This window comes from Amycolatopsis sp. NPDC004169 (assembly GCF_040610315.1).
In the GTDB taxonomy this organism is placed as follows: domain Bacteria; phylum Actinomycetota; class Actinomycetes; order Mycobacteriales; family Pseudonocardiaceae; genus Amycolatopsis.
Genome location: NZ_JBEXMD010000002.1, coordinates 169546 through 396811 on the forward strand (window position 1 = coordinate 169546; position 227266 = coordinate 396811).

At 71.4% G+C, this 227266-nt stretch carries 218 protein-coding genes, 1 tRNA gene and 3 pseudogenes (2 of these 222 running past the window's edge); 136 read left to right on the forward strand and 86 right to left on the reverse strand.

Features of this window, described 5'->3' with window-relative positions; translation table 11 throughout:
* The 18 genes from ABZX11_RS03445 to ABZX11_RS03530 form a co-directional block, all read left to right on the forward strand.
* Positions 1-433, forward strand: the end of a protein-coding gene (locus ABZX11_RS03445; protein ID WP_354909485.1) for a thiolase family protein. It extends 749 nt beyond the left edge of the window; 433 of the gene's 1182 nt are visible here — the last part of the coding sequence; its start codon lies off the left edge, out of view; it ends in the stop codon at positions 431-433.
* An 11-nt stretch (positions 434-444) separates the two neighbouring features.
* Complete coding sequence (pcaH, locus tag ABZX11_RS03450) at positions 445-1182, forward strand: protocatechuate 3,4-dioxygenase subunit beta (protein ID WP_354909487.1); 738 nt, start codon at positions 445-447, stop codon at positions 1180-1182.
* The gene (gene pcaG / locus ABZX11_RS03455) at positions 1179-1733 is read left to right on the forward strand and encodes a protocatechuate 3,4-dioxygenase subunit alpha (protein WP_354909490.1); all 555 of its coding nucleotides are present in this window, start codon (positions 1179-1181) and stop codon (positions 1731-1733) included. Before pcaH ends, pcaG begins: the two co-directional genes overlap by 4 nt.
* Complete coding sequence (pcaD, locus tag ABZX11_RS03460) at positions 1730-2506, forward strand: 3-oxoadipate enol-lactonase (protein WP_354909493.1); 777 nt, start codon at positions 1730-1732, stop codon at positions 2504-2506. Before pcaG ends, pcaD begins: the two co-directional genes overlap by 4 nt.
* Entirely contained in the window at positions 2503-2904 is a 402-nt protein-coding gene (pcaC, locus tag ABZX11_RS03465) for a 4-carboxymuconolactone decarboxylase (RefSeq protein WP_176172256.1), read from the forward strand. Before pcaD ends, pcaC begins: the two co-directional genes overlap by 4 nt.
* Positions 2905-2914: 10 nt before the next feature.
* Positions 2915-3748, forward strand: a complete 834-nt coding sequence (locus ABZX11_RS03470; protein WP_176172255.1) for an IclR family transcriptional regulator C-terminal domain-containing protein — start codon at positions 2915-2917, stop codon at positions 3746-3748.
* Positions 3749-4126: 378 nt separating this feature from the next.
* The gene (locus tag ABZX11_RS03475) at positions 4127-4705 is read left to right on the forward strand and encodes a nucleotidyltransferase family protein (protein ID WP_354909498.1); all 579 of its coding nucleotides are present in this window, start codon (positions 4127-4129) and stop codon (positions 4703-4705) included.
* Between the two features lie 18 nt (positions 4706-4723).
* Positions 4724-5593, forward strand: coding sequence for a MoxR family ATPase (locus ABZX11_RS03480; RefSeq protein ID WP_176172253.1), 870 nt, complete (start codon positions 4724-4726; stop codon positions 5591-5593).
* Between the two features lie 50 nt (positions 5594-5643).
* A complete protein-coding gene (locus tag ABZX11_RS03485) occupies positions 5644-7413 on the forward strand; it encodes a hypothetical protein (RefSeq protein ID WP_354909500.1) in 1770 nt (589 codons plus the stop codon).
* Between the two features lie 308 nt (positions 7414-7721).
* Positions 7722-7795, forward strand: a tRNA-Arg gene (locus ABZX11_RS03490).
* A 23-nt stretch (positions 7796-7818) separates the two neighbouring features.
* Positions 7819-8931: a VWA domain-containing protein gene (locus ABZX11_RS03495; RefSeq protein ID WP_354909503.1), complete on the forward strand. Its 1113-nt coding sequence runs from the start codon at positions 7819-7821 to the stop codon at positions 8929-8931.
* On the forward strand, positions 8924-10036 hold the full coding sequence (locus ABZX11_RS03500; RefSeq protein WP_176172250.1) for an XdhC/CoxI family protein: 1113 nt from the start codon (positions 8924-8926) through the stop codon (positions 10034-10036). Before ABZX11_RS03495 ends, ABZX11_RS03500 begins: the two co-directional genes overlap by 8 nt.
* 203 nt (positions 10037-10239) lie before the next feature.
* A complete protein-coding gene (locus tag ABZX11_RS03505) occupies positions 10240-10764 on the forward strand; it encodes a (2Fe-2S)-binding protein (RefSeq protein ID WP_176172249.1) in 525 nt (174 codons plus the stop codon).
* Positions 10764-13205 (forward strand): molybdopterin cofactor-binding domain-containing protein, encoded by a 2442-nt coding sequence (locus ABZX11_RS03510; RefSeq protein ID WP_354909507.1) that lies wholly within the window; start codon positions 10764-10766, stop codon positions 13203-13205. Before ABZX11_RS03505 ends, ABZX11_RS03510 begins: the two co-directional genes overlap by 1 nt.
* Complete coding sequence (locus ABZX11_RS03515) at positions 13202-14059, forward strand: xanthine dehydrogenase family protein subunit M (protein ID WP_176172247.1); 858 nt, start codon at positions 13202-13204, stop codon at positions 14057-14059. The genes ABZX11_RS03510 and ABZX11_RS03515 overlap by 4 nt, the downstream gene beginning before the upstream one ends.
* An 87-nt stretch (positions 14060-14146) precedes the next feature.
* Positions 14147-14965 (forward strand): SRPBCC family protein, encoded by an 819-nt coding sequence (locus ABZX11_RS03520; protein WP_354909510.1) that lies wholly within the window; start codon positions 14147-14149, stop codon positions 14963-14965.
* A 634-nt stretch (positions 14966-15599) separates the two neighbouring features.
* Complete coding sequence (locus ABZX11_RS03525) at positions 15600-16820, forward strand: GGDEF domain-containing protein (RefSeq protein WP_354909512.1); 1221 nt, start codon at positions 15600-15602, stop codon at positions 16818-16820.
* Between the two features lie 772 nt (positions 16821-17592).
* Positions 17593-18651 (forward strand): NAD(P)-binding domain-containing protein, encoded by a 1059-nt coding sequence (locus tag ABZX11_RS03530; protein ID WP_176177875.1) that lies wholly within the window; start codon positions 17593-17595, stop codon positions 18649-18651.
* A gap of 124 nt (positions 18652-18775) precedes the next feature.
* On the opposite strand, the gene ABZX11_RS03535 is transcribed toward ABZX11_RS03530, so the two are convergent.
* Positions 18776-19825 (reverse strand): aldo/keto reductase, encoded by a 1050-nt coding sequence (locus ABZX11_RS03535; protein ID WP_354909514.1) that lies wholly within the window; start codon positions 19823-19825, stop codon positions 18776-18778.
* Positions 19826-19926: 101 nt separating this feature from the next.
* On the opposite strand from ABZX11_RS03535, the gene ABZX11_RS03540 reads away from it, so the two are divergent.
* From ABZX11_RS03540 to ABZX11_RS03555, 4 genes are all read left to right on the forward strand, one after another.
* Positions 19927-20496: a TetR/AcrR family transcriptional regulator gene (locus tag ABZX11_RS03540; RefSeq protein WP_354909516.1), complete on the forward strand. Its 570-nt coding sequence runs from the start codon at positions 19927-19929 to the stop codon at positions 20494-20496.
* 260 nt (positions 20497-20756) lie between these two features.
* Positions 20757-22310, forward strand: coding sequence for a discoidin domain-containing protein (locus tag ABZX11_RS03545; RefSeq protein WP_354909846.1), 1554 nt, complete (start codon positions 20757-20759; stop codon positions 22308-22310).
* An 11-nt stretch (positions 22311-22321) separates the two neighbouring features.
* Positions 22322-23551, forward strand: a complete 1230-nt coding sequence (locus ABZX11_RS03550; protein ID WP_354909518.1) for an MFS transporter — start codon at positions 22322-22324, stop codon at positions 23549-23551.
* A complete protein-coding gene (locus ABZX11_RS03555) occupies positions 23548-24501 on the forward strand; it encodes a hypothetical protein (protein ID WP_354909521.1) in 954 nt (317 codons plus the stop codon). Before ABZX11_RS03550 ends, ABZX11_RS03555 begins: the two co-directional genes overlap by 4 nt.
* On the opposite strand, the gene iolD is transcribed toward ABZX11_RS03555, so the two are convergent.
* From iolD to ABZX11_RS03590, 7 genes are read right to left on the reverse strand one after another with little or no spacing between them, the layout of a single operon-like run.
* Positions 24486-26321, reverse strand: coding sequence for a 3D-(3,5/4)-trihydroxycyclohexane-1,2-dione acylhydrolase (decyclizing) (gene iolD, locus ABZX11_RS03560; protein ID WP_354909523.1), 1836 nt, complete (start codon positions 26319-26321; stop codon positions 24486-24488). The two genes, ABZX11_RS03555 and iolD, sit on opposite strands and share 16 nt — an antisense overlap.
* Positions 26318-27208: a 5-deoxy-glucuronate isomerase gene (gene iolB / locus ABZX11_RS03565; RefSeq protein WP_354909525.1), complete on the reverse strand. Its 891-nt coding sequence runs from the start codon at positions 27206-27208 to the stop codon at positions 26318-26320. The genes iolD and iolB overlap by 4 nt, the downstream gene beginning before the upstream one ends.
* On the reverse strand, positions 27205-28134 hold the full coding sequence (iolC, locus tag ABZX11_RS03570) for a 5-dehydro-2-deoxygluconokinase (protein WP_176172238.1): 930 nt from the start codon (positions 28132-28134) through the stop codon (positions 27205-27207). Before iolC ends, iolB begins: the two co-directional genes overlap by 4 nt.
* A complete protein-coding gene (locus tag ABZX11_RS03575) occupies positions 28131-28910 on the reverse strand; it encodes an ATP-binding cassette domain-containing protein (protein ID WP_354909528.1) in 780 nt (259 codons plus the stop codon). Before ABZX11_RS03575 ends, iolC begins: the two co-directional genes overlap by 4 nt.
* A complete protein-coding gene (locus ABZX11_RS03580) occupies positions 28907-29950 on the reverse strand; it encodes an ABC transporter permease (protein WP_176172236.1) in 1044 nt (347 codons plus the stop codon). The genes ABZX11_RS03575 and ABZX11_RS03580 overlap by 4 nt, the downstream gene beginning before the upstream one ends.
* Positions 29947-30945, reverse strand: a complete 999-nt coding sequence (locus tag ABZX11_RS03585; RefSeq protein WP_354909531.1) for a sugar ABC transporter substrate-binding protein — start codon at positions 30943-30945, stop codon at positions 29947-29949. Before ABZX11_RS03585 ends, ABZX11_RS03580 begins: the two co-directional genes overlap by 4 nt.
* A gap of 23 nt (positions 30946-30968) precedes the next feature.
* Positions 30969-31847, reverse strand: a complete 879-nt coding sequence (locus ABZX11_RS03590; protein ID WP_176172234.1) for a TIM barrel protein — start codon at positions 31845-31847, stop codon at positions 30969-30971.
* 125 nt (positions 31848-31972) lie between these two features.
* Here ABZX11_RS03590 and ABZX11_RS03595 point away from each other — a divergent pair, with 125 nt between their 5' ends.
* The 3 genes from ABZX11_RS03595 to ABZX11_RS03605 all read left to right on the forward strand — a co-directional run bounded on the left by ABZX11_RS03595 (position 31973) and on the right by ABZX11_RS03605 (position 34636).
* Positions 31973-32974, forward strand: coding sequence for a LacI family DNA-binding transcriptional regulator (locus tag ABZX11_RS03595; RefSeq protein ID WP_354909849.1), 1002 nt, complete (start codon positions 31973-31975; stop codon positions 32972-32974).
* Between the two features lie 2 nt (positions 32975-32976).
* Positions 32977-33975, forward strand: coding sequence for a Gfo/Idh/MocA family oxidoreductase (locus tag ABZX11_RS03600; RefSeq protein WP_354909533.1), 999 nt, complete (start codon positions 32977-32979; stop codon positions 33973-33975).
* A gap of 178 nt (positions 33976-34153) precedes the next feature.
* Positions 34154-34636 carry a GNAT family N-acetyltransferase gene (locus ABZX11_RS03605; RefSeq protein ID WP_354909534.1) on the forward strand — a complete coding sequence of 161 codons (483 nt, stop codon included), beginning with the start codon at positions 34154-34156 and terminating at the stop codon, positions 34634-34636.
* A gap of 52 nt (positions 34637-34688) precedes the next feature.
* Here the strand turns inward: ABZX11_RS03605 and asnB are convergent, their stop codons facing one another.
* Positions 34689-36530, reverse strand: coding sequence for an asparagine synthase (glutamine-hydrolyzing) (asnB, locus tag ABZX11_RS03610; protein ID WP_354909535.1), 1842 nt, complete (start codon positions 36528-36530; stop codon positions 34689-34691).
* A 401-nt stretch (positions 36531-36931) separates the two neighbouring features.
* On the opposite strand from asnB, the gene kdpF reads away from it, so the two are divergent.
* Genes kdpF through ABZX11_RS03645 form a run of 7 tightly spaced genes read left to right on the forward strand, consistent with a single transcriptional unit; the run spans position 36932 to position 44879 of the window.
* Entirely contained in the window at positions 36932-37033 is a 102-nt protein-coding gene (gene kdpF, locus ABZX11_RS03615; RefSeq protein WP_176172230.1) for a K(+)-transporting ATPase subunit F, read from the forward strand.
* A 37-nt stretch (positions 37034-37070) separates the two neighbouring features.
* Positions 37071-38732: a potassium-transporting ATPase subunit KdpA gene (gene kdpA, locus ABZX11_RS03620; protein WP_176172229.1), complete on the forward strand. Its 1662-nt coding sequence runs from the start codon at positions 37071-37073 to the stop codon at positions 38730-38732.
* Entirely contained in the window at positions 38729-40774 is a 2046-nt protein-coding gene (gene kdpB / locus ABZX11_RS03625) for a potassium-transporting ATPase subunit KdpB (RefSeq protein ID WP_354909538.1), read from the forward strand. The genes kdpA and kdpB overlap by 4 nt, the downstream gene beginning before the upstream one ends.
* Positions 40775-40778: 4 nt before the next feature.
* A complete protein-coding gene (locus ABZX11_RS03630; protein WP_354909540.1) occupies positions 40779-41390 on the forward strand; it encodes a potassium-transporting ATPase subunit C in 612 nt (203 codons plus the stop codon).
* Positions 41391-41394: 4 nt separating this feature from the next.
* The gene (locus ABZX11_RS03635) at positions 41395-43926 is read left to right on the forward strand and encodes a DUF4118 domain-containing protein (protein ID WP_176172226.1); all 2532 of its coding nucleotides are present in this window, start codon (positions 41395-41397) and stop codon (positions 43924-43926) included.
* Complete coding sequence (locus tag ABZX11_RS03640) at positions 43923-44621, forward strand: response regulator (protein WP_176172225.1); 699 nt, start codon at positions 43923-43925, stop codon at positions 44619-44621. The genes ABZX11_RS03635 and ABZX11_RS03640 overlap by 4 nt, the downstream gene beginning before the upstream one ends.
* 21 nt (positions 44622-44642) lie before the next feature.
* The gene (locus tag ABZX11_RS03645; protein ID WP_176172224.1) at positions 44643-44879 is read left to right on the forward strand and encodes a hypothetical protein; all 237 of its coding nucleotides are present in this window, start codon (positions 44643-44645) and stop codon (positions 44877-44879) included.
* A gap of 378 nt (positions 44880-45257) precedes the next feature.
* Here the strand turns inward: ABZX11_RS03645 and ABZX11_RS03650 are convergent, their stop codons facing one another.
* A complete protein-coding gene (locus ABZX11_RS03650) occupies positions 45258-45863 on the reverse strand; it encodes a hypothetical protein (RefSeq protein ID WP_354909543.1) in 606 nt (201 codons plus the stop codon).
* Positions 45864-46059: 196 nt separating this feature from the next.
* On the opposite strand from ABZX11_RS03650, the gene ABZX11_RS03655 reads away from it, so the two are divergent.
* Together ABZX11_RS03655 and smc are read left to right on the forward strand one after the other, a co-directional pair.
* Positions 46060-46347 carry an acylphosphatase gene (locus tag ABZX11_RS03655; protein ID WP_176172222.1) on the forward strand — a complete coding sequence of 96 codons (288 nt, stop codon included), beginning with the start codon at positions 46060-46062 and terminating at the stop codon, positions 46345-46347.
* A gap of 169 nt (positions 46348-46516) precedes the next feature.
* Positions 46517-50119, forward strand: a complete 3603-nt coding sequence (gene smc, locus ABZX11_RS03660) for a chromosome segregation protein SMC (protein WP_354909547.1) — start codon at positions 46517-46519, stop codon at positions 50117-50119.
* On the opposite strand, the gene ABZX11_RS03665 is transcribed toward smc, so the two are convergent.
* The 4 genes from ABZX11_RS03665 to ABZX11_RS03680 all read right to left on the reverse strand — a co-directional run bounded on the left by ABZX11_RS03665 (position 50112) and on the right by ABZX11_RS03680 (position 53770).
* Positions 50112-50339 carry a hypothetical protein gene (locus ABZX11_RS03665; RefSeq protein WP_354909549.1) on the reverse strand — a complete coding sequence of 76 codons (228 nt, stop codon included), beginning with the start codon at positions 50337-50339 and terminating at the stop codon, positions 50112-50114. The genes smc and ABZX11_RS03665 overlap by 8 nt on opposite strands.
* 62 nt (positions 50340-50401) lie before the next feature.
* Positions 50402-50902 carry a DUF3455 domain-containing protein gene (locus ABZX11_RS03670; RefSeq protein ID WP_354909551.1) on the reverse strand — a complete coding sequence of 167 codons (501 nt, stop codon included), beginning with the start codon at positions 50900-50902 and terminating at the stop codon, positions 50402-50404.
* Positions 50903-50989: 87 nt separating this feature from the next.
* Positions 50990-52549: a sodium:solute symporter gene (locus ABZX11_RS03675; protein WP_354909554.1), complete on the reverse strand. Its 1560-nt coding sequence runs from the start codon at positions 52547-52549 to the stop codon at positions 50990-50992.
* Between the two features lie 9 nt (positions 52550-52558).
* Positions 52559-53770 carry an anhydro-N-acetylmuramic acid kinase gene (locus ABZX11_RS03680; RefSeq protein ID WP_354909556.1) on the reverse strand — a complete coding sequence of 404 codons (1212 nt, stop codon included), beginning with the start codon at positions 53768-53770 and terminating at the stop codon, positions 52559-52561.
* 139 nt (positions 53771-53909) lie between these two features.
* Between ABZX11_RS03680 and ftsY the strand changes: the two genes are divergently transcribed.
* A complete protein-coding gene (gene ftsY, locus ABZX11_RS03685) occupies positions 53910-55199 on the forward strand; it encodes a signal recognition particle-docking protein FtsY (protein WP_176172216.1) in 1290 nt (429 codons plus the stop codon).
* Here ftsY and ABZX11_RS03690 read toward each other — a convergent pair.
* The gene (locus ABZX11_RS03690) at positions 55196-55684 is read right to left on the reverse strand and encodes a hypothetical protein (protein WP_176172215.1); all 489 of its coding nucleotides are present in this window, start codon (positions 55682-55684) and stop codon (positions 55196-55198) included. The genes ftsY and ABZX11_RS03690 overlap by 4 nt on opposite strands.
* Positions 55685-55819: 135 nt before the next feature.
* On the opposite strand from ABZX11_RS03690, the gene ABZX11_RS03695 reads away from it, so the two are divergent.
* The gene (locus tag ABZX11_RS03695; protein WP_354909560.1) at positions 55820-56320 is read left to right on the forward strand and encodes a GNAT family protein; all 501 of its coding nucleotides are present in this window, start codon (positions 55820-55822) and stop codon (positions 56318-56320) included.
* On the opposite strand, the gene ABZX11_RS03700 is transcribed toward ABZX11_RS03695, so the two are convergent.
* A complete protein-coding gene (locus tag ABZX11_RS03700; RefSeq protein ID WP_354909562.1) occupies positions 56313-56465 on the reverse strand; it encodes a hypothetical protein in 153 nt (50 codons plus the stop codon). The genes ABZX11_RS03695 and ABZX11_RS03700 overlap by 8 nt on opposite strands.
* A 43-nt stretch (positions 56466-56508) precedes the next feature.
* Complete coding sequence (locus tag ABZX11_RS03705) at positions 56509-57285, reverse strand: IclR family transcriptional regulator (RefSeq protein ID WP_176172212.1); 777 nt, start codon at positions 57283-57285, stop codon at positions 56509-56511.
* Between the two features lie 112 nt (positions 57286-57397).
* Here ABZX11_RS03705 and aceB point away from each other — a divergent pair, with 112 nt between their 5' ends.
* Together aceB and ABZX11_RS03715 are read left to right on the forward strand one after the other, a co-directional pair.
* Positions 57398-58975: a malate synthase A gene (aceB, locus tag ABZX11_RS03710; protein ID WP_354909564.1), complete on the forward strand. Its 1578-nt coding sequence runs from the start codon at positions 57398-57400 to the stop codon at positions 58973-58975.
* On the forward strand, positions 58975-60162 hold the full coding sequence (locus ABZX11_RS03715) for an aldolase (RefSeq protein WP_354909567.1): 1188 nt from the start codon (positions 58975-58977) through the stop codon (positions 60160-60162). Before aceB ends, ABZX11_RS03715 begins: the two co-directional genes overlap by 1 nt.
* A 50-nt stretch (positions 60163-60212) precedes the next feature.
* Here the strand turns inward: ABZX11_RS03715 and ABZX11_RS03720 are convergent, their stop codons facing one another.
* Complete coding sequence (locus ABZX11_RS03720) at positions 60213-60542, reverse strand: hypothetical protein (RefSeq protein WP_176172209.1); 330 nt, start codon at positions 60540-60542, stop codon at positions 60213-60215.
* A gap of 354 nt (positions 60543-60896) precedes the next feature.
* On the opposite strand from ABZX11_RS03720, the gene ABZX11_RS03725 reads away from it, so the two are divergent.
* Entirely contained in the window at positions 60897-61133 is a 237-nt protein-coding gene (locus ABZX11_RS03725) for a hypothetical protein (RefSeq protein ID WP_176172208.1), read from the forward strand.
* On the opposite strand, the gene ABZX11_RS03730 is transcribed toward ABZX11_RS03725, so the two are convergent.
* Positions 61134-62282 carry a DUF2786 domain-containing protein gene (locus ABZX11_RS03730; protein ID WP_354909570.1) on the reverse strand — a complete coding sequence of 383 codons (1149 nt, stop codon included), beginning with the start codon at positions 62280-62282 and terminating at the stop codon, positions 61134-61136.
* 92 nt (positions 62283-62374) lie between these two features.
* Here ABZX11_RS03730 and dctA point away from each other — a divergent pair, with 92 nt between their 5' ends.
* Positions 62375-63655, forward strand: coding sequence for a C4-dicarboxylate transporter DctA (gene dctA, locus ABZX11_RS03735; protein ID WP_354909573.1), 1281 nt, complete (start codon positions 62375-62377; stop codon positions 63653-63655).
* Here the strand turns inward: dctA and ABZX11_RS03740 are convergent.
* Positions 63652-64140, reverse strand: coding sequence for a MarR family winged helix-turn-helix transcriptional regulator (locus tag ABZX11_RS03740; RefSeq protein ID WP_354909575.1), 489 nt, complete (start codon positions 64138-64140; stop codon positions 63652-63654). The two genes, dctA and ABZX11_RS03740, sit on opposite strands and share 4 nt — an antisense overlap.
* Positions 64141-64236: 96 nt before the next feature.
* A complete protein-coding gene (locus ABZX11_RS03745; protein ID WP_354909577.1) occupies positions 64237-65556 on the reverse strand; it encodes a PucR family transcriptional regulator ligand-binding domain-containing protein in 1320 nt (439 codons plus the stop codon).
* Positions 65557-65678: 122 nt separating this feature from the next.
* On the opposite strand from ABZX11_RS03745, the gene ABZX11_RS03750 reads away from it, so the two are divergent.
* From ABZX11_RS03750 to pucD, 4 genes are read left to right on the forward strand one after another with little or no spacing between them, the layout of a single operon-like run.
* The gene (locus ABZX11_RS03750; protein WP_354909580.1) at positions 65679-66551 is read left to right on the forward strand and encodes a xanthine dehydrogenase family protein subunit M; all 873 of its coding nucleotides are present in this window, start codon (positions 65679-65681) and stop codon (positions 66549-66551) included.
* Positions 66542-67009, forward strand: a complete 468-nt coding sequence (locus ABZX11_RS03755) for a (2Fe-2S)-binding protein (RefSeq protein WP_176172202.1) — start codon at positions 66542-66544, stop codon at positions 67007-67009. Before ABZX11_RS03750 ends, ABZX11_RS03755 begins: the two co-directional genes overlap by 10 nt.
* Positions 67006-68346 carry an 8-oxoguanine deaminase gene (locus ABZX11_RS03760; protein ID WP_354909582.1) on the forward strand — a complete coding sequence of 447 codons (1341 nt, stop codon included), beginning with the start codon at positions 67006-67008 and terminating at the stop codon, positions 68344-68346. The genes ABZX11_RS03755 and ABZX11_RS03760 overlap by 4 nt, the downstream gene beginning before the upstream one ends.
* On the forward strand, positions 68343-70604 hold the full coding sequence (gene pucD, locus ABZX11_RS03765) for a xanthine dehydrogenase subunit D (protein WP_354909584.1): 2262 nt from the start codon (positions 68343-68345) through the stop codon (positions 70602-70604). Before ABZX11_RS03760 ends, pucD begins: the two co-directional genes overlap by 4 nt.
* Here the strand turns inward: pucD and ABZX11_RS03770 are convergent.
* From ABZX11_RS03770 to ABZX11_RS03795, 6 genes are all read right to left on the reverse strand, one after another.
* Positions 70597-72150, reverse strand: a complete 1554-nt coding sequence (locus ABZX11_RS03770) for a ricin-type beta-trefoil lectin domain protein (RefSeq protein WP_354909586.1) — start codon at positions 72148-72150, stop codon at positions 70597-70599. The genes pucD and ABZX11_RS03770 overlap by 8 nt on opposite strands.
* Positions 72151-72255: 105 nt before the next feature.
* Positions 72256-72810 carry a TetR/AcrR family transcriptional regulator gene (locus ABZX11_RS03775; RefSeq protein WP_176177872.1) on the reverse strand — a complete coding sequence of 185 codons (555 nt, stop codon included), beginning with the start codon at positions 72808-72810 and terminating at the stop codon, positions 72256-72258.
* 51 nt (positions 72811-72861) lie between these two features.
* Positions 72862-73743 carry a factor-independent urate hydroxylase gene (gene pucL / locus ABZX11_RS03780; RefSeq protein WP_354909588.1) on the reverse strand — a complete coding sequence of 294 codons (882 nt, stop codon included), beginning with the start codon at positions 73741-73743 and terminating at the stop codon, positions 72862-72864.
* A 2-nt stretch (positions 73744-73745) separates the two neighbouring features.
* Complete coding sequence (gene uraH, locus ABZX11_RS03785) at positions 73746-74063, reverse strand: hydroxyisourate hydrolase (protein ID WP_354909590.1); 318 nt, start codon at positions 74061-74063, stop codon at positions 73746-73748.
* A complete protein-coding gene (uraD, locus tag ABZX11_RS03790; RefSeq protein ID WP_354909593.1) occupies positions 74060-74518 on the reverse strand; it encodes a 2-oxo-4-hydroxy-4-carboxy-5-ureidoimidazoline decarboxylase in 459 nt (152 codons plus the stop codon). Before uraD ends, uraH begins: the two co-directional genes overlap by 4 nt.
* A gap of 55 nt (positions 74519-74573) precedes the next feature.
* The gene (locus ABZX11_RS03795; RefSeq protein ID WP_176172195.1) at positions 74574-75050 is read right to left on the reverse strand and encodes a helix-turn-helix domain-containing protein; all 477 of its coding nucleotides are present in this window, start codon (positions 75048-75050) and stop codon (positions 74574-74576) included.
* 129 nt (positions 75051-75179) lie between these two features.
* Here ABZX11_RS03795 and allB point away from each other — a divergent pair, with 129 nt between their 5' ends.
* Positions 75180-76508, forward strand: a complete 1329-nt coding sequence (gene allB / locus ABZX11_RS03800) for an allantoinase AllB (RefSeq protein ID WP_354909595.1) — start codon at positions 75180-75182, stop codon at positions 76506-76508.
* A gap of 12 nt (positions 76509-76520) precedes the next feature.
* Positions 76521-77522 carry an allantoicase gene (gene alc / locus ABZX11_RS03805; protein ID WP_176172193.1) on the forward strand — a complete coding sequence of 334 codons (1002 nt, stop codon included), beginning with the start codon at positions 76521-76523 and terminating at the stop codon, positions 77520-77522.
* 80 nt (positions 77523-77602) lie between these two features.
* Here the strand turns inward: alc and ABZX11_RS03810 are convergent, their stop codons facing one another.
* The 7 genes from ABZX11_RS03810 to ABZX11_RS03840 form a co-directional block, all read right to left on the reverse strand.
* Positions 77603-78061 (reverse strand): hypothetical protein, encoded by a 459-nt coding sequence (locus ABZX11_RS03810; RefSeq protein WP_354909597.1) that lies wholly within the window; start codon positions 78059-78061, stop codon positions 77603-77605.
* On the reverse strand, positions 78058-78582 hold the full coding sequence (locus ABZX11_RS03815; protein WP_354909599.1) for a sigma-70 family RNA polymerase sigma factor: 525 nt from the start codon (positions 78580-78582) through the stop codon (positions 78058-78060). The genes ABZX11_RS03810 and ABZX11_RS03815 overlap by 4 nt, the downstream gene beginning before the upstream one ends.
* Before the next feature lie 129 nt (positions 78583-78711).
* Complete coding sequence (locus tag ABZX11_RS03820) at positions 78712-79734, reverse strand: restriction endonuclease (protein ID WP_354909602.1); 1023 nt, start codon at positions 79732-79734, stop codon at positions 78712-78714.
* 9 nt (positions 79735-79743) lie between these two features.
* Entirely contained in the window at positions 79744-79917 is a 174-nt protein-coding gene (locus ABZX11_RS03825; protein ID WP_176172189.1) for a hypothetical protein, read from the reverse strand.
* Positions 79918-79940: 23 nt separating this feature from the next.
* Complete coding sequence (locus ABZX11_RS03830; RefSeq protein WP_176172188.1) at positions 79941-80690, reverse strand: MBL fold metallo-hydrolase; 750 nt, start codon at positions 80688-80690, stop codon at positions 79941-79943.
* Positions 80691-80725: 35 nt separating this feature from the next.
* On the reverse strand, positions 80726-81202 hold the full coding sequence (locus tag ABZX11_RS03835; protein WP_354909605.1) for a CoA-binding protein: 477 nt from the start codon (positions 81200-81202) through the stop codon (positions 80726-80728).
* The gene (locus ABZX11_RS03840) at positions 81199-82485 is read right to left on the reverse strand and encodes an O-acetylhomoserine aminocarboxypropyltransferase/cysteine synthase family protein (protein ID WP_354909608.1); all 1287 of its coding nucleotides are present in this window, start codon (positions 82483-82485) and stop codon (positions 81199-81201) included. Before ABZX11_RS03840 ends, ABZX11_RS03835 begins: the two co-directional genes overlap by 4 nt.
* Before the next feature lie 75 nt (positions 82486-82560).
* On the opposite strand from ABZX11_RS03840, the gene ABZX11_RS03845 reads away from it, so the two are divergent.
* Positions 82561-82998: a VOC family protein gene (locus ABZX11_RS03845; RefSeq protein WP_176172185.1), complete on the forward strand. Its 438-nt coding sequence runs from the start codon at positions 82561-82563 to the stop codon at positions 82996-82998.
* Positions 82999-83002: 4 nt separating this feature from the next.
* On the opposite strand, the gene ABZX11_RS03850 is transcribed toward ABZX11_RS03845, so the two are convergent.
* Positions 83003-83824, reverse strand: coding sequence for an SDR family NAD(P)-dependent oxidoreductase (locus ABZX11_RS03850; protein ID WP_354909610.1), 822 nt, complete (start codon positions 83822-83824; stop codon positions 83003-83005).
* A gap of 71 nt (positions 83825-83895) precedes the next feature.
* Here ABZX11_RS03850 and ABZX11_RS03855 point away from each other — a divergent pair, with 71 nt between their 5' ends.
* Both ABZX11_RS03855 and ABZX11_RS03860 read left to right on the forward strand, forming a co-directional pair.
* Entirely contained in the window at positions 83896-84801 is a 906-nt protein-coding gene (locus tag ABZX11_RS03855; RefSeq protein WP_354909851.1) for a LysR family transcriptional regulator, read from the forward strand.
* Between the two features lie 83 nt (positions 84802-84884).
* Positions 84885-85739: a sigma-70 family RNA polymerase sigma factor gene (locus ABZX11_RS03860; protein WP_354909613.1), complete on the forward strand. Its 855-nt coding sequence runs from the start codon at positions 84885-84887 to the stop codon at positions 85737-85739.
* On the opposite strand, the gene ABZX11_RS03865 is transcribed toward ABZX11_RS03860, so the two are convergent.
* Both ABZX11_RS03865 and ABZX11_RS03870 read right to left on the reverse strand, forming a co-directional pair.
* Positions 85736-86362, reverse strand: a complete 627-nt coding sequence (locus ABZX11_RS03865; RefSeq protein WP_354909616.1) for a (2Fe-2S)-binding protein — start codon at positions 86360-86362, stop codon at positions 85736-85738. The two genes, ABZX11_RS03860 and ABZX11_RS03865, sit on opposite strands and share 4 nt — an antisense overlap.
* 4 nt (positions 86363-86366) lie before the next feature.
* Complete coding sequence (locus ABZX11_RS03870) at positions 86367-87230, reverse strand: putative RNA methyltransferase (RefSeq protein ID WP_354909618.1); 864 nt, start codon at positions 87228-87230, stop codon at positions 86367-86369.
* Positions 87231-87404: 174 nt separating this feature from the next.
* Here ABZX11_RS03870 and ABZX11_RS03875 point away from each other — a divergent pair, with 174 nt between their 5' ends.
* Genes ABZX11_RS03875 through ABZX11_RS03885 form a run of 3 tightly spaced genes read left to right on the forward strand, consistent with a single transcriptional unit; the run spans position 87405 to position 91445 of the window.
* Positions 87405-88790, forward strand: a complete 1386-nt coding sequence (locus ABZX11_RS03875; protein ID WP_162146240.1) for an ammonium transporter — start codon at positions 87405-87407, stop codon at positions 88788-88790.
* Positions 88787-89125 carry a P-II family nitrogen regulator gene (locus ABZX11_RS03880; RefSeq protein ID WP_354909621.1) on the forward strand — a complete coding sequence of 113 codons (339 nt, stop codon included), beginning with the start codon at positions 88787-88789 and terminating at the stop codon, positions 89123-89125. Before ABZX11_RS03875 ends, ABZX11_RS03880 begins: the two co-directional genes overlap by 4 nt.
* Positions 89126-89135: 10 nt before the next feature.
* Entirely contained in the window at positions 89136-91445 is a 2310-nt protein-coding gene (locus ABZX11_RS03885; protein WP_176172179.1) for a [protein-PII] uridylyltransferase, read from the forward strand.
* 64 nt (positions 91446-91509) lie between these two features.
* Here ABZX11_RS03885 and ABZX11_RS03890 read toward each other — a convergent pair whose 3' ends face one another.
* The 3 genes from ABZX11_RS03890 to ABZX11_RS03900 form a co-directional block, all read right to left on the reverse strand.
* Positions 91510-92814, reverse strand: coding sequence for a GGDEF domain-containing protein (locus tag ABZX11_RS03890; RefSeq protein ID WP_354909854.1), 1305 nt, complete (start codon positions 92812-92814; stop codon positions 91510-91512).
* A gap of 706 nt (positions 92815-93520) precedes the next feature.
* The gene (locus tag ABZX11_RS03895) at positions 93521-94273 is read right to left on the reverse strand and encodes a glucose 1-dehydrogenase (RefSeq protein WP_354909624.1); all 753 of its coding nucleotides are present in this window, start codon (positions 94271-94273) and stop codon (positions 93521-93523) included.
* 23 nt (positions 94274-94296) lie between these two features.
* On the reverse strand, positions 94297-94884 hold the full coding sequence (locus ABZX11_RS03900; protein WP_354909626.1) for a TetR/AcrR family transcriptional regulator: 588 nt from the start codon (positions 94882-94884) through the stop codon (positions 94297-94299).
* A gap of 121 nt (positions 94885-95005) precedes the next feature.
* Between ABZX11_RS03900 and ABZX11_RS03905 the strand changes: the two genes are divergently transcribed.
* From ABZX11_RS03905 to ABZX11_RS03915, 3 genes are all read left to right on the forward strand, one after another.
* A complete protein-coding gene (locus ABZX11_RS03905) occupies positions 95006-95368 on the forward strand; it encodes a hypothetical protein (protein ID WP_013223841.1) in 363 nt (120 codons plus the stop codon).
* Between the two features lie 53 nt (positions 95369-95421).
* Complete coding sequence (locus ABZX11_RS03910; protein ID WP_354909629.1) at positions 95422-96294, forward strand: Ku protein; 873 nt, start codon at positions 95422-95424, stop codon at positions 96292-96294.
* Positions 96295-96629: 335 nt separating this feature from the next.
* Positions 96630-97625, forward strand: a complete 996-nt coding sequence (locus ABZX11_RS03915) for a hypothetical protein (protein ID WP_354909631.1) — start codon at positions 96630-96632, stop codon at positions 97623-97625.
* A gap of 2 nt (positions 97626-97627) precedes the next feature.
* Here ABZX11_RS03915 and ABZX11_RS03920 read toward each other — a convergent pair whose 3' ends face one another.
* On the reverse strand, positions 97628-98107 hold the full coding sequence (locus ABZX11_RS03920) for a MarR family transcriptional regulator (RefSeq protein WP_176172175.1): 480 nt from the start codon (positions 98105-98107) through the stop codon (positions 97628-97630).
* Positions 98108-98116: 9 nt separating this feature from the next.
* Positions 98117-99895, reverse strand: coding sequence for an ABC transporter ATP-binding protein (locus ABZX11_RS03925; protein WP_354909633.1), 1779 nt, complete (start codon positions 99893-99895; stop codon positions 98117-98119).
* Between the two features lie 195 nt (positions 99896-100090).
* Here ABZX11_RS03925 and ffh point away from each other — a divergent pair, with 195 nt between their 5' ends.
* The 18 genes from ffh (at position 100091) to ABZX11_RS04015 (ending at position 115338) form a co-directional block, all read left to right on the forward strand.
* Entirely contained in the window at positions 100091-101629 is a 1539-nt protein-coding gene (gene ffh / locus ABZX11_RS03930) for a signal recognition particle protein (RefSeq protein ID WP_176172173.1), read from the forward strand.
* Positions 101626-102702, forward strand: a complete 1077-nt coding sequence (locus tag ABZX11_RS03935) for an amidohydrolase family protein (RefSeq protein ID WP_354909636.1) — start codon at positions 101626-101628, stop codon at positions 102700-102702. The genes ffh and ABZX11_RS03935 overlap by 4 nt, the downstream gene beginning before the upstream one ends.
* A 46-nt stretch (positions 102703-102748) precedes the next feature.
* Complete coding sequence (locus tag ABZX11_RS03940) at positions 102749-103474, forward strand: type II CAAX endopeptidase family protein (RefSeq protein ID WP_176172171.1); 726 nt, start codon at positions 102749-102751, stop codon at positions 103472-103474.
* A gap of 101 nt (positions 103475-103575) precedes the next feature.
* The gene (locus ABZX11_RS03945; protein WP_176172170.1) at positions 103576-104379 is read left to right on the forward strand and encodes a type II CAAX endopeptidase family protein; all 804 of its coding nucleotides are present in this window, start codon (positions 103576-103578) and stop codon (positions 104377-104379) included.
* A gap of 159 nt (positions 104380-104538) precedes the next feature.
* The gene (gene rpsP / locus ABZX11_RS03950; protein WP_176172169.1) at positions 104539-104982 is read left to right on the forward strand and encodes a 30S ribosomal protein S16; all 444 of its coding nucleotides are present in this window, start codon (positions 104539-104541) and stop codon (positions 104980-104982) included.
* Positions 104979-105218 carry an RNA-binding protein gene (locus ABZX11_RS03955; RefSeq protein ID WP_003103110.1) on the forward strand — a complete coding sequence of 80 codons (240 nt, stop codon included), beginning with the start codon at positions 104979-104981 and terminating at the stop codon, positions 105216-105218. Before rpsP ends, ABZX11_RS03955 begins: the two co-directional genes overlap by 4 nt.
* Positions 105219-105241: 23 nt before the next feature.
* Positions 105242-105754: a ribosome maturation factor RimM gene (rimM, locus tag ABZX11_RS03960; RefSeq protein ID WP_354909639.1), complete on the forward strand. Its 513-nt coding sequence runs from the start codon at positions 105242-105244 to the stop codon at positions 105752-105754.
* 1 nt (position 105755) lies between these two features.
* Positions 105756-106535 carry a tRNA (guanosine(37)-N1)-methyltransferase TrmD gene (trmD, locus tag ABZX11_RS03965; RefSeq protein ID WP_176172167.1) on the forward strand — a complete coding sequence of 260 codons (780 nt, stop codon included), beginning with the start codon at positions 105756-105758 and terminating at the stop codon, positions 106533-106535.
* 133 nt (positions 106536-106668) lie between these two features.
* Positions 106669-107037 (forward strand): 50S ribosomal protein L19, encoded by a 369-nt coding sequence (gene rplS, locus ABZX11_RS03970; protein ID WP_013223853.1) that lies wholly within the window; start codon positions 106669-106671, stop codon positions 107035-107037.
* 31 nt (positions 107038-107068) lie between these two features.
* Positions 107069-108007 (forward strand): signal peptidase I, encoded by a 939-nt coding sequence (gene lepB / locus ABZX11_RS03975; RefSeq protein ID WP_176172166.1) that lies wholly within the window; start codon positions 107069-107071, stop codon positions 108005-108007.
* 90 nt (positions 108008-108097) lie between these two features.
* Positions 108098-108934 (forward strand): ribonuclease HII, encoded by an 837-nt coding sequence (locus ABZX11_RS03980; RefSeq protein WP_354909856.1) that lies wholly within the window; start codon positions 108098-108100, stop codon positions 108932-108934.
* On the forward strand, positions 108931-109254 hold the full coding sequence (locus ABZX11_RS03985; protein WP_003096226.1) for a DUF2469 domain-containing protein: 324 nt from the start codon (positions 108931-108933) through the stop codon (positions 109252-109254). Before ABZX11_RS03980 ends, ABZX11_RS03985 begins: the two co-directional genes overlap by 4 nt.
* 212 nt (positions 109255-109466) lie before the next feature.
* Positions 109467-109844 (forward strand): YraN family protein, encoded by a 378-nt coding sequence (locus ABZX11_RS03990; RefSeq protein WP_176172165.1) that lies wholly within the window; start codon positions 109467-109469, stop codon positions 109842-109844.
* On the forward strand, positions 109844-111355 hold the full coding sequence (locus ABZX11_RS03995; protein WP_354909642.1) for a YifB family Mg chelatase-like AAA ATPase: 1512 nt from the start codon (positions 109844-109846) through the stop codon (positions 111353-111355). Before ABZX11_RS03990 ends, ABZX11_RS03995 begins: the two co-directional genes overlap by 1 nt.
* Positions 111356-111795: 440 nt before the next feature.
* Positions 111796-112158 carry a hypothetical protein gene (locus ABZX11_RS04000; protein WP_354909645.1) on the forward strand — a complete coding sequence of 121 codons (363 nt, stop codon included), beginning with the start codon at positions 111796-111798 and terminating at the stop codon, positions 112156-112158.
* The gene (gene dprA / locus ABZX11_RS04005; protein WP_354909647.1) at positions 112155-113297 is read left to right on the forward strand and encodes a DNA-processing protein DprA; all 1143 of its coding nucleotides are present in this window, start codon (positions 112155-112157) and stop codon (positions 113295-113297) included. The genes ABZX11_RS04000 and dprA overlap by 4 nt, the downstream gene beginning before the upstream one ends.
* Positions 113298-113399: 102 nt before the next feature.
* On the forward strand, positions 113400-114380 hold the full coding sequence (locus ABZX11_RS04010) for a tyrosine recombinase XerC (protein WP_354909858.1): 981 nt from the start codon (positions 113400-113402) through the stop codon (positions 114378-114380).
* 109 nt (positions 114381-114489) lie between these two features.
* Positions 114490-115338: a FliA/WhiG family RNA polymerase sigma factor gene (locus ABZX11_RS04015; protein ID WP_176172161.1), complete on the forward strand. Its 849-nt coding sequence runs from the start codon at positions 114490-114492 to the stop codon at positions 115336-115338.
* On the opposite strand, the gene ABZX11_RS04020 is transcribed toward ABZX11_RS04015, so the two are convergent.
* Complete coding sequence (locus ABZX11_RS04020; protein ID WP_354909860.1) at positions 115339-115815, reverse strand: M23 family metallopeptidase; 477 nt, start codon at positions 115813-115815, stop codon at positions 115339-115341.
* 861 nt (positions 115816-116676) lie between these two features.
* Between ABZX11_RS04020 and rpsB the strand changes: the two genes are divergently transcribed.
* The 5 genes from rpsB to ABZX11_RS04045 all read left to right on the forward strand — a co-directional run bounded on the left by rpsB (position 116677) and on the right by ABZX11_RS04045 (position 121194).
* On the forward strand, positions 116677-117537 hold the full coding sequence (gene rpsB / locus ABZX11_RS04025; RefSeq protein WP_176172160.1) for a 30S ribosomal protein S2: 861 nt from the start codon (positions 116677-116679) through the stop codon (positions 117535-117537).
* 91 nt (positions 117538-117628) lie between these two features.
* On the forward strand, positions 117629-118444 hold the full coding sequence (gene tsf, locus ABZX11_RS04030) for a translation elongation factor Ts (RefSeq protein ID WP_176172159.1): 816 nt from the start codon (positions 117629-117631) through the stop codon (positions 118442-118444).
* A gap of 156 nt (positions 118445-118600) precedes the next feature.
* Entirely contained in the window at positions 118601-119344 is a 744-nt protein-coding gene (gene pyrH / locus ABZX11_RS04035; RefSeq protein ID WP_013223864.1) for a UMP kinase, read from the forward strand.
* 48 nt (positions 119345-119392) lie between these two features.
* The gene (frr, locus tag ABZX11_RS04040) at positions 119393-119950 is read left to right on the forward strand and encodes a ribosome recycling factor (RefSeq protein WP_003065592.1); all 558 of its coding nucleotides are present in this window, start codon (positions 119393-119395) and stop codon (positions 119948-119950) included.
* 356 nt (positions 119951-120306) lie between these two features.
* Positions 120307-121194 carry a phosphatidate cytidylyltransferase gene (locus tag ABZX11_RS04045; protein ID WP_354909863.1) on the forward strand — a complete coding sequence of 296 codons (888 nt, stop codon included), beginning with the start codon at positions 120307-120309 and terminating at the stop codon, positions 121192-121194.
* Here the strand turns inward: ABZX11_RS04045 and ABZX11_RS04050 are convergent.
* Positions 121191-122036: a VOC family protein gene (locus tag ABZX11_RS04050; RefSeq protein WP_176172157.1), complete on the reverse strand. Its 846-nt coding sequence runs from the start codon at positions 122034-122036 to the stop codon at positions 121191-121193. The genes ABZX11_RS04045 and ABZX11_RS04050 overlap by 4 nt on opposite strands.
* A 114-nt stretch (positions 122037-122150) precedes the next feature.
* Here ABZX11_RS04050 and ABZX11_RS04055 point away from each other — a divergent pair, with 114 nt between their 5' ends.
* Positions 122151-122963: a class I SAM-dependent methyltransferase gene (locus ABZX11_RS04055; protein ID WP_354909866.1), complete on the forward strand. Its 813-nt coding sequence runs from the start codon at positions 122151-122153 to the stop codon at positions 122961-122963.
* Here ABZX11_RS04055 and ABZX11_RS04060 read toward each other — a convergent pair.
* Entirely contained in the window at positions 122900-123526 is a 627-nt protein-coding gene (locus ABZX11_RS04060; RefSeq protein ID WP_354909651.1) for a PadR family transcriptional regulator, read from the reverse strand. The two genes, ABZX11_RS04055 and ABZX11_RS04060, sit on opposite strands and share 64 nt — an antisense overlap.
* A 163-nt stretch (positions 123527-123689) precedes the next feature.
* On the opposite strand from ABZX11_RS04060, the gene ABZX11_RS04065 reads away from it, so the two are divergent.
* The 6 genes from ABZX11_RS04065 (at position 123690) to ABZX11_RS04090 (ending at position 130444) form a co-directional block, all read left to right on the forward strand.
* Positions 123690-124697, forward strand: coding sequence for an iron chelate uptake ABC transporter family permease subunit (locus ABZX11_RS04065; protein ID WP_354909653.1), 1008 nt, complete (start codon positions 123690-123692; stop codon positions 124695-124697).
* Positions 124694-125719 (forward strand): iron chelate uptake ABC transporter family permease subunit, encoded by a 1026-nt coding sequence (locus tag ABZX11_RS04070; protein ID WP_354909656.1) that lies wholly within the window; start codon positions 124694-124696, stop codon positions 125717-125719. The genes ABZX11_RS04065 and ABZX11_RS04070 overlap by 4 nt, the downstream gene beginning before the upstream one ends.
* Before the next feature lie 8 nt (positions 125720-125727).
* A complete protein-coding gene (locus tag ABZX11_RS04075) occupies positions 125728-126546 on the forward strand; it encodes an ABC transporter ATP-binding protein (protein WP_354909659.1) in 819 nt (272 codons plus the stop codon).
* Positions 126536-127543 (forward strand): iron-siderophore ABC transporter substrate-binding protein, encoded by a 1008-nt coding sequence (locus tag ABZX11_RS04080; protein WP_354909662.1) that lies wholly within the window; start codon positions 126536-126538, stop codon positions 127541-127543. Before ABZX11_RS04075 ends, ABZX11_RS04080 begins: the two co-directional genes overlap by 11 nt.
* A 13-nt stretch (positions 127544-127556) precedes the next feature.
* Positions 127557-128042, forward strand: coding sequence for an Lrp/AsnC family transcriptional regulator (locus ABZX11_RS04085; protein ID WP_354909664.1), 486 nt, complete (start codon positions 127557-127559; stop codon positions 128040-128042).
* Positions 128043-128149: 107 nt separating this feature from the next.
* Entirely contained in the window at positions 128150-130444 is a 2295-nt protein-coding gene (locus tag ABZX11_RS04090) for a pyruvate dehydrogenase (RefSeq protein WP_354909666.1), read from the forward strand.
* On the opposite strand, the gene ABZX11_RS04095 is transcribed toward ABZX11_RS04090, so the two are convergent.
* On the reverse strand, positions 130437-131012 hold the full coding sequence (locus ABZX11_RS04095; protein WP_176172151.1) for a hypothetical protein: 576 nt from the start codon (positions 131010-131012) through the stop codon (positions 130437-130439). The two genes, ABZX11_RS04090 and ABZX11_RS04095, sit on opposite strands and share 8 nt — an antisense overlap.
* 149 nt (positions 131013-131161) lie before the next feature.
* Here ABZX11_RS04095 and rlmN point away from each other — a divergent pair, with 149 nt between their 5' ends.
* Both rlmN and ABZX11_RS04105 read left to right on the forward strand, forming a co-directional pair.
* A complete protein-coding gene (gene rlmN, locus ABZX11_RS04100) occupies positions 131162-132268 on the forward strand; it encodes a 23S rRNA (adenine(2503)-C(2))-methyltransferase RlmN (RefSeq protein ID WP_176172150.1) in 1107 nt (368 codons plus the stop codon).
* A 33-nt stretch (positions 132269-132301) separates the two neighbouring features.
* Positions 132302-132568 (forward strand): hypothetical protein, encoded by a 267-nt coding sequence (locus ABZX11_RS04105; RefSeq protein WP_176177864.1) that lies wholly within the window; start codon positions 132302-132304, stop codon positions 132566-132568.
* Positions 132569-132686: 118 nt separating this feature from the next.
* Here the strand turns inward: ABZX11_RS04105 and ABZX11_RS04110 are convergent, their stop codons facing one another.
* Entirely contained in the window at positions 132687-133001 is a 315-nt protein-coding gene (locus ABZX11_RS04110; protein ID WP_354909668.1) for a hypothetical protein, read from the reverse strand.
* A 356-nt stretch (positions 133002-133357) separates the two neighbouring features.
* Between ABZX11_RS04110 and ABZX11_RS04115 the strand changes: the two genes are divergently transcribed.
* Positions 133358-133837 carry a hypothetical protein gene (locus tag ABZX11_RS04115; protein WP_354909671.1) on the forward strand — a complete coding sequence of 160 codons (480 nt, stop codon included), beginning with the start codon at positions 133358-133360 and terminating at the stop codon, positions 133835-133837.
* Here the strand turns inward: ABZX11_RS04115 and ABZX11_RS04120 are convergent.
* The 6 genes from ABZX11_RS04120 to ABZX11_RS04145 are packed head-to-tail and all read right to left on the reverse strand — an operon-like array spanning position 133819 to position 140059.
* Entirely contained in the window at positions 133819-134610 is a 792-nt protein-coding gene (locus ABZX11_RS04120; RefSeq protein ID WP_176172149.1) for a creatininase family protein, read from the reverse strand. The two genes, ABZX11_RS04115 and ABZX11_RS04120, sit on opposite strands and share 19 nt — an antisense overlap.
* On the reverse strand, positions 134607-135941 hold the full coding sequence (locus ABZX11_RS04125) for an FAD-binding oxidoreductase (RefSeq protein ID WP_354909673.1): 1335 nt from the start codon (positions 135939-135941) through the stop codon (positions 134607-134609). Before ABZX11_RS04125 ends, ABZX11_RS04120 begins: the two co-directional genes overlap by 4 nt.
* An 11-nt stretch (positions 135942-135952) precedes the next feature.
* Positions 135953-137143, reverse strand: a complete 1191-nt coding sequence (locus ABZX11_RS04130) for an ABC transporter substrate-binding protein (RefSeq protein ID WP_354909675.1) — start codon at positions 137141-137143, stop codon at positions 135953-135955.
* A 32-nt stretch (positions 137144-137175) separates the two neighbouring features.
* Positions 137176-138045, reverse strand: a complete 870-nt coding sequence (locus ABZX11_RS04135; RefSeq protein ID WP_354909678.1) for an ABC transporter permease — start codon at positions 138043-138045, stop codon at positions 137176-137178.
* Positions 138045-138797: an ABC transporter ATP-binding protein gene (locus tag ABZX11_RS04140; protein ID WP_176172145.1), complete on the reverse strand. Its 753-nt coding sequence runs from the start codon at positions 138795-138797 to the stop codon at positions 138045-138047. Before ABZX11_RS04140 ends, ABZX11_RS04135 begins: the two co-directional genes overlap by 1 nt.
* Before the next feature lie 11 nt (positions 138798-138808).
* Positions 138809-140059 (reverse strand): amidohydrolase family protein, encoded by a 1251-nt coding sequence (locus tag ABZX11_RS04145; protein ID WP_354909680.1) that lies wholly within the window; start codon positions 140057-140059, stop codon positions 138809-138811.
* Positions 140060-140199: 140 nt separating this feature from the next.
* Here ABZX11_RS04145 and ABZX11_RS04150 point away from each other — a divergent pair, with 140 nt between their 5' ends.
* On the forward strand, positions 140200-140814 hold the full coding sequence (locus ABZX11_RS04150; protein WP_254896911.1) for an XRE family transcriptional regulator: 615 nt from the start codon (positions 140200-140202) through the stop codon (positions 140812-140814).
* Positions 140815-140821: 7 nt separating this feature from the next.
* Positions 140822-142114, forward strand: a complete 1293-nt coding sequence (locus ABZX11_RS04155) for an amidohydrolase family protein (RefSeq protein ID WP_354909683.1) — start codon at positions 140822-140824, stop codon at positions 142112-142114.
* 830 nt (positions 142115-142944) lie between these two features.
* Here the strand turns inward: ABZX11_RS04155 and ABZX11_RS04160 are convergent.
* Together ABZX11_RS04160 and ABZX11_RS04165 are read right to left on the reverse strand one after the other, a co-directional pair.
* Positions 142945-144240 (reverse strand): helix-turn-helix transcriptional regulator, encoded by a 1296-nt coding sequence (locus ABZX11_RS04160; protein WP_354909686.1) that lies wholly within the window; start codon positions 144238-144240, stop codon positions 142945-142947.
* Between the two features lie 196 nt (positions 144241-144436).
* Positions 144437-145003, reverse strand: a complete 567-nt coding sequence (locus ABZX11_RS04165) for an NUDIX hydrolase (protein ID WP_354909689.1) — start codon at positions 145001-145003, stop codon at positions 144437-144439.
* Positions 145004-145346: 343 nt separating this feature from the next.
* Between ABZX11_RS04165 and ABZX11_RS04170 the strand changes: the two genes are divergently transcribed.
* From ABZX11_RS04170 to ABZX11_RS04185, 4 genes are all read left to right on the forward strand, one after another.
* Complete coding sequence (locus tag ABZX11_RS04170; RefSeq protein WP_354909691.1) at positions 145347-146420, forward strand: TIR domain-containing protein; 1074 nt, start codon at positions 145347-145349, stop codon at positions 146418-146420.
* On the forward strand, positions 146407-148680 hold the full coding sequence (locus tag ABZX11_RS04175) for a hypothetical protein (RefSeq protein WP_354909693.1): 2274 nt from the start codon (positions 146407-146409) through the stop codon (positions 148678-148680). The genes ABZX11_RS04170 and ABZX11_RS04175 overlap by 14 nt, the downstream gene beginning before the upstream one ends.
* 128 nt (positions 148681-148808) lie before the next feature.
* A complete protein-coding gene (locus tag ABZX11_RS04180) occupies positions 148809-149738 on the forward strand; it encodes a hypothetical protein (RefSeq protein WP_354909695.1) in 930 nt (309 codons plus the stop codon).
* A 13-nt stretch (positions 149739-149751) separates the two neighbouring features.
* On the forward strand, positions 149752-150276 hold the full coding sequence (locus ABZX11_RS04185) for a hypothetical protein (RefSeq protein WP_354909698.1): 525 nt from the start codon (positions 149752-149754) through the stop codon (positions 150274-150276).
* A gap of 42 nt (positions 150277-150318) precedes the next feature.
* Here the strand turns inward: ABZX11_RS04185 and ABZX11_RS04190 are convergent, their stop codons facing one another.
* From ABZX11_RS04190 to ABZX11_RS04205, 4 genes are all read right to left on the reverse strand, one after another.
* A complete protein-coding gene (locus tag ABZX11_RS04190) occupies positions 150319-151146 on the reverse strand; it encodes an MAB_1171c family putative transporter (RefSeq protein ID WP_354909701.1) in 828 nt (275 codons plus the stop codon).
* A complete protein-coding gene (locus tag ABZX11_RS04195) occupies positions 151062-151397 on the reverse strand; it encodes a hypothetical protein (RefSeq protein WP_354909703.1) in 336 nt (111 codons plus the stop codon). Before ABZX11_RS04195 ends, ABZX11_RS04190 begins: the two co-directional genes overlap by 85 nt.
* The gene (locus ABZX11_RS04200; RefSeq protein WP_176172140.1) at positions 151394-151909 is read right to left on the reverse strand and encodes a hypothetical protein; all 516 of its coding nucleotides are present in this window, start codon (positions 151907-151909) and stop codon (positions 151394-151396) included. Before ABZX11_RS04200 ends, ABZX11_RS04195 begins: the two co-directional genes overlap by 4 nt.
* A gap of 82 nt (positions 151910-151991) precedes the next feature.
* On the reverse strand, positions 151992-154196 hold the full coding sequence (locus ABZX11_RS04205) for a molybdopterin-dependent oxidoreductase (protein ID WP_354909706.1): 2205 nt from the start codon (positions 154194-154196) through the stop codon (positions 151992-151994).
* Positions 154197-154347: 151 nt separating this feature from the next.
* On the opposite strand from ABZX11_RS04205, the gene ABZX11_RS04210 reads away from it, so the two are divergent.
* A complete protein-coding gene (locus ABZX11_RS04210) occupies positions 154348-155433 on the forward strand; it encodes a serine hydrolase domain-containing protein (protein WP_354909709.1) in 1086 nt (361 codons plus the stop codon).
* 6 nt (positions 155434-155439) lie between these two features.
* Here ABZX11_RS04210 and ABZX11_RS04215 read toward each other — a convergent pair whose 3' ends face one another.
* Both ABZX11_RS04215 and ABZX11_RS04220 read right to left on the reverse strand, forming a co-directional pair.
* Complete coding sequence (locus tag ABZX11_RS04215; RefSeq protein ID WP_354909869.1) at positions 155440-155676, reverse strand: hypothetical protein; 237 nt, start codon at positions 155674-155676, stop codon at positions 155440-155442.
* Positions 155677-155695: 19 nt separating this feature from the next.
* Positions 155696-155872: pseudogene (locus ABZX11_RS04220) on the reverse strand (MerR family DNA-binding transcriptional regulator); the annotation flags it as partial.
* Between the two features lie 24 nt (positions 155873-155896).
* Here ABZX11_RS04220 and ABZX11_RS04225 point away from each other — a divergent pair.
* The gene (locus ABZX11_RS04225) at positions 155897-157285 is read left to right on the forward strand and encodes an MFS transporter (protein WP_354909711.1); all 1389 of its coding nucleotides are present in this window, start codon (positions 155897-155899) and stop codon (positions 157283-157285) included.
* Here ABZX11_RS04225 and ABZX11_RS04230 read toward each other — a convergent pair.
* Positions 157260-157544 carry a ubiquitin-like small modifier protein 1 gene (locus ABZX11_RS04230; RefSeq protein WP_176172113.1) on the reverse strand — a complete coding sequence of 95 codons (285 nt, stop codon included), beginning with the start codon at positions 157542-157544 and terminating at the stop codon, positions 157260-157262. The genes ABZX11_RS04225 and ABZX11_RS04230 overlap by 26 nt on opposite strands.
* Positions 157545-157547: 3 nt before the next feature.
* Positions 157548-158630, reverse strand: a complete 1083-nt coding sequence (locus tag ABZX11_RS04235; protein WP_354909713.1) for an exo-alpha-sialidase — start codon at positions 158628-158630, stop codon at positions 157548-157550.
* A 164-nt stretch (positions 158631-158794) separates the two neighbouring features.
* Here ABZX11_RS04235 and ABZX11_RS04240 point away from each other — a divergent pair, with 164 nt between their 5' ends.
* From ABZX11_RS04240 to ABZX11_RS04265, 6 genes and pseudogenes are all read left to right on the forward strand, one after another.
* Complete coding sequence (locus ABZX11_RS04240; RefSeq protein ID WP_176172111.1) at positions 158795-159166, forward strand: YciI family protein; 372 nt, start codon at positions 158795-158797, stop codon at positions 159164-159166.
* Between the two features lie 51 nt (positions 159167-159217).
* Positions 159218-159346, forward strand: a pseudogene (locus ABZX11_RS04245) (NmrA family NAD(P)-binding protein); the annotation flags it as partial.
* Between the two features lie 68 nt (positions 159347-159414).
* Positions 159415-160032 (forward strand): nucleoside-diphosphate sugar epimerase, encoded by a 618-nt coding sequence (locus tag ABZX11_RS04250; protein WP_354909716.1) that lies wholly within the window; start codon positions 159415-159417, stop codon positions 160030-160032.
* 20 nt (positions 160033-160052) lie between these two features.
* A complete protein-coding gene (locus tag ABZX11_RS04255) occupies positions 160053-160931 on the forward strand; it encodes a M48 family metalloprotease (RefSeq protein ID WP_354909719.1) in 879 nt (292 codons plus the stop codon).
* A gap of 82 nt (positions 160932-161013) precedes the next feature.
* A complete protein-coding gene (locus ABZX11_RS04260; protein ID WP_176172108.1) occupies positions 161014-161364 on the forward strand; it encodes a YciI family protein in 351 nt (116 codons plus the stop codon).
* A 6-nt stretch (positions 161365-161370) separates the two neighbouring features.
* Complete coding sequence (locus ABZX11_RS04265; protein ID WP_354909722.1) at positions 161371-162615, forward strand: RNA polymerase sigma factor; 1245 nt, start codon at positions 161371-161373, stop codon at positions 162613-162615.
* A 47-nt stretch (positions 162616-162662) separates the two neighbouring features.
* Here the strand turns inward: ABZX11_RS04265 and ABZX11_RS04270 are convergent, their stop codons facing one another.
* Both ABZX11_RS04270 and ABZX11_RS04275 read right to left on the reverse strand, forming a co-directional pair.
* Positions 162663-163286, reverse strand: coding sequence for an enoyl-CoA hydratase/isomerase family protein (locus tag ABZX11_RS04270; protein ID WP_354909724.1), 624 nt, complete (start codon positions 163284-163286; stop codon positions 162663-162665).
* Positions 163283-163876: a TetR/AcrR family transcriptional regulator gene (locus tag ABZX11_RS04275; RefSeq protein WP_176172105.1), complete on the reverse strand. Its 594-nt coding sequence runs from the start codon at positions 163874-163876 to the stop codon at positions 163283-163285. The genes ABZX11_RS04270 and ABZX11_RS04275 overlap by 4 nt, the downstream gene beginning before the upstream one ends.
* Positions 163877-163930: 54 nt before the next feature.
* Here ABZX11_RS04275 and ABZX11_RS04280 point away from each other — a divergent pair, with 54 nt between their 5' ends.
* The gene (locus ABZX11_RS04280) at positions 163931-164284 is read left to right on the forward strand and encodes an arsenate reductase family protein (protein WP_354909727.1); all 354 of its coding nucleotides are present in this window, start codon (positions 163931-163933) and stop codon (positions 164282-164284) included.
* Here the strand turns inward: ABZX11_RS04280 and ABZX11_RS04285 are convergent.
* A complete protein-coding gene (locus ABZX11_RS04285) occupies positions 164281-165492 on the reverse strand; it encodes a threonine synthase (protein ID WP_354909729.1) in 1212 nt (403 codons plus the stop codon). The genes ABZX11_RS04280 and ABZX11_RS04285 overlap by 4 nt on opposite strands.
* 30 nt (positions 165493-165522) lie before the next feature.
* On the opposite strand from ABZX11_RS04285, the gene ABZX11_RS04290 reads away from it, so the two are divergent.
* On the forward strand, positions 165523-166302 hold the full coding sequence (locus ABZX11_RS04290) for a DUF1295 domain-containing protein (protein ID WP_354909732.1): 780 nt from the start codon (positions 165523-165525) through the stop codon (positions 166300-166302).
* A complete protein-coding gene (locus tag ABZX11_RS04295; RefSeq protein WP_354909734.1) occupies positions 166284-167030 on the forward strand; it encodes a nitrilase-related carbon-nitrogen hydrolase in 747 nt (248 codons plus the stop codon). The genes ABZX11_RS04290 and ABZX11_RS04295 overlap by 19 nt, the downstream gene beginning before the upstream one ends.
* Positions 167031-167047: 17 nt before the next feature.
* Here ABZX11_RS04295 and ABZX11_RS04300 read toward each other — a convergent pair whose 3' ends face one another.
* From ABZX11_RS04300 to ABZX11_RS04310, 3 genes are all read right to left on the reverse strand, one after another.
* Entirely contained in the window at positions 167048-167794 is a 747-nt protein-coding gene (locus ABZX11_RS04300; RefSeq protein ID WP_354909737.1) for an SDR family oxidoreductase, read from the reverse strand.
* 83 nt (positions 167795-167877) lie between these two features.
* On the reverse strand, positions 167878-168771 hold the full coding sequence (locus tag ABZX11_RS04305; protein WP_254896908.1) for a LysR family transcriptional regulator: 894 nt from the start codon (positions 168769-168771) through the stop codon (positions 167878-167880).
* A complete protein-coding gene (locus tag ABZX11_RS04310; protein WP_354909739.1) occupies positions 168771-170024 on the reverse strand; it encodes a cytochrome P450 in 1254 nt (417 codons plus the stop codon). The genes ABZX11_RS04305 and ABZX11_RS04310 overlap by 1 nt, the downstream gene beginning before the upstream one ends.
* Positions 170025-170071: 47 nt before the next feature.
* Here ABZX11_RS04310 and ABZX11_RS04315 point away from each other — a divergent pair, with 47 nt between their 5' ends.
* Positions 170072-170800 carry an alpha/beta fold hydrolase gene (locus tag ABZX11_RS04315; protein WP_176172098.1) on the forward strand — a complete coding sequence of 243 codons (729 nt, stop codon included), beginning with the start codon at positions 170072-170074 and terminating at the stop codon, positions 170798-170800.
* Positions 170801-171042: 242 nt separating this feature from the next.
* On the forward strand, positions 171043-174288 hold the full coding sequence (locus ABZX11_RS04320) for a tetratricopeptide repeat protein (protein ID WP_354909743.1): 3246 nt from the start codon (positions 171043-171045) through the stop codon (positions 174286-174288).
* Between the two features lie 82 nt (positions 174289-174370).
* Here the strand turns inward: ABZX11_RS04320 and ABZX11_RS04325 are convergent, their stop codons facing one another.
* Positions 174371-175153 carry a methyltransferase gene (locus ABZX11_RS04325; RefSeq protein WP_354909746.1) on the reverse strand — a complete coding sequence of 261 codons (783 nt, stop codon included), beginning with the start codon at positions 175151-175153 and terminating at the stop codon, positions 174371-174373.
* Positions 175154-175181: 28 nt separating this feature from the next.
* Between ABZX11_RS04325 and ABZX11_RS04330 the strand changes: the two genes are divergently transcribed.
* The 7 genes and pseudogenes from ABZX11_RS04330 (at position 175182) to ABZX11_RS04360 (ending at position 191725) form a co-directional block, all read left to right on the forward strand.
* On the forward strand, positions 175182-176630 hold the full coding sequence (locus tag ABZX11_RS04330) for a PLP-dependent aminotransferase family protein (protein WP_354909748.1): 1449 nt from the start codon (positions 175182-175184) through the stop codon (positions 176628-176630).
* A 77-nt stretch (positions 176631-176707) separates the two neighbouring features.
* On the forward strand, positions 176708-177154 hold the full coding sequence (locus ABZX11_RS04335) for a hypothetical protein (protein ID WP_354909751.1): 447 nt from the start codon (positions 176708-176710) through the stop codon (positions 177152-177154).
* Between the two features lie 10 nt (positions 177155-177164).
* A pseudogene (locus tag ABZX11_RS04340) lies at positions 177165-177710 on the forward strand (transposase); the annotation flags it as partial.
* A 221-nt stretch (positions 177711-177931) separates the two neighbouring features.
* The gene (locus ABZX11_RS04345; protein ID WP_176172093.1) at positions 177932-179701 is read left to right on the forward strand and encodes an MFS transporter; all 1770 of its coding nucleotides are present in this window, start codon (positions 177932-177934) and stop codon (positions 179699-179701) included.
* A gap of 377 nt (positions 179702-180078) precedes the next feature.
* Positions 180079-181941, forward strand: coding sequence for a tachylectin-related carbohydrate-binding protein (locus ABZX11_RS04350; protein ID WP_354909753.1), 1863 nt, complete (start codon positions 180079-180081; stop codon positions 181939-181941).
* A gap of 153 nt (positions 181942-182094) precedes the next feature.
* A complete protein-coding gene (locus ABZX11_RS04355) occupies positions 182095-191325 on the forward strand; it encodes a LamG-like jellyroll fold domain-containing protein (protein WP_354909756.1) in 9231 nt (3076 codons plus the stop codon).
* Between the two features lie 7 nt (positions 191326-191332).
* A complete protein-coding gene (locus tag ABZX11_RS04360) occupies positions 191333-191725 on the forward strand; it encodes a hypothetical protein (RefSeq protein WP_354909759.1) in 393 nt (130 codons plus the stop codon).
* Positions 191726-191773: 48 nt separating this feature from the next.
* Here the strand turns inward: ABZX11_RS04360 and ABZX11_RS04365 are convergent, their stop codons facing one another.
* Complete coding sequence (locus ABZX11_RS04365) at positions 191774-192433, reverse strand: peptidylprolyl isomerase (protein WP_354909761.1); 660 nt, start codon at positions 192431-192433, stop codon at positions 191774-191776.
* 25 nt (positions 192434-192458) lie between these two features.
* The gene (locus ABZX11_RS04370; protein ID WP_176172087.1) at positions 192459-192716 is read right to left on the reverse strand and encodes a DUF2631 domain-containing protein; all 258 of its coding nucleotides are present in this window, start codon (positions 192714-192716) and stop codon (positions 192459-192461) included.
* 94 nt (positions 192717-192810) lie between these two features.
* Here ABZX11_RS04370 and dxr point away from each other — a divergent pair, with 94 nt between their 5' ends.
* The 3 genes from dxr to ispG all read left to right on the forward strand — a co-directional run bounded on the left by dxr (position 192811) and on the right by ispG (position 196515).
* On the forward strand, positions 192811-194013 hold the full coding sequence (gene dxr / locus ABZX11_RS04375; RefSeq protein WP_176172086.1) for a 1-deoxy-D-xylulose-5-phosphate reductoisomerase: 1203 nt from the start codon (positions 192811-192813) through the stop codon (positions 194011-194013).
* A 3-nt stretch (positions 194014-194016) separates the two neighbouring features.
* A complete protein-coding gene (locus ABZX11_RS04380; protein ID WP_354909764.1) occupies positions 194017-195249 on the forward strand; it encodes a site-2 protease family protein in 1233 nt (410 codons plus the stop codon).
* A 114-nt stretch (positions 195250-195363) separates the two neighbouring features.
* The gene (ispG, locus tag ABZX11_RS04385) at positions 195364-196515 is read left to right on the forward strand and encodes a flavodoxin-dependent (E)-4-hydroxy-3-methylbut-2-enyl-diphosphate synthase (protein WP_176172084.1); all 1152 of its coding nucleotides are present in this window, start codon (positions 195364-195366) and stop codon (positions 196513-196515) included.
* Positions 196516-196570: 55 nt separating this feature from the next.
* Here ispG and ABZX11_RS04390 read toward each other — a convergent pair whose 3' ends face one another.
* Positions 196571-196825: a hypothetical protein gene (locus ABZX11_RS04390; RefSeq protein WP_003057586.1), complete on the reverse strand. Its 255-nt coding sequence runs from the start codon at positions 196823-196825 to the stop codon at positions 196571-196573.
* An 82-nt stretch (positions 196826-196907) separates the two neighbouring features.
* Between ABZX11_RS04390 and ABZX11_RS04395 the strand changes: the two genes are divergently transcribed.
* The 5 genes from ABZX11_RS04395 (at position 196908) to map (ending at position 201823) form a co-directional block, all read left to right on the forward strand.
* A complete protein-coding gene (locus tag ABZX11_RS04395) occupies positions 196908-197702 on the forward strand; it encodes an AraC family transcriptional regulator (protein WP_354909766.1) in 795 nt (264 codons plus the stop codon).
* Positions 197703-197706: 4 nt separating this feature from the next.
* Positions 197707-198096, forward strand: coding sequence for a VOC family protein (locus tag ABZX11_RS04400; RefSeq protein ID WP_354909768.1), 390 nt, complete (start codon positions 197707-197709; stop codon positions 198094-198096).
* 139 nt (positions 198097-198235) lie between these two features.
* On the forward strand, positions 198236-199090 hold the full coding sequence (locus ABZX11_RS04405) for a GNAT family N-acetyltransferase (RefSeq protein WP_354909771.1): 855 nt from the start codon (positions 198236-198238) through the stop codon (positions 199088-199090).
* A 61-nt stretch (positions 199091-199151) separates the two neighbouring features.
* On the forward strand, positions 199152-200942 hold the full coding sequence (locus ABZX11_RS04410) for a penicillin-binding transpeptidase domain-containing protein (protein ID WP_354909773.1): 1791 nt from the start codon (positions 199152-199154) through the stop codon (positions 200940-200942).
* 23 nt (positions 200943-200965) lie between these two features.
* Positions 200966-201823: a type I methionyl aminopeptidase gene (gene map, locus ABZX11_RS04415; RefSeq protein ID WP_176172080.1), complete on the forward strand. Its 858-nt coding sequence runs from the start codon at positions 200966-200968 to the stop codon at positions 201821-201823.
* A 1-nt stretch (position 201824) separates the two neighbouring features.
* On the opposite strand, the gene ABZX11_RS04420 is transcribed toward map, so the two are convergent.
* From ABZX11_RS04420 to ABZX11_RS04440, 5 genes are all read right to left on the reverse strand, one after another.
* Entirely contained in the window at positions 201825-202628 is an 804-nt protein-coding gene (locus tag ABZX11_RS04420) for an ABC transporter permease (RefSeq protein ID WP_354909776.1), read from the reverse strand.
* The gene (locus ABZX11_RS04425; RefSeq protein WP_354909778.1) at positions 202628-203584 is read right to left on the reverse strand and encodes an ATP-binding cassette domain-containing protein; all 957 of its coding nucleotides are present in this window, start codon (positions 203582-203584) and stop codon (positions 202628-202630) included. The genes ABZX11_RS04420 and ABZX11_RS04425 overlap by 1 nt, the downstream gene beginning before the upstream one ends.
* 26 nt (positions 203585-203610) lie before the next feature.
* A complete protein-coding gene (locus tag ABZX11_RS04430; RefSeq protein ID WP_354909781.1) occupies positions 203611-204453 on the reverse strand; it encodes a DUF4097 family beta strand repeat-containing protein in 843 nt (280 codons plus the stop codon).
* 55 nt (positions 204454-204508) lie between these two features.
* Positions 204509-205000 carry a hypothetical protein gene (locus ABZX11_RS04435; protein WP_354909783.1) on the reverse strand — a complete coding sequence of 164 codons (492 nt, stop codon included), beginning with the start codon at positions 204998-205000 and terminating at the stop codon, positions 204509-204511.
* A gap of 81 nt (positions 205001-205081) precedes the next feature.
* Complete coding sequence (locus tag ABZX11_RS04440; protein ID WP_176172075.1) at positions 205082-205765, reverse strand: FadR/GntR family transcriptional regulator; 684 nt, start codon at positions 205763-205765, stop codon at positions 205082-205084.
* 48 nt (positions 205766-205813) lie between these two features.
* Between ABZX11_RS04440 and ABZX11_RS04445 the strand changes: the two genes are divergently transcribed.
* The 3 genes from ABZX11_RS04445 (at position 205814) to ABZX11_RS04455 (ending at position 209851) form a co-directional block, all read left to right on the forward strand.
* Entirely contained in the window at positions 205814-207031 is a 1218-nt protein-coding gene (locus ABZX11_RS04445; RefSeq protein ID WP_354909785.1) for an MFS transporter, read from the forward strand.
* Positions 207032-207082: 51 nt separating this feature from the next.
* The gene (locus tag ABZX11_RS04450) at positions 207083-207982 is read left to right on the forward strand and encodes an XRE family transcriptional regulator (protein ID WP_176172073.1); all 900 of its coding nucleotides are present in this window, start codon (positions 207083-207085) and stop codon (positions 207980-207982) included.
* Positions 207983-208060: 78 nt separating this feature from the next.
* Positions 208061-209851: a proprotein convertase P-domain-containing protein gene (locus ABZX11_RS04455; protein ID WP_354909788.1), complete on the forward strand. Its 1791-nt coding sequence runs from the start codon at positions 208061-208063 to the stop codon at positions 209849-209851.
* A 37-nt stretch (positions 209852-209888) separates the two neighbouring features.
* Here the strand turns inward: ABZX11_RS04455 and ABZX11_RS04460 are convergent, their stop codons facing one another.
* Both ABZX11_RS04460 and ABZX11_RS04465 read right to left on the reverse strand, forming a co-directional pair.
* The gene (locus ABZX11_RS04460; RefSeq protein ID WP_176172071.1) at positions 209889-211283 is read right to left on the reverse strand and encodes a mycothione reductase; all 1395 of its coding nucleotides are present in this window, start codon (positions 211281-211283) and stop codon (positions 209889-209891) included.
* A 97-nt stretch (positions 211284-211380) separates the two neighbouring features.
* Positions 211381-212133: a M15 family metallopeptidase gene (locus tag ABZX11_RS04465; RefSeq protein WP_354909790.1), complete on the reverse strand. Its 753-nt coding sequence runs from the start codon at positions 212131-212133 to the stop codon at positions 211381-211383.
* Between the two features lie 268 nt (positions 212134-212401).
* Between ABZX11_RS04465 and ABZX11_RS04470 the strand changes: the two genes are divergently transcribed.
* Positions 212402-213217: a serine protease gene (locus tag ABZX11_RS04470; RefSeq protein WP_176172070.1), complete on the forward strand. Its 816-nt coding sequence runs from the start codon at positions 212402-212404 to the stop codon at positions 213215-213217.
* Between the two features lie 17 nt (positions 213218-213234).
* Complete coding sequence (locus ABZX11_RS04475) at positions 213235-213666, forward strand: GNAT family N-acetyltransferase (RefSeq protein ID WP_354909793.1); 432 nt, start codon at positions 213235-213237, stop codon at positions 213664-213666.
* A 207-nt stretch (positions 213667-213873) separates the two neighbouring features.
* On the opposite strand, the gene ABZX11_RS04480 is transcribed toward ABZX11_RS04475, so the two are convergent.
* From ABZX11_RS04480 to ABZX11_RS04490, 3 genes are all read right to left on the reverse strand, one after another.
* Positions 213874-215049 (reverse strand): 8-amino-7-oxononanoate synthase, encoded by a 1176-nt coding sequence (locus ABZX11_RS04480; protein WP_176172068.1) that lies wholly within the window; start codon positions 215047-215049, stop codon positions 213874-213876.
* Between the two features lie 100 nt (positions 215050-215149).
* Complete coding sequence (locus ABZX11_RS04485; protein WP_176172067.1) at positions 215150-216727, reverse strand: DEAD/DEAH box helicase; 1578 nt, start codon at positions 216725-216727, stop codon at positions 215150-215152.
* A 323-nt stretch (positions 216728-217050) separates the two neighbouring features.
* The gene (locus ABZX11_RS04490; RefSeq protein ID WP_354909796.1) at positions 217051-218010 is read right to left on the reverse strand and encodes an RIO1 family regulatory kinase/ATPase; all 960 of its coding nucleotides are present in this window, start codon (positions 218008-218010) and stop codon (positions 217051-217053) included.
* A 284-nt stretch (positions 218011-218294) separates the two neighbouring features.
* On the opposite strand from ABZX11_RS04490, the gene ABZX11_RS04495 reads away from it, so the two are divergent.
* The 5 genes from ABZX11_RS04495 (at position 218295) to ABZX11_RS04515 (ending at position 222069) form a co-directional block, all read left to right on the forward strand.
* A complete protein-coding gene (locus ABZX11_RS04495; protein ID WP_176172065.1) occupies positions 218295-219830 on the forward strand; it encodes an NAD(P)/FAD-dependent oxidoreductase in 1536 nt (511 codons plus the stop codon).
* A 125-nt stretch (positions 219831-219955) separates the two neighbouring features.
* A complete protein-coding gene (locus tag ABZX11_RS04500) occupies positions 219956-220264 on the forward strand; it encodes a hypothetical protein (RefSeq protein ID WP_254896905.1) in 309 nt (102 codons plus the stop codon).
* Positions 220245-220400: a hypothetical protein gene (locus tag ABZX11_RS04505; protein WP_354909799.1), complete on the forward strand. Its 156-nt coding sequence runs from the start codon at positions 220245-220247 to the stop codon at positions 220398-220400. Before ABZX11_RS04500 ends, ABZX11_RS04505 begins: the two co-directional genes overlap by 20 nt.
* Positions 220397-221170 (forward strand): hypothetical protein, encoded by a 774-nt coding sequence (locus ABZX11_RS04510; RefSeq protein WP_354909802.1) that lies wholly within the window; start codon positions 220397-220399, stop codon positions 221168-221170. Before ABZX11_RS04505 ends, ABZX11_RS04510 begins: the two co-directional genes overlap by 4 nt.
* Entirely contained in the window at positions 221167-222069 is a 903-nt protein-coding gene (locus ABZX11_RS04515) for a hypothetical protein (protein ID WP_354909805.1), read from the forward strand. The genes ABZX11_RS04510 and ABZX11_RS04515 overlap by 4 nt, the downstream gene beginning before the upstream one ends.
* Here ABZX11_RS04515 and ABZX11_RS04520 read toward each other — a convergent pair.
* Complete coding sequence (locus ABZX11_RS04520; RefSeq protein WP_354909807.1) at positions 222034-222951, reverse strand: MBL fold metallo-hydrolase; 918 nt, start codon at positions 222949-222951, stop codon at positions 222034-222036. The two genes, ABZX11_RS04515 and ABZX11_RS04520, sit on opposite strands and share 36 nt — an antisense overlap.
* 82 nt (positions 222952-223033) lie before the next feature.
* Here ABZX11_RS04520 and ABZX11_RS04525 point away from each other — a divergent pair, with 82 nt between their 5' ends.
* The 3 genes from ABZX11_RS04525 (at position 223034) to ABZX11_RS04535 (ending at position 225351) form a co-directional block, all read left to right on the forward strand.
* The gene (locus tag ABZX11_RS04525; protein ID WP_176172060.1) at positions 223034-223885 is read left to right on the forward strand and encodes a LysR substrate-binding domain-containing protein; all 852 of its coding nucleotides are present in this window, start codon (positions 223034-223036) and stop codon (positions 223883-223885) included.
* A 125-nt stretch (positions 223886-224010) separates the two neighbouring features.
* Positions 224011-224814 carry an SAM-dependent methyltransferase gene (locus tag ABZX11_RS04530; protein WP_176172059.1) on the forward strand — a complete coding sequence of 268 codons (804 nt, stop codon included), beginning with the start codon at positions 224011-224013 and terminating at the stop codon, positions 224812-224814.
* On the forward strand, positions 224815-225351 hold the full coding sequence (locus ABZX11_RS04535) for a TetR/AcrR family transcriptional regulator (protein WP_176172058.1): 537 nt from the start codon (positions 224815-224817) through the stop codon (positions 225349-225351).
* Here the strand turns inward: ABZX11_RS04535 and ABZX11_RS04540 are convergent.
* Positions 225348-225902 carry a suppressor of fused domain protein gene (locus ABZX11_RS04540; RefSeq protein ID WP_254896904.1) on the reverse strand — a complete coding sequence of 185 codons (555 nt, stop codon included), beginning with the start codon at positions 225900-225902 and terminating at the stop codon, positions 225348-225350. The genes ABZX11_RS04535 and ABZX11_RS04540 overlap by 4 nt on opposite strands.
* Positions 225903-225985: 83 nt before the next feature.
* On the opposite strand from ABZX11_RS04540, the gene ABZX11_RS04545 reads away from it, so the two are divergent.
* Positions 225986-227056 (forward strand): FAD-dependent oxidoreductase, encoded by a 1071-nt coding sequence (locus ABZX11_RS04545; RefSeq protein WP_354909811.1) that lies wholly within the window; start codon positions 225986-225988, stop codon positions 227054-227056.
* A gap of 47 nt (positions 227057-227103) precedes the next feature.
* On the opposite strand, the gene yaaA is transcribed toward ABZX11_RS04545, so the two are convergent.
* Positions 227104-227266, reverse strand: the 3' end of a protein-coding gene (gene yaaA / locus ABZX11_RS04550; protein ID WP_176172055.1) for a peroxide stress protein YaaA. It continues 584 nt past the right edge of the window; the window shows 163 of its 747 coding nt (coding positions 585-747); the start codon falls outside the window, past its right edge; it ends in the stop codon at positions 227104-227106.

Consider the following 227266-nt stretch of genomic DNA (forward strand, 5'->3'; position numbering starts at 1 on the left):
CGACGGCGCCTCCGCCCTCCTCCTCGGCGACGAAGCAAGCGCGAACCGCTTGAACAAGACCCCGCTGGCCCGCATCGCCGGCCGCGGCGCGGCGGGGGTCGACCCGGACGTCTTCGGCATCGGGCCGGTGCGCGCGGCCGAGATCGCCCTCGAACGCGCGGGCATCGGCTGGGACGACCTGGCGGCGGTCGAGCTCAACGAAGCTTTCGCCGCGCAGTCGCTGGCCTGCCTGCGCGACTGGAAGGACCTCGACCCGGAGATCGTGAACACCCACGGCGGCGCGATCGCCATCGGGCACCCGCTCGGCGCGTCCGGCGGCCGGATCCTCGGCGCCCTGGCGCACGACCTGCACCGCCGCGGCGGTGGCTGGGGCCTGGCCGCCATCTGCATCGGCGTCGGCCAGGGCCTGGCCGTCGTCCTCGAAGGCCGGTAAAGGAGAGAAACGTGGCCACTCCGACCGAATTCAGGCTGCCGCGCTACGGGGAAGACCCCGAAGGCACCCACCCGCCGCTCGACTCCAGCGGCTACCGCTCCACGGCGCTGCGGCACCCGAAGCAGGACCTCGTCCTGCTCCCGCAGATGCTCACCGAGGTCACCGGCCCGCTGCTCGGCCCCGGCCGTCTCGGCGAGCACGACAACGACCTCACCCGGCAGCACGCGGGTGAGCCGCAGGGCCAGCGCATCATCGTCACCGGGCGGCTCCTCGACGGCGACGGCCGCCCGGTGCGCGACTCGCTCGTCGAGATCTGGCAGGCCAACGCGGGCGGCCGCTACCGGCACACCGGCGACCGCTGGCCCTCGCCGCTCGACCCGAACTTCGACGGCGTCGGCCGCACCCTGACCGACAGCGACGGCCGCTACACCTTCACCACCATCAAGCCCGGCGCGTACCCGTGGAAGAACCACGACAACGCCTGGCGCCCGGCGCACATCCACTTCTCGGTGTTCGGCTCGGCCTTCACCCAGCGGCTGGTCACCCAGATGTACTTCCCGGACGACCCGCTGTTCTCCCAGGACCCGATCTTCAACTCGATCCCGGACGAGAAGGCCCGGCAGCGGATGGTCTCGTGCTACGACCACGACATCACGCAGGCCGAATGGGCGCTCGGGTTCCAGTTCGACATCGTCCTGCGCGGGCGCGACGCGTCGGTGTTCGAAGAGGAAGAGGACGACGACGAATGACCGAGCTGCTGCCCACCCCTTCGCAGACCGTCGGCCCGTACCTATCGATCGGCCTGCCCTGGCCCGACGGCCCGCACGTCGTGCCCGAGGGCACGCCCGGCGCGTTCTGGATCCGCGGGACCGTCCGCGACGGCAACGGCGACCCGATCCCGGACGCCATGATCGAGACCTGGCAGGCCGACCCGGACGGCGGCTTCCGCCACCCGGACGACCCGCGCGGCACGGCGGACGGCGAGTTCCGCGGCTTCGGCCGCTGCCCGACCGAAGCCGACGGCACCTACGGCATCCTCACCGTGCTCCCGGGCGTGGTCCCCGGTGAGGGTGGCGCCACCCAGGCGCCGCACATCGACGTCTCGGTGTTCGCACGCGGCCTGCTGAACCGGGTCGTCACGCGGATCTACTTCGAGGACCAGGACAACGCGGCCGACCCGGTGCTGGCGACGGTGCCGGAGGAGCGGCGCGGCACGCTGATCGCGGCGAAGACCGAAGACGGCTACCGCTTCGACATCCGGCTGCAGGGCGACGGCGAGACCGTCTTCTTCCGGCTATGAGCGCCGTGAAGCCGCACTGGGTCGCGGAGGGCCCCGAAGACGGGCCGGTGGTCGTGTTCGGCGGGTCGCTCGGCAGTGACCTGCGGATGTGGGAACCCCAGGTCGCGCCGCTGGCGGAGCGCGGGTTCCGGGTGGTCCGGTACGACACGCGCGGCCACGGCGCGTCGCCGGTCCCGCCGGGGCCCTACGAGCTCGAAGACCTGGGCGCCGACGTCCTGGCGCTGCTCGACGAGCTCGGTGTCGAGCGGGTGCACCACGTGGGTCTCTCGCTCGGCGGCATGACGGGGATGTGGCTGGGCATCCACGCGCCGGAGCGGATCGCGAGCCTCGTGCTGTGCTGCACGTCCGCGAAGTTCGGCCCGCCGTCGATGTGGGCGGAGCGGGCCCGCACGGTCCGCGCCGAGGGCACCGCGGCGGTGGCCGACGCGGGGGTGAGCCGCTGGCTGACGCCGGGGTACCGCGAACGCCACCCGGACCGGGCCGAGTTCCTCCGCGCGATGATCGCGGCGGTCCCGGCCGAGGGTTACGCGGCCTGCTGCGGCGTGATCGAGCGGATGGACCTGCTGGAGCTGCTGCCGAAGGTCACCGCGCCCACCCTCGTCATTGCGGGCGCGGACGACCCGGCGACATCGCCGGCCGAGCACGCGCGGCCGATCGCCGAGGGCATCCCCGGCGCCCGGCTGGAGGTCGTGGCCGACGCCGCGCACCTGGGCAGTTACGAGCAGCCGGGCGAGTTCACCCGGCTGATCCTGGACCACTTGGAGCGAGTGTGACGGACCGCCACGAGCAGGGCATGAAGGTGCGGCGCGAGGTGCTCGGCGACGAGCACGTCGACCGCGCGGTCGCGGGCACCACGGACTTCAGCCGCCCGTTCCAGGACTACATCACCGAGGGCGCGTGGGGCTCGGTGTGGGCCCGCGACGGCCTGGACCGCCGTACGCGCAGCTGCGTGACACTGGCGGCGCTGACGGCGCTGCACGCGCACAACGAGCTGGCGATGCACGTCCGGGCGGCGGTCCGCAACGGACTGACGGCGGCGGAGATCGGCGAAGTGCTGCTGCACACGGCGGTGTACGCGGGCGCACCGGCGGCGAACGCGGCGTTCGCCATCGCCCAGCGCACCCTGGCCGAGCTCGGCGAGCCGAGCGCGGTGCCGAAGGACGCCGGATAAGGTGCCGGGCATGGACGTGACGAGGCCGCAGTTCGACGTCCGCCTGGACGACGAGCCGGCGCACCGTGGTGCCCACCACGTGCAGTCGCTGGAGCGCGGGCTGGCGGTGATCAAGGCCTTCCACGCGGGCGCGTCCGAGCTGACCTTGAGCGACGTGGCCCGGGCGACGGGCCTCACCCGCGCGGCGGCGCGGAGATTTCTCCTCACGCTGGCCGACCTGGGCTACGTCCGCACCGACGGCAAGTACTTCTCGCTGACGGCCCGGGTGCTGGAGCTGGGCTACGCGTACCTGTCGAGCATGACGTTGCCGGAGGTGGCCCAGCCGCACCTGGAGCACCTGTCGGCGCGGGTGCACGAGTCGAGCTCGGTCTCGGTGCTGGAGGGCACGGACATCGTGTACGTGGCCCGGGTGGCGGTCTCCCGGATCATGACGGTGAGCATCAACGTGGGCACGCGGTTCCCGGCGCACGCGACCTCGATGGGCCACGTCCTCCTGGCCGGGCTCGCGGAGGAGGAGCGGGAGGAGTACTTCCGCGTGGCGAGCCTGGACCGCCTGACCGACCACACGGTGACGACCCCGGGCCACCTGCGCACGGAGCTGGCCAAGGTGGCGGACCAGGGCTGGGCGATGGTGGACCAGGAACTGGAGGAAGGCCTCCGCTCGGTCGCGGCCCCGATCCGAGGCCGAACGGGCCAGGTGGTGGCGGCGGTCAACCTGTCGACCCACGCAAGCCGCACCACGGCGCACTCGGTGGAGAAGGACCTGGTCCCGCCGCTGCTGGAGACGGCCCGCGCGATCGAGGCGGACTTGGCCATCGGAGCCTCGGACCGCGCCCGTGGCTGACCCGGGCGCGACGAGCCCCGGCCCGGCGGAGGCGGGGGAGCGAATCCGCCGGAGGGAGCCGCAACTCGAGCCGGGCCCGGGGGTGTTGGCAGAGCGGTTGCGTCGTGCCGAGCGGGTTCCGGGGGCGTTGGCCAAGGTGCTGCGTCGTGCGGGGCGGGTTCCGGGGGTGTCGGCCAAGGTGCTGCGTCGTGCCGGGCGGGTTCCGGGGGTGTCGGCCAAGGTGTTGCGTCGTGCCGAGCCGGTTCCGGGGACATCGGCCGGGCTGCTGCATCGCGCCGGGCCGGCCCAGGAAGCGTTGGTGGGGCCAGTGCGTCGTGCCGAGCTGGTTCCGGGGGCGTTGGCAGAGCGGTTGCGTCGTGCCGAGCCGGGAGCTTCCTCGTGACCCGGCCCCCCGTCGCCGGTCTCCTCCTCGCCGCCGGGGCCGGGCGGCGGTTCGGCGGGCCGAAAGCCCTCGTCCAGGTCGACGGTGAACCCCTCGTCCTCCGCGCCCTCCGCACCCTCACCGCCGCCGGGTGCAGCCCGGTCCGGGTTGTCGTCGGGGCCGCCGCCGAGCAGGTTCGTTCCCTTCTGCCCGACCCGGCCCTCGCCGTCACCGCCGATGACTGGGCGTCCGGCATGGGTGCCTCCCTGCGCGCCGGCCTGACCGCCCTCGGCAGCGGACCCGTCGCCGCGCTCGTTCACCTCGTCGATCTGCCCTGGGTCGGCCCGGACATCCTCACCCGCGTCGCCGCCCACGCCGCCCCCGACACCGTTGCCCGTGCGGCCTACGAGGGCGTTCCCGGCCACCCCGTCTTGCTCGGCCGTCGGTGGTGGGCGGACGTCGCCGGAAGCGCTCAAGGCGACCGCGGCGCCCGCGACTGGCTCGCCACCCGCGAAGACCTCACCCTCGTCGAGTGCGGTGACCTCGGCAGCGGCCGGGACGTCGACCGCCCCGGTGATCTGGCGAACCCCGGCTGAGCACCTACGATCGACAGCGTGACGGACTCGCCCGAAACCCTCGCCGCCGCGCTCGAAGCGACCGGTTACCTCGCCGATGACGGGCTCGCGACCGCCGGCTTCCTCGCCCTGCGGATGGGCCGCCCGCTCTTCTGCGAAGGCGAACCCGGCACCGGCAAGACCTCCCTCGCCCTGGCGCTGGCCACCGCCCTCGAGCGGCCGCTCGTGCGCCTCCAGTGCCACGAAGGCATCGACGCCGCCCAGGCCCTCTACGAATGGGACTTCCCCCGTCAGCTGCTGCACCTGCGCGCCCTCGAAGCGGCCGGGGACGGCGGTCTCGACGTCGAGGCCGCGGAGCGCTCCCTCTACACCGAGCGGTTCCTGCTGGCCCGGCCGCTGCTGCAGGCCTTGATCAGCGCCCCGTGCGTGCTGCTCATCGACGAGATCGACCGCGCCGACGACGAGTTCGAAGCCTTCCTCCTGCAGCTGCTCGACGAACACGCCGTGACCATTCCCGAATACGGCGAGGTCCGCGCCGAACAGCCGCCGCTGGTGGTCCTCACCTCGAACCGGACGCGCGAAGTCCACGACGCGCTGAAACGCCGCTGCCTCTACCACTGGCTCGAACACCCGGACCTGGTTCGGGAGGTCGAGATCCTGCGCCGTAGGATCCCGCGGGTAAGTGCAGCTCTGGCTCGGCAGATCGCTGAAGCGGTGCATCGGCTCCGCGAGATGGATCTGCTGAAACCACCGGGAGTGGCGGAGTCCCTCGATTGGGCGCGGGCTCTCTTGACTCTTCAGCGTGACGAGCTGGACGCGGCGACGGCGGCACGCACGCTCGGAGCCGTCCTGAAATACAGCGAAGACCTCGACCGGGTCAGGGCGAAGCTCGACGCCTTGTTCGCCTGACCGCCCGGGTCGGGGGACCGGGTTGGGTCGAGGCGAGGGAGTACCTTCGGATGAGCGTGGCGGAGACGACGGACACGAGACCGCCGTCCGATGCGGAGCCGGAGCGGCCGGGGCCGGCCGGGACGGCGACCGCGCGCCGGAACTGGCGGGGCAGGCTTGCCGCGGTCGCCGCGGTGCTCGGTGGCACGGCGCTGATCGCCGTGCACGCCAGCTTCTACGGGCACTGGCTGATCGACGACTCGGCCATCACGTTCGCCTACTCGCGCAACCTGGCCGACGGCTTCGGGCCGGTGCTCCAGCCCGGCGCCGCGCCGGTCGAGGGGTACTCGAACCCGACCTGGATGGTCCTGATCGCCCTCGGCAAGCTGGTCGGCCTCTTCGACCACGGGACGCTCTTCGGCGTCAACGACCAGATCCTCTTCCCGAAGGCGCTCGCGCTGCTCTGCTGCGCCGCCGTCCTCGTGCTCTTCTACTTCGGCGCGAAGGTGCTCAGCCGGCGCCCGGCGCTGATCACCTTCGTCGCCGGGGCCGCGCTCGCCGCGATCCCGTCCTTCGTCATCTGGTGCTTCTCCGGGCTGGAGAACTCCTTCTACGCGCTGACGGTCGCCGCGCTCGCGGTGGTCATCGTGCGCGCGGTCCACAGCGGACGGCTCCTCGACACCCAGGTCGCCGTCGGCACCGGGCTGATCGCGATGCTGGCCGCGCTGACCCGGCCCGACGGCATCATCTACGCCGGTGCCTACCCGATCGCCGTGCTGCTGTTCCTCAAGCGGGAGCTGCTCGGCCGGAGCGTCCGCGCGGTCGTCTTCTCCGTCGTCGGCTTCGCCGTCCCGTATGGGGCGTACATGGTCTTCCGCTGGTTCGAATTCGGCCGGCTGGTCCCGAACACCGCCGTCGCGAAGGGACAGGAGCCGCCGACCGTCGAGGACCTCGCCCGTCCCGGCGAGATCGTCTCCTACGTCGGCTGGCTGATCGTCGCGGTCGCCGTCGCGTGCCTGGTCATGCTGATGGTCCGGCCGTCGCGGCTGCGCACCGGGCTGATCGCCCTGATGGTGCCGTTCGGCCTCACCGTGGTCGCCTACATCGTGCTCGAGTTCGACTGGATGGGGCAGCTGCGGTTCGCCACCCCGGTCTGGACGCTCGGTGCCTTCGGCGGCGCGATCGTGGTCGTCGAGGCGCTGGCCGCGGCCCGGCTGCGCGGCCGGATCGCGCTCGCCTGCCTGCTGGTGGTGGCGCTGATCAGCTCGGTGAGCGGGCTCTACGACCAGGGCACGTCCTACCGCGCCAACGTCAAGACCGCGTTCTGCATCGTCGCCGAGCGCGACGCCCGGACCATCAACGGCCTCGCGGACATCCTCAAGCTCCCCGACTCCGCCCAGGTCGGCCTGATCGACCTCGGCGGGACGTCGCTGGGCAGCCGCCTGCGGGTGCTCGACCTGGCCGGCCTCGGTGACAAGCAGGTCGCCGACTACCTGCACGAGTCCGACGTGACCGGGGTCCGCAACTACGTCTTCAACCAGGAAAAGCCCGAGCTGATCACGTTCATCGGCTCGTGGATCACCACCCTGGGCTTCGACAAGGACCCGCGGTTCGAGAGCGAATACGCGACGATCTTCGTCAACCCGCCGATCGGCAACCTGACCATCGATTCGCGCAACTGGGTCAGCTACCACGTCCGGCGCGACCTGGTCGACGACGCGAAGCTGGCCGAGCTCAAGGCGTACACCCAGAAGACGCTGCCGCCGGTACTGGAACTCAACAAAACCGCAGGCCTGCGCGGCTGCGCGAACATCCAGCCCGGCTTCAAGGCCGGCGCCTGAACCGCAGTACCCCGGCGCCCGCCTCGACGGTCCACAAAGGACCGCCGAGGCGGGCGTTTTTAATTGCGTTGCCGCCCGCGGCGCACTCGGGCATTCTTTTCTGCAGCACAGCACGCCACACCGAGAGGAGGAGATCGTGACCCGACGGCAAGACCGGAACCTCTGCGGCGCGATCTCCCGCGTTCGCTGAAAATCCCTTTTCTTTCCGAAGGCTCTTCGCGCCCACCCGCTGCTACCTTGGGTCGGCCGCGGCGAAGAGCGCGGTCTGCGCGCCCGTCCGGGGAGGGGCGTGTGCGCAGACCGCCCTTGTCCCGGTAGCTCAGCAGGACAGAGCGCGGCGCTACGAACGCCGAGGTCCGAGGTTCGACTCCTCGCCGGGACGCCGAACAGGCGCACAATGGACGTATGACCACCGTCGCCGATCCCGTCGCGGGGTACGCCGGGTTCGCCGCCGCGTTGCGCGAAGCCGGCGTCGCCTGCGATGCGCACCGCGTGCAGGCGTACCTCACGGCCGTGGCCGAGATCGACGTCGCCGAGCCCACCCAGCTGTACTGGGCCGGGCGGCTCACGCTCTGCTCCAGCCCCGACGACCTGCCGTGCTACGAAGAAGCCTTCAGCCAGTGGTTTTCCATCGAGACCAGCACCCCGCGCCGCGCGACGACGGCCGCGCCCAAACAGGCCAGGATCGCCCCGCTCGGGGAAGCCGGCGGCGGTGACGGCGAGGGCGGCGAAGGCCAGGACCAGCTGAAAGTCGCCGCCAGCGCCCACGAAGTCCTGCGTCACCGCGACCTCGCCGAACTCACCACCGCCGAGCGGGAACACCTCCGCGCACTGCTGGCCACCCTCAAGCCTGTCCTCCCGAAGCGCCCGGCCGCCCGGCGGACGCCGTCCCGGCGCGGGCGGCTCGACCCCTCGCGCACGCTCCGCGCCATGCTGGCCAGCGGCGGCGAACCCCTCAAACTCGTGCACGCCCGCCGCGGCAGCCGACCGCGGCGGGTCGTTCTGCTCATCGACGTCTCCGGCTCGATGAGCCCGTACGCCGACGCCCTGCTGCGGTTCGCCCACGTCCTGGCGCGGGCCGCGCCACCGTCCGTCGAGGTCTTCACGCTCGGCACCCGGCTCACCCGGGTGTCGCGCCAGCTGCGCCTGCGCGACCCGGAACGCGCGATGCTCGCCGCGGGCACAGCCGTGCCGGACTTCGCCGGCGGCACCCGGCTGGGGGAGACGCTCCAGGCGTTCCTCGACCGCTGGGGCCGGCGCGGCGTGGCGCGCCGCGCGGTCGTCACCGTGTTCTCCGACGGCTGGGAACGCGGCGACACCGGCCTGCTCGGCGAACAGCTCGCACACCTGCGCCGGCTCGCGCACGCCGTATTCTGGGTGAATCCGCACGCCGGCCGTGCGGGCTACGCTCCGGTCCAGTCGGGCATCGTGGCCGCGCTGCCCCACATCGACCGGCTCCTGGCCGGGCACACCCTGGCCACCTTGGAACGACTGCTCGGGGAGATTTCCGATGCGTGACGTACTGGACGACGTGTTCCGCCGCTGGTCCGCGGGCGAGACCGTCGGGCTCGGCACCGTGGTCGCCACCTTCTCGTCGGCGCCGCGCGCGCCGGGCGCCGCGATGGTCGTCGCGCCGGACGGCACCGTCGCCGGCAGCGTGTCCGGCGGCTGCGTCGAAGGCGCGGTCTACGAACTGGCGCAGGAGGTCGTCGCCGAGCGCAAGCCGGTGCTGCAGCGGTACGGCGTCAGCGACGATGACGCCTTCGCGGTCGGCCTGACCTGCGGCGGGATCATCGACATCTACGTCGAGCACGTCGACCGCACGTCGATGCCGGAGCTCGGCGACGTCGTCGCGTCGGTCCGCGGCGGCGAGCCGGTCGCGGTCGTCACGATCATCGAGCACGAGCGCGAAGGCCTGGTCGGCGAGCACATGATCGTCTGGCCGGACCGCACCGCGGGCTCGCTGGGCTCGTCGCGGATGGACGACGCGGTGGCCGACGACGCGCGCGGCCTGCTGGCCAGCGGCCGCACCGGCACCCTGCACTACGGCCCGGACGGGCAGCGCCGCGGCGAGGGCATGGCGGTGTTCGTCAACTCGTTCGAGCCGCCGCCGCGGCTGCTGGTCTTCGGCGCGATCGACTTCGCCGCCGCGATGGCCCGCATGGGCGCCTACCTCGGCTACCAGGTCACGGTCTGCGACGCGCGGCCGGTGTTCGCCACCACCAGCCGGTTCCCGGACGCGCACGACGTCGTCGTCGACTGGCCGCACCGGTACCTGCAGGCGGAAGCGGACGCGGGCCGGATCGACCAGCGGACGGCGATCGCGGTGCTGACCCACGACCCGAAGTTCGACGTGCCGCTGCTGGAGGTGGCGCTGCGCCTGGACGTCGGGTACGTCGGCGCGATGGGGTCCCGCAAGACCCACGACGACCGGTTCGCGCGGCTGCGCGAGGCCGGGATCACCGAGGCGGAGCTGGAAAGGCTGGCGTCGCCGATCGGTCTCGACCTCGGCGCGCGCACGCCGGAGGAGACGGCCGTGTCGATCGCCGCGGAGATCATCGCGCTGCGGTGGGGCGGCGGCGGGAAGCGGCTCGCCGAGCTCTCGGGACGGATTCACGGCTGACTGATCCAGCCGGCCGATAAAGTTCACCCATCCGGAACTCCGCACCTTCGGAGTTGCGTCGCGTTTGCACGCGTATCTGCGGAACGGGTAGTTGAACGTGTGACATCAGGGCTTGTCGACGCGAAGGGCGCGTAGCACGCTCGGGGTTTGTGAGCCCGATCACGGTCGGGCAGGCCGATTCCGAGCCGGCTTTTGGAGGCCTGATGCGCATCACCGTCACCGTCGACGGGACCAAGTACACCGACGAAGTCGAACCCCGCACCCTCCTCGTGCACCACCTACGGGAAAAACTCGGGAAGGTCGGCACCGTCGTCGGCTGCGACACCAGCAACTGCGGCGCCTGCACCGTCCACCTCGACGGGCACAGCGTGAAGTCCTGCTCCGTGCTGGCCGTGCAGGCCGACGGCTGCGAGGTCACCACCATCGAAGGCCTCGCCCGCGACGGGCAGCTGCACCCGGTGCAGAAGGCCTTCAACGACAACCACGCGCTGCAGTGCGGGTTCTGCACCCCCGGCATGATCATGCAGTCGATCGACCTCCTGGCCGACAACCCGGACCCGGACGAACAGGCCGTCCGCGAAGGTCTCGAAGGCAACCTCTGCCGCTGCACCGGCTACCAGAACATCGTCCGCGCGGTCCGCGACGCCGCCCAGCACATGAGCCCCGGCGCCGGACCCGAAGCCGAGCGGATCACCGAAACCAAGCACGTCGGCGTGGGTGGTGACTGATGACCGCGACGATCGAACCGGAGGTCGGCAAGGCCCGCCGCCGCAAGGAGGACGAGCGGCTGATCACCGGCCGCACCCGCTGGACCGACAACATCACGCTGCCCGGAATGCTGCACATGGCGGTCCTGCGCAGCCCGTTCGCGCACGCCAAGATCGTCTCGATCGACACGTCCGCGGCGAAGAGCGCATCCGGGGTCGTCGCCGTCTACACCGGCAAGGACCTCGACCCGGACGGCGCGATCGGCATGCCCTGCGCCTGGCCGATCACGCCCGACATGAAGGCGCCGCGCCGTCCCGTGCTCGCGTCCGACACGGTGAACTTCGCCGGTGAGGGCGTCGCGGTCGTCGTCGCGCGGACGTCCGCCGAAGCGCACGACGCGCTCGAGGAGATCGACGTCGAGTACGACGAACTGCCGGTCATCCTCGATATGGAAGCCGCGATCGCCGATGGCGCCCCTCTCGTCCACGAGGACCTGGGCACCAACACGAGCGCGGTCTGGAAGTTCGACTCGGGCGAGGCAGGCACCGGCGGCAACGTCGAGGACGCGATCAGCTCGTCGGAGGTCGTGCTCAAGCGCCGCTTCCGCCAGCAACGGCTCGTCCCGGCGTTCATGGAGCCGCGCGCCTGCGTCGTCGACCCGACCGGCACGCAGATCACCATGTGGGCGGCCACCCAGGTCCCGCACATCCTGCGCGTGATGTCGGCGCTGACGCTCGGCATCCCCGAGCACAAGCTGCGGGTGATCGCCCCGGACGTCGGTGGCGGCTTCGGCGGCAAGATCGGCGTCCTGCCCGAAGAGATGATGTCGCTGCTCGTCGCGCAGAAGCTCGGCAAGCCGGTCAAGTGGAACGAGTCGCGGTCGGAGACCATGCTCGCCGCGCACCACGGCCGCGACCAGATCCAGGACATCACCATCTCGGCGACCCGCGACGGCCAGGTCACCGGTCTCAAGGTCGAGCTCCTCGCCAACCTCGGCGCGTACAACGGCCTGGTCGGGCCGGGCGTGCCGATCCTCGGCGCGTTCATGTTCAACGCGATCTACAAGATCCCGGCGTACCACTTCGCGTGCACCAACGTGTACACGACGACCACGCTGACCGACGCCTACCGCGGCGCCGGCCGCCCGGAGGCGACGTTCGCGATCGAGCGGATCATGGACGAGCTGGCCGTCGAGCTCGGCATGGACCCGCTGGAACTGCGCGAGAAGAACTGGATCAAGCACGAGGAGTTCCCGTTCACGACCGTGTGCGGGCTGACCTACGACTCGGGCAACTACGAGGCCGCCACCGAGAAGGCCAAGCAGCTCTTCGACTACGACGGCCTGCGCGCCGAGCAGGAGAAGCGCCGCGCGTCGAAGGACAAGGTCCAGCTCGGCATCGGCATCTCGACGTTCACCGAGATGTGCGGGCTCGCGCCGTCGCGGGTGCTCGGCTCGCTGGACTACGGCGCCGGCGGCTGGGAGTACGCGTCGATCCGGATGCTGCCCACCGGCAAGGTCGAGGTGACGACGGGTGCGTCCGCGCACGGCCAGGGCCACGAAACGGCGTGGAGCCAGATCGTCGCCGACCAGCTCGGCATCGCGTTCGAGGACGTCGAAATCCTGCACGGCGACACCCAGTCGTCGCACAAGGGCATGGACACCTACGGCTCGCGGTCGCTCGTGGTCGGCGGGATCGCGGTCATCAAGGCGGCGGAGAAGGTGGTCGCGAAGGCCAAGCCGATCGCCGCTCACCTGCTCGAATGCGCCGAGGACGACCTCGAGTTCGCCGGCGGCAAGTTCACGGTGAAGGGCACGGACACGTCCACGACGCTGGCCGACGTGGCGCTCGCGGTGTTCGCGGCGCACAACCTGCCCGACGGCGTCGAGCCGTCGCTCGACTCGGACGCGACGTTCGACCCGGAGAACTTCTCGTTCCCGCACGGCACGCACCTGTGCGCGGCCGAGGTGGACACCGAGACGGGCCGGGTCAAGCTGCGCTCGTACGTCTGCGTCGACGACGTCGGCGTCGCGGTGAACCCGCTGATCGTCGAAGGCCAGGTGCACGGCGGGCTCGCGCAGGGCATCGCGCAGGCGTTGTTCGAGGGCACCGAGCACGACGAAAGCGGCACGCTGACGACCGGCACGTTCGCCGACTACCTGCTGCCGTCGGCGGCCGACCTCCCGTCGTTCACCACCGACCGCACGGAGACACCGGCGACGTCCAACCCGCTCGGCGCCAAGGGTGTCGGCGAGGCGGGCACGATCGCGTCCACCCCGGCGGTGGTCAACGCGGTGGTCGACGCCGTGCGCCAGTTCGGCGTGAACGACATCGAGATGCCGCTGACCCCGATGCGGGTCTGGCACGCCATCCAGCACGGCACCACCGACGCGGGCGGCCCCGGCCGCGGCGAAGCCGGTGGCGGCCTCGGTTCGATCGACGCCACCGGAGGTGTGCAGTGATCCCGGCTCCCTTCGACTACGTCCGCCCGTCCACAGTGGACGAAGCGGTGCAGGCACTGGCGGCGGCGGGCGAGGACGCCAAGGTGCTGGCGGGCGGGCAGAGCCTGCTGCCGGTGCTGCGGATGCGCCTGGCGGCGCCGACCACGCTGATCGACCTCGGCCGCGTCGCCGAACTGCGCGGCGTCCGCGAAGAGGGCGACGAGCTGGTGATCGGCGCGATGACCACGCACTACGACGTCCAGCGGGACGCGTTGGTGGCCTCGCACGCGGCGTTGCTCAAGGAAGCGACCGACACGGTGGCCGACCCGCAGATCCGCCACCGCGGGACGCTGGGCGGCGCGATCGCCCACGCCGACCCGGCCGGCGACCTGCTGGCGCCGGTGCTGGCGCTGGACGCGTCCCTGGTGCTGGCCGGGCCGGCGGGACGGCGCACGGTGCCGGCCGCGGAGTTCTTCCGCGACCTGTTCACCACCGCACTGGCGCCGGACGAGCTGCTGGTCGAGGTCCGCATCCCCAAGCACACGGGGTGGCGGGCGCACTACGAGAAGTTCAACCGCGTCGCCCAGGCGTGGTCGATGGTGGCGGTCGCGGTCACCGTCCGTACCGAGGCGGGGGTGATCGAGGAGGCCCGGGTTGCGCTGACGAACATGGGCTCGACCCCCGTCCGCGCCTCGGGCGTCGAGGCGGCCCTGGTCGGCGTCCAGGCCTCGGCGGACGCGATCGCCGCGGCGGCTTCGCACGCGGCGGAGGGAACGAACCCGCCGGTGGACGGCAACGCCGACGTCGAGTACCGCCGCCACCTCGCGCAGGTCCTCACGGGCCGCGCCATCGCAGCGGCGGCGGCCGGCGCCTGAGGGAGTCCGGTTTCGCCCACCCGGGCCGCCGCCCGGCGGCTAGGGTGGGCACCGGACCCCCGTCGTCATCAGGAAGGAGGTCGGCCCGTGCGGCTCGACCACGAATTCACCGTCCCGGCGCCGATCGGCGAGGTCTGGCAGGCGGTCGTCGATCCGGAGCGAGTGGCCCCGTGCATGCCGGGAGCCACGTTGACCAAGGTCGAGGGCGACCGGTTCAGCGGAACGGTGAAGGTCAAGCTGGGGCCGATTTCCTTGCTGTACAAGGGCAACGGTGAGTTCCTGGAGAAGGACGAAGCGGCCCACAAGGTGACGATCAAGGCCTCGGGCAAGGATGCCCGAGGAGCAGGCACGGCGGCGGCGACGGTGACCCTGACGTTGACGGAGACGTCCACTGGAACCCACGGGGCGGTGGCGACGGACCTGGCGATCACGGGCAAGCCGGCCCAGTTCGGGCGGGGGCTGATCAGCGAGGTGGGCGGGAAGATCCTGGACACGTTCGCGGGCTGTTTGTCGGGCAAACTGACCCCGGCGGCGGCTCCCGACGCATCTGCGGCCCCGGCAGCTTCGGAATCGACTGCCACTTCCGCGGCGGCTTCGGCTTCTGCGGCCTCGGGTTCGACTTCGAAATCGGCAACCGCGGCGGCAGCCCCTGCTCCGGCGGCAACGGACGAGCCGGCGGCGAAGGTCAAGCCGGCCCCGACCACCCCGGAGATCAACACAGAGCCGAAGCCCAAGCCGGCGGCGGACCGCCCGGCACTGCACAGCGTCCCGGCACCCCCGGAGACCGAGGCAATCGACTTGCTCGACTACGCGGGGCAGTCGGTGCTCAAGCGGGTAGTCCCGGTCCTGGTCGCGATCGCCGCGGTGGTGGGCCTGGTGGCAGTCATCCGAGCCCTGCGCAAGTAAGCCACCCCGCCAACGGCTCGGCCAAACGCGCTTCAGCGATGGGTGCGGGCTGCGACGGTCCGCCTTGCGCGGGCGGCTGAGGTTGGAGGTGCTCGCGCAGGCGGACTGACCCCGCGGAGATGGCTCGACCGGCGCGCTTCGGCGACGAGTTTCGGGCTGCGTCGGGTTCACCTTGCGCGGCCGGCTGGGGTTGGGAGTGTCCGCGCAGGTGGGCTGACCTCGCGGCGGCGGCTCGGCCGGCGCTTCGGCGATGCCACGAAGAGGGGCGGCCACAGCGGCTCAAGTCGGCCTGCGGTGGCGGTGAGCTGCCCGGCTGTGACGGCTCCATCTGGGCTGGGGCTGCGTGGCGGGCCCCAGCGTCGGGCGGGTTGGGCGTGATCCGTTTGTGGGGTGCTGAGCTGCGGCTTTCTACCCTGCGCGGGTCTTTGGGCAGGGGTGTTGCCCGCAATTCGCCCGGACTGGCGACGCGCGTCGTTGGAACGGCTACGCTGGGCTACCTGGTTGGCTGAACTCTGCGCGAGGGGTACGTCACGATGCCGGTCCGTCACGTTTGTGGCTTCGGCTCTTGAGAGCCCAGGTCGCCGTGCGGCGGGGAGCGCTTTCCGCCTGGTCCGGGTGGCCTGCTCGGTGGGCGATGTGGGGTGGGGCGAAGACCCGCTGGATCGCCTATGCGCTCGGTTGTGAACTGGTCGCCGTCGTCGCTACCGGGGCTGCGCTGGCCGAGGGTTTCGGTGGGCCCGTGCGGCCCGGGTGGTTTGCCGTGCTCGTGGCGCTGGGGGTGGCGCAGGCCGAGATGTCGCGGCGGATCGAGCGGTTGCGGCGGTGGATGAGCGGGCAGACGCACATCAACGTCACCTCCGTCTGGTACCTCGCCGGTGTCGTGCTGCTGCCGCCGGCTTGGGTGGCGCTGCTGGCCGTTGTGCTCTACACCCACCTGTGGGTGCGCGTGTGGCGTCAGGTCCGGACGCGGCCCGCGCACCGCTTCGTCGCGAGCACGGCCTGGGCGATGCTTTCCTGCTTCGCTGCTTCCTCCGTTCTTGCCGTTCTGGGCTTGCACGGGACGCCGTTGCAGACGCCGCGTGGGGTGTTTGCGCTGTGTCTGGCGGCCGCTGTTTTCGAGCTGGTGAACGTCGGCCTGGTGGCGGCCGGCATTTACCTCTACACCAGCCAGCGGTCGGCGGCCGACCTCGTCGGGACCTGGGAGGACAACGCTTTCGAGCTGGCGACCCTCTGCCTGGGCGGGCTCGCTGCTCTGGCGCTGGTCGAGCAGCCGGTGCTGGTGGTGTTCGTCGTGGCTCCCTTGTTGTTGCTGCACCGCTACCTGCTGTTGAAGCAGCAACTGCAGGTCACGGCCGTGGCGGACGAGAAGACCGGGCTGCTCAACACCGCCGGGTGGCATGAAGCCGCGGCGCGGGAGCATGTCCGCGCCCAGCGCCGCGCCGGTGGGGGCTTCGCGGTGCTGATGATCGACTTGGACCACTTCAAGCGGATCAACGACACCTACGGGCACCTGACCGGCGACGACGTACTGGCCGCCGTGGCGGTGGCGATCTCCGGCTCGGTGCGCCAGGGCGACACGGTGGGCCGGTTCGGGGGCGAGGAGTTCGTGGTGCTGCTGCCGGGCATCGGGCGCGCGGACGTGCTGGCGATCGCCGAGCGGGTGCGGGTGGCGGTGGGTGAGCTGAACGTGGTGATTTCGACGGGTGGCGGGACGGTTCGGGTGAGTGGCCTTTCGGTTTCGATCGGGGTGGCGCGGTATCCGGACGCGGGGCCGACGCTGGATAACGTTCTCCGCACCGCTGATGCGGCCTTGTATCGGGCCAAGGAGGCCGGTCGGAACCGGGTTGCCGTGTAGCACGGCCGGACGATGTCCGGAGGTGAGCCGGAGCGCGGCCAGGTGCTGGCGTCGGCCGCGACGGGGTCAGCGCTGGCTCGGGGCTTCCGGTGGGCCGGAGATGCAGGTGGTGCCGGGCGAGCGTGGTTCGGGTGGCTGAGGTTCTTCGCGCCTGGAGGCGCGCTTTTGGTGGGGCAGGGGCGCAGGTCGAACCGGGTGCGGATTGGCGGGCGGGCCGTGCGAGGACTGGCTGGGCGCTTCGGGCGGGCTGGAGATGCCGGTGCCCGGGTAGGGAGTGGTTGAGGCGGCGGAGGTTCTTGGCGCGTGGGGCTTGCGCTTCTGGTCGGGCAGGGGGCGTAACTCGGACGGGGTGCGCGGCTTGGCGGCCGGGGCGTACGGCGGGCTGGCTTGGGGATCCGGTTGGGCCGGGAGAGTGGGCGGCAGAGGTTTTAGAGCCGGGGGTTCGGGCTTCCGGTGGGGGAGAGGTGTAGGTCGAATCGGGTGTGCGGTTGGCGGGCGGGCCGTGGGGCCAGCCTGGCTCGGGGCCTCCCGTGGTCCGGAGGTGCCGGGGGAGCAGAGGTCATAGGCGCTGGGGCGCCCTTCCGCCGGAGCAGGAACGCAGGCCGAGCTGGGTGCGTGAGCTTGGCGGCCGGGGCGTATGGGGGTCGGCTGGGGCTTCCGGTGGGCCGGAGACGCCGGGCGGACCCGTCGGAGGCTAGGTGACCGGAGTCGGAACTCCGACGCTGTGATGGATGGCGCGAAATATGCCGGCGTGGTTGTTGTTGGACCCTCTATGGACCGCGCGGATCACGAGACCGATGTTGTGGTCGTCGGGGCTGGGCAAGCTGGGCTCTCTGCTGCCTACCACCTGCGGCGGGCGGGGTTTGCCAACCGCAGTGGGTTTGTTGTTCTCGATCACGGCAAGCGGGCCGGGGGTGCCTGGCAGTACCGGTGGCCGTCGCTCGTTCTCGGGAAAGTGCATGGCATTCATGATCTGCCCGGTATGGCCTTCGGTACTCCGGACGTGACCCGGCCCGCCTCCGAAGTCGTTTCCGAGTACTTTGCTCGCTTCGAAAGCGTTTACGACCTTCCCGTGCTTCGGCCCGTCGACGTGCAGTCCGTGACGCGGGCGGGGGACCGGCTGGTCGTCTCGAGCCCCGCCGAGTCGTGGGCCGCCAAGGCCGTCATCAGTGCCACCGGGACCTGGGACCGGCCCTTCTGGCCGCGCTATCCCGGCCAGGAGACCTTTGCGGGACGGCAGCTGCACACCGCCGACTACGGCGGGCCCGAAGACTTCCGCGGCCGGCGGGTCGTTGTGGTCGGCGGTGGGGCCTCCGCCGTTCAGCTGCTCATGGAGTTCGCCCCGCTCGCCCGCGCGACCGCCTGGGTCACGCGGCGGCCGCCCGTGTGGCGGGACGAGCCCTTCAGCGAGGACTGGGGACGCCACGCCGTCGCCAAGGTCGACGAACGGGTGCGGGCCGGGCTGCCGCCCGAAAGCGTGGTCAGCGTGACCGATCTGGCCGTGACGCCCGAAGTGCGGGCCGCCCGGGCCGCCGGGATCCTCGACCGGCGGCCGATGTTCGAGCGGATCACCCCGGACGGTGTCGTGTGGGCGGACGGCGAGCGCTTCGACGCCGACGTGATCCTCTGGGCCACCGGGTTCCGTGCGGCGATCGACCACCTCGCCCCGCTGCACATCCGCGAGCCCGGCGGCGGCATCCGCATGGACGGCACGCGGGTGGTGCTCGAACCACGCCTGCACCTGGTCGGGTACGGGCCCTCGGCGAGCACTGTCGGAGCCAATCGGGCCGGCCGGGCCGCGGTGGCGGAAATCCGGAAACTGCTGGGGTGACGGTCTTCGCCGGACGGTGACGGGGTGGGGTGCAGGGGTCATGAAAACCACGCTACCGAACATCTGTGCGAACACCATCGCTGAATCGGGTGATCATCGGAACCCGTTGTGCCGCAACGAAGCCTCACGTCAGCGCCATCCCCGGCACCCGGGCCCGGATCGCCGCCATGGTCGCTTCGTCCGAGACGCCCTGCCAGTCGTACCGCGGCGTATAGGGCGCAGTGAGCGCGCGCACGTCGTCATCGCTGAGCGAGACGTCCAGCGAAGCCACCGCGTCGTCGATCTGCTCGATCGAACCCGCCCCGACCAGCGGCGCTGTGACGACCGGCTGCCGGTGCAGCCAGGCCAGGGCGATCGACGCGCGGCTCACGCCGTGGTCCGCCGCCACCTTCCCGACCGCCGCCACGATCGCGCGGTTCGACTCCTCTTCCGCCGGCGAATAGAGCAGGTCCGCGTAAGCCCCGTCGGTGCCGGCGCGGGCCGTCGCCTTCGCGTCGTCCCACGCCCGGGCCAGGCGGCCGCGGGCCAGCGGGCTCCAGACGATCGTGCCGACGCCCTCGTCCAGGCACAGCGGGATCATCTCGCGTTCTTCCTCGCGGGCCAGCAGGTTGTAGTGGTCCTGCATGGACACGAACCGCGCCCAGCCGTGCTGCTTCTGCAGGTGCAGGGCCTTGGCGAACTCCCACGCGAACATCGACGACGCACCCAGGTACCGCACCTTGCCCGCCTTGACCAGGTCGCTGAGCGCCTCGAGGGTCTCCTCCAGCGGCGTGTCGTGGTCGTTGCGGTGGATCTGGTAGAGGTCGATGTAGTCCGTGCCCAGCCGCCGCAGCGAGTGGTCGACCTCGGTCATGATCGCCTTGCGGGACAGTCCGCGGCCGTTCGGTCCCGGGCGCATCGGGTGCCGCAGCTTGGTGGCGATCACGACGTCGTCGCGGTCGGCGAAGTCCTTGAGCGCCCGGCCGAGGATCTCTTCGCTGGACCCGTTCGAGTACATGTTCGCGGTGTCGAAGAAGTTGATGCCCGCCTCGAGGGCGTGCTTGATCAGCGGCCGGGCCTGTTCCTCGCCGAGCGACCAGACGGGGTGGCCGCGATCGGGCTCGCCGTAGCTCATCGCGCCGATCGCGACGGGGGAGACGTCCAGGCCGGTGGCGCCGAGCTTCACGTATCGCATGAGGTTCTCCTGGTGAAGGAACTTGCGGAGGATTCTCCGCATCTGAGATGCGAAACTAGCGGAGGATTCTCCGCATGTCAACGATGAGGCATGATCGGGGCATGACCGAGGGGACGTACGGCACCCAGCGCAAGGCCGCCGCGCGCAACCGCGTCGCGATCATCGAGGCCGCCCACGAGCTGTTCGCGGAGAATCCGCTGGTGCCGCTGAGCGAGGTCGCCAAACGCGCCGGCGTCGGCGCCGGCACCCTCTACCGCCACTTCCCGACCCGCGAAGACCTGATCCTCGGCGCCTACCAGCACGACATCGAACGCCTCACGGCCACCGCCGACGAAGTGCTCGCCCGTCATTCCTCCGCCAAGGCCGCCTTCGTCGAGTGGTTCGAAACCCTCGCCGCCTACATCCGCATCAAGCACGGGCTCGGCGACGCGCTGCACAGCGCCGCGGCGCAGGAACTGATCAGCGCGTCGTGGGCACCCACCACCGAGGCGGTCGCGAAGCTCGTCGACGCGTGCGTGGCCGAGGGCACCATCGCGCCCGGCCACGACCCCGCCGACATCATCATGCTCATGAGCTTCCTGTGGCGCGTGGCGAACAACGAGGAGGGCGCGGCCCAGGGGCGTCGCCTGATCGCGGCCGTCTTCCAGGGCCTCCAGGCGCCGCCCGGCTGAGCCGATCCCGGCCCACGGAGCAGTGTTCCGCTCATCGGTGCAGGCTCTGAGCAGCGGAAACGGTGAAAAACTCACCCTCTTGACCGATTCAAGGGCAAGACAAGTCTTGTCAGCCCGATGATCGCCTCGTTACAGTCCGCTTAGTTAGGAAACTTTCCTAACAGTTTCACCTGACGCCGCAGCCCACCAGCCACCGCCAGGCCCGTAAGGAGCGCGACGTGCCGTCCACCCCACTACGCCCATTGGCCCGACTCACCCCGGTGATCGCCGCCGTGGTGCTGTTGCCGTCCGCGATCGCCGCGGCCGCCACCACCCAGGCCGCCGATGTCCTGCTGTCGCAGGGAAAACCCGTGGCCACCTCGACCGTCGAGAGCTCGTCCTACACCGGGGCGAAGGCCGTCGACGGCAGCACCACCACCCGCTGGGCCAGCGCCGAGGGCGCCGACCCGCAGTGGCTGCGGATCGACCTCGGCCAGTCCGCGACCATCCACCGCGTCGTCCTCAACTGGGAAGCCGCCTACGCCAAGAAGTACCGGATCGAGGTCTCCGACGACGGCACGTCGTTCACCACGGCCGCCACCGTCGACACCGGTGACGGCAAGATCGACGACCTCGGCGGCCTCACCGCCCGCGGCCGCTTCGTGCGCTTCGTCGGCCTCACCCGCGGCACGAGCTACGGTTACTCCTTCTGGGAGATGCAGGTCTTCGGCAGCACGGACTCCTCCGGCGACACGCAGGCCCCGACCACCCCGGCCGGCCTCACCGCGGGCACGGCGACCGCGACGAGCGTCCCGTTGACCTGGAGCGCGGCCACCGACAACGTCGGCGTCACCGGGTACGACATCCTCCGCGACGGCACGGTCGTCGCCACCAGCGCGACGACGTCCTACACCGACACCGGGCTCGCCCCGGCCACGAGCTACACCTACGCGGTGCGCGCCCGCGACGCCGCGGGGAACGTCTCGGCCGCCGGCACGCCGATCACGGTCAAGACCGCGGCCGGGAGCGCCGGGTTCGTCCTCGCCGCGGCCGGTGACATCGCCGAACAGTGCACCGCGAGCAGCTCCAGCTGCGTCCACCCCAAGACCGCGAAGCTCGTCGAGAACATGAACCCCGCGGCCGTGATCACCATGGGCGACAACCAGTACGACGAACCCACCCTGTCGGACTTCAAGAACTACTACGACAAGACCTGGGGCAAGTTCAAGAACATCACGCACCCGATCCCCGGCAACCACGAGTCCTACTCGAAGTTCACCGGCTACGAGCAGTACTTCGGCGCCATCGCCAAGCCGCAGGGGCAGCGGTACTACAGCTGGGAAATGGGCAACTGGCACTTCATCGCCCTCGACTCCAACGACTTCGTCACCCACGACGACTTCGCCGAGCCGCCCCAGGTCACCTGGCTGAAGCAGGATCTCGCCAACAACAAGAAGGGCTGCGTCGCCGCGTACTACCACCACCCGCGGTGGAGCTCCGGTGACCACGGCGACAACATCGACAGCATCCAGCTGTGGAACCTGATGGTGGCCAACAAGGTCGACCTCGTCCTCAACGGCCACGACCACGACTACGAGCGGTTCGTGCCGCAGAACGCCGACGGCAAGGCCGACGCGGCAGGCCCGGTCGAGATCGTCGGCGGCTCCGGCGGCGCCAACCTGTACGACCTGAGCCCGGCGCACGCGACGACCGCCAAGCTGCTGAAGACCTTCGGCGTCCTGAAGCTGTCGATGACGGACACCACGTTCCAGACGCAGCTCATCGGCGTCGACGGCAAGGTCCTCGACAGCAGCCCGACCTACACCTGCCACTAGGAGGCCCGGGCATGTACATCGCGGCAAGCCGTACCTCGGACCTGGCGTCGGGAACCGACCGCAAGCCGGCGCTGAAGCGGGTGTCCGCCAACGTGCTGGTGCTCGGGATGGTCAGCCTGGTCACCGACGTCTCGTCGGAGATGGTCACCGCCGTCCTCCCGCTCTACCTGGTGCTCGGTCTCGGCCTGAACCCGCTGCAGTTCGGGCTGCTCGACGGGCTCTACGCCGGCGCCACCGCGGTCGTGCGGGTGCTCGGCGGGCACCTCGCCGACCGGTGGCGGCGGCTCAAGGCGGTCGCCGGGTTCGGGTACGGCTTGTCCGCGGTGTGCAAGCTCGGCCTGGTCGCGGCCGGATCGTCGGTCGCGGCCATCGGGGTCGTCCTCGCCGCCGACCGCACCGGCAAGGGCCTGCGCACCGGCCCGCGTGACGCGCTCATCTCGCTGTCCAGCGAGCCGGCCACCCTCGGCCGGTCGTTCGGGGTGCACCGGGCGATGGACACCGTCGGCGCGTTCCTCGGCCCGCTGGTGGCGATGGCGGTGCTCGCGCTGAGCCTCGGCAGCTACTCCAGCGTGTTCTTCACCAGCTTCTGCATCGCGGCTATCGCCGTGCTGCTGCTGGCCCTGTTCGTCCGCGACCGGCCCGGCGGCGTCGACCGCGCGGCGGTGTCCGCACGGGCCGCGTTCGGCCTGCTGCGGCAGCAGGACTTCCGGCGCGTGGCGCTCTGGGCCGCCCTGCTGGGCCTGGTGACGGTCGGCGACTCGTTCGTCTACCTCGTCCTGCAACGCCGCTGGGAGATCGCGGCGACGTACTTCCCGCTGCTGCCGCTGGGCACCGCCGGGGTCTACCTGCTGCTGGCCGTGCCGCTCGGCAAGCTCGCCGACCGCGTCGGCCGCTGGCCGGTGTTCCTCGGCGGGCACGTGGCCCTGTGCCTGGCCCTGGTGCTGCTCTGCGGCCCGGCCTACGCGGTGCTCCCCGTCGTCGCGCTCGCCCTGCACGGCGTGTTCTACGCGGCCACCGACGGTGTCCTGATGGCCGCGGCAGGCCCGCTCGTCCCGGCCGGCCTGCGCGCCACCGGGCTGGCCGTGGTGCAGACGGGCCAGGCCGTGGCCCGGATGCTCTCCTCCGTCCTGTTCGGACTGGCGTGGACGCTGTGGGACCTGCGGCCCGCGGTGCTCGTCGCCGCGGTCTGCCTGGCCGCCGTCGCCCTCGCCGCCGCCTTCGCGAAACCGGTGCGCCCGTGAAGAAACTCGTCCTCGCCCTCACCGGCACGGCCCTGCTGGTCGCGGCCGCCGTCACGTACACGGTCAGCGCGCGCCACGACACGGCGGACGCCGAACCCGCCGCCGCGCTGACCCTGGCACCCGGCCAGCTGCTGTTCCGCGACACCGCCACCGGCCGCGTCGGGGCCGTCCCGCTCGCCGACCCGCAGGCGAAACCGCGGCTCGGCGAGCTGAAGTGCGACCGGTTCGCGGTGGCGAAGGGGACGGCGGTGTGCTTGGCGGTCAAGCCGGGGACGCTCCCGGCGATCACCGATGTCCTCGTCCTCGACGACCACCTCGCCGTCCGCCACACCGAAACCCTGCCCGGCACGCCGAGCCGGGCGCGCGTCTCGCCGGACGGCAAGCGCGTCTACTGGACGCTGTTCGTCACGGGTGATTCCTACGCGGAGACCGGCTTCTCGACCCGCGCCGGGCTCTACGAGGTCGAGACCGGACGGCTGGTCAAGACGATCGAGGAGCTCCCGGTCTTCAAGGACGGCGAACGCTACTTCGCCCACGACGTCAACTACTGGGGCATCACCTTCGCCCCCGACGGCAACCGTTTCTACGCCACCCTCGGCAGCAAGGGCAAGACGTACCTGGTCGAAGCCGACTACGGGCGCTACCGGGGCAAGACCCTCCGCGAGAACGTCGAGTGCCCGTCGCTGTCCCCGGACGGCAAGCGGGTCGCGTTCAAGAAGAAGGTCGGCGAGGGTGCCTGGCGGCTGTCCGTCCTGGATCTCGGAACGCTCAAGGAGACGGAGCTCGCCGAGACCCGCAGCGTCGACGACCAGGCCCTCTGGCAGGACGACCACACGATCCTCTACGGGCTGGAGAACGCCGTCTGGGCCGTCCCGGCGGACGGCTCCGGCGCGCCGCGGCAGCTCCACGCCGGGGCGGCGTCGCCGGCCGTCACTCAGGACCCGAGGTAACGCACCTGACCGCCCTTCCCGCGTTCGAACTCCTCCCGTCCGGCCAGGTGCTCCGGCACGCCGACCTCCCACCACGCCCCGGCTTCGGTCCAGCTCGACGGCTGCGTCTTCACCACGACGACGGCCGGACGCCGCTCCGAAACGGCCGCCTCGCGAGCCGACGCGTACGCCTCCCGCAGAGAGTCCACAGTGGACGCCGTGAACACGACACACCCGAGTGACTCCGCGTGGCGGGCGAAGTCGACTCGCGGCGGCGAGGCGTGCGAAGTCGTGCAGTCGGCGTAGAAGTTGTTGAACGGCTTCCCGCCCTGGCCCTCCTGCAGCCGCGCGATCACGGCGTACCCGTCGTTGTCGCAGACCACGGCGACGAACGGGTGACCGGCAAACGCGGCCGAGAACAGCTCCGAGTTCAGCATCAGGTACGAGCCGTCACCCAGCAGCGTGGTCACCAGGCCCGGGTGGGCGATCGCGGCACCCCACGCGCCGGACAGCTCGTAACCCATGCAGGAGAAGCCGTACTCGACGTCCATCGAGACCGCACCGGACCCGCGCCAGCCGCCGATCAGCTCGCCCGGCAGCCCACCCGACGCCGTCATGACGTAGTCCTCCGCCGCCGAGAGGTCGTTGACCACCCCGACGACCTGCGCGTACGACGGCAGCTCCGCGGCGGACGAGCGCAGCGAGTCGATGTGCGCGTCCCAGGAAGCCCGCTCGGCCGAGGCCCGCGACGTCCACGAGGAGTCGACCCGCCAGCTCTCCAGCTGGGCGGCGAGATCCGTCAGGCCCGCGTCGGCGTCCCCGACCACCGACAGCGCGCCGTGCTTCACCGCGTCGAACCGGGCCGCGTTGAGCGACACCAGCCGGACGTCGGGGGAGAAGACCGTCCAGGACGCCGTCGTGAAATCCTGCAGCCGCGTCCCCACCGCGAGCACGACGTCCGCGGCCGCCGCGAGGACGTTCGCCGACGTCGAGCCGGTGATGCCGAGCGGGCCCGCGTGCAGCGGGTGCTCGTGCGGCACCAGCGTCCGGCCCGCGGTGGTCTCCACGAGCGGGATCCCGTGCCGCTCGGCGAACTCCAGCGCGCGCTGCCCGGCACCGGAGTAGCGGACGCCGCCGCCGAGCACCAGCAGCGGCCGTTTCGAAGCCCGCAGGACCCCGGCCGCTTCGGTGACCGAACGCCGGTCCGGGCGAGGGCGCAGCGGCCGGTGCGTCACCGGGGCGAACAGTTCGTCCGGGAAGTCGTACGTCTCGGCCTGGACGTCCTGCGGCAGGGCGAGGGTCACCGGCCCGGCGTCGGCCGGGTCCGTGAGCACCCTGACGACCTGCGGCAACGTCGAGATCAGCTGCTCGGGCCTGGTGATCCGGTCGAAGTAGCGCGAGACCGCGCGGAAGGCGTCGTTCACCGTCGCGGTCGCGTCGCCGAACGGCTCGATCTGCTGCAGCACCGGGTCCGGCGCGCGATTGGTGAACGTGTCGCCCGGCAGCAGCAGCACCGGCAGCCGGTTCGCGTGCGCGACCCCGGCCGCGGTCACCATGTTCAGCGCGCCCGGCCCGATCGACGACGTCGCCACGCCGACCTGCCGCCGGTGCGTGGCCTTCGCCAGCCCGACCGCGGCCAGCGCCATGCCCTGCTCGGTGTGCCCGCGCCAGACCGGGATGTCCCCGCGGTGCTCCTCCAGCGCGGTGCCGAGGCCGAGGACGTTGCCGTGCCCGAAGATCGCGAACACGCCGGGGAACAGCGGGACTTCGCGGCCGTCGAGGGTTTCCGAGCGCTGGGCGAGGAGCCAGCGGACCAGCGCCTGAGCCGTCGTCAGCTTCACTGCACACGCCCTTCGTGACTCGTGACGGGGCACCGCGGATCCAGCTCCTGCGTCGCCCACGTGTCGCGGACCCAGCCGTGCGCGGGGTCGTCGCAGAACGCCATGGACCGCTGCTCGGCCGGCCCGGCCAGGACGTTCAGGTAGTACATCGGGTAACCCGGCGCGGCCACGCACGGCCCGTGGTAGCCGCGCGGGATGAGGAAGACGTCGTGATCGCGCACGGCGACGTCCTCGTCCAGCTCGCCGTCGCTCGTGTACGTCCGGTGCAGGCCGAAGCCTTCGCGGGACGGCGTGACGCCGTCGCGGCCGGCGATGCGGAAGTAGTAGATCTCCTCGTTGACGACCTCGCACTCGGTCGCCTCGTCGTGCTTGTGCGGCGGGTAGGACGACCAGTTGCCGCCCGGGGTGATCAACTCGCACGCGTTGAGCTTGTCGGCGTGGTCCCACACCCCGGGCACGCCGAAGTTGGTCACCTGGCGGGTCGCCTGCCCGGCTCCGCGGACCTCGACCGGGACGTTCTCCGCCGGGCCGTACCCGGCCTCCAGGCGGCGGGTGCAGCGGGCCATCGGCAGCGCGACCTCGAGCCCGTCCGTTGTCGACAACTCGACTTCGGCCTCCCGTGGCACGTACGCGAAGTCCGTCACCCGCGTGAAGACCGACTCACGGCCGCGGAGTTCGAACACCTGCCCGTCGACCCGGACGGTCGCGGACCCGGCCAGCGGCAGCACGAACGCCTCGAACTCGCCGGTGTGCAGGATGCGCACTTCGCCGGGAGCCAGGGAGAGCACCCGCAGCCCGGAGTACCGCCACCCGGCGGTGTCCGGGGTGAGCCGGACCGGGTCGGTGCCGTCGGAAAGTGTCCCGAGTGGACGGTGCAGCTTGCTCACAGCAGCTCCTCGATTTCGGCCGCGGTCGGCATGGCGTCGGCGCAGGCCAGCCGGGACGCCACCAGCGCGCCCGCCGCGTTCGCGTACTCGGCGATCCGCACCGGGTCCCAGCCCGAAAGCAGCCCGTGGATCAGCGCCCCGCCGAAGCCGTCGCCTGCCCCCAGCCCGCAGACGACCTCGACGCGTTGCGGCGGCACGGTCGAGCGCCCCTCCGGCGTCGCCACCAGGACACCCTCGGCGCCCTTCTTGATCACGGCCAGCCGGAGGCCGCGTTCGAGCAACCGGTCGGCGGCCGTGTCCGGGTCCGCGGTACCGACGGCCACCTCCACCTCGGTGCGGTTGCCGACCGCGGCCGTGACGTGGTCGAGCATCCCGCCGATCTCGGCACGGGCCTGCTCGGCCGACGGCCAGAACATCGGCCGGTAGTCCAGGTCCAGGACGGTGTGGTCCCGCCGGCCGCGGGCTTCGAGGATCTTCCGCTGGGTCGCCCGGGCCGGTTCCGCGGACACGCCGGTGCCGGTGACCCACAGCAGCGGCACCGACTCGACGACGTCCCACGGCACGTCCTCGTCGGTCAGCGTCAGATCGGGGGCGATGGGGGAGCGGTAGAACAGCAGTGGCGGGTCCGCGGGCGGGTTCAGCTCGCAGAACACGACCGGCGTCTGCAGGTCCGGCGCCGTGCCCACGAACTCCGGCGAGACGCCGAAGCCGTCGAGGGCCTGCCGCACGTAGCCGCCGAAGCCGTCCGGGCCGACCTTGGTGAGCACCGCCGTGCGCCGGCCGAGCCGCGCGGCGGCGACCGCGACGTTGGTCGCGGTCCCGCCGAGCGACTTGGCGAACGTGCTGACCCCGGCCAGCGGCACGCCGCTCTGTTCCGGGTAGAGGTCCACCCCGACCCGGCCGATCGTCAACGCCTCCAGACTCACGCCTTTTCCACCTGCCGCAGCTCGTGTTCGAGGGCTTCCAGTTCGGCACCGCCCGCCATCTGGCGAGTCAGCTCGTTGATGTCGATGTCCTTCTTCTCGTACGACCCGAGCGCGGCACCCCGCTTGAGCAGCAGGAACCGGTCGGCCACCGGGTAGGCGTGGTGCGGGTTGTGCGTGATGAGCACGACGCCGAGCCCGCGGTCACGGGCCTGGGCGACGTACTTCAGCACCACCCCGGCCTGCTTGACACCCAGCGCCGCCGTCGGCTCGTCGAGGATCAGCACCTTCGCGCCGAAGTACACCGCCCGCGCGATCGCCACGCACTGGCGTTCGCCGCCGGAGAGCGTGCCGACCGGCTGCTCGACGTCCCGCAGGTCGATGCCCATGTCGGACAACGCCTTCTTGGTCGTCTCGCGGCCCTTCTTCCGGTCGAGCATCTTGAACGGGCCGAACCCGGTCGTCGGCTCGGAACCGAGGAAGAAGTTCCGCCAGACGCTCATCAGCGGCACCACGGCGAGGTCCTGGTACACGGTCGCGATGCCGCGATCCAGGGCCTCGCGCGGCGAGGAGAACCGGACCGGCTCACCTTCGACCAGGAACTCGCCGCGGTCGTGCTGGTGCACGCCGGCCAGGATCTTGATCAGCGTGGACTTCCCGGCGCCGTTGTCGCCGAGCACGCAGGTGACCTCGCCGGCGTTGACCACAGTGGACACATCGCGCAGCGCGATGACGCTGCCGTAGGTCTTCCCGATGTCCCTGACTTCCAGCAAGCTCATCGGCGTACCCTCTCCGCGCGGCGCCGGAAGGCGTTGTTGACCAGGACCGCGGCCAGCAGCATGACGCCGAGGAACAGCATGAACCAGTCGCTGTTCCACTGCGCGAACACGATGCCCTGCCGCGCCATGCCGAAGATCAGCGCGCCGATCGCCGCGCCCACCGCCGAGCCGAACCCGCCGGTGAGCAGGCAGCCGCCGATCACCGCGGCGATGATGTACTGGAACTCCAGCCCGATGCCCTGGTTCGCCTGGACGCTGGCGAAGCGCAGGATGTTGATCGAGCCGACCAGCCACGCGCCGAGCGCGGTGCCCATGAACAGCAGGATCTTCGTGCGCACCACCGGCACGCCGACCGAGCGGGCCGACACCTGCGACCCGCCGACGGCGAAGATCCAGTTGCCGAACCGGGTCCGCACCAGCAGCCACGCGGCGATCGCGGTGACGACGATCCACCAGACGATCGACGACTGGAACTCGGTGCCGCCGATGTCGAAGGTCGAGGCGAACAGCCCGCCGGCCGACTCGTAGCCGCTGGTCGAGCGCATGCCCGAGACCTGGACGGTGTTGGTGACCAGCCGTGTCACGCCGAGGTTGAGGCCCTGCAGGGCCAGGAACGACCCCAGCGTGACGATGAAGCTGGGCAGCCCGGTCTTCATCACCAGCCAGCCGTTGAACGCGCCGACGCCGAGCGCGAACACCAGCGACGCCAGCAGCGCGAGCCAGACGTTCCAGCCCGCCTGCGTCGCCAGGATCGCGGTGACCAGCGACGTCGACGCCGTCATGACGCCGGCCGAGAGGTCGAACTCGCCGCCGACCATGAGCAGCGCGACCACCACGGCCATGATCCCGAGCGTCGAGGAGTCGTCCAGCCAGGTCGCCACGCCCAGCGGGCTGAGGAACTGGCCGGTGACCACCGAGAAGAACGCGAAGACGAGCACCGCCCCGAGGAGCGCGCCGATCTCGGGCCGGACGACCAGGCGGTCGACCAGGCTCTTCTGCGCGACGCGCTCGTCGGGCTGGGCTTGGATGGCTGCGGTCATCGCGTGCCGCGCTGCGCGTACGGGGCGATGGTGTCGATGTTGGTCTTGTCGACGAAGCCCGGACCGGTCTGGACGGGCTTGCCACCGCCGATGGTGTTGCCGTTTTCCTTGTACAGCTTCAGGAACACGATCGGCAGGTAGCCCTGCTCGTACTGCTGCTGGTCGACGGCGAAGAGGATGCTGCCGTCCTTGATGGCCGTGACGACGTCGGCGTTCAGGTCGAAGGTGGCCACCTGGGCCTTGGAGCTCGCTTCCTTGGCGGCGGCGACGGCACGGGCGGCGACCTGCGAGTTCAGCGCCAGCACGGCGTCGATCGACGGGTCGGACTGCAGCGCGCCGCGGATCCGGGCCTGCGCGTCGGTCGGGTTGGAGATGTCGACCTGCAGCGTCGTGACGTTGCCGAAGGTCTGCTTCGCGCCGTCACAGCGCTGGTTCTGGCCGATGTTGCCTGCCTCGTGGATGACGCACAGCAGCTTCGTCTTGCCCGCCGCCTTCAGCCGCTGGCCCGCGCCCTGGCCCGCGAGGCCCTCGCTCTGCCCGACGTGCGCGATCGCGCCGAACTGGGCGCTGAAGTCCTCGCCGGAGTTGATGGTGATGACCGGGATGCCGGCCTTCACCGCGTTCTGGATCGACGTCTGCAGGGCCTGCGGGTTCGCCATCGAGACGACCAGGCCGCCGACCTTCTGCGCGACCGCGTTGTCGATCAGCCGGGCCTGGTTGCCCGGGTCGCCGTCGGAGAAGTAGTCGACGCCGACGTTCAGGTCCTTGCCCGCCTGCTCGGCGCCGTTCTTCACGACGTTCCAGAAGGCGTCGCCCGCGCTGCCGTGCGTGACCACGGCGACCTTGAGCGGGCCGCCGGTGCTCGGGGCCGCGGCCGACGGGCTGCCGCTGGCGCTGCTGCTCGAGTTGTCGGCCGTCGGGCCGCTGCAGGCGGACAGGACGAGCCCGGCGGCGGCGATCGCCGCCACGCCCGCCAGCTTCTTGAGAGAGAACACAGTCACTCCTTTGGGACCAGGTTTCAGAGGGAGTCGGTGATCTTCGCGAGGTGGGTCAGGCTGCGCTCGGTGTCCCGCCGGGGTAGGTCGTCGGGGCTCTCCGCGCCGAGGGCGGTGTCCTGTTCGAGGACGTACCAGCCGTCGTAGCCCGCGGCCTGGACGGAGCGCACCATCGCCGCCACGTCCACGTCGCCCTCGCCGAGCGGGGTGTACATGCCCCGCCCGACCGCGTCGGTGTAGCCGAGCCGTCCCGCGCGGACCTCGGCCGCCAGGTCTTCCCGGACGTCCTTGAGGTGCACGTGGCCCACCCGTTCGGGATACCGCTTCGCCAGCTCCACCGGATCCGTCCCGCCGATCATCAGGTGCCCGGTGTCGAGGCACAACCCGAGATCGGAGTCGGCGAGGAAGCGCTCGACCTCGGCCTGCTGCTCCACGTGCGTCCCGACGTGCGGGTGCAGCACCGTGCGCAGGCCGTGGGCGGCGGCGATGTCGCGGATCCTGCCCGCCGTTTCGACCAGCGTCGCCCACTCGGTGTCGCTCAGCCGCGGGCGGTCGTCGTAGCCGTCGAGCCCCGTCGCGGCGGCGAGGACCAGGACGTCGCCCCCGCAGGCGGCGAAGAGCGCGGCCGACTCCTCGGCTTCCTCGAGCGCCTTCTCCTGGTTCTCGTGCAGGACCACGGCGAGGAAGCCGCCGACGAGCGTCAGGTCGTACCCGGCGAGGAGCTCGCGCAGGGCGGCCGGCTCGCGTGGCAGGTACCCGGGCGGGCCGAGTTCGGTGGCCTGCACGCCCAGCGCGGCCATCTCGCCGAGCACGGTCGCCGCGTCCAGCACCCGGCCCCAGCCCGGGACTTCGCAGACGCCCCAGGAGATCGGGGCGGCGGCCACGCGGATCGTCGCTGTCACAAGGGGCCTCCGTTGGTCCGTTGGAGCGCTCTATTGATTAGAGCGCTCTAATCTTGTAGCGTCCGTCACAGCAAGTCAAGGCCGAGTTTTCCGAGATCAGGGGAGGTGGGGTCGTGCGTCCGACGATGGAGGACGTCGCCGCGCGGGCGGGAGTTTCCCGCGCGCTGGTCTCCCTGGTGATGAACAATTCACCGAAGGTCTCCGAGGCCCGGCGCGCGGCGGTGCTGCGCGCGGCCGAAGAACTCGGCTACCAGCCGCACGTGATGGCGCGGTCGCTGGCCAGCCGGACGTCCACCGTGCTCGGTGTGATGGTCAACGACCTGCGCAACGCCTTCTTCGCCGACATCGTCGAGGAACTGGACGCCGCCGCGCAGGCGGCCGGGTTCGACCTGATCCTCAACACGGGCGGCCGCAGTCCCACTCGGGAGTGGAACGCCCTGCACAACCTGCTTTCCTTCCGCCCGGCCGGGATCATCCTGCTCTCCCCGGTCGTCCCGGCGGCGTCGATCCAGGTCGCGGCCAAGCAGTGCCCGGTCGTCCTGGTGTCGCGGACGGTCCGTTCGTCCATTGTGGACACGGTGAACGACGACGGCGAGGCGGGGTCGGCACTGGCGGTCGACCACCTGGTCGGCCTCGGGCACCGGCGCATCGCCCACCTCGACGGCGGCGGCGCGGCCGGCGCGGCACAGCGGCGGCGCGGGTTCGAGGCGGCGATGCGGCGGCACGGCCTCGAGCCGATCGTCGTGCGCAGCGAGCACACCGACATCGGCGGCGAGAACGCGGTGCGGGAGCTGCTCGCCGAGTACGGGCGCCCCGAGCTGCCGACGGGGTTGGTCGCCGGCAACGACTTCAACGCCGTGGGCGCGATGTCGGCGCTCGAAGAGGCCGGGCTGCGGGTGCCGGAGGACGTCTCGGTGGTCGGCTACGACAACACCTCGCTCGCCGCGCTGCGGCACCTGTCCCTGACCACGGTGGACCAGCCACGCAAGGACATGGCGCGGCTGGCGTTCGAAGCGCTGATCGAGCGCGTCCGCGGGGAGCGCACGGAGCCGGTCCGGCACCTGCTGCACCCGTCTTTGGTGGTCCGGGCGACCACCGGTCCGTTTTCTCACACAGGAGGAGCTTGACGATGAGGTTGGGACTGGCGGGCACCGGCCGGATCGGCACCGCGCACGCGGAGACGCTGAAGGGGTTCGAGGAGGTCGACTCGGTCGTCGTGGCCGACGTCGACACCGCGCGGGCCGCGTCCGCCGCCGCGAAACTCGGCGTCGAATCGGCGGGGCTCGACGAGCTGTTCACCGCGGGGCTGGACGGCCTGGTCGTCACCGCGGCCACGGACGCGCACCCCGGCCTGATCATCGCGGCGGTCGACGCGGGCATCCCGGTGTTCTGCGAGAAGCCGGTGGCCGCGGACATCCCGGGCACGCTGGCGGTGATCGACCGGATCAGCGCGTCGGACGTGCCGGTCCAGATCGGCTTCCAGCGCCGCCTCGACGCGGGCTACGCGGCGGCACGGGCGGCGGTCGCGTCCGGCGAGCTGGGCTGGCTGCACACGCTCCGCGCGACGACGTTCGACCCGGCGCCCCCGCCGGCCGGGTACGTCGCCCACTCGGGTGGGTTGTTCCGCGACTGCGGCGTCCACGACTTCGACATCATCCGCTGGGTGAGCGGCCGCGAGGTCGACGAGGTGTACGCGATCGGCGCCAACCGCGGCGAGCAGTTCTTCGTGGACGCGGGCGACGTCGACACGGCGGCGGCGACACTGACCCTGGACGACGGAACCCTGGCCACGGTGTCGCTGACCCGCTACAACGGCGCGGGCTACGACGTGCGGCTCGACGTGCTGGGCTCGGTGTCGGGCGTGGTGGTCGGCCTGGACGACCGGGCGCCGCTGCGGTCGGTGGAGCCGGGGGTCGCCCCGCTGCCCGGGCCGGCTTATCCGGGGTTCATGGAGCGCTTCCGCCCGGCGTACACGACGGAGCTGCGCGCGTTCCTGGACGTGGTCGCGGGCCGGGCGCCTTCACCGTGCGGGGCGGCGGACGCTCTGGAGGCGTTCTACATCGCGGAGGCTTGCGAGGTCTCCCGGCGGGAACGGCGGCCGGTGAAGCTGGCGGAGGTCCGCCGGTAGCCGGAACTCACGCGATCCAGCCCGGAACTCGCGTGATCCAGGCCGGAACTCACGGGATTGAGGCGGAAGTTGCGAGTTACGGCCTCGATCACGCGGGTCACGGCCCTGATCACGCGGGTTACGGGCCGGAGCGCGAAATCCGTTCGCGTGGGCGGATGGCGGCGGCGAAGATCCAGGCATGATCGTGCTGACTCCGCTGGACGAGGCCGCCCTGGTGCGGCTGCTCGAAGCCGCCGAGGCCGGGGCCGATCCCCTGGACGTCATGCCTCCGGTCGGCGGGCCGCCCGGGTGGACGTCCGCGCGCCGGGACGCCTTCCTCGCGTTCCACCGCGCCCGGTGCCTGGACCCGGCGACCGCGGTGGAACGCACCTGGGTGATCGACGCCGACGGCGTGGCGGTCGGCGCGGCCCGGCTGGAACCCCACGGCGACGCGGTCGAGGCGGGCATCTGGCTGGCCCGCGCCGCCCGTGGGCGGGGGATCGGCAAGCAGGTGACGGCGTTGCTGCTCGCCGAGGCCCGTGCGAGCGGCGCGGCCGGGATCGTCGCCTCGACGACCGTGGACAACCGCGGTGCCCAGTCGCTGCTCGCCGGGATCGGTGCGGACCTCACCGTCGACGGCGACGAGGTGGCCGCGGACCTACGGCTCGGCCGGAGCCGGTGACCGGCCCGGCGCGGGCGGACCGCGCCGGACCGGCGACCGGCGACCGGCGACCTCAGCCGAGCTGCAACTCCGGGTTGTACATCTCGATCCAGTGGTACAGGTCGAGCAGCCGGTCGAGGCCGATGCGTGCCGCCGGGGGCATCGTCGCCGGGTCCACTTCGGACACCCGGTGTGCCCAGGTGCGGTCGACCAGGTCGAACACCGGGTGACCCGGCTCGGCCAGGACCTCCTTGACCTGCTGCTGCAACGCCGCCGCGTAGCCCGGGTCCTGCGTCGACGGGTACGGGCTCTTCACCCGCTGCGCGACCGAAGAAGGCAGGACGTGCGAAGTCGCGTGACGCAGGAGGCTCTTCTCGCGGCCGTCGAACGTCTTCAGCGACCACGGCGTGTTGTACACGTACTCGACCAGCCGGTGGTCGCAGAACGGCACCCGCACCTCCAGGCCCACCGCCATCGACGCACGGTCCTTGCGGTCCAGCAGCATCCGCACGAACCGGGTCAGGTGCAGGTGGCAGATGGTCCGCATCCGCGCTTCGAGCGCGGACTCGCCGTCGAGGTGGTCCACCGAAGCGACCGCGGAGGCGTACTGGTCGGCGATGTAGGACTCGACGTCGAGCTTCTTCACCAGCTCCGGCGTGTACAGCGTCGAGCGCTCGTCCATCATCGAGGTGCGGAACGCCAGCCACGGGAACGTGTCCGCGTTGACGGCCTTCTCGTCGTGGAACCAGCGGTAGCCGCCGAACACCTCGTCGGCCGACTCGCCGGACAGGGCCACCGTCGACTCGCCGCGGATCGCCTTGAACAGCAGGTACAGCGAGGTGTCCATGTCGCCGAGGCCGGCCGGGATGTCCCGCGCCCGCAGCACCGCGCGGCGCACCTCGGGGTCGGTCAGCTCGGCCGGGTTGAGGACGACGTCCTGGTGCGCCGAACCCACCAGGGCGGCGACGTCGCGGACGAACGGCGAGTCGGCCGTGTCGCGCATCTCGTCCGGCTGGAAGTTCTCCTCCTGACCGAAGAAGTCGACGGAGAACGTCCGCAGCTGCTCGCCCTGCTCGGCCAGCCGCGCGGCCGCGAGCCCGGTGACGGCGCTGGAGTCCAGGCCGCCCGACAGCAGGACGCAGCGGGGGACGTCGGCGACGAGCTGGCGGTTGACGATGTCGGTCATCAGCTCGCGGACGCGGGCGACCGTGGTCTCCCGGTCGTCCGTGTGCTGCTTCGCGTCCAGCTTCCAGTAGGTGCGGGTCCTGATGCCCTCGCGGGACACGGTGACGATCGTGCCGGGCTGCACCTCCTCCATGTCCTTCCACAGCGACCAGCCCGGCCGCTTGGTGAAGCCGGCGAGCTCGCGCAGGCCGTCGAGGTCGACGACCTTCTTGGCGAGGGGGTTGGCGAGGATGGCCTTCGGCTCGGAGCCGAAGAGGACGCCGTCGCGGGTCGGGTAGTAGTAGAACGGCTTGATGCCCATCCGGTCGCGGATCATCACCAGCCGGTCGTCGCGCTCGTCCCAGATCGCGAAGGCGTACATGCCGTTGAGGTGGTCGACGACCTCGTCGCCCCACTGCAGGTAACCGTGCAGCACGACCTCGGTGTCGCTGTCGGTCTTCCACCGGTGGCCGAGCTTCGTCAGCTCTTCCTTCAGTTCGGTGAAGTTGTAGGCCTCACCGCTGTAGACCATGGCCACCGCGCCGTTCGGCGTGGCCACCGTCATCGGCTGACGGCCGCCGGGCAGGTCGATGATGGCCAGGCGCCGGTGTCCCAGCGCCACGTGCTCGCGCACCCACGTCCCCGAGTCGTCCGGCCCGCGGCAGGCCATGGTCCCCGTCATGGCGTCGACCACGTCCTGGCGGCGGGTGAGGTCGGCGTCGTAGGAAACCCAGCCGGCGATACCGCACATAGGTGATCCCCTCTCCCAAGATTTGCTTAGCCGATACAACTATCGGTAACACAGGTGTAACACGGGCTGTAGATCTTGTCTGCCCGATTTGCACGTTCCGCACCTGTTCGATCACGCAGTGTGTCGCGTGTCACTAACCAACTGCATGCAGTGACAACGAGGCAAACGTTTGCGTGACGGCCGCCACCAGCCGTCAAGACGGCGTAAACGGGTGTCAGCAACGCATCAAGAGGCCGTCAGCCGCAGGTCGGGACGGGGTCCCGGAACCGCAGAGTGAGCTGTCCGGTCACCGAACCCGGTGACCCGTCTTGAGAGGTGCCTGTGGCCGACTTGCTCTACGCCGTGCTCCTGATCGGCGTTTTCGTGGTGCTCGCGCTAGCGCTGCGCGGGCTGGAGAAGCTGTGAGCGGCGCGGGATCCGTGGCCAACGTCGTCGGCGGACTGCTGGCGCTCGGCCTGCTCGTGTACCTCTTCATCGCGCTGATCAAGCCGGAGAAATTCTGATGCGTCCCGACGTACTTTTCCCCGCGGAGGGGCTGAAATGACCGATGTCACGGCCGGGCTCATCCAGCTCGGCCTGCTCCTCGCCGCACTCGCCGTGGTCTACAAACCGCTCGGCGACTACCTGGCGCGGGTCTTCTCGACCGAGAAGCACCTGAAGCTGGAAAAGGGCCTCTACAAGCTCTTCCGCGTCAACCCGGACTCCGAGCAGCGGTGGCCGACCTACGCCGCGGGCGTGCTCGGCTTCTCGTTCGTCTCGGTCGTCCTGCTCTACCTGCTGCAGCGCCTGCAGCCGCTGCTGCCGTGGGACCTGGGCCGCGGCTCGGTGAGCCCCGGCGTCGCCTTCAACACGGCGATCTCGTTCGTCACCAACACGAACTGGCAGTCCTACGTCCCCGAGACGACGATGGGCCACTTCGTGCAGATGGCCGGGCTGACCGTGCAGAACTTCCTGTCGGCGGCCGTCGGCCTGGCCGTGGCGATCGCGGTGACGCGGGGCTTCGTGCGGGCGAAGACCGACCGGCTCGGCAACTTCTGGGTCGACCTCACCCGGGGCACGATCCGCGTGCTGCTGCCGATGGCGTTCGTGTTCGCCCTCGTGCTGGTCGCGCTCGGCGTGGTGCAGAGCCTCAAGGCCGGCGTCGCCGTGACGAACCCGGACGGCAGCCACAGCACCATCGCGCTGGCCCCGGCGGCGAGCCAGGAGGCGATCAAGGAACTGGGCACCAACGGCGGCGGCATCCTCAACGCCAACTCCGCGCACCCGTTCGAGAACCCCAACGCCTGGACGAACCTGATCGAGCTGTTCCTCATCCTGGTCATCCCGGTCAGCCTGACCCGCGCGTTCGGGACGCTGGTCGGCAACCGCCGCCAGGGGTACGTCCTGCTGAGCGTGATGGGCCTGCTGTGGGCGGCCTCGCTGGTCCTCATCTGGTTCTCGGAGGCCAAGGCGAACAACCCGGCCGCGCTGGCCGCGGGCGCGAGCATGGAAGGCAAGGAACAGCGCTTCGGCATCGGCCTGACGTCGATCTTCGCCGACACCACCACCGGCACCTCGACCGGCGCGATCAACGGCGCGCACGACAGTCTTTCGGGGCTCGGCGGCGGGGGACCGCTGCTGAACATGCTCTACGGCGAGATCTCGCCCGGCGGCGTGGGCACCGGCCTCTACGGCATCCTCGTCATGGCGATCATCGCGATGTTCCTGGCCGGCCTGATGGTCGGGCGCACGCCGGAGTACCTGGGCAAGAAGCTCGGCAAGCGCGAGGTGACCTGCGCGGCGATCGCGATGCTGGCGATGCCGACGGTCGTGCTCCTCGGTTCCGGGATCGCCCTGCTGCTGCCGGGCACGGCGGGCGCGCTCGGCAACTCCGGCGCGCACGGCCTGTCCGAGATCCTCTACGGCTACGCCTCGACCGGCAACAACAACGGCAGCGCGTTCGGTGGCCTGACCGCGACGAGCGACTGGTTCCAGTCGTCGTTCGCCGTCGCCATGGCGTTCGGCCGGTTCGTGCCGATCCTCGCCGTGCTCTGCCTGGCCGGTTCCCTGGCCGCCCAGCGCAAGGTGCCCGAGACCGCGGGCACCTTGCCGACCACCGGGCCGCTGTTCGCCACCCTGCTCACCGGCACGGTGGTGCTCGTCGCGGCCCTCACGTTCATCCCGGCGCTCGCGCTCGGGCCCATCGCGGAGGCACTCGCATGACCGTCACCGAAGAGCGACCCCAGGTGACTCCCGCCGAACCCACCGGCCGAGTCGGGGCCGGCGTGTTCAGCCCGCGCCAGCTCTGGACGTCGCTGCCGGAGGCGTTCCGGAAGCTGAACCCGAAGCACCAGCTGGGCAACCCGGTGATGTTCGTGGTGTGGGTCGGTTCGGCGCTCACCACCGTCTTCGCCGTCACCGACCCGAGCGTCTTCACCATCCTCATCGCCGTCTGGCTGTGGTTCACGGTCCTGTTCGCGAACCTCGCCGAAGCCGTCGCCGAAGGGCGAGGGAAGGCGCAGGCGGAGAGCCTGCGGCGGTCGAAGAAGGAGACCGTCGCCCGCCGGCTCACGGCGAACGGGGAAGAGCAGGTCCCGGGGGTCGAGCTGAAGATCGGCGACCTCGTCGTCGTCGAAGCGGGTCAGGTGATCCCGGGCGACGGCGACGTCGTCGAGGGCATCGCGACCGTCGACGAGTCGGCCATCACCGGCGAGTCCGCCCCGGTCATCCGCGAGTCCGGTGGCGACCGGAGCGCGGTCACCGGCGGCACGACCGTGCTGAGCGACCGGATCGTCGTGAAGATCACGACCAAGCCGGGCGAGTCCTTCGTGGACCGCATGATCGCGCTGGTGGAAGGCGCTTCGCGGCAGAAGACGCCGAACGAGATCGCGCTGACGATCCTGCTCTCGACGTTGACGATCATCTTCCTGCTCGCCGTCGTGGCCCTGCAGCCGATGGCCCGCTACTCCGGCTCCGAGCAGTCCGTGATCGTGCTGACCGCGCTGCTGGTCTGCCTGATCCCGACGACGATCGGCGCGCTGCTGAGCGCGATCGGCATCGCCGGCATGGACCGCCTTGTCCAGCGCAACGTGCTGGCGACCAGCGGCCGCGCGGTGGAGGCCGCCGGCGACGTCTCGACGCTGCTGCTGGACAAGACCGGCACGATCACCTTCGGCAACCGCCGCGCCACCGAGCTGATCCCGGTCGGATCGTCCACACCGGACGAACTCGCCCGTGCCGCCCGGCTGGCCAGCCTGGCCGACGAGACCCCCGAGGGCCGCAGCGTCGTCGAGCTGACGGCGGAGCACGCGGACCGGGACGAGCACGGCGAGTTCGTCCCCTTCACCGCGCAGACCCGGATGAGCGGCATCGACATCGGCAGCAGGCGAATCCGCAAGGGGGCGGCGAGCGCGGTCCGCGCGTGGGTGCGCGACAACGGCGGCGACTTCCCCGACGAGACCGAGCGGGTGGTCGACGAGATCAGCGCCCAGGGCGGCACCCCGCTGGTCGTCGCGGAGGAAATCGTCGTGCGCGGCGTGATCCGGCTGTCCGACGTCGTCAAGCCGGGCATGAAGGAGCGCTTCGCCGAACTGCGCTCGATGGGCATCAAGACGGTGATGATCACCGGCGACAACCCGCTCACCGCGAAGGCCATCGCCGCGGACGCCGGCGTCGACGACTACCTCGCCGAGGCCAAGCCCGAGGACAAGATGGCCCTCATCAAGCAGGAGCAGGAGGGCGGGCGGCTGGTCGCGATGACCGGCGACGGCACCAACGACGCCCCCGCCCTCGCGCAGGCCGACGTCGGCGTCGCGATGAACACCGGCACCTCGGCCGCCAAGGAGGCCGGGAACATGGTCGACCTCGACAGCGACCCGACCAAGCTGATCGAGATCGTCGAGATCGGCAAGCAGCTGCTGATCACCCGCGGCGCGCTGACGACCTTCAGCGTCGCCAACGACCTGGCCAAGTACTTCGCGATCCTGCCCGCGATGTTCACCGGCATCTTCGCCCAGCTCGGCGCGCTCAACATCATGCACCTGGCCACGCCGAAGTCGGCGATCCTCTCCGCGGTCATCTTCAACGCGCTGATCATCGTCGTGCTCATCCCGCTGGCCCTGCGCGGCGTGCGGTACAAGCCGTCGTCGGCCTCCGCCCTGCTGCGCCGCAACCTGCTCGTCTACGGCCTCGGCGGGATCGTCAGCCCCTTCCTCGGGATCTGGCTGATCGACCTGCTCGTGCGCCTCATCCCCGGAATCGGGTGACACCGTGAACACACTCGTCAAACAGACCTGGGCGGGGCTGCGTGTCCTGCTCGTGCTGACCGTCCTGCTCGGCGTCCTCTACCCCCTCTCCGTGTGGGCGATCGCCCGCATCCCCGGCCTGGAGGGCAACGCCGAAGGCTCGTTGGTGACGCAGAACGGCCAGGCCGTCGGCTCGTCGCTGATCGGCGTCGACCCCGTGCCCGCCGACCCCGCCCACGACCCCTGGTTCCACACCCGCCCCTCGGCGCTCGCGAAGGACGCGCTCGGCCCCGGCGACCCGTCGACCTCCGGCGCGTCCAACAAGGGGCCGTACAACGAGGACCTGGTGAAGACCATCGGCGAGCGCAAGGACGCCATCGCCAAGCGCGAAGGCGTGACGCCCGATCAGGTGCCACCGGACGCGGTGACGGCGTCGGGCTCGGGCCTCGACCCGGCGATCAGCGTCGCCTACGCCGAGCTCCAGGCCCCGCGGGTCGCCCGCAACACCGGCCTGCCCCTCGACCGGGTGAAGCAGCTGATCGAGCAGAACACGAGCGGGGCCGGGATCGGTGTCCCCGGCGTCACTGTGCTCCCGCTCAACTTGGCCGTGCGCGCGGCGGCCGGAGGGGCACACTGACACCGTGACCACGGAGAACGGGAAGCCGCGTCGAGGGGAACTGAGGATCTACCTCGGCGCGGCTCCGGGCGTCGGCAAGACCTTCGCCATGCTCGGCGAGGCGCGGCGGCGCCTGGACCGCGGGACCGACGTCGTCGTCGGGCTGGTGGAGACGCACGGTCGCGCGAAGACCGCGGAGCTCCTCGAGGGCCTCGAAGCCGTCCCGCGGCGCCGGGCCGGGCACCGCGGCCGCGAGTTCGAGGAGATGGACCTCGACGCCGTCCTGGCCCGCGCGCCCGAGGTCGCCGTCGTCGACGAGCTGGCCCACACCAACGTGCCGGGCTCGCGCAACGCCAAGCGCTGGCAGGACGTCGAAGAGCTCCTGGACGCGGGCATCGACGTCCTCTCCACGGTCAACGTCCAGCACCTGCAGAGCCTCAACGACGTCGTCGAGCGGATCACCGGCGTCACCCAGCAGGAGACCGTCCCGGACGAGGTCGTCCGCCGCGCCGAACAGCTGGAACTGGTCGACATCACGCCGGAGGCGCTCCGGCGGCGGCTCGCGCACGGCAACGTCTACCCGGCCGAGCGGATCGACGCCGCCCTCGGCAACTACTTCCGCCCCGGCAACCTCACCGCCCTGCGCGAACTGGCGCTGCTGTGGGTGGCCGACCAGGTCGACGTCGCCCTCCAGCGCTACCGGGCCGAGCAGCGCATCACCGACACGTGGGAGGCCCGCGAACGCGTCGTCGCTTCGATCACCGGCGGCCCGGAGAGCGAGACGCTCATCCGCCGGGCCAGCCGCATCGCCACCCGCGCCGGCGCCGAGCTGCAGGTGGTGCACATCCTGCGCGGCGACGGCCTGGCCGGGATCAGCCCCGCCTCGATGGCCCGCTACCGCAAGCTCGCCGAGGAGGTGGGGGCGACGTTCCACACGGTCGTCGGCGACGACGTGCCTGCCGCGCTCCTGGACTTCGCCCGCGGGGTCAACGCGACCCAGCTCGTCATCGGCACCTCACGCCGCTCGCGGGTGGCGCGACTGTTCGACGAGGGCATCGGCGCCTCGGTGGTCCGGCGGTCGGGGCCGATCGACGTGCACATGGTCACCCACGAAGAGGCGGGCGGGCGGCTGCGGGCGCGGCTCGGCACCAGCCCGCTCGGGTTCTCGCGGCTGGTGACGGGCTGGGTGCTGGGCATCGTGCTGCCGGTGCTGGTCACCCTGGTCGGCGTCTTCCTGCCGAGCGGGCTCGACTTCGCCACCGACGTCATCGCCTACGTGCTGGCCACGGTCGTCGTCGCCCTGGTCGGCGGCCTCGGCCCGGCGCTGGTCGCGGCCGTCTTCGGTGCCGGGCTGCTCAACTTCTTCTTCACGCCGCCGCTCTACACGCTCAACGTGCACACCCCGCAGAACCTGGTGACGCTGATCGCGATGGTCGTGGTCGCGGTGCTGGTCGCGCTGGTCGTCGACCAGGCCGCGCGCCGGGCCGCGCAGGCGGCGCGGGCCCGGACCGAGGCGGCCCTGCTGGCCTCCTACGCCCGGACCGTGCTGACCCACGCGAACCCGATCGAGCGGCTGCTGGCCAAGCTCCGCGAGAACTTCGCGCTGACGTCGGTGACGCTGCTGGAGAAGCAGGACGGCGTCTGGCAGTGCGTGGCGACCGCGGGGGAGCACCCCTGCACCGACCCGGACGAGGCGGACGTCGACATCGCCGTCACCGCCGACGTCCACCTGACCCTGCGCGGGCGGGCGCTGCCCGCGGCGGACCGGCGGGTGCTGGAAGCCGTGGCCGGCCAGGCCCTGCTCGCCCTGCGGCAGCAGCGGATGGCGGCCGCGGCGGCCCGCGCCGAGCGCAAGGCCGAGGCGACCGAGCTGCGCACGACGCTGCTCTCGGCCGTCGGCCACGACCTGCGGACGCCGCTGACCTCGATCAAGGCGTCGATCGGCAGCCTGCGCGCGCCCGACCTGGCACTGTCCGAAGAGGACACCGCGGAGCTGATGGAGGCCATCGAGCTGTCCGCCGACCGGCTCGCCGGCCTGATCGACAACCTGCTCGACTCGTCCCGGCTGGCGACCGGGGCGGTCAAGCCGCACCTGCGCCCGGTGGGCTACGACGAAGTCGTCGCGCACGCGCTGTCCAATGTAGACAACTCGGACGACGTCGTGGTGGCGATCGACGACGACCTCCCGTCGGTGCTGGCCGATCCCGGTCTGCTGGAGCGGGTGGTGGCGAACGTGCTGGACAACGCCCTGCGCCACGGCGGGGCCCCGGTCTCGGCGCGGGCCAGCGCGCACTCCGGCCGGGTCGAGCTGCGGATCGTCGACCACGGCAAGGGCCTGCGCAAGGGGGCGGCGGACTCGGCGTTCGCGCCGTTCCAGCGGCTCGGCGGCGACCGGGACACGACGCCGGGCGTCGGGCTCGGGCTGTCGGTGGCGAAGGGGTTCACCGAGGCGATGGGCGGCACCATCCGCGCCGAGGACACCCCGGGTGGCGGGCTCACGGTCGTGGTCGCCCTGCCCGCGTTCAGTGTGGAGTACGAACAGGAGGGGGTGCGATGAGCGACCCGGGCGCCACCGTGCTGGTGGTGGACGACGAGCCGCAGATCGTGCGGGCACTGCGGATCAACCTGACCGCCCGCGGCTACAAGGTGATCACCGCGCACGACGGCACGGCCGCGTTGAAGGCGGTGGCCGAGACCAAGCCCGACGTCGTCGTGCTGGACCTCGGCCTGCCGGACCTCGACGGCACGGAGGTGATCGCGGGCCTGCGCGGCTGGACGACGGTCCCGATCATCGTGCTGTCCGCCCGCGGCGACTCGGCGGACAAGGTCGAGGCGCTGGACGCGGGCGCCGACGACTACGTGACGAAGCCGTTCGGCATGGACGAGCTGCTGGCCCGCCTGCGGGCGGCGGTCCGCCGCTCGGCGGTGGCGGGCGCGGACGGCGCCGACGCGGTGGTCGACACGGCGTCGTTCACCGTGGACCTGGCGGCGAAGAAGGTCCGCCGCCACGACGGCGTGGAGGTCCACCTGACGAAGACGGAGTGGGGCGTGCTGGAGCTGCTGGTCCGCAACCGCGGCCGGCTGGTGGCGCAGAAGCAGCTCCTGCACGAGGTGTGGGGCCCGTCGTACGAGACGGAGTCGCACTACCTGCGGGTGTACCTGGCCCAGCTGCGGCGCAAGCTGGAGCGCGAGCCCTCCCGGCCCCGGCACCTGCTGACCGAACCCGGGATGGGCTACCGCTTCGAGGTCTGACCCGGTGGGTACTCCCTCGGCGTGACCGAGGGGACGAAGGCGCGGATGCCGGCGAAGGTGGCGTTGGGCCTGGCGGTGACGTGGAGCGTGTTCACGGTCGCGGCCGTCGTGCTCGCCTTCGGCTGGGAAGCGACCGGGTGGCGGGAAGCGCTCCGGTTCGTGTGGCCGGTGTTCGGAACGCTCGCGGCGGCCTTCTACTGGGTCCGGTACTTCCGGACGCGCCGGAGCGGGAGCCGGCCCGGCACCTCCGAGGTCTGAAGCTGGGCTCGGCCGGGTAGTCCTTCCGCACGACCACGGGGTGCGGAAGAAGAACCCGTGGGGCAAGGCCGCGGTACTGCCGGCGGCCGTGCTCAAGGCCGTCTTCGACGTCACGGTCGCCGGCGACGACGAGGACGTCCCCATCGCCGGCCGGGACTTCATCGCCGAGATCCAGGCCGAGCCGGACGCGGTGCGCCCGTCCGCGACATCCTGTGGGCCTACCACGGGCCCGAGCAGTACGAGCTGCTCTGCCTGGAACGCGGGTGGTCCGCGGAGCGCTACGGGAAGTTCCTGCGGGACGCGATGGTCTCGGCCGTCCTGGCCCGGTGACGCCGAAGGCCACCGCCGCGGCGGTGGCCTTCGAGGGTGCGTCCTGGTTTACGCCGTGGTGCCGGCGCCGGTCGTGGTCGACGACGGGGCTCCGGCCGAGCTGGAACCGCCACCGGACGGCGGGGGCTCCGCCGAAGTGGAGGAGGTCGGGGGTGGTGCCGACGATGTCGTGGTCGGAGGCGTCTTGGTCGTCGTCGTCGGCGGCGGCTGCGTCGGGTGCTGGCTCGACGGCGGCGGGTTGCCGCCCGTGTCGTTGCGCGGCGGCGGGGGCGGCGACGGCTGGGTGACGACCGTGGTGGTCGTCTTGCCGTCCGGGCTCACCGACACCACGGTCGTGGGCGCGCTCGACGACGACGGGCTCGACGTGGTCGGCGCGCCGCTGGAGGACGCCGGGTCGCTCGACGACGGCGTGGCCGGCAGCGTCTGGACGCCGGCCGGGAGGGTGCCCTGGCCGCCGGGGCCACCCGTGCCGCCCGCGGTGGACGCGGGGCCCGGTCCGGCGAGCTCGGCCACGGCGGCGAACGCGGTCGCGACGACCAGCCCGGCCACCCCGAGCACGACGTACCCGGTGCGGTTCGGTTTGCTGCTCCTGGGCGGCGCGGTGTCGATCCTGGTGATCCGAGAGCTCGAATCCGACCCGTCGGGGCGGGGCATACGGGGCTCCTTGGGGATTGCGGGGAGGCGCGGTTCTGGCTCGGTGAGGTCGGGAACGGGCTTGTCGGCGGACGCACAGCCACGGCGGGGGATCGACCTCGGCGGGGAGGTTATCACCGGCGTGTGGGTATTCGCCCAGGTAGTGGCCTTGATCCGTTACTGTGCGCGGTCAGTTGACCCGGAAGTGAGGAACGGCGTGAGTGAGGAAGAAACCCACACCCGGCTGACGGCGTGGGTGCGCGGCCGCGTCCAAGGCGTCGGTTTCCGCTGGTGGACGCGCAGCCGCGCGCTGGAACTTGGTCTGGTCGGGAGTGCGAGCAACCTGGCCGACGGGCGTGTCGAGGTGATAGCGGAAGGTAGTCGTGACCACTGTCAGCGGCTGTTGTCCGCGTTACGGTCCGGAGAATCACCCGGAAGTGTGGAGCACGTTGCCGAGCGGTGGTCCGACCCGAAAGGGGGACTCACCGGCTTCGTCGAGCGGTAGCGTGCCCCCTTGGTCCGTCCGGGGCCGGTGTGGCTCGTGGTGTTGCTGAGGCCACGGCGGGTGTGCTAGGCGCGCCGAGGAAGGGGCGCGTCCGGCGGCCTCCGGACACCCCCAGGTAGCCTGGGACGATTGAACCGCCAGTACCCGCGGCCAGAGGGGTCAGCACCAAGTGCACCTGAAAAGCCTGACGCTCAAGGGCTTCAAGTCCTTCGCCTCGGCCACCACGCTGCGCTTCGAACCGGGCATCACCTGCGTGGTCGGGCCGAACGGCTCGGGCAAGTCCAACGTGCTCGACGCCCTGCGCTGGGTCATGGGCACCCAGGGCGCCAAGGACCTGCGCGGCGGCAAGATGGAGGACGTCATCTTCGCCGGCACGGCGGGCCGCGCCCCGCTCGGCCGCGCCGAGGTCACCCTCACCATCGACAACACCGACGGCGCGCTGCCGATCGAGTACACCGAGGTCTCGATCACCCGCCGGATGTTCCGCGACGGCGCCAGCGAGTACGAGATCAACGGCGACCGCTGCCGCCTGATGGACGTCCAGGAACTGCTGTCCGACTCCGGCATCGGCCGCGAGATGCACGTCATCGTCGGGCAGGGCCAGCTCTCGGCGATCCTGGAGTCCAAGCCCGAAGAGCGCCGCGCCTTCATCGAAGAGGCCGCCGGTGTCCTCAAGCACCGCAAGCGCAAGGAACAGACCCTGCGCAAGCTGGCCAACATGCAGGGCAACCTCGACCGCCTCGGCGACCTGACGACCGAGCTGCGCCGCCAGCTCAAGCCGCTGGGCAAGCAGGCCGAGATCGCCCGCAAGGCCCAGTCGGTCCAGTCTGAGCTGCGCGACTCCCGCCTGCGCCTGCTCGCCGACGACCTGGTCACCCAGCGCGACGCGATCGCGCGCGAAGAGGCCGACGAGAAGACGGCCCGCGCGCGCCGCGCCGAGGTCGAGCAGACCCTCGAGATCGTCTCCGCGGAGGAAGCCGAGCTGGAAGCCTCGCTCGCCGAGGACGCGCCGCTCCTGCAGACCGCCCAGGAGACCTGGTACAAGCTGTCCGCACTGGCCGAGCGGCTGCGCGGCACCGTCCGCCTGGCCATCGAGCGCCAGCGGCACCTCTCCGCCGACGTCGCGGCGAACACCGGCGGCCGCGATCCCGAAGAGCTCCTCGAAGAGGCCGAGCGCGTCGCCGAGCAGGAGGAAGAGCTCAACGAGGCCGTCATGGAGGCCCGGGAGCTGCTCGCCCAGACCGTGCTGCGCCGCGAGGACCTCGAACAGCGCGTCCAGGCCGCCGAGCGCGCGCACTGGGCCGCCGTCCGCGCCATCGCCGACCGCCGCGAGGGCATGGCCAAGCTGACCGGCCAGGTCGAGGCGCTGCGCAGCAAGAACGGCGCCACCTCCGACGAGATCGACCGCCTCAGCGTCTCCCTCGAGGAAGCCGCCGAGCGCGCCGAGATCGCCGTCGAAGAACTCGAGATGGCCCAGGCCGAAGGCGGCGCCGAAGAGTCCGACGACGCCGGTCTGATGGATCGCCACGACCGCGCGGTCGAGGCCAACAACGCGGCGAAGGCCCGCGTCGAGGAGCTGGTCAAGGCCGAGCGCGCGGCCGAGCGCGAGATCGCGTCCGAGAAGGCGCGCGTCGAGGCCCTGTCCATCGGGCTCAAGCGCAAGGACGGCGCGGGCGCGCTGCTCGGCGCGGCCCACCAGCTGCCGGGCTTGCTGGGCTCGGTCGCCGCGCTGCTGACCGTCGAGCCGGGCCACGAAGTCGCGCTGGCCGCGGCCCTCGGCCCGGTCGCCGACGCGATCGCCGTCGCGGGCGGTGAAGACGCCCTGCGCGCCCTGAAGTACCTGAAGGAAACGGATTCCGGCCGTGCGGGCATCCTGCTCGGCGGTCCCGAGTCCACTGTGGACACGTACTCGTGGCCGTCGCTGCCGGAAGGCGCGCGCTGGGCCCGCGAGGTCGTCACCGCGCCTGCCCAGCTGCGGCCCGCCGTCGAGCAGGCCCTCGAGAAGCTGGCCATCGTCCGCGACCTCGACGCGGCCCGGCAGCTGGTCGCGGTGCACCCGGACGTCCGCGCGGTCACCGCCGAGGGCGACGTCTTCGGCGCCCGCTGGGCGATCGGCGGCTCGGGCAAGCGCGAGAGCGTGATCGAGGTCCAGGCCGCGGTCGACGAGGCGGCCGAGCGGCTCCGCCTGGCCGAGCGCTCGCTGGAGCGGTACGCGGCCGAGCTGGAAGGCGCCCGCGCCGAGCAGCAGGCGCGTCGCGAAGAGGTGTCCCAGGCCAAGGACGCCCTCGGCGAGGCGAAGGTCCGGAAGGCGCGCTCTTCGGAGCGGCTCAGCCGGCTGCAGCAGGCCGCCCGCCAAGCCCAGGCCGAGGTCGAGCGGATCACCGGGCAGCGCGCGAAGGTCGAGCAGAGCCGCGTCCACGCGCTGGCCCAGCTCGCCGAGCTGGAGGAACGGCTCGCCGCCGTCGCCGAGCAGCCGGTCGAGGACGACCCGGACACCGCCGAGCGCGACGCCGCCGTCGAGGAACTGGCCGTCGTGCGGCAGGAGGAGATGGAGGCGCGGCTCGCGCAGCGCACCTCCGAAGAGCGCGCCCGCAGCATCGCCGGCAAGGCCGAAGGCCTCCGCCGCGCCGCGCACGCCGAGCAGCAGGCCCGCGAGCGCGCCGAGCGGGCCGCCGCGGCCCGCAAGCGCGGCGCCGAAATCGCCAACGCCGTCGTCAACGCCGGCGAGATCGCGCTGGAGCGCATCGAGCACTCGGTCCAGCGCGCCGCCGCCGAACGCGATGAGGTCCAGGCCCGCCGCCAGAGCCGCGAGCAGGCCCTGACCGGTGTCCGCGCGAAGGTCCGCGAGCTCACCGGCGAGCTGGAGAAGCTGACCGACGCCGTGCACCGCGACGAGGTGCTGCGCGCCGAGCAGCGGCTGAGGCTGGAGACACTGGAAGCGAAGATCGCCGAGGACTTCGGCATGGGGCTCGAGGACCTCGTCCGCGAGTACGGCCCGGACGTCCCGGTCCCGCCGAGCGCGGGCGAGATGGCCGAGTACGAGGCGGCCAAGGACCGCGGCGAGGACGTCACCCCGCCGCCGCCGATGCCCTACGACCGCGAGACCCAGGCCCGCCGCGCCAAGCGCGCCGAGAAGGACCTGTCGCTGCTGGGCAAGGTGAACCCCCTCGCACTGGAGGAGTTCGCGGCGCTGGAGGAGCGGTACAAGTTCCTCTCCACGCAGCTGGAGGACCTCAAGGACACCCGCAAGGACCTCGAAGCCGTCATCAAGCAGGTCGACGAGAAGATCCTCGAGGTCTTCGCCTCGGCGTACGCGGACGTCGCGCGCGAGTTCGAGACGGTGTTCGGCGTGCTCTTCCCGGGCGGCGAGGGCCGGATGGTGCTCACCGAGCCGGACGACCTGCTGGCCACCGGCGTCGACGTCGAGGCGCGCCCGCCGGGCAAGAAGGTCAAGCGGCTTTCGCTGCTGTCCGGTGGCGAGAAGTCGCTGGTCGCGGTGGGCATGCTGGTCGCGATCTTCCGCGCCCGGCCGTCACCGTTCTACGTCATGGACGAGGTCGAGGCCGCGTTGGACGACACCAACATGCGCCGGCTGATCGGGCTGCTGGAGCAGCTGCGCGACTCGTCGCAGCTGATCATCATCACCCACCAGAAGCCGACCATGGAGATCGCCGACGCCCTCTACGGCGTGAGCATGCAGGGCGACGGCATCACGAAGGTGATTTCGCAGCGCCTGCGCACGACCGAGGAAGACCCGGTCCCGGTCAGCTGACGTCGTCCTCACGCGGGGCGGTGCGGTCTTCGCCTCGCGCGCGGGGCTCGTAATGCCTGAGGTCGCTGCCCATCCACTGCGCGTCGCCGATCCGCGGCCGGCGCCCGCGGGGCGTGAGCATGCCGCGCTTGACCCCGCGCTTGCGGTCGGACCGGTCCACGACCAGCGCGATGACGAGCACCACGGCCAGGACCGCACCGAGCCCGATGAAGAACGCCATGCGAAACCCCCTGCTCTCCCGGGTTCAGGCTACGGGGAGCAGGGGGGAAGAACCCGCGGTTTTCAGCCGGCGACCCAGAAGGCGTAGTCCGCCGAGTACCGGACCGCGGCCTGCACACCGTCCGTGCACGCGCCCGCCGGGGCCACGCCACCGCGGGTGTTCAAGCGCTGGACGTACGTCACCTTGCCGAAGATCCCGTCGCCGGTGTTGAGGTTCGCCTTGAGCAGCACCTCCGGGATCGCGTCCTTGCGCGGCGAGGTCGCCACCGCGGCCGCGCCGACCGTGCTGCCGTCCACGATGGACGTCCAGACCGGGCCCTTGCTGTGCAGCGCCACCGGTTTCCCGTGCTTCGACAGGACCGCGGCGGGCTGGATCAGCGTCCACGCGCCGTTCGTGCAGCCGTAGATCTGCACGCCCTCCGCGGGGTAGGCCGCGACCGGCCGGTTGCCCGCCGGGACCTGGATCGCGTCCGCCACCTTCGGGGCCGCCGGAGTGGCCGAAGCCGTCGCCGCGCCGCCGACCAGCAGGGCACCCGCCGCGAGCGCCACCGTCATCCGCTTCATGGAATCCACCTTCGAAAATCCTCCCGCCGCTTTTCGGCGGGCTCCCGCAATGCGACACGGGCGCCCGCCGGAAACGGTTCAGAAGAATCAGGCGGCGCGGACTTCCTCGGCCACGGCTTCGGCCTCGGCCGCCTTCGGGTCCGGCGTGCGGTGCCGCAGCGAGAGCAGGCCGCCGACGAGCAGGGTGATGACCACGCCCATCAGCGTGTACCACGGGTAGGCGAGCGCCACCTTGTCCCCGGCCGCCTTGCCGAAGTCGACGCCGATCAGGCCGCCGGTCTTCGCGTTGAACTTCACGCCGAGGATCACGAACGCCATCACCACCACCGTGACCACGAACGCGACGATCGCGTCCACCTGCCGCGCCTTCTTGATCAGCAGGCCGAGCAGGAACGAGCCGAGCAGCGCGCCGTAGGTGTAGCCGGTGATGGCCAGCCCGAGCTCGATCACCGAGTTCTTCGTGGTGGAGAACAGCGACGCGAACACCGCGAACACGACGGCCCAGATCAGTGTCCACATGCGACCGTGCTGCAGCAGTTTCGAATCCTCGGGTGAACGTTTGGTGAACCGCTGGTAGAGGTCCGCCACGGTCGACGTCGAAAGCGCGTTGAGCGCCGAGGCCAGAGCGCCCATCGTCGAGGCGAGGACACCGGCGATGAGCAGGCCGGAGACGCCGACCGGCAGGTCGTCGATGATGAACCGCGAGAACACGTCGTCCGGGCTCTGCAACCCGAGCTGCGCCACGGACTTCCGGCCGTTGAACACCCAGAGCATCGCGCCGACCAGCAGGAACAACGCGAACTGGACGGTGACGATGATGCCGCTGCCGATCAGCGCCTTCTGGCCGTCGCGCAGGCTGCGCGTGGCCAGCAGCCGCTGCGCGATCAGCTGGTCGGCGCCGTGGGAGGCCATCGACAGCGCCGCGCCGCCGAGCACCGCCGTCACGAAGGCGTACGGGCTGGTCAGCAGGTTCTTCGAGAAGTCGACGAGCATGAACTTGCCGTCCGCGGACGCCTGCGAGGCCCAGTCGGCGGGCAGCTTGTTCAGCAGCACGATCGCGGCCACCGCGGCGCCACCCAGGTAGAGCGACAGCTGGATGACGTCGACCCAGACGACCGCCTTGATCCCGCCGATGTAGGCGTAGACCAGCGTCAGTGCGGTGAGGATGACGACGATCACCCAGTAGTCGAGGTGGATGCCGTAGTGGCCGAGGATCACCTTGATCGGGATCGCGCCGGCGAACAGGCGCACACCTTCGGCGAGCAGCCGCGTGATCACGAACGTGACCGACGCGGTGCCCTGCAGTCCGGAGCCGAACCGCTTCCCGAGGAACGCGTACGCGCTGACGAGGTTGCCCCGGAAGTACCGCGGCAGCAGCACGAACGCGGCGACCGTCCGGCCGATGATGTAGCCGAACGCCAGCTGCAGGAACAGGAACGCGTTGCCGAAGACCAGCCCGGGCGTGCTGATCACGGTCAGCGTCGAGGTCTCCGTGGCCACCACGGACAGCATCACGGCGCCCCACGGGAGGCTGCGCTCACCGACGAAGTAGTCGGCCGCCGACCGTTGTCTCCGGCCGACGAGCACGCCGATCAGCGGCATGGCCGCCAGGTAGACCACGATGATGGCGAGGTCGACACCGCGCATGGATCACTCCTACCGTTCTCCGGCCTTCTCCGCGACTCGCAACCGGGTCACGCTGCCCCCCAGCGGGGCGGGAAGGATCAGGGGGCCGGCGCCCGGGACCAGCGCGCCGAGCACGCGCGGACCGCGGGCACCGGTCGCCGACGGCACGGTACCGGGCACACCGCACCAGGTCAGCCAGCCCAGCAACGCGGTCAGGTACGCCTCCTTGCCGGCACCGGGCAGCCCGAGGTCGTCGCTGGTCTTGACCACGGCCGACGGCAGGGCGCGGACCAGCGCGGCCATCAGCGCCGGGTTCGCGACGCCGCCGCCGGAGGCGATGACGGTCGTGACGCCGTGCCGGCGGCACTGGTCGGCCACGGTGACGGCGGTCAGTTCGGTCAGCGTCGCGAGCAGGTCGCCGGGCTCGACCGGGTCCAGGCCGGCGAGTGCGGTGTCGAGGAAGTCCGCGTTGAAGTGCTCCTTGCCGGTGGACTTCGGCGGCGGGGCGGCGAAGTACGGGTCGGCCTGCAGCCGCCCGAGCAGGTCCCGGCGGACCGACCCGCCGAGCGCGAGCTTTCCGTCGACGTCGCTGCGCTGTCCGCGCACGCGGTGGGCCGCGAGGTCGAGCAAGGCGTTGGCGGGGCCGGTGTCGTAGGCGATCACCGGCCGGTCCTCGGCGACGACGGTGATGTTCGCGATGCCGCCGAGGTTGAGCGCGGCGACCGGACGGCCGGTGTCCTCGGCGAGGCCGCGCAGCCACAGGTGGTCGAGCGTGCTGGCCAGCGGTGCCCCGTGGCCGCCCGCGGCGACGTCACGGGCGCGCAGGTCGGCGCACACGGGCAGCCCGGTGCGTTCGGCGATCCAGGCGGGCTGGCCGAGTTGCAGCGTGCCGCGGACGCGGCCGTCCGCCACCCAGTGGAAGACCGTCTGGCCCAGCGACGCGACCAGGTCCGCGGTGCCGGCCAGCTCTTCGGCACCGCGCGCGGCGGCGTCGGCGAACGCCTGGCCGACGCCGGTGTCGAGCCGGGTCAGCTCGCCGGCGGTGCACGGGTTCGGCGGCAGCGCGGCGAGCAGGGCTTCGCGGAGGGGCTCCGGGTAGGGGATTTCCAGCTCGCCGAGCGGTGTCAGGACGACGGTGTCGTCCTCGGCGTGCAGATCGGCTGCGGCCACGTCGATGCCGTCGAGCGACGTGCCCGAAATCAGGCCGATCACCCGGAAGCCGTGGCTCGCGCTTTTCCCCATCCGGAGGGGTTTAGTGGAGGCTCCTGTGTGACGCAACCCACTTGGTGAAGTCTTGGCCCAATCGCGACCTAGGTGGTGATGAATTGCCTGTGCGGACGGGGTGTCCGGGGCGGGGGAGCGCGGATGAAAGGATGGGTCCGTGTCGAGCACCTGGTTCCTGTTCGTAGTCGTCGCCGTCGTCGTCCTGGTCGCCCTGCTGGTGACCGGCCTGCTGATCGCACGCAGGCGGCGGATCAGCCTGGACGCCCAGCGCGAGGTCGAGGCGAAACCGAAGGGCGGTTCGTACGCGGCCAGCGGGGGCATCGCGCTCGCGCCCGGCGGCACGGCCGAGGCCGAAGCCCCCGAGCACCCGGTCGAGGACCGGCCGGAGGTCGACGGCCAGCCCGCGGTGGGCGACGACGCGGCGGTGCCGCGCGACTCGGCCCAGCGCACGGTCCGCGACGTCAAGCTGCCGGACGCCGAGGTCGTCGAACCGGCCCCGGCCGCCGAGGAGATCGATCCGGCGACCGGCCGCATGGAGCGGCTGCGCGGCCGGCTGTCGAAGTCCCGCTCGGTGTTCGGGACGAGCCTGCTGGGCCTGCTCGGCGCGGGCGACCTCGACGAGGACTCCTGGCAGGACGTCGAAGACACGCTGCTGATGGCCGACCTGGGTGCGGCCACCACGAACCAGATCGTCGAGCGCCTGCGCGACGAGCTGTCCCGGCGCGCGGTGCGGTCCTCGGCGGAGGCGCGCGAGGTGCTGCACGAGGTGCTGACGGCGCAGCTGTCCACCGACGGCCACCGGGCGGTCCGGGCGTTGCCGCACACGGTCGACGGGCGCAAGCAGCCCGCGGTGGTGCTGGTGGCGGGCGTGAACGGCACCGGCAAGACGACGACAACGGGCAAGCTCGCCCGCGTCCTGGTCGCCCAGGGCGGAACGGTCCTGCTGGGAGCGGCGGACACGTTCCGCGCGGCGGCGGCCGACCAGCTGCAGACGTGGGCCGAGCGCGTGGGGGCGGAGGTCGTCCGCGGCAAGGAGGGGGCGGACCCGGCGGCGGTGGCGTTCGACGCGGTCAAGCGCGGCGTGGACACGGGCGTGGACGCGGTCCTGGTCGACACGGCGGGCCGCCTGCACACGAAGACGGGCCTGATGGACGAGCTGGGCAAGGTCAAGCGCGTCGTGGAGAAGCAGGCCAAGGTCGACGAGGTCCTGCTGGTCCTGGACGCGACGACGGGCCAGAACGGGCTGATGCAGGCCCGGGTGTTCGCCGAGGTGATCGACGTGACGGGCATCGTCCTGACGAAGCTGGACGGGACGGCCAAGGGCGGCATCGTGTTCCAGGTCCAGAAGGAGCTGGGGGTGCCGGTGAAGCTGGTCGGGCTCGGCGAGGGGCCGGACGACCTGGCGCCGTTCGAGCCCGGTGCCTTCGTGGACGCCCTGCTCGGCTAGCGGACCTTCGCCGGCGGCTCCAGCCGGAACAACGGCGTCCCGTCCGCCTTGCGCAGCCCCAGCTGCAGGATCACCGGCGCCGACGGGCGGTTCACCGGGATGAGGCACGGGGACGTCCCGCGGGCCGGCACGGTCAGGTGGGACCAGCCGATGCCCTGCAGCGTGCGGTGGGCCGGGTCGACCACCATCGCCGCGCTGAAGTAGCGGCCGCTGGGGACCGCGATGCGGGCCGTGTGGCCGAGGATCGCCGAGAACGCCGTGCCGGTGCGGCCGCCGTCCTCCTGCATCGTGAGGATCACCGGTGTCCGGCCCTTCGCGCCGTGGTGCCGCACGGTGATCTCGACGGTGCCCGCGGCGGTCTTCGCCGGGCCCGGCCAGGCGGGCGACGCGGGTGAGCCGTCGAGCGCGCGGTCGACGAGCCGGTCCAGGAGGTTCGAAGCGGCGCCCTGCGCGAGCCAGGCCAAGGCACCGGCGTGCGTGTCCATGCGGTCTCCGGCGATATTCGGGTGACGGCGGCGGGCGCGCCGGCGCAGAATCCGGGCATGCCCGGTTGACGCACGCGCGCCCCTCCTCGTGGAAGACGCCCCGAAGCCGTCATTCGCTACGAGGAAGGACCCATCATGCCCGCCATTCACGGAGATCGGGTGCGCTTGCGTCCGATCGGCCCAGCCGACCGCGTCCGGCTGCGCGAAATCCTGGCCACCCCGGAGGTCGCCCGCTGGTGGGGCGACCCGGATCGCGAGACCGAAGGCCTGTACGAGGCCGAAGAGGGTTACCACGTCTACGTGATCGAGTTCGACGGCGAGGTCGTCGGGCTGATCCAGAGCTGCGAAGAGCTGGACCCGCAGTACCGCCACGCGGGCATCGACATCTCGGTGCACCCGGAGTTCCACGGCCGCGGTATCGGCACGGACGCGATCCGGGCGCTGGCCCGCCACCTGTTCGCCGAGGGACACCACCGGCTGACGATCGACCCGGCGGCGTCCAACGAGACGGCGATCCGGGTGTACACGAAGGTGGGATTCCGGCCGGTCGGGGTGCTCCGGAACTACGAACGCGCCCCGGACGGCACCTGGCACGACGGGCTGCTGATGGACCTGCTGGAAGGGGAGCTCACTTAGCCGACAGCTTCATCTCGACGAGCTGCTCGGTGAGCTGGATTACCTGCTTGAGCCGCGCGTCCAGCTCGGCGAGCACGTCGTCGAGCGCCGCCGCCTTCTCGGCGGGCGCTCGTTGGGCTTCGTCGGCGCGGAGCACTTCGGACATCGGGCCATGCTGGCGGTTCGAGTGGTCGGATGATCATTCAGCGTTAGACCGTGATCGCCGCCTGGGAGAGGCTCGCTCCCAGGGCGTCCGCCACCCGCTGCACCGCCGGGGCGATGTGCGCCACCGCCTCGGCGGTCAGCCGTCCGGACGGCCCCGACACCGAAACCGCCGCCGGGACCGGCGCCCCCGGCACCGCCACCGCGACGCACCGCACGCCCAGTTCCTGCTCCGCCTCGTCCAGCGCGTACCCCTGCGAAGCGATCCGCGACAGCTCCACCGCCAGCGCGTCCGGGTCCGTGAACGTGTGCTCCGTGTACGCGGGCATCCCGGTGCGCGAAAGCAGCGAACGCACGTCCGAAGCGGGCAGGTGCGCCAGCATCGCCTTGCCCACGCCGGTCCCGTGCGGCAGCAACCGCCGTCCGACCTCGGTGAACATCCGCATCGAGTGCTTCGACGGCACCTGGGCCACGTACACGACCTCGTCGCGCTCCAGGACCGCCAGGTTGGCCGTCTCGCCGACCTCCTCCACCAGCTCCGCCAGCAGCGGCCGCGCCCACGCGCCGAACTGCATGCTCGCGTTCTCGCCCAGCCGGATCAGGCGTGCGCCGAGCGCGTAGCGGCGGTTCGTGTTCTGGCGGACGTACCCCAGGTCGACCAGCGTGCGGATGAGCCGGTGGATCGTCGGCATCGGCAGCCCGGACAGCGTCGCCAGCTCCGACAGGCTGGCCTCGCCACCGGTGTCCGCGAGGTGTTCCAGCAGCTCGAAGGCACGCTGCAGGGACTGGACGCCGCCGTCGCGACCGTTCTTCTCCGCCGGCACGGTGGCCCTCCTTACGTCGGCGTTGAGCTTCCGCTATGCAGAAACTATAGTCCGGCTGGTAGAAAACCGTAGGGCCGTTATCCAAAGATCCGAACCCTCGAGGTGTTTCCCCATGTCTTCTGAAGTCCAGGTGCTGGGCGACCCGGTCGAGCGCGGCGACGAGATCCTCACGCCGGAGGCGCTCGCCTTCCTCGCCGGCCTCCACGACGCCTTCGCCGGCCGCCGCGACGAGCTGCTCCGGGCGCGGAGCAAGCGCCGCGAAGAGGCCCGGACCACCGGCAAGCTCGACTTCCTGCCGGAGACCAAGGAGATCCGCGACGGCGACTGGCAGGTCGCCGGGGCCCCGGAGGCGCTCCGCGATCGCCGCGTCGAGATCACCGGGCCGACCGACCGCAAGATGACCATCAACGCGCTCAACTCCGGCGCCAAGGTGTGGCTGGCCGACCTCGAGGACGCCAACACCCCGCACTGGCACAACGTGGTCTCCGGCCAGGTCAACCTGTACGACGCCGTCCGCGAGACGATCACCCTGGAAAGCGGCGGCAAGAGCTACGCGCTGAAGGACGACGTCGAGCACGCCACGATCGTGGTCCGCCCGCGCGGCTGGCACCTGCCCGAAGCCCACCTCACCTTCGGCGGCCGCGAGGGCGTCGGCGCGCTCGTCGACTTCGGCCTGCACTTCTTCCACAACGCCGCCGAACTGCTCAAGCGCGGCAAGGGCCCGTACTACTACCTGCCGAAGATGGAGAGCCACCTCGAAGCGCGGCTCTGGAACGACGTCTTCACCCACGCCGAGAAGGCGCTCGGCATCGAGCACGGCACCGTCCGCGCCACCGTGCTGATCGAGACCATCCCGGCCGCGTTCGAGATGGAGGAGATCCTCTACGAGCTGCGCGAGCACGCCTCGGGCCTCAATGCCGGCCGCTGGGACTACCTGTTCAGCGTCATCAAGTACTTCCGCGACGCGGGCGAGAAGTTCGTGCTGCCGGACCGCAACTCGGTCACCATGACCGCGCCGTTCATGCGCGCCTACACCGAGCTGCTCGTGCGCACCTGCCACAAGCGCGGCGCCTTCGCGATCGGCGGCATGGCCGCGTTCATCCCCAGCAAGGACCCCGAGGTCAACAAGGGTGCCTTCGAGAAGGTCCACGCGGACAAGTCCCGCGAGGCCGGCGACGGCTTCGACGGCTCCTGGGTCGCCCACCCGGGCATGGTCGAGCTCTGCAAGGAGGAGTTCGACAAGGTCCTCGGCGACAAGCCGAACCAGCTGGACCGCACCCGGGACGAGGTCAGCGTCACCGCCGACCAGCTGCTGGACGTCGCTTCGACCCCGGGTGGCGCGACGGCGGCCGGCCTGCGCGCCGCGGTCGACGTCGGCGTCCGGTACATCGCCTCCTGGCTGGGCGGCAACGGCGCGGCGGCCATCCACAACCTGATGGAGGACGCCGCCACCGCCGAGATCTCGCGCTCGCAGATCTGGCAGTGGGTCAAGAACGGGACCACTTTGGACAGTGGGGACGCGGTCACCGCGGAGCTGGTGCGCGGCGTGCTGGCCGACGTCCGCGGCGAGCTGGCCGGCGAGCTCAAGCCGGAGCTGCTGGAGCCCGCGGTGGAGCTGTTCGAGCAGGTCGCGCTGGCCGACGAGTTCCCGGACTTCCTGACGCTGCCCGCGTACGAGAAGATCAAGTAGTGCGGCTGCCCGAAGACGTCTACGACGCCGCCGACGCGCGCCTGGCTGCGGCCGACGCGCGCGTCGCGGCGTCGTACCCGGGGGAGCGGCCGGGACGTCAGCCCGTGCACACCGTCTACGTCCCGGCTTCGCGGTACAAGACGCGCCTGGTTGCGGACTGGGGCAAGCAGGCGATGCGCGTGTTCGTCGAGCACGGCGACCTCCTCGGCGTCGACGCCGACGTGTACGAACGCGTCCGCGCGAAGCTGCTGACCGAGCCGATCGAGGACCTGCGCATCGACTTCGAGGACGGCTTCGGCCGCGTCCCGGACGACGTCGAGGACGCGGCGGCCCGCGCGGCCGGGCAGACCCTGGCGACCACCGGCGGCACACCGTTCTGCGGCATCCGCTTCAAGAGCTTCGAAGCGGCGACGCGCCGGCGAGGCATCCGCACCCTCGACCTGTTCCTGGGATCGCTGCTGGAGCACGGCTCGCTCCCGGCCGGGTTCGTCGTCACGCTGCCGAAGGTGACGGCGGTGGAGCAGGTCTCGGTGGCCGCGGAAGTCCTCGCCCGGCTGGAAACCGCGTACGAGCTGGCTGAAGGGGCGCTGCGCTTCGAGGTCCAGATCGAGACCGCCCAGTCCATTGTGGACGTGGACGGGACGCTGTCGGTGGCGCGGATCGTGCAGGCGGCGGCGGGGCGCTGTTCGGGTCTGCACTACGGGACGTACGACTACAGCGCGGGCCTGGGCATCGCGGCGGCATATCAGAGCATGGAGCACCCGGCGGCGGACCTGGCCAAGGGCCTGATGCAGGTCGCGGCGGCGGGCACGGGCGTCCGGTTGTCGGACGGTTCGACCAACCGCCTCCCGATCGGCGACGCCTTGCCGACGGCGTGGGCCGAGCACCTCCGCTTGGTGCGAAGGTCCCTGGAGCGTGGCTTCTACCAGGGCTGGGACCTGCACCCGCACCAGCTGCCGACCCGTTTCGCGGCGACGTACAGGTTCTACCGCGCGGGGTTCCCGGAGGCGGTGCAGAGGTTGCGCGCGTACGCGGAGAAGACGGCGGGGGGAGTGCTGGACGAACCGGCGACGGCCCAGGCGCTGGCGGTGTACCTCCTGCGGGGGCTGGATTGCGGGGCGCTGGACGAGGGCGAGCTGCCGTTCGGGCGGCCGGAGCTGGAGAAGTACGCCCGCCGGGAGGTCTGACCGCAGCCGGGGAAGCACCCGCCGAAGCGGGACTCCCTCGGCTGCGGTGGTCAGATCGTTGCCGGGCTGCGGCGGTGCGTGGACACCGCGACGAGCGCCAGCAAGGCGAGCTGAACCGTGATCGTTCCGGTCGTCGCCCACCCCGGAAAACCCGCCGGCGCAGCCTTCAACGTGAGGGCGGGACCGGTGACGCTCCCGAGCACGACGAGCACATCCAGGATCGTGGCGAGCAACCGCCGGGTCTGGGAAGGTGGCACTTCCACTTCTGCCCTCACCGCCGTCGTCTCGATCCGGACGCGCGCGAACCGGGACGGAACGTCGTCTTCCAGCGCTGTTTCCTGAGGTGCGGACGGATCCGCACGCTCGATTTCGGCACCCATGCTCGTGCCTGTTCCTTTCCGGCCCGATCCGGCGCCCGCGTTGGCACGTCGAACCGGGGACCACTTTCGGGTCGCGGCTCTCGCCGCGGCCGGCCACCGGTTGGCCGCCCCTCCTCGGCCCATCGGTCACCTGTCTCCCTGAGCGGGAAGCTGGTCCGGCTTCCCGACGCCACGACCAGTCCGCATGGGTGACTGGTCCGCGCCAGGGGCGAGCCCGCTCGTCAAAGCAGGCTGCTGTCGACTGTAGAGCTGTGGGGACGGTGATCACAACCGTCTCCGTGCGGATTACATGCAGAAAATGTGGGTTTTCGGTGTGGAACCTGCCATGCTGGTGTGGTGAGCAGAGGAGGCGGCATGCCCGCGGGCGAGGAGAGCCGGTCGACCGTGGTCGACCGAGTCAACGTCGCGTTGATCGCCGAAGCGGTCGATGCGCTGGCGAAACTGCAGGACCGCACCGGTCTCAAAAAGGTCGACCTGGTCAACCGGGCCCTGCTCGTCTACGAGTTCGTCGACGCCGAACTCAAGGCGGGCAAGCAGATCCTGCTCCGCGACCAGGACGGCCGGGACCAGCTGGTGAAGATCTTCCTGTAGTCACTCACCGAGGCGGGCGCGGTCGGCGGCCTCCCGCCCCGCGCCCCACCCTTCGTGGCTGCGCACGGTCACCGACTTGCTCACCACCTCGGGAAACAGCTCGGTGAACGCCGCCGCCACCTCGGCCTCGCGCGAGGCCAGCACCGGCAGCAGATCCGGCACCGAGGCGATCGTCGCTTCCGCCGTCTGCTCGAGCCGCTCGCCGATGCGGGTGGCGTACGAAACCAGGAACGACTTCCGGAAATCGCGGGACCGGCCCGCCGGGTCGGCGATCATCGCGCGGGTCGCCTGGACCAGCAACGACGTCGTCAGCAGCTCGACGGCGTCCAGGGCGTCGCCGACCACGGTCACGAAGTCCCAGCGCGCATCGAAGATCGCCTGGCAACGGTTGGCCTTCGCGACCACGTGGACCAGCAGCGACTTCGCGTCGGTGTACGGCGTGTCCAGCCAGATTCTGCGGGCCGCGGGGCGGTCCGGTGCGCCGGTGGCCGCCTCCACCAGGGCCCGGTCGAGGGCGTGGCGGGTCATCAGCTCCTGCGCCTTCGCCGAAAGGGCCTCGGCCTCCTCCGGGAACGAGCTCGACTCGGCTTTCGCGAGCAGCGCGCGGACCCGGCTCAGCTTCTTGTCGTCGACGGGGTGACCTGCCGGGCGCGGCAGCGGAGTGCCCGGCGCGGGCAGCACCACGGTCACCGGGGGCAGCGTCTTCAGCAGGCCGAAGGCGGAGATGACCGCGGCCACCGCTTCGGATGGCGTGAGGATGTGCTTCGCCGCCCATTGCGGCAGGTGTGGCTCGGTTTCGTTCCACCAGCGGACGCCGCCCGCCGCGTCGAGCTGGGCCAGCCAGTCCGGGTGCACGGTGGTGAACTGCCCGGCGTAGGCGGCGAGGGTGTCGAGCAGGTACGAGCCGGCGAACTCGTCCAGGCGGCGCCGGGCCGCCTGGTGGAGGTCTTCGGGCAGCCAGCCACCCCGGCACGCGCGGGCGATCAGCTGCCCGGCGACCGGATCGGCAGCCGACGCGAGGGCGGGCGGCAGGGTGTAGTCCGGCGCCAGCCAGTCCGCGTCGCCCGGTACGGCGGCGAACAGCACGTCGCCGAACTCCTCGGCCGTCGTCGGCGGCGGGCCGACGCGGACCTGCTTCCGCTTGCCCACGCGACCAGTCTGCCGCAGCGGCCCCGGCGGGCGTCGGGTACGTCACTGCGAGCGTTAACACCGCTGGAACATCCGATGCCTAGGGTCCGGCCATGGCGGAGAACAAGAAGCGCTGGTGGACTTCGGTGTTCGTGCAACTGCTCGTGGCGGTGGTCGCCGGCGTGCTGGTCGGGCACTTCTGGCCGGGGCTCGGTGCCCAGCTCAAGCCGGTCGGCGACGGCTTCATCCGGCTGATCAAGATGATCATCGCGCCGCTGATCTTCTGCGTCGTGGTGACCGGGATCGCGGCGGTCGGCGACATCAAAGCGGTCGGACGAATCGGACTCAAGGCGATCGTCTACTTCGAGGTCGTGACGACGTTCGCGCTGCTGTTCGGCCTGGTCGTGGCGAACGTCTTCCGCCCCGGTGCCGGGCTCGACATCAACCCGGCGACGCTCGACCCGAAAGCGGTCACCGCGCAGACCAAGGGCGGCCAGCTGCCCTCGGTCGGGGACTTCCTGCTGCACACCATCCCCGACAGCGTGGTGAACGCCTTCGCGCAGAACCAGCTGTTGCAGGTGCTGGTGTTCGCGGTGTTCTTCGGCGTGGCGCTGGCCGCGGTCGGGCGGGAGCGGGCGCCGCTGGTGCTGGGCTTCGTCGACCAGGTGCAGCAGGTCATCTTCAAGGTGATGGGCTGGATCATGCGGGTCGCGCCGCTGGGTGCGTTCGGCGCGATGGCCTTCATCATCGGCCAGTACGGTCTGTCCACATTGGGCACCTACGCGAAGCTGATCGCCGCCTGCTACGGCGCGGCCGTGCTCTTCACCCTCGTCCTCGCCGCGATTTCCCGCTTCTACGCCGGGGTCTCGGTCTGGAAGTTCCTCCGCTACGCGCGGGAAGAGTTCCTGCTCGCGCTGGGCACGGCGTCGACGGAGTCGGTGCTGCCGCGGATCATGGTCAAGCTCACCGACGCCGGCTGCTCCCGCGCGGCGACCGGCCTGGTGGTGCCGACCGGGTACTCGTTCAACCTCGACGGCGCGACCATCTACCTGTCGATCTGCACGGTGTTCCTGGCCCAGGCGTTCGGTGTCGAGATGACGCTCGGCCAGCAGCTGCTGGCGGTGCTGATCCTGATGCTGACGTCGAAGGGCATGGCGGGCGTCCCGGGCTCGAGCTTCCTGGCCCTCTCGGCCACCGCCGCGGCGATCGGCGCGTTCCCGGTGGCGGGCGTGGCGCTGCTGCTGGGCGCGGACCGGCTGATGGACTCGATGCGCGTGTTCGTCAACCTGCTGGGCAACTGCGTGGCGACGTTCGTGGTCGCGAAGTCCGAAGGGCAGCTGGACCGGGACAAGCTGCGGGAAACCCTCGAAGGAGCGACGCCGGTCCCCGCCTAGCGCAGCCGGGGCAGGGCGTCCCTGGCGAAGTGGCTCAACATCCGCAGGTCTTCGGCGAACCGCTCCCGGTGGGCTTCGGGCAGGGGCCGGAAGAAGAACTGCTCGATGTTCTCCACGTGCAGGCGGCTGGCGCGCACGGTCGTCTCCTCGCCGAACGCGGTCAGCCGGACGAGCTGGACCCGGCGGTCGGCGGGCGACGCCGTGCGCGTCACCAGGCCGATCGCCACCATCCGGTCGACCAGCCGGGTCGCGCCGCCGGTGGTGAGCACCTGCTCCTGGGCGATCGAGCGCATGGTCAGCCCGTCTTCCCCGGTGCGGCCCACGATGAGCAGGACCTCGTACATCAGGTGCGTGATCCCGCATTCGCGCTCCAGCGCCCGCCCGAGCAGGTAGCCGAGCCGGTGCGCCGCGCCCTGCAGCCGCCCGAAGGCCAGCACGCGGGCGTCGTCCGCCGCCTGCCGGGCCGAACCTATTTCGGGGTCCACCCGCTCATCCTCCCCTTTGCGCCCGGTCACGCAACGCGAGACGGCGGGCGGTGGGGTGCAAGGCGTTCCCCCTGCGCCGAGCGGGCGAGCGGCGCGTCAATCGCCCGCGCGCAGGGCGAGGTAGACGTCGAGCTGGTCGGTGAACTCCGTCAGGTCCGCGCCGAGCAGCTCCCCCGCCCGCCCGATCCGGTAGCGCAGGGTGTTGACGTGGACGTGCAACGCCTTCGCCGCCCGGGTCGGCGAGCCCGAGCACTCCAGGAACACGCGGACCGTGTGCACCAGGTCCGTGTGCTGCTCCGCGTCGTAGGCCAGCAGCGGCCCGAGCACCCGGCGGCGCAGGGCCGCCCGCAGCCCGTCCGGTGCCCCGGCCAGCAGCAGCTCGTGCACGTCGACCTCGCCGGCCCGGACCACCGCCACCCGGCCGGGGCGGCGCGCCGCCACCTGCACGGCGTACCGCGCGCTCTCCACGGCCTCCTCGCGCGGGCCCGGCTCGCCGACCCCGCACAGGATCCGCTCCGCCCGCAGCAGTGGCTCCACAGTGGACAGCCCGGCCACGGACGGCCGCACCACGGCCGCGTACGCCGTCTCCCCGGCGGTGTCCAGCAGCACCGCCTCCGGCAGCAGCTCGCCCAGTACGTCCCGGCTCTCGTCGCTGCCTTCGGTCCGCAGCGCGACGACGCAGGCGTCCTCGGGCACCGGCACGGCCGGCCGGGAGGCCCGCGCCCGCGTGACCCCGACGAGGCCCGCCACCTCCTCCGCCAGCTCGGCCTGCGCGGTGCTCAGCGGCCCGCCTGCCGCGATCAGCCACGGCACCGCGTGCCGCCCTTCGACCGGGACCACCGTCAGCGGCCCCGGCTCGCGGGCCGCGTACCGGCGGACGACGTCCTCGGCGGGCAGCGGCAGCGGGGCCGTCCCGGCGATCAGCCTGCCCAGGCCCGACAGCACCCAGCAGGGCAGCCCGAGTTCCGCCGAGGCGCGCTCCACGAGCGTCTCGACCGGTGCCTCGGCCGCCGCCTGCAAACGTTTGCGCGCGCTGTCGGACGCGGCGGCCAGCGCCAGCACCACCTGCTCGGTGATCACCGAGAACGACAGGTCGGCGGGCACCTCCAGGAGCGGGATCCGGTGCCGGACGCAGGCGTCGACGACGTCGTCCGGGATGCCGCCCGAGTCGGCGCCGGACGCGGCCAGCGCCGCCGCGCCCGAGCGGGCCAGCGCGGCCACGAACGGCTCGGCGTCGCCCGGCTCGTGCCACCAGAGCAGGCCGGAAAGCACCAGCTCACCGGCCGACAGGTACCGTCCGGGGTCGGACAGCTCCGTGACGTAGATGCGCGTCACCGGCCGGTCGAGCAGGTCGTCGCCGGCCCGCGGGCGCAGCCGCAGCCCGGGCAGGCCCAGCAGAGTTTTCACCGTCGTCATGAGGCTTGTAGGAAAGCACAAAGGCCACCGCGTCCGCTGCTGTGCGTTTCATGCGTGGCGCCGTTGCCGCCCGGCCGTGATCCGTCGTCTACTGGTCTATCGCCCCCACGAAGGAGCAACGAGTGGAGTTCCTGCGTCCCACGACGCTCGCCGAGGCACTGGCGCTCAAGGCCGAGTGGCCCGGCGCGGTGCCGATCGCCGGTGGCACCGACGTGATGGTCGAGCTGAACTTCGACCACCGGCGTCCCGAGGCCCTGCTGGACCTGACCACGGTCGGCGAGCTGGCCGAGTGGTCCACTGTGGACCACTCGGGTGGCACGGTCCGGCTCGGCGCCGGCGTCCCGTACTCCCGGGTCATCACCGAACTGGGTGATTCCGTCCCGGCGCTGGCCATGGCCTCCCGCACGGTCGGGTCCCCGCAGATCCGCAACCGCGGCACGGTCGGCGGCAACCTGGGCGCCGCCTCGCCCGCCGGGGACACCCACCCGGTGCTGCTCGCCCTGGACGCGCAGGTCGAGGTGGCCTCCGTGCGGGGGACCCGCCTCCTCCGCGCGGAGGAGTTCTACGTCGGCGTGAAACGCCACGCGCTGGCCGAGGACGAGCTGATCACCGCCGTTCACCTGCCCGCGCACGCCGGGCCGCAGCAGTTCGCCAAGGTCGGCACCCGCAACGCCATGGTCATCGCGGTCTGCTCCTTTGCGCTGTCGCTGCGGAACGGCCAGGTCGGCGCCGCGATCGGTTCCGCCGCCCCGACCCCGCGCCGGGCCCGGGAGGCCGAGGACTTCCTGGCCGCCGAGCTGCCGTGGACGTCCCCCGAGCCGCTCACGGACTCCTTGAAACGCCGCTTCGGCGAGCTGGTGGCCGCGGCCGCCGCCCCGATCGACGACGTCCGGGGGAGCGCCGCGTATCGGAAGCACGCCCTCGGGGTACTTGCGCGGCGTACGTTGACCTGGGCCTGGGACGAACACCGGACGGGGGAGCGCGCATGCGCCTGAATGTCACGATCAACGGCGAGCCGCGGCAGGCGGACGACGTCTGGGAAGGCGAAAGCCTGCTGTACGTGCTGCGCGAGCGGCTCGGGCTCCCGGGCTCGAAGAACGCCTGTGAGCAGGGCGAATGCGGCTCCTGCACGGTCTACCTCGACGACGTCCCGGTGTGCGCGTGCCTGGTCGCGGCCGGGCAGGCCGAGGGCCGGGTGGTGCGCACGGTCGAGGGGCTGGCCGACGGCGACACCCTCGACCCGGTCCAGCAGTCCTTTGTGGATGCGGGGGCGGTCCAGTGCGGGTTCTGCACGCCGGGCCTGGTCGTCGCCGCCCACGACCTGCTGAACCGCGTGCCCGACCCGAGCGACGAGGAGATCCGCGAGGCGCTGGCCGGCAACCTCTGCCGCTGCACCGGCTACGAGAAGATCCTCGACGCGGTGCGCGGGGCGGCGAAGGGTGGTGCCCGGTGAGGACGCTCATCGCGAACGCGGCCATCGCCACCGTCAGCGGCGAGGAGTACGCGAGCGGGCACGTCGTCGTCGAGAACGACCGGATCTCCGAAGTCGGCGAAGGCGTGTACACCGGCGAGTTCGACGAGCGCGTCGAGGCCGGAGGCTGCCTGGTCACCCCGGGGCTGATCAACACCCACCACCACCTCTACCAGTGGGCGACCCGCGGGATGGCCGCCGACCACACGCTCTTCGAGTGGCTGGTCGCGCTCTACCCGGTCTGGGGCCGCCTCGACGACGAGATCACGCACGCCGCGGGCACCGCCGGGATGGCGCGGCTGGCGCTCACCGGCTGCACCACCGTCGCCGACCACCACTACGTCTTCCCGCGCGACGGCGGCGACCAGGTCGCCGCGCTGGCCGCGGCCCGGCAGCGGATCGGCGTCCGGCTGCACGTCGTGCGCGGGTCGATGGACCGCGGCGAGTCCGACGGCGGCCTGCCGCCGGACAACCTTGTCGAGTCGACCGAGGACGCGCTGACCGGCACCGAAGCGGCGATCGACCGCTTCCACGACGACTCCGCCGGTGCCCACCTGCAGATCGCCGCGGGCCCGTGCTCGCCGTTCTCGGTCACCGAACGGCTGATGTCCGGCGCGGCCGAGCTGGCCCGGCGCAAGGGCGTCCGCCTGCACACCCACCTCGCCGAGACCCTCGACGAGGAGAAGCAGTGCCTGGCCGAGGTCGGCTGCACGCCCGCCGAGTACGCCGACAAGCTGGGCTGGCTCGCCGATGACGTCTGGCTCGCCCACACGATCCACCTGGCGCCCGAGGCGATCCGCCGGTTCGGCGCGACCGGCACCGGCTCGGCGCACTGCCCGACGTCCAACGGCCGCATCGGCGCGGGCATTGCCCCGGTCCGGGACCTGCTCGACGCCGGGGTCCCGGTCGGCCTGGGCGCCGACGGGGCCGCGTCCAACGAATCCGGCGGCCTCGGCGAAGAACTGCACCAGTCGCTGCTGCAGGCCCGCCAGCGCGGCGGCCCGCGCGGGCTGACCACGCGCGAAGCGCTGTGGATGGGCACGATGGGCGGCGCCCGCTGCCTCGGCCGGGCGGCCGACCTCGGGTCGATCGAGCCCGGGAAGCTCGCCGACCTCGCCGTCTGGGACCTGACCGGGCTCAACTACGCCGGCATCACCGACCCGGTCGCGGCGCTGGTGCTCGGCACCACGCCGCCGCTGCGCCGCCTGTTCGTCGGCGGCAAGGCCGTCGTCGAGGACGGCACCCTGCGCGAAGCCGACGAGTCCGGCATCGCCCGCGAGCTGGCCGCCGCGAGCGCCCGGTTGAGGGAGGGCAGATGACCAGCACCACCGCCGTCACGACGGCGACCGCGAACGGCGTCGGCACTTCGCCGCAGCGCCCCGACGGCACGGTGAAGGTCCGCGGCGAGTTCGCCTACTCCTCGGACCTGTGGCACGAGGACATGGTCTGGGGCGTGACGCTGCGCAGCCCGCACCCGTACGCGCGGATCACGTCGATCGACATCGCCGAAGCCCTGGCCGTGCCCGGGGTGTACGCGGTGCTGACGCACGAGGACGTCCCCGGCGTCAACCGCTACGGTCTCGAGCACGCCGACCAGCCGGTGCTCGCCGCCGATGTCGTGCGCTACCAGGGCGAACCGGTGGCGCTGGTCGCCGCCGACCACCCGGAGACCGCGCGCCGCGCGATGAAGCGGATCGCCGTCACCTACGAAGAGCTGTCTCCCGTGACGGACTCCGAAGCGGCTGTCGCGGGCGAAGGGCCTTCGCTGCACGAAGGCGGCAACGTCGTCCGGCACGTGAAGATCCGCCGCGGCCCGCAGGACCTCGCCGCCGACGTCGTCGTCTCCGGCGTCTACGAGGTCGGCATGCAGGACCAGGCCTTCCTGGGCCCGGAGTCCGGGCTCGCCGTGCCGGACACCGAAGGTGGTGTCGACCTGTACGTGGCGACGCAGTGGCTGCACGTCGACCAGCAGCAGATCGTTGCCGCGCTGGGCCTGCCGGCCGAGAAGGTGCGGCTGACCCTCGGCGGCGTCGGCGGGGCGTTCGGCGGCCGCGAGGACCTGTCGATGCAGGTGCACGCCTGCCTGTTGGCCCTGCACACCGGCAAGCCGGTGAAGATGGTCTACAACCGCGAAGAGTCCTTCTACGGGCACGTCCACCGCCACCCGGCGAAGATGTACTACGAGCACGGCGCCACCTCCGACGGCCGCCTGGTCTACGTGCGGACCCGGTTGTTCCTGGACGGCGGCGCGTACGCGTCCTCGACCGGCGCGGTGGTCGCGAACGCCGCCACGCTCGGCGTCGGCCCGTACAAAGTGGACAGTGTGGCGGTCGACTGCTGGGGCACGTACACGAACAACCCGCCGTGCGGCGCCATGCGCGGCTTCGGCGCGGTGCAGGCCGCGTTCGGCTACGAGTCGCAGATGGACAAGCTGGCCGCGGCCTGCGGGGTGGACCCGGTCGAGATCCGCGTCCGCAACGCGATGCGCGAGGGCGACCTGATGCCGACCGGCCAGGTCGTGGACGCGGAAGCGCCGGTCGCGGAGCTGCTGACCCGCGTGCGGGAGATGCCGCTGCCCCCGGAGCGGCCGTTCGACCTGCGGCACATGCCGGGCGGCGTCTCGAACACGACGCACGGCGAAGGCGTCGTCCGCGGCGTCGGGTACGCCGTCGGGATCAAGAACGTCTGCTTCTCCGAGGGCTTCGACGACTATTCGACGGCTCGCGTTCGCCTGCAGCTGGTCGGCGGCGAGCCGGCCGCGACCGTGCACACCGCGGCCTGCGAGGTCGGCCAGGGCCTGGTGACGATCATGCAGCAGATCGTCCGCACCGAGCTCGGCGTCGACCAGGTGACGGTCCTGCCGATGGACACCTCGATCGGCAACGCCGGCTCGACGTCGGCCTCCCGGCAGACCTACGTCACCGGCGGCGCGGTGCAGGCCGCCTGCGGTGCGGTGCGGGCGAAGCTGCTGTCCCGGTTCGACGCGAAAGTGCGCGTGGTCGGCGGCAAGCTCGTCGCGGCCGACGGCCAGGTGCTCGCGGACCTGGTGGACGTACTCGGCGACGACGTCTACGACGAAACGGTCGAGTGGCGGCACCGGCCGACGGCGGCACTGGACCCGGAGACCGGGCAGGGGACCGCGCACGTGCAGTACGCGTTCGCCGCGCACCGGGCGGTCGTCGACGTCGACACCGAGCTGGGCCTGGTCAAGGTGGTCGCGCTGGACTGCGCCCAGGACGTCGGCCGGGCGCTGAACCCGCAGGCCGTGCTCGGCCAGATCCAGGGCGGCTCGGCGCAGGGGCTCGGGCTCGCGGTGATGGAGGAGATCCAGACCTCCGGCGGGAAGATCCGGAACCCCTCCTTCACCGACTACCTGATCCCGACGGTGCTGGACATGCCGCCGATGAGCATCGACGTCCTGGAACGCCCGGACCCGCACGCGCCGTACGGCCTGCGCGGGGTGGGGGAGCCGCCGACGATCTCCTCGACCCCGGCGATCGTGGCCGCGATCCGGGCCGCGACCGGGCTCGCGCTGACCCGCGTCCCGGTGCGGCCGGAGCACCTGACCGCTACCTGAGCTGCCAGTTCTGGTTGGCGTCGTCGTTGCAGGTCCACAGTTCGAGCGGGGTGCCGTTGACGTTGCCGGCGGGCTTGTCGCCGCCGGTGACGTCGACGCACAGCCCGGCCTGGGTGATCGAGCCGTCGGCTTCGAGCTCGAACTTCTGGTTCGCGCCGCCGTGGCAGGTCCAGGGGATGAGCTGGGTCCCGGACGCGCTGGTGCCGCCCTTGGCGTCGAGGCAGCGGCCGTCGGCCTTGAGCTCCCCGGCGCTGGTGAACGTCCAGGCCTGGTGGCTGCCGCCGTCGCAGTCCCGGATGTCGGCCACGCTGTCTTCGATGTTCATGCAGCGCGCCGACGACGCGCCCTGGATCGGCTGGGTGGTGCCGATGCTGGTGCCGGAGCCGGGGCTGACGCGGTAGACGACCGTGCTGTGCGACGGGACGTTCGCGCTGATCGTGCCGTCGCTGGTGGTCAGCTCCTTCGACCACAGGTTGCTCAGCCGGTAGCTCCCCGCCGCGGGCAGCCCGGCCGCGGCGGCCGTCGTCGAGATGGTCTTCGTGGTGCTGTTTTCGTTGAACAGCACCACGGCGACGGCACCGTCCTGGAGGGGTTTCGCGAGGACGTCCTGCCCGTCCCCGGTGGCGATCCGCCGCGCCTGCTTGCCCAGCGGGTCCTGGTCGATGGCGATGACGTCCGGGTTGAGGTAGGTCGAGAAGGTGGCGACGCTCGCCGAGCGCAGGTCGGCGCCGGCGATGAGCGGCGCCGCCATCGCCGCCCAGAGCGTGAAGTGCGCGCGGTCCTCCTGGAAGTCCATGCCGTCGCCGACCTCGAGCATGTCGGGGTCGTTCCACGCTCCCGGTTTCGCGGCCGCGTCGAGCCCGACGTTCTGCCGGTAGATGCCGTCGATGCTGCCCCAGTTGTTGGTGATGTCGCCGGTGGTGCGCCACAGGTTGCCGACGTCGGCGGCCCAGGTCGCGGGGTCGAAGTAGCCCCATTCGCAGATGCTGTAAGTGATCGGGCGGCCGGTGGCCTGCAGCGCGTCGCGCATCGCCGAGTAGCGGCGGACGTAGTCCTGCTGGGTGCTGCTGTCGTTGTGGCAGTTGTCGTACTTGAGGTAGTCGACGCCCCAGTTCGCGAAGAGGGTGGCGTCGGCCTGTTCGTGCCCGAGGCTGCCGGGGTAGCCCTGGCAGGTCATCGTGCCGGCGTCTTCGTAGATCCCGAACTTCATCCCGCGGGCGTGGATGTAGTCGCCGAGCGCCTTGAGGCCGCTGGGGAACTTCGCGGGATCGGCGACGAGGTTGCCGCTGCCGTCACGGGACCAGGTCATCCAGCAGTCGTCGAGGTTGACGTAGGTGTAGCCGCGGTCGCGCAGCCCGGAGCTGACCATCAGGTCCGTGGTCTGCTTGACGAGGGTCTCGTTGATGCTGCATTCGAAGGTGTTCCAGGTGTTCCAGCCCATCGGCGGGGTGCGGGCGAGGCCGTTCTCGAGGGCTTCGGCGGGGCTCGTGGTCGCGAGGGTGGCGGCGAGGGCGATGACAGCGGTGACGACGGCGGCACGGCGCATGGCGGCTCCAACCGGACGACGGTGTGAGGCAGGAGGACTAGACCATTACGCTGTTGGTTGCTGCGCGGTCAAGCGCCATGTTGGTGACTTGTGTTCAATTCCCGACTAAAGTTGTGCGCTTTCGAGCCGTCGAGCCACGTCGACGGTCGCGGCCCCGGCCACGGCCATGGCTTCGGTGTCCCGCAACGAGCGGCAGAGGACGAAGGCGCCTTCGAGGTTGTTGACCGCGGTGATGGTGAGGGTCCGGGCGGCTTCCCGGGACAGTCCGAACTTCGCGAACCTCTCGGTCCCGGCGTCGATCCAGGCGGTGAAGACCTCGGCGGTGGCCTGCCGGAGCGGCTCGTTGGTGGCGGCGACCTCGAGCGCGACGGTCGCGATGGGGCAGCCCTCGACGTAGTCGGTGGCTCGGAGAGTGGCGATCCCGGCGGCGAAGAAGGCTTCGATGCCGCTGACGAGGTCCTCGGCCGGGGCGATGAAGAGGTCGAAAAGAGCGATGTAGGCGAGCCCGGAGGTCCGGATGACCTCGGCGCCGAGCTGTTCCTTGCCGCCGGGGAAGAAGTGGTAGAGGGACCCGAAGGGCGCGTTGGCCTCGGTGACGATCTGCTTCAGGCCGGTGCCGGCGTACCCGTTGCGCCGGAAGAGTTCCGCGCCGGCGGCCATGATGCGTTCCTTGGTCCCTGCCACCCCTCGATGATAGATCGTTCTATCAACTCAGTGGATGTCCCAGGCCGGGCCCGAGTCCTCGGCGTCGTCCCGCAGGACCGTGCCCTCGATCAGCCCGTACGGCCGGTCCGCCGCGTAGAACACCTCGTTGTCGTTCTTCAGCCCGAACGGGCTCAGGTCGACCAGGAAGTGGTGCTTGTTCGGCAGCGACAACCGCACTTCGGCGACCTCTTCGCGCGCCTTCAGCACCGCTTCGCCCATCGCGTACAGCGTCTGCTGCAGCGAAAGGCTGTGCTTCGTCGCGAACGTCTCCAGCAGCAGCCGCCGGATCTCGCCGTGCGAAGCCGCCCAGTCGATGTCGGTGCCCTGGTAGCGCCACCGGGCCGTGACCGCCGTGGCCAGGATGCGATCGGTCGTCTCCGCCAGCGTCGTGTACTGGTCGCGGGGGAAGCCGTGGAACTCCGAGCCCGTCGACTTCAGCAGCGTCAAGCCGTCGATGCCGGACACGACCCAGGCGCGGTCGCCCTGGACCGTCACCGCCGTCGTGCGGCGCTCGTCGCCGGACCGGCTGAACGCGTGGTCGTGCGGCTCGCCGCCGACCGGGATCCGGTCCCAGCCGTGCTCGTCGAGCTTGACGCGCGCACCCGTGATGTTCTCCTGCGTGCCGACGAAGTGGCGGGCCAGGCGCAGGCCGAAGTCCTCGATCTCGCCGACCGGCGCCTCCTTCGCGAAGGCGTACACGGTGTTCTTCTGCGTGTCGGTCGCCAGCACGCCGGCGTTGTCGCCGGTCAGGTGCGTCGCAGCCAGCTCGCCGCGCAGGGACGTCGACACCGTCAGGTCCTTCAGGTGGTGCACCGGGCCGTCGCGGCGCACCGTGACCAGGCGGACCTCCGCCTTGCCGTACTGGTTGGGGCCCAGGGTGATGGCCACGGTCAGCTCCCTCGGTAGGTCGAATAGGCGAACGGGCTCAGCAGGAGCGGCACGTGGTGGTGCGCCGCGGGATCGGTGATCCGGAAGGTCAGCGCCACTTCCGGGAAGAACGCGTCCGGGCCGAGGTAGGCGCCGGTGTCGAAGACCAGGCGGTAGACGCCCGGGGCCAGGGAATCCGGGCCGAGGTCGCGGATGCGGCCGTCGTCGTCGGTGCGGCCCTCGGCGATCGGCTCGCCGTCGGCGGTCTCGAAGCGGACGGCGATGCCCTTCGCCGGGCGCCCGGCCGCCGTGTCGAGGACGTGGGTGGTCACCAGGCTCACGCCGTCACCGCCTTGGCCAGCCGCAGCGAGGCGATCTTCACCAGTTCCCGGCCGGCGATGGCCAGCTCGGTCGCCGGGTCGTTGCCCAGCCGTTCACGCAGGATCTTCAGCAGCTCGTCGCCGCTGCGGCCGCTCGCGCAGACCAGGTAGACGTGCCCGAACTTGGCTTCGTACTCGGCGTTCGCCGCGGTGAACGCGTCCGCATTGTCCACACCGGACTGTTCGGACCTCGCCCAGCCGCCCGCCGGTTTCTCGCCGATCCGCGGGTGCGCGGCCATCGCCTGCCGGATCTCGTCGCTGCTCAGCGGCAGGTCGGCCGCGGCCTGCAGCGCGTCGAGGTCGGCGTACGGGCGCCCGGCCAGCACGGCGTCGGCCCACCGGGGCACGGCGAGGCACTCCGTCAGCAGCGGGCGGACGTCGGTGGTGTCGGCGGTGTTGAACTCGGTGAGCAGCACGGGCTGACCGTACGTCGGCGCCGCACTTCCGTCAACATTTTGTTGAAAGCGCTGGTCAGTCGGCTTCCCGGTTGAGGTAGTTGTAGACGGTGAACCGCGTGACACCCAGCGCGTCGGCCACCGACGAGACGGATTTCCGCAGCCCGAAGGCGCCCCGCTCGCGCAGCAGCCGCACCGCGCGCTGCTTGCCCGCGCGGTCGAGTTCGCCCAGCTTGGCGCCCAGTTCCCGCTCGACGTCGGCGATCAGCCGGGCCAGCGCGTCGTTGAGTTCGACGACGGGCGGGCTGCCCGGGTCGTCGGCCCGGCGCAGCTGCAGCGTGACCCGCGTGGCGCCGCCTTCCAGCGCGGCCTTCGCGATCGCCGGGAGGGCTTCGAGCAGCTCCTTCGCCTCGCCGCGGGCGAGCGTGCCGAGCGGGCCGAAATCGGTGTCCAGCCCGGCTTCCGTCGCGGCGTCGCGGGCGGCGACGGCGTGCTCGGGCGGTGAACCCTCGCCGAGGAACGGTTCGCTGGTGAACTCCGCTTCAAGCCGCACGAAGATGACCGTAACGCGTGGCCTCTGTCGTTGACGAGCGGCGCGCGCCGTGGTTACTGTCGTTGTGCGAAACCGCCTTTCCGTTCTGTGAAATCGGCGGTGGTCATCCTCCCGCAGAAGGGCTTTCGGATGGATCTTGTGGTGCGTGCTGCCCGGGCCGTGACGGCCGAGGGCGAGGTCCCGGCGACCGTCGGCGTCGAGGGCGGCCGGATCGTCGCGGTCGAACCCGCCGGCGCGGCGCTGGCCGGCGACCGCGTCCTCGACCTCGGTGACGACGTCGTGCTGCTGCCGGGGCTGGTCGACACGCACGTCCACGTCAACGACCCCGGCCGCGCCGAGTGGGAGGGCTTCGAGACGGCGACCCGCGCGGCCGCCGCGGGCGGGGTGACCACGATCGTGGACATGCCGCTGAACAGCCTGCCGCCGACCGTCGACGTCGCGGCCCTGGAGGTCAAGCGCAAGGCGGCGGCCGGGCGGGTGCACGTCGACGTCGGCTTCTGGGGTGGCGCGATCCCGGGCAACGCCGGTGATCTGCGCGGCCTGCACGACGCCGGGGTGTTCGGCTTCAAGTGCTTCCTGCTGCACTCCGGCGTCGACGAGTTCCCGCCGCTCGACCCGGCCGGGCTGGACGAAGCCCTGGGGGAGCTGAGTTCCTTCGACGCGCTGATGATCGTCCACGCCGAAGACGCGCACGAGATCGATTCGGCGCCGGAACCGCACGGCGGTCGCTATGTCGACTTCCTGCACTCGCGGCCCCGGCAGGCGGAGAACCTCGCGATCTCGCACGTCATCGAGGCGGCCCGGCGCCATTCCGCGCGGGCCCACATCCTGCACCTGTCCTCTTCGGACGCCCTGCCGCTGATCGCCGCGGCCCGCCGCGACGGCGTCCTGCTGTCGGCGGAGACCTGCCCGCACTACCTCAGCTTCGTCGCCGAGGAGATCCGCGACGGCGCCACGCAGTTCAAGTGCTGCCCGCCGATCCGCGAGGCGGCCAACCGCGAGCTGCTCTGGCAGGGCCTCGCCGACGGCGTCATCGACACGATCGTCAGCGACCACTCGCCGTGCACGCCGGAGCTGAAGCGCTTCGACAGCGGCGACTTCGGCCAGGCGTGGGGCGGGATTTCCAGCCTGCAGCTGGGGTTGCCGGCGATCTGGACGCAGGCGCGGCAGCGCGGCTTCGCGCTCACCGACGTCGTGCGGTGGATGGCCGAGCGCCCGGCCGCGCAGGCCGGGATGCGCCGCAAGGGGCACCTGGCGGTCGGCTACGACGCCGACTTCTGCGTGTTCGCGCCGGAGGAGGCGTTCGTCGTCGACGTCGCGAAACTGAAGCACCGCAACCCGGTCAGCGCCTACGACCGGCGGCCGCTCGCCGGCGTCGTCCGCTCGACCTGGCTGCGGGGCACCGAAATCACCGGCGACGAGCCGCGCGGCGCGCTGCTGACCCGCGGGAACTGCTGAAAGGGAGGCTCTGTGACCGACCGTCCGGAGTGGACAGAACTGCCCGACCTCGCGTCCCGCCGCTTCGGCGGCACGGTGATGTGGGCGACCGACGAGCTGTTCGCCGAGAAGGAGAACCTGGTCAACCCGTGGGTGCCGGCGCACCGCGCGGAGACGTTCGGGCCCAAGGGCCAGGTCTACGACGGCTGGGAGACCCGCCGCCACCGCGAACCGGGTGACGACCAGGCGATCATCCGGCTCGGCCTGGCCGGCACGATCACCGGCGTCATCGTCGACACGGCGTTCTTCAAGGGCAACTACCCGCCGTTCGTCTCGGTCGAGGCGACGTCGCTCCCGGGCTACCCGTCGGCGGCGGAGGTGGCGGCGGCCGAGTGGGACGTCCTGGTCGACCGCGCCCCGGCTTCGGGCCACACGGAGAACTTCTACGCGGTCAACGGTTCCCGGCGCTACACGCACGTCCGGCTGACCCAGCACCCGGACGGGGGAGTGGCCCGCCTGCGCGTGCACGGCGCGCCGATCCCGGACCCGGCGCTGCTCGACCTGGACGCGCTGGACCTGGCGGCGCTGGAGAACGGCGCGGTCGTGACGGGCTGCAGCAACCGGTTCTACTCGTCGCCGAACAACATCCTGTCGCCGGGCCTGGCCGCCCACCAGGCGGAGGGCTGGGAGACGGCCCGCCGCCGCGACGACGGCAACGACTGGGTGACCCTGCGGCTCGCGGGCGCCGGGATCGTCCGGTTCGTCGAGCTGGACACGAGCAACCTGAAGGGCAACGCGCCGGGCTGGGCCTCGGTGAGCGGCCGCGAGACGTATGGGGAGTGGGTGCCGTTGCTGCCGAAGACGCGCCTGCAGCCGGACACCCGCCACCGCTTCGCGCTCCCGGACGGCCCGGAGGTGACGGAGGCCCGCCTCGACATCTACCCGGACGGCGGGTTGGCTCGGCTGCGCCTGTTCGGCCGGCTCACGGAGGCGGGCCGGACGAACCTGAAGGCGAGGTTCGCGAAGACGCGCTAGCACTCTGTCCGTGAACGTTGGCCGGTTCGGTGACACGCCGGCCAGCTGCACGCGCGTCGCCGGGATCGGCGTGCCACCGGCTATTCCGGACGCCGGCTCAGCTGCTCCCGGCGCCGGAGGAGCGCTGCCCGATTGCGGCGAGCGGCGCGCAGCCCCACCACCGCGACGCCGCCGAGCACGAGCACCACCAGAAGGAGTTCAGGCTCGACGCGGTGCCGCAAGGTCGTGATGACCAGCGCGCCGACAGTGAACAACAGCCAGGCCACGATCCCCAGCCAGGCGGCGACCACGCGGTCGCGGGCGAACAGCGGGGCCCGGCGCGTCACCGCCCAAGTGCCGAACGTCGCCCAGCCCACCCCGATCGCCACGAGCAGGGCGAACGCGACCTTGGTGCGCGGGGGAAGCCCCGGCTCGGTGGCCCACAACAGCCCGACCACGCCGCTGCCCAGCAGCCCCGCCAGTGCCACGATCACGTAACCCACCCGTCGCCGCAGCGACAGCGGCTGCTCGAGCCGCTCGACCACCTCTTCCGGCGTCATGCCTCGTACTCCTTCCGAGTCAATTCGTCCCGCAGCAGCCTCCGGGCCCGGTTGAGCCGCGACTTCACCGTGCCGACCGGCACGCTGCAGATCTGGGCACACACCTCCAGGGAGAGGTCCTCGAGGTAGAACAGCAGCAACACCTCGCGTTCCCGGACCGGCAGCGCGCCCAAAGCGTCGGCGAGCACCTCCCGGTCAGCGAGCGCGTCGACCTCGGCCGGGCCGGACGGCTCCTCCGGCGCGTCGGGCTCGGCTGCGGTTTGGCCGTAGGCGTCACGCAGCCTGTTCGTCACGGCGCGGCGGGCGATGGTGAACAACCACGGCGGGAACCGTTCGGGCTGCCGCAGTCTGGGGAGGCCCTTGAACACCGCCAGCCACACTTCCTGCACGACGTCGTCGTCCGGGCCGGCGAGCATCCGCCGGACGTAGCGTTCGACTGTCCCGTGCCAGCGGTGCACCAGCTCGGAGAACGCGTCGCGCTCGCCCAGCTGGCACCGCACGATCAGCAGTTCATCGCTCATCTGCCCTCCTTCCCATGTTCAGTCGGGGAGGACACGCGAAAGGTTCACGGCGGTGCATGACGAGTCGCAGGAGCCGTCTCGCGGCACCCGCCGGGTGTGGCGCTGCACCGAACCGGTGATCGCGGGCAGCTAGCTCACGGTCCGGTCGACGACGTAGACCGGCCGCAGCGGAAGAAGCCGCTTGTACTCGAGGCTGAACTTCTCGTAGTGCTCGAAGATCAGCTTGACCAGCTGCCTGCCGTTGATCAGCCGGAGGTTCTGGCGGTGCCGTTCTTCGTGCTGCGCGTCGGCGGAGTAGCTGCCCAACGTGACGAACAGGCCGAGTTCGGATCCGCCGGCGGCCAGCGCCCCGGTCAGCTGCTGCACCTCCGGGCGGCCGATCGACGAGGTCGTGCGCTTGCACTGGACCTTGATGATCGGCGGCTTCAGCAGGAGCGGGTCGTGCGACGCGATCACGTCGTAGCCGCCGTCGCGTGACGGGCTGGTCACTTCCGTCCGGTACCCCATCGCGCCGAGCAGGTGCGCGACGAAGTGCTCGAATTCGACGCCTTCCAGCTCCTTCATCAGCGTGTCGATGACGAAGTCGTGGGTGTAGGTCTCGATCCGTTCGGCATCCGGCTGCTCGGCCGCTTCGTCGGCGGCGGCTTCCGGTTCGGCCCCGGCCGCGGCGGAAGCCGCCGACGCCGGCAGGCCCTGCAGGAAGTCGAGGAACTCCTGCCGGTGCCGCTTGACCTGGAAAACCGTGACGGCCGAGCCGATCTCGTAGCGAGCGCTCTGCGAGAAGGTCGTCCGGGGAACGCCGGTTCGCAGCCACTCGACCGGTCGACGGCTCGCGTGGAGGGAGGCGCCGGCCTGGAAGTGGTAGTCACCCGTGATGCGGCCGAAGTTGACGGTGCTGTCCGGTTTGTAGGGGTAGATCACCAGGTCGCCGACCTGCATCCGGTGCCGGAACGACAGCAGCGTCCCGGCGGTGACCGGGACGGCTCCCGGTTTCAGGTCCGGGAGCCCGCGGGCGACACGGTCCTTGGCTTCTTCGCGGTCGTCCTTCAGATCCGAGAGGTCACCGAGGTCGTCCCAGCCGATCGAGACGAACCCGTTCCCGACCAGGTCCAGCTGCGGCTGGTCGTTGTGGACACCCCAGATCGTCGCCATGGCGCAGCGTCAGTTCGCGCCGGGGCGGTTGAGGTAGGCGGAGGCGAGCGACAGGACGCAGGCACAGCCGACGAGGGCGCTCACCCACCAGGGCAGCCCAACCACGACGCTCCAGACGAAACCCGCCGCCGCGAGGACGGCGACGAGGATGTTCCGGAACTGCAGCGGAGTCGGCTTGGCCATGCCGCCACCCTCTCACGGCGCCGTCAGGCTTCCGCGTGCTGCCCCGGCTCCAGCAGCACGAGCCGGTCCGCCAGCCCGGCCGCCTCGAACGCCTCCCGCAGCACGTCCGGCCCTTCGCTGAAGTGCCCCCAGCCGCGGAAGTGCAGCGGAACCACCTTCGCCGCGTCCAGCACCTTCGCCGCCTCGGCTGCGTCAACGCTGGTCAGCGTCAGAGGCGCGCCGTCGAACAGCGGTGTCCGGGCCGCCCCGGCGAACAGCACGGCGATGTCCACCCGGAACCGCCCCGCGATCTCCCGCACCACGTCGACCGACGCGTTGTCCCCGCTCACGTACACCGTCGGCAACCCGTCGCCGGTCAGCACGAACCCGGTCACATCTCCGGTGACCGCCGAAGCCCCTTCGGGCCCGTGCAGCGCCGGCACCGCCGTCACCGTCAGCGGGCCCACCTGCGTCGACTCCCACGGCTCCAGCCCATGGGCCGTTCCGCCGAGCCGCGAAGCCCCGCTCGGCGTGATCAGCGTCAACGGCACCGTCGCCAGGTACGCGCGGCCGCGGTCGTCCAGGTTGTCCGGGTGCTGGTCGTGCGACAGCAGGACGGCGTCCACCACCCCGATCGCGTCTTCGGTCAGCACCGAATCCTCGGTCTTGACCAGCACGCGCGCACCGCTCGGGTGGTCGCCGGGCGGGTCGAAGGTCGGGTCGGTGAGCAGCCGGACGCCGCCGAGTTCCAGGAGGGCGGTCGGGCCGCCGGAGAACGTGATCCCCAAAGTCATATCGTGCGCAACCGCGGGAACGGCCGTTCTCTTCCCTACGGCGCCGACGGCCGCCGCGAGCTGATCACGCCCGTGTTGAACCCGGCCAGGTGCAGCCCGCCGGCGAACCGCGCGTGCTCGATCTTCACGCACCGGTTCATCACGACGTCCAGCCCGGCCGCCCGCGCCCGGTCGGCCACCGGCTCGTGCCACAACCCGAGCTGCAGCCACAGCGTCCGGGCGCCGGCGTCGATGACCTCCTCGGCGACCTGGGGCAGGTCGTCGTGCTTGCGGAACACGCTGACCAGGTCCGGCTCGCCCGGGAGGTCCTTCAACGACGCGTACACCGGCTTCCCGAACAACGTGTCCAGGCGCGGGTTGACGAAGTTGACCTCGTACCGCGTCGACGAGAGCAGGTAGGTGGCGACGAAGTAGCTCGGCCGGGCCGGGTTGGCCGACGCGCCGACCAGCGTCACCGACTTCGTCCTGGTCAGGATCGCGCGCCGCTCGACGGCACGCACGTCGTGGGTCATCCGGCCACCGCCTTGCCCAGCGCCTGATCGAGGTCCCAGAGGATGTCCTCGACGTCCTCCAGCCCGACCGACAGCCGGATCAGGTCGGGCCCGACCCCCGCGGCGGCGAGCTGCTCTTCCGACAGCTGCGCGTGCGTGGTCGACGCCGGGTGGATGACGAGCGTCCGCGCGTCCCCGACGTTCGCCAGGTGCGACAGCAGCTCCACCGACTCGACGAACTTCTCGCCCGCGGCCCGGCCGCCGTCGATGCCGAAGGAGAACACCGCGCCCGGCCCGGACGGCAGGTAACGACGGGCCAGGTCGTGGTGCGGGTGCGACGGCAGCCCGGCGTAGGACACCCAGGCCACGCGCGGGTCGGCTTCGAGGTGCTCGGCGACCGTCCTGGCGTTGGCGACGTGGGCGTCCATCCGCTGCGGCAGCGTCTCGACCCCTTGCAGCAGCAGGAAAGCCGAGTGCGGCGACAGCACCGCGCCGATGTCCCGCAGCTGCTCGGCGCGCAGCCGGGTGCAGAACGCGTACTCGCCGAAGTTCTCCCAGTAGCGCAGGCCGCCGTAGCTGTCGACGGTCTCGGTCATCCGCGGGAACTTCCCGTTGCCCCAGTCGAACTTCCCGGATTCGACGACGATCCCGCCGAGCGTCGTCCCGTGGCCGCCGAGGAACTTCGTGGCCGAGTGCAGCACGATGTCCGCGCCGTGCTCGATCGGGCGGCACAGGTACGGCGTGGCCAGCGTCGCGTCGACGACCAGCGGGAGGTCGTGGGCGTGCGCGAGGTCGGCCAGCGCGGCGAGGTCGGCGATGCCGCCGCCGGGGTTGCCGATCACCTCGGTGTAGAGCAGCCGCGTCCGGTCGGTGATCGCGGCGGCGTAGTCGTCGATCCCGCCGCTGACGAAGGTGGTCTCGACGCCGAAGCGCCGGAGCGTGCCGGTGAGCTGGGTGACGGTCCCGCCGTAGAGCCCACCGGCGGAGACGATGTGGTCGCCGGCCTCGGTGAGCGAGCTGAAGGTGAGGAACTCGGCGGCCTGCCCGCTCGCGGCGGCCACCCCGCCGATGGCCCCTTCGAGGCTGGCGATCCGCTCCTCGAAGGCGGCGACGGTCGGGTTCCCGATCCGGCTGTAGATATTGCCGTACTTCTGCAGCGCGAAGAGGTTCGCGGCGTCGGCGGCGTCTTCGAAGACGAAGCTCGTGGTCTGGTAGATCGGCACGGCCCGCGCCCCGGTCGCCGGATCGGGCGTACCGCCCGCGTGCAGGGCGCGGGTGCGGAAGCCCCAGCTGCGTTCACTCATCGCAGCCCACGGTAACCGCAGCATCCCCCGGATGACACGCCCTCCCAGGCCGTGGGCGCGGCTACGCTCCACCCCGTGACGGTGCGCTGGAGCGTGACGATCGACTGCGCGGACCCCCGCGCGCTGGCGAGGTTCTGGGCGGTGGCCCTCGGCTACATCGAACGCCCGCCCCCGGCGGGGTTCGCGAGCTGGGAGGCGTGGTTCGAGCAGAACGGCGTCCCCGAGCAGGAGTGGGACGACGGCGCGTACCTGACCGATCCGGAGGGTGTCCTGCCGAGCCTGAGCTTCCTCAAGGTCCCCGAGGCGAAGGTGGCGAAGAACCGCGTCCACCTGGACGTCCAGGCCGGTGGCGGCCGCGAGGTGCCGTGGGAGACACGCTGGGAGCGGGTCGTCGAGGCGATCGCCCGGCTGACCGCCGCGGGCGCGACCGTCCTGCACGAGCACCGGCTGGACGGCCGCCCCGACCACTTCGTGCTGGCGGATCCGGAAGGCAACGAGTTCTGCGTCCTCTGACAGGTCAGGCCCCCGTCCACGGCAGGACGCGGCCGAACCGGACCAGCTCGCCGTAGGTCGCCGGATCGACGTCGGCGAACACCAGGTCCAGCACCGCCCGCGCGGCCTCGTCGGGCGTCTGGGCCTGGCTGAAGTCGCTGAACCACGGCCGGGACGCCCGCGTGTCGATCAGGCCCGGGCAGACCGCCGCGACCAGGGTGCCGTCGGCGAGGTCGTGGTCCCGGCGCTCGGCCGCCACCGCGCGCACGGCCGCGACCTGGGCGACCTTCGACGGGATGTTGATCCACTCCGGCCAGCCCTGCGCGGCGGCCGTGCCGTCGTGGATCGCCGCGCGCCAGTCCTCGACCGCCTTCTCGACGTCGTCCAGGGAGACGCCGTCGAAGCGCGGCCGCAGCGGCTCGGGCAGGTGGTCGAGGGTGCCCAGCGAGCTGGCCACGACGAGCAGCCGCCCGCCCGGCCGCAGGACCGGACCGAACGACCGCAGTACCGCGTGGGTGCCGCCGTTGGCGACGTCGAGGAAGACGTCGGCCTGCTCGGCCTGCGGGCGGCCGGGATCGAGCGGGCCGACGGCGTTGGAGAGCACGATGTCGGCCGGCTCGGCGAAGCGGGCCACCGCGGCCGCGTCGGAGACGTCGAGGACGCGCCCTTCGACCCGGCTGCGCGTCGCCGGATCGGCGGCGACCTCGGCGGCCGCGGCGGCCACCCGCCCGGCGTCGCGGCCGGTGAGCAGGACGAGGTCTTCGGGAGCGAGCCGGGCGGCGAGCCCGCGGACGAGGGCGAAGCCGAGGCCCTGGTTGGCCCCGGTCACTACCGCGATACGTGTCATACCGGCCACGCTAGGTCCGCCGCAGCCATGCGAAAAGCGAGAATTGAGCAAGCCTGGTATGCGTGAACGTCATGGACTTCGGTGACGTCTCCCTGGTCGCCCTGCGCGTGTTCCGCGAGGTCGCCGAGCGCGGCACGCTGACCGCGGCCGCGACGGCGCTGGGCTACACGCAGTCGGCGGTCTCCCGGCAGATCGCGTCCCTCGAACGGGTGGCGCGGACGCCCGTGCTGGAGCGCCACCCCGGCGGCGTCCGCCTCACCGCCGCCGGGGCGGTCGTGCTGCGCCGGGCCATCGCGGTGCTCGGCGAGATCGACGCCGCCGGGCGCGAGCTGGCCGGGCTGCCCGCCGAAGCCGGGACGGTCCGCCTCGGCTGGTTCCCCAGCGCGGGCGCGGTGCTGGTGCCCCGCGCCGTCGCCGAACTGCGGCGCACGCACGCGGGGGTCACCGTCGCCACCCGGGAGGGCACGACGCCGGTCCTCGTCCGGGCGCTGCGGGCGGGCACGCTCGACCTCGCCGTGCTCGGCTCGGTCCCGCCGTTCCGCCCGCCGGACGCCGAGACGCCGGCGCTGCACCTGGAGACGCTGGCCGAGCGCAACCTCCGCCTCGCCGTGCCGTCCGGGCACCCGCTGGCCGGCGCCGGCCCGGTCGACGTCGCCGACCTGCGCGGGCAGCGCTGGATCGCCGGGCCGTCGGCGGGGGAGGAGACGCTGATGGGCGTCTGGCCGGGGCTGGACGAGCGGCCCGAGATCGCCCACACGGCCCGCGACTGGCTGGCGAAGCTGAACCTGGTCGCCGCCGGCTGCGGGCTGACGACGCTGCCGGCGTCGCTGACCGAGGCGGTGCCGCCGGGGGTGCGGGTGCTGGACGTGCGCGGTGGCCCGGCCGAGCGGCGGCGGGTGGTGCTGGCGCGGCTGCCGGGTCCGGTGTCCGAGCCGGCGGCCCTGCTCGCCGACGTCCTGCGCCGCGCGGCCGGATGACCGAGATCACGTCCGTTCCGGTCACACCGGCGGCCGCCACGGGGTCTACTCCTACGACCGGCGAACGGAAGGAACAGGACACGGTGGACGCGCTGACCGAGCGGTTCGAGCTGGAGCGCCCGCGGCTGCGGGCGGTCGCCTACCGCATGCTGGGCTCGGCGGCCGAAGCCGACGACGCCGTCCAGGAGGCGTGGCTGCGGTTCCACCGCACCGACACGACCGGGATCGACAACCTCCCGGCCTGGCTGACCACCGTGGTCGCCCGGGTGTGCCTGTCCCTGCTGCGCACGCGCCGCAACCACCGCGAGGAGCCCCTGGACACCCGTCCCGAGCCGGACGACGACCGCCGCGACCCCGAGCAGGAGGCGGAGCTGGCCGACACCGTCGGGCTGGCCCTGCTGGTCGTCCTCGACGCGCTGGGGCCGGCCGAGCGCGTCGCCTTCGTGCTGCACGACATGTTCGCCGTGCCGTTCGACGAGATCGCGCCGGTGCTCGGCAAGACCCCGGCCGCCACCCGGCAGCTCGCCAGCCGGGCGCGCCGCCGGGTGCAGGGCGGCACCGCGGCGGACGCGGACCTGCCCCGGCGGCGGAAGGTCGTCGAAGCGTTCCTGGCGGCGTCGCGCGGCGGCGACTTCGAAGCGCTCCTGGCCCTGCTCGACCCGGACGTCGTGCTGCACGCCGACCGGTTCGTCGGCCCGAGCCCGGCGCCGATCGAGCTCCGCGGCGTCGAGAGCGTGCGCCGCGGCGCGATCCTGGCGTCCGAGCGGGCCCGGGCCAGCGAACTCGTCCTGGTCGACGGCGTCCCCGGCCTGGTCATGGTGCGCGACGGGCGGGCGGCGGTCGTGCTGGCGTTCCGCGTCGACGACGACCGCGTCACCGGCATCGACGTCATCGCCGACCCGGAGCGGCTCGCCGCGCTGGAGCTGGCGATCCTCTAACCCAGGGCGGCGCGAAGCCGGGCTTCGCGCTCTTCGGGCGTCTGACGCGGGCAGCTGACGCACTTGGGGTTGCCGACTTCGTAGATCAGGCAGCACGAAGCACGGCGTACGGCGGGGGTGCGGCCGACGCGGACGAAGCGCGGCTTCGGCAGGCCCAGTCCGATCGCTTCGACCAGGGGCTCGGCGAGCGCCATCGCGCGCTCCGGATCGGGTGTCCACAGCAGCCGGTTGGCGATCGAGTCGGTGGCGATCGCCCCGAGCGCCCGCTCCCGGGCCCCGCAGACCGCGGCGATGGTGGTGATCGCGGTGCCGAGCGCGGTGGCGAGGGCGGCGCCCACCTCCGGGAGGCCGCCGTCGAGCCGCCGGGTGGACCGCGCGCCGAGGAACCGCCCGTCGGCCACGAGGTCGAGCTCCACGGCGTCCAGCGAGGGGTCGACCGGCGTCCCGGCCACCAGGCCTTCGATCGCCGGCGCCACGAGGACCGACGAGAGCGAGTACCACCAGATCGTGCCGAGCACCTCGGGCCGCGCGCAGCCGTACAGCTTCGCCGCGCCGCCGATGCGGGCCCGGACCCACTCCGCGTCCGCGAGCCGGGTCGCGGACGCGGTCCAGTCGGGCTTCACCGGTTCACCGTTCCAGATCCGGGCGCCGCCGGTACGTCGAGACGGTGAACGAGATCGTGACGACCTGCGGCTCCCGCACCGCGTCCAGGCGCTCCCGGCGGCCGTCGCGGTCCAGGTGGAACCCGGCCGGGCCCATCTCGACCGCCTGGCGCACCTGCCGCGGCGTCAGCTCCACCTCGCGCCGGACCGCCGTGCGGCCGGTGCGCGTGAAGTACTCGCCGAGGGTGGCGTCCAGTCGCTCGTCTTTGCGCTCGTCGACGGCCAGGACGAGGTCTCCCAGCTCGCGCAGGTGGTCCGGCGCCGGCGCGGCGACGACCAGCAGGCCGCCGGACCGCAGCACGCGGTGGAACTCCGGCCCGTTGCGCGGGGCGAAGACGTTCAGCACGACCGACGCCACGCCGTCGCCGACCGGCCACGGCTCCCACAGGTTCCACACCGCCGCGCCCAGCCGCGGGTGGGCGCGCGCCGCCCGCCGCAGGGCGACCGCCGAGACGTCCAGCGCGAGGCCGAACGCCTCCGCCGTCTCGAGCACTCGGGCGAGGTAGTACCCGGTGCCCGCTCCCGCGTCGACGACGAGGCCGTCGGCGTCCGCGCAGACGCGGGCCAGCTCGTCGGCGAGGGGCGCGTAGGCACCCGACGCGAGGAAGTCGGCACGGGCCGCGACCATCGGGGCGGTGTCCGCCGTTCCGGCCGGGATTCGCGCGTGCAACAGGTTCACGTAACCCTGCCGAGCTAGATCGAAAGAGTGGCCGTTATCGCAACGCAGCGTGCGTCCCGCTGCGCCGATCGGGTCGCCGCACACCGAACACCGCAGTGCCGCGACGACCGGGGGTGGCAGTGGGTCATTCCCGTGACCGGCGGCTGTCATGGAGGTATTCGACCACGACGTTTCGCAACCGGACACCTGAGGAGGGTGTCCGGGAAACCTGGCCGTAACAACCGGGCGCGGACAGTTCACGCGGGTGAAACCTCACGCGCCGCCCCGTGAAACACCGCGAGCCAAAACTGCCAACGCACGAACCCAGGGCACGGGAGGACGATTGTGCTGAACGCAGGAGACACCGCGTGGGTATTGGCCAGCGCCGCGCTGGTCATGCTCATGACCCCAGGACTGGCGTTCTTCTATGGCGGCATGGTCCGCGCGAAGAGCGTCCTGAACATGCTGATGATGAACTTCATCGCGTTGGCCGTCGTGGGGGTGCTGTGGGCCCTGTACGGCTTCTCGATGTCCTTCGGCGACGACGCCTTCGGCGGCTTCGTCGGTAACTTCCACTTCGCCGGCCTCGAAAACACCTTCGGCAAGCTCGCCGGGTTCGCGGTCGCCGCCACCGACACCTCGCCCGCCGTCGCGTGGCCGGGCTCGGACGCGCTGCCGGTGCTCGCCTTCGTGATGTTCCAGCTGATGTTCGCGATCATCACGCCCGCGCTGATCTCCGGCGCCATCGCCGACCGCGCGAAGTTCTGGGGCTGGACGCTCTTCGTCGTCATCTGGGTGACGGTCGTGTACTTCCCGGTCGCGCACTGGGTGTTCTCCTTCAACGGCTTCGTCGGCGAGAACGCGGTCGGCGGCTGGATCGCCAACAACCTCAAGGCACTCGACTTCGCCGGTGGTACCGCGGTCCACATCAACGCCGGTGCCGCGGGTCTCGCGCTGGCGATCGTGCTCGGCAAGCGCAAGGGCTGGCCGAAGGACACCGGGCGTCCGCACAACGTGCCGTTCGTGCTCCTCGGCGCCTCGCTGCTGTGGTTCGGCTGGTACGGCTTCAACGCCGGTTCGGCGCTGGCCGCCAACGACCTCGCCGCCGTCGCGTTCACCAACACCACCGTCGCCACCGCCGCGGCCGTCCTCGGCTGGCTGCTGATCGAGCAGATCAAGTTCGGCAAGCCGACCACCCTCGGCGCGGCCTCCGGCGCGGTCGCCGGCCTGGTGGCCATCACCCCGGCGTGTGGTTTCGTGAGCCCGCTCGGGGCCATCGCGATCGGCCTCATCGCCGGTGCGCTCTGCGCGCTCGCCATCTCGCTCAAGTTCAAGTTCGGCTTCGACGACTCCCTCGACGTCGTCGGCGTCCACCTGGTCGGCGGTATCGTCGGCACGCTGCTGATCGGCTTCTTCGGCACCACGAGCGTCAACTCGCTGGGCGCGGACGGCCTGTTCTACGGCGGCGGGTTCACCCAGCTGGGTCGTCAGGCCGCGGCTGCCGGTGCGGTGCTCGCGTACTCCTTCGTGCTGTCCTTCATCATCGGCTTCGTGATCAAGAAGGCCGGCGGCTTCCGCGTCAGCACCGAGGACGAGGTCAGCGGCATCGACGAAGCGCAGCACGCGGAAAGCGCCTACGACTTCACCGGGACGGGCGGCGGCCTCGGCTCGCCGAACACCATTCCGGTCAAGTCCACCCCGGCCGCGAAACTCGAGGAGAGCAAGGCATGAAGCTCATCACGGCGATTGTCAAGCCGTTCACGCTGGACGACGTCCGCTCCGCGCTGGAGCAGCTGGGCGTGCTGGGCATGACGGTCAGCGAGGTCCAGGGCTACGGCAGGCAGAAGGGCCACACCGAGGTCTACCGCGGCGCGGAGTACTCGGTGGACTTCGTGGCCAAATTGAAGATCGAGGTCGTCACCGACGACGCAGGAGTGGAGAAGGTGCTCGACGCCATCACCACGGCCGCGCACACCGGCAAGATCGGTGACGGCAAAGTGTGGGTGACCCCGGTCGAGACGGTGATCCGCGTACGGACCGGCGAGCGCGGCACGGACGCTCTCTAGGGCGTACGGGATGGCCGACGGGGGCGAACTGGTCAAGGCCACCGAGCGGTTGCTCGAGGGCAGGCACGGGAGACTGGGGGCGTCCGCACTGCGGGCGGCCCTGGTCGACCTCTACGAGTTCTGGCTGAGCAGGGGAGCCTCGGCGGCCGGCGTCGACACCGCGGAACCGGGTGTCGCGCTGGTCGCCGTGGGCGGGCTCGGCCGCCGGGAGCTGGTGCCGTTCTCCGATCTCGACCTGCTGCTGGTGCACAACGGCAACAGCGGCGTCGGCGAGATCGCGGACGCGCTCTGGTATCCCTTGTGGGATGCGAAAGTCGGGCTCGACCACTCGGTCCGCACGCCGGGTGAGGCCCTGAAGGTCGCTTCGGAAGACCTGCGCGTGGCCATGGGCCTGCTCGACGCCCGGCACCTCGCCGGGGACGCCGAGCTGACCGGCCGCCTGGCGTCCGCGGCGCGGGACCAGTGGCGGCGCACGGCGCGCAAGCAGATCCCGGAAATGACGGCGGCGGTCCGGCAGCGCTGGTCCCGCAGCGGCGAAATCGCGCAGTCCGCCGAACCGGACCTCAAGCACGGCCGGGGCGGGCTGCGGGACTTCGCCGTCCTGGAGGCCCTCGCCGCGGCGCAGCTCACCGCGCGCCCTGGCGAGGAACTCCTGGAAGCGAAGGGGCTCCTGCTCGACGTCCGCACCGAGCTGCGGCGTGAAATCCGGCGTGAACGGGACATCCTGTCGGCGCCGGAAGCCGACCTGGTGGCCGCCGAGCTCGGCTTCGGCGACCGGTTCACGCTGGCCCGCAAGCTTTCCGGAGCGGGTCGCACGATCGCGTACGCGCTGGACGTGGCCCTGCGGTCCACTGTGGACCCGCCGCGGGCCCGGTTCGGGCGGCGTCCCGCCCGGACGCCGCTGGCGGAAAACGTGGTGCTGCACGGCAACGAGGTGGCATTGGCCCGCGACGCGGTCCCGGCGAAGGACCCGGCGCTGCTGCTGCGGGTGGCGGCGGCGTCGGCCCGCACGGGCAAGCCGATCGCGCTCGGCACGCTGAAGGCGCTGGCCGAGTCGGCACCGGAGCTGCGTGCCCCGTGGCCGGCCGAGGCGCTGAACGCGCTGGTCGAGTTGCTGGGCGCGGGCGAGGGCCTGGTCGACGCGGTCGAGTCCCTCGACCGGACGGGGCTGTGGTCCCGGCTGTTCCCGGAGTGGGGCGCGGTCCGCGACCTGCCGCCGCGCTCGCCGGTGCACCAGTGGACGGTCGACCGGCACCTGATCCGCACCTGCGTCGAGGCGGCCAAGCTGACGACCACGGTGCCGCGACCGGACCTGCTGCTGATCGGCGCGCTGCTGCACGACATCGGCAAGGGCCGCGAAGCGGACCACTCGGAGCTGGGCGCCAAGATCTCGGCCCAGGTCGCGACCAGGCTCGGACTGTCCACAGCAGACGCGGCCACGGTGTCGGCGATGGTCCGCCACCACCTCCTGCTGCCCCACACGGCCACGCGACGCGACATCAGCGAGCCGGCCACGGTGGCCAGGGTGGTGAAGACGCTGGACAGCGACCTCGTTTTGGTCGAGCTGCTGCACGCCCTGACCCAGGCCGACTCGCTGGCAACCGGGCCCGGCGTCTGGACGGACTGGAAGGCCCGCTTGCTGGCCGAGCTGGCCGCGGGCTGCGAAGAAGTGCTGCGCGGCAAGGGTTTCACGGCGCCGACCCCGATGGATGACGAGCAGCGTGAGCTCGTGGCCGCGGCGGTGGCGTCGGGAACGGGGGAAATCCGGATCAGTGCGCAGGGCAAGGTGGTCACGGTCCTGCTGGCGGTCCCGGCCCGGGCAGAGCTACTGGCCCCGGCGGCGGGCGTCCTGGCGTTGAACAGCTTGGAGGTCCACTCGGCGGTCCTGCGAGGCCACAACGGCGGCCGGGCGGGGGTGTTCACGGCGTCGCCGAAGTTCGGCTCCCTGCCGGACGCAACGCTGCTGCGCGAGCAGTTCGCCAGGGCGGTGGCGGGAACGCTACCGCTGACCCAGCGCCTGGCGGCGAAGGAGCGCGACTACGGATCGCCGGCCCCGGTGGCCCCGAAGGTGCTGTGGTTCGACGACGAGACAACGGGCCCGGACACGGTGGTGCTGGAGCTGCGCGCGGCCGACCGGATCGGGCTGCTGTTCCGCGTGGCAGGGGCGTTGCGCAGGTGCGACGCGGAGGTCCGGTGGGCGAAGGCGTCGACGTTGGGCGGAGCGGTGGTGGACTCGTTCGCGGTGACACCGAGAAGCGGACGTATCGAACCGGGCTGGCGCCGCGAGGTGGAACAGGCGGTGCTGGCCGCAGCGTCCTGAGGGACGGGTTGTTCGAAGCTGCGGGAGCCCGCAGCTTCGAACGGCGGCTGGAACCGGCGGCGTCCTAGGCGATCGCCGTGCCGTCGACCACCTGGTTGCGGCCTGCGTCCTTGGCTCGGTACAGGGCCTTGTCCGCGGCCTGCAGCAGGCGGTCGACGGCCGTTCCGCCGTCCGGGTAGGTGGCGACGCCGATCGACGCGGACAGGCCGTCGATTGCGCGGATCGTGGTGCCGTCCTCGTACTCGACGCGCAGGGCCTCGATCGCCGAGCGGATGCGCTCGGCCACCGCCAGCACCGCCGCCGGGCCGATGTCCGGGAGCAGGACGACGAACTCCTCGCCGCCGAAGCGGCCGACCGAGTCGTAGTCGCGGACCGCGCTCTTGATCGTCGCCGCGACCGCGCGCAGGACCGTGTCGCCCGCGAGGTGGCCGTGCTCGTCGTTGATCAGCTTGAAGTAGTCCAGGTCGATCATCAGCACGCCGAACGTGCTGCGCGTGCTCCGCTGGGCGCGCGCCAGTTCGCGTGACGCGAGCAGGTGCCACCCGGTCGTGTTGAACAGGCCGGTCTTCTCGTCGGTCGTCGCGGCGATCTCCAGCTGCTTGATCAGCACCGCCCGGTGCAGCACGAGCAGCGGCGGCACGATCGCGACGGCGAGCGCCGGCAGCGTCGCCAGTGTCAACGCCGTGAGCAGGCCCAGGCAGAGCGTCGCGACCTCGAGGAGGTTGTCGCCGAGCCCGCCGAAGAACGCCTTGACCGTGCGTTTCGTGATGGTCAGCGCCGGGACGATGGTGATCGCCGCGACCAGGAAGTACGTCACCGCGGCCAGCGTGATGGCCGTGACGCCGCGCCAGCCGGCGGTCAGCGCCGCGTACATGTCCGGGATGCCGAGGCGGGTGAGGACGAACTCGGCCGAGTAGCAGGTGATGACGACCAGCGTCGCGTTCAGCGTGGTCCGGAACGGCGGGACGCGCTTGATCCGCGCGAGGCTGCGCGTCGCCAGGTGCGTGTAGAGCACGGCGATCAGCGCGGTGACCAGCGCGGGCGGCAGGAGCAGCACGCCGGCGAACGTCCAGACCGACGTCAGGTTGATGTGCGGGGTGTCGGACACCAGACGTCGGACGCGTTCGATCTTCCGGCCCAGCTCGGCCTGCAGCACGCCGAGCCCCGCGAGCACCCCGAAGACGGCGAGGTCCCACCCGCGCAGGGGAGTTTCGACGGCCGTCCAGCCGGTGGCGACCAGCGCGACCGACTCGACGAGGAAGCAGTAGAAGATCAGCGGCCCGCGCTGCTGCCAGAGCGTCCAGTGAGCAGGGTTCAGCGCCCCACGGATCCGTCCCGCGCGGGGTTGGGCCGGACGGGCGCCGTCCATACTCAAGGCGGTGCAACTCCCCTGGGTGATCCGACGATCCGCATCCACCCCACCACACCGGGCGGCCGCGATCGATGATTGCCACACGTTCGGAGCAGTGAAGGGAGGCCGCCGCCATGCGCAACCGCGAGTCCTGAGGCCCCCGAGTCCCGAAGTCCGCGCGAACCGCCGGAGGGAGGCCGTCATGCGCAACCGCGAGTCCTGAGTCCGTGCTCCCCGTTCACCTGCGCGTGGAAGGAGACCGCTGTGCGTAACCGCGAGTCGTGAGTCGCTGTGTCCCGTCCACCGGCGCTCGGAAGGAGGCCGTCGTGCGCAATCGCGAGTCCTGAGCCCAGTAACCCCTCTCATCCGCGCTCGGAAGGAGACCGCTGTGCGCAATCGCGAGTCCTGAACCCGTGCCCCCTTGCTCACCTGCGCCTGGAAGGAGGCCGCTGTGCGTAATCGCGAGTGCTGAGCCGCTGTGGCCCGTTCATCCGCATCCGGAAGGAGAGCGCCGTGCGTAACCGCGAGTCCTGAACCGTCGACCGGCTGTCCGTCCGCGCGCCGGAAGGAGACGTGCCGTGCGCAACCGCGAGTCCTGAGCCCCAGCCGTGCACCGTCCGTTCCCGCCCGAGAGAGGAATCGTCACCATGCGCAACCGTGAGTCGTGAATTCGCGCCGGAGGAAGATCCGGCCCGCCCTCATCCGCGGGCCCGGGTGGGGCCGCTCAAGCGGTCGCGCCGCCGTCGACCACCAGGTCGTGCCCCACGGTGAACGCGGCTTCGTCCGAAGCCAGCCACAGCACCGCGGCGGCCACTTCGGCGGTGGCACCCACCCGGCCCAGCGGGATCGCGCCCTTCAGCCGTGCGGCCCGGTCGGCGTCCGTCTCGCCGGGACGACGGGACATGTCCGTGTCGGTCGCGCCCGGGCTGACGGCGTTGATCCGCACCCCCTCGGCGATGTGGTCGCGCGCCGCCGTCCTGGTCAGCGCGCTCACCGCGGCCTTCGATGCCGCGTAGGCCGCCATGTTCGGCAGCCGCCCGTGCGCGCCGATGTTCGACGCCATGTTGACGATCGTGCCGCCGCCGTGCGCCCGCATGTGCGCGACCTCGTGCTTGAGGCACAGCCACGTCCCGGTGACGTTCGTGCCCAGCACCGCGCCGAAGTCGTCTTCGTCGAGATCCGCGGCCGCCGCCGGCGAGCCGAGGATGCCCGCGTTGTTGAACGCGACGTCCAGCCCGCCGTGCCGCGCGACGACCGTTTCCACCATCCGCGCTACGTCCGCGGAGTCGGTCACGTCGACCGTCACCGCGCTCGCGTCACCGCCGATTTCCGCGACCGCGGATGCCAGTCGCTGCTCGTCCCGCCCGGCGACCACCACCGTGGCGCCTTCGCCGGCGAACGCTCGCGCCGTCGCCCGCCCGATGCCCGAGCCGCCGCCCGTCACCAGGACGACCTTGCCCGCAAAACGTGCCCCCATCGTGTACCTTCTTTCTGGTCCGATCAGTCTTGAATGAGCAGGCGCATGGCCTGCGAGACGGCCGCGTGCACCCGGCTCGCGGCGTCGGTGCCCTTGCCGAGGACCCGTAGTCCCTGAAGCACGGTGAGCAGGAAACGCGCCAGCGTCGCCGGGTCGCTGCCGTCCGGGAGCTCGCCTTGGGCCTTCGCGCGCTCCAGCGCCATGGTGAGGGCGATCTCGAGGGTGTCCCAGCTGCGTTCCACCAGCCGGGCGACGTCCGGGTCGTGGGGGAGGAGCTCGATTGCCGCGTTGACGACGAAGCAGCCCATTCTCGTTTCGTCGCCGAGGATTTCCGCGGTGTAGCCGTCGAAAAGCCGGCGTACCGCGGCCACCCCCGGGCCCGGTTCCGACAGCTGGGCCATCACCCGCGCGTCGGTTCGCTCCGCGTAGCGTTTCAACGCCGTGACGTAGAGGTCGTGCTTCGTGCCGAAGGTGGCGTACAGGCTGGCCTTGGCAACACCGAGGTGTGTGACGAGGTCGCTGACCGACGTCGCCTCGTACCCCTGGCGCCGGAAGAGCGTGAGCGCGCTGTCGCAGGCTTCGCCGACGTCGAACTCCTTGACCCGGGACATGATCGAAACCCTAGCCGTATCGAGAACGCTCGGTCAAATATGCGGACGGCGGTGTGTCGCGTCCGGTCACGGCGCGTGCGGTGGCACTATGGCTGCTTCGACCGGCCCGAGGGGGTGAGCGATGCAGGATCGGCTGACGCTGCCGCCGACCGTCGTCGCCACCCACCTGCGCTCCTGCGCCGAGGAACTCGCCGCCGGACTGCGCTGCGGCGGCCCGGGCGCGACGACGGCCGAACTCACCGACGTCGTCGCCCAGTTGGTCGCCGGTCAGGAAGCCATCTCCCACGCGCTCGCCGGCCTCGCCGCCCGGGTCGAAGGCGGGTCGGCCGCCCTGGCCGCGGCCCCGCCGCTGGACGTCGAGGTGGTCACCGAAGTGCTCCGCGCGGCCGCGATCGCTTCGCGGTGCTCGGCGGAGGCGCTCGACGAAGTCACGCCGTCGTTCGAATGTGTGAGCGAATCCGTCTCGCCTGACACCCGTTTGTAGCTGTCGATCCGCTGCGGCCGCTGTCTAGCCTGGGAGCTGCGGAGGTGGCACGGATGCGCGCAGTGTGGACGGGCACGATCGGGTTCGGCAGTTACGCCATCCCGGTGAAGGCGTACAGCGCGACCGAGGAGCGCGAGATCCCGCTGCACCAGGTGCACGAGGCCGACGGCGGCCGAATCCGGGTCAAGCGCGTGTGCGAGATCGACGGCGCCGAGGTGCCGCCCGAAGAGATGGTCCGCGGCTACCCCGTCCCCGGTGGCGACGTCGTCCTGCTGTCCGACCACGAGCTCGCCTCCCTCCCGATGCCGGGCCGCACGATCGCCATCCGCGGGTTCGCGCCGGCACCCGACGTCGATCCGCTCTGGTTCGCGAAGAGCTACTACCTCGAACCCGAACCGGCGGGCACGAAGCCGTACGTGCTGTTCAGCGAGGCGCTCCAGCAGTCGGGCCGGCTCGCGCTGGTCACCGTCGCGCTGCGCCGCCGCGAGACGCTCGGCGCGCTGCGCGTCCACGATCAGGTGATCGTGCTGGAGACCATGCGCTGGCCCGACGAGGTGCGCACCCCCGACTTCCCGTTCCGGCACGCCGACGTCGACATCCGCCCCGGCGAGCTGCGGCGCGCGGTGAACCTGGTCGAGGAGCTGACCGGCGAGTTCGACCCCGGCCGGTACCCCGACCGTTACCGCGAGGCGTTCCAGGCGTTGGTCCAGGCGAAGATCGACGGCGCCGAGGTCGTCCAGCCGACGGCCGCCGAGCAGGCGGAGGGCGTCACCCGCCTGTTGGCGGCGCTGCAGGAGAGCGCCGCCGAGGCGGAGGACGCGCGCAACGCGGCCGTGGCGAAGGCCAAGGCGGCGGCTTCGCGAGCCGCGAAGGCGCGTACGACGGCCAAGCGAGCCGCGACGCGCAGCCGCTCGAAGACCTCTTGAGTATTACTACCCACGGGTAATTGAGGGTTCTCACACTCAACTCGCCACCGGGTGGCGCGGCAGACTTCCTCCTGTCAGCGGATACCGGATCGCTGACGAGGGGGGAAGTCCGGACGGCCCCTGGGGAGGTGAGCCGTCCAGACGCCAGGGTTCCGGGGCGGGCCGAAGGAGGAGCGGCCCGTTCCCGGAACCCGTCCCGCACCGCGGGGAGGCGGCGCGGGACACAAAGGGGGTGTCCGAAGGCTGCCGTGGAGGGATCGAGGGGTCTCCACGGCAGCTTTCAGGCGTCCGCGACCAGCGGCCTACACTCATCGCCTCGTTGCTCTGGAGGTTTGGTGACGTCCGCTGTCTACTTGCTCGGGTCTGGTTTCAGCCGCGCCATCAATGAATGCATGCCAACGTTGGCCGGGCTGTCGGAAGCGATCCGGAGTGATCTGGAGTCACGCGGTCTGCCGCCATTGCCGGGGCAAGACACATCCTTGGTGAACGATTTCGAGCAGTGGCTGAGCTACTTGATCGAAGAGCCGCCGTGGTTGTCCGCCGGGCAAAGGTTACGAAACCGCGGTGCGTTCAGCGATGTTGCCGAAAGCCTGCATTCCGTCCTGTCTGCGCTGCAGACACGCGTGCTCGGTGACCAGCCGCCAGCCTGGTTGCTGCAGCTTGTGAGGTACTGGCAAGCGACGGGGACGACGGTCATCACCTTCAACTACGACTTGCTAGTCGAAGCGGTGTGGTTGACCGTAGCTGCGGGCCGCAGCTGGAGTGATCTCTACACAGTCCCGGTTGCCCCAATCGCCTCCCGAGTGGGCGCCGTCCCCTTCGGCGAGGAAAACCCCGGCGGAATGCGTCTGCTGAAGCTCCATGGTTCTCTGAACTGGCGTTACTCGGGCCCATCGAGTCCCGCAGGAGATCAAGTGTTCGATGTCGGGCTCCATCCGTGGGGGCAGGGGGCCTCCACCTTCTACGAGGATGAAGAAACACTCAGCGCTGACAAAGTTCCGTTGATCGTCCCACCGGCAGCGATCAAGAGCCCGTATTACATGAATAACACGATCGGGGCTCTTTGGCGCCAGGCGGCGGAGGCGCTCCGCCGGGCTGATGAGCTCGTGATCATGGGGTTCAGCTTGCCGCCGTCAGACCAGATCGTCAGTGCGATGCTGGCGACTGAGCTGAGTCACGAAGCCACGATCATTCCTGTCGACTTCGGCGATGCGGTCGTAAGGAATTTGAAGCGCATCCTCGACGAGGAGCGGATCGTGACCGATTTCGCCGGACAGGGTGACTCTGCGGTGTCGAACTGGGTCAAGGCCAGGGCGAACCTTCCCGACTGACTTCAGGCGTCCGCGACCCGGATCAGCAGGTCGGCGGCCAGCCGGAGCAGCTGACGCTCGGTCGGCGACAACGTCGATTCGAGCGCGCCGGCCAGCCAGCGCTCGCGTTGGGCGCTGTACCGGCGGAGGACGGCCAGGCCTTCGTCGGTGATGCTGACCCGCGAACGGCGTCCGTCGTCGGGATCCGGGGTCCGCGAGATGTGGCCGCGGAGGTCGAGCGACGCCAGGATCCGGGTGAGCGACTGCGGCTGCAGCCGTTCCGCTTCGGCCAGCTCGGTCGGCGTCTGCGTGCCCGCCCGGTAGAGCCGGCTCAGCACCGCGAGTACCGCCGGCCCGGGGATGTGCCGGTCCGCCTCCGCGCGCATCCGCCAGTTCAGCCGCCCGACGCCTTCGCGCACCCGCCGGGACAGCTCGGCGAGTTCGGCGTCCGCGGTGACCCGCGCGGCGGTCTCGTCAAGGGTCCGGGCCGGTTCGCTCTGCATGGCCCCACATTAGGTGCTCCCGTGGACAAGCCGGGCATAGCGCCCGTCGCGCGTCAGTAGTTCCTCGTGCGTCCCCCTTTCGGCGATCCGGCCCTCGTGCAGCACCACGATCTGGTCCGCGTGCTCCACAGTGGACAGCCGGTGCGCGATCGTCAGCGTCGTGCGGTCGGCGGCGAGCCGATCGAGCTCGGCCTGCACCGAGCGTTCGGTGCGGGTGTCGAGCGCGCTGGTCGCCTCGTCGAGGATCAGTACCGGCGGGTTGCGCAGCAGGATCCGGGCGATCGCGATCCGCTGCTTCTCGCCCCCGGAAAAGCGGTAGCCGCGCTGGCCGACGACCGTGTCGTACCCCTCCGGCAGCCCGGCCAGGGTGTCGTGGATGTGCGCGGCCTTCGCCGCCCGCTCGATCTCGTCGTCCGTCGCGTCCGGCTTGGCGAACCGCAGGTTCTCGCGCACGGTGTCGTGGAAGAGGTAGGTCTCCTGCGACACCAGCCCCACGCCGGCCGCCAGGGAGGCCAGCGTGACGTCACGGACGTCGGTGCCGTCGATCGTCACCGAACCGCTGCTGACCTCGTACAACCGCGCGACGAGGTAGGCGAGCGTTGTCTTGCCCGAGCCGGTCGAGCCGACCAGCGCCGTCGTGGTCCCGGCCGGCACGTCGAGATCGATGTCCTGCAGCGTCGGCGGCCCGTCTTCGTCGTAGCGGAACGACACGCTCCGCATCGAGACGTCGCCCCGGCGCACCTGCAGCTCACGCGCACCGGGCTTGTCGGCGATCTCCACCGGCAGGTCCAGTACCTCGAAGATGCGGCCGAACAGCGCCTTCGACGTCGCCACGTTCTGCCCGATGCTCTGCATCGCGCTCGCCGGCGCGACCAGCCGGTTCAGCATGCTGGTGAACGCCACGACGGTGCCGAGCGAGATCGGCGACGCCCCACCGGCCAGCGCCAGCCCGGCGATCCAGTAGACCAACGCCGGGATCACCGTCAGGCTCATCGCCCGCGACGCCGTCTGCCACCGGCCGGCCAGGGCCGCCGCCCGTTCCAGCGAAGCGATCTCCCGCGACTCCGCACCGAACCGCTCGCGCATCGCCCGCTCGTTGCCCATGGTCTTGGCGAGCAGCACCCCGGTGACCGACAGGGACTCCTCGACCATCGTCGTCAGCCGCGCCATCCGGCGGGTCCGGCCGCGGGCCAGGTTCCGCCGCTTCTTGCCCAGCCGCAGCGTGAACAGCAGGAACAGCGGCACGACGATCAGGGAGAGCGCCGCCAGCTGCCAGTCGAGCAGGACCAGGGCCACCGCGATGGCGATCGTCGTGGTCGCGTTCTGCACCATCGACCCGGCCGTCGTGGTGATCACGTTGTCGACCGCGCCGATGTCGTTGAACACCCGCGAGAGCACTTCGCCGCTCTTCGTCCGCGTGAAGAAGCCGAGCGACATCCGCTGCAGGTGACCGTAGACCGAGACGCGCAGCTCGTTCATCACCCGCTGCCCGATGGTGTTGGACAGCCCGGTGGTGGCGACGCCGAGCGAGCCGCTGCCCACCGCGCAGACGATCATCCCGGCCGCCAGCAGGCTGATCAGCAGCGTGTCCCGGTGCGGCAGGGCGTCGTCGAGGATCTCGCGCAGCAGGAACGGCGAGACGACGCCGAGGCCGGCCTGCACGACGATCAGCGCGAACAGCACGCCGAGCGGCCCGCGATGCGGGCGGAACAGGCCGGCGATCCGCCGCAGCGGCACCGGTTCGTCGGTGTCGCCGGCCGGTTCGCGCAGGACGGGGACTGAGGTCATGCACCCATGTTTACTAAAATCCGGCTCGGACGCCACCACTTTTCGCACGATCACTCGGAAGTGCGTCGAACACTGGTTAACGTACGTGTACTACAGCCCGCACACCCGCGGAGGGAAGGAGCCGGAGCGACTACCCTCGACAGAGCCGGCCGTGTCCGGCGCGCCACCATCGACCCAGCTGGAGCGTGCACACCCGTGTTCGACACCCTCTCCGATCGGCTCACCGCCGCCCTGCAGACGCTCACGCGCAAGGGCAGGCTGTCCGACGCCGACATCGACGCCACCGCGCGCGAGATCCGCATCGCGCTGCTGGAGGCCGACGTCGCCCTCGGCGTGGTCAAGACCTTCATCGCGAGGATCAAGGAGCGGGCGAAGGGCGCCGAGGTCTCCCAGGCGCTCAACCCCGCGCAGCAGGTCGTCAAGATCGTCAACGAGGAGCTCGTCGGGATCCTCGGCGGCGAGACGCGCCGGCTGAACCTGGCCAAGACCCCGCCGACCGTGATCATGCTCGCGGGTCTGCAGGGTGCCGGTAAGACGACGCTCGCCGGCAAGCTCGCCCTGTGGCTGAAGAAGCAGGGCCACGCGCCGATGCTGGTCGCCTGCGACCTCCAGCGCCCGAACGCCGTCACGCAGCTGCAGGTGGTCGGCGAGCGCGCCGGTGTCGTCACCTTCGCGCCGGAGCCGGGCAACGGCGTCGGCGACCCGGTCGACGTCGCCCGCCGTGCCATCGCCGAGGCCAAGCACGCGCAGCACGACGTCGTCGTGGTCGACACCGCGGGCCGCCTGGGCGTCGACGAAGAGCTGATGAAGCAGGCCGCGGACATCCGCGACGCGGTCGAGCCGGACGAGGTCCTGTTCGTCGTCGACGCGATGATCGGCCAGGACGCCGTGACCACGGCCCAGGCGTTCCAGGACGGCGTCGGCTTCTCCGGCGTCGTGCTCACGAAGCTCGACGGTGACGCCCGCGGTGGTGCCGCGCTGAGCGTCCGCGAGGTCACCGGCCAGCCGATCCTCTTCGCCTCCAACGGCGAGAAGCTCGAGGACTTCGACACCTTCCACCCGGACCGGATGGCGTCGCGGATCCTCGGCATGGGTGACGTGCTCACCCTCATCGAGCAGGCCGAGCAGGCTTTCGACCAGAAGCAGGCCGAGAAGGCCGCGGAGAAGCTCTCCAGCGGCCAGCTCACCCTGGAGGACTTCCTCGAGCAGATGCTCGCGGTCCGCAAGATGGGCCCGATCGGCAACCTGCTCGGCATGCTCCCGGGTGCCGGTCAGATGAAGGACCAGCTGGCCCAGGTCGACGACAAGCACCTGGACAAGCTGCAGGCGATCATCCGCGGCATGACCCCGGCCGAGCGCGAAGACCCGAAGATGATCAACGGCTCGCGGCGGCTGCGCATCGCCAACGGCTCCGGCGTCACCGTCCGCGAGGTCAACGACCTGGTCAACCGGTTCTTCGAGGCCCGCAAGATGATGGCCCAGATGGCCGGCCGGTTCGGCTTCGGCGGCGGGGGCGGCTCGAAGTCCCGCAAGGGCAAGAAGGGCAAGAAGGGCGGGCGCGGCCCGACCCCGCCCAAGGTCCGCGGCGGCTTCCCCGGCGGCATGCCGATGCTGCCTCCGGGCGGCGGGATGCCGGGCGGCATGCCCGACCTGTCCCAGCTGGGCGGCATGAACGACGTCCCGGGCTTCGACCCGTCGAAGTTCAAGCTGCCGAAGAACCCCAAGGACAATTGAGCACCGCGCTGCACGCCGCCGGGGTGGTCCTGCCCGGCGGCGAGACCCGCGAGCTGTGGATCACCGGCGGCCGGATCTCGTTCGAGCCGGTGCCGGACGCCGAGACGCTGGGCCGGGACGTCTTCCTCGTGCCCGGCCTGGTCGACGCGCACTGCCACCCCGGCATCGGCGTCGGCGGCCCCGTCTCGCTCGAGGAAGCGGCCGCGCAGGCGATCACCGACCGGAACGCCGGCACGCTGCTCATCCGCGACTGCGGGCTCTCGATCGACGTCCGGCCGCTGCAGGCCCGCGCCGACCTGCCGTCGATCATCCGCGCCGGGCAGCACCTCGCCCTGGTCAAGCGGTACATCCCCGGCCTCGGCATCGAGCTGGAGGACCCGGCGCAGCTGCCCGAGGCCGTGGCCGAGCAGGCTCGTGACGGCGACGGCTGGGTCAAGCTCGTCGGCGACTGGATCGACCGCGGCGCGGGTGACCTGGCCCCGCTGTGGCCGGACGACGTCCTGGCCGAAGCCGTGAAGGTGGCGCACGAGAACGGCGCCCGCGTCACCGCGCACGTGTTCGGCGAAGCGGCGTTGCCGGGGCTGATCGCGTCCGGCATCGACTGCCTGGAACACGGCACCGGTCTGAGCGCCGGCCAGCTGGCCGAGCTCGCCCGCCACGACGTCGCCCTGGTCCCGACGCTGATCAACATCGAGAACTTCCCGGGCATCGCCGACAAGGCGGGCAAGTACCCGACGTACGCCGCTCACATGCGCGCGTTGCACGCCGGCGTCGGCGAGATGGTCGCTTCGGCCATCGAAGCCGGCGTACGCGTCTTCGCGGGCAGCGACGCCGGAGGCATGGTCGAGCACGGCAGGCTCGTCGACGAGATCGAGGCGCTCCACCGCGCCGGCATGACGCGCGAACAGGCCCTCGCGAGCGCGTCGTGGGCCGCGCGCGACTGGCTCGGCCGCCCCGGCATCGCCGACGGCGCGCCCGCCGACCTGCTCGTCTACCCGGCCGATCCGCGCGAGGACCTGGGTGTCCTCCGGCATCCGTCGCACATCGTGCTCGGCGGGGTCGTGTACGCCTAGACCCCCGCCGATTTCCTTGCGGGGGCGGCACTTTAGCGTGGGGCGTGTGACGGACGACGACGGCGCACGGCGCGTGCTCGGGGCGCACTGGTGTTTCGTGGCGTTCCTCGCGGGCATCGCCGGCTACTACCTGACCAACCTGATCATCGCCGCGGCGGTCAACCGCAACGTCGGCGAGTTCGACCCCCTCGAGCTGCACGACATCGGCCCGCTCCTGCTCCTGGCCTTCGTGCCCAACCTGCTGCTCGGCCTCGGCCCGGCAATCGGTTCGTGGCGGTGGGGGGAAGGGCTGCGCACCGACTTCGGCCTCAAGCCGACCTGGCGCGACGTCCGGATCGGCCTGGCTTGCGGGGTGCTCGCCCTGGTCGTCGGCTACCTGCTCAACCTGGTGCTGATCGCGGTCTACGGCGCCGACGACGTCTCCGACAGCCCGCTGACCGACCTCGCCGACACCTTCGACGGCGACACGGTGTGGCTGGTGCTCGCCGCGGTGATCGTCATCGGCGGCGCGCCGATCACCGAGGAACTGCTGGTCCGCGGCACGTTGTGGAACGCGCTGTCGGTCCACCGCATCCCGCCGTGGGTGGTCCTCGTGCTCACCTCGCTCGTGTTCGCCCAGCTGCACGGCGAGCCGACCCGCACCATCGCGTTGTTCGGCCAGGGCCTCGCGATGGGGCTGGCCCGGCACCTGTCCGGCCGGGTCAGCGCCGGGGTGATCGCCCACGCGGCGAACAACCTGCCGCCGGCGGTGCTGCTGTTCGTCGCGCACTGAACGTTGCGAAGATCGATGGACAGTAGCTGGACGGATACTGTGCGATCACATCCCGGCGGCTAGGCTCGACATCTGGAGCCGACCGACGCGGAGGGCAAGGCGTGACCACTTCCCAGCCCCGGGACCCGGCTGCCGACGCCACGCCGTTGCCCGAGCCCGAGGAGCCCGCCGCGACCGCCTTCCTGCCGCCCGCGCCGCGGCACCGGTGGGGCTTCGGGGCCTTCCTGCTGGTCGAGGCCGTGCTGCTGGCCTCCGCGGCCTTCGTGTCCGTCCTCGTCGGCGACACCGGCCCCGGCCCGCTGCCGATGCGCGTCGTGCTGCTCGGCACCATGCTGCCGACGATGATCGCGGCCGGCGTCGCGGTGCTGATCACCTTCGTCCGCGGCAACGGACCGGTGGTCGACCTGCGTCTCGAGTGGCGCTGGGCCGACGTGAAGACCGGGCTGCGCTACGGCTGCATCGGGCTGGTTTCCACGACCCTGGCCGCCTACCTGTGGACGCAGCTGGTCGGCGACGCGAACGCGTCGTCGGCGATCAGCGCGCTGGTCGAGGACCGCCGGATGTCGATTTCCGCGGCGTTGGTGATGTTCGTCTACCTCTGGCTGCTCGGCCCCATCTGCGAGGAGATCATCTACCGCGGCCTGCTCTGGGGCGCCGCGGAACAACTGCAGTGGCGCAGCGAGCGCTGGGGCCGGGTCGCGGCCTTCCTGCTGTCGACGGCGGTGTTCGCGGCCAGCCACCTCGAGCCGCTGCGGACGACGTTGCTGCTGGTCATCGCGGTGCCGATCGGCCTGGTGCGGCTGGTCACCGGCCGGTTGCCGGGCAGCATCGTCGCGCACCAGGTGAACAACTTCCTGCCCGCGCTGACCATCCTGCTCGGGGCGCTCGGGGTGGCCTCTTTCTAGGTGCGCGGGTGCCGTCTGGCAGAATGGTTCACTGCCTGCTTCCGCCGGACCCTCTCACCGTGCGAAAGCTCCTGACCTTCGGGTGCCCGCGTCCGTGTCCCCACTCGGCCCGCGTGCGCCCAGCCCAGCACCAGAGAGATTCGAGGAGAACCCACACCCGTGGCCGTCAAGATCAAGCTGCAGCGCCTCGGCAAGATCCGTGCGCCGTACTACCGCATCATCGTTGCCGACGCGCGCACCCGCCGGGACGGCAAGGCCATCGAGACGATCGGCAAGTACCACCCGAAGGAAGAGCCGAGCCTGATCGAGGTCGTCTCCGAGCGCGCCCAGTACTGGCTGGGTGTCGGCGCGCAGCCGACCGAGCCGGTCCAGCGCCTGCTGGAGATCACCGGTGACTGGCAGAAGTTCAAGGGCCTGCCGGGCGCCGAGGGCACCCTGAAGGTGGCCGAGCCGAAGCCGTCGAAGCAGGACCTGTTCAACGCCGCGCTCGCCGCGGCAGGCGAGGAGCCCTCGGCCGAGGCCACCACGCCGAAGAAGAAGTCCGCCCCGAAGAAGGCCGAGGCCGAGAAGGCGGAGGCCGCTGAGGGCGAGAAGTCCGAGTGAGTTTCCTCGCGGACTCCCTCGAGCACCTGGTGCGCGGGATCGTCGACAACCCGGACGAGGTCCGGGTCGAGCTGCTGACCACGCGCCGTGGCCGCACGCTCGAGGTGCACGTGCACCCCGACGACCTCGGCAAGGTGATCGGCCGGGGTGGTCGCACGGCGACCGCCCTGCGCACCGTCATGGGCGGCATCGGTGGCCGCGGCGTCCGGGTGGACGTCGTCGACACCGACCGCTGAGCGCCTTTTCGGAAACGGTCAGGATGGACGTCGTAGTCGGCCGCATCGCGAAGGCGCACGGCATCCGCGGGGAACTCGCGGTGGACGTGCGCACGGACTCGCCGGAAGAGCGGTTCAAGATCGGTGCGGCCGTCACGACGAAGCTGCGTGACGGCAGCAAAAGGGAACTCACCATCGCAGCCGCCCGCGAACACAGCGGGCGGCTGCTGGTGCGTTTCGAGGAGGTGCTGACCCGCGACGTCGCCGAGACACTGCGGGGTGCGCTCCTGCTCGCCGACACGGACACGCTGCCGCCGACCTCCGACCCCGACGAGTTCTACGACCACGAGCTGGCCGGCCTGCGGGCCGAGCTGGCCGACGGCACTGTCATCGGCAAGGTCGTCGAGGTCGTGCACTCGCCCGCGGGCGAGCTGCTGGAGCTGGACGTCGAGGGCCGTGACGTGCTGGTCCCGTTCGTCCGCGCGATCGTCCCCACGGTGGACGTCGCGGGCGGCCGGGTCGTGCTCGACCCGCCGGAAGGGCTCCTGGACGCCTGACATGCGGATCGACGTCGTCACGATCTTCCCCGAGTACCTCGACCCGCTGCGTGCCGCGCTGCTGGGCCGGGCGATCGACCGCGGCCTCATCGAGGTCGGCGTGCACGACCTGCGCGACTGGACGCACGACGTCCACCGCGCGGTCGACGACGCGCCGTATGGCGGGGGCCCCGGCATGGTGATGAAGCCGCAGATCTGGGGCCCGGCGCTGGACGACGTCTGCCGTCCCGAGACGCGGCTCGTCGTGCCGACGCCGGCCGGGCGCCCGTTCACACAGGAGCTGGCGCACGAGTACGCGTCGGAGAAGCACCTGGTGTTCGCCTGCGGCCGGTACGAGGGCATCGACCAGCGGGTCGTCGACGACGCGGCCCGCCGGATGCCGGTCGACGAGGTGTCGATCGGCGACTACGTCCTGGTCGGCGGCGAGGCGGCGGTGCTGGTCATCGTCGAGGCCGTCGTCCGGCTGCTGCCCGGGGTGCTCGGCAACGCCCGCTCGGCCGCGGAGGACTCGTTCTCCGACGGCCTGCTCGAGGGGCCCAGCTACACGCGCCCGGAGGTGTGGCGGGACCTCGCCGTGCCGGACGTGCTGCGGTCGGGCAACCACGCGCTGATCGACCGCTGGCGGCGTGACCAGGCCCTCGAGCGCACCGCCCGTCGCCGCCCCGATCTCCTTGCGGCGCTGCCGGAAGGTAGTCTCGACAAGCACGACCGCGGGGTCCTGGAGGGCTTGGACCCCGAGCAGGCGGAGGGCCGGTTCTCCCGGCTCGATCCCGGTCTGTAATACTTGACAGGTTGGCGTGAGTGGACCTCCTCGTCCACGAGCCCGCCATCAGCCCCCCGGGTCGCCCGCAGCGGCACCGTTGCGCGCCTGGGGACGTGTACGCAAGCCATACGAAGACGAGGACGGACCACCGATGAACACCCTGGACGCGCTGGACAAGCAGTCGCTGCGTTCCGACATCCCGGACTTCCGCCCGGGCGACACGCTCAAGGTGCACGTCCGCGTCATCGAGGGCAACCGCGAGCGCAACCAGGTCTTCCAGGGCGTGGTCATCCGCCGTCAGGGCGGTGGCATCCGGGAGACCTTCACCGTGCGCAAGGTTTCGTTCGGCGTCGGCGTCGAGCGCACCTTCCCGGTGCACTCGCCGAACCTCGCCGAGATCGAGGTCCACAAGCGCGGCGACGTGCGGCGCGCGAAGCTGTACTACCTGCGCGACCTCCGCGGCAAGAAGGCCAAGATCAAGGAGCGCCGCGAGAACCGCGAGACGGCCTCGGCTAACTGAGTCACCACTCGGTTACCGGTAGCCTGACGACGTGGCCGAACCCGTGTCCCAGAACGCTCCCGAGGATGACCCCGATCGCTCCGAGGAGGACAAGCCGAGGCTGTCCCGCTCCGAGGAGCGCGGGGGATCCCGACGGCGGCGCGCCAAACCCGCCAAGAAACGGTCGTTCTGGAAGGAACTGCCGATCCTGCTCGTGATCGCCCTGGTGCTCACGATCCTGATCCAGACATTCCTGGCGAAGGTCTTCATGATCCCTTCGGGCTCCATGGAGGCCACCCTGCACGGGTGCCCCGGGTGCACCGGCGACCGGATCCTCGTCGACCGGGTCACCTACGACTTCACCGAGCCCGCTCCGGGCGACGTGATCGTGTTCAAGGGCCCGCAGGCGTGGATCAACAACGAGATCGCGCCGCAGGAGTCGAGCAACATCGTCGTCCAGGCCCTGCGCGGGCTGGGCTCGCTGGTCGGGTTCGCCCCGCCGGACGAGCGCGACTTCGTCAAGCGGGTGATCGCGGTCGGCGGCCAGACCGTCCAGTGCTGCGACCCGCAGGGCCGCATGATCGTGGACGGCAAGGCGCTCGACGAGCCGTACATCCACTGGGAAGACCCGTCCGTCCAGGAGCAGAAGACCTTCGACCCGGTCAAGGTCCCCGCCGGGATGCTCTGGGTGCAGGGCGACAACCGCAACAACTCCGACGACTCCCGGTTCCAGGGCGGCGGCGGCGTGAACGGGGCGGTCCCGGTGGACAACGTCATCGGCAAGGCCCGGATCATCGTCCTGCCGCCGAGCCGGTGGGGCGGGATCAGCGACCACAACCCGCAGGACTCGGCGCAGCCGGTGGCCCTCGGGGCGCCGGCCTGGCAGAGCGGGCTCCCGCTCGGCGCCGGGATCGCGGCGGCGTGGCCGGCGTTGTTCGTCGGGCGCAAGCTCAAGTCCGGACTGCGCCGGGTGGCCGGGCGGAAACCCTAACCACCCGACCCTTGCCGGCAGACGGGTGATCCAGCCTTGACACTTCCCGTTCCCCTGACGGCGGCCGAGCCGATCCGGCCACCGCGAGCCGTGGTGCGCGGCGACCTCTTCTGGGGTCTGCAGGGCGCGCTCGACCGCCGTGGCCTCGGCCCGGTCGCCGGCGTGGACGAAGCCGGCGCCGGGGCGTGCGCGGGGCCGCTGGTGGTCGCGGCCTGCGTGCTCAAGCAGGGCGACGCCACGAAGCTCACCGAGCTGACGGACTCGAAGATGATGACGGCCAAGGCGCGCGACCGGGTCTACGACCTGGTCCTCGCCCGGGCCGTCGACTACTCGGTGATCGTCATCCCGACCGAAGAGGTCGATCTCTACGGCATCCGGGTGATGAACTTGGAGGGCATGCGCCGCGCCGCGGCGGCCCTGCGCGTGCAGCCGGGCTACATCCTCACCGACGGCTTCCGGGTCCCGGGGCTGACCGCCCCGAACGCCGCGGTCATCAAGGGCGACCGTTCGGTGGCCTGCATCGCGGCCGCGTCGGTGCTGGCCAAGGTGACGCGGGACCGCATCATGGCGGGTTACCACGACGACCTCCCGCACTACGGGTTCGACGTCCACAAGGGGTACAGCACGTCCGACCACCTGGCGGCGCTGCGCGAACACGGCCCCAGCGACGTCCACCGATGGTCGTACACGAACGTGGCCACGGTGGCCCTCAAGCACGGCCTGCGCCCCGCGCGGCCGGTCCTGCTGACGTACGCGGCGCTCGAGAAGGCCGTTGAGACGCCCGGCGCGACGAGCCTGGCCGCGGCCCTCGACGAGGCATTAGAGCCACAACTCAGCCTGCCGCTGCATGCCCCGGCCGCGGGTGTGGGTCACAATGAACGCTCCGCCGGAGCAGCACGAGCCCGAGGAGGGGCGCGGATTTCATGAGCGCAGAGGATCTCGAGAAGTACGAGACCGAGATGGAGCTCTCGCTGTACCGCGAGTACCGCGACATCGTCGGCCAGTTCTCGTACGTGGTGGAGACCGAGCGGCGGTTCTACCTGGCGAACGCGGTCGACGTCCAGGTCCGCGACGGCGGCGGTGAGGTGTACTTCGAGGTCCGCATGTCCGACGCGTGGGTCTGGGACATGTACCGCCCGGCCCGGTTCGTGAAGCACGTCCGGGTCATCACGTTCAAGGACGTCAACGTGGAGGAGCTGGACAAGCCGGACCTCCGCCTGCCGGAAGACGGCCCGTTCTCGGGCTAGTCCTGTTGATTGCCGACCGCGCCGGCTCACCCCACCGGGTGAGCCGGCGCGGTTCTTTTGTCGCGCCGGTTGTCCACAACACCCCGGTTGTCCACAGCCGGGCGATCCGGGTCTGGTGAAGCCCGGCCGCCCGCTGGCATCGTCGAAAACACGCGCACCGTGATCACCGGGACCGCCCTGGTGACGGCGCGCACCGACGAGGGGGCGAACAGATGACGGGCACCGACGAGCTCGCGAGACACCGCCGCGACCTGGGCGCCTGGGGTGAGGACATCGCCCTCGGCTACCTCCGGGATCGCGGCCTCGTCCTGCTGGCCCGCAACTGGCGTTGCCGCGAAGGCGAGCTGGACCTCGTCTTCACCGACCGCACCCGGATCATCGTCTGCGAGGTGAAAACCCGCTCCGGCACGGAGTTCGGTCTCCCGACGGAAACGGTCTCCGAGGAGAAAGCCGGCCGCGTTCGCCGGGCCGCCCAGCGTTGGCTCAGCGAGTTCCGCCTCGGCTGGTGCCCCGTGCGCTACGACGTGGTGACCATCCTGGCGGAGCCGGGCAGCCGGCCGCAGCTGCAGCACATCGAGGCGGCGTTCTGATGCCGATCGCCAAAGCCTGGTCCGCAGGCCTCCTCGGCATCAACGGCCGGGTGATCGAGATCGAGGCCGACCTCGGCGGCGGGCTGAGCCGGATCACCCTCGTGGGCCTGCCCGACGCCGGGTTGCGCGAGGCGAAGGACCGCGTCCGGTCCGCGGTCCGCAATTCCGGGCAGCCCTGGCCCGACGGCAAGATCACGCTCGGCCTGTCCCCGGCGAACCTGCCCAAGATGGGTTCGGCCTTCGACCTGGGCATCGCCGCAGCGGTGCTGGCGGCCTCGGGCGCGGTCCCGGCCACCCGCCTGCTCGGCACGGTGCTGCTCGGCGAACTGGCGCTGGACGGCCGCATCCGCGCGGTCCGTGGCATCCTGCCGGGCCTGCTGGCGGCCAGGGCGGCAGGCTACGGCCGAGCCGTCGTGCCGACGGACTCCCTCGTCGAGGCGGCCCTCGTGGACGGCATCGAAGTCTCGGGCGCGCCGCACCTGCGGGACTTCGTGGCGTGGCTGAAGCGCGAAGCAGACCTGGCTCACCCGGAGCCGCCGGGTCCGGTGACCCCACCGGAGGTGCCGGACCTGGCGGACGTCGTCGGCCAGCCGGAGGCCCGCTGGGCCCTGGAGGTCGCGGCGGCGGGTGGCCACCACCTGCTGCTGACCGGTCCGCCCGGCGTGGGCAAGACGATGCTGGCGAAGCGCCTGCCCGGCCTCCTCCCGCAGCTGACGCCGGAGGAGTCCCTGGAGGTCACCGCGGTCCACTCGGTCGACGGCTCGCTGTCGAAGTCGTCGCCGCTGGTCACCGTGCCGCCGTTCGTGGCCCCGCACTATTCGATCTCGGTCCCGGCCCTGATCGGCGGAGGCAGCGGAATCGCCGCCCCGGGCGCCATCAGCCGAGCCCACCGCGGCGTGTTGTTCCTGGACGAGGTCTGCGAGTTCGGTGGCCAGTGCCTCGAGTCGCTCAGGACGGTCCTCGAGGAGGGCGAGGTGCGCATTTCCCGGGTGAAGGGGTCGATCACCTACCCCGCGCGGTTCCAGCTGGTCCTGGCGACCAACCCGTGCGCGTGCGCGCCCCCGAAGGACGCGGACTGCGTGTGCTCGCCGAGCGCCCGCCGACGCTACCTGGCCAAGCTGTCCGGCCCGCTGCTCGACCGCGTCGACCTGAGGGTCCGGTTGCGCCCGCTGAGCGCAATCACGGCGCACGACGCGGGCACGGCGGAGCCATCGGAGGCGGTCCGCCAACGAGTCTTCGCGGCGCGCGAGAGAGCCGCCCAACGTTGGAGCGGCCACGGCTGGCAGTCGAACTCGGAGGTACCCGGACCGGTTTTGCGCCGCGAGTTCGCCCTCCCCAGGGACGCAACAACATTGCTGGACCGAGCCATGGACAGAGGAGCCCTGACCGGCCGAGGAGCCGACCGTTGCCTGCGAATCGCCTGGACCCTCGCCGACCTGGACGCCGAACCCCGCCCAGGAGCCGACCAAGTAGGCGCAGCCCTGGCCTTCCGAGAGCGAGTGGCGCCATGAGCCTCAGCCAGCTGAATCCGACCGCCGCTGCGCTGCTGCGAGCGGCCGAGCCATCCCCGGCCGACCCCAGGCGGTCGGCTTCTCCCCAGCGAGCGGCCGAGCTGCAGATGCCAGCTCTCCTGACGTTGGCCGCCAACCTCAGGCGTTCGCCTTTCCGGCTGCGGATGGCCGAGCCGCCCCCGGCTCACCACAGGCGCTTGCCTTTCCCCGAGCGCGTGGATGAGCCGCAGACACCGGCCCTCCTCGCGTTCGCCGCCGACCCTGGGCGTTCGCCTTTGCGGATGTGGGTGGCCGAGCCGCCGTTGACTCCGGCTGCCTCTGTTGCTTGCTGCGAGCCGGCACCGATGCGGACCTTGGAGAAGCGGCTGGCTGAACGACCAGCTCATGTCGTAGTTGTCTTCGCCGCCGTGCCCGGTGGGTTGTTGCGTCGGAGGTGGATGGTGGCCGAGCCGCTGGCGCGCGGCGGGGTTACCTGCATTGCCGAGCGCGATTGGCCGGTTCTTGAAGAGCAGGTGGGGTTCGAGTCCTCGGTGTCCGGCGGGCTTCCCTCCGGTGCCGAGCACGATTGGCCGGTTTTCGAGGAGCGGGTGGTGGTCGAGTCCTCGGTGGCCGCCCGGGCTGCCTTTCTCGCCGAGCGTGGGTTGTCGGTGCTGCAGGAGCGGGTGGTTGAGTCGGCGGCGCGTGCCGTGATCGAGTCGTCGTCCGCCGCGTGTGATCTGTCGGTGTTCACCGAGCGGGCCGTCGAGCCTCCGGCGACGGTTTACTCGGCGCCTGCCGAGCGGCGCGAGCGGGTGGCGGCATGAGCACCGAGGAGTTGCGGCAGGCGCGCGCCTACCTGCTGCGCGTTGCCGAGCCTCCAGCGGCCGCCCTCGTCGCGTTCGTCGGCGAGCTTGGCCCCGTCGCGGCCGCCGCGCGGGTTCGGCGGGGTGATTGCCCGGCCGAAGTGCTCAAGGTGACCGAGGCGCGACGCGGCTTCGACCTTGTCGCCCAGGACTTCGCCCGAGCCGCCGAGATCGGTGCGCGTCTGGTTGTGCCCGAGGACGACGAGTGGCCCGCCTGGCCACTGCTCGCCTTGGACCTCGCGGCTCGGCGAGGCGTCACCGAAGCCGTGCCGCCATTGGCCTTGTGGGTGGCCGGTGAGGTTGCGCTCGGGTCCGCCGCCGATCGGGCCGTGGCCATCGTCGGTGCCCGTGCCGCGACCGACTACGGCGAACACCACGCCGCCGAGTTCGCCTACGGTCTGGCCAGCCGGGGCGTGCCCGTGTTCTCGGGTGCCGCCTACGGCATCGACGGCGCAGCACACCGCGGCGCACTCGCCGCCGAAGGTGTCACCGTCGCCGTGCTGGGATGTGCTCTGGATGCGGGCTATCCGGCCGGGCACGCCGGGATGCTGAGCCGGATCGTCCGCTCCGGTGGCGCGATCGTCAGCGAGTACCCGCCGGGCACTCCGCCCGCCCGGCACCGCTTCCTCGTCCGCAACCGGCTCATCGCGGCCCTCACCGAAGGCACCCTGGTGGTCGAAGCGGGGCGACGCAGCGGCGCCCGCAACACCGCGAGCACCGCCGGCGCCATCGGCAAAGTGGTGATGGCCCTGCCCGGGCCGGTGTCGTCGGGGATGTCCGTCGGCTGTCACGAACTGATCCGCGATGCCAAAGCGACGCTGGTCTCGACCGTCGACCAAGTACTCGAGACCGTCGGACGGTTCGGCATCGCGGAGGACACCGCCGCGAGCCGGCCGAAACGGCGCACCGACCGGCTGGGGCCCGAAGCGTTGCGTGCCTTCGAGGCGCTCGTCCTGCGCGCCGACCGGTCCGACGCCGAGATCGCGGCCGAATCGGGACTCCCGTTGCGGCGCGTGCGGGCGCTGCTTCCGGCCCTGGAGATCGACGGATTCGCCGTCCGCGGGGAGTCCGGCTGGCGACGACGGAAGGAAAGCGCATGAGGACGACGAAATCCGGGCGAAATCGTCGACAGCGTTCGGCCGGTCCGGTGGGGCGGCGTGGCGATCCTTGACCGAAGGCGGATGTTCGCGCAGCGTGACATCATGCCGCCACCACGCTCCGGCCGGGCCCGCCGTCCCGACCTGCGCGCGCTCCGGGCCGGGTTGCCCGAGGCCGTGCGAGCCGTCGTCACCGCCTACGAACGGCACCTCGGGCTCGAACGCGGCCTGTCCGCGCACACCGTCCGGGCGTACGTCGGCGATGCGGTGTCGCTGCTGGCGTTTGTCGTGGAAGGTGGCAGCGAGGTGGCGGAGCTGGACCTCGCCCAACTGCGTGCGTGGCTCGCCGCCCAGCAGTCCGGTGGGGCGAGCCGGACGACGCTCGCCCGGCGGGCGGCCTCGGCGCGGACGTTCACCGCCTGGGCGCACCGCACCGGCGTCCTGGCCACCGACCCCGGCGGCCGGCTGGCGGCGCCGCGGGCGCATCGCACCCTGCCGGGCGTGCTGCGTGCGGGGCAGGCCGGGGAGGTCATGCAGGCGTCGGCTGCCGGGGCCGCGCAACGCGATCCCGTCGCCCTGCGTGATCGTGCGATCGTCGAACTGCTCTACGCCACCGGCATCCGGGTGTCCGAGTTGTGCGGGCTGGACGTCGGTGAGGCCGACTTCTCTCGTCGTGTCGTGACGGTGCTGGGCAAGGGCGGCAAGGAGCGTGTCGTGCCGTTCGGTGTCCCGGCCGCGGAGGCGCTCACGGACTGGATCGACGAGGGGCGGCCGAAGATCATCGCCGAAAGCGGTGGTGAGAGCGCTGAGCCCGCGCTTTTCCTGGGTGTCCGCGGCAAACGCGTCGACCCGCGGGCCGTGCGGCGCGTCGTCCACGATGCCGTCACGGCGGTGCCCGGAGCACTCGACATGGGGCCCCACGGCCTGCGGCATTCCGCCGCGACGCATCTGCTCGAAGGGGGTGCCGATCTCAGGAGCGTTCAGGAACTGCTTGGTCACGCTACGCTTGCCACGACGCAGCTCTACACTCATGTGACCGTCGACCGGTTGAAAGCGATCCATGACCGAGCGCACCCCAGGGCCTGAGGCGGTCCGGGGAGGCTTGCCGGGGTCGTCACCAGCTGGCCCGGCGGCGCACGCGCATCCGCACGAGCACGGAGACGACACTGAGCCGCATGCCGACAACGACTGTGCAATGACCGCAGGCCCGCACGTGACCGAAGCCGCCGGAGTGACCACTCACGGTGAGGCTGCCGTGCCCGCCGAAACCCGGGCCGGCTACGACGTCGACGCCGGGATCGCGGCTCTGTGGCAGCAGTTCGCCGACAGCCCGGACCAGGCGTCGCGCGATCGGCTCGTGCTGCACTACGCCCCGCTCGTCAAGTACGTCGCCGGCCGGGTCGGCACCGGGCTGCCCACCCACATCGACGTCGGCGACCTTGTTCAGTCGGGGATCTTCGGGCTCGTCGACGCGATCGAGAAGTTCGACCCCGAACGCGGCCTGCGCTTCGAGACCTACGCGATGCAGCGCATCCGCGGCGCGATCCTCGACGACCTCCGTTCGCAGGACTGGGTGCCGCGGGCGGTCCGCAGCAAGGCTAAGGAGGCCGAGCGCGCGATGGAGCGCCTCGGCGCCCGCCTGCACCGCACCCCGACCGACGCGGAGCTCGCCACCGAACTCGGCATCGGCCTCGACGAGCTGCGCGACTTCTACGGCCAGCTGCAGCTGACCAGCGTCGTCGCGCTCGAGGACCTGGTGGCCGCGGGCAAGGACAGCGGCTCGCTGGTCGACACGCTGCCCGACGACGATGCCGTCGACCCGGTCGCGGTGCTCGTCGACCAGGACAACCGCCGCCAGCTCGCCCAGGCGATCGCGCAGCTCACCGAGCGGGACAAGATCGTGGTGAGCCTCTACTACTTCGAAAGCCTGACCCTCGCCGAGATCGGCAAGGTCCTCGGCGTCACGGAGTCGCGGGTGAGCCAGCTGCACACGCGGGCGGTCATGCGGCTGCGCGCCAAGCTGGTCGAGCAGACCGGCAACTGATCAGCGACCACCTCCCCACGGCTTGAGCCGGTATTCGCCGACCTCGCCGGTCAACGCGAGGGGGTCGACGTACTCCTCGCCCCGCCGGACGCCCCAGTGCAGGCAGGCCGCCACCGTGCAGCCGGGATGGCCGGGCAGGACGGTGCCGAGCACCTGGCCGCGGTAGACCTGTTCGCCCACAGCAACTTTCGCGACGACGGGCTCGTAGGTGGTCCGGAGGCCACCGTCGTGGTCGACGGACAGCACCGGCCGCCCGCCCACGGAACCGGCGAAGACGACGACGCCCGCATCGGCGGCCAGCACCTCCTGCCCGGGGACGGCGGCCAGGTCGACTCCGCGGTGTCCGGGGCCGAAAGGTGTTTCCGGGGCATCGAAGTACTTCGTGATCACCGGAACGGGTGACAACGGCCAGGAAAGCCGCGGTTGCCGCGTAGTGGGGGAGTGATCGGCCGCGCCCGGGGACGGTGGGGTGCCCATGAGCGCGATCGCCCACAGCACGGCCGGCGCCGGCGCGGCCGCAGGGGAAGCTGCAAGCTCGGCCGACGACGGGCTCGCGAGCCAGGCTGCCCCAGGTCCGGTTGGGATCGCCTCGATCGGCCACCCGGTCGGCTCCGCTCCGGGTAGCGCCAGGCCGCCCGCCAAGTGCTCGGCCGCCGGTTCGGCGAAGCGCGCGGATGGCTCCGTTCGACTGCCAGATCGAGGGCGCACCGGCAGCGGGGGCCCCGGCGGTGTGTGGCCGCTGGGCCATGGCTCTGCTGCCGCGGGCGGGGGTCGGGATTCGCTCGGTCTGGCCGCACCTGTCCCCAGCCTCGTCGACGCCGGCAGCTCGGCTTCGGACGCCGTCGCGCGCGGCAAGGAGCCACACGACAGCTCGTACCCGTGAATCCCTCCGAAGACCGCCGTGACCAGGGCAATCGTGCCCGCCAACCATCTCCGCACCCACCGTCGGGCCTGCTTGATCGACTCCATGACTCCAGCCTGCGGGACTCCTCGGCTCCGTGGGGAGCCGATGCTGAATCTGTGGATAACCGGAGCCGATGTGGACAACTGCGTCGCCCGGTGGCCGCCGGTGGGGGAGGGGGTGGTGGGAGGGGGTAGACTCTTTTGCGCAGTCCGTTTCAGCGGGCTGACTTCGCGTGCACGTGCGCGTTCCCCCTTCTGGACACAGCCGGGGGAGCGCACGGGGTCCGGCGGTCCTCGGGGGTCCTTCACTCCCCGGGGTCCGGGCACCGGCACGGGCACCAGGGCGATCGGCCACCCGGCCGGGAGCGACGAACCGAACAGCGGGCCGGCGCGGAAGCGCGGTGCGCACTACACAGAAGAGGTGTGATTCCGGCAATGGCCGTCGTCACCATGAAGCAGCTGCTGGACAGCGGCGTGCACTTCGGGCACCAGACCCGTCGGTGGAACCCGAAGATGAAGCGCTACATCTTCACCGAGCGCAACGGCATCTACATCATCGACCTGCAGCAGACGCTGACCTACATCGACCGTGCGTACGAGTTCATCAAGGAGACCGTCGCGCACGGCGGCACCATCATGTTCGTCGGCACCAAGAAGCAGGCTCAGGAAGCCATCGCCAACGAGGCCGCGCGCGTGGGCATGCCCTACGTCAACCAGCGCTGGCTCGGCGGCATGCTGACCAACTTCCAGACCGTGCACAAGCGCCTCCTCCGCCTCAAGGAGCTCGAGGCCCAGGAGCAGACCGGCGGCTTCGCCGGCCTCACCAAGCGCGAGATCCTGACGCTGACCCGCGAGAAGGAAAAGCTGGAGAAGACCCTCGGCGGTATCCGCGACATGGCCAAGGTGCCGAGCGCGGTGTGGATCGTCGACACGAAGAAGGAGCACATCGCCGTCGGCGAGGCTCGGAAGCTGAACATCCCGGTCGTCGCGATCCTGGACACCAACTGCGACCCGGACGAGGTCGACTACCCGATCCCGGGCAACGACGACGCGATCCGCTCGGCCGCCCTTCTCACGAAGGTCGTCGCCGAGGCCGCCGCCGCCGGTCTGATGCAGCGCTCCAGCCGCAACGGCTCCTCGGCCGACGCGAAGCCGGAGCCGGGCGTCGCCTCCGACGAGCCGCTGGCCGAGTGGGAGAAGGAGCTGCTCGCCGGCTCCGAGACCGCCGCCGCCGACGCGACCGAGGCCGCTGCCGCGACCGAGGCCGCCACCGAGCAGGCGACCGCCTCCTCCTGATGCTCCACCGCCCGTGCGGCCGTGCCCCCGGGGCCCGGCCGCACGGGTGTAGCAACCCACAGATTTCCTGCAAAGGACGGATTTTACCAGAATGGCGAACTACACCGCCGCTGACGTGAAGCGCCTGCGCGAGATGACCGGCGCCGGCATGATGGACTGCAAGAAGGCCCTCGAGGAGAACGGCGGCGACTTCGACAAGGCCGTCGAGTTCCTGCGGATCAAGGGCGCCAAGGACGTCGGCAAGCGCGCGGAGCGCGCCACCGCCGAGGGCCTGGTCACCGGCGACGGCGGCGTCCTCATCGAGCTCGACTCCGAGACCGACTTCGTCGCGAAGAACGCCGACTTCCAGGCGCTCGCCGCGAAGATCGTCGAGGTCGCGAAGACCCTCAAGACCTCCGACGTCGAGGCGCTCAAGGCCGCCGAGCTCGACGGCAAGACCGTCAACGAGGTCGTCCAGGAGCTGTCGGCCCGCATCGGCGAGAAGCTCGAGCTGCGCCGCGTCGTGGCCTTCGAGGGCCAGACCGCGACCTACCTGCACCGCCGCGGCTCCGACCTGCCGCCGGCCGTCGGTGTGCTCGTCGAGTTCACCGGTGACGACGCCGAGGCCGCCCGCGGGGCCGCCATGCAGGTCGCCGCGCTGCGCGCCAAGTACCTGACCCGCGACGAGGTGCCGGCCGAGATCGTCGAGAACGAGCGCCGCATCGCCGAGCAGACCGCCCGCGAAGAGGGCAAGCCGGAGCAGGCCATGCCGAAGATCATCGAGGGCAAGGTCAACGCCTACTACAAGGACAACGTCCTGCTCGAGCAGCCGTCGGTCAAGGACAACAAGAAGACCGTCAAGGCCCTGCTCGACGAGGCCGGCGTGACGCTGACCAAGTTCGCGCGCTTCGAGGTCGGCCAGGCCTGACTTCAGGCCAGGGCGTAGGTTCTACACCCACAGTGCCCCGTCTCCGTCCATCGGGGACGGGGCACTGTCGGGTCCGGAGAGAAAACACGGTCGAGGGGCACCCCGCCGACGTACTCCCTCCCGCGGAGACGGCCAACAACACAGGAGGCGACATAGATGGGTGACCGGGTCGAAGGTGGCTACCGGCGGGTGCTGCTGAAGCTGGGCGGCGAGATGTTCGGCGGTGGTTCGATCGGCGTCGATCCCGACGTCGTGCACTCGGTCGCGCAGCAGATCGCCGACGTCGCCCGGACCGGCGTCCAGGTCGCCGTCGTGATCGGCGGCGGCAACTACTTCCGCGGCGCCGAGCTGTCGCAGCGCGGCATGGACCGCGACCGCGCCGACTACATGGCGATGCTGGGCACCGTGATGAACTGCCTGGCGCTGCAGGACTTCCTGGAGAAGGAGGGCCTGCCCACGCGCGTGCAGACCGCCATCACGATGGGCCAGGTCGCCGAGCCCTACATCCCGCGCCGCGCCGAGCGGCACCTGGAGAAGGGCCGCGTCGTGATCTTCGGCGCCGGGGTCGGCATGCCGTACTTCTCCACCGACACCGCGGCCGCGCAGCGGGCGCTCGAGCTGGGCTGCGAAGCCGTCCTGATGGCCAAGGCCGTCGACGGCGTCTACACCGCGGACCCGAAGGCCGACCCCACCGCCGAGATGTTCCGCGAGATCACCCACCGCGAGGTGCTGGAGCGGGACCTCAAGGTCGCCGACGCGACGGCGTTCAGCCTCTGCATGGACAACAACATGCCGATCATCGTGTTCAACCTGCTCACCGAGGGGAACATCGCCCGCGCGGTGAGTGGTGAAAGAATCGGCACGTTGGTCAGCACCCCCACTGCCGGGGTGCCGGCCTAGACCTGCTGGGATCAGCAAGCGCCACCCATCACAACTACGGGAGTGACCGTGATCGACGAGACCCTCCTCGATGCCGAGGAGAAGATGGAAAAAGCGGTGTCCGTCGCCAAGGACGAGCTGCAGTCGGTTCGCACCGGCCGGGCTTCGTCGGCGATGTTCTCGCGGATCGTCGTCGAGTACTACGGCTCGCCGACCCCGCTGAACCAGCTGGCCAGCGTGAACGTGCCGGAAGCCCGCATGGCGCTGATCAAGCCCTACGACCAGTCGCAGCTCGGCGCGATCGAGAAGGCGATCCGGGAGTCCGACCTCGGGGTCAACCCGAGCAACGACGGCCAGGTCATCCGCATCGTCATCCCGCAGCTCACCGAGGAGCGGCGCAAGGAGATGGTGAAGGTCGCCAAGGGCAAGGGCGAGGACGCCCGCGTTTCGATCCGCAGCGTCCGGCGCAAGGCCAAGGACGAGCTCGACCGCATCGCCAAGGACGGCGAGGCCGGTGAGGATGACGTCGCGCGCGCGGAGAAGGAACTGCAGAACCTGACCGACACCTACGTGCACAAGGTCGACGAGCTGGTCAAGCACAAGGAAGCCGAGCTGCTCGAGGTCTGATGGCACAGGTGAGCGAGGAACGCGAGGACCGGGTGGACGCCACCGGAGCACGCCCGGCGGCCACGCCCGGGACGCCGGAGCCGGCTGACGCCGGTACGCCGGCCACGCCGGAGTTTCCGGGAACCGCCGGGGCTTCGGCGACCTCGGAAACCCCGCAGGCGGCGGCAACGCCGGCCGTACCGGAGACCTCGGGCACCGGCGAAGCGGCCCGGTTGTCGGCGGCCGGTACCGCCGCGGCGGACACGCCGGTGGCCTCGCGGACCGGTGAGGGCGGCGCTCCGGCGGAAACGCCGGTGGCCTCGCGCACCGGTGAGGGCGGCGCTCCGGTGAAAACGCCGGCGGCTTCGGCCAACGGCGTGGCGGAGCCCCCTGGAACCGTCGATGCCGAATCGGGCGCTTCGGACACGCCGCCGCCGGAGGCCGTCAAGAAGGCGTCCAAGGCCGGCCGGAACCTGCCCGCGGCGATCGGGGTCGCGCTGCTGCTCGGCGCCGCGATCATCGTTTCCCTGCTCACCGTTCGCTACCTGTTCATCGGGATCATCGCGATCGCGATCGCGGTCGGCACCGTCGAGTTCGCCGGGGTGCTGCGCCGGGTCGCCGACATCCGGGTCGCGATGATCCCGGTGCTCGTCGGCGGGCAGGCGATGATCTGGCTCGCCTGGCCGTTCGGGCGTGAGGGCGCGCTCACCGCGTTCGTCCTGACCGTCCTGGCCTGCCTGCTCTGGCGGCTGCCGGGCGGAGCGAAGGGCTACCTGCGCGACATCAGCGCGTCCGTCTTCGCCGCCGCCTACCTGCCGCTGTTCGCCGCCTTCGCGGCGATGCTCGTGCCGCCGCACGACGGCGTCGGGCGGGTGCTCACCTTCCTGATCGGCGTCGTCGCGTCGGACACCGGCGGCTACATCGCCGGTGTGCTCGGCGGCAAGCACCCGATGGCGCCCACCATCAGCCCGAAGAAGACCTGGGAAGGGTTCGCGGGTTCGGTCATCGGCGGTGTCGTCGCCGGGGCGCTGACGCTCAGCCTGATGCTCGACGGCCACGTCTGGCAGGGCGTGATCTTCGGTGTCGCCGTCGTGCTGACCGCGACCCTGGGCGACCTCGTCGAGTCGCTGATCAAGCGCGACCTCGGGGTCAAGGACATGGGGACGCTGCTGCCCGGGCACGGCGGGATCATGGACCGCCTCGACTCGCTGCTGCCCTCGGCCGTCGTGTCCTGGCTGCTGCTTTCGGCGTTCGTGCCGGTCTAGTCGTCGTAGGGGTCGTCGACCTCCGCGCGGCCCCAGCCTTCGGTGACGCGCGAGTGGTCGATGACGGCGAAGACCGCGCCTTCGGGGTCGGCGAGGATCGACATCCGGCCGAACGGGGTGTCGTACGGCTGGATCACCACCGTGCCGCCGTGCATGATGGCCTCGCCCGCGACCGCGTCGACGCCGCGGGCCGGGTCGATGTCGAAGTACACGAGCCAGTGCGGCGGGGTGTCGAGGCTGTACTCCGAACCCATCACGTACCGGTACAGCACCGGCTCGTGCTCGATGAGCCATTCGACGTAGTCGAGCATCTCGCCGTCGCCGATCTGGTGGCTGCCGTAGGTGAACAGCTTGGTGTAGAAGTGATCCGCCGCGACGCCGTCGTGGGTGTTGAGGTCCGCGCCGCTGAAGGTGTTCGGGATGCCGGTGACGAACTCCCAGTTCGGCGGCACCTCCCAGAACACCACCGGCGCGCCGCACGCGTCGAGGGCGTGCATGATCGTGCCGCGGTCGGGGATCGCCACCGGCCCGAGGGTGATCCGGCCGCCGAGGTGCTCGACCCACTCGGCCGCGCTCGCGGTGTGCGGCACGGAGATGTGCGGCACCCAGCCCAGCGGGGCACCCTGGGCCGCGCGGTAGAGGCCGCCGACGGGCAGGCCGTTCAGCGCCCCGATGGCGTAGCGGCCGTCGGAGGTCGCCGGATCGCGTTGAGTGGTGAACTCCCAGCCGAAGAGGGCACCGTAGAATCTCTCTGCCACGGCCTGCTCCCGGCAGGCCAGCTCGATCCAGCACGGAATTCCGGCCGGGACCGGGGACGGGGTACTGGATGGGCCGACTGCCATGGGTGCTCCTCCCGATACCCACCGGATTCTAGGCGTGATCCGTGAGTTTTCCGCCAAGAATTCGCCACCGTGCGGGCACGGCCCGGCGACGAGGACCCGGAAGGAGCAGCGGGGGTGCGGTGGTCGTCGCGGCGCGCGGAGGTCGTGCCCAGCCCCAACATCTGGTACTACCAGGCCGATTACGAGCTGGAGAACCGTGCGCAGGACAGCGGCGGCGAAATCTGGCGGGTGCTCCGGGAGGAGCACGACTGGACCGGCCGGGACGTGCTGGACGTCGGCTGCGGTGACGGGTTTCACTTGCCCCGCTTCGCCCGTGACGCGCGCTCGGTGCTCGGCGTGGAGCCGCACGAGCCGCTGGTGCGAAGCGCGCTGAAGCGCGTGGCGGGACTGTCGAACGTGGACGTCCGGATGGGCCGCGCGCAGCGGCTGCCGGTCCGCAGCGCGAGTGTGGACGTCGTCCACGCGCGCACGGCGTACTTCTTCGGGCCCGGGTGCGAGCCCGGGCTGGCGGAGGCGGAGCGGGTGCTGCGGCCGGGCGGCGCGATCCTGATCGTCGACCTCGACGTCACCAGCGAGCCCTACGGCCGCTGGATGCGCGCCGACCTACCGCACTACGACCCGGTCGCGGTGGAACGGTTCTTCGCCAGGGCCGGCTTCGGCTGCCGCCGGGTCGCGACCGAATGGCGTTTCGCGACCGCCGCGGACCTCGCGGCCGTGCTGAAGATCGAGTTCAGCAAGCCCGTCGCCGAACAGGCGATCGCGGAGTCCTTGCAGCGTAACGGGAATCGCGCCGAGGACCTGACGCTGCCGGTGGGTTACCGCGTCCACACGCGGGTGAAGCCCACCGGCCTCGTCCTGCCAGGTCACTCGGCCGTCTCCGTCGAACCCGCCGAGGACTCGTCCTCGTCTTCGCCGAGGATGCCGTAGAGCGAGCGCCGGGCGTCGTTGAGCACCTCGGCCGCGCGGGCCTGCTGGCTCTCGGTGCCCGCGCGCATGATCTGCACGACGGCGGCGGCCAGGTTCTTGCCCGCCTTCGCGAGCCCGACCTCGACCGGGTCGACGTCCTGCGCGATCTGCTCCCACGGCGGGGTGCTGTTCTGCTCTTCCGCGGCGGCGCGGCCGGCGTCGGTCAGCTCGAACAGCTTCTTGCCGTGCTCGTCCTTGCTGATCACGAGGCCTTCGTCGGCCAGCAGCTGCAGCGTCGGGTAGACCGAGCCGGGGCTGGGCCGCCAGAAGCCGCCGGAGCGCTCGCCGATCTCGCGGATGATCTCGTAGCCGTGCCGGGGCTGCTCGGCGAGCAGCGCCAGGATCGCGGCGCGGACGTCACCGCGGCGGCTGCGCCGTCCGCCGTGACCCCGCCGGTGCGGGCCGTGGCCGCCGCGGCCGCGTCCACCGGGGCCGAAGCCCGGGGGGAACTCGCCGAAACCGCCGAAGGGCCCGAAGGGTGCGCGCCCACGTTCGTGGGCGAAGGGGTGTCGTTGCCTACGCATGTCTGGTGTTCCTTTCTCGAACTGTTGCGACACGTTCACGATATATCGGAAACAGTCGGCTGGCAACCCGCCTTCGGTGAGCTCGCTCACGGAACTTGAGCCGGCCGGATCCGGCGACCTAGATTAGGCATGCCTAACCACCTGTTAGCAAAGGTAACGACCTGTGCGGACCCGCTCGCTCCCGCTGACGGCCGGGTTGCTGGTCCTCACCGCGGCCGTGGCCGCCGCCGTGCTGCTCAGCATCGGTGTCGGCACCCGCGGCCTGAGCCCGGGCACCGTGCTCGACGCGCTCTTCCACTTCGACGCGGGCAACCCCGACCACCTCGTCGTCCGCGAGCTCCGCCTCCCGCGCACCCTCGCCGGAGTGCTCGCCGGGGTTGCGCTCGGCCTCTCCGGCGCCGTCATCCAGGGCGCGACCCGCAACCCGCTGGCCGATCCGGGGCTGCTCGGCGTCAACGCCGGTGCCGCGCTCTTCATCGTCCTCGGCATCGGCACCTTCGGCATCACGAGCGTCGGCGGGTACGTCTGGTTCGGCTTCCTGGGCGCCGCGGCCGCCGGCGGCGTGGTCTACGGCGTCAGCTCCCTCGGCCGGGCCGGGGCCACGCCGGTGAAGCTCGCCCTCGCCGGTGCCGCGGTGACGGCGGCCCTGGCCTCGGTGACCAGCGCCTTGCTGCTCACCGACCAGACGACGTTCGACCAGTACCGGTTCTGGCAGGTCGGCTCGCTGACCGGCCGGGACGCCGCGACGATCACCCAGGCCGTGCCGTTCGTGGTGGCCGGCGTGCTGCTCGCGCTGGTCGCCGCGCGCCAGCTCAACGCGCTCGCGCTCGGCGAGGACGTCGCCCGCTCGCTCGGCCAGAACGTGGCCGTGGCGCGGGGAGTCTGCGCGCTCGCCGTCGTCGTCCTCTGCGGTTCGGCCACGGCGATCGCCGGGCCGATCGCGTTCGTCGGGCTGACCGTGCCGCACGCCGCGCGGCTCGTCACCGGGCCCGACCACCGCTGGCTGCTGCCGTACTCGGCGTTGCTCGCGCCGCTGCTCCTGCTGGTGTCCGACGTCGCCGGCCGGGTGGTCGCGCGCCCGGCCGAGGTCCAGGTCGGGATCGTCACCGCGCTCGTCGGCGCGCCCGTGTTCGTGTTCCTCGTGCGGCGCCGGAAGGTCGTGGCGGTGTGAACGCCGTCGAGGTGGTCGCCGCCGCACGGCGGCAGGGCGCGTTCCGGTCCGGCGCGGTGACGCTGGTGTTGCTGCTGGCGATCGTCGTCGTCTTCGCGGTCTCCCTGGCCGTGGGCGACTTCCCGGTGCCGCTCGCCGATCTCCCCGGCCTGCTCTTCGGCGACGGGGTGGGCCGCGCGGCCTACGTCGTCACCGAGCTGAGGTTGCCGCGTGCGGTCACCGGCGTCCTCGTCGGCGCCGCCTTCGGGACGTCCGGCGCGCTCTTCCAGCGGCTGCTGCGCAATCCGCTGGCCAGCCCGGACGTCATCGGCGTGACGCAGGGCGCGAGCGCGGCCGCGGTCGTGGCCATCGTGCTGTTCGGTGCGGCCGGGCCGGTGGTGTCGGCCGCGGCGCTGGCGGGTGCGCTGCTCACCGGCGCCACGATCTACCTCCTCGCGCGCCGCGGCGGCGTTCATGGCTACCGGCTGGTGCTGGTCGGCGTCGGGGTCGGTGCGGTGCTGACCAGCGTCGTCTCGTACCTGATGACCTGGGCCGACGTCACCCTCGCCCAGCAGGCCCTGGTCTGGCTGACCGGCAACCTCAACGGCCGCGGCTGGGACCACGTCGTCCCGCTGGCGGCGGCGCTCGCCGTCCTGCTGCCCGCGGCGCTGCTGCGGAGCCGCGCGCTCGCCGGACTCCAGCTCGGCGACGACACCGCCGCCGGGCTCGGCTTGCGCGTCGAACGCAGCCGTCTCGTGTTGCTGCTGATCGCCGTCGGGCTCGCCGCCTTCGCGACGGCGGCCGCGGGACCGGTCGCGTTCGTCGCCTTCGTGGCCAACCCGATCGCGACCCGGCTCGTCGGCGGCGCCCGCGCGGGACTGCTGCCCGCGGCCCTGACCGGCGCGCTCGTCGTGCTGCTGGGCGACTTCGCGGCCCAGCACCTGCTCGGCGAACAGCTGCCGGTCGGGGTCGTCACCGGCGCCGTCGGCGCCCCGTACCTGCTGTGGCTGCTGGCCACGGCCAACCGCGCCGGGCGAGTGTGAGGAACGCCGTGACACTGCACACCGAGAACCTCGAACTCGGCTACGGGCCGCTGCGCGTGGTCAAGGACCTCTCCGTCGAGATCCCGCCCGGCAAGGTCACCATGATCGTCGGGACCAACGCCTGCGGGAAGTCGACGCTCCTGCGCGGCCTCGCGCGGCTGCTCACCCCCACCGCGGGGGCGGTCTACCTCGACGGCAAGGGCATCACGACGTGGCGCAGCAAGGACGTCGCCACCGTGCTGGGCTTGCTCCCGCAGTCGCCGACCGCGCCCGAGGGCATCACGGTCGCCGACCTCGTCGGCCGCGGCCGCTACCCGCACCAGGGCGTCTTCCGCCGCTGGAGCGCCGAAGACGACGACGCCGTCGCGAAAGCCCTGGCCGCGACCGACACCGTCGAGCTGGCCGCCCGCCCGGTCGACGAGCTGTCCGGCGGGCAGCGCCAGCGCGTCTGGATCGCCATGGCGCTGGCCCAGCGGACGCCGTTGCTGCTGCTCGACGAGCCCACGACGTTCCTCGACATCGCCCACCAGGTCGAGGTGCTCGACCTGCTGTCGGACCTGAACGCGCAGGACGGCCGGACGATCGTCATCGTCCTGCACGACCTCAACCTCGCCGCCCGCTACGGCGACCACCTGATCGCGATGAAGGACGGCCGGATCGCCGCCGAAGGCGCGCCCGCCGACATCCTCACCGCCGAACTCGTCGCCGACGTCTTCGGCATGCCCTGCCGGGTCATCGAAGACCCGGTCTCCGCCACGCCCCTGGTCGTCCCGATCGGCAGGCGGCGGGCCACCTCCCGAGAAGAAGGAACCCCCGATGCGTCCTAAGTGGACATCACTGGCCGCCGTCCTGGCCTCGGTCACGCTCCTCGCCGCGTGCGGCCAGCCGTCGAAGCCCAGCAGCTCGGGCGTCGGCGACCAGGACGTCGCCACCGGCGGCCGGCTGTTTTCCACCGCGGACAGCGAGACGGCGAAGCTCGGTGCCGACGTCGGTCCCGGCGTCTTCCCGCGCACGGTGACCCACGCACTGGGCAAGACGAAGCTGGACAAGAAGCCCGCGCGGGTCGTCGTGCTCGACAGCGGCGAGCTGGACGACGTCCTCGCCCTCGGCGTCACCCCGGTCGGCATGGCGACGACGGCCGGGCAGAGCGGCGTGCCCTCCTACCTCGCCGACCGCGTCAAGGGCATCCCCACAGTCGGAGAGATCAACAACCTCAACCTCGAAGCGATCGCCGCGCTGACGCCTGACCTGATCGTCGGCAGCAAGCTGCGGGCCAAGGACCTCTACCCGCAGCTGTCGAAGATCGCGCCGACGGTGTTCAGCATCCGGCCCGGGTTCCCGTGGAAGGAGAACCTGCTGCTGATCGGGGCCGCGCTCGGCGACGAGACGCAGGCCGTCGGGCTGCTGAACGACTACCAGAAGCGCGCGAACGAGGTGAAGGCGTCGGTCAAGGGCGCGCCGAAGATCTCGCTGCTGCGGTTCCTGTCCGGCAACATCCGGCTCTACGGCAACCTGTCCTTCATCGGCGTGATCCTCAAGGACGTCGGCCTCGCGCGGCCGGCCAACCAGAACATCGACGAGCTCGCCGCGCAGATCTCCAAGGAGCGCATCGACGAGGCCGACGCCGACTGGATCTTCTACTCCAGCTACGGCGCGGGGCCGAGCGCGGACGAAAAGGCCGTCACGAGCAGCGGGCTGTGGGCCGGGCTGGGTGCGGTGAAGGCGCAGCACGCGATCCCGGTGGCCGACGAAGTGTGGTTCCTCGGCCTCGGCCCGATCGGGGCGATGAAGGTCCTGGACGACCTCAAGAAGTACCTGGGCTGACAAGATCGGCGGCGTGCCGGAAACCATCGACGAGATCGACGCGCGCCTGCTGGAAGCGCTGGGGGAGGACCCCCGGGCCACCGCGGTTGCGCTTGCCGAGCGGCTGGGCCTGTCCCGCAACACGGTGCAGGCCCGGCTCGTGCGGCTGGAGCAGCGCGGCGTCCTGAGGTCGTTCGAGCGCCGCATCGACCCGGCCCGGCTGGGCTATCCGCTGCGGGCGTTCGTCAACGCGCAGGTCGACCAGCGGCGCCTCGCCGAGATCGGCGAGTCCCTGTCGGCGATCCCCGAGGTCACGGAGGTGTGCGGGCTGACGGGGGCGAGCGACCTGATGGTGCAGGTGGTCGCCGTCGACGCCGACGACCTGTACCGGATCGCCGGGCACATCCTGGCCTCGCCCGGCGTCGAGCGGACGAACATCTCGCTCGTCATGCGCGAACTCGTCCCGTACCGGCTGGCGCCCCTGCTGGAGCGCGTGCATTCTGCGCAGCCGGAGGCCTGAGCCCTCGGCGTCCGGTGCGCATTCTGCGCACTCGAAAAGGCGTCGGTTGTGCGATGCGTCCACCAGTGCTGTCCTGGTGGGCACTTCCTGCACGAAAGGTGTCGCCGATGACCCAGGCCCCCGTGACCGCCCCGGCGCTCACTGCGATCGAGCAGCGGGTGCTCTGGCTCGCCACCGCGATCGTGCACCAGGCCAACCGGGTCCGGCCCAACCCGTCCGGGCTGAAGGTCGGCGGCCACCAGGCGTCCTGCGCGTCGCTGGTGTCGATCATGACGTCGCTGTGGTTCCGGCACCTGCGCCCCGAGGACCGCGTCTCGGTGAAGCCGCACGCGTCGCCGGTGCTCCACGCGATCAACTACCTGCTCGGCGAGCTCGACGCGGCCTACCTGCCGACGCTGCGCGAGTTCGGCGGCCTGCAGAGCTACCCGAGCCGCGCGAAGGACCCCGACCCCGTCGACTATTCGACCGGCTCGGTCGGCATCGGCGCGACCGCCCCGATCTGGGGCGCGCTGGCCCGCCGCTACCTGACCACCCGGGGCTCGGACGCCGGCACCGGCCGCCAGTACTCGCTGGTCGGGGACGCCGAGCTGGACGAGGGTGCGATCTGGGAGGCCATCCTCGACCCGGCCGTCGCCGAGCTGGGCGAGATCGTCTGGATCGTCGACCTCAACCGCCAGTCCCTCGACCGGGTGGTCCCGAACATCGCGGCCGGGCGGCTGCAGGGCATGTTCGACGCGGCCGGCTGGCAGGTCCTGACGCTGAAGTACGGACGGCTCCTGGAGGAGCTGTTCACCCGGCCCGGCGGCGCCGAGCTGCGCGCCCGCATCGACGGGATGCCGAACCCCGAGTACCAGCGGCTGCTGCGCTGCGACGCCGCCCAGGTGCGCGACCGGCTCCCCGCGGGCAACGCGGCCCTGGCGTCATTGGTGGCCTCGCTGGACGACGAGACGCTGCTGGCCGCGATCCGGAACCTCGGCGGCCACGACCTCGGCTCGCTCGACGAGGTCTTCGCGTCCATCGCGGACGACCGGCCGACGGTCATCTTCTGCTACACCGTCAAGGGCCGGGGCCTGCCCACGCAGGGGCACCCGCAGAACCACTCTTCGCTGCTGACCGTGGCGCAGATGGAGGAGCTGGCTGCTTCTCTCGGCGCGGACCTCGCTTCGCCGTGGGAGGGCTTCGCCCCCGGGACGCCCGAAGCCGCGTTGTGCGCTGAAGTCGCTTCGCGCCTTCGCCGTCCGGACGTTCCTTCAGCGCCTTCGCTGGACCTGCCGGTCGACATCGGGCGTACCCCGTCCGGGACCGCCACGACGCAGGCGGCGCTGGGTCGCGTCCTGCTCGACCTGACGCGCGAAGCGCCCGAAGCGGCGAAGCGCGTGGTGACGGTCAGCCCGGACGTCAGCTCGACGACCAACCTCGGCGGCTGGGTCAACAAGGTCGGCGTGTGGTCGGCGACCGAGCGCCGCGACTGGTTCGAGGACGACCCCGAGACGATCATGCACTGGCGGGAGAAGCCGACCGGCCAGCACGTCGAGCTGGGCATCGCCGAGACGAACCTGGTCGGCCTGCTGGGCGAGCTCGGGGCGACCTGGAGCCGCTGGGGCGAACCGCTGCTGCCCATCGGCGTCATGTACGACCCGTTCGTCGAGCGCGCGCTGGAGCCGTGGTCGTTCGGCATCTACGCGGGCGGCCAGTCGATCCTGATCGGCACGCCGTCCGGCGTCACGCTCGCCCCGGAAGGCGGCGCGCACCAGTCGATCACCACGCCGTCGATCGGCATCGAGCAGCCCGGCTGCGTCAGCTACGAACCGGCGTTCGCGATCGACACCGAGTGGACGCTGCTGGCCGCGCTCGGCCGGCTCGGCAAGCCGGGCGGCACGTCGTCGTACTTCCGGCTCTCGACGCGTCCGGTCGACCAGACGCTGGCCGCGGTGCCCACCGACCCGGCGGCGCGCGAACGCCGTCGCCGCCAGGTGGTGGCCGGGGCGTACCTGCTGCGGCGTGCTTCCTCCCCTTCGGTCACGCTGGCGGCGATGGGCGCGCTGGTGCCGGACACCCTGGCGGCGGCCGAGCGGCTGGCCCAGGTCGGTGTCGAGGCCGACGTCGTGTGCGTGACCAGCCCGGGGCTGCTGTTCGAGGCCGTCCAGGCGCGGTCCGGCCGGGGCGACGGCTCGTCGTGGATCCTGGACCAGGTGTTCCCGGCCTCGCGGGCCCGCCCGCTGGTGACGGTCCTCGACGGCCACCCGCACACGCTGGCGTTCCTGGCCGGGATCAACCGGGTCCCGTCGGTCGCGCTCGGCGTCACCGGCTTCGGGCAGTCGGGGTCGCTGGAGGACGTCTACCGCTACCACGGCATCGACACGGACGCGATCATCCGGGCCGCGCTCGACGCCGTCAGCTGAAGGTGGCGCCGGCGAGCAGGTTGTCCATCTTGGCGTCCCAGCCGGGGAAGGACCCGTACTGGACGACCAGGATCCGGCTCGTCGGCAGCCACCACATCCGGACCACGTTGTTCTGCGCCGAGTTCTCGCAGGTCACCTTCCACCGGCCGTACTCGGCCTTCTTGGGCCCGATCGGCGCGAAGCCGGCGTCGAGCAGGGTGCTGCCGGTGGCGCCCGTGGCCTTCCCGGGCGGCGACGCGGGGGTGATGCAGGTCGGCAGGTCCGTGCCGGTGTACCAGCCGAAGGGGCGTTTCGTGCTCGGCAGGTTGATCGGCGCGTCGGCGGGCGTCGTGCGCAGGTCGAGCAGCCGCGCTTCGCAGACCGCGGTGCCTTCGGAGACGCAGCCGTCGAGCAGGCCGTCCGGGCTGTGCTCGGTGTAGGTGGCGCCGACCGGCAGGGGCAGGTGCAGGGAACCCACGGTGACCTGCGGCCCGCTCGGTGCGGGCGCCGGAGCGGGATCGGCCGGGGTGCTGCAGGCGGCGAGGCCCAGAGTGGCCGCGACCACCAGGACAAGGTGCCGGAAGGACACGCGCTCACCTCTTTCGTCGGGCGCCGGGTTTCACGGGGGATCATCCCGGTGGGTGACACCGGGCTCCCGACCGGGGCTGGTGACCTGGGGTACACCCGGCGAGGGTGGCCCGGGCGCCCCGCGTGGGCGCGTGGGACACTGGTCTGGTTATGACTGCCCTTCCCCTTGTCTTCGACGCGCCCAAGCGCGGCCTGCCGCCGCGCCACCTCGCCGACCTCTCGGTGTCCGAGCGCGCGGCCGCCGTCGCCGAGCTGGGGGAGAAGCCGTTCCGCGCGAAGCAGCTGTCGAACCACTACTTCTCCCGCCTGACGGTAGACCCCGAGGAGATGACGGACATCCCGGCGGCTTCGCGCCAGCGGCTGGTCTCGGACCTGATGCCGACGCTGCTGACCGAGGTCCGCGCACTGGCGGCCGACGACGGCGCGACCCGCAAGACGCTGTGGCGGGCGCACGACGGCACGCTCCTGGAGAGCGTCCTGATGCGCTACCCGGACCGAGCGACGCTGTGCATCTCGAGCCAGGCGGGCTGCGGCATGGCGTGCCCGTTCTGCGCGACCGGCCAGGGCGGCCTCGACCGCAACCTGTCGACGGCGGAGATCGTCGACCAGGTCCGCTCGGCGGCGGCGGTCATGCGCGACGGCACGATGCCGGGCGGTCCCGGCCGGCTGTCCAACATCGTGTTCATGGGCATGGGCGAGCCGCTGGCCAACTACAAGCGCGTGGTGGCGGCGGTGCGGCGGATCACCGACCCGGCTCCGGGCGGGCTGGGGATCGGGCAGCGGTCGGTGACGGTGTCGACGGTGGGCCTGGCCCCGGCGATCCGGAAGCTGGCGGACGAGAAGATGCAGGTACGGCTGGCTGTTTCGCTGCACACGCCGGACGATGAGCTGCGGGACACGCTGGTGCCGGTGAACAACCGGTGGTCGGTGGACGAGGTGCTGTCGGCTGCTCGGTATTACGCCGATACTTCCGGCCGCCGGGTGTCGATCGAGTACGCGTTGATCCGGGACATCAACGACCAGCCGTGGCGGGCGGAGCTGCTGGCTCGCCGGTTGCGGCAGCACCTGGGCCAGCTGGTGCACGTGAACGTGATTCCGCTGAACCCGACGCCGGGGTCGAAGTGGGATGCGTCGCCGAAGCCGGTGGAGCGGGAGTTCGTGCGGCTGGTGAACGCGGGCGGAGTAGCGTGCACGGTGCGTGACACGCGAGGCCAGGAGATCGCCGCGGCTTGTGGTCAGCTGGCCGCTGAAGGCTGAGTTTTTCGTTTCGGTTATGGAGAAATTGTCGTGATGTATGCCCCCAGCCTGCTCGACCCGGCTGCGGAATCGTTGAAGCTGGTCGACTGTGCCGGAGCGACCGAGGTGGCTCGTGAGGCGCGGACGTTGCTGGGTGAGCGGTTCAGCTCGGTGACGTTCATGTACGTGCTGATGCGCGCGTTCGAGGTGGAGTACAACGCGGCGTGCGACGCCGCTCGCTGGCACGAGTTCCACGGCGGCCCGCGGGCGCTTTCGGATGCCGATCTGGAGAAGCTGCTCGCTCCCTGGCTCGACCGCTGACCTCGGTGGTCCTGCCGTGTGCGGTCCTCGGCGACGTCTACCACGGTAGTTGGCTTGGCCGGGTGAATGGGATCACGGGTTCGTAGGCAAGCTCGGCAGCTATGCGGTTCCTCGTCGGTCACCTGAGTCGATTCCAGAGGGCGTGTTCGGCGAGTGCGGAGAGTATCTCCTTCTCGAGCGCTCGTGCTGTCGGGCCATTGGCCGTGACGGCCCACGAGATGTGCAGGTCGGCTCGTTCGAAGGCGAGCACACCCCATTGAGTTGCGCGGCGGGTGGAGCCGCCGTCGACTTCGCGGATGCGGTCACGCAGCCACCGAGAGTCGGCGAGTGCGCGGTCGAGAACGGCTTCGCCCAGGCCACTGGCGAGTGCCTTGCCGCGTGCATAGACGGTCAGACGCCCGCGAATACCTTGGCCGCGACGTTCGCCGGCCATACCGATCTCACCTTGGCAGTATGACGCCTGCACACGGCTCCAGCGTTCTGCAGCACTCGACGTGTCTCGCGTGCCGAACGGGTGCCCCGTCCTCGAGGTCTGTCGCTCATGCCGTCGCACTGGGCATCATCGCGGTCCGGTGTGCCAGAGGCGCGCGAGTTGCCGGGTATGCCTCTGAGTCTGATCTTGCGGTTCAAGAGGCCGCGTTTTGGGTGGGCACAGGGTTGGACGGACAACAGCGTGGTGGATCCTTGATCACCGCGATGTCGCATAGAAATGCGACCTCATGTTGCGGTATTGATCACGGTGTCGAAGCCGTAGGAGGAAGTAGTGACGTTCATGTACGTGGTGAGCACATGACCTCCGAGGCGGGGCACCAGCTCCTCGAGTTCCTCGCCGAACTGCGGGCGACCGCCGGGTGGACGGTGGAGGTCACCGACCAGATCGGTGCCCTGTCGCGGTGGCGGCTGAGCGGATCGACCTGGCAGGCCGTCGTGACGGTGGAGCCGCGACGCTGGCTCGGCCTGGAGTTCGAGGCGCGTGACCCGGTGACCGGCAAGCGCGCCACCTACGACATCGACACCGATCTGTACGACCTCTCGCGGGACGACCAGCGCGAATTCGCCGAGGAAATCGAACGGGACATCGTCGAATTCCTCGACGGCCTGCGGCGGGGAGCCGTGCTGCGCGGGAACGACGGGACGAAGTTCGTGCTCGTCTTCCCGCTGGACGGTTCCTACGTCCGCGTGGTCCAAGGGCGAGGAATGACCCGCGCTTCCGCGCACGCCGATCTGGCGGCTGCCCGGAAGGGCGGTGACTACGTCCCGCTGGAATGAGGGTTGTGCTCGAAGCGGGCGATCTCGAACAGGGACTCGACCGCCTGCTGCACCGACGCTTCCCACAGCACCTTGCCGTAAGCGGGGGTCGCCTGCGTCGGATCCCCGACGACCCCCGGGGTGCCGAAGTCGTCCGACAGCCAGCCGAAGCTCACCGGCCGGCCGTTGAAGCCGATGTGGCGGAAGTCCGCCAGGTGTTCCGGCACCCAGCGCTCGGCCCGGGTGAGGTCCACCAGGTCGGGGCGCAGGTGCAGGACCAGCGAGGTCTCCGCGGCGCCGCCGTGGATGCCGAGGTCTTGCTCGTCGAGGCCTTCGCCCTCCGGTGGGTCCGTGCGGGCGAGCGAAGGCATGAGGAACGTCCTGAGCCCGAAGCGCTTGCGGATTTCCCGCAGCGCCACCTGCAGGAGCGCGACGTTGCCCCCGTGCCCGTTGACGAACACGAGTGTCCCGGCTCCCATGAGCTGCACCGCGCGCCCGATTTCGACGACCGTGCGGAACAGGGTCTCGGCGTCGAGCCAGACCGTTCCGGGTGCCCAGCTGTGCTCGTCCGATTTCGTGTACGTGAGTGTCGGGAGCTGCCAGACGTCGAGGCCTCCGGCGACCGCGCGCTCGACGGCCGCGTCCGCGACCGCCGATGCGAGCAGGGCGTCGGTGCTGAGCGGCAGGTGCGGCCCGTGGTGCTCGATCGCGCCCGTGGGGAGGACGACGATCGAGTCCCGGCCGATCCGGTCCGCCAGTGACGGGCCCGCGAGTTCGGTGAGGGCGCGGTTCATATCTTGGCCTGCGCCGGCAGCGTGACGGCGAGCTCGGGCACGCCGAGGTGGCCGGGGTTGAGCAGCCCGTCCGGGTCGGTGCGCTGCTTGAGCGCGAGGAGCTCTTCGACCCCGTGGTCGACGTAGAACTGGTGCGGGCTGTGGACCCGCACGCCGAGTTCGACGAGCTTCGCGTACCCCGCGTAGACGTCGGCCGCGCCCGTGTACTCCGCGGTGAGCATCCCGATGGGGAAGCGGTGCCCGGCCTCGATGTGCAGCATGCCGCCCGGGTACACGGCCTCGACCTCGTGGATGCGGTCGATCAGGGCCTCGCCGCCGACTTCGACGTGGAAGTACTCCCGGCCGGGGCTGTTCTTCTTGAGCCACCAGATGGGGTGGTTGTAGGAGAGCGTCGACACCTTGATCGTCTGCTGGGTCCCTTCGCGCACGTCTTCGACCACGCCGCCGGCAGCGGAGATGAGCGAAGACGCCTCCTCGAGTGCCACCGCGTCGATGATCGCGCGCAGGCTCGCGCGCCCGGCGGGGATCGCGGGGTCCGCGGGGAGCCGTTCCGCCACCGTGGCCCGGTCCGCGCTCACGAGCCGGGGCAGCGGGTCGAGCGCGCGGAGCGTCCGCACCGCGCCGAGCGCCTCCTCGAAGGTGGGGAAGCTCGCGTAGACGGCCCGCCAGTCCTGGGCCGGTTCGAGCCGGACCGTCGCGCGGGCGATCACCCCCGCGGTGCCGTAGGTGTGCACGAAGGTCCGCGCGTCTTCGCCCTCCACGTGCGCGAGGACCGGCTCGGGACCCGGAAGGGCGACGTCGAGCGCGACGACGAAGCCCTCCCAGTTCGAGCCGTGGGCGATCGTCCCCGTGCCGCTCGAACCCCCGGACAGGAAACCGCCCACAGTGGACTGTGCGGTCGACGGGTACATCCAGAGCTGCTGGCCGCTCGCGGCGGCCGTCCGTTCCAGGAGCGCCATGGAGGCGCCGGCTTCGGCCGTGATGACGCCGTCGCCCACTTCGACGACGGCGCGGGCCCGCGTCGTGTCGAGGACCAGGCCGCCCCGCAGCGGGATGCCCTGCCCGTAGTTGCCGGTGCCCTTGCCGCGTGCGGTGACCGGAACGCGGTGGCGGGTCGCGGCGGCCACGACCGCCGCGATCTCCTCCGCGTTCGCCGGATGGGCCACGAGGTCCGCGAGGCCGAGCGGGAGCTGCTCGGAGAGGATGGGGCTCATCGTGGCCTCGTCGACCGAGGCGCGCTCGCGGGTCTTGGGGTCGGTGCTCACGCCGCGCTCGCCGAGCAGGGCGGCGAGTTCGGCCCGCAGCGCCTCGATGGTCTCAGTGCTGGTCATGGCGCTCCTGTTCACCAGCCGAAGCCGATCTTCGGGTCGAGGAACTGGTTCGTGACGAGGTCGGCCGCGGTGAGCCCGTCCTTGACGTGCCCGCCGGCCTTGCCGAAGATCGGCGCCGCCGTCTTGATGAGGCCGGAGACGCGGGTTTCGTCCATCGCGCCGACGTGCCCGTGGCCGGCGTCGGTCGCGATCTTGAGGTCCTTCATCTGCGCGACGGCGGCCTTGCCCACCGCGGCGTCGTAGGTCCAGCCGTTGTTGTAGGCCTGCACCAGCTTGACGATCAGGTCGTTGGTCGCCGCCGGGTTCTTGATGAAGTCGACGTCGGCCTGCTGCATGACGGGCACGAGCTTCTTGAGGCACGGCGAGAGCGACGCCAGGTCGGCGGTGCGGACGGACATCGTCTCGGGGTACGGGGACCAGCCGGTGTCCGCGACGAGCTGGAACTTGAGCGGCTTGCCCCAGGCGGCGACTTCGTTCTCGTAGACGTACGGTTCGGCGGTCGCGAAGCCCTGCTGCGCGTCCTTGCCCTTCGCGGTCACGAACTTCGCCGGGGCGCCGTCGTAGCTGCCGTCGAGGATGCCGGCGGGCAGGTAGCTCGCTTCGGTGAGGTAGGACATGTAGGCGGCGCCGTTGAAGTACCGGACGACGCCGCCGTTCGCCTGCAGCTTGCCGCCGAGCTCCTTGATCGTGGTGACGTCCGGGTAGGTCTTCGGGTCCCACATGATCATCATCGGCGACTTGTCGTTCTCGGCGAACACGGCGGTGGTCGGCATGTCCCCGGAGAACTGGACGGCCTCGTCGGTGGAGACGTAGCCGAGGGTGATCGACTTGTCCTGGTTCATCTGGGCCGAGACCTTGGAGAAGCCGATCGCCGGCCCGCCGGCGCGGACCTGCAGCTTGACGCCGGTCGGCCGGCCGTTGGCGTAGAGGTCGCCCGTCACGGACTTCTGGCTGGCGTCGATCGAGGGGTTGGGGCCGAGCAGCTGGTAGAGGTGCCCGTGGTCGGCCTCGGGGTTCCAGTCGGTCTGGACGACGACGGTGGCCGGGCACACGCCGGCGAGGTCGACGGCGGGTCCGGTCGCGGTGGGTGCCGCGGGCGCCGCGCCGGCGTCGGCCGAGCCGCTCCCGCCGCAGGCGGCGAGGGCGGCGGCGAGCGTGGCGACGGACAGGATGACGGCGGCAGAGCGGGGTCGAGTGCGCATCGGGCTTCCGTTCCGGGGGAGGGGCGGGGAAATCAGGTGAAGTCGAACCAGCGGCCGACCGCGAGCCGGCCGACGAGCCCGAAGGCGAGGAAGACGGCGATGCCGTACAGCGAGGCGATGATGATCGTCGCGTACAGCTCGGGCCCCATCAGCCGCGACGCCGTGACCTGGATGAGGACGCCCAGGCCGGGATCGCCGCGCTGGAAGAACTGGTCGCCCACGATCGCGCCGATCACGGACAGGCCCGCCGACGTGCGGAGGCCGACGAAGATCGAGGGGAGCGCGGCCGGGATCTGCAGCTTGACCAGGCGGGTCAGCCGGCCGGCGCCTTGGAGCGCGAAGAGCTCGCGTTGGGCGCGGTCCGCGGAATGCAGGCCGAAGAGTGTGTTCGAAACCATGGGGAACAGCGCGATCATCACGGTGACGATCACGCGGGAGAGGAAGGCGTAGCCGAACAGCGCCCCGATGAGCGGCACGAGCGCGAGGATCGGCACGCACTGGAGCACGACGGCGTACGGGTACAGGGCCTTCTCGAGGCCCTTGGCCTGGGCCATGACGGTGGCCCACAGCACCCCGAGGACGATGGCGGCGGCCAGCCCGACGAGCGAGACGACCGTCGTGCGGCCGAGTGCGGTCCACAGTTCCGCGTTGAACCCGGTCGGGGCGCCGTCGGGGCGCGTGTCGTTGACGATCGCCGTCAGCACGAGGTGCGGGTACGGCACCAGGTAGGGCGAATCGACCACCTGGTCGTAGTACGCCGCCGCCGCGTACCACAGGCCGACGAAGACGCCGAAGGCCACGACGGGCTGCCACCACGACGCCGGTTTCCGGATGCGCCGGGGCTGCAGGCCGGAGCGTGCCGCGGTGGTGCGGCGGGCCACGGTTTCCTGGAGCGTCGGCATCAGCTGTGCCCCTTCCTGAGCGCGTGCGAGACGTCGCCGACGAGCTCGGCGAACTCTGGGGTGAAGCGGATGTCGGGATCCCGCGGCATCGGGAACGGCACGTCGAACCGCGCGACGATGGAACCCGGCCGGCCGGACATGACTACGACCTTGGTCGAGAGGTAGACGGCCTCGGAGACCGAGTGCGTCACGAACAGCCCCGCGAAGCGCTGCTCGGCGAACAGCCGCAGGAGTTCGTCGTTGAGGCGCTCGCGGGTGATCTCGTCGAGCGCTCCGAACGGCTCGTCGAACAGGAACAGTTCGGGGTCGAGGGTGAGCGAGCGCGCGAGGGAGACGCGCATCTTCATGCCGCCCGAGAGCTGTTTCGGAAGGTGCTTCTCGAAGCCGCCGAGGCCGACGAGACCGATCGCGGCGGCGGCCTTGGCGGCCCGGTCCGCCTTGGCTGCCCGGTTGAGCTCGGCGAGGAGTTCGACGTTGCCCTGCACCGATCGCCACGGCAGGAGCGTCGCGTCCTGGAAGACGTAGCCGATGCGGCTCGTGCTCACGTCGGTGGTGCCACCCGAAGCCGTTTCGAGGCCCGACGCGATGCGCAGCAGCGTCGACTTGCCGCAGCCGCTCGGCCCCACGATCGAGACGAATTCGCCGCGGTCCACCGTGAGGTCGACGCCGCCGAGCGCTGCCGTCCCGTCGGGGAAGACGAGGTCGACGTCGCGGAAGTCCAGCAGGGTCGAGCGGAGGGTCGTGGTGGACATGGCAGCTCCGTTCAGGAAGCGGTGGCGGACAGGGCCGGGAGTTCGCGCCGGGTCTCGGTGACCGCGACGACGCGCCCGCGGTGGATGACGACCCGGTCGGCGGGTGCGGTGGCGATCGCGTCGACGAGGTTCACGGCCCCGATGGCCAGGAAGTCGGCCTGGGCGCCGACCGACGGTCCGGCGGCGGGCAGTCCCATGACGGATCGCGCCCCGGTGCTCACGAGCCCGTAGGCCTCCTCCGGCGAAAGGTGGCCCGCGGTCACGAGCAGCGACGCGGTTTCGAGGGCGTCGCCGCGCCCCACCGGGTTGAACGGATCGCGCACGTTGTCCGCGCCGGCGCCGAGGCGGACGCCCGCGTCGAGCAGCTCGCGCAGCGGCGCGAGACCGCGCGGCGTCGAGACGGGGTGTTGCCAGCCCTGGAGGTAGAGGTTCGTGATGGGCAGCGTGACGATGCCGACGTCCGCGGCCTTGACGTCCGCGATGATCGCGTCCCGGCGCGCGGCTTCCAGGGTGCCGAGCCGCACGCAGTGGCCCGCCGTGCGCGGGCGGTCGCCCGGCCAGTCGCGCACCGCGCGGGCGTAGGCGTCGAGGGTGACCGGGCCGAACAGGTTCTCGTCGGCGTGCAGGTCGGCGCCGATGCCGCGCCGCTGCGCGATGGCCAGCAGCCGCGCGAGGTCCGCCGGGGGATCGGGCGCCAGGTGCGGCGCGCCGCCGACGAGGTCGACGCCCGCGTCCAGGACCGCTTCCAGGTGGTGGTCGGGGCAGTGCGGCCCGGCGAGCGCCACGAGCTGGATGTCCACCAGCCCTTCGAGTTCCGCCCGGACCTGGACGAGGGCGCGGGCTCCGCGCGTGACGTCTTCGATGCCCGCGCCGCCGTCACCGAGAACGTCCACATGGGACCGGATCGCGGTGGTGCCCGCGGCGAGCATTACGAGGGCCTGTGCCCGGGCGCGCTCGGCGATCGACTCGACGCTCATTCCCGTTGCGTGGCCACGCCACGCGTCGATCGCGGCGCCGAGGTCGCCGAGTTTCGGGTTGATGGCGTCGAAGCTCCCGGCCTTGTCGAGGTGGGCGTGCGGCTCGGCCGGTGCCGGGAGCAGCAGCCGTCCGGTCAGGTCGAGCGTCGGCCCGAGGACGTCGGCGGCGCCCGCGGCGGTGATCGCACTGACCACGCCCGAGGCGAACGAGAGGTCCACGACGCGCCCGTCGGGCAGTCTCGCGTTGCGCACCGCGGCGAGCGGGCGGGGCAGCGAGTTCGCCATGGGTCTCTCCGGTCTCGGGTGTTGCGGAACCGCGGGGATGCTGTAAATGTTGACCACATCAACATCGCCGACGGTACGGAGCCGAGATTTCCGATGTGTAAATCCCCGTGTTCTTTGTGTTGCCCCTGCGACCAGGCCGGATGGTCGCCGTGAAGGAAGCCGGTCCGGCGTCTTCCCGTGTCGTCGACGAGCAGGCCGAGCGGGTCGGCACGCGCATCCGCGAGCTGCGCCGGTCCCGCGGGTTCACGCTCGTCCAGCTGGCCGGGCGCACGGGACTTTCGCACCCGTTCCTCAGTCAGCTGGAGCGCGGGCACACCCGGCCGAGCATGGTTTCGCTCGACCGCATCGCGAAGGCCCTCGGCACGACCCAGGTCGAGCTCATCGCCGCCGGCGCCCCGGACCTGCCGGACGCCGACATCGGGCGACCCGACGTGCTGCGCGCCGGCGAGGGGGCCCGCAACCAGTTCCCCAACGGCGAAGTCCGGCTGCTCACGCGCGGCAGGCGGGCGTTCGACCCGATCGAGTGGACCGGGACGACCACCGAGTTCGGGGACTACTTCCGCCACCCCGAGGACGAGTTCGTCCACGTCGTGAGCGGGGCACTCCTGCTGGACCTCGAGCAGGACGGGACGGTCCGGCTCGGCGCGGGGGACTCCGCGTACTACCCGGGCGGCACGGCCCACCGCTGGTGTTCGCCCGACGGATCGCGGTTCCACCTCGTCGTGGTGAAGCAGAAGCTCCCCGAGGACGGATGACCGACTGGTGCTCAAGATTCTCAGCGCAGAGCGCATCCTCGTCAATCCGTCCACAGAGGACACCGGCGACCTTGTTCTCGACAACGGTTCCCCGCACGAGACGGTGCTCGACGCCGCCGGGTGCGTGGTCACGCCGGGGCTGGTGAACGCCCACCACCACCTGCTGCAGAGCGCGTTCCGCACCCTGCCGGGAACGCGAGGGGTGCCGATGGCCGAGTGGCTGCCCGCGATGGCCGCCGCCTACGGCAGAGTGGGCCACGACCCGGAGGCCTACGCCGTCGCCGCCGCGGTGGGCGCGGCCGAAAGCCTGCTGTGCGGCGTCACGACCATCGCCGACCACCACCTGAACTGGCCGCACGGCGCCCCGATCGCGGACACCGTCGCCCTCGCGCGGGCGACGGCCGAGGCGGTGCGGTCCCTCGGCGCCCGGCTCGTCTTCGTCCGCGGCTCGGCCCGGGACGATCCGGAGTGGGCGGGCGAGTCCGCCGAGGCCATCGTGACCGCGCTCGTGCCCGACACCGGCGGCGTCTCGCCGGACGGCATGCTTCAGATCGCGGTCGGCCCCGCCGGGGTCCATTCCGACGCGCGGGAGACGTTCGCGGCCCTCGGCGCGGTCGCGGCCCGCCACGGGCTGCGCCGCCGGACCCAGGCCAACGAGCAGGTCGACACGGCGATCGCCCTCGAGCGCTACGGGCGCAGGCCATTGGAGCTCCTCGGCGAATGGGGGTGGCTGGAGCCGGACGTCACCGTGGCCCACCTGTGTGATGTGACGCCGGGGGAGATCCGTCTGCTCGCGCAGGCGGGCGTGACCGCCACGCACGCGCCGGGGTGCGACGTGCCCATGGGGTGGGGAGTCGCACCGGTCGCCGCGCTGCTCGAGGCGGGCGTCGTCGTCGGCCTCGGCACGAGCGGCGGAGGCAGCAACGACGCCGGGCACCTGCTCGCCGACGCCCGGCTGGCCCTGCAGGTCTCGGGCCTCGTGGGGCCGCAGCTGCCCGCGCGCACGGTGCTCGGGATGGCCACGGCGGGTTCCGCCGCGGGGCTGGGACGAGCGGAACTCGGGCACCTGGGTGCCGGGTCGGCGGGCGACTTGTGCGTGTGGGACGTGTCCGGCGTCACCGACGCGGGCGTGCACGACCCGGTGGCGGGCCTCCTGTGGGCGTCCCCCGGACGGCGGCCGAAACACGTGGTGGTCGGGGGGAACGTCGTCGTGCGGGACTACCGGCTGGTCGCGGCCGAGGAGGCGGAACTGGTGGCTCGCCTGCGTGAGCGGCTTTCCCGCACACCGCCGGCGGGCTGACTTCCCAAGTCGCCCGCAGAGGTGAGGGGGTGGAGGTGACAGGCGGCCACGCGTTGTGGCTCGCCCAACGTCGGCGGAGTAGCGCGTATCGCGCGGAATCCTGCGGCCACGGAATCGCCGCCGCCTGTGTGCAGCTGGTTGCGGGAGGCTGAGCTTCGTCGTCGTGATGTATGCGCCCAGCTCCGTGGCTCGGTTGAGCCGGTAGAGGCGTCCATCGTGGACGGTGAGCACGGTGAGTGGTCCATTGGTGGGGCCGGCCGTTGCCTGCCAGGCCGTTGCGAACGTGGGTGACCACGGAAAGCGCGACGACCGTAACGACGAGTGTCACTTTGACCACTGTGGACAGCGCAAAGTGGTCAGGATGAGCGCCGCTGCGGTGGTCACCGCGGCGACCAGGACGTAGCGGCTGATCAGTCCGACGTTGCCGCTGGAGATGTTGGCGTGGTCCGCCCGACAGCAAGCATCAGGGCCAGTGCGAAAAGCTTAGCAAGCAACGCCCGCCCCGCCGGCCGGTCGGTGGTCGTTCGGCGCAGCAGCAGCGCGTGCACGGTGCGTAACACGCGTGGCCAGGAGATCGCCGCGGCTTGTGGCGCGAGCTACCGAGGTGGCTCGTCAGGCGCGTACGAGATGGAGTAAACCACGGCGCGGGACGCGGCTCGGTCGCACGAGTTCCACGGTGGCCCGCGGGCGCTGTCGCGGGCCGAAGTGGAGAAACTGCTCGCTCCGTGGCTCGACAGCTGACTTCGCGCCTTCCCGCCTTGACCCAGTGGGCGCTCTTCTGTCGTTTGCGTATCGCGTAGGACAGGCTCGGCTCTGTGCTGTAGCCGAAGTCACCGCTCAGCGACGTAACCGGGCTTTAGCCGGAGCAGAGCGCTCAGCTCGAGCCGCAGCTCGCGCGCTCCGGGGTGACGGTGCCATCGGGCGACGACCTTGGCCAGCTCGCGCAGGTCGGTCCGAATCGTCGCGGAGTCGACGTACCGAGCGTCTCGGAGCACGGCCGGCGCCAATGCGCAGGCGCGCTCGAACTCCCCGCTTGCTGCGTGCGCGAGCACTCGCCTGGCCCCGAACCGTGCCCGCGCGCGACGCGCGCCCGCTGCGATCCCGATGACGTGGGCGTCAAGCACTTCGGCCGCCTCGGCGTGCCGTCCGAGGTCGTACAGGGACCAGCCCTGGCTGAGTCCGATTTCGTCGGCGACGCTGGTGGAGCCCAGGTGTGGTGTGCCGGGCGTGGGCGAGTCCTGCTCAGCCAGCAGGTTCGTTGCGCGCTCGAGCGCGCGGTGGTAGCCGTTGGCGTCGCCGATGAGTGCGAGCCCCTGTGCTTCACATCGCGCGGCGAGCCCACGGATCCGCGTTCCGGCGCCGCGTACGGCCTGTGCCTGAATCGCCAGGTCGATCGTGGTCAGGGGATCCTGGCGGTACATCGCGATTTCGGCTTGGCGGACCAGCGCGTAGCCGGCGAAGTGGTGGTCGCCGGCTTCCTCGGCGATCGCGGCCGCGCGGTGGGTCCACCACAAGGCGCCCGCCTCTTCACCGGCTTCCTGGCTCATCCAGCCCACGTACTCCGCAGCCCGGGAGGCCAGGAGGAGTACCTGTTCGCGGAGGGGTTCCGGTTGGCCGCTCGCGGCCATGGCGCGCAGGGCGAGCACCTGAGCGATCACCGGCCCGAGCACCGTGCCCGGGCTACTTACCGTGCCGAGGCGGCGGTACTGCTCGAAGGTCGCCAGCAGTCCCTCGAGCACGGACTCGTCGATCGCGGCGGGGTATGCTGCCCGGCCGGTCAGCCGAAGGCCCGGCGCGGCATCGAGCCCCGGTAGCGCACCGAGACCGTGCGGCAGGCGGTGGAACCTCGGCTCGCCCCCGGCATCCCCGATCATCGCCCACGTCTCGTCTGCCCCGCGTTCGGTGGTGGGCTCGGCACCGGGCTGCCTGACAAGCGACGAGAGCAGTCCAACGGTACCGAATGCGGCGTCGCACCGCCGCGCGATGTCGGGGGTGGGGGGCTTGAGATCGTTTTCGATCTTGCTCAGGTAGCTTTTGCTGTAATTGATCTTCGTGGCGAGCGCGGTCAAACTCATTCCAGCTTGTTCGCGAACCTGTCGCATGTGGGTGCCGAACGAGCCGGTCATATCCCCTCCGCGGTGCCTTCATCGCCCGGTTTTCAGTACAGCACCTCCGGAACTCAAGGGCAACAAGGCGCCGGAAACCGGCCGCTTTGCGGTTGCGCAATGACAGGTGGGCCAGTTGTCACATTGTTGGGCCGGTCTCGCTGTGTTCGGGGAGTGCGTTTCCCGTGCCTGGCGGCTCGGCGACGGGAAACGCGAATCAACCGAGTCCGAGAGTGCGCGCCATGAGGATGGCGTAGGCACTGCCGGCGTGCGGCATCTCCCCGTGCACGACCAGTGACAGGGCTTGCTCGAAGGGGATCCGTCGGATCTCCAGGTCGGCCTCGCCGGGATCGAGGTTCGCCGTGCCTTGCGTGAGGCCGGTGGCGAAGAAGGCGTGGTCACGGTGGTTGGTGAACGAGTCGGCGCAGTTGATCACGCCGAGGCGTCGCCACTCCCGTGCGGAGAGCCCGGCCTCCTCCTTCAGTTCGCGGCGGGCCGCGGGCTCCGCGCCCTGGTCGGCGGGCTCGATCCGACCGGCGGGCAGTCGCCACTGCACACCGTCGTGCGTGTAGATCCACTGCCGCGTCACAACGACGAGGCCGGCATCGTCCACGGCCACCACGGTCACCGATCCGGTGGAAACCACGTGGTCGTAGAGCCCGGTCGAGCCGTCCGGGCGGATGGCGGTGTCGCGACGCGTCTCGAACCACGGCGAACTGAACACCCTGGTCGAAGTCAGGCGGGACCAGGAACCGCGCCGGGCGTCCGCCTCGTCGTGATCCACGGCACGAGTCAATCACAGCGCGGTTTCGCAGCGAACGGCGCGCACCTGTCCGTTCCGGGTGCCCGCCGAGCATCCGGCAGCCGAGCCCGTCCACTTTTTGTCCACGGCCTATCCACCGCCATGGTCCACACTCGGCCGGGTCGGGGTTGCGCACCGCAGCCCATGGGTGGTCGACCGGAGCCGTCCGTGCTTGCGCGCGTGCCCTATGCGGAGGGCGGCCAAGCCACGTCGGGAGGTCGGAAAGGAATCGCCTCGGGTAACGGCGGACGGAAGGTGTAACGACAGCGACCGGCGTCGCGACCCTTGTGGCGTCGAATTCCAGGGACCCGACGAGGGAGTGCACATGGGTGGTCCCGCGACTGAGCCGTACGACTTCTGCCTGTCGTTCGCGACTGAGCAACGACCTTATGTGGAAGAAGTCGCAGCACTGTTGCGAAAAGCCGGGCTTACCGTGTTCTATGACGCGTACGAGACGGCGACGCTGCTCGGCGAGGATCTCTATACACGCCTCGACGAGATATACAACCGCGGATCGCGGTTTTGCGTGTTGTTTGCTTCCGAAGCGTACGCGCGCAAGGCCTGGACCAATCACGAGAGACAGTCCGCCCAGGACCGGGCGCTGCGAGAAGCTGCCGCTTACGTGTTGCCGGTGCGGTTCGACGAGACGCCGGTGCCGGGGTTGCGCGGCACAGTCGGGTACGTCGACGCACGGGTGACGTCACCGGCCGGGCTCGTGCGGATCCTCCTGGAGAAGCTGGCGGCGGAATCCCGGATGGCCACTGTATCCGCATCGATTCTGGCGTTGAAAGGGAATGCGCGCACCGATCTGAAAGGTCTACTGCGGGAAGCGCTGTCGAGCTGCCGGGTCTCCCTTGCTGCGGAGCTGGTTTCCGGACGTGTGTCGCGAGCGGTCGCCGTCGTTCCGGAAGCGACACTCTCGGTCGCGGAAGTGGTCGTGGACGTGACGGCAACGATTGCCGACCTGGCCCGCAAGAGGTCTGTGCCGAGACTCAGGATCGCTGTGCACCGGGGTGAAGTCCCATCGGGCGAGCCGACGGAGTGCGTCGATGTGACGGAAGCCGTCGACGCGTCGGCCTCCGCCGCCGTTGCCGAAGTTTTCGAGCGAGTCCCCGGCGCCGTCTGCGCGATCGTGGCGACTCAGCGCGTCTTCGACACGGTGATCCGGCCGGGCCGCGGGGGGTGCAATCCGACTCAGTTCACCCTGGCGACCGCGGCCGACGGACGCGGTCTCTACGTCAAGGTGCCGGGCTTTCCCCAGTACGGGTCGGCTGCGCACCGTGCCGATGCCGCCCCGCAGGCGACCACCATCACGCGGACGAACAACTTCGGCGGACCGGTGACTGCCGGCCAGATCGGGGACATCAACTTCTTCGGGAGCGAAGATGACCGACGCTGACCCAGAACCCGTCGAGCCCCAGAACGGAGACGCGGCCGACGCGGATGGATCGCCTGGATCCGAAGGCGGTGCCAAGGAGCCGGAGGAGAAGCCGGACAAGAGCGCAGACGAAGACCGCAAGCCCAAGGACGAGAGCCAGGACAAGGAGAAGGCCGAAGAAGAGGAGAACGTCCGGTCGGCGCAGGACCGCGCAGCCGACCCGGAGAACGCCCAACAGTGGGGCCTGTTCGCCAGCCGAATGGACTCGGCGTTCCAAGCCATGTTCGGCGTCGGCGCGAGTGGGTTCGCCGCCGCAGGCGGTACGGCGAATTTCTTCCTCGGCGACACCGCCGTCGGCCAGGTCGGTGACCGGAACTTCGTCGGGAGGCGGCGTTCGCTCGAGATCCGGGTCCGCAGCGGTCTGGTTGCGAAGGAGGTGCTCGCGCAGATCGACGAGGCCTACGTGGAGCCCGACGACTACCGCGAGCTGACCCGTAAGCTCGAACAGCACCAGTTGCTGTTCATCAAGGCTCGGGGCGGCACCGGCCGGACGATGACCGCACTGCACTTGCTTCACCGCAGCTGCCAGGACGGCGTGCGCAAGCTTGATCCCGATGCACGGTTGAAGACGCTGCAGCCCAAGGAGTTCCAGCCCGGACACGGTTACCTTCTCGAATCGCTTGACCCCGAACAGGCCGCGACCCTGAAGTCGTTCCACACCGAGCGGCTCGGGCAGTACATGCGTGACAAGGGTTGCATGATGGTCGTCATCGTCGACGAATCGACGAGCCTGCCAATGCACGAGATCGGCCACCTCGTCAGCACCGGCTTCACCCGGGTGAAGCCTGATCGGCTGCTCGAACGCTACGTCGAATGGGGCCTCGTCGACTCCGCACCCGAGGCCGACCACGAGGTGCTGTCACGCCCCGAGGTGAAGGAGATCATCGCCCAGCTCACCGAAGAAGTTCCGGCTCGCGAGCTGGCGAAACTCGGGGATCTGCTGATCGAGGTAGCCTACGACCGGATCGGCTTGGAGACGGTCCGGGACCGGTATTCGGCGGCGAGCAAGGCGGGTTTCGGGGAGTGGTTCGACGCCCAGGACGACCTCGAGCAACGTGCCTTCGTCATCGCCCTCGCGGTCTTCAACGACGAACCGGTGCAGTTGGTCTCGACTGCCGCCACGATGCTGGCCGACAGATTCAAAAAGCTCGCGATTCCCCGGCGCGGCGACCGGTCCCGTGACGTGTTCGCGGTCTCGCTCGCCGAGCGAGTCCAGCAGGCGCGAGCCGAACTGGCCACCGGTTCGCAGGAGACGGAATTCGGCGACGTGCCGGTGTCGAAGGCCCGCTTCCAGGACGAGCGTTATCCGCAGCTGGTGTTGGACCACGTGCGCACGCAGTACACCCAGGCGCTGGACGTGGTCATGGACTGGCTCCTCGCCCTGGGCAGCATCCCCAATCCGCAAGTCCACATCCGGGCCGGGGTCGCCGCGGGACTCCTGAGCCAGTACGACTTCGTCAACGTGTTCGGCCGGATCATCAACCCCTGGGCAGTGTCAGGCGAACGCGAGCAGCGCTGGGCGGCTGTGGCCGCGCTTCAGGTCCCGGCCCGGTTGCCGGGCTACGGTCTGCTGATTTCGAAACTGCTCCGCCACTGGTCGCGCCACACCCTGCGCCAGCTCCGCTCGGCGGCGGCCCAGGCACTCGGCACGACGACCTCGATCAGCCCGGACGCCGCGCTGAGACAGCTGAAGTACGTCGCTCGTCACGCGGACTGGATCATCGCCTACCACGTGGGCGAGGCCATCAGTGACTTGTTCGTGCGCGCCGACCCGGTCCTGGTCCTGCAAACCCTGGTGCGCTGGTCGAGGGGGGACGAGTTCGTGGAACGCCGCATGACGGCGCTGCTCGCGGTGCTGATCACCTCACACTACGTGGAAATCCAGGCCGACGGCTCGGAGCGCTGGCCGGCATTCGTCTGGTTCGCCGAACACCGGCCGGATCTGCGGCGCCATATCGTGCTGCTCTTCGCCCGCTTGCTGGTGACCGTGGACTTCGTGCGGCGTACGTACGTGCACATCAAGCAGTGGGTGCGGACCACCCGCCGGGAACCGGCAGTGACTCAGCCACTCGCGCGGTTGCTGCGCGACATCGGTGCGCGCTCGGGCGAAACCGCGAGTATCCGCACCCACCTGGCGGCCTGGGCCGAAGACCCCGACGGGCCGCTGATCGCCGCCCGGGCCGTGCTCCAACACTTCGACAAGGAAGAAGGATCACAGTGACAGATCGAGCTCCGAAAGGGGAAGGCCGGCCCGGCTCCGGCACTGCCGTCGCAGCCGTGCAGCGGCTCGAGGTGACCCGCTCCAGCCTGCGGAAGAACAATCCCGCTTCGTCCGGGCACTCCGCGGTCGTGTACGTCACGAAGCGTGGCGACTACCAGGTCGGATCCGGCCGCCTGACGGCAGGCGAAGTGTGGCTCGCCACTCCGCGCGAGATGTATCTCGTCGACATCACCCCGCACGAAGAGGTGTTCGAAATCGGCCTTCCGTCGGCCGAAGAAGCGTTCAACTACACCGCGAGCGTGCGCGTCACCTGGCGGATCAGCGACCCGGTCGCTGCCGTGAAGGCGGGCAAGGTGGAGCCGCGGGAAGCGATCGGCCGCTTCCTGGAGGAAAAGCTGCGCGAAGTCACGCGACAGTTCGGGGTGGAGGACAGTGCGAACGCCGAGCGCCGGATCATGCACGAATTCGGCGAGCGGGAAGTCAGGATGTCCGACGCGGTGGTCGTCACCCGCTGTACCGCGGTCCTGAACCTGGACGAATCGACCCGCAAGCACATCGCCAGCCGGACGGAGTTCGCGCGGAGTTCCGAAACCGAGCGGCTCTCGCACGAGGTGCGCCGGCTGCGCGCGGAGCACTCCCGTGAAATGCGGCGGCTCGAGCAGCAGCACGAGCTGGAGCTCAAGCAGCAGCGCATGAAGGTCTACGCGGACGCTATTCGCGAAGACGACGCGAACGTGCTGGCCTTGCGGCTGGCCGGGCACAAGGACGACATCCAGGACGTCATCGCGCTGCTGCAGGAGCAGAAGAAGCTGAGTCTCGATAACGCCAAGGACATCCTCCAGATGGCGCTGGAGAACAAGGCGGTGACCCTGACCGAGCTCAAGCCGATGCTGAACGACGCCAGCCGGACGATGCTCGGGCTGCCCAAGAGCCCCGGGGTGCCGCCCCGGGTGACGGCGGAAGCCACGCGCGCCGATCTGCACGACGACGAAGCCGATTCGCACGACGACGATGACGACGAAGACGACGAGGACGAGGACGATGGCGGCGAGCGGTGAAGTGCTCAGTCCGGTGAATGACGTTCCGGTGTTCGGTGACCTGGTCGGCCTGGTCGACAACGCGGCGATCCAGCTCGGGTTCCCGCTGCCGTTCCGGGCCTTCGGCGAGCTGATCATCGTCGGCGTGCTCGCCTTCTTCCTGCTGCGGTTGGTGACCGCGCGGTTGCTCCCGTGGGCGGGCAATGCGCTCGTGCGTCCGGTCACGATGCTCACCCAGGCGCTCCTAGTCCTGCTCTTGCTGCCGGACCTGGGTATCGCCCGCCTGGCTCGTCACCTCAGACGGAAGCCGCCCGAGGCGGTCTACGGGTACGGCTCAGCGGTGCTGGCTGTGGTCGAGTCCGTCGAAGAGCTGATCCGGCGCGGATTGCCGAAGCTGGGTCTGGTCCGGGCGTTGCGGCCCTGGGCGCTGATCGTCCTGCTGGTCGCGGGCTTCCTGCTCTGGAACCAGGAAGAATGCGCGGTGGGCACCGGGCCCACGTGCGCCAGTCCGGTCCAGGCGTGGCTCGCGTCGTTCGACTCGCTGGATTCGAAGGGCTGAGCCGGGGGCCGAGGGTGGTTGCGTGTGCCTCCGCTACCTCCGTCAGGAGGCCGTGTTCAGGGATTCGGACAACGCGACGAGCTCACGGGCATCGTCGTCCAACCCGCCGCCGTCCGGAATCGCCAGTGGCATGGGCTCTTCCGGCGCCGGCTCGCGGCGGGCGTGGGCGCGCAACGCCTCCGTCAGGCGGTCCGGCAACGGGCCGTCCAAACGCGCGACGTACGGGCTGATCCGGACCAGCCCGTCCCGGCATTCGATCACCCGGCGGTAGTACCGGCGGTGCACGCCCAGCACGCTCAGCGTGTCCCACCGGCCGCGCGGGGTGCGGCTCAGCGCGTCCTCCGGGAACGCCTCGTGCAGCTTCGTCCACAACGGACGGAGGCGGTGGTACGTCCGCAAGTGCTGCCACCACACGCGAGCCGCCGCCAGGCGGGTGGCGACGCCGGGGTACGACAGCCCGACCACCAGCAGGATCGCGCTCGGGAACACGAGCCAGACCGTGGCCTGGACCAGCAGCCGGGGGATCGCCGCGCCGGCCCAGTGGACCAGGACCACCGCGATCAACGTCGCCCCGCCCAGCGCCCCGATCGCGAATCCCACCGAGGCCAGCGACAACCCGCGGGCCAGCCGGGGCGCCGCCCCGCGGGCGTACCGGCGGGCGAAGAAGCACGCGCTCGCGATGCCGTACGTCAGGTACAGGTCCGCCGCGAGGTAGAAGACCGACACCCCGGCGCGCGGGTACTGCGCCGGCGGGACGTCCGGCATCAGGACCGTCACCGTCGCCATCACCAGGATGGCCGCGCCCAGCGGGATCGCCTCCAGCCGCGCCGGGCGCGGGAGCCCGGCAGGGCCGAGAACAGGAAGAAACACGCCAGCGCAAAGACCAGACCGCACAGGAAAATGTGCTGGAACAGCAGGGGCACGATCCGCCCGGGTTCCGGCTGGTTGACGTCGCCGGCCAGCAGGCCCAGCGGGTAGGCGGCCGCGAAGGAGGCCAGGCAGGCGGTGACCATCCAGCGTGCGACGTCGCCCGGGGCGCGGGTCAGCTGGTAGATCTTCCACAGCAGCGCCGGGAACAGGATGACGCCCTGGACGACGAGGAGCGTGATCTTGCTGTTCACAGCCAGCCCAGCCGTTCGTCCAGGGCGGCGTCGATCCGGCGGGCGGCACCCTCGTCCGACGACGGCGGGGCGACCCGGTCGAGGACCGAGGCCCACTCCAGGATGATCGTCGCCACCGTCTCGGCCTCCCGCTCGTGGTCGGTGTCGTAGGACGTGCGCAGCAGGGCCCGGCCGGCCGCCTCCGGCACCAGGCCCGGCGCCAGCCGCGCGACCAGGTCGTGGTTCTCCGCCGTGGCGCCGTGGCCGGCGAGCATGTGGCCCAGCTCGTGCAGGATGATGTGGCGCTGGTGGGCCTTGCTCGTGTCCTGCTGGTAGACGATGTAGTCGGCCTGCGCGGTGGCGATCCAGGCACCGAACGGCCCCGGCACCGGGATCCGGTGCGGCAGCAGCCGGATCGGGCGGCCGCGCTGCTCGCCGACGCTGCGGCAAAGCTCCAGCACGTCGAGCGGCGGCCGGATGCCCAGTTCGTTCAGCAGCCGCCTGCAGCGGCGCCGCAACTCCCGTTCCTTCACCAGCCGCCTTGCCGTCGCGTCGCCCGTTTCCGCCCTTACCGTAGACGACGCCGGGCCGGAAGATCATCGCCCGTGCGGGCGGCTAGCCGATCTCCGGCGCGATCTCGCACAGGGACGCGCGCAGCGGCGAACTGCCGCTCACCGGGTCGGCCGGGCCCTGGGCCAGTACGAGGTTGAGGTTGGCGCTGCCGTCGCCGTCGACCGGGTAGCCCGGCTCGCCGAGCCCGGACGCCGGCTGCCACCAGCCGTGCTGGCCGCACACCACGCCCGGGTCGAGGTTGACGTTGAACTTCGCCCGCGCGCGGACGCTGCCCCGTGGGGTCTCCAGCCGCACCCAGTCGCCGCCGTCTCGGGGTGCAGCTCGACCTCGGGATCCGGGGCGGACTTGCGCAGGCTCGGGACGGCGCGGTGCTGTGTCTCGCAGAAGAACAGCGACTTGGCGCAGGTGAGCACCAGCGGGTAGCGGGCCGCCAGGTCCGGCCGCGAGAGCGGGCTGATCGACGGCTCGTGGTAGCCGGGCAGCGGCGGGTAGCCGGCCCGGAGCAGCGCCTCGGAGTACAGCTCGACGACGCCGGAGGGCGTCCGGAAGCCACGCCGTTCGTACTTGCGGTGCTCGGTCCGCAGCGGCAGGCGGATGCCCTCCGGGGCGGCTCGCAGCTGGTCCAGGCTCAGGCCGCTGGGCGCGAGCTGGTGGCGCCAGGCCGCCTCGACGTCGCCGTCGAAGAAGTGCTCGCCCAGGCCGAGCGCGACCGCGAGGTCGAAGATGATCCGCAGGTCCGGCCGGGCTTCGCCGCGCGGGGCGACCAGCGGACGGCGCACCTGGACTTCTCGCCTGCGCGTCCTGGCTGATCTCGAACCCGATCCGCACCGCCTCGGCTTCCCACGCGCTCGTGGCCGGCAGCACGATGTCGGCCTGTTCGGCCGTCGGGTTCATGAACAGGTCCGTGTGCACGAAGAAGTCCAGCGCGCCGAGCGCGTCGCGGCCGCATGCGCTGTCGCCGTGCGCCAGCACCAGGTTGGCGCCGAAGTTGACCAGCGCCCGGGCCCGGTACGGGACGCCGTCCAGTGCCGCCCGGTAGAAGTCCTCGCCGGTGACGAACTCGAACCGCGCCGGGCCGAGCGGCCGCTCGCGCGCGCCGATGGCCTTGGCCCGCTGCCCGTCCGGCAGCAGCGCCGCCCCGTCGACCGGGTTCGACGGCACCGGCGTGAACAGGACGTTCCCGTCGGACACGTCGAGGCAGCCGGTGAGCGCGTAGAGCTGGCTGACGGCCCGCACGGTCTGCGTCGCGTTGCTGTGCTGTTCGAGCCCGCTCCAGGTGTAGAACGCGACCGGGCGCGCCTCCCACAGCAGCCGGGCGGTGGCGGTGACCCGGTCCGCGGGCACGCCGGTGATCCGCTCGGCGACGTCCGGGGTGAACCGGGCGCACTCCTCGGCGATGAGGTCCCACACGCGACGGGTCGACACGCCGTCCGGGGGCGCGTCGCCGGGTGCCAGCAGTGCGCCGGCGTCGGTCCGCACCGACCACGAGGCATTGGTCCACCGCTCGACGAAACCGCTGTCGTACCAGCCGTTTTCGATCATCTGGTGGGTGATGGCCAGTGCGAGGGCGGCGTCCGTGCCGGGCCGGACGCGCAGCCACTGGTCGGCCTTGCTCGCCAGCCCGGCCCGCCGGGGGGCGACGACGACGAGCTTCGCGCCCCGCCGCAGCGCGGCCGTGGTCGCGGTGGCGTGCGCGAGCCGGGACGCCGACGGGTTGTACCCCCAGTAGAGGACGCACCGGGCGTTCTCGAGGTCGGGCAGGTAGGCGCCGGGCACCGGCTCGCCCCACGTGCAGGTGGTGGCCAGGTAGCGGCCCCAGCCGCACAACTCCATGGAGGACACCAGGTTCGGGCTGCCGAACGCCCGCCGCAGCCGGGTCAGCCAGTCGACGGAGTCCGACATGGCCGACGTCGACGGCGATGCGGTGCCGAACACGACCGCCTCCGGCCCGGACTCGGCGGCGATCGCCGTCAGCCGCGCGACGACGGTGGCCAGTGCCTCGTCCCAGCCCAGCCGCTCCCAGCCGGGGTCGGCGGCGCCCTTCGGCGCGGTCCGGCGCAGGGGGTGCCGGAGCCGCTCGGGGTGCGCGACGATCTCCGGCGCGGCCTTGCCCTTGACGCAGAGGGCCTGCCCGGTCGGGTGCCCGGGCAGCGGGCGCAGGGCGAGCAGCCGACCGTCGTCGACGGTGGCGGTGGCCCCGCAGCGGGACACGCACAGCGGGCAGAACGTCGCCACTTCGGTCGCCATGGCGTACCTCCGATACCTCCATCCGGAGCATTCATCGTGGCACCGGCGTGGTTCGGTGGCGTGCTACGAGTTGATAAAGGAAATTCCGTGGGAAATTTGCGGCTTTTAATTCGGTGGCGCCACCGGCGCCGAGCGAGTTGAGTCGGCTCCCATGGTGGACGTGCACGGTACGTGCGACGAGCGGTTCTCGGAAGTGCGCGACGCGCTCGCGGAGTCCTTGGCCAAGGACGACGTCGGCGCTTCGGTCGCGGTCTTCGTCCACGGCGAACCCGTTGCCGACCTGTGGGGCGGGTACGCCGACGCGGCTCGATCCGTGGCCTGGGAAGAAAACACGATCACCAACGTCTGGTCCACCACCAAAACGATGCTCGCGCTGTGCGCGCTGATCCTCGCCGACCGGGGAGACCTGGACCTCGACGCGCCGCTCGTCCGGTACTGGCCGGAGTTCGGTGCCGCGGACGTGCGGGTGCGGCACGTTCTCTCGCACACCGCGGGACTGCCCGTCTGGGACACGCCGATCACCCTTGACGATTTGTGTGATTCGGCCAAGGTCACCGCCCTGCTCGCCGCGCAGGAACCGCGGTGGACGCCCGGGGAAATCGGCTGCTACCACGCGGTCACCCAAGGATTCCTGCTCGGTGAGGTCGTCCGGCGGATCACCGGCGGGACGATTGGGGAGTTCTTCGCCGCGGAAGTCGCCGGACCGCTGGGTGCGGATTTCCACATCGGACTCCCCGATAGCCACCACGACCGCGTGGCGCCGTCCCTCGCCCCGCCCGGCGGGCTGACCGTGCCGCCGCCCACCGAGCTCTTCGACGCCACTCCCAACCCCGCACTGGTGCCCGAGGACACGAACACCCCGCAGTGGCGGCGCGCGGAGATCCCGTCGGGGGCCGGCTTCGGCAACGCCCGGTCGGTCGCCAGGGTCCAGTCGGTCCTGTCCGCCGGCGGAACGGCCGGCGGCGTGCGGCTGCTGTCGCGAGCCGGGTGCGAGCGGGCCTTGGAGGAGCAGTACCACGGCCTGGACTACGGCCTGGGCGTCCCGATGCGGTACGGCCTGGGCTACGGCATCAGCGGCCGCAACTGCTTCTGGGGCGGCATGGGCGGTTCCCTGGTGTTCAACGACCTCGACGCCAGCCTCACGGTCGCGTACGTGATGAACCAGATGCTCGACGCGATCGTCGGCGACGGCCGCGGGATGACCATGGTGGGCGCGGCCTACAGCGGCCTGTCGTAGCCCGGATCAGCGCACCCGTCCCGGCGCCCAGAGCCCGTCCGCGTCGCCCGCCTCCAGACGGCCCCGGTAGACGCCGATCTTGCGGTCGATCAGCTTCAGGTTCTCCTGCAGTTCCGCCAGCTTCGCCAGCACGTCCGCCCGGTGCTCCTCCAGCAGCGCCAGCCGCTCCGGCTCGTTGCCGCGGCCGGGCCGCGACCAGGTCCGCGTACCGGCGGATCGTCTTGATCGGCATGCCCGTCGCACGCAGCTTGGTGCAGATCTTGATCCAGTCCAGGTCCAGCTGGCGGTAGCGGCGCCGCCCGCCGCTGGTGCGGTCGACCTCGGTCACCACCAGACCCGCGCGTTCGTAGTAGCGCAGCGTGTGCGCGCTGACGCCGGTGCGGCGGGCCGCGTCGGCGATGGTCAGGCCCTCGGCGGGGATCGGCTTGACTTCGAGCACACTCTAAATCCTAGCGTCGACGGCATGAACGTTCCGACCGCCAGCCGTCCGGGGCTCGTGCTCGCGATCTGCTGCGCCAGCATCGTCGTCGTGGTGATGGACATCTCCATCGTCACCGTCGCCCTGCCGGCGATCCGCCGTGACCTGGGCGCGTCCGTCTCCGGCCTCCAGTGGACCGTCGACGCCTACACGCTGGTGCTGGCCGCCTTCCTCGTGCTCGCCGGGTCCGCCGCCGACCGGTTCGGCCGCCGCCGGGTCTTCCGGTGCGGGCTCGCGCTGTTCGGCCTCGGCTCGCTGCTGTGCAGCCTCGCCCCCGGCATCGGCTGGCTGATCGCCGCCCGCGCGCTGCAGGCCGCCGGGGGCACCATGCTCAACCCGGTCGCGATGGCCATCGTCGCCACCACCTTCCCCGCGCCGGCCGAGCGGGCCCGCGCCATCGGCGTGTTCGGCTCGATGTCCGGCCTGGCGCTGGCGCTCGGGCCGATCCTCGGCGGCGTGCTCGTCGACGGCTTCGGCTGGCGGGCCGTCTTCTGGGTCAACGTCCCGATCATCGCCGCCGCCCTCGTCACCACCACGCTGTTCGTGCCCGAGTCCCGCGCGCCGCGGCCCCGCCGGTTCGACCCGGTGGGCCAGGTGCTCGTGCTGCTGGTGCTCGGCAGTGCCGTGGCCGCCCTCATCGAGTCGCACCGGCTGGGCTGGACGTCGCCGTGGATCCTCGGCCTGTTCGCCCTCGCCGGGCTCGGCGTGCTGGGCCTGCTGGCCCACGAGCCGCGCCGCGCCGACCCGCTGCTCGAACTGCGCCTGTTCCGCAGCGTGTCCTTCAGCGGCGCGATCGTCATGGCGGTGTTCGCGCTCTGCGGGTTCGGCGTGTTCCTGTTCGTCACCACGCAATACCTGCAGGACACCCGGGGCCTGACGCCGCCGGCGGCGGGGCTGTGCCTGCTGCCGGTCGGGGTGCTGGTGCTGGTCCTGTCCCCGCGGACCGGCCGGTTCGTCGGCGCGCACGGGCCGCGGTGGCCGCTGGTCGTCGCCGGTGCCGCGCTCACCGCGGGCGGCGCCGTCTCGGCGTTCCTCGGCCCGGCGACGCCGCTGCCCGTCGTGCTCGCGACCTTCCTGCTGTTCGGCGTGTTCCTCGGTGCGGTGAACCCGCCGATCACCAACACCGCCGTCTCCGGGATGCCGGGCTCGATGGCCGGCGTGGCGGCGTCGCTGGCCTCCGCCGGGAGGCAGACCGGGACGACACTGGGCGTTGCGCTCTCGAGTACGGGACCGGGCGTGTGGTGGCTGGTCACCGCGCTCGGAGCCGGTCTCCTCGTCCTGGCGCTGCTCAGCACCGGACGCCGGGCGGCCGCGACGGCCGACCGCGCGGCGGCGCTGTTCGACGAGCTCAGCCGCCCGCGACCGACGGGATGATCTGCACCTCGGCGTCCGCCCGCAGCACCGTTCCGGGGCCGTCCCGGTGGCGGCACTCCTCGCCGTCGACGTAGAAGTTGACGTACCGGCGCAGCCCCGCCTGCTCGTCACGCAGCCGCCGCTCCAGCGCCGGGTACCGCTCGGCCAGCGCGTCGAGCACGGCACCCAGCGTGGCAGGCTCGGCGACCTCGACGGCCAGCCGGGACTCGCCGCCGGCCTTCTCCCGCAGCGTCCCGGGCAGCAGCACGGTGATCCGCACGGCTCACACCCTCGCGGCGCGGACGCTCAGCACGTCGGGCAGGTGCGCCGCGACGAGCCGCCAGCTGTCGCCGTCGTCGCGGCTGGCGTAGACGTCGCCGGTCCGCGAGCCGAAGTAGACGCCCGCCGGGTCGGCGTCGTCGGTGCACATCGCGTCCCGCAGGACGCCGGCCCAGTAGCCGTCCAGCAGGCCCGGCCCCAGCGCTTCCCACGACTTGCCGGCGTCCTCGCTGCGGTACACCCGGCACCGGCCCTCCGGCGGGAACCGCATGGCGTCGGCGACCAGCGGGAACGTGTAGATCACCTCGGGCCGGTCCGGGTGGACGACCACCGGGAAGCCGAAGTCGCTGGGCAGGCCGTCGGCGATCGACTGCCAGGACGCGCCGGCGTCGTCACTGCGGTAGACGCCGTGGTGGACCTGCGCGAACAGGCGGTCCGGCGCGGCCGGGTGCCGCGCGACCTTGTGCACGCACTGGCCGTATTCGGGGTAGGGGTCGGGCACGTGGACCGCCTTGATGCCGGTGTTGCCCGGCGCCCACGACGCGCCGCCGTCCTCGGTGCGGTAGACGCCGCCGGTGGACATCGCCACGGTGACGCGGGCGGGGTCGGTGGGGTGCGGCAGCACGGTGTGGATGGCCTTGCCGCCGCCCCCGGGCGTCCAGTGTTCGCGGTGCGGGTGGTCCCACAGGCCGCGGACCAGCTCGTAGGTGCGGCCGCCGTCGGTGGAGCGGAACAGGGCGGACGGCTCGGTGCCGGCGTAGACGACGTCCGGTTCGCTCGCCGGGCCCGGCACGAGCTGCCACGCCCTGGCCAGGGACTCGCCGGTGTCGGCCGGGAAGGCGATCGGGGCGTGGTCGGGCTCGTCCCAGGTCGCGCCCAGGTCGTCGCTCGTGGCGACGCTCGGCCCGAAGTGCTCGCTGGTGATCCCGGCCAGCAGCCGCGGCGTGGCGCGGCGCGTGTCGATGCCGACCGCGTACACCTCGGTCATCGGGTGGTGCGGGCCGGTGACTTCCCAGGTGGCCCGGTCGTCCGTGCTGGTTGCCAGCCACAGACCCTTGCGCGTGCCGATCGCGAGCAGGACGGTCATCGGGCGCCTTCCTCCAGTGATGCAGGTCACAGGTACTCTGCCCGAAAAATCTCCCCGGGGAAATGTCGAACCGCCTGCCGGTGCGATCGACGCGGGGGTGAAGGCCGGTCACCGCGTCCGGGAACGCACCGGATCCCGGCCGAAGGAACACCAGGGAGCACACCATGCGGTTTCTCATGATGCACCGGGTCGACGAGCACGACCCGAAGTCGTGGAACCCCAGCCAGGAGTTCATCGCGCAGATGGGCGGGTTCATCCAGGAAGCGGCCGAGAAGGGCATCCTGATCACGGCGGAGGGCGTGCACCCGACGGAGAAGGGCTCGCTGATCCGCAAGGCGCGCGGCGCCGCCATCCGCGTGACCGACGGGCCGTTCGCCGAGGCCAAGGAGGTCATCGGCGGGTTCGCGCTGATCCACGCGGCGGACCGGGCGGAGGCCGTCGAGTTCGCCAAGCGGTACGTCGAGCTGTTCGACCAGGACATCGAGGTGGAGGTCCGCCAGGTCGTCGAGTTCGAGGACCTGCCGACGCAGGACTGACGACGTCCGGTGGCGCTAGGCTGGCCGGGCAGCGACTCTGTGGGGGGTTGGATGTTCCTGGTCACCGGCGCCACCGGCAACGTCGGCGCGGAAGTGGTCGCGGCCCTCGCGGTGGCGGGCGCCCCGGTCCGGGCGCTGGTCCGCCGGCCGGACGTCACCCTCCCGGACGGCGTCGAGGCCGTGGTGGGCGATCTCAACACGCCCGGCAGCCTCACCGACGCGCTCGAGGGCGTCGAGGGGTCTTCCTGTTGTCCGGGTACGAGGACATTTCCGGCCTGCTGCGGGAGGCGGGGGTCCGGCGGATCGTGCTGCTGTCCGGCGGCTCGGCGGCCCTGGCGGACCTGGACAACGCCGTCTCCCGCTACATGACGCTGTCCGAGCGCGCGGTGCGGGAATCGGGCCTGGACTGGACGTTCCTGCGACCGCGCGCGTTCATGTCGAACGCCCTGCGCTGGCTGCCGCAGCTGCAGGCGGGCGACACGGTCCGCGTCCAGTTCCCGGACGTCCCGGTGGCCTGCATCGACCCGGCCGACATCGCGGCCGTGGCGGCCCTCGCACTGGCGGGCGGGCACGAAGGCGTGGTTCACGAGCTGACCGGGCCGGTGGCGATGCGGCCGGCCGAGCAGGTGTCCGTGCTGGCTTCGGTGCTGGGCCGGGATCTGCACTGCGTGGAGCTGTCGAACGAACAGACGCGGGAGGAGCTCGAAGCGGGAATGCCGCGGGAGTACGTCGACGCGTTCTGGAACTTCTACGTTGACGGGACGCTGGACGAGGCGACGGTGTCCCCGACGGTGCCGGAGGTGACCGGGCGGCCGGCCCGGACGTTCACCGAATGGGCCGAGGCCCACGCGGCCGCCTTCCACTGACGCAGCGGGGGAGCGCGGGGGTGAACGGAGACCGGTCCCGGCCCGACCTGTCCGCCGTGCTCGCCGTCGTGCTGGCGGTGCCCGTCGTCGCCAGCAGCCTGTTCGTGCTCGGCCTGGCCGGGAAGCTCGTCTGGCCCGGTTACTACTGGGTCTTCCCCGCCGGCTGGGTGCTGCTCGGCGGGATCACCTTCGTGCCCGCCTTCGAGCACTTCCTGCTGCCGCTGACCTTCGGCATGCGGCAGCCGACCACGCGGGAGCTCGCGAAGCTGACGCCGAGCTGGCAGGCCGTCTGCGCCGCCGCCGAGGTCGACGGTGACCGGTACCGGCTGTGGGTCGACCGGTCCCGTGAGCTCAACGCCTTCGCCGCCGGCGGCCGGACCGTCGCCGTCACGCGGACGGCCCTCGAGCTGCCGCCGCCGAGCCTGGAGGCGATCCTGGCGCACGAGCTCGGCCACCACCTGGCCGGGCACACCCGGATCTCGCTGTACGTCTGGTGGCTCGAGCTGCCGGCCCGGTTGCTGACGCGGCTGGTCCGGCTGCTCGCGCTGGCCGTCCCGTACGTCGGGCGCGCGTTCGCGGCCTTCGGGCGGTCGGTCGCCGTGCTCGTCACCGTGCTGCTCACGCTCGGCGTCCTCACCGCGCTGGCGTTCCTGGACCCGTGGCTGCTGCTGGCGCCCCTGCTCGGCCCGGTGCTCGCCTGGTCGAAGCGGCTCGGCGAGTACCGGGCCGACCTGGTGGCGGCGCGGCTGGGCTACGGGCCGGAGCTGATCACGCTGTTCCGGGAGTGGATCCGGGCCGGTGGCGGGGACGAGCGGCGGATGTGGGCGCGGCTGCTGGCCGGGCACCCGGCCCACGTCGACCGGATCAAGCGGCTGAAGGACCGTGGCTTCCGGGCGTGAAACATGACATGGGCGCGCCTGTCCAACGGGCCGTCCGCCGTTCGTGGTGGTGGCGTACGGCAACCGAGCCACTGGAGGAACCGTGAAGTACCTGATGCTGATCAACGCCGCCCTCGACGCCGACGGCGCGCCGACCGGCTGCAGCACGCCCGAGGACTGGATGCTGTTCGACAAGTCCCTCAAGGAGGCCGGGGTGTACGTCGGCGGCGACTCGCTCGCCGACTTCACCACCGCCGCGACGGTCCGGGTCGGCGAGCACGGCGAGCGGCTGGTCACCGACGGCCCGTTCGCCGAGTCGCGGGAGGTGCTCGGCGGCTACTTCGTCATCGACGTCCCGGACTTCGACGTGGCGCTGGACTGGGCGGCGCGCTGCCCTGGCTCGCGGGACGGCGGGTCGATCGTGGTGCGGCCGCTCGCCGGCTACGAAGGCTGACGGCTCGTGGCGGGGCGGGCGGAGGCGTCGGTCGAGGCGGTGTTCCGGGAAGAGCGCGGGCTGCTGCTGGCCGCGCTCGTCCGGCGTTTCGGCGACCTGGACCTGGCCGAGGAGGTGACGTCGGAAGCGATCGAGGCGGCGCTGGTGCACTGGCCGGCCGAGGGCGTCCCGCCGAAGCCGGGCGCCTGGCTGATGACAACGGCCCGGCGCAAGGCGGTCGACCGCCTGCGCCGCGACCAGGCCTACGCGGCCCGGCTCGCGGTGCTGCAGGTCGAGGCCGAGCGCGCGGCGCCCGCCCCGCCTTCCGACGGCGGTCTCCCGGACGAGCGGCTCCAGCTGTTCTTCACCTGCGCCCACCCGGCGCTGCCGGCGGAGGACCGCGCGGCGCTGACCTTGCGCTGCCTCGCCGGGCTGACGACTCCGGAGGTGGCGCGCGCGTTCCTGGTGCCGAGCGCGACGATGGGCAAGCGGATCGTGCGGGCGAAGAACCGGATCCGCACGCTGCGGATCCCGTTCCGCGTCCCGGACGCTCGCGAACTGCCCGGCCGGTTGCCGGGCGTGCTCCAGGTGATCTATTCGATCTTCACCGAGGGCTACGCGGCGAGCGCGGGCCCGGACCTGCAGCGGCTCGACCTGGCGGAGGAGGCGATCCGCCTGGCCCGCATCCTGCGGCGCTTGCTGCCGGAGGAGCGCGAGGTGGCGGGCCTGCTGGCGCTGCTGCTGCTGATCCACGCCCGCCGCGACGCCCGGACGGGCCCGGACGGCGACCTGGTGCTCCTCGACGACCAGGACCGAAGCCGCTGGGACCGGGCGATGATCGAGGAGGGGACGGCGTTGGTGGCGACCGCGTTGACGGGCGGCCCACCGGGCCGGTACGGAGTCCAGGCGGCGATCGCGGCGTTGCACGACGAGGCCGCGGACGTGGCCGGCACGGACTGGCCGCAGATCGTGGCGTTGTACGACGTGCTGCGCGGCCTGGCGCCGTCACCCGTGGTGGAGCTGAACCGCGCGGTGGCGGTGGCGATGCGGGATGGGCCGGAGGCGGGGCTGGAGTTGCTGGAGGGGCTGGCGGCGGACCCGCGGTTGCGGGGGTACAGCCCGTATCCGGCGGCCCGGGGCGATCTGCTGTCCCGGCTGGGGCGGGCCGAGGAGGCGGCGGTGGCGTATCGGGAGGCGTTGGCGTCGGCGGGAACCGAGCCGGAGCGGGTTCACCTGCGGGGCCGGTTGGCCGAGGTGACCGGGCAGCAGTAAGAAACTGTCGGTGGCCCCCGGTAAGCTGGATACCGGGGGCCGGAGGCCTACCCCGCCGCGCGCAACGCCGCCACGGCCGGTGCGAACATCGTCGCCTTGATCGCTCCCAGCGTCCCGCGGTCCTTGCCCGCCAGCTCCCGCACCCGTTCCGTCGCCACCTTCACCACTTCGCCCTCGGCCGCGACCTCGTCGACCAACCCGATCTCCGCCGCCTCCGGGCCGCCGAAGCGCCGTCCCGTCGTCATCGAGGCGATCGCCGCCGACGGTGTCAGCTTCGCCTGGATCAGCGCCGCCATGCCCGGGGTGAACGGGATGTTGATGTCCGCCTCCGGGAAGCAGAAATACCCCCGGTCGCCGCGCATCACGCGGAAGTCGTGGGCCATCGCCAGCATCGCTCCCGCGCCGAACGCGTGGCCGTTGACCGCCGCGATCGTCGGGACCGGCAGCGTCAGCACCCGCGCGAGCAGCTCCTGGACCTCCGCCACGTACTCCGCCGCGCGGTCTCCGTGCGCCGTCAGCCATTCGAGGTCCAAGCCGTTCGAATAGAACTTGCCGCCGCCGGTGGTCACCAGGGCGCCCTCGACTCCGTCCAAAAAGGAGTGAACGCGCTGCAGCCAGTCCGGGGAGAACCGGTTTTCGTCGTCGCCCAGGTCGAGCACGGAAACGGTCACGGTCGGTCCTTTTCTCGAGGGGGCACGGTCAGCACGGCCCGCACCGCGGCGGCCAGCCTCTCCCGCACCAGTGGATCGGTGATGTCATGCCGGAAGAACGCCGTCGGCAGGTCGACGACGCACGTCGTGATCACCTCGACGGCCGGCCCGTCGCCGCGGTCCCACAGCTGCCCGGCCAACCGGACCAGCAGTGCGACCAGGCGTTTGTCCACCGCGTGCAGCGCTTCCGCCAGCTCGTCGGGCAGCTCCGGCCCGAACAGCCGGTCGCCCCGCACCTTGAGCAGCATGCGCGCGCCGTCGGGACGGACCGAAGCGAACGCGGCGGGAGCGTCGGCCGCCGCGACGACGGCCTCCACCGGGGAAGACGCCTGGTCCACGAGGGACGTCTGGAGGTCGAGGAACGCCGTTGCGGCGCGTAGCCACACCTGGGCCCGCAACGCGTTCAGCGACCCGAACGCGTGGTAGATCGTCCCGTTCGGGACGCCCGCGGCCGCCGCCAGGCCACGGACCGTCACCTCCGTCGAGGAGGCGACGAGCCGCTCGGCGACGTCGAGGAGCGCGTCGAGGTCGTGGACGCGGGGGCGGGGCATGCGACGACCGTAACAGAGCACGTGCTCCAAAACCAAGGCGGTAAGCTGCGTGCCGTGGAGATCTGGATCAACCCGGCGTGCGCGAAGTGCCGGTCCGCGGTGTCGCTGCTCGACGAGGCCGGCGCGGACTACACCGTGCGCCGCTACCTCGAGGACCCGCCGACGGCGCCCGAACTCGAGGCCGTCCTCGAGCGCCTCGGCCTCGAACCGTGGGACATCACGCGCACCGCCGAGCCCGTCGCGAAGGAACTCGGCCTCAAGGCCTGGGGCCGCACGCCGGAGGACCGGCCGAAGTGGATCAAGGCGCTCGCCGAGCACCCGAAGCTGATCCAGCGCCCGATCATCACCGCCGACGACGGCACGACGGTCGTCGCCCGCGATCCCGAAACGGTGCGCTCGGTCCTTTAAGGAATCTCGTCGGTCGTGGCCAGGAGCGGCACGTCCAGGGGCACCGTCTCCGGGTACTTGATCCCGGCGCCGGTGTTGAGCACGACGACGTCCTCGCCGCCCTCGAGCCACCCCGACTCGCGGAGGTGCCTCAGCGCGGCGAAGCACGCGCCGCCTTCCGGGCAGACGAAGGTGCCCTCGTGCGAAGCGAGTTCCCGTTGCGCCGCAAGCAGTTCCTCGTCGGTGACGGCGATGGCCGTGCCGCCGGTCGAGTACACCGCGTCGAGCACGAGGAAGTCGCCCAGTGCCTTGGGGACGGTGATGCCGAAGGCGACCGTCCGCGCGTCCGGGAACGGCGTGCTTTCCCGCTCCCCACGCAAAAACGCCGTGACGATCGGCGCGCACCCGGCAGCCTGGACCGCGACCAGCCGCGGCAGCGGACCGGAGATCCAGCCCAGTTCCCGCATTTCCAGCAGCGCCTTGTGGATCCCGATGATGCCGACGCCGCCGCCGGTCGGGTACAGGATGACGTCGGGCAGCCGCCAGCCGAACTGCTCGGCGATCTCGTACCCCATCGTCTTCTTGCCCTCGATGCGGTACGGCTCCTTCAGCGTCGAGACGTCCTGCACGCCCGGACGCCGCCCGGCCGCCGCGGAGACGAGCTTGCTCGCGTCGCCGATGAGACCGTCCACCCGGTACAGCTCGGCTCCCGCCGCGACGCACTCGCGCATGGTGATCGCCGGGGCGTCGTCGGGCATCGCGACCAGGCTCGACAGCCCCGCCCGCGCCGCGTACAACGCCCACGCCGCGCCGGCGTTGCCGTTCGTCGGCATCGCGATCCCGCGCACGCCCAGCTCGGCCGCCCGCGAGACGCCGACCGCGGCACCGCGCGCCTTGAAGGTGCCGGTCGGGACCAGGCCTTCGTCCTTCATCCACAGGCGCGAAAGCCCCAGCTCACGGCCGTAGCGCGGCAGCCGCAGCAACGGGGTCATGCCCTCGCCGAGGCTGACGACGTGCTCGGCCGCGCGCACGGGCAGCACCTCGTGGTAGCGCCACAGCGTCGGCTCCCGCCCGGCGATCTCCTTCGGCGTCACGGCTTCGCGGACGCCGTCGAGGTCGTAGCGCGCCAGCAGCGGCGCGCCGGCCGGGGAGAGGCCTTGGACCGCGTCGGCGTCCACGCGTTCGCCGGTCCGCGAGCACTCGAGATGGCTGAGGAACGAGTACGGCACGCCGTCGATCCTAGGTCCTAAAGTGAGCACATGGACGCGCTGCGGGTGTGCCTGTACGTCTTCGCCGGGGTGACGCTCGGCACCTGGCTGGTCTCGGTGCTGACCAGGGAGTACTCCTGGGTCGACCGGATCTGGTCGATCGTGCCGGTGGCCTACGCGGGGATCTTCGCCGGGGCGGCGGGCTTCGCCGACGCGCGGCTCGACGTCATGTTCGCGCTGGTCGCGCTGTGGGGCGCGCGGCTGACGTTCAACTTCGCCCGGAAGGGTGGTTACGCGCCCGGCGGCGAGGACTACCGGTGGGCGGTGCTGCGCGAGCGGATGGCGCCGTGGCAGTTCCAGCTGTTCAACTTCTTCTTCATCTCGCTCTACCAGAACGTGATCCTGCTGCTCATCACGCTGCCCGCGCTCACCGCGCTGGAGCATCCCGGCGGCTTCGGGGTCGCGGACGTCGTCGTCGCGGTGGTGTTCCTCGCGTTCCTGGCCGGGGAAACCGTCGCCGACCAGCAGCAGTGGGCGTTCCACCGCGAGAAGCACGCGGGCCGCGCACCGACGCGGTTCCTGCAGGCCGGGCTGTTCCGCTACTCGCGGCACCCGAACTTCTTCTTCGAGCAGGCGCAGTGGTGGGCGATCGCCGCGTTCGGCGTGGTGGCCGGCGGTCTGCAGTGGACGGTCGTCGGCGCGGTCCTGTTGACGCTGCTGTTCGTCGGCTCGACGCGCTTCACGGAGAGCATCACGAAGTCCCGGTACCCGGAGTACGCGGACTACCAGCGGCGCACGTCGGCGGTCGTGCCGTGGCCGGCCCGCGGATGACGGTCGTCGCCGCGCTGCAGATCGCGACGGGTGTCCAGATCGAGCGGATCCTGGCGTTCGAGGACGAGATCCGCGGCGCCGGCTTGGTCGTCCTGCCGGAGGCGGTGCTCGGCGGCTACCCGGGCGGTACGCCGTTCCCCGAGTACTTCCACGCCGCGGTGACGGTGCCGGGCCCGGAGACGACGGAGCTGGCCGAGCTCGCCGCCCGGACCGGCGCAACCTTGGTCGTCGGCGTCATCGAGCGCGACGGCTCGACGTTGTACAGCACGGTCGTGTTCCTCGATCCGGAATCCGGGCTGGTCGCCAAGCACCGCAAGCTCGTCCCGACGGCGCGTGAACGCCTGTTCTGGGGCCGCGGCGACGGCTCGACGCTCCCGGCGATCCCGACGGCGGCGGGCCTGGCCGGCGCGGCGATCTGCTGGGAGAACCACATGCCGCTGCTGCGGGCGGCGATGTACGCGAAGGGCGTCGAGATCTGGTGCGCCCCGACGGCGGACGACCGCGACGTCTGGCAGGCGTCGATGCGCCACATCGCGGACGAGGGCCGGTGTTTCGTGGTTTCGGCGTGCCCGTACGAGACCTCGGGCGACGACCCGTTCCGCGGCGGGCACGACGTTGTTCAGCTTGTAGTGCCGGGCCAGCACCTCTCGGGGCACTACGCGCGGCCGGACGTGTTCGCGCTGACGGTGGACGAACGTCCCCGGAACGGCGTCACCTTCCTGAAGTGACGCCGTCCCGCGAGGGCTCACACCGCCAGCCGGCCACCGTCCACCGGCAGCACCGCGCCCTGGATGAAGCTCGCGTCGCCCGTGGCCAGGAACGTGATCGCCGCCGCGATCTCCTCCGGGGAGGCCACTCGGCCGGCCGGGCCTGCCGCTGCCAGCTCGTCCAGGCCGTCGCCGAAGGCCGCTGTGCCCTCCGTGCGGGTCGGGCCGGGACTCACCGCGTTGACCCGGACGCCGGACGGCCCGTACTCGGCCGCCCACGCCTTCGTCATCAGCTCCACCGCCGCCTTCGAGGCGCCGTAGACCGCCATGCCCGCCATGCCGCGGAGCGCCACGATCGTCGACACGTTCACGATTGCGCCGTGTCCGCGTGCCGCCATCTCCGGTCCCAGCTCGGCGACCAGGTAGAACGGCACCTTCACGTTCGTCGTGAAGACCGCGTCGAAATCCGCCTCCGGGAACTCCGCGGTCGGCCCGGTCGGGAAGATGCCGGCGTTGTTGACCAGCACGTCGATCGGCCCGCCCAGCTCCCGCGCCCGGTCCGCGAGGGCGCGCGCCGACGCGGCGTCCACAAGGTCCGCCGCGACGAAGTCGGCCTTGCCGCCCGCCGTGCGGATCGCCGCGACGACGTCGGCGCCGCGGCCGGCGTCCCGGCCCGACAGCACCACGTGGGCGCCCAGCCCGGCCAGCGCGACCGCCGTCGCGCGGCCGATCCCGCTCGTCCCGCCGGTCACCAGTGCCGTCGATCCGGACAGTTCTGCAGTCATCGCTCAAACTCCTTCGCGTTCTCGGTCGAAGGGTTCAAGCGAGATCGCCCGGAGAAGGCTTCCGGAACCGGGTTCGGCCCTCCTTATACCTCCGATCCGCCGTGCTGATGGTCTTCCAGCGCCGCGACGAACTCCGCGATGTCACGCCGGCGCGACGCCGCCGGCCACACCGCCCAGGTCCGCCGGACGATCGGGTTGCCGGCCAGCGGCACCCACCGCACCGTGTCCGGCAGCGGGTACGGCCACTCCGGCGGCGCGAAGGCGTACGCCGCGCCCGCGCTGACCGCCGGGATCTTGAGCTCGACGATCAGCCGCTGCTCCTCCGGCACGTCCGGGCCGACGTCGAGGCCGTGGCTGCGCAGGATCGCCGCCAGCTCGTCGTACCAGGCCGGGCTGCCCGCCCGCGGGAACGCGAACCACTCCAGCCCGGCCAGGCGCTCCAGCCGGACCGGCGAGCCCAGCTTCTCCGCGACGTCCGCGGCCAGCAGGACACCGACGTCCTCGGTCACCACCAGCGCCGCGTCCAGGTCGGCTCCGGCCGGGCGCTCCCGCACCAGACCGACGTCCAGCTCGCCGGCCCGCAACGCGGCCACCTGCGCCACCGACGACAGGTGCCGGGCCTGCACCCGCACGTCCGGCAGCCGCGCGAGCGCCGCGGGCAGCAGGTCCGGCGGCAGCTCCAGGGGGACGCCGACGCGCAGCACCCCGCCGCCGGCCGCGGTGTGCCGGGCCATCGCGGAAAGGGCCTGGTCGTGGCGCGCCAGGACGGCCCGGGCTTCGCCGAGCAGCGTCGTCCCGGCCTCGGTGACCTGGACACCGGTGCTGGTGCGCACCAGCAGCCGGACGCCGAGCCGCCGTTCGAGGGCCGTGATCGTCTGGGACAGCGCCGGCTGGCTCACGTGCAGCTGCCGCGCCGCCTTCGACATCGCGCCCGCCTCGACGACCGCGACGAACGCCTTCAGCTCCCGGATCTCCATCAGCGGCCCCACCGGATCGGCAGCGACTTGAGGCCGTTCTGGAAGTTCGACCGCAGGCGGACCGGCTCGCCCGCGAGCTCCACGAACCCGAGCCGGTCGAGCACCGCCTCGAACATGGCCCGCAGCTGCACCCGGGCCAGGTGCGCACCGAGGCAGAAGTGCGGGCCGTGGCCGAAGGTGAGGTGGTCGTTCGGCGTCCGGCCGATGTCGAAGGTGTCCGGATCGGGGAACACCGCGGGATCCCGGTTGGCCGAGGAGAACCAGACCACCACCTTCTCCCCGGCTCGGATGTCCACATCGGACAACCGGACGTCGGACACCGCCGTGCGCCGGAAGTGCATGACGGGCGTCCAGAACCGCAGCATCTCCTCGACCGCCGAGGGCAGCAGTGACCGGTCGGCCAGCAACCGGCGGTATTCCGCGGGGTGGGAGAGCAGGGCGAGCAGCCCGCCGGGCAGGCCGTTGCGGAGGGTTTCGTTGCCGGCCACGGAGAACAGCCAGAACAGGTTCTCGAACTCGGCGAGTGAGACGCGGCCGCCGTCGTCGCCGACGTGCCGCATCAGGTTGCTCATCACGTCGTCGCCCGGGTGTTCGCGCTTGTACTCGCCCAGCGCGTTCGCGTACGCGTAGAGATCCGGCATGCCCGCCCGCGTCCGCGGGTCCGGCATCGACCCGTCCGGCCCCGGCGACGGCCGGACGGCGAGCGCGGCCCGGGCGAGGTCGCTCACCTCGGCCGGGGAGACCGTCGCGCTCACCGCGTACTCGGCGTCCTGGTAGCCGATCACGCGGTTGCTCCAGTCGTACATCAGCCGCCGGTCCTCCTCCGGCACGCCGAACACCCCGGCCAGGGTGCGCAGCGGCAGGTCGGCGGCCAGCTGCGCGAAGTCGCACTCGCCGTCGCCGGCGACGGCAAGGACGAGTTCCCGCGCCCAGCTTTCGATCTGCGAAGTCAGCTTCGCGATCGCGCGCGGGGTGAACGCCTTCGTGAGCAGCCCGCGCAGCCGTCCGTGCTCCGGCGGGTCCATGTTCAGCATCATCCGGCGCACGTACGCGAGGTCGGCCGCGTCCCGGATCTGCGTCCCGCCCAGCTGGGACGAGAACACCGACGGCTCGCGCAGCACCCGCCGGACCTCGGCATGGCCCAGCACCGCCCAGAAATCGTCGACGCGCACCACCGGGCCGGCGCGCCGCAGCTGCGCCAGCTCGTCGTACGGGACCCCGCGCACGTAGGTCTCCGGATCGGTGATCGTCACGGGCCCGACCCTAGCCGCGGCCACCGACAATTTGGGAGGCTGCGCGGATGGACACGCTCAACATGCGCATCGGCGGCAAGGGCGAACCGGCCGTCCTCCTCCTGCACGGCCTCGGCGCGACCGGCGCCGTCTGGAACCACTTCGCCGTCCAGGTCGACCGGCGCGTCCTGGTGCCCGACCTGCCCGGCCACGGCCCGTCCGCACCACTGCCGCACTACAGCTTCGCCACGCTCGCCGAAGCGGTCGCGCGGGCGCTGCCGGACGGCGGGCCGCTGATCGTCGCCGGCCACTCGCTCGGCGGGGTGCTCGCGCTGGAGCTGGCGTCCGACCGCCACGACGTCGAGGTCGCCGGCGTGCTGGCCGTCGGCGTGAAGGTCGAGTGGAGCCAGGACGACCTGAACCGCGCGGCCTCGTTCGCGGCCAAGCCGCCGCGGGTGTTCGCGACCCGGGAAGACGCCGAGCAGGCGTACCTGAAGGTGTCCGGGCTGCTCGGGATCGCTCCCGCCGATCCGGCCGGGCTTCGCGAGACCGAGGGAGGTTGGCGCCTCGCGATGGACCCGGCCGCGTTCGGCCTCGGTGCCCCGGACATGCCGGCCCTGCTGGCCGGGGCGCGCTGCCCGGTGGTGCTCGCCGCGGGCGAGAACGACCCGATGAGCCGTCCGGAGCAGTTGCGCGCCCTCGATCCCGACGCCGTCACGCTCGCCGGTCTCGGGCACAACGCCCACGTCGAGGACCCGGCCGCGGTGCGGGCGTTGCTCGAGCGCTTCGGCGTGTGAAGGGAGCGGGTGCAGCCGTCGTACCCCACTCGACGGCTGCTCCGCGAACCCCTCGCCACCACCGGACGCGAAAAGCCTAGGAAAGCGCGGTGGACGAGCGCCTGTACCCGCGCCTGCCGCCGTCGTCACGGTCCGTACCTGCGGAAACGGTTATCTTCGCCGATCGGTGGTACATCTCGGGCGGCACGATCGTGATGCTGGAGAGGTACGTTCCGCTCGGGGGACGCAGGGAGAGGACGCCTGTGGACGAAGGCCTGTCGTTCGCCGGATGGCTGCGGGACCGGCGTGTGCTCGCCGGGCTCACCCAGGCCCAGCTCGCCGAGCGTGCGGGCCTGAGCCTGCGCGCGGTGCGCAACGCCGAACTCGGCAGCGTCCGGCGGCCCCGGCCGGAGACGGCCCGCAAGCTGCGGGAAGCGCTTGCCGAAGCCCCGCCGGAGCCCGTGCGGCTCGGCGTACTGGGCCCGCTGACGGTCACCCGCGGCACCGAACCGGTGGAGATCGGCGCCGAAAAGCAGCGCCTGCTGCTCGCGCTGCTGGCCCTGCAGCCGAACCGGACGGTCCGGCGCGAGGACCTCGTCGACGTCATCTGGGACGAGCCGCCGCCGACGTGCCAGGAGCTGCTCCACACCTACGTGGCGCGGCTGCGGCGGGCGCTGCGGCCGGCCGAGCTGATCGTCACGGACAAGGGCGGCTACCGGCTCGTCGCCGGTGAGGACGAGCTCGACCTGCTGCGCTTCGAGGCCCTCCTCGAACGGGACGCCCTCAAGGAGGCGCTCGGGCTCTGGCGCGGGCCGGCGCTCGCCGACGTCGAACGGCTGCGTCAGCACCCCGCCCGGCTCGCGCTGGCGATGCGGCGCGCCAAGGCCGTGCTGGCCTACGCCGGGGTCGCCGCTCCCGAAGACGCGGCGGTGCAGTTGCGGGTGCTGACCGCGGAGGAGCCGCTGAACGAGTCCGCGCACGCGAAGCTGGTGCTGGCGCTCGCCGCGTCCGGGCGTCAGGCCGCCGCGCTGGACGTCTTCGCCGAGGTGCGCCGGCGGCTCGCCGACGAGCTGGGCCTGGAACCGGGCCACGAGCTGCGGGCCGCCCACCAGCAGGTGCTGCGGCAGGACTTCGCCGTGCCGGAGCCGCCCGCCCGGGTGCCCGCGCAGCTGCCCGCCGACGTCCCCGGCTTCCGCGGCCGGGCCGCCCAGCTGGCCGAGCTGGACGCGCTGCTGCACCGCGACGAAGGCGACACCGGCGCGCGCATCGCCGTCCTCTCCGGCACCGGCGGGGTCGGCAAGACCGCGCTCGCGGTCCACTGGGCGCAGCGCTCGCCGGAGGAGTTCCCGGACGGCCAGCTCTACCTCGACCTGCACGGCTACGGCACGGTCCGGCCGGTGGACCCGGGCGACGCGCTGTCCGGGTTCCTGCGCGCCCTCGGCGTCGCCGGCGCGGACATCCCCGCCGAGCCGGACGAGCGCGCCGCGAAGTTCCGCACCGCGCTCACCGGGCGGCGGATGCTGCTGGTGCTCGACAACGCGAACTCGGTCGGGCAGGTCCGCCCGCTGCTGCCCGGCTCGCCGTCCTGCCTGGTCCTGGTGACCAGCCGGGACGCGCTGCCCGGGCTGATCGCCCGGCACGGCGCCCGCCGCGTGCTCGTCGACCTGCTCACCGAGACCGAAGCCCGTGACCTGCTGCGGGCGCTGCTCGGCGCGCGCGTCGACGCCGAGCCCGAAGCCACCGCGGCGCTGATCGGGTACGCGGCCCGGCTGCCGCTGGCACTGCGGCTGGTCGCGGAGCTGGCGCTGAGCCGGCCGGGGGAGCGGCTGGCCGCGCTCGCCGGCGAACTGGCCGACGAACGGCGGCGGCTCGACCTGCTCGACGGCGGCGGCGACCCGCTCACCGCGGTCCGCGCGGTGTTCTCCTGGTCCTACCGCAACCTGGCGCCCGACGCCGCCCGCGTGTTCCGGCTCTGCGGCCTGCACCCGGGCCGCGACCTGACGCCGCCCGCGCTGGCCGCGCTGGCCGGCGTCCCGCTGCCGGAGGCGGAACGGCTGGCCGGCACCCTGGTGCGCGCCCACCTCGTGCAGCAGACCGGCGACGACCGCGTGCAGCTGCACGACCTGCTGCGCGTCTACGCCGCCGAGCTCGCCGCCGGGGACGCCGTCGAAAGCCGTGAGGCGCAGCAGCGGCTGTTCGACTTCTACGTCTCCTCGGCCGGGCAGGCGATGGACGTCGTTCTGCCGCAGGAACGGCACCTGCGGCCGCGGGCGCCGGAGCCCGAGGTCAAGGTGCTCGACGCGCAGGCGTGGCTGGAGGCCGAGCGCCGCAACCTCCTGGCCGTCGCCGCGCACGCGACGCGCCACGGCTGGCCGGACCACCTGCGCCTGCTCTCCGGGATCCTGTGGCACTACCTCGACGTCGGCGGCTACCACGAGGAAGCGCTGGTGCTGCACACGCACGCGTCGGCGCTGGCCCACCACGTCGGCGACCGGGTGGCCGAGGCCGAGCCGCTCATCCTGATCGCGCTGGGCCACTGGCGGGTCGGCCGGTCTCCGGAAGCGCTGCGCTACCTGGAGGAGGCGCTCGTCCTGGCCCGGGAGACCGGGGACTGGCGCACCGAACTCCACTCGGTCAACACCCTCGGGCTGGTGTGCCGCGCGCTGGGCCGGTTCGCCGACGGGATCCGGTACTCGACCGAGGCCCTCGCACTGGCCAGGAAGACCGGCGACCGCACCAGCGAAGGCCTGGTCCTGGTGGTGCTCGGCTGTTCCTGCCGCGGCATCGGCCGGTACGGCGAAGCGATCGGCCACCTCGAAGAGGCGCTCGCACTGGCCCGCGAGACCGCCGACCGCACGAGCGAGGGGTACGCGCTGGTCAACCTGGGCGACTCGCTGTCGGCGCTGGGCCGGCACGACGAAGCGGTCCAGGCCGTCGAGGAGGGGCTGGCGCACCTGCGCGCGATGGGGGTCCGGGTCAGCGAGGGGTACGCGCTGGGCATCCTCGGCGACGTCGAGCACGCGCGTGGCCGGTACGCCGAAGCCGCCGTCCACCTGGAGCGGGCGCTGGAGATCGCGCAGGAGACCGGAAGCCCGCCCAACCGCAGCATCTCGCTGAAGCACCTGGGTGACGTCCGGCTGGCGCAGGGGCGGCACGCGGAGGCGGCCCAGCACCTCGAAGAAGCGCTGAGCCTGGCCCGCGAATGCGGTGACCGCGGCGTGGAATCCCGCGTGCTGAACAGCCTCGGCAGCCTGTCCGCCGCCCGCGGCGCCGCGTCGGAGGCGCTGCGGTACCACCGTGCGGCCCTGGCCGTGGCGAAGGAAACAGGCTGCCGTCCCGAACAGGGCCGGGCCCACTGCGGGCTCGGTGAGGTCCACAGTGGACTCGGTGAGCCGGAGGCCGCGCGCTCGCACTGGGAGCGCGCGCTTTCCTGTTACGCCGGGGAGTGCGTGCCCGGGGCGACCCGGGTGCGGAACCACCTGATGGCCTTGGAGCGCGTCTCGCGGTGATCGGGCTCGCGGGTGGCCAGGTCGTTGCGGAGCCGTTCGAGGTCGCGGTCGACGACGTCGCTGCTGCCCGCCGGCCGCGGCTTCACGGCCTGCTCCCGGTGGCCTTGAAGAACGTGTAGCAAAAGGAGCCGTCTTCGCGGGTGGTCCGGTGCAGGTCCGCGACCCCCTCGTCCCAGCGGTCCGGCGGGATCAGCCCGCGGGCGACGGCGGTCTCGCCGACGCCTTCGACCATCGCGGTGAAGGTGTCGCGGGTGAACCCGGTGACCAGGCCGGGCCGGGAGGCGTCGGCGTAGACGGTCCGCGGTTCGACGGCGACGTCACCGAACCCGGCGCCGGTCAGCAGCGGGTGGAGGCGGCGGCCGAGGAGCGCGTCGCCGCCGGCTTCGGCCTGCAGCCGGACCAGGCAGCCGATCGCGTCCTGGGCGGCCTCGCTGCGCGGGTGGAAGAACGCCGATCCGTGGTCGCCCTCGATGACGGTGATCGTGCCGCCCGGCCGCAGCAGCGTCTTCAGGTGCGCGAGGGCTTTGCCGGGGTCGGGGAGGTGCTCGAGGACGAAGCAGACGAAGACGTGGTCGTACTCGCCGTCGAGGTCGAACAGGTCGGCCCGCCGGAAGTCGACGCCGGGCACCTTCTGCCGCGCCTGGGCCAGCGACGCTCCTTCGATGTCGACGGCGGTCAGGTGGGCGCCCGGGCTGCGGGCGGCGAGGTGGACGGTCTGGGCGCCGACGCCGCAGCCGGCTTCGAGCACGCGGCTGCCGGCGGGGTAGGTGGTTCCGGCGTGCAGGAGCTCGGCGAGGGTGTCGGCCTGGTCGCCGAGGCGGCGGGCTTCGGGCTGGGTGTATCCGTGCACGTAAGCGGTGTCCATGAGCCCAGCGTGCTGCGACAATGGCCCGATGGACAGAGCCAAAACGTCGTCCGCCGAGGAGTCCATAGGCTCGGACTTCCTCCAGCTGGACATCCGGTCGGCACCGCCGGGCGGGCTCGCGGACTGGCTCGCCGGGCAGCTGCGCGCGGCGGTCGCGGACGGCCGCCTCCCGGTCGGCGGGCGGCTGCCGGCGTCGCGGGTGCTGGCGGCCGAGCTGCGGGTGTCCCGGGGCGTGGTGACCGAGGCCTACCAGCGGCTGATCGACGACGGCCACGCCGCGGGCCGCGGCCGCGCGGGCACGGTCATCGTCGCCGCGCCGGTGCTGCCACCGTCCCCGTCGGCCGCCGTTTCGCCGGCAAAGGTGATCACGGCCATGCCTGGCGCGGAGGTGTTCGACGCGGTCCGCGCGGCGCCGGCCCGGATCGACCTCACGCCCGGCGTCCCGGACCTGACGGCGTTCCCGCGGGCGGCGTGGCTGCGCGCGGAGCGGGCGGTGCTGGACGAACTGGAGCCGTCCCACTTCGGCTACGGCGACCCGCGCGGAGCGCCGTCGATGCGGCTGGCGGTGTCGCGCTGGCTGGCCCGCAACCGCGGGATCCGGGTCGACCCGGGCGAGATCATCGTGGTGGCCGGGGTGGCGCAGGCGCTGTCGTTGCTGGGGCAGGTGCTGCGGCAGCACGGCGTGCCCGCGGTGGCGGTCGAGGACCCGGGGTCGCTCGGGGCGCGCCAGCACCTGCAGCACTGCGGCTTGGCCACCCCGCCGGTCCCGGTCGACGACGACGGCGTGCAGGTCGCGGCCTTGGCGGCCCCGGCGGTGCTGCTGACCCCGGCCCACCAGTTCCCGACGGGGGTGGTCCTGGGCGGCTCGCGGCGGCGGGAGCTGCTGCGCTGGGCGTCGTCCGGCGGCATCGTGCTCGAGGACGATTACGACGCCGAGCACCGCTACGACCGGGCGCCGGTGCCTGCGCTGCGGTCGATGCTGCCGGAGGTGTGCTACACGGGCAGCGTGTCGAAGCTGCTGGCCCCGGCGTTGCGGGTGGGCTGGCTGCTGGCGCCGCCGAGGTTCTTCGGTGATCTCGTGGCGGCGAAGCGGTTCGCGGACCTGGGGAACGCGGTGCTGGCGCAGCTGGTCCTGGCGAGGCTGATGGAGACGGGCGAGCTGGAGCGGCAGCTGCGGGTGGTCCGTTCCCGCCACCGGCGTCGTCGCGACGCGATGATCCGGGCGTTGTCGGCCTCGCTGCCTTCGGCGGTGGTGCACGGGGCGGCCGCCGGGTTGCACCTGACGGTGACGTTCGACTTCGACGTGGACGACGTGGAGGTGGCTTCGGCCGCGTTGGGGGAGGGGGTGAAGGTCCAGCCGCTGTCGTGGCACCGGCAGCTCCCGGGGCGGCCCGGGTTGGTGCTGGGGTACGCGGCACGGACGGCGACGGAGATCGAGGAGGGCGTGGCCGTACTGGGGCGCCTCGTCGGGGCTTAGGCCGGTCGGGTGACGCAGCTCAACCCGCGGGCGTGGTGGGGCGTGGAGTCCTGCAACTGACGAAACGAGGAGTTCCGATGAAGTTTCTGCGCCGGACCCTGGTCGCCCTGCTGGGTGTTGCCGCCGTCCTGACGGCCGCGCCGCCCGCCGGAGCGGCCACGAACCCGTACACCCCGACCGAAGTCTGCGGCGCCGGTTACCGGGTCATCTCTTCATTGCCGGCCAAGACCGACGGCGGGAGCAAGTGGGGCGGGGTCTACCTGCTCTACAAGGCCGGGGGCTACAACTGCGTCGTCACCATCAAGTGGTCCTTCATCGGGGTCGCCACCGACACCTTCGCCGGGCTGTACCGGGACTCCGAGGACTCGAGCCAGAACGTCTACGACCGCGGGAACTTCAAGTACTACGCCGTCGTGCGGGGGTATGCGCCTCAGTGCATCAAGTACGCGGGCTGGGTCGGAGACAGGGCCGGGGACGGCGGCACGACCGCCGGCGCCGCCAGTGGCTGGGGCTGGTGCGACTGACGGGCCGGAGGCCCTGTTCGACAAGCTCGCCAAGCATGGGCCACCGCTGGTCGTGGTGAACCAAGCGGCCACGATCGGGGCGTTGCCGGTCGCGGTCGCCCGTACCGCCGGACACCAGGTCGCCTACCTGCCCGGCCTGGCCATGAGCCGCATCGCCGACGCCCCACGCTCCCTGCCCTACGCACTCCGGCCGGTCGACGTCGGCGACGATGCCCTGGTCGAGCTGGAGGTGCTGATCGGGTTCGACGACGCCCTGGCCGGCGAAGCCACCCGCATCAGCAACCGCATCCGCGGCCTGCTCACCGGCATCCACCCCGCCCTCGAACACGCCATCGGCTCCAGGATCAGCCACCCGGCGGTGCCGGAGATCCCCTCCCGCTCCGGCGGACCCGCCGGGATCGCCAAAGCCGGCCGCCGCAAACTGACCGCGATCGCCAAGGTCCACGACCCCGCCTCGGAGAGAAACCTGGTCGAGGCGATCACCGCTGAATTGGGCGAGCAGACGGTCACCGTTCCGGGCACCGCCGCCGCGGGCACGGTCTTGCCGCGGTTGGCCCCGCTACCGGCAAGCACCGACAGTTCCCGGCTGGCGCAACGGAGTTGTCCACAGCCAGGCCCTCCGGCTGCACCTTGTGCACAACCCGCTCAGTAAAGGGTCCTCAAAGGACAGTCAAGCGACTGTGATCATGCTCTCCCATGCATTTCGCCCTGTTGGTTGCCATACGCAAGCAACTTGCTTAGCCTAGCTAAGGGACTTGCGAGCAGAGAGGTTGCACAGTGGCGGAACGCCGGACGTATTCGATCGCGGAACTGGGGCCGCGGTACAAGTGGATCGCGCTGTCCAACACGACGCTGGGCATGCTGATCGCCACGATCAACTCGTCGATCGTGCTGATCGCGCTGCCCGACATCTTCAAGGGCATCGGCATCAACCCCCTGGAACCGGCCAACACGAGCTACCTGCTGTGGATGATCATGGGCTTCCTCGTGGTCACCGCGGTGCTGGTGGTGAGCTTCGGCAGGCTCGGCGACATGTACGGCCGCGCGAGGATGTACAACCTCGGCTTCGCCGTCTTCACCGTTTCCTCCATCATGCTGGCCGTCACCTGGTTCGACGGTGACGCGGCCGCGTTGTGGCTGATCGGCTGGCGGATCGTGCAGGGCGTGGGCGGCGCCTTCCTGATGGCGAACTCCTCGGCCATCCTCACCGACGCCTTCCCGGCCAACCAGCGCGGCCTGGCGCTCGGCATGAACGGCGTCGCGGCGATCGCCGGCTCGTTCCTCGGCCTGGTCGTCGGCGGCGTGCTCGCGCCGGTCGACTGGAACCTGATCTTCCTCGTCTCGGTCCCGTTCGGCGTGATCGGCACGGTCTGGGCGTACCTCAAGCTGCACGACACCGGCGTCCGCAAGCACGCGCGGATGGACTGGTGGGGCAACATCACCTTCGCCGTCGGCCTGATCGCGGTGCTGATCGGCATCACCTACGGCATCCAGCCGTACGGCTCGTCCCCGACCGGCTGGGGCAGCCCGTTCGTGCTCAGCTGCCTGATCGGCGGGCTCGCGGTGCTGGTGGCGTTCGTCGTCATCGAATCGAAGGTGGACAACCCGCTGTTCCGGCTGTCGCTGTTCCGGATCCGCTCGTTCACCTGGGGCAACGTCGCCAACCTGACGGCCTCCCTCGGCCGCGGCGGGCTGCAGTTCATCCTGATCATCTGGCTGCAGGGCATCTGGCTCCCGCAGCACGGCTACACGTTCGAGCAGACGCCGTTGTGGGCGGGCATCTACATGCTCCCGATGACGATCGGCTTCCTGCTGTCGGCGCCGGCTTCGGGCGTCCTGTCCGACCGCATCGGCAGCCGGTTCCTCGCTTCGGGCGGCCTGCTGATCACGGCGGTGACGTTCCTGCTGCTGATCCTGCTCCCGGTGAACTTCAACTACTGGGCGTTCGCGGCGATCCTGCTGGTCAACGGCATCGGCATGGGCATGTTCGCCTCCCCGAACCGCGCCGAGGTGATGAACAGCCTCCCGGCCGACGCCCGGGGTTCGGGCGCGGGCATGATGACGACGTTCCAGAACGCGGCGATGGTCCTGTCGATCGGCTTCTTCTTCAGCTTGATCATCGCGGGCCTGTCGTCGAGCCTGCCCTCGACGATGAGCCAGGGCCTGATCGAGCACGGCGTCCCGGCCTCTTCGGCGGCGCAGATCGCCAACCTCCCGGCGGTGGCGGTGCTGTTCGCGGCGTTCCTGGGCTACAACCCGATCCAGCAGCTCCTCGGTGGCCAGCTGTCGTCGCTGCCGCCGGACCAGGCGTCGTTCCTGACGGGCCGGAGCTTCTTCCCGAACCTGATTTCGGGCCCGTTCCAGTCGGGGTTGGCGGTGGCGTTCGGCTTCGCGATCGTGGTCTGCCTGATCGGCGCGGTGGCGTCACTGCTGACCAAGGACGCGCGACCGAAGGACGGGGAGTCCGTCGGCGAGGAACTGGCCGCGGTGGCCGGGGAGTCGAGCGGCGGGCCGAGCGAATTGGTGTCGCCTTCCAGCGAACGCTGACGACGGGTTTGCGAGAAAGCCGGGTGCCGGGTGGCACCCGGCTTTTTCGCGTCAGTTGCGCCGTTGGAAGTAGGCCGAATGACGCAACTGTCAAAGAAAAAGTAACGGCCGGGTCAGAGGGTCGATAGGAAGATCGAACAGCTCGCGGGAGGGCGAGCTCGTCTGCGCGCGGCATGGAGGGTGCGGCGCTCCGGGGGAAAGCCGGGCCGACCGGCGCCTTCACCAGCCTGCTCACCGATGGCCTGCCGCGTTGCGCGCGTGGGTCGGTTCGTGCTGCCCGACAACGCTTTCACGAGGGGAAATCCATGCGTCAGGGATCGTTTGCCCGGAGACCCGTCACGCTCTGCTGCGCCTTCACCGTCGCCCTCACCGGCGTGGTGAGTGCAGTCGGAGCGACCCAGGCCGCCGCGGCCGACACGATCACCTGCCGCGCCGGCGCGAGCGTCTTCTACACCCTCCCCGACACCCACCTGGACCTCGACCGCCACAACGAGCCAGAGACCGGCGCCACGTCCTGGACCGGACGGGCGACGATCGGCAACGCGTGGAGCGGCAAGACGCTCGCCGGCCCCGACGGCCGGATGTACTCCATCCTCGACAACGGCGATGTCCTGCGTCAGCGCCGGCTTCCCACCGGCTGGGAAAACGGCGGGGTCAGCCAGAAGATCGCCACGGGCTGGAGGGGCACGACGCTGCCCGAGTACCGGAACCGGATCACTGTCGACGCCACCGGTGATTTCTACTGGTCACACGACAACATCCTCGCCTGGGTGCGGTACGACGAGACGACCAAGGTCTGGACGGACCGCCTGATCGACACGGGCTGGACCCCGACCAAGTACGACTTGATCGTCGGCGCGGGCGCCGGCGTCTTCTACGCCCGCACACCCGCCGGGGAGCTCTACCGCTTCCAGTACGACCCGGTGAGCCAGCGGTGGGTCGAATACGCGACGCTGGTCGGTACCGGCTGGCAGAACTTCGCCCAGATCGCCTCGGCCGGTGGTGACGTCCTGTACGCACTGGACAAGAACAACGGCCAGATCAAGTGGTACCGCTACCTGGGCGGTGGCAGCTGGACCGGCCCCAAGGTGGTCGGCACGATCGGCACGGACTACCAGCTGAGCGTCACGACGGACGACTGCAAGCTGATCAACCCGGCCCTGCCGGCTCGTCCCGCGGTGCCGGCTCGGCCCAGTCCCGCGACGATCCTCGTCGAGGGCACCGAGAGCAAGATCCAGCACTTCTACGTCGACGACTTCGGGAGGCTCATCCACGGGCGGCAGCGCACCGACGACGTGACCATCGTGGAGTTCGCCGTCATCCCGGGTTACCAGGAATTCTCCGGCGTTCCCGCGGCAGTGCGGACGGCGGACAACAGCCTGCAGGTCGCCGCGCTCGGGCAGGACAGCGAGACCCGTGTCAGCAGCCAGGCGTCGGGCGTGACCGGCTGGCCGGCCTTGGCGGGCTTCGGCGGCTGGACTCCGGGGCCGGCGCGGCTGGTGCTGCGCGACGGCGTGTCCTACGCGTTCGCGGTCGACGCCGGCGGGAAGCTCTGGGTGCGACCGCAAGATCCGGCGAGCAAGCAGTTCCTCCCGTGGCGAGCCCTGGACTCGACCGGGCTCAGCTCGGATCTGACCGTCGTGCCGCAAGCGGACGGGATCGACGTCTTCGCACGGACCACGGCCGGGCTCTACACCAAGGCCACCTACGCGAACGGTGCGTTGAGCGCGTGGCTCACCGTTCCCGGCACCGGCTGGCCGTCGGCTGCCGCCGCGGTGGCGAACCCGGACAAGAACCTCCAGGTCTTCGCGATTCAGCCGGACGGCAAGGTGGTCACCCAGCGCGAACTGAGCGGTGGGTTCACCGGCGCTTGGAGCCAGCTCGCCGGGATCACCGCCGCCGGAGTTCCCGCCGCGGCGACGGACACCGGCGGAACGGTCCACGTCGCCGTGAGGGCCAACGACGGCTACATCTACGTGACCGAACAGGTCGCCCCGGGAAGCGCCGCTTACCGTGATTGGCAGCGGCTCGCCGATGCCCGGACCGGTGCTGCCTACCAGAGCGTGACCGACCCTGCTTTGACGGCACACAGCACAGGCGGTGTCGTCGCGGCGTTCCGTGACGCCGACGGGGTGTCCTATGTGTACTCATCGGCCGTCGTGGCGTCGCTGACCGCGCGCACCGCCGACGGCACCCGGGTCGTGTTCACCGGCGGTCCCGCTCCGAAGCCGAAGTTCTGATCGACCAGTAGGTACGCCGTCCGGCCCGCGGTGCTCGGGTCGAGCGTGGGTACCGCGCGCCCGCGATCCGTCGTTCCCCGATCCCCGAGGTGATCGTCGATGTCTGTCCGCTCGCGTTCCGTCCGTCGTCCCCGCGCCGGACGAGCTCTGCTCGTGTTGCTCGTCCTCGCGCTCTTCGCCGGTGTCGCCGGCCCCGCGGGTCGCTTCGACGCGCCCGGCTCACTCGATGACGTCGAGCGGCTCGAAGCCGCGATGGCGCTGGCGCCCAAGCAGAAACCGGGTTCGGCAGAGGGTCACCAGGACAGCCCGGCGGGACCGGGGAACGTCGCCGGACCGCGTTCCCTGCAGTCGAAGTACCCGCCGATCACTGCTACCGGGCAGCCGGCGAGTGCTTCGGTGCGAGCGGCCACCGGTCCGACCAACCGCACCGGGTTCGACGCCTCGACCAGCAAGGAGCTCCCGCAGCAGCGCACCGCGAAGGAGCGCACGTTCGTCAACACGGACGGAACGCTCACCACCCAGTTCAACGCCGAGGATGTCAACTACCGCACCGCGGACGGCGCCTTCCAGCCGATCGACACCACCCTGGTGCCGCGTGCCGGCGGTGGCTGGCGCAACGCCGCCGATGCCGTCGGCCTGGAATTCGCCGCCGGCGGCACGGGAGCGCCGCTGGTCGAGGTCCGGCTCGACGCCGATCACGCTTTCGGTTATGCCGTCGACCAGTCCGCACCGTCCGCAGGAGTCGTCTCACGTGCCACACTGACCTACCCGGCGGTGCGGCCCGACTCGGACCTCCGGATGGAGGTCGTTCCGGGTGGTGTCAAGGAAACGATCGTGCTCCGGACGCCGGACGCTCCTCGATCCTGGCTGTTCCCGTTGCACCTTCGCGGCCTTCGCCCGGCCGTCGTCGAAGGCCGGGTCGCCCTCTTCGACCGGGACGGCCGGGAACGCGCCCACATCCCGGCCGGGTTCATGACCGACGCTTCCCGCGATTCCCTCACCGGCGAATCCGCGATGTCGACGGGCGTGACCTACCGGATCATCGAACTCCAGAGCGGCCCCGCCCTCCAGGTCGACCTGGACCCGAAGTGGCTGACCGATCCTGCCCGCAAGTTCCCCGTCGAAGTGGATCCCAGCGTCGACACGTCGTCGGCCAACGCGAGCATGGTGGTCCAGGACGGCAGCCGGTTCGACGGTGGTTCCGAACTCAAGGCCGGTACGACCGGCTCCATCAAGGCCGCGAGTTACCTGGCGTTCGACGGTGTCCAGGATCGGTTGCGCAACCACAAGATCTTCGGCGCGTACCTCAACCTGGCCAACTCGTGGTCGTGGTCGTGCCAGCCCCGCCCGCTCACCGTCCACGCGGTGACCTCGCCGTGGGGCTCGAACGGCGGCTACCCCGGTCCCGGGTTCGGCCCCGCGCTCACGGACGCCTCGTTCGCCCACGGGTACATCGGCCGTGGCCAGACGCGGTCGAGCTGCCCCGCCGCATACGAGCTGATGAACCTCGGGGACGCCGGTCGTGACCTGGTCCAGCGCTGGGCCACGGGTGCTCAGGCGAACTACGGACTCACCATCCGCGGTTCGGAAACCGATGCCTACGGCTGGAAGAAGTTCGCCGGCCACCGGACCGCCAACCCGCCCCAGCTGTACGTGACCCACTCGATCTACGACGCCGAATACCGGATCGAGTCGGCGACCGTGGACCCGCCCGTGACGCGTTCGCAGAACGGGAAGATCAAGATCACGGTGGCCAACCGCGGCGTCGAGACGTGGACGCCGTCGACCTACGCGCTGGGGTACCGTGCCTTCCGGACCTCCGGCGCAGCCGTTGCCTCGACCGAGGCGGCGTCGTTGCCCGGAGACGTCCCTCGCGGCGCCTCGGTGACGCTCGAGGCGACCATCAAGGCGATCGAGCCGGGTGACTACCTCTTCGACTTCAGCATGCTCCGCCGCGGTGGGGCCTGGTTCACGGACGAGCAGATAGCGCCGATCAGGCTGGCACTGCGGGTCGTCGACGTCCCGCCGGTCGTGAAGGCACAGTACCCGCCGAACGGTTATTCCGCGCCGACGCTCACACCCCAGCTCTGGCTCGACGCCGTGGACGTCGACGCACCTCCCAGTGCCTCGCTCAAGTACCGCTTCGAGGTTTGCGAAAGGTACCAGCAGAACTCCGACGGTACGCAGACCGGCGTCAACTGCACCAGTTCGGGTTACGTCGCGAAGCGCACTTGGACGGTGCCGGCAGGTGTGCTGCGCTGGAGCAAGGACTACCAGTGGCGGGCGTTCGCGTTCGACGGCACTTCCGAGAGCCAGAAGCTGCCGCCGAGTCACTTGCTGACCGCGGTGCCGCAGCCCGAGATCACGTCGCACCTGGCGAACGCCCCGTACAGCGGCACCCAAGCCGACTTCGATCCGCAGACCGGCAACTACCACTCGAGTGCCGTCGACGCGACCGCAACTGTCACCGGGCCGGAATTGTCCATCGCCCGCACCTACAACAGTCTCGATCCCCGGCGTGACCTGCTCTTCGGTTCCGGTTGGTCGACCCGGTACGACATGCGGGTCACGCCTGACGACGACGGCTCCGGCAACGTCGTCGTCACCATCGCCGACGGGCAGCAGATCCGCTTCGGGCGCAACGCGGACGGGTCGTTCGCCGCGCCGGAAGGACGGCCGGCCAACTTCCGGGCGGAAGTCGAGGCGGCCGGTGGTGGCTGGGTGCTGGTCGACCAGGAACAGACCGCCTACCGGTTCCGTCCCGACGGCCGGCTGATCGCGATCTACGACCAGGCCGGCCGCTACGTCGAGCTCGACTACGGCACGGTCGACCATCTGAAGCGGGTCATCAGCCGCACCAGCGACCGGATCTTCTACTTCACCTACAGCGGCAACCACGTCTCGACGGTCAGCACCGATCCGGTCGACGGCAAACAACTCACCTGGCGCTACAGCTACGACGGCGACAAGCTGACCCAGGTGTGCGACCCGTACGGGGGGTGCACCCGCTACGACCAGGTGGCGGGCTCGCACTACCGGAGCACGGTGACGGACGCTCGGCCTGCGTCGTACTGGCGCCTCGGCGAGCCCACCGGAACCACCGCGGGAAGCCAGGTCACCACGAACCTCGGCAAGGACAAGGCGACACTCCAGGATGTCGCACTGGGCGTGCCCGGAGCGCTCGCCGAGTCGGCCGATACCGCTGCCACGTTCAACGGAACCTCGTCGACGATGGTGTTGCCGGACGGCACCTTGCGCAAGAACCGCGACTTGTCCGTCGAACTGTGGTTCAAGACCGCACAAGGCGGTCCGCTGGCCGGCTACCAGAAGTCGGCGCTGGGAACCACGTCGGCCACCGGGGTCCCGTTGCTCTACGTGGGCACCGACGGCAAACTGCGCGGGCAGTTCTGGACCGGCACCGTCGCTCCCATCACCAGCGCCGGTGCCGTCACCGACGACCAGTGGCACCACGTGGTGCTCTCCGGGTCCTTGGCGACGCAGACGCTCTTCCTCGACGGACAGAAGATCGGCAGCGTCAACGGCGACATCATTCAGGACGACCTGCTGTACAACCAGATTGGCGCGGCCTACGCGAGTGACCCGGCGGGATGGCCTGCATGGGGGAGTTCGCCCCGGCGGTTCTTCTCGGGTCAGATCGACGAAGTCGCCTTCTACGAATACGCGCTCGGGCAGACCGCGGCGCAGGCGCACTTCCGGGCCAAAGCGGCCGCCGACTACGTCTCGAAGATCACCCTGCCGAGCGGGCGGACCGCCGCCCAGCTCCAGTACGACAAGGCCGCCGATCGCCTGAGCGAGTACACGGACCGCCACGGCGGCCGCTGGAAGATCGTGTCGCCGATCGTCACGGGAACCGCCACGAACGTCGTGCGCACGGTCCAGGTCACGGATCCGGGCAACCGTCTGCACTTCTACGACTACGACCCCGTTCGCGGCCGGATCCTCCGCTACGTCGCGCCGCTCGGTCTCGGAATCCGGCCCGAGGACCGGCGTGACGGTGTCGGCAACCCGGCGCCGCCGCCCGTGCCGGGTTGCCCGACCGACATCCCGTCGGGCTACTGCGGCGGGCCGGTCGGGGGCAGCACCTGGGTCGGCGGTCCGGTCATGGGACTCGGCGTCCGGACCTACGACTACGACGAGAAGGGTTTCCAGACCACGATCGGGGACGAGCTGGGCAACCAGGTCGTGCTGACCCACGACGAGCAGGGGAACATCGTTTCGCGGAGGAGTTGCCGGATCGCTCCCGGGAACTGCCAGACGAGCTACTACACCTACTACGTCAACACCGACGACTTCACCGATCCGCGCAACAACAAGGTGCTCTCGGCGCGGGACGCGCGATCGGTGAGTGCCGAGGACTCGACCTACGCCACCACGTACACCTACACGGGTGGCACCGTCGCCGGGCTCCTGGAGTCGCAGACGACCCCCGACGGCGGTGTCGTCCGGCACGTCTACACGGACGGAACGGAGGCGGCCGTCGGTGGCGGCAATGCGCCTCGCGGGCTGATCGAGCAGACCACGGATCCCCGTGGTGGCGTGATCACGTATTCCTATTACCGCAACGGTGATCTGGCGAAGATCGTCAACGCCGCGGGACTCACGACCAAGTTCACCTACGACGTCCTGGGCCGCAAGAAAACCGAGACCCAGATCAGCGAGGCGAACCCCGGCGGGCTGACCACGACGTACGCTTACGATTCGCTGTCCCGCCAGGTCTCCATCACCAGTCCCGGGTCGGTCAATCCCGTCACCGGGGTCACGCACACGGCGCAGCAGGCCACGGAGTACGACGCCGACGGTAGCGTGACTCGCGTCGAGGAACGGGATCTGACCGGCGGAGATCCCAGCCGCGTCACCACGACCGAGTACGACGGAGCGGGCCGGCCGAGCCGGGTGACGGATCCGGAGGGCGCAAGCCGGTTCGTCGGCTACGACACTTTCGGCAACCAGACCTGGCTCGTCGATCCCGACGGCAACAAGTACGAATACGCCTATACCGCGCGCAACGCCATCGCCGAAGTGCGGCTGCGCTCGTGGCATGGCCAAGCGACCGACCCCGGTGATGACGGGGGTGACGGACAGGGCGACGGGGTTCTCAAGGACTCGCTGGTCCTGCAGTCCTACGCGTACGACTTCTCCGGACGACTCATCCGGCAGACCGACGCGATGGGGCGGACGACCCGCTACCAGTACTACACCGACGACCGGCTGTGGAAGACCATCGCCGCCGACGTGGCCGACCCGGACAACCCCGCGGCCGCGAAGCGCAACATCACCTTGAGCGAGCTGTCCTACGACGCAGCCGGCAACGTCGTGAAGAAGACCGAGCCGGGTGGACGGATCACCACCTACGAGTACGACCCCACCGGGCGCCGGATCGCCCAGACCTCCGACCCCGCCGGGCTCGCCAATCGGAGCGAGTTCGCCTACTCACCGGCGGGTGACCTGACGAAGATCACCCATACCGGCCTGAGCTCCAACAGCTCGCGCATCGACACCGGACGGGTCGAGACGACCGAGTACGGCTATGACGTCGCCGGGCGGAAGGTCAGCGACACCGTCCACAACCGGCAAGCCGAGAAGTTCACCACGTCGCGGACGTTCGACCAGCGCGGTCTCGTCACTTCCGTCACCGACGCCCGCGGGAACCTGCCCGGTGCGGACCCGGCGCCGTTCACGACGACGTACGGCTACGACAAGCTGGGCCTGCGGACGTCGGTGACCGGAGCGGCCGTCTCGGCGGAGTCGAACGGCGAGGCTCCCACGCAGGTGCGCCCGCAGGCGGTCACCGGCTACGACACCTTCGGACAGCCGACGGACGTGCGAGATCCGGCCGGGCGGGTGAGCACCACCCGCTACGACCGGGCCGGGCGGGTCGTGGAGTCCGCGTCGCCCGAATACCGGAAGCCTGGCGACGACCAAGGCGCGAAGGCGGTGACCCGCACCGCGTATGACCCCGCGGGGAACGTCAAGGCGGTGACCGGGCCACTGGGTGCCGTCACGCGCTACCGGTACGACCAGCTCGGGAGGCTGGTCGAAAAGATCGACCCGAAGGCCGACGCGGGTGATCAGCCGGGCGGAGTCTGGCAGTATTCCTACACCGTCGCGGGCGACCGGCTGTCGGTCACGGATCCGACCGGCTCCCGCACCGAAACCACGTATGACGACCTTGCCCGGCCGATCACCCGAACCCAGCTCGAACGTCGTCCGGACCCGGCTGCCTACACGACGAAGCTGCGCTACGACGACGCCGGCAACCTGAAGACGGCGACTTCGCCCACCGGTGAGGTCGAGCAGTACTCGTACGACGTGATCGGGCAGCTGACCAGCAGGACCGATCCCGCCGGTGTCGTGACGCAGTCCGGCTACGACCTCGCCGGTAACCAGGTCCGGACCACCGACGGCCGTGGGCACACCGTCTTCCGGAGCATCGACCCGGCCGGGCGGAACACCGCGGTCTACGACCTGGACGCGACGGAGCACATCCTGCGCAAGACCTCGTCGGCCTACGACGCCGTGGGGAACTTGCTCTCGACCACCGACCCGGACAACCGGACGACCCGGTACGACTACGACAACGCATCGAGACTGGTCAAGCAGCAGGAACCGGTTTCGGCGACCGAGACGATCACGAGCACCTACGGCTACGACGTCGCCGGGCAGCGCACCCGTGTCACCGACGGCCGCGGTAACTCGACCATCCGCACCTACAATTCGCTGGCCCTGCCCGAGTCGGTGATCGAGCCTTCGACCAGCGCTGACCCGACGCCGGGCGAGCGCACCTGGACAACCGGCTACGACCTCACCGGGGCACCGGTCTCGCTGCTCGCGCCAGGAGGTGTGACCCGGCAGCGAACGTTCGACGCCCTGGGCAGGCTGTCCGAGGAGAGCGGCGCCGGCGCCGCCGAGCCGACGGTGTCCCATCGGCGAAGTTACGACCTGGCCGGTCGGCTGCGGACCGTGGACACGCCCGGTGGCGACCGTGTCTTCACGTACAACGACCGTGGTGCGCTGTTGACGACTGCGGGGCCGGTTGGTGGCACGTCGACGTACGGCTACGACGAAGCCGGTCGCTTGCGTCAGCGCACCGACGCCGCCGGGACGTCATCCTTCACCTACGACCGCGGCCGGCTCGCCACCCAGACCGATGGCATCACCGGAGTCACCCAGACCGTCGGTTACGACACGGCGGGTTCGCCGGCGGAGATCACGTACGGCAATCGCAAGCGGGTGGTGACCTACGACGACTTCGGTCGTCCGAAGTCCGACACGGTCAAGGCCGGAGACGGCAGCGTGCTCGCTTCCACCGGTTACGGGTACGACCTGAACGATCGGCTGAAGTCGAAGGACACGACCGGGCCGGGCGGTCCGCAGGCGAATGCGTACGAGTACGACTTCGCGGGCCGGCTGACTTCGTGGACCGCCAACGGGGCGAAGACCGAGTACGCCTGGGACGGTGCCGGGAACCGGACGAAAGCCGGTGGCACGGTATCGACGTTCGACGAGCGCAACCGTCAACTGACGGAAGGTGCGGCAACCTTCGCCTGGGAACCGCGCGGGACACTCGCCTCGAGGACGGACTCGAGCGGCACGATCGCTTCGACCTTCGACGCCTTCGACCGTCAGGTGACCCGTGGCCAAAGCATCTACGCCTACGACGGCCTCGACCGCACGGTCAGCCGGAACGGGCAGAACTTCGAGTACGACGGTGCCGGCCACGACCTCGTGACCGACGGTGTGGCTTCCTACGTCCGCGGTGCCGGCGGCGGTCTGCTGGCCCAGCGGACTTCGTCGGGCGCATCGCAGCTCACGTTGACGGACGTGCATGCCGACGTGGTGGGCGGTCTCGATCCGGCTCCTTCGGGCGGGCTGACCGGTTCGACGGCGTTCGGCCCCTTCGGGGAACGCACCGCGTCCACGGGTGTGAACGGCTCGCTCGGTTTCCAGTCGGACTACACCGATCCGGCGACCGGGGCGGTCGACATGGGCGCCCGCTGGTACACGCCGGGGACGGGCACGTTCACGGCCCGCGACGACATCGAGCTGCCGAGCAGTCCGTCGATCGCGGGCAACCGCTACACGTACGGGAACGGAACCCCGGTCAACACCGTCGACCTCGACGGCCATCTGCCCTGGTATTGCTATGGCGGCCTGATCACCTGGGGCCTCTGCAAGTGGGCCGAAGCCCATCCGGTCAGACGCCCCGACTCCGGCCCGGAGCTCCAGCTCGCGCCACCCAACCAGGGGTATGACCCGTTCAAGGCGTGGGACCTGGTGGGTGACGGCTGGGGCAACGGCACGAGCCCGAACCCGGGAACCGGGCCCGGGCGTGGCGGTAACCGGCCCGGCAAGGGGACCGGCACCGGCCACGGCGGCGGTCACGGCGGTCCGCCGGCGATCGACTACCGCGCGGCGGGCCAGGCAGCGGTCAAGCACAACCCGCTGCCGATCCCGAAGGCGGCGACGCAGCCGGTCTACGGCAACAGCGGCGGGATCAAACCGCCGGTGTCGTCGTCACCGAACCTGCCGGCTTCGGGCGTCGCGGAGACAGTGGTCGGAGACCCGAACACGCAGAAGATCACTCAGGCGGTAACCGGGCAAAACCCGGTGGTGCGGACGGTGGGGCAGACACCGGTCTCGGAGCTGGCACCGTCCGGTCCGGCACAGGCGCCGGGCTTCGAGGAGCAGGTGACCGGGCTGATGAACCTCATCCCGTTCAGCGGCCTCAGCGTGGCGTGGCGCCTGGTCACAGCGGACAGTTGGGCGGACGCGGGTCACCAGCTGCTCGACCTGATCGGGTACATCCCGCTCGCGGGCGAGGCGGCGGACGGCGTCAACGCGCTTTGGTACCTGGGCGAGGGCGACGACCTGAACGCAGGACTGTCCGCAGCGGCGATGATTCCCATCGCCGGCTGGGCCGCGGCGGCGGCCAAGACAGCCAAACAGGGAGCGAAGTCGCTTGAGCGGGTGACTGCGGGGGCTGAGCGGCAACTTGCTCACGCGACCTCACCTCTGACGATCGGCTCGCCGGAATCTCTTTTCAGAAATATTGATGACGACGTCGTCTTTCATTACACGGATGAGAGAGGACTCCGGGGAATCCTTGATTCAGGCGCGATCCGAGCGGACTCGAAGGGGCGGGTATACGTAACGCAGGAGATGTTGTCGACTAATGCGACCTTGAATTCCCTCTTTGCCGGCAACCCTGCTTACGTGGGGAAGGGTGGCTCCATGCTTGCCATCAAGGTCCCGCCTGGCGTCTCGCTGCGTCCTGGGGAGCAGGTCAACGAGCTCATCCATCAAGGCTCCTGGAGGTTTTCCGAATCCGACATCGTGTATGCTGGGGTAAACCCATTCGGATAGGTGTGAGATGAATGTAGATTTTTCCGTTGACGAGACAAGAATCCTGATTGCTGCAATCGTGCGTGCCAAGTTCGACAATCCCAGCGCCTTCGAGCCTTACTTCGGAAGTCCAATTCTGGCGGAAGCCTGCAAGCGTCTCGCGGCCAGTCTGGTGGCAGCTTACGAAGAAGATGGCGATTCTGGCAGTGTTGCCGCATGGAGAAAATGGGGAAGGTGGTCTGGGCGTAATTATGAAAGGGAGGTGATTGTTACGTACGCAGTCGAGCTTCCGGTGTGGTCGGAGTGGAGTCGGGAGGAGAAGTTCGAGGCGTTGGAATCTTTCTGCTCGCCATTTGAGCCAAGCTCGTCGGAGGTTTTTGAGATGATTGACCTGATTGACGAGACTCGGTCGAATTCGTAGTCGGCGAAGATCGGATCGCTTGCCGGCTCAGTGCGGAATCGCTCGAAGTCACCAGCCGACCGTGGCTCGCTGGATCTTCACCGGCTTGGCCGGAGCACCATCCAGCGGCCCATCCGGATCGGTCGGGATGATCCCGTCCGCCACCATCCGGTCAATGGCCGACATCCCCCGAACCACCCGCCCCATCACCGAGTAATTGGCCGGGATGTTCGCGAACGAGTGCACGATGAAGAACTCCGACCCGTTCGTCCCCGGTCCCTGGTTCCCCATCGCGATCGTCCCGCGCGGGTACGTCTCGGCGCCCGAGACCTCGTCCGGGAACTTGTACCCCGGCCCGCCCTTCTCCACCTCGTAGATGTCCCCGCACTGGAGCACGCCGAGCCGAGCCGAGTTGGAAAGCCTCCAGCACTGCGACCGGTCGTAGAACCGCTGCAGCACCAGCGACACCATGTTGTGCACCGCGCAGGGCGCCGCCCCGCCGCGATCCAGGCGCACCGTCACCGGCCCGTAGTTGAACCGGAACGTCACGTCCACCGTCCCGCGCGTCAAAGCCACAGGCAAAGGACGCACCACCGGACGGGCCGCCGGGTTGTCCGGGGTGGGCGTGAACTCGCACCGGACCAACGGCACCGAAGCGGATGCCGGCGCAGGAGCCGCCACCAGGGCACCCAGCACGGACAGAACGGCAAGTCCCCAGCGCAGCTTCATGCCGGGGACGTTAGCGAAAAACCGACTACTTGCGCCAGGCCGTGCGCTGCTTGCGGATGTCCAGCACCAGCAGCAGCACGAGGAACAGCGACAGGCCCACCAGCCACACGTTCTCGGTGTTGTTCTCGTGGTTGCCCTTGATCATCACCAGCAGGATGATCGCGCTGACCCAGCCGGCGATGCGGGTGGCCTTCGGGAACGAGCCGTGCCAGCCCCAGGCCGCGGACGGCTCGTCGCGCGGGTCGACCTCGGGCCGCCTCTTCTCGACCGCCTTGCCTGCCACGATGAACTCCTCAAACCCCGTGAACCTCGGACCCGCCGATGATCCCACACCTCCGGGTGCGCCGCGGAGACGGCCCGCGCGACAATGACCGGCGATGACTACCTCGCGAAGCGTTCTCGTGCTCGGCTCGACCGGGTCCATCGGCGTGCAGGCCCTCGACGTCGCCGCGCGCAACCCGCACCTGTTCCGGGTCGCCGGGATCGCCGCCGGTGGGGCCGATCCGGCCGCTCTGGCCGCGCAGGCGATCGCCCACGGTGTCGAAGCCGTCGCCGTGACCAGGGCCACCGCCGCCGAGGATGTCCAGCTGGCGCTGTACGCCGAGGCGCAGAAGCGCGGGTACGCGCAGGGCGACTTCAAGCTCCCGAGGCTGTTCGCCGGCTCCGACGCCGTCACCGAGCTGATCGACGCCGTCGCCGTCGACACCGTCCTCAACGCGCTCCCGGGCTCCCGCGGGCTCGAGCCGACGCTCAAGGCGCTCGCCACCGGCGCCACCCTCGCCCTGGCCAACAAGGAGTCGCTCATCGCCGGGGGGCCGCTGGTGCTCGCCGCCGCCAAGCCCGGGCAGCTCGTGCCCGTCGACTCCGAGCACTCCGCCATCGCGCAGGCGCTGCGGGCCGGGCACCGCAGCGAGGTCGCCCGGCTCGTCCTCACCGCCTCCGGCGGCCCGTTCCGCGGCCGCAAGCGCGCCGACCTGGCCGGCGTCACCGTCGAGCAGGCGATGGCGCACCCGACCTGGTCCATGGGCCCGCTCATCACGATCAACTCCGCCACCCTGGTCAACAAGGGCCTGGAGCTGATCGAGGCGGCCCTGCTGTTCGACATCGAGCCGGAGAAGATCGACGTCACCGTGCACCCGCAGTCGATCGTGCACTCGATGGTGACCTTCGCCGACGGCTCGACGATCGCCCAGGCCAGCCCGCCCGACATGCGGCTGCCGATCGCGCTCGCGCTGCACTGGCCCGACCGGGTGCCCGGCGCCGCCGCCGCGTGCACCTGGGACACCGCCGCGACCTGGACGTTCGAGCCGCTGGACAACGAGGCGTTCCCCGCCGTGGAGCTGGCCCGCCACTGCGGCGGCGTGGGGGGTTGCCTGCCCGCGGTGTACAACGCCGCGAACGAGACGCTCGTCGCGGCCTTCCTCGCGCAGAACACCGGCTTCACGTCGATAGTGGACACTGTTTCCGAGGTGGTGGGAGCCGCCGACGAATGGCGTCGCGAACCACGCGACGTGGAGGACGTACTCGCGGCCGAGCGCTGGGCTCGTGCGCGGGCCGGTTCGATCATCGAGGGGAAGTAGCGGGTGCTCGCCTACATCATCGGTGTGGTGCTCTTCGCGCTGGGCATCTGTGTCTCGGTCGCGCTGCACGAAGCCGGCCACATGGTCACCGCCAAGGCCTTCGGCATGAAGGTCCGCCGGTACTTCGTCGGCTTCGGGCCGACGGTGTTCTCGTGGCGCCGCGGCGAGACCGAATACGGACTGAAGTGGATCCCGCTCGGCGGGTTCTGCGACATCGCCGGCATGACCGCGCTCGACGAGGTGACGCCGGACGAGGCGCCGCGCGCGATGTGGCGGTTCAAGACCTGGAAGCGCACCGTCGTGATGTCGGCCGGGTCGATCACCCACTTCATCCTCGGCTTCGTGGTCCTCTACCTGATGGCCGTGACCATGGGCCTGCCCAGCCTGGCGGCCGCCGCGCCGACCCAGCCCGTGCTGGCCTCGACCTCCTGCGCCGTCCCGACGACGTCGAAGGAGCAGGCCGAGGCCCAGGCCAAGAACCCGACCTGCCCGGCGGGGGCGCCCACCCCGGCGAAGTCGGCCGGGCTGCTGCCCGGTGACAAGGTGCTCACCGTCGGCGGGAAGCCGGTCGCGACCTGGGAGGAGATGCTGACGGCCGTGCAGGCCACCAGCGGCCCGACGGTGTTCGAGGTGCAGCGCGGCGCCGAGCGGCTCCGGCTCACCGTCGACGTGCCGAAGGTGCAGCGCTGGAACGGCAAGGCCGTCAAGGAGGTCGGCATGATCGGCGCCACGCCCGAGGTGCCGGCGCTGACCACCCAGTACGGCCCGGTCGCCGCGATCGGCGCCACCTTCAGCTTCACCGGCACGATGTTCGCCGAGACGGCCCAGCGGCTCGTGCAGTTCCCCGAGCGCATCCCCGCCGTGGTCACCGCGATCTTCGGCGGCGAGCGCGACCCGAACACCCCGGTCAGCGTCGTCGGCGCGAGCCGGATCGGCGGCGAGGCCGTCGAGCAGGGCATCTGGGTGCTGTTCTTCTTCCTGCTGGCCAGCCTGAACTTCTTCATCGGCGTGTTCAACCTGCTGCCGCTGCTGCCGCTGGACGGCGGGCACATCGCGGTGGTCTGGTACGAGCGCGTCCGCGACTGGATCCGCGCCCGGCGCGGCAAGGCGGCCGCCGGTCCCGTCGACTACACGAAGCTGTCCGGCATCACGATGGTCCTGGTGCTCATCGGCGGCGCGGTGACCCTACTCACGGTGACCGCGGACATCGTCAACCCGATCCGGATCGGCCAATGAGTTCCACGGAGGGGTGGCGGCCCGCCGGCGGCCGCTCACCCCGGCCGTAATGCTGCTCACCGTGACGGTTGACATGGTGAAGGTGCCCCAGTAGGGGTGGGTACGCTGGAAGGCGTGACCGTCGCACTCGGTATGCCCGCCCTGCCCCCGCCCGTCCTGTCCGAGCGCCGCAAGACCCGCCAGCTCCAGGTGGGTACGGTCGGCGTGGGCAGCGACCACCCGATTTCCGTCCAGTCGATGACGACGACACTCACCTCGGACGTCAACGCGACCCTGCAGCAGATCGCCGAGCTGACCGCGGCGGGCTGCGACATCGTCCGCGTGGCCTGCCCGTCGGCCGACGACGCCGAGGCGCTGCCCGCGATCGCGAAGAAGTCGCAGATCCCGGTGATCGCCGACATCCACTTCCAGCCGAAGTACGTCTTCGCCGCGATCGAGGCCGGCTGCGCCGCGGTCCGCGTCAACCCGGGCAACATCCGGAAGTTCGACGACCAGGTCAAGGAGATCGCCCAGGCCGCGAAGGACCACGGCACGCCGATCCGGATCGGCGTCAACGCCGGCTCGCTCGACAAGCGGATCATGGACAAGTACGGCAAGGCCACCCCCGAAGCGCTCGCGGAGTCGGCGCTGTGGGAGGCGTCGCTGTTCGCCGAGCACGACTTCCACGACATCAAGATCTCGGTGAAGCACAACGACCCGGTGGTCATGGTGCGCGCCTACGAGTTGCTGGCCGAGCAGTGCGACTACCCGCTGCACCTCGGGGTCACCGAGGCCGGCCCGGCGTTCCAGGGCACGATCAAGTCGGCGGTGGCGTTCGGTGCGCTGCTGCGCCAGGGCATCGGCGACACGATCCGCGTGTCGCTGTCCGCGCCGCCGGTCGAAGAGGTCAAGGTCGGCATCCAGATCCTGCAGTCGCTGAACCTGCGGCCGCGGAAGCTGGAGATCGTGTCGTGCCCGTCGTGCGGGCGTGCGCAGGTGGACGTCTACACCCTCGCCGAGCAGGTCACCGCCGGGCTCGAGGGCATGGAGATCCCGCTGCGCGTGGCCGTCATGGGCTGCGTCGTCAACGGCCCGGGCGAGGCCCGCGAGGCCGACCTGGGTGTCGCTTCCGGCAACGGCAAGGGCCAGATCTTCGTCAAGGGCGAGGTCATCAAGACCGTGCCCGAGCACGCGATCGTCGAGACGCTCATCGAGGAGGCCATGCGCATCGCCGAAGAGGCGGGCGAATCCCTCGGCGAAGGTGCGCCGGTGGTCACGGCCGGCTGAATCCGTTCGCCGAAACCCTCCCCACCCGGCGGGTGAGGAGGGCTTCGGCGCGTCATCAGCCCTGTAGGTGGTGCTGGGCGGCGTCCCGGATCTGCAGGCGCACGTTCTCGAGCGCGGCCGCGACCTCGTCGATCTGCTGCGAAGCCAGCTGGATGGCGCCCTGGATCGCGGTCGCGGTGGACGTCTCCCCGAGCAGGCCGAGCACCTGGGCCTGGAGGTCTTCGAGGTCGCTCTTGGTGGCGAGCGCGATGCCGGTCGGCACCTGGTCGGCGAGCAGCTCCAGCTGCTGCGCCTGCTCCTGGATCGTCATCGGGTGGTTCCTTCCGCGGTGGGGACGCACGTCCGTGTTATCAGAACCGAAAACTGTCGGTGGTCACGATTACGCTGGTTTCGTGAGCGTGACCTGGGCCATCCACGAGCCGCACCCGGTGGTGCGGCCCCTGGTCACGCGCTATGTCGGGTACGCGCAGGACGAGGTCACGCTGGCCGTCCACCGCGGCCTGCCGTCCCGGCACGTGACGCTCGTCATCAGCCTCGCCGGGCCGGTGCGCATGGCCGGGCGGAGCCTGCAGGCGCTGGTCGGCGGCCTCCACACGAGCGCGGTCCTGATCCGGCAGGACCGCGTGCAGGAGGGCGTTCAGCTGGAGCTCGACCCGCTGGGCGTGCGGACGCTCTTCGGGGTCACGGCGGCGGAGCTGAGCGGCGAGGTGGCCGACCTCGCCGACTTCGGCCTCGGCCGGCTGCCGGACCGGCTGCGGGAGCTGTCCTGGCGCGAGCGGTTCGCGCTGCTGGACGAGGTCCTGGCCGCCCGGGCCGTCGAGCCGGTGGTGCCGCCGCCGGAGCTGGGGGAGGCGTGGCGCCGGCTGCGGGGTGCGGACGGGCGGGTGCGCGTCGCGGACCTGGCCGGTGAGGTCGGCTGGAGCCGTCGCCACCTGGGTGAGCGCTTCCGCGCGGAGCTGGGGCTGGCGCCGAAGCAGGCGGCGCGGGTGCTGCGGTTCGAGCGGGCCGGGCGCCTGCTGCGGCGCGGGCACACGGACCTGGCGGCGCTGGCCGCGGAGTGCGGGTTCTACGACCAGGCGCACCTGACCAACGAGTGGCGCGCGCTCGCGGGCTGCACGCCGGGCACGTGGATCGCCGAGGAGCTCCCGTTCCTCCAAGACCAGGAGGCGGAGGTGGGGCGAAGCTGACGGCATGACTCCCGAACCGAACGTCTGGCCCGCCCTCCGGTACGACGACGCCCCGGCCGCGATCCGCTTCCTCGTCGACGTCCTGGGCTTCACCGAGACGCTGGTGGTCCCCGATGGCGACCTGATCGCGCACGCCGAGCTGCGCCGGCCCGAGGGCGGCGCGGTGATGCTGGGCAGCGTCCGCCCGCCGGACGGCGTCCACGACGCGATGAAGCCCGGCGCGTCCGCGGTGTACGTCGTGTCGGACCAGGTGGACGAGGTCTATGCGCGGGCGAAGGCCGCGGGTGCGGAGATCACGGCCGAGCTGACGGACACCGACTACGGCTCGCACACGTTCAGCCTGCGCGATCCGGAAGGCAACGCCTGGACGATCGGCACCTACCGCGGCGCCTGAGCGACCCGGCCGCGGAGTGCCGCGAAAGGGGCATTCGCGACGTGCTCGGCCGTCCGAGGTGGCCGGCTCCGGTCGTTCATCTCAGCGTGTCGGAAGGCTTGCGTTCCGTTTAGCAGACGAATCTGGCACCCTGGAGCCCGTGTTGCGGCTTGCAGGTGCACGGCTGCTCGATGATCGGGACTATCCGGCGGTCCGTGCCGCTCTGGCCGCGGATCCCGTGGGCAGCTGCATGGTCAGCGCGCGGGTCGAGGCTGCGGGCCTCGACCCGTGGCGGCTCGGTGGTGAGCTCTGGGCCGCCGACAGCCGTCCGGTCCGGGCCGGACGGCTCCAAGGGCTGTGCTTCTCCGGGCCGAACCTCATCCCGCTGCGCGGCAACGCGCCCGCGTTGCGCTCCTTCGCCGACCGCGCGCTGCGGCGCCAGCGCACCTGCTCGTCGCTGGTCGGCCCGGCCGAGCAGGTCCTCGGCCTGTGGGACGAGCTCGAAGGGGAGTGGGGCCCGGCTCGCGAGGTCCGCGACGACCAGCCGCTGATGGCCCTGGACAGCACACCGCTCGTCGACGCCGATCGGCTGGTGCGGCCGGTCCGGCCGGACGAGCTCGAGCGGTACCTGCCCGCGGCCGTCTCGATGTTCATCGAGGAGGTCGGCGTCGACCCGCGCAGCGGTGACGGCGGCGCCAGCTACCGGGCCCGGGTCACCGAGCTGATCGGGGCCGGCCGCGCGTTCGCCCGCTTCGAGGACGGCGAAGTCGTCTTCAAGGCCGAGATCGGCGCCATGTCGGCCACCGTCGGGCAGATCCAGGGCGTCTGGGTGCACCCGGACCGCCGCGGCGACGGGCTCGGCACCGCCGGCACCGCCGCGGTCGTGAACCGGCTCGTCCGCGGACTGGGCCGCACGGCGAGCCTGTACGTCAACGCCTTCAACACCCCCGCCCTCGCCGCTTACCGCAAGATCGGGTTCCAGCAGGTCGGCCAGTACGCGACGGTGCTGTTCTAACCACTCTTCCGTGGCGGTGTTGCGAAGCCACCGCACCGCTGTGACCAGGCATCATCCGGCCATGAGTGCACGTCGACACCGTGCTCTCGCGGCGCTGCTGCTCGTCGCCGCGACCACGGCCGGGTGCTCGGGCGACGGTCCCGAGGACGCCCTCTCGGCCTTCCTGGACGCCGTCGCGTCCGGGGACGTCGCCACCGCGGCGGCGAACACCGATTCGCCCGACGCCGCGAAAACCGTGCTGAGCCAGGTCCGCGGCGTGCTCGACCCCGAGGCCCTCGAGGTCGACGACGAAGAGGTGAAGCAGCCGGACGGCGACGTCGTGACCGCCGGCTACCGGCTCACCTGGCACCTCCAGCACGGCCGCACCTGGTCCTACCGCGCCGACGCCCAGCTGCGGGCGGCCGAAACCGGCTGGCAGGTGCACTGGCAGCCGACGGTCGTGCACCCGCAGCTGGCCGTCGGCCAGACCCTCGGCCTGCTGCCGCAGCTGCCCGAGACGGCGCCGGTCCTCGACCGCGACGGGGTGGCGCTGATGCGCCCGCAGACCGTGATCGGGGTGGTCGTCGACCCGCAGAAGACGGGGGACGTGAGCGCCGTCGCGGGGACGCTGGCCAAGGCCCTGCACCGGTACGAGCCGTCGGTCACCGGCCGGTCCGTGCTGGACGGGATGAACAAGACCAAGCCCGGCGACGCCTACCCCGTGATCACCCTGCGCGCCGGGGACTACCAGCGGGTCAAGCCGGTGATCTACGACCTGCCCGGCGTCCGCTTCGCCAGCCAGGAGCGGCTGCTCCCGGTGACGCGCGGGTCCGGGCAGCAGGTCCTGCCGGGCATCCGCGCCCTGGTCGAGCAGCAGCTGGCCGGGGCGGCGGGCTGGCGGATCGTCACCCGCGACGTCACCGGCGGCGAGGCGGCCGAGCTCAAGGCCGAGCCGCCGCGGCCCGCGCCCGCCGTCACCAGCACGCTGAGCGCGAAGGTCCAAGCCGCCGCCGAGAAGGCCCTCGAAACCGAGCCGTACTCCGCCGCCCTGGTCGCGATCCAGCCCTCGAGCGGGGACATCCTCGCGGTCGCCCAGAACGACGCCGCCGACGAAGAGGGCTCGCTGGCGCTGTCCGGGCGCTACCCGCCGGGCTCGACGTTCAAGATCGTCACGGCCGCGGCCGCGCTGGCCACGGGTGACACCGAGGCGGACAGCCCGGTCGACTGCCCGGGCTCGACGACGATCGAAAACCGCGTCGTCCCGAACGAAGGCCGCTTCGACCTGGGCCGGGTGCCGCTGAAGACGGCGTTCGCGCGGTCCTGCAACACGACCTTCGCCCGGCTCGCCGCCGGCCTGCCGGGGTCGGCGCTCACCGACACCGCCCGCTCGTTCGGCCTCGGCGCCGACTTCGTCGTCCCGGGCCTGACCACGGTCACCGGGGACGTCCCGGCCAGCGACTCCGCCGTCCAGCGGGCGGAAAACGGCTTCGGCCAGGGCACGGTGCTGACCAGCCCGTTCGGGATGGCGCTGGTCGCGGCCACCGTGCAGGCCGGGAAGGTGCCGTCGCCGTCGATCGTCAAGGGCATGCCGGCGACGACGAAGAACGTCGGTGACCCGCCGTCGCAGGAGGTCCTCGACGCGCTGCGCGGGATGATGCGGGAGGTCGTCACCAGCGGCACCGCGACCGGGCTGCGGGACATCCCCGACGTCGCGGGCAAGACCGGCACCGCCCAGTTCGGCGACGGCTCCCGCTCGCACGGCTGGTTCGTCGGCTACCGCGGTGACCTGGCGTTCGCCGTCCTGCTGACCGACGCCGGGTCGTCCAAACCGGCGGTGCAGGCCGCGCACCGGTTCCTGGCGGGGATCGGCTGAGCGGACCGTCGTAAGGTGGAGGCATGTCCGTTCGTGCCCCGCTCGTTCCCGGCGTCCAGACGCCGCGCCGTGACGTCCCCAGTTCCATCGCCCGTCCCGAGTACGTGGACAAGCCGGCGCCGAAGCGGGACACCGGCAACGGCGTGCGCACGCCCGAGGTGATCGAGAAGATGCGGGTCGCCGGCCGCATCGCGGCGCAGGCACTGGAGGAAGGCGGCAAGGCCGTCAAGCCGGGCGCCACCACGGACGACATCGACAAGGTGGTGCACGAGTTCCTGCTCGACCACCACGCCTACCCCTCGACGCTGGGTTACCGCCGGTTCCCGAAGTCGTGCTGCACGTCGCTCAACGAGGTGATCTGCCACGGCATCCCGGACTCGACGGTGATCGAGGACGGTGACATCTGCAACATCGACGTCACCGCCTTCATCGGCGGCGTCCACGGCGACACGAACGCGACCTTCCTGGCCGGCGACGTCTCCGAGGAGGTCCGCCTGCTGGTGGAGCGCACCCGCGAGGCGACCATGCGGGCGATCAAGGCGGTCCGGCCGGGCCGTCAGCTCAACGTCATCGGCCGGGTGATCGAGTCCTACGCCAAGCGCTTCGGCTACGGCGTGGTCCGCGACTTCACCGGCCACGGCGTCGGCCCGGCGTTCCACACGCCGCCGACGGTCCTGCACTACGAAGAGCCCTCCGTCGACACGATCATCGAGGAGGGCATGACCTTCACGATCGAGCCGATGATCACCCTGGGCACCATCGACTACGACATCTGGTCCGACGACTGGACCGTCACCACGAAGGACAAGAAGTGGACGGCCCAGTTCGAGCACACCCTCGTGGTGACGGCCGACGGCAGCGAGATCCTCACGCTGCCCTGAGTCAGTGGCTGGTGGCCTTCTTGTAGCAGCGCACCGAGAGCGGCACGAAGATCACCAGCAGCAGCGCGATCCACAGCACCGAGGCGAGCACGGCGTGCTGCATCGGCCAGGCGTCGTGCACCGGCATGGCCGCGCTCGTGTTGCCGAACAGCTCCCGGGACGCCTGGGTGATCGCCGAGACCGGGTTCCAGTCCGCGATCACCCGCAGCGGGGTGGGCAGGCGGCCGCTGTCGACGAACGTGTTGGCCAGGAACGTCAGCGGGAAGATCGCCACGCTCGAGACGTTGTTGAACACCTCGGGCTTGCGCACGGCCAGGCCGAGCGTCCCCATCACCCACGACAGCGCGTAGGCGAAGGCGAGCAGCAGGAGCACGCCGCCGAGGGCCTCGAAGACGCCGGTGTGGATGCGCCAGCCAACCAGCAGGCCGACGAGTCCCATGATGAGCAGGCTCGTCACGTTGAGGATCAGGTCGGCGGTGGTGCGGCCGATCAGCACCGCCGCCGGTGACATCGGCAGCGACCGGAACCGGTCGATGATGCCCTTCTGCAGGTCGTCGGTGAGCCCGTAGCCGGTCACGATGCTGCCCATCGCCACCGCCAGGGTGAAGATCCCCGGGAGCATGAACTCGCGGTAGGACATCCCGGGGATGTCGATCACGCTGCCGAACACGTAGCCGAAGAGCAGCACGAACATCACCGGCATGAACACGATGGACCCGAGCAGGTCCAGCGACCGGACGATCTTGATCGAGTTGCGCTTGGCCACCGTCACGCCGTCGGTGACGGCCATCTGCACCGCGTTCATCACACGGCCTCCTTCGCGGGTTCGGCCGTCTCGTGGCCGGTCAGAGTGAGGAAAACGTCGTCGAGGGTGGGACGGCGGACACCGACGTCGCGGACGTCGACGCCTTCCGCGGCCAGGATCGCCAATGCTTCGGTAAGCGCTTTCGCGCCGTGGGTCACGGGCACGGTGAGCCGGAACGCTTCGGCCTGAGGCTCGCCGCTGGCCAGCCGGGCCAGCGCGCGGCGGGCCACGAGGACGTCGTCGTGGGTGCCGACGGTCAGCTCGATGCGCTCGCCGCCGACGAGGTCCTTGAGCTCGTCGGCCGTGCCGCGGGCGATCACCCGGCCGTGGTCGACGACGGCGATGCTGTCGGCCAGCCGGTCGGCCTCTTCCAGGTACTGCGTGGTGAGCAGCAACGTGGTGCCGCCCGCGACCAGCTCGGTGATGACGTCCCACAGCTCGGTGCGGGCGCGCGGGTCGAGCCCGGTGGTCGGCTCGTCGAGGAACAGCACCGGCGGGTTGGCCACCAGCGCGCCGGCCAGGTCGAGCCGGCGCCGCATGCCGCCGGAGTAGCCCTTCACCGGGCGGTCGGCGGCGTCCTCCAGGCTGAACCGGGCGAGCAGCTCCCGGCCGCGGGCCTTGGCCCGCTTGGTGCCCAGGTGGTACAGCCTGCCGACCATCTCCAGGTTCTCCGCCCCGGTCAGCTCCTGGTCGACGGCGGCGTACTGCCCCGAAGCGCCGATGTGCGAGCGCAGTTCGTGCGCATCCTGCACGACGTCGAACCCGGCGACCGTCGCGCGGCCCGCGTCCGGCTTCTGCAGCGTCGTGAGGATCTGGACGGTGGTGGTCTTCCCGGCGCCGTTCGGCCCGAGCACCCCCAGCACCGTGCCTTCCGGCACCGACAGGCTCATCCCGTCGAGCGCGGTGACCTTCCCGTACTTCTTGACCAATCCCTCGGCCACGATGGCGTCTGACATGGAATTCCCCTTGTTTTCGTGGAGTTTCAGGCCCGGCGGATGACGATGTCGCCGGTGTAGGTGTGGGCCTTGACCTCGACCGTGTCGCTGGTCTCGCCCGGTCCTTCGGACGGCGTGAGCGTGTTGCGCACCGCACCGGTCAGGGAGTTGAGCTCGAGCCAGGCGGCGCTGCCCTCGCGGATGCCGACCTCGATCTCGCCGACGGCGGTTTCGAGGACGACCCGGTCGCGCATGACCTCGCCGAGCCGGATGTCGCCGGAGGCGGTCTTGGCGTGGACGCCGGCGTGGGCGACGTCGACCAGGATGTCGCCGTTGGCCGTGCTGACCCGCAGGTCGCCGGTCACCTCGCCGACCCGGGTCTCGCCGTTGGAGTTCTTCAGGACAGCGGTGCCGTCGATCTCCCGGATCCGCAGCTCGCCCGAGCCGGTGCCGACCTCGGCGTGGTCGGTGGCCCGCTCGACGAAGACGTCACCGGTCGCGGTGGTCGCTTCCAGCCGCGAGGTCTCGTCGAGGTGGATGTCGCCCACGGACGTCTTGAGCCTGCTGTCACCGAGACGGCCGGTGACGCGGAAGTCGCCCATCGCGGACGTCGCCTTGACGCGGGAGCCGGCCGGCAGCTCGACCGTCACGTGCAGCGCCCCGCCCTTGCCCCACAGCCTGGTGGTGTACTTCGGGCCCTTGACCAGCAGTTCGCCGTCGGCGAATTCGACGCGGGTCTTGGCGGCGGCTTTGACGTCCTCGGTGTCGCCGGGGTCGGCCGGCTCGACCTCGACGGTGGTTTCCGTGCGGTCGCCGGCGACGATCCGGACGTCGGCCACGCTGACGTCGAGGGTGGCCGTGATCGGCTCGGGGGTGGCGAAAAACGGCATGGCTGCGCCCTCCTGGGGTGCGTCGGGAGTGTTTTGGCTGGTCAGAGCGGGCGGGTCAGCGAACCCAGCCGGTGTACTTCTCGCCGTAGACGGAACGGCGGTGCGCGGGACGGCTCGTGTCGGCGCCGAGTGCGGTGTTCGCGGCCCGGACGAGCCAGGCGTTGATGGAGAGCTTCTCGCGGCTCGCGGCCTCCTCGACCCGCTGTTTCAGCTGGTCGGGCAGCCGCAGGTTGATCCGGGAGACGGCGCCGTCGTCGGCCTCGGGTGGCGGTGGTGGTGCTTCGGCAGGTGCCGGTTCGGGCGCCGTGGGCGGCGAAACCGCGAACTCGGCTTCGCGGCGGCGAAGGCGGACTTCGACGGAGCCGGGCGCGAGATCGCGGGTGATTTCGTCGGCCGCCGTCGACAGCGCGTCGAGCAGGGTGAGCCGGATGGCGGACTCCAGCGGGGAGGCCAGCCGTTCGGCCAGGGCGACAGCGTCCTCGCCGGCCGCCTCGGCGGCTACCGCGAACTCGCGGCGGAGGCTGTCCACGAAGGGCGTCAGGTCCATGGCATTACTGTGGCACCACGGTGGTGCCACGACAACCCTGAAATGGCACCCTTAGGGGGCCATCGGCGGGCAACGCGCAGGTCAGGCGCGTTCGGCGCGTTCCAGCAGCTCGTCGAGGAACCCGCAGGCCTCGGCGGCGGCACGCTCCGGATCCCGGTCGGCGATGGCCTGGGCGAGCCCTTCGTGGCCGATCTCCGGTGCGTGGTCGGCGCCCGGGGCGATGCTCGACGTCGTCGCGATGCTGGCCGCGATGACCTCGGTCAACCCGCGGTAGAGCTCGGTCAGCAGCCGGTTGTGGCCGGCGCTGACCACGGCACAGTGGAACTCGGCGTCCGTGCGGGCGAAGTCCTGCCAGTGGCCTTCGCGCAGGTTGGCCTCGCGGCGGGCGAGCAACGACCACAGCTCGGCGACCTCTTCGTCGGTCCGCTCGACGGCCGCAAGCCGCGCGCCCTCGACCTCCAGCGTGCGCCGGACCTGCAGGACTTCGCGCAGTTCCGAGCCGCAGAGCCGGCGGATCGCGCCGGACACCTCGCTCGTGGCACGCACGTAGGTGCCGTCGCCCTGCCGGACCTCGAGCAGGCCGGTGTGCGCGAGCGCGCGCACGGCTTCGCGGACGGTGTTGCGTCCGACGCCGAGCTGCTCGACGAGTTCGGCTTCGGTCGGGATGCGTTCGCCGATCGGCCATTCGCCCTGCGTGACCGCGGTCCGCAGCTGCTCGATGACCTGGTCGACGAGGCCGGTCCGGCGCGTGGTGGCCAGAGGCACAGGATTATCCCTTCATCCAATCATCCTACGTATGAGAGAGTAGCGGGCATGCCCGTCGAACACCGTGAACCCGAACTGGACGGCGCCGTCGAAATCCGGACGCCGGGGGTGGTCGCGGCCGGGGCGCTGCTCGCGGTCGCGGTGGTGCTCACCGCCCTGAACCTGCGGCCCGCCATCACGGGCGTCGGCCCGATGCTCGCCGAAATGCGGGCGGACCTGGGTGCGTCCGTGGTCTGGGCCGGGGTGCTCACGACGTTGCCGACGCTCTGCTTCGCCGGTGCCGGGCTGGCCGCGCCGCTGCTCGCGCGCCGGGCCGGGATCGGTGCCGCCATCGCGGTCGCGCTGGCCGCCCTGGCCGCCGGGCTCGTGCTGCGCGTGCTCGACGGACCGGCCGTGGTGCTCGGCGGGACGCTCGTCGCGACCGCCGGGATCGCCCTGATCAACGTGCTCATCCCGGTCGTCATCAAGGACTCCTTCCCGGCGCGCATCGGCATGCTGACCGGCGTCTACACCGCCGCGCTGCAGGGCGGCGGCGCCCTCGGCTCGGCGGTGACCCCGCGGCTGGGCGACGCGCTGGGTGGCTGGCGCCCGGCGCTGGGCGGCTGGGCCGTCCTCGCCGTCGTCGCGCTGGTGACCTGGATTTTCGCAGCTCGCGGCACCGGCCGGACACCGCGCCCCGCCGAAGGCGCCGAAGGTGGCCGGTCGCTGCTGCGCAACCGGCTGGCCTGGATCGTCACCGGCTTCTTCGGCCTGCAGGCCTTCTACGCCTACGCGGCGATGGGCTGGTTCCCGCAGGTGCTGATGGACGCGGGCGTGCCGCGCGACCAAGCCGGCCTGCTGTTCGGCCTGGTCTCGCTGATCGCCGTGCCGATCAGCCTCGTCGTCTCGCCGATGGCGGCCCGGCAGCGCGGGCAGAGCCCGTGGATCCTGGCCCTCGGCGTGTTCGGCCTCGCCGGCACCGCCGGGCTGATGCTCGCGCCGTCGTGGTCGCCGCTGCTCTGGAGCATCCTCGTCGGCCTCGGGATGAGCAACTTCTCGCTGGCGCTGACCGTGATCGCGCTGCGCGCCCGGACCGGCGCCGACACCGCCCGGCTGTCCGGGATGGCCCAGGGGTTCGGCTACCTGTTCGCCGCGCTCGGGCCGTTCCTGTTCAGCCTGCTGCACGACCTCGCGGGCGGCTGGACGGTGCCGCTGGCCATGCTGCTGGGCCTGCTCGGCGTCCAGATGGCCTTCGGTGCGCTCGCCGGGCGGCACCGGTTCGTCTGATTCTCAACAGTCAACGCTTTCGGCGGGGGCGCGGCGGCTTAAGCTCACCGGGTGGCCGTGCCGGTGCCGGACCTCGGGACGTTGCTGCGCGAGGGCCCGTTCGACGCGGCCCTGCGCGCGGCCATCCGCGCCCGCGGGCTGAGCCTCGACCGGCTCCGCGAGCACCTGCGCACCCGCGGCGTCTCGGTCACCACGGCGACGCTGAGCTACTGGCAGTCCGGCCGCAGCCGCCCCGAACGGCGGGACTCCGTCCGCGGGCTGCGGCAGCTCGAAGCCGTCCTCGAGGTGCCGGCGGGCTCACTGGTCGCGCTGCTCGGGCCGCCGCGGGCGCGCCGGTCCGCACCCGCGGAGATCGGCCGGTTCTGGCCGGACGGGCCGCGCATCGACGCCGCGGTGTCCGATGTGGACACCCGGTGGGACGAGCGGCTGACCCGGCTCAGCCAGCACGACGTCGTCGTGGTCGGCCCGGGCCGTGAGGAACTGGAGATCCGGTCGCGGCAGGTGCTGCGGGCCGAGGCCGACGGCCCGGACCGCTGGGTGGTGATCCTGCACCTCGACGAGCACGACCGGCCGCTGCCGGAGCTGCGGTCCCTGCGGGGCTGCCACCCGGGCCGCAGCGTGCTCAAGCCCGAAGACGGCCTCCTCGTCGTGGAGCTGCTCTTCGGCCGGCCGCTGCTGCGCGGCGAAACGGTCATCACCGAACACACGCTGGTGAATCGCGCGCCGCACCCGGTCGCGACGAACTACGAACGGAAGTTCCGGCTCCCGGTCCGCGAATACGTGCTCGAAATCCGGTTCTCCCCGGAGGCGGTTCCGGCGGTGTGCCACCGGTTCGCCGAGCCCGGCGAAAGCGCCGACGTCGTCCCGGAATCCGGTGCCGTGCACGGGGTCGCGCTGAACTTCGGTCCCGGCCGCTACGGTTTCCAATGGGACTGGCCAGTTAACTGTTAAGGACTTGCGGATCTGCACCGCGGGCCGTCCGGCGGCTTACCTTCTGCGCACTCCACTCGCCGATCCGAGGAGAAACCGATGCGCAGATTCGTTTCCGCCGTGGGCGTGGCCGCGCTGGCCGCGCTGGGACCGGGCGTCGCGCCCGCCGAAGCGGCGCCGGGCCACCCGGACGCCGAGGTGGCGGGGGTCGCCGCCGCGTTCGGGCTGACCGACGGCCAGGCCCGGGACCAGCTCGCCGCCCAGGACCGGGCCCACCGGCTGGCCGCGACGCTGCCCGCGTCGGTCCGGGCGCAGGCCGCGGGAGAGTGGTTCGACGCCGCGACCGGTCTGCTGACCCTGGCGGTCACGACGTCCGAAGCGGCCGACGAGGCTCGTGCCGCGGGGGCGGCGGCCCAGGTCGTGGCCCGGAGCAGGGCCGAGCTCGACCGCACCGCCGCGGCCGTCCGCGGGTTGGTCGGGGCCGGTGTCCCCGGCGTCTACGGCTGGGGCGTCGACGTCCGCGCCAACGACGTCGGCGTCGACGTCGACCGGACGAAGAAGACCGCCGCGACCGAAAGCTTCCTCTCGCGCGTGCGGGAGCTGGGGGTCCGGATCACGGAGACGACGACGTCGCCGCGGCAGCAGTCGGGCACCATCCAGACCGGCAACCCGTGGTGGCCGGGCAGCGAGAGCAACTGTTCGGTCGGCTTCCCGGTGACGGACTCCGCGGGCGCGAAGCACTTCCTGACCGCGGGCCACTGCACGAACGACCGCGACCAGGCCGCTTACGGTGCTTCGGGGCAGCAGAACCGGATCGGCACGTCCAACGTCGGCGGCACGCACAGCGTCAACGCCCGCGAAGGCGACATGGGCGTCGTCGCGGTGACGGAGGCCGGGTGGGCCCTGTCGGCGTCGGTGAACACCTGGGGCCAGCCGGCGATCACGCTCTCCGGCGCGGCCGAGGCGATGGTCGGCGACCGGGTCTGCCACTCCGGCAACACCTCGCACTGGCAGTGCGGCGAGGTGAAGTACACGCACAAGTCCGCCGACTACGGCGGCGGCCTGGTCATCGACGACCTGACCTGGACGACGGCGTGCTCCCTCGGCGGCGACTCCGGCGGCGGCTGGCTGCTCGGCGACAAGGCCACCGGCCTGCACGACGGCGGCCCGTCGCAGTGCGTCCAGAACCCCTCCGACGGCGACCTGTCGCTCTTCCAGCCGGTCATCGAAGCGCTGGGCAAGTGGCAGCTCACCCTGGTAACCGGCGGCGGCGACCCGACCCCGCCGGGCGCGCCCGCCAACCCGCGGGTCACCGGCACCACGGCCACCAGCGTGTCACTCGCCTGGGACGCTTCGACCGGCGACGCCACCGCGTACGACGTGTACAACGGCGCCACGCTCGCCACGAGCGTCGCCGGGACCGGCGCCACGGTCACCGGGCTCTCGCCGGACACCGCGTACACCTTCACGATCAAGGCCCGCGACGCCGCCGGCCACACCTCGCCGGCCAGCCCGGCGGTGTCCGCGCGCACCCAGGCCGGCGGCGGTGGCCGGACGTTGACCAACGACACGGACTACCCGATCCGCGACTACCAGCAGGTGTTCAGTCCGGTCACCTCCGCCCTGACCGGGCAGGCGGCGACCCCGCTGACGGTCGCGGTGACGATCCGGCACACGTGCGCCGAAGACCTCGGCGTCACGCTGCTGGACCCGAACGGCCGCGGATACCCCGTCAAATACAGCGGCGGCAGCACGTGCACGGCCTGGAACGGCACCCGGACGTTCACCGTTCCGGCGTCCTCGCCGGCCGGCGGCCGCTGGCAGCTGCGCGTCACGGACTACGGGCCCGGCGACACCGGCACCCTGGACACCTGGTCGATCACCCTGTGAGCGGCCGCGGGCCGGGTGCGTCCCGGCCCGCGGTGCCTCAGTCGAGGGGCAGGTTGAGCAGCGCGTTCTCGACCAGCTCCGGCATCGCCGGGTGGATCCAGTACTGCCCGCGCGCCATGCTCCGCGCGTCGAGGCCGAAGCTCATCGCCTGGATCAGCGGCTGGATCACCGAGGACGCCTGCGGCCCGATGATGTGCGCGCCGAGCAGCTGCCCGGTCGCCGGGTCGGCCAGGAGCTTCGCGAAGCCCGTGGTGTCCTCCATCGCCCAGCCGTAGGCGATCCCGGCGTAGTCCTGCTTCGAGACCACATAGGACACACCGAGCTCGCGCGCCTTCTGCTCGGTGAGCCCGACCGACGCGACCTGCGGGTGCGTGAACACCGCGTGCGGCACGAACCGGTGGTCGGCGGTGATCCGCTCGTCCGGGTGCAGCAGGTTGTGCTGCACCACGCGGGCTTCGTGGTTCGCGACGTGCTTGAGCTCGTGCGGTGAGGACAGGTCGCCGAGGGCGTAGATGCCCTCGACCGCGGTCTGCTGGTGGTCGTCGACCACGACGTGTCCACTGTCCATTGTGGTTACGCCGGTGGCGGCGACGTCGAGCAGGTCGGAGTTCGGCTTCCGGCCGGTGGCGATCAGCAGCACGTCGCCCTCGACGGTTTCGGCGCCCTGCGGTCCTTCGAGGTCCAGCGCGATGCCGGTGTCCGTCTTGCGGGCCCGCACGGTCTTGCGGTCGAGGCGGACGTCGAACCGCTCGGCGGCCAGTTCGGTGAAGCGGGCGCTGACGTCCTCGTCCTCCGAGCGCAGCAGCCGCCCGGACCGGTTGACCAGCGTGACCTGCACCCCGAAGGAGGCGAAGACGTGCGCGAACTCGGCCGCGATGTACCCGCCGCCGAGGATGACGATCCGCTCGGGCAGCTCGTCGAGCCGCATCACGGTGTCGGAGGTGTGGTAGCCGACGTCGTCCAGGCCGGGGATCTCCGGGATGACCGGGCGGCCGCCCGCGGCGAGCACGAACTTGTCCGCGGTCAGCACCTCGTCGGGGCGCCCGTCGGCGAAGCTGACGCGCAGCTCCTTGTGGCCGGTGAAGCGGCCCGTGCCTTCGTAGACGTCGACGTTCGCGTTGTCCTCGTGGCTGCGGCGGTACTCCGCGCCCCCTTCGGCGATCGGGTCGATCCGGCCGAAGATGCGGTCGCGGATGTCGCGCCAGCGCACGCCCTTCAGCTCTTCGTCGACGCCGTACTTCGCGCTGTGCGAAGGCGTGTACGCGACATCGGCGGCGTACACGAACATCTTCGTCGGGATGCAGCCCACGTTGAGGCACGTGCCGCCGAAGGTGCCCTTCTCGACGATCGCCGTCTTCTGGCCGGCGAACCCGGGGCCGAGGATGGAGTTCCCCGATCCCGTCCCGACGATCACCAGGTCGTAGTGGGGCACTGCATCCTCCGCGGGGTCCGGTTCCGGTCGTTCCACCCTAGCCAACCGCGCCGCCGGAGCGGGTGTTCCCCGTTGTGCTTAACGTCGTATTACGTGGTCAGTGGCCGGTAGCGGTGAAGTGCATCCGGTCGGTCGGGCTGCGCCAGTTCCCGCCCCAGCTCCACCCGATCGCCGCGAACGCGCGCACGGTCGCGTCGCCGGCCAGCACCATCCCGGGCCGCTTGCGCGCGCGGTCGACGTACGCCGAGGCCAGCTCGGGCAGCACCAGGCCGCCCTGGGTGTAGGGGTTGCAGAACGGGTTGACGTCGACGGCGAGGCCGTAGGCGTGCGCCGACCAGGTCGTCTGCCCGCGCGCCGGGCGGCAGACGAACGCGCTGGTCGAGTTGCCGTCGCCGGTCGGGGGCGCGGTGAGCTCGGCGGGGGCCGTCACGCGCATCTCTTCGAGCGGGAAGCGCGCGGCGAACAGCTGCCCGAAGACCTGCGTGATGGCCGTCGCGGCGCTCGTGTTCACCAGCATCTCGCCGGTGTGCGCGCGGCCGTCGAAGCCCCAGAACGACATCGTCAGGTAGCGGAGGTCGGTCGCCTTGACCGGGCAGGCGGGCTGCCAGGTGCTGCGCGCGAGGACGTCGGCCGGAACGGCGCTGATCGTCGACGCGTAGGCGGTGCCGACGGGTGGTGGTAAGAGGTCTTTTGTCGGAAGTGCCCGGTTCACCAGTTCGGGTGGCGTCGGTTCGACCTCGCCGAAGCCGTCCGGGCGGCGGGGGAGCGGCCGGGCGCCCACCTGCCAGGTGACCGCCGGAGCGCTCGGCGTCTTCGCCGGTGCGGCCGTCGTGCTCGGCGCGTTGGTCACCGGCGAAGGTGGCGCAGGTCCAGGCGGGGACGCCGGCGGTGGTTCCGGCGAGCACGCGCTCAAGGTGAGGGCCAGAGCCACCCACGCCACCGCCGTCCGCCACATCCGGCCAGCTTGGCAGAACCGATCGACGGACGGAGACCACCCGTTCCAGTGACACCGTTTTGGGCCCCCTCGGCCTAGGGTATTGAGCGCACGTCGTTCACGCACCGGAGTCGTCCGGGTGCCGAACGCCTCGTTCCGTGCTGTCTCGAAAAGGGGAAGACCCATGTCCGTGAAGTCCCGCCGATCCCTGCTGTTCGTGAGCGGCGCGCTCCTCGCGGTCGCCGCGGTCGCCGTCCCGGTCGTGGTCGGCACGGCGTCGGCGGACCAGTCCTCGGCCAACCAGCCCCGGATCGTGGGCGGCGAGAAGGCTTCGCTGTCGGACCACCCGTACGCGGTGTACCTGACCGACGCGGGCGGAAACCAGTTCTGCGGCGCGGTGATCGTGAGCTCCACGTCGGTCGCGACGGCGGCGCACTGCGCGAAAGCGGTGGCGAAGCAGGACATCCGCGTCGTGGCCGGCCGCGAGGACAAGCGCACCACGGACGGCCAGGTCCTCGGCGTCTCGAAGGTCTGGGTCGCCCAGGGCTACACGGACCCGACGAAGGGCGCGGACATCGCCGTGCTGACCGTCCGCGGCCAGCTCGACTACCGGCCCGCGAAGCTGCCCGACAGCGGTGACGCGGGGCTGTACGCGAAGGGCACCCAGGCGACCGTGCTCGGCTGGGGCCGCGTCGCCGACGGCGGCTCCCGGTCCGACTACTTGCGCAGTGCCCAGGTGCCGGTCACCTCGGACAGCGAGTGCCACGCCGACTACAGCGTCTACGACCAGAAGAGCATGGTGTGCGCGGGCTACCCCGAGGGCGGCGTCGACGCCTGCCAGGGCGATTCGGGCGGTCCGCTCGTGGTCGGTGACACGCTGATCGGCATCGTCTCCTTCGGCGACGGCTGCGCGAAGGCGAACCGGCCGGGCGTGTACACGCGCGTGTCCACGTACGCGAACGACGTCGAAGCCCAGGCCCGGCCGCGCCTCCTCGGCTGAGCGTGATAGGCAGGGGTATGCCGACCCTGCACGACGCGACCGGTCCCGAGCTGACCGCGCTCCAGCTGCACGACATCCTCCGCCTGCGCGTCGACGTGTTCGTCGTGGAGCAGAAAGCCGCGTACCCGGAGCTCGACGGCCGTGACCTGCTCCCGGACACCCGCCACCTGTGGTTTTCCGACGCCGGCTCGGTCCTGGCCTACCTCCGGGTCCTGGCCGACCCGGGCGGCATCCGCCGCATCGGCCGCGTGGCGACGGCCGCGCCCGCCCGCGGCCAGGGCCTGGCGGCCCGCCTGATGGAGGCGGCCCTGACCATCCCCGGCGAGTACGTCCTCGACGCCCAAACGTACGTCCAAGGCTTCTACGCCCGCTACGGCTTCGTAGCCGAAGGCGCCGAGTACCTCGACGACGACGGAATCCCCCACATCAAAATGCGCCGCCGCCCCTGATGCCCCGCCAATCACGCGTGATGCCCCGCCAATCACGCGAGATACGCGCCCCATCACGCGAGTTCCGCCTGCAATCACGCGAGACCCGCGCCTGATCACACGATCCGACCGTCCAGGTACGCAATCCGAGCCTCCGCGTACGCAATCCGATCCTCCGCGTACGCGTGTCGTCCGTCCAGGTACGCGTGTCGTCCGTTGCGGTGCGGCTCAGGCGAGGGCGCCCCGTGGTGCCGTCGCGGTGATCACCTTCACCGCGCGGTCCACATCGGCCTCGGTGAGGTCGGCCCGCGCGGTCAGCCGGAGCCGCGAGATCCCGTCCGGCACCGACGGCGGCCGGAAGCACCCCACCCGGATGCCCTGCTCCACGCACGCCGCGGCCCACGCCACCGCTGTCTCCGCGGACGGCGCCTGAACCGAGATCACGGCGGCGTCCGGCACGCTCGCCTTCAGCCCCGCCGCCTTCAGCGACATCGCCAGGTTGCCCGCGTTCTCGACCACCTTCTCCGCGAGCCCCGGCTCGTCCTTCAACGCGTGCAACGCGGCCAACGCGGCCGCGGCACTCGCGGGCGCCAGCGCGGTGTCGAAGATGAAGCTGCGTGCGGTGTCCACCAGGTGCTTGATCACCCGCCGCGGCCCCACCACCGCGCCACCCTGGGCACCGAGGGACTTCGACAGCGTCAACGTCGTGACGACGTCGGGCGCGCCCGACAGCCCGGCCGCGTGGACCGCGCCCCGGCCGCCTTCGCCCAGGACGCCGAAGCCGTGCGCGTCGTCCACCAGCAGCGCCGCGCTGTGCGAACGGCAGATCCCGGCCAGCTCCTCCAGGGGAGCTAGGTCGCCGTCGACCGAGAACACCGAGTCGGTCACCACCAGCGCCCGCGGCTTGCGCCGGGTCGCCAGCGCGTGCTTGATCGCCGACGGCGTCGAGTGCGCGACCGCGGCGACGTCGGCCCGCGACAGCCGGCAGCCCTCGATCAGCGACGCGTGGATGTACTTGTCGGTGACGATCGCCGACTCGGCCCCCGACAGCGCCGTCACCGCACCGAGGTTCGCGGCGAAGCCGGACGAAAACACGAGCGCCGCCTGCGCGCCGCAGAACCGGGCGAGCTCCAGCTCCAGCTCGGTGTGCAGCTCGGTCGATCCGGTGACCAGCCGCGACCCGGTCGACCCGGCGCCCCAGCGCAGCGCGGCGGCCGCGGCAGCGCCGGCGACCCGCTTGTCGCGGGCCAGCCCGAGGTAGTCGTTGCCGGCCAGGTCGAGCTCGTCGGCCTGCGCGGGACGCGGCCGCAGCTGCCGCACGAGCCCCGCGTTCGCCCGCTTCTCCGCCTCGGCGTCGAGCCAGTCGAAAACCTCTTCGGGCGGGAGCGTCGGCGGCGTAGTCACGTCCCGCAGTCTCCCATCCGGGCCCGGCGGCTCCGCCAAGCGGGGCGTGGAAACGCCGGAAGCCCCGGACCGCGTGGTCCGGGGCTTCCGAAGGAGGAACTCAGCTGTCGTAGCCGCGACGCGGGCCACGGCTCGGGCGGCCGTAGCCACCGCCGTTGCCCGAGCGGGGCTGACGGCCGCGGCCGCCGAAGCCACCGGGACGGCCTTCGCGGTCGCCGCCGCGGTAACCACCGCGCTCGCCGCCACGCTCGCCACCGCGGTCACGGTCGCCGTAGCTGCCGCGGTGGGACCCACCGCGCTCGCCGCCCCGGCTGCCGCCGAAGCCACGGTCACCGCGGAAGCCACCGCCGCCACGGCGCGGGTTCTCGCGCCGCTGCTCGACGACCGGCTCGCCGCTGGGCTCCTGGGCGCCGGTGATGCGGGACAGCTCGGCGTCGCCCGGGCGGACCGTGGTCGACTCCGCGCGCACGCCGGCGCGGTCGGTCAGCCGGCGGACCATCCGGCGCTGGTCGTGCGTCGCCAGCGTGACGACCACACCGGACGCCCCGGCGCGGGCCGTGCGGCCGGCGCGGTGGAGGTAGTCCTTGTGGTCGGCCGCCGGGTCGACGTGCAGCACCAGCGAGATGTCGTCGACGTGGATGCCGCGCGCGGCGACGTCCGTGGCGACCAGCACCGGGGTGAGGCCGTCCTTGAAGTCGGCGAGGACGCGGTTGCGCTGCCCCTGGGTCTTGCCGCCGTGCAGCGCCGCCGCGTGCACGCCCTGCTCGCGCAGCCGCTCGGTGAGCCGGTCGACGTGGTGCTTGGTGCGCACGAACATGATCGTGCGGCCGTCGCGGGCGCCGATCTGCGTGATGACGTCCTGCTTGTCCTGGTGCGAGACCTGGAGCACGTGGTGGTCCATGGTCGTCACGCTGGCGGTCGACGGCGCGACCGAGTGCGTCACCGGGTCGGTCAGGTACTGCTTGACCAGGCGGTTGACGTCACCGTCCAGCGTCGCGGAGAACAGCAGCCGCTGCCCGCCCGGCGGGGTGAGGTCGAGGATCTCGCGGACCTGCGGCATGAAGCCCATGTCCGCCATCTGGTCGGCCTCGTCGAGGGCGATGAAGTTGCAGTCGCCCAGGTGCGCGGTGCCCTGCCGGACGTGGTCCGACAGCCGGCCGGGGGTGGCGATCAGCAAGTCGACGCCGCGGGACAGCGCGTCCGCCTGGCGGGCGAAGGCCATGCCGCCGACGGCCGTGCGGCACCACAGGCCGAGCGCCTTGGCCAGCGGGGTGAGCGAGTCGGCGACCTGCATGGCCAGCTCGCGGGTCGGGACCAGGATCAGCGCGCGGGGGCGCTTCGGGCGGGCCTTGCCGCCGTCGAGCCGGGCCAGCATGGCCAGGCCGAAGGCGAGGGTCTTGCCCGAGCCGGTCTGGGCGCGGCCGAGCACGTCCCGGCCGGCCAGCGCGTCCGGGATGGTCGCGGACTGGATCGGGAAGGGCTGGTTGATGCCCGCGTCGGCCAGCGCGCGGAGCAGCGGCTCCGGCAGGCCCAGCTGGGCGAACGTCTTGGTGGCCACGGTCTCGACGGCGTCGTCGCGCAGCATGTCGCCGCCCGCAGGCCGCTGGCGCGGCTTGTGGTCGGGACGGCCCGCGCGGGCGGACGTCGAGGAGTGGCCGGAGTTGAACGTGACTGTCACAAATGCCTCTCGGACGTGGTTCGTCGCAAGGGAGGCCCGGGCTGCCCGCGCGCAGGCAGGGCAAGATGGTGTGCGATGGGCGTTCACAGGGACGGACCCGGCACACCGTGTCATCGCTTGCCGACACCGCGCGCCGCTTGGGTTACGGATTACCGCGAGCCATTCGGTGGCTTTGGAGGCGACGGACACCAACTCATCCACGCCGCCGGTTGCGGTCTGTGTTCACTGTACCCGAGGTGGGGCCGGGGCTACGCATCGAGGTCACCGGTTGTGGGCGGCGTCGCAGGCGTGTTCCGCACCACAGCCGCGACGCCGCCCCGGAATCAGCCGATCCCGGCGGCCGAAACGAGCTCGGCCAGCAGTTCCCCGGTGTTCGTGACGTGCTCGCCGAGGCCGCGGCCGTGGAACCAGCCGGCCAGGTTGCGCACGTCCCGCGCCAGGAACTCGACGCCGCCCGGGTTGGCGACGACGTCGACGACCTGGGGCAGGTCGATCACCATCAGCCGCCCCCGGTGCACCAGCAGGTTGTACGCCGAGAGGTCGCCGTGCGCGAGCCCCTCGGACGCGAGCAGCTCGAGCGCGGCGGTGGCCTGGAACCACAGGTCCTGCAGCTCGCCGGGGTCCGGGCGGACCTGGGCCAGCCGGGGCGCGGCGGTGCCGTCGTCCTCGCCGACGAACTCGAGCAGCAGTTCCGTCCCCTCGCGCTGCACCGGGTAGGGCACCGGCGCGCCGAGCGTCCACAGGCGACTCAGCGCGGCGAACTCGGCCACCGCCCACTGTTCGGCGATGAGGTTGCGGCCGAACGCGCTGCGCTGCGCCATCGCCCGCATCTCGCGGGACCGGCGCATCCGCCGCCCTTCGAGGTAGCCCGCGTCGCGGTGGAACAGCTTGTGCTCGTCGCTGCGGTAGCGCTTGGCCGCGAGCAGCGTGCCCGGCGTGCCGGGCAGCCCGCGCCGCAGCAGGTGGACGTCGGCCTCCTTACCGGTTTTGAGGACGCCGAGGTCGGTGTCGACCGCGGCGAGCTCGGTGACGACCCAGTCGGGCCGGGGTAGCGGGCCGTGTTCGGCGTCGTCCCAGGTGGACCAGCGGTCGGCGCCGTCGGGCAGCTGGTTTTCGGTGTAGGCGTCGTCGCGCAGCTTGGCGAGCCGGACGCGCTCGGCTTCGGTCAGCCGCCCGCTGCGGGTGGGTTCGGGTTCCTCGAACCGCCCGCGGCGCCGCGAACGCGCTTCGCGGCGTCGGGTGGGTTGGTCGTCGAAAAGGTCTTCGAAGTCGTGCTGGCGCACTGGTGGGTTTCTCCTCGATCAGGGATGCCCCACCGGGCGCGTGGTCAGCCTCGGGGGGCGGGTGGATGAGGGCGCGAAAGGGCCCGGACAGTCATCACGACAGGCACCTCCCGTTCTCGCTCACCGGCTCCCTGCCGGGTGCGCCCAGGATGCCGGACCGCTCCGGCGCCGCGCAACCGTATTTCGCGGCGGCCGCCGCGAAAGGAGTATTCCGGCAGTTTCCTTGAATTCCGCCCGGCGGCGTGCTCACGATAAAAGGGCAGGACGACCGAGGAAGGCGGCAGATGGACAGCTACGACGTGGTGATCGTCGGCGGTGGGCACAACGGCCTGGTGGCGGCCGCGTACCTGGCGCGGGCGGGCCGGTCGGTGCTCGTGCTCGAACAGCGGGAAGAGACCGGTGGCGCCGCCGTTTCGTTCCGCGCGTTCGAGGGCGTGGACGTCCGGCTTTCGCGCTACTCGTACCTGGTCAGCCTGCTGCCGAAGAAGATCGTGGCCGACCTCGGCCTTGACGTGGAGCTGCGACGGCGCCGGATGTCGTCCTACACCCCGTCGGGCGGCACCGGTCTCCTTGTCGACAACGACGACGCCGTCCGGACGGCGTCGTCGTTCCGGGCGGTCACCGGGTCCACATCGGACTTCTCGGCCTGGCAGCGGTTCTACGAGCTCACCGGGCGCGTCGCCGGGCGCGCGTTCGGGACGCTCACCGAGCCCTTGCTGTCCGAAGTGGACTTCCGCGCGCGCGTCGGCGACGCGGAAGCGTGGTCCTTGCTGTTCGAGCGGCCGATCGGCGAAGCGCTCACGTCGTGGTTCCGCGACGACACGGTGCGCGGCGTGGTGCTCACCGACGCGCTGATCGGCACGTTCGCCCCGGCGGGCGGCGAGGACCTGCGCCAGAACCGGTGCCTGCTCTACCACGTCATCGGCAACGGCACCGGCGACTGGGACGTCCCGGTCGGCGGCATGGGCGCGGTCACCCGTTCGCTCGCGGCAGTGGCAGCCGCGGCGGGCGCGCGCCTGGTGACCGGTGCGGAGGTGCTCTCGGTCGACCCGGACGGCGAGGTGCGGTACCGGCGCGCCGATGCCGAGTTCGCCGTCCGGGGCGGGCACGTCCTGGCGAACGTCGCGCCGGCGACGCTCGCGCGCCTGCTGGGCGAGGAACCGGCGGACCGCCCGGAAGGCGCGCAACTGAAGGTGAACATGGTGCTGACGCGGCTGCCGAGGCTGCGTGACCCGGACGTCGATCCGGCCGAGGCGTTCGGGGGCACCTTCCACGTCAACGAGACCTTCGCACAGCTGGAGACGGCGTACCGGGAGGCGGCGGCGGGCAGGATCCCCACGCTGCCGCCGTGCGAGATCTACTGCCACTCGTTGACGGATCCTTCGATCCTCGGTCCGGCCGAACGCGCGGCCGGCACGCACACGCTCACCCTCTTCGGCCTGCACATGCCGGCCCGCCTTTTCGAGGGACGCAACGAAGAGGCCCGGGAAGCGGCGTTGCGCGCGACGCTCGCTTCGCTGAACAGCGTGCTGGCCGAGCCGATCGAGGAGTGCCTGCTGACCGGGCCGGACGGCAGGCCCTGTGTGGAAGCGAAAACCCCGCTGGACCTGGAAGCCGAGCTGGGCCTGCCGGCGGGGCACATCTTCCACCGGGACCTGTCGTGGCCCTACGCGGAAGATCCGGCCCAGGCCGGTCGCTGGGGCGTCGAGACCGCCCATGAACGCATCCTGTTGTGCGGTGCGGGTGCCGTGAGAGGAGGTGGTGTCAGCGGCATCCCGGGCCACAACGCGGCGATGGCGGTGCTCGGCGTCCGAGCGTAATCGGTGAGCCGGAATTGCCCGCGGTCGATATCCGGTGAAAAAGGCACGGTTTCCGGGAATCGGCGCTGCCCCATGCAGGTGCATCGCGTGGGGCGGCGTTGACACCCGGATCCGCCGGTGCTCCCATGAAAAACGGCCGGATGGCGGTGGGGCGCGGGAGGGTCATGATGGGCGAAACAGTGGCATTCACCGATTTCCCGCTCGAGATCAGAAGGCGCGCCGCGGGCTACCTCGGCGTGGCTTCCGGGAGCGGGATTCCCGAAGTGTCGCGGATCGGGTCCGAAGGGACCGAGAGTTCCGAAAACACCGAGCGTTCCGAAGGAAAGGAAGGTACCGAAGGGAGCGAGACCAGCGAGCGCTCCGAGATGACGGAAACCAGCGAGACCACCGAGACCAGCGAATCGGCGGAGCGGTATGTCGGCCGGTTCCGCTGACGGTGACGGCGGATCCGGTCCACCCGGTGACCCGTTCATCCCGGCCGAAGCACGGCCCGCGGTGGTCGACGAGCTGGCGCGAACCGCCTGGCAGGTCGCGGCGGCCCTCGAAGCCTGGGAAACCAGCGAGCGGTGACCCTCCTGGTCATCGCCCCGGACGCGGACGAGACGGCGGCCCGGTTCGCCGCTTTCGCCACCGCGCAAGGCCATCCGGCGGTTGTCGCGCACGGGTTCGGCCGCGTCGCCGTCTCGGTGCGGGTCACCCGCGAGCGGACGTGCCGCGCGCGGCTGACCGTCGACGGCGCCGAGGTGGCCGGGATCCTCAACCGGGGGACCGGCGGCTGGAGCGAGGAGCCGGACCCGGACCGTGCCTTCGCCGCGGCCGAAACCTACGCGGCGTTCTGGTCGGCGGTCGCGCTGTGGCCCGGGCCGGTGGTCAACCGGCCGTCGGAGCATGGGTTCTTCGCGCGCCTGGATCCGCTCGAACTCGCCGGAACCGGCGCGGTCGAACCGCCGCGCACGGTGATCCTCAACGACGGTTCGGCGCCGGGGCGGGAGGTGTACCGGATTCCCGAGTGGACAGTGGTGGACCCGGCCGTTCCGCGCAGCCGGTTCGACGTCGTCCAGATCGGCGACCCGGGCCGCGCGCGCCGGTTCCTCGTGGCCGGAGCCGAGGTCTTCGAAGTGGGTGACGCGAGCGGGCGGCTCGACGCCGAGACGGCGGATCGGGTGGCCCCGATCGTCACCTGGCTCCGCGGCCGGGGCGCGGTGTTCGCCGACTTCCGGGTGGAGCTGGACGCCGGTGTCCCGCGGCTGGCCGACGTCTCGTCCTGGCCGGGGCACGACCTCTTTCCGGACCGGGAAGACCGGGTCTACGCGGCGCTGCTGGCCGGGCTCGCGTCGTGATCCTGTGCCTCGGCGTCGCGGCCGACCCGACCTTCACGGCCGGGCTGCGGGCGCTGCGGCGGGCCGGCGCCGCCTTCCGGGCGGTCGACCTGCCCTCGCTGGCGATGCGCGGCAGCATCCGGATCCCGGTGGCGAGCCCGGCCGACACCCTGCTGTCGCTGGACGGCGTGCGGTACCGGGCGGGGGACTTCTCCGCCGTCTGGTGCCGGCTCGTGGAGGTCGCCTCCGCCGCGCCGACGGCCGAGCTGGCCGCGGCCTCGGCGGGGCAGACCGAGGCGCTGGCGCGGATCCTCGGCTTCCTGCCCGGCCGGGTGATGAACCCGCCGCTGCGGGAGGCGTCGGGCTTCACCAAGCTGCTGCACGCCGTGGCGCTCGGCGAGGTTGCCGGCTGGCGGATCCCGGAAACCTGCCTGACCTCCGATCCCCGGGAGGCGCTGGACTTCGTCCGCGGCTGCCCGGCCAGCGCGATCTTCAAGGGCGCCAGTGCCACGAAGACGTGGGCGACGGTGTTCGAGCCGCACCACGAGTCCCGGCTGCCGCGGCTGGTCCACCTGCCGGTGCTGTTCCAGGAGCGGATCACCGGGCCGGACGTGCGGATCCACGTCGTCGGCGACCGGGCGTTCGGCGAGCTGATCGACTCGCCGGTGCTCGACTACCGGACCGTCCGGGGCGTCAACGACTACCGCCCGCTCGTCCCGCCGCCGGAAATCGCCGAAGGGTGTGCCCGGCTGACCGGGCACTGCGGCGTCCCCCTGCTGGGTGTCGACTTCAAGATCGAGCGCGCCACCGGTGAGTGGTTCTTCCTGGAGGCCAACTCGATGCCGTGCTTCGAGGGCTACGACGAGCGGGCCGGCGGCGCCATCTCACGCGCGATGGTCGACTGGCTCGTCACGCCGTGACCCGTGTTCCGCGCAGAGGCAGGCGACGCCCGGCTCGATCCACTCCTGCCCGGCCCATTCCGGATGCCGCTCGACGAGCAGTGAGCGGACCTCGGCGGTGGTCTCCTCGACGCCCATCGCCGAGTCACGGCGCCGCCAGGTCTCTTCGCGCAGCTCGTGCAGGTAGTCGCGGACGTCGGTGAGGACCGGCAGGCCGCCGATGTCGCCGTGGCCCGGCACGACCACCCGGGGCGCGGTGGCGATCAAGCCGTCCAGGACGCCGAGCCAGCCGACGCCCGAGACGTCCACGTCGTACGGCGGGAACCACGGGAAGATGGCGAACTGCCCGGTCTCGGCCAGGTCGCCGGTGAACAGCACGCCGGCGTCCGGCACCTCGATGACCTGGTCGCCCTTGGTGTGGCCCTGTCCGGTGGGCCGGAGCCGGACGGTCCGGCCGCCGAGGTCGAGGTCGTACCCGTCGTCGAAGACGACGTCGGGGGCGGGCACGCGCACGCCGTCGAGGCGGCGGGCGATCACCTCGCCCAGGCCGCGGAACATCTCCAGGTAGCCCGCGCCCTTGGTGGCGAGGTCCGCCGCCTGGGCGCGGTTGACCAGGTAGGTCGCCTCGCCGGCGAACACCTGCGCGCCGAACGCGTGCTCGGGGTGGAAGTGCGTCGTGGTCAGATAAAGGCGACGGCCCTTCGCCACTTCGCGCGCGAAGGCGAGCACCTGCGACGCGTTCGCGGTGCCGATGCCGGTGTCGACGACGAGGACGGCTTCGGTGCCGCCGACGACACCGATGTTGGGCACCAGGTCGACCCGGTCGTTCGGGATCACCAGCAGGTCGGGGGCGATCTCGCGGGCGCCGGAGACGCGGACGGCGGGATCGGTCAGCTCGGTCATGCCCCGATTCCACCGCCGCGCGGGTGCGGGCGTCCAAGACCGGTTCGGTGGTGCCGATACCGGGCGAATATCGTCGCCGGTCATGGAGCTGCGCACGCTGCGGTACTTCGTCGCGGTCGCCGAAGAACTCCACTTCGGCCGGGCCGCGGCGCGGTTGCACATGAGCCAGCCGCCGCTGAGCCGGGCGATCAAGCAGCTGGAGACCGACGTCGGGGCCGTCCTGCTGCTGCGGTCCGCTGCGGGCGTCACGCTCACCCCGGCCGGCGCGGCGCTGCTGGCCGAGGCGCGGGCGCTGCTCGACCAGGCCGACCAGGCCCGCGTGCGCGTCGCCACGGCGGCGGGCGCGCCGACCCTCACCGTCGGCATCCTCGGCGACGGGGCCGACCCGGCCGCGACCCGGCTCGCCGACGCCTACCGGCGGCAGCACCCGGACGTCGAGGTCCGCGTCCGTGACGCCGACCTGACCGACCCGACCTGCGGGCTGCGGGCGGGGCTCGTCGACGTCGCGCTGACCCGCGGGCCGTTCGACGGGACCGGGCTGAGCGTGCACGAGCTGCGCGCCGACCCAGTGGGTGCGGTGCTGCGTGCCGACGACCCGTTGGCCGGCCGCGACCGGCTCGCGCTCGCCGACCTGGCCGGACGGCGCTGGTTCCGGTTCCCCGACGGCACCGATCCGGTCTGGCAGGCGTACTGGCACGGCGGCGAAGCACGCGAAGGCCCGGTGGTGCGGGCGGTCCAGGAGTGCCTGCAGGCCGTGCTGTGGAACGGGACCGTCGGGGTGATGCCGCTCGGGCACCGGCCGCCGGGCGAGCTGGTCGTGGTGCCGTTGCCGGACATGGCCCCGAACCCGGTCGTGGTCGCGTGGCAGGACGGCGACGACAACCCGCTGATCCGCTCGTTCGCCCGGATCGCGGCGGCCGCCTACCGGTCCTGACCGGCGAAGGCGTGGCCCGGTTCCTCCGGTGCTCGCCCGCCCACTCCGCCGGGCGCGGGCCCGCGCCGCCGTGCCGGAGCCGGGCACCGAGCGAAAAATGAATGTTCATTCGCTATGCTCGCGGCATGCGTTCCGCCAGCCGCACCGCCGAGCACGTCGCCCTGTTCCGCGCCCTGGAGACCCGGCGCCCCGACCGGCTGTTCGCCGACGACCTCGCCATCCGGTTCCTGCCGGCGCGCTACCGCTGGCTCGTCCGGGCCGCGGCCGTCCGGCCGCTCGGGGCCGGCATAGCGCGGGTCATCGACCGTCGTTACCCGGGTGGGCCTCGCCTGTCGGCGGTCGCCCGCACCCGGCTGATCGACGACCTGCTCGCCGAGGCGGCGCCGGAGCAGGTCCTGCTGCTCGGGGCCGGCTACGACAGCCGCGCCCACCGGCTCCCCGGCGCGTTGCCCACCTACGAGGTCGACCACCCGCTGACCCAGCGGGTCAAGCGGCAGCGCGTCGCCGACCGGCCGCACGTGCACTACGTGCCCGTCGACCTCGGCGCCGACAGCCTCGCCGCGGCCCTCGACGGCTTCCCGCCGAAGCGCACGGCCGTCGTCTGGGAGGGCGTCACCAACTACCTCACCGAGCAGGCCGTCGACACGACGCTGCGCGACCTCGCCGCGATCACCGCGCCGGGCAGCACGGTCATCTTCACCTACGTCGACCGGGCCGTTCTCGGCGCCGACGTTCCCTGGCAGCGGAAGGTCGCGCAGGTCGGCGAGCCGTGGACGTTCGGCTTCCGGCCCGCCGACGTGCCCGGCTTCCTGGCCGAACGGGGTCTGGACCTGAAGGGTGACCTGTCGGCGAAGGACGCGGCCGTCCGCTACCACCGGGACGAGCCCGCCGCCGCGTTCTACCGGATCGCGTGGGCGGTGGTCCGGTAGATGCCCAAGGTCAGCGACGAACACCTGGCGAGCCGCCGCCGCCAGATCCTCGACGCCGCGGCGAACTGCTTCGCCCGCAGCGGGTTCCACCGCACGTCGATGCAGGACATCGTCCGGGAGTCCGGTCTGTCCGCCGGGCTGATCTACCGGTACTTCACCGGCAAGGAGGACATGATCCTGGCGATCGTCGGCGAATGGCACACGTCCCGCGACGCGGGCCTGGGCGACGCCGGCGATCCCCTTGCCGCCTACCTGGACCTGTTGCGGGAAATCGCCGGCCCGGACGCGGCCCGGCAGCGCAACCTCGGCCTGCAGGCGTGGGCGGAAACCGTCCGCGAACCCCGGATCCGCGACCTCGCCCGCCAAGGCGTCGACGACCAGCGGGCCGCCTTCGGCGACCTCGCCCCGGACGCCTTGATCCGCGTGCTCGTGGCCATCTACCAGGGACTGCTGCTGCAGGCTTCGTGGGACGACGGCCTGGACGCCGAAGCGTTCGTCACGGCGGTCCGGGACCTCGTGCGGGACCGGATGGCCTAGACCACCGGCGCGCGGCGGACGTCGTAGAGGTCCCAGTCCAGTTGCCAGAAAGCGTCGATGCCGTGCTCGCGGATGAACTTCCGCTCGGTGTCGTGCACCGGGTAGCACCCCGCGATGCTGATCGGCGGGCCGCCGATGTCGATCAGGGTGTACTGGTGGGCGTCGAGGCCGGCCGGCGCCGACACGGCGAACGCCGTCATCGCCGACTCCGGGGCGATCGGCTGGCCGAAGTCGATGGTGTCGCCGTAGACGAACGGGCACGTCCCGCGCAGCTGCTCGGCCAGGTAGCCGATGGCCAGCGCCCACACCGGATCGTCGGAGCGGACGCTGATCCACAGCTCCGGCCGCACGCCGTGCCAGTCCGGGTGGTCGGCCAGGGAAAGGCCGTAGGTGGCGCCGGTCAGGTAGCGCGGCTCGGGCTCGTCGGCGTAGACGAACGCGATGACGTCGTCGAGCCCGGGCTGCGTCGAGGGAATGGGCTGCAGCCGGGGCGCGGCGGACCCGGTCAGGGTGTCGAGATGGGCGAGATACCGCTCGGCACGGCTCGGCATGGCGCGCAGCATACGGCCGGGCGGGCGCCGGTGGCGGTTATCCCGTTGGCCCCGGCGCGGCAAGATCGGGCAGGGTGGGAACCATGCGAGTGCTCGTGATCGGCAGTGGGATCGGCGGCGCGGCGACGGCCTGGCACCTGGCGGGCCGTGGCGCGGAAGTGATCGTGGCGGACGCGGCGCGGCCGGGAACGGCGACCGAGGCCGGCGCCGGCATCGTCAGTCCCTGGGCGTCCCGCTCGGAGGACGCGGTGTACCCGCTGGCGGCGGCCGCCGCGCGGTACTACCGGGAGTTCGCCGCGGAACTCGAAGGCTCGTCGTTCGAGGTCGTCGGCGGGATGATCGCGTCGGCCGACGACGCCGAGCTGACCCGGGCGCAGGAGCGGCTGACGTCCCGGGCGGCGGACGCGCCGGAGATCGGCGAGATCCGGCGCCTCGACCCGGCGCAGGCGCGCGAGCTGTTCCCGGCGCTGGCGCCCGGGCTGAGCGCGGTGCACCTGGCCGGCGCCGGCCGCGTGGACGGCCACCAGCTCCGCCGCGCATTGCTGGCGGGGGCCGAGCGCCGGGGCGCGAAGTTCGTCGACGGCGAGGTCGCGTTCCGCGCGGACGGCACGGTGGCGGGCCCGGACGGCGTCCTGGAAGCGGACAGCGTGGTGGTGGCGGCGGGTGCGTGGAGCCGCGAACTGCTGGCCCCGCTGGGGATCGACCTGCCGGTGACGCCGCACCGGGGCCAGATCAGCCACTTCGACCTGCCGGGCACGGAAACGGCGGCCTGGCCGGTGGTCCTGCACGGCCCCAGCCACTACCTGCTGGCCTTCGGCGGCGGCCGGGTGGTCGCGGGCGCGACCCGCGAGCCGGACGCGGGCTTCGACTACCGCGTGACGGCGGCCGGCCAGCGCGAGGTCCTGGACAACGCACTGGCGGCGGCCCCGGGCCTCGCGGACGCAACCCTGGCGGAGACCCGCGTCGGCTTCCGCCCGGGAACGCCGGACGGCCTGCCGGTACTGGGCCTGATCCGCCCGGGCCTGGCGGTGGCGACGGGCTTCGGCGCGGGCGGGCTGACGAACGCCCCGTTCGCGGGCAAGCTGGTGGCGGCGGTGGCACTGGGCGAGGACCCGGGCTTCGACCTGCGCCCGTTCGCGCCGGACAGGTTTTGAGGGCGGTCGCTTCCGAGGCGAACCCGGGGCGTGGTTCGAACGGGCCGTCAGCCCTCGGTGACCAGGTCCAGTGCGTGCTCGCCCGTGCGCTCGACCACCAGGCCCGCCTTGGTGATCACCTTCGCCAGCTGGTCCACAGTGGACGGCTCGGCCCGCGTGGCCGCCAGTACGCGCGCCAAGCGGCCCTTGTACGCCTTGTTGAAGTGGCTC

What these genes read in the sequence shown, in the direction of transcription:
- pcaG (WP_354909490.1), top strand. Translation starts at nt 1,179, where the DNA reads ATGACCGAGCTGCTGCCCACCCCTTCGCAGACCGTCGGCCCGTACCTA.
- pcaD (WP_354909493.1), top strand. Translation starts at nt 1,730, where the DNA reads ATGAGCGCCGTGAAGCCGCACTGGGTCGCGGAGGGCCCCGAAGACGGG.
- ABZX11_RS03470 (WP_176172255.1), top strand. Translation starts at nt 2,915, where the DNA reads ATGGACGTGACGAGGCCGCAGTTCGACGTCCGCCTGGACGACGAGCCG.
- ABZX11_RS03485 (WP_354909500.1), top strand. Translation starts at nt 5,644, where the DNA reads ATGAGCGTGGCGGAGACGACGGACACGAGACCGCCGTCCGATGCGGAG.
- ABZX11_RS03495 (WP_354909503.1), top strand. Translation starts at nt 7,819, where the DNA reads ATGACCACCGTCGCCGATCCCGTCGCGGGGTACGCCGGGTTCGCCGCC.
- ABZX11_RS03500 (WP_176172250.1), top strand. Translation starts at nt 8,924, where the DNA reads ATGCGTGACGTACTGGACGACGTGTTCCGCCGCTGGTCCGCGGGCGAG.
- ABZX11_RS03505 (WP_176172249.1), top strand. Translation starts at nt 10,240, where the DNA reads ATGCGCATCACCGTCACCGTCGACGGGACCAAGTACACCGACGAAGTC.
- ABZX11_RS03510 (WP_354909507.1), top strand. Translation starts at nt 10,764, where the DNA reads ATGACCGCGACGATCGAACCGGAGGTCGGCAAGGCCCGCCGCCGCAAG.
- ABZX11_RS03525 (WP_354909512.1), top strand. Translation starts at nt 15,600, where the DNA reads ATGTGGGGTGGGGCGAAGACCCGCTGGATCGCCTATGCGCTCGGTTGT.
- ABZX11_RS03530 (WP_176177875.1), top strand. Translation starts at nt 17,593, where the DNA reads ATGGACCGCGCGGATCACGAGACCGATGTTGTGGTCGTCGGGGCTGGG.
- ABZX11_RS03535 (WP_354909514.1), bottom strand. Translation starts at nt 19,825, where the DNA reads ATGCGATACGTGAAGCTCGGCGCCACCGGCCTGGACGTCTCCCCCGTC.
- ABZX11_RS03540 (WP_354909516.1), top strand. Translation starts at nt 19,927, where the DNA reads ATGACCGAGGGGACGTACGGCACCCAGCGCAAGGCCGCCGCGCGCAAC.
- ABZX11_RS03550 (WP_354909518.1), top strand. Translation starts at nt 22,322, where the DNA reads ATGTACATCGCGGCAAGCCGTACCTCGGACCTGGCGTCGGGAACCGAC.
- ABZX11_RS03575 (WP_354909528.1), bottom strand. Translation starts at nt 28,910, where the DNA reads ATGAGCTTGCTGGAAGTCAGGGACATCGGGAAGACCTACGGCAGCGTC.
- ABZX11_RS03580 (WP_176172236.1), bottom strand. Translation starts at nt 29,950, where the DNA reads ATGACCGCAGCCATCCAAGCCCAGCCCGACGAGCGCGTCGCGCAGAAG.
- ABZX11_RS03595 (WP_354909849.1), top strand. Translation starts at nt 31,973, where the DNA reads ATGGAGGACGTCGCCGCGCGGGCGGGAGTTTCCCGCGCGCTGGTCTCC.
- ABZX11_RS03600 (WP_354909533.1), top strand. Translation starts at nt 32,977, where the DNA reads ATGAGGTTGGGACTGGCGGGCACCGGCCGGATCGGCACCGCGCACGCG.
- ABZX11_RS03605 (WP_354909534.1), top strand. Translation starts at nt 34,154, where the DNA reads ATGATCGTGCTGACTCCGCTGGACGAGGCCGCCCTGGTGCGGCTGCTC.
- asnB (WP_354909535.1), bottom strand. Translation starts at nt 36,530, where the DNA reads ATGTGCGGTATCGCCGGCTGGGTTTCCTACGACGCCGACCTCACCCGC.
- kdpA (WP_176172229.1), top strand. Translation starts at nt 37,071, where the DNA reads ATGACCGATGTCACGGCCGGGCTCATCCAGCTCGGCCTGCTCCTCGCC.
- kdpB (WP_354909538.1), top strand. Translation starts at nt 38,729, where the DNA reads ATGACCGTCACCGAAGAGCGACCCCAGGTGACTCCCGCCGAACCCACC.
- ABZX11_RS03640 (WP_176172225.1), top strand. Translation starts at nt 43,923, where the DNA reads ATGAGCGACCCGGGCGCCACCGTGCTGGTGGTGGACGACGAGCCGCAG.
- ABZX11_RS03650 (WP_354909543.1), bottom strand. Translation starts at nt 45,863, where the DNA reads ATGCCCCGCCCCGACGGGTCGGATTCGAGCTCTCGGATCACCAGGATC.
- ABZX11_RS03665 (WP_354909549.1), bottom strand. Translation starts at nt 50,339, where the DNA reads ATGGCGTTCTTCATCGGGCTCGGTGCGGTCCTGGCCGTGGTGCTCGTC.
- ABZX11_RS03670 (WP_354909551.1), bottom strand. Translation starts at nt 50,902, where the DNA reads ATGAAGCGGATGACGGTGGCGCTCGCGGCGGGTGCCCTGCTGGTCGGC.
- ABZX11_RS03675 (WP_354909554.1), bottom strand. Translation starts at nt 52,549, where the DNA reads ATGCGCGGTGTCGACCTCGCCATCATCGTGGTCTACCTGGCGGCCATG.
- ABZX11_RS03680 (WP_354909556.1), bottom strand. Translation starts at nt 53,770, where the DNA reads ATGGGGAAAAGCGCGAGCCACGGCTTCCGGGTGATCGGCCTGATTTCG.
- ABZX11_RS03690 (WP_176172215.1), bottom strand. Translation starts at nt 55,684, where the DNA reads ATGGACACGCACGCCGGTGCCTTGGCCTGGCTCGCGCAGGGCGCCGCT.
- ABZX11_RS03695 (WP_354909560.1), top strand. Translation starts at nt 55,820, where the DNA reads ATGCCCGCCATTCACGGAGATCGGGTGCGCTTGCGTCCGATCGGCCCA.
- ABZX11_RS03700 (WP_354909562.1), bottom strand. Translation starts at nt 56,465, where the DNA reads ATGTCCGAAGTGCTCCGCGCCGACGAAGCCCAACGAGCGCCCGCCGAG.
- aceB (WP_354909564.1), top strand. Translation starts at nt 57,398, where the DNA reads ATGTCTTCTGAAGTCCAGGTGCTGGGCGACCCGGTCGAGCGCGGCGAC.
- ABZX11_RS03720 (WP_176172209.1), bottom strand. Translation starts at nt 60,542, where the DNA reads ATGGGTGCCGAAATCGAGCGTGCGGATCCGTCCGCACCTCAGGAAACA.
- ABZX11_RS03725 (WP_176172208.1), top strand. Translation starts at nt 60,897, where the DNA reads ATGCCCGCGGGCGAGGAGAGCCGGTCGACCGTGGTCGACCGAGTCAAC.
- dctA (WP_354909573.1), top strand. Translation starts at nt 62,375, where the DNA reads ATGGCGGAGAACAAGAAGCGCTGGTGGACTTCGGTGTTCGTGCAACTG.
- ABZX11_RS03745 (WP_354909577.1), bottom strand. Translation starts at nt 65,556, where the DNA reads ATGACGACGGTGAAAACTCTGCTGGGCCTGCCCGGGCTGCGGCTGCGC.
- ABZX11_RS03755 (WP_176172202.1), top strand. Translation starts at nt 66,542, where the DNA reads ATGCGCCTGAATGTCACGATCAACGGCGAGCCGCGGCAGGCGGACGAC.
- pucD (WP_354909584.1), top strand. Translation starts at nt 68,343, where the DNA reads ATGACCAGCACCACCGCCGTCACGACGGCGACCGCGAACGGCGTCGGC.
- ABZX11_RS03770 (WP_354909586.1), bottom strand. Translation starts at nt 72,150, where the DNA reads ATGCGCCGTGCCGCCGTCGTCACCGCTGTCATCGCCCTCGCCGCCACC.
- ABZX11_RS03775 (WP_176177872.1), bottom strand. Translation starts at nt 72,810, where the DNA reads ATGGCCGCCGGCGCGGAACTCTTCCGGCGCAACGGGTACGCCGGCACC.
- allB (WP_354909595.1), top strand. Translation starts at nt 75,180, where the DNA reads ATGGATCTTGTGGTGCGTGCTGCCCGGGCCGTGACGGCCGAGGGCGAG.
- ABZX11_RS03810 (WP_354909597.1), bottom strand. Translation starts at nt 78,061, where the DNA reads ATGACGCCGGAAGAGGTGGTCGAGCGGCTCGAGCAGCCGCTGTCGCTG.
- ABZX11_RS03815 (WP_354909599.1), bottom strand. Translation starts at nt 78,582, where the DNA reads ATGAGCGATGAACTGCTGATCGTGCGGTGCCAGCTGGGCGAGCGCGAC.
- ABZX11_RS03820 (WP_354909602.1), bottom strand. Translation starts at nt 79,734, where the DNA reads ATGGCGACGATCTGGGGTGTCCACAACGACCAGCCGCAGCTGGACCTG.
- ABZX11_RS03825 (WP_176172189.1), bottom strand. Translation starts at nt 79,917, where the DNA reads ATGGCCAAGCCGACTCCGCTGCAGTTCCGGAACATCCTCGTCGCCGTC.
- ABZX11_RS03830 (WP_176172188.1), bottom strand. Translation starts at nt 80,690, where the DNA reads ATGACTTTGGGGATCACGTTCTCCGGCGGCCCGACCGCCCTCCTGGAA.
- ABZX11_RS03835 (WP_354909605.1), bottom strand. Translation starts at nt 81,202, where the DNA reads ATGACCCACGACGTGCGTGCCGTCGAGCGGCGCGCGATCCTGACCAGG.
- ABZX11_RS03840 (WP_354909608.1), bottom strand. Translation starts at nt 82,485, where the DNA reads ATGAGTGAACGCAGCTGGGGCTTCCGCACCCGCGCCCTGCACGCGGGC.
- ABZX11_RS03850 (WP_354909610.1), bottom strand. Translation starts at nt 83,824, where the DNA reads ATGACACGTATCGCGGTAGTGACCGGGGCCAACCAGGGCCTCGGCTTC.
- ABZX11_RS03855 (WP_354909851.1), top strand. Translation starts at nt 83,896, where the DNA reads ATGGACTTCGGTGACGTCTCCCTGGTCGCCCTGCGCGTGTTCCGCGAG.
- ABZX11_RS03870 (WP_354909618.1), bottom strand. Translation starts at nt 87,230, where the DNA reads ATGACAGCCGCCGGTCACGGGAATGACCCACTGCCACCCCCGGTCGTC.
- ABZX11_RS03880 (WP_354909621.1), top strand. Translation starts at nt 88,787, where the DNA reads ATGAAGCTCATCACGGCGATTGTCAAGCCGTTCACGCTGGACGACGTC.
- ABZX11_RS03885 (WP_176172179.1), top strand. Translation starts at nt 89,136, where the DNA reads ATGGCCGACGGGGGCGAACTGGTCAAGGCCACCGAGCGGTTGCTCGAG.
- ABZX11_RS03890 (WP_354909854.1), bottom strand. Translation starts at nt 92,814, where the DNA reads ATGGACGGCGCCCGTCCGGCCCAACCCCGCGCGGGACGGATCCGTGGG.
- ABZX11_RS03895 (WP_354909624.1), bottom strand. Translation starts at nt 94,273, where the DNA reads ATGGGGGCACGTTTTGCGGGCAAGGTCGTCCTGGTGACGGGCGGCGGC.
- ABZX11_RS03900 (WP_354909626.1), bottom strand. Translation starts at nt 94,884, where the DNA reads ATGTCCCGGGTCAAGGAGTTCGACGTCGGCGAAGCCTGCGACAGCGCG.
- ABZX11_RS03905 (WP_013223841.1), top strand. Translation starts at nt 95,006, where the DNA reads ATGCAGGATCGGCTGACGCTGCCGCCGACCGTCGTCGCCACCCACCTG.
- ABZX11_RS03910 (WP_354909629.1), top strand. Translation starts at nt 95,422, where the DNA reads ATGCGCGCAGTGTGGACGGGCACGATCGGGTTCGGCAGTTACGCCATC.
- ABZX11_RS03920 (WP_176172175.1), bottom strand. Translation starts at nt 98,107, where the DNA reads ATGCAGAGCGAACCGGCCCGGACCCTTGACGAGACCGCCGCGCGGGTC.
- ABZX11_RS03925 (WP_354909633.1), bottom strand. Translation starts at nt 99,895, where the DNA reads ATGACCTCAGTCCCCGTCCTGCGCGAACCGGCCGGCGACACCGACGAA.
- rimM (WP_354909639.1), top strand. Translation starts at nt 105,242, where the DNA reads ATGGACGTCGTAGTCGGCCGCATCGCGAAGGCGCACGGCATCCGCGGG.
- trmD (WP_176172167.1), top strand. Translation starts at nt 105,756, where the DNA reads ATGCGGATCGACGTCGTCACGATCTTCCCCGAGTACCTCGACCCGCTG.
- rplS (WP_013223853.1), top strand. Translation starts at nt 106,669, where the DNA reads ATGAACACCCTGGACGCGCTGGACAAGCAGTCGCTGCGTTCCGACATC.
- ABZX11_RS03985 (WP_003096226.1), top strand. Translation starts at nt 108,931, where the DNA reads ATGAGCGCAGAGGATCTCGAGAAGTACGAGACCGAGATGGAGCTCTCG.
- ABZX11_RS03990 (WP_176172165.1), top strand. Translation starts at nt 109,467, where the DNA reads ATGACGGGCACCGACGAGCTCGCGAGACACCGCCGCGACCTGGGCGCC.
- ABZX11_RS03995 (WP_354909642.1), top strand. Translation starts at nt 109,844, where the DNA reads ATGCCGATCGCCAAAGCCTGGTCCGCAGGCCTCCTCGGCATCAACGGC.
- dprA (WP_354909647.1), top strand. Translation starts at nt 112,155, where the DNA reads ATGAGCACCGAGGAGTTGCGGCAGGCGCGCGCCTACCTGCTGCGCGTT.
- ABZX11_RS04010 (WP_354909858.1), top strand. Translation starts at nt 113,400, where the DNA reads ATGCCGCCACCACGCTCCGGCCGGGCCCGCCGTCCCGACCTGCGCGCG.
- ABZX11_RS04015 (WP_176172161.1), top strand. Translation starts at nt 114,490, where the DNA reads ATGACCGCAGGCCCGCACGTGACCGAAGCCGCCGGAGTGACCACTCAC.
- ABZX11_RS04020 (WP_354909860.1), bottom strand. Translation starts at nt 115,815, where the DNA reads ATGGGCACCCCACCGTCCCCGGGCGCGGCCGATCACTCCCCCACTACG.
- rpsB (WP_176172160.1), top strand. Translation starts at nt 116,677, where the DNA reads ATGGCCGTCGTCACCATGAAGCAGCTGCTGGACAGCGGCGTGCACTTC.
- tsf (WP_176172159.1), top strand. Translation starts at nt 117,629, where the DNA reads ATGGCGAACTACACCGCCGCTGACGTGAAGCGCCTGCGCGAGATGACC.
- pyrH (WP_013223864.1), top strand. Translation starts at nt 118,601, where the DNA reads ATGGGTGACCGGGTCGAAGGTGGCTACCGGCGGGTGCTGCTGAAGCTG.
- ABZX11_RS04050 (WP_176172157.1), bottom strand. Translation starts at nt 122,036, where the DNA reads ATGGCAGTCGGCCCATCCAGTACCCCGTCCCCGGTCCCGGCCGGAATT.
- ABZX11_RS04060 (WP_354909651.1), bottom strand. Translation starts at nt 123,526, where the DNA reads ATGCGTAGGCAACGACACCCCTTCGCCCACGAACGTGGGCGCGCACCC.
- ABZX11_RS04080 (WP_354909662.1), top strand. Translation starts at nt 126,536, where the DNA reads ATGCGTCCTAAGTGGACATCACTGGCCGCCGTCCTGGCCTCGGTCACG.
- ABZX11_RS04090 (WP_354909666.1), top strand. Translation starts at nt 128,150, where the DNA reads ATGACCCAGGCCCCCGTGACCGCCCCGGCGCTCACTGCGATCGAGCAG.
- rlmN (WP_176172150.1), top strand. Translation starts at nt 131,162, where the DNA reads ATGACTGCCCTTCCCCTTGTCTTCGACGCGCCCAAGCGCGGCCTGCCG.
- ABZX11_RS04105 (WP_176177864.1), top strand. Translation starts at nt 132,302, where the DNA reads ATGTATGCCCCCAGCCTGCTCGACCCGGCTGCGGAATCGTTGAAGCTG.
- ABZX11_RS04110 (WP_354909668.1), bottom strand. Translation starts at nt 133,001, where the DNA reads ATGGCCGGCGAACGTCGCGGCCAAGGTATTCGCGGGCGTCTGACCGTC.
- ABZX11_RS04115 (WP_354909671.1), top strand. Translation starts at nt 133,358, where the DNA reads ATGACCTCCGAGGCGGGGCACCAGCTCCTCGAGTTCCTCGCCGAACTG.
- ABZX11_RS04120 (WP_176172149.1), bottom strand. Translation starts at nt 134,610, where the DNA reads ATGAACCGCGCCCTCACCGAACTCGCGGGCCCGTCACTGGCGGACCGG.
- ABZX11_RS04125 (WP_354909673.1), bottom strand. Translation starts at nt 135,941, where the DNA reads ATGACCAGCACTGAGACCATCGAGGCGCTGCGGGCCGAACTCGCCGCC.
- ABZX11_RS04130 (WP_354909675.1), bottom strand. Translation starts at nt 137,143, where the DNA reads ATGCGCACTCGACCCCGCTCTGCCGCCGTCATCCTGTCCGTCGCCACG.
- ABZX11_RS04135 (WP_354909678.1), bottom strand. Translation starts at nt 138,045, where the DNA reads ATGCCGACGCTCCAGGAAACCGTGGCCCGCCGCACCACCGCGGCACGC.
- ABZX11_RS04140 (WP_176172145.1), bottom strand. Translation starts at nt 138,797, where the DNA reads ATGTCCACCACGACCCTCCGCTCGACCCTGCTGGACTTCCGCGACGTC.
- ABZX11_RS04145 (WP_354909680.1), bottom strand. Translation starts at nt 140,059, where the DNA reads ATGGCGAACTCGCTGCCCCGCCCGCTCGCCGCGGTGCGCAACGCGAGA.
- ABZX11_RS04150 (WP_254896911.1), top strand. Translation starts at nt 140,200, where the DNA reads ATGGTCGCCGTGAAGGAAGCCGGTCCGGCGTCTTCCCGTGTCGTCGAC.
- ABZX11_RS04160 (WP_354909686.1), bottom strand. Translation starts at nt 144,240, where the DNA reads ATGACCGGCTCGTTCGGCACCCACATGCGACAGGTTCGCGAACAAGCT.
- ABZX11_RS04170 (WP_354909691.1), top strand. Translation starts at nt 145,347, where the DNA reads ATGGGTGGTCCCGCGACTGAGCCGTACGACTTCTGCCTGTCGTTCGCG.
- ABZX11_RS04175 (WP_354909693.1), top strand. Translation starts at nt 146,407, where the DNA reads ATGACCGACGCTGACCCAGAACCCGTCGAGCCCCAGAACGGAGACGCG.
- ABZX11_RS04205 (WP_354909706.1), bottom strand. Translation starts at nt 154,196, where the DNA reads ATGGCGACCGAAGTGGCGACGTTCTGCCCGCTGTGCGTGTCCCGCTGC.
- ABZX11_RS04210 (WP_354909709.1), top strand. Translation starts at nt 154,348, where the DNA reads ATGGTGGACGTGCACGGTACGTGCGACGAGCGGTTCTCGGAAGTGCGC.
- ABZX11_RS04225 (WP_354909711.1), top strand. Translation starts at nt 155,897, where the DNA reads ATGAACGTTCCGACCGCCAGCCGTCCGGGGCTCGTGCTCGCGATCTGC.
- ABZX11_RS04235 (WP_354909713.1), bottom strand. Translation starts at nt 158,630, where the DNA reads ATGACCGTCCTGCTCGCGATCGGCACGCGCAAGGGTCTGTGGCTGGCA.
- ABZX11_RS04240 (WP_176172111.1), top strand. Translation starts at nt 158,795, where the DNA reads ATGCGGTTTCTCATGATGCACCGGGTCGACGAGCACGACCCGAAGTCG.
- ABZX11_RS04275 (WP_176172105.1), bottom strand. Translation starts at nt 163,876, where the DNA reads ATGCCCCGCCCCCGCGTCCACGACCTCGACGCGCTCCTCGACGTCGCC.
- ABZX11_RS04290 (WP_354909732.1), top strand. Translation starts at nt 165,523, where the DNA reads ATGGACGCGCTGCGGGTGTGCCTGTACGTCTTCGCCGGGGTGACGCTC.
- ABZX11_RS04300 (WP_354909737.1), bottom strand. Translation starts at nt 167,794, where the DNA reads ATGACTGCAGAACTGTCCGGATCGACGGCACTGGTGACCGGCGGGACG.
- ABZX11_RS04305 (WP_254896908.1), bottom strand. Translation starts at nt 168,771, where the DNA reads ATGGAGATCCGGGAGCTGAAGGCGTTCGTCGCGGTCGTCGAGGCGGGC.
- ABZX11_RS04315 (WP_176172098.1), top strand. Translation starts at nt 170,072, where the DNA reads ATGGACACGCTCAACATGCGCATCGGCGGCAAGGGCGAACCGGCCGTC.
- ABZX11_RS04325 (WP_354909746.1), bottom strand. Translation starts at nt 175,153, where the DNA reads ATGGACACCGCTTACGTGCACGGATACACCCAGCCCGAAGCCCGCCGC.
- ABZX11_RS04330 (WP_354909748.1), top strand. Translation starts at nt 175,182, where the DNA reads ATGGACAGAGCCAAAACGTCGTCCGCCGAGGAGTCCATAGGCTCGGAC.
- ABZX11_RS04335 (WP_354909751.1), top strand. Translation starts at nt 176,708, where the DNA reads ATGAAGTTTCTGCGCCGGACCCTGGTCGCCCTGCTGGGTGTTGCCGCC.
- ABZX11_RS04360 (WP_354909759.1), top strand. Translation starts at nt 191,333, where the DNA reads ATGAATGTAGATTTTTCCGTTGACGAGACAAGAATCCTGATTGCTGCA.
- ABZX11_RS04365 (WP_354909761.1), bottom strand. Translation starts at nt 192,433, where the DNA reads ATGAAGCTGCGCTGGGGACTTGCCGTTCTGTCCGTGCTGGGTGCCCTG.
- dxr (WP_176172086.1), top strand. Translation starts at nt 192,811, where the DNA reads ATGACTACCTCGCGAAGCGTTCTCGTGCTCGGCTCGACCGGGTCCATC.
- ABZX11_RS04390 (WP_003057586.1), bottom strand. Translation starts at nt 196,825, where the DNA reads ATGACGATCCAGGAGCAGGCGCAGCAGCTGGAGCTGCTCGCCGACCAG.
- ABZX11_RS04400 (WP_354909768.1), top strand. Translation starts at nt 197,707, where the DNA reads ATGACTCCCGAACCGAACGTCTGGCCCGCCCTCCGGTACGACGACGCC.
- ABZX11_RS04410 (WP_354909773.1), top strand. Translation starts at nt 199,152, where the DNA reads ATGAGTGCACGTCGACACCGTGCTCTCGCGGCGCTGCTGCTCGTCGCC.
- map (WP_176172080.1), top strand. Translation starts at nt 200,966, where the DNA reads ATGTCCGTTCGTGCCCCGCTCGTTCCCGGCGTCCAGACGCCGCGCCGT.
- ABZX11_RS04420 (WP_354909776.1), bottom strand. Translation starts at nt 202,628, where the DNA reads ATGAACGCGGTGCAGATGGCCGTCACCGACGGCGTGACGGTGGCCAAG.
- ABZX11_RS04425 (WP_354909778.1), bottom strand. Translation starts at nt 203,584, where the DNA reads ATGTCAGACGCCATCGTGGCCGAGGGATTGGTCAAGAAGTACGGGAAG.
- ABZX11_RS04430 (WP_354909781.1), bottom strand. Translation starts at nt 204,453, where the DNA reads ATGCCGTTTTTCGCCACCCCCGAGCCGATCACGGCCACCCTCGACGTC.
- ABZX11_RS04435 (WP_354909783.1), bottom strand. Translation starts at nt 205,000, where the DNA reads ATGGACCTGACGCCCTTCGTGGACAGCCTCCGCCGCGAGTTCGCGGTA.
- ABZX11_RS04445 (WP_354909785.1), top strand. Translation starts at nt 205,814, where the DNA reads ATGCCCGTCGAACACCGTGAACCCGAACTGGACGGCGCCGTCGAAATC.
- ABZX11_RS04455 (WP_354909788.1), top strand. Translation starts at nt 208,061, where the DNA reads ATGCGCAGATTCGTTTCCGCCGTGGGCGTGGCCGCGCTGGCCGCGCTG.
- ABZX11_RS04470 (WP_176172070.1), top strand. Translation starts at nt 212,402, where the DNA reads ATGTCCGTGAAGTCCCGCCGATCCCTGCTGTTCGTGAGCGGCGCGCTC.
- ABZX11_RS04475 (WP_354909793.1), top strand. Translation starts at nt 213,235, where the DNA reads ATGCCGACCCTGCACGACGCGACCGGTCCCGAGCTGACCGCGCTCCAG.
- ABZX11_RS04495 (WP_176172065.1), top strand. Translation starts at nt 218,295, where the DNA reads ATGGACAGCTACGACGTGGTGATCGTCGGCGGTGGGCACAACGGCCTG.
- ABZX11_RS04500 (WP_254896905.1), top strand. Translation starts at nt 219,956, where the DNA reads ATGAAAAACGGCCGGATGGCGGTGGGGCGCGGGAGGGTCATGATGGGC.
- ABZX11_RS04505 (WP_354909799.1), top strand. Translation starts at nt 220,245, where the DNA reads ATGTCGGCCGGTTCCGCTGACGGTGACGGCGGATCCGGTCCACCCGGT.
- ABZX11_RS04520 (WP_354909807.1), bottom strand. Translation starts at nt 222,951, where the DNA reads ATGACCGAGCTGACCGATCCCGCCGTCCGCGTCTCCGGCGCCCGCGAG.
- ABZX11_RS04525 (WP_176172060.1), top strand. Translation starts at nt 223,034, where the DNA reads ATGGAGCTGCGCACGCTGCGGTACTTCGTCGCGGTCGCCGAAGAACTC.
- ABZX11_RS04530 (WP_176172059.1), top strand. Translation starts at nt 224,011, where the DNA reads ATGCGTTCCGCCAGCCGCACCGCCGAGCACGTCGCCCTGTTCCGCGCC.
- ABZX11_RS04535 (WP_176172058.1), top strand. Translation starts at nt 224,815, where the DNA reads ATGCCCAAGGTCAGCGACGAACACCTGGCGAGCCGCCGCCGCCAGATC.
- ABZX11_RS04540 (WP_254896904.1), bottom strand. Translation starts at nt 225,902, where the DNA reads ATGCCGAGCCGTGCCGAGCGGTATCTCGCCCATCTCGACACCCTGACC.
- ABZX11_RS04545 (WP_354909811.1), top strand. Translation starts at nt 225,986, where the DNA reads ATGCGAGTGCTCGTGATCGGCAGTGGGATCGGCGGCGCGGCGACGGCC.